This is a genomic window from Bradyrhizobium sp. 6(2017), from assembly GCF_011058295.2.
GTDB lineage: Bacteria > Pseudomonadota > Alphaproteobacteria > Rhizobiales > Xanthobacteraceae > Bradyrhizobium > Bradyrhizobium septentrionale.
Map to the genome: position 1 here is coordinate 8701522 of NZ_CP049289.2, position 224979 is coordinate 8926500.

Sequence of the window (224979 nt, forward strand, 5' to 3'; positions counted from 1 at the left end):
AGGGTGACGGAATCAAGTATTCATGACGCCGCGCGAGCGACGACGAGCTTGGCCGCGCATGGCACCAATCCGCTCTTTCGTCTTGTCGCGGCGGCGGATTCGGGCACAACATCCGCCAGATAATGACCGCTTTGCCCGCACCTGCCACAACGCTCCGCCGCTCGCCGCTGCACTGGCTCAACAACCAGCCCTATCTGCTGCTCAGCCTGACCTCGCTGTTCTGGGCTGCCAACATCGTGCTGGCGCGCCATGTCGGCAGCCATGTGCCGCCGGTCACGCTGACCACGATCCGCTGGTTCGGCGTGTTCCTGATCCTGCTGCCGTTCGCCTGGCCACATCTGAAGCGGGACTGGCCGAAGCTGCGCAGCGCACTGCCGCTGATGCTGCTGTTGTCCGCGGTCGGCTTCGCCTTCAACAACGCGATCTCCTACTGGGCGATGCAGTATACCGAGGCGCTGAACGCGCTCTTGATCCAATCGGCGGGGCCGCTGTTCGTGGCGCTGTGGTCGCTGATCCTGTTCGGCGTGCGGCTGACGCCGGCGCAGCTTGCCGGCATCGCGATCTCGCTGGCCGGCGTGCTGACCATCATCCTGCGCGGCGACTTCTCGGCACTCGCCAGCATCAGCTTCAACCGGGGCGACATCATGTTCGGCGCCTCGCTGGTGTCGTTCGGGCTGTATTCGGCGCTGATCCCGCGGCGGCCGAAAATCCATCAGCTCTCGCTGATCTCGTTCACCACCTGCTGTGGTGCGCTGATGCTGTTGCCGGTGGCGGCCTGGGAATTCGCCAACGGCGTGACGCTGAAGCTCGACGTTCTGACGTTTGCCACGCTGGGCTACACGCTGATCTTCCCGTCGACGCTCGCCTATCTGTTCTTCAACCGCGGCGTCGCGCTGATCGGCCCGAACCGCGCGGCGCCGTTCTTCCATCTGGTGCCGGTGTTCGGCTCTGCGATGGCGATCCTGCTGCTCGGCGAGACGCTGGCGCCATTTCATTTGATCGGCTACGCGCTGGTGCTCGCCGGCGTCGTGATCGCTTCGCGGCAAGGATCGGCGAAGCGCTAGCTGACGCCGAGGATATGGCTAGAGATTTTCGGTTCTGATTGAATCAGAACCGAAGCTCTAGCTTTTTGTTTTGACGCGTTTTCTTCACGCGAACCGGGGTCCACTTCGCTCGAAAACGCTCTAGCCTACCTTGCGCAAGCCGGCGGATTTGCGTGGCGAATGTGGCTTTGCCGCCAGCGTTTCCGTGATGAAGTCGATAAACCGCCTCACCTTGGCCGGCACGTGGTTACGCGAGGCGTAATAGACATAGAGCGGAAAACGCTCGTCGGGCCAGTCCGGAAACAGCTCGATCAGCGCGCCGCTCCTCAGGTGATCGTCGAGCCCGAGATCGATCACCTGGGCGACGCCGAAGCCGGCCAGGCAAGCGCCGAGCTTGGTTCCTGAATCGGTCACGGTGAGCCGCCCGTTGACCGCGACCGGCACGACCTCGCCGCCGCGCCAAAACTCCCAATCGAACGGACGCCCGGTCGCCGCGTCGATTGCCAGGATGCACTGATGGTCGCGGCTCGCCAGTTCCCGCGGATCAAGCGGCTGGCCGTGTCGTTCGAGATAGATCGGCGAGGCCACGGTGAGCACGCGCGCATCGAGTACGCGGCGCGCAATCAGCGCCGACGGCGCCGGCTCGCCGAAGCGCACCGCCAGATCAAAACCGTCGCTGACCAGATCCGCGATCCGGTCGCGGGTCTCGATACGCAGATCCATGCCTGGATTCTGCAGCAGGAACTCGCTCAGCTTCGGCGACAGCACCATGCGGGAGAACAGCGGGTCGACATTGACCCGCAGCCTGCCGCGGACCGCATCGCGCGATTTCGAGGTCTCCGCCGCCGCCTCGCCGATCCCGGCCAGATGCGCGGCAACCCGCTCGTACAGCGCGCGTCCTTCCTCGGTGAGCTCGACGGCGCGGCTTGTGCGATGAACCAGCCTGGTGTCGAGGCGCGCCTCGAGCTTGGCGATCGCCTTGCTGACGCCGGACTGCGTCATGCCGAGCCGTTCGGCGGCCTTGCCGAAGCTGCGCGCGTCCGCAACGGCTGCGAGGATCACAAGCCCGCCGACGAGCCGACCGTCAACTTCGTCCATGTCGATGCCTCTCAGTCATCCATGAGATGACAGTCCAGTCGTAGCACTCCGCGACCGTATCGGCCACTGTCGGCGCAGACCACCGGTTCGATCCGGTGGGGTCACCGCCACATCATCCGCTACGGAGTTTTGCCATGAGCGACATCCAGGCCATCGCATCCGCGATCGAAGGATATTTCAACCTGATGTATGACGTCGACGATAGCCGGTTCCGCGACGTCTTCTCCGATGCCTGCATCGTGCACGGCATCCGGGACGGCAAGCACACGGTGCGGTCGGCCGCGGAATTCCGCGACTTCATCCGCAGCCGACCCTCGCCGGCGTCGATGAAATCGCCGCGCGAGGAGGCCATCATCAGCATCGACCAGACCGCGTCCGATCTGGCCATCGCCAAGGTGCGCGTCAGGGCCGGCCAAACCGGCTTCATCGACCATCTCGTGTTTCATCTGATCGACGGCAGGTGGCTCGTCACCACCAAGGCTTTTCACGTCGCGCAGGTCTTCCCGGTGGGATCGTAGCGTCCCCACCCGCGTCCGGGAGTGGCCATGCGGCGAAAGGCTGCTCCCGGCACGGCTTCCGCAGCCGTGGCGGCCGGGCTAGCTTCGGCCGCAATGGGCCTGTTCAGGGCCCGCGCGGGGGGACGACGACATGATCATGGGATCGCGACGATACTGGTGCCTGGCGGCCGCAGCCGCCGCCGTGCTCGTGGCGATATCCGAGACGGCACTTGCCCAGACCTATCCCACGCGCAACATCACGCTGGTGCTGCCGTTCGCCGCCGGCAGCGGCACCGACACCACGACGCGGTTGATTTCCAAGGAGCTCGGGGTTGCGCTCGGCGTCGGCATGGTGATCGACAACCGGGCCGGCGCCAACGGCTCGATCGCGGCGAACTATGTCGCCCGCTCCGCCCCCGACGGTTACACCTTGTTCGTCACCACCAACACGACACACTCGGCCAATCCGTATCTGCTGAAAACCATGAACTACGATCCGATCAAGGATTTCACGCCGATCGCGCGCACCGGCGACCTGCCCTTCATGCTGGTGATCCATCCGGACATCCCGGCGAACTCGGTCGCCGAGTTGATCGCGCTCGCCAAGAAGGAGCCGGGCAAATACACCTATGCCAGCGGCTCGTCGTCGGCGAGCGTCTCCGGCGCGACCTTCGCCCGCCTCGCAGGCATCGACCTGTTGCACGTGCCCTACAAGAGCTCGCCGCCGGCACTGACCGACGTGATCGCCGGCCGCATCTCGATGATGTTTATCGACGTCCCGACCGGGTTGCCGCACGTCAACGCCAAGGCGCTGAAGCCGCTCGCCGTGACCACCAAGCGGAAATCCGCGCTGCTGCCGGACCTGCCCACAATGGACGACACCGTGAAAGGTTTCGACATCACCTCCTGGCAGGGCTATCTCGGCCCCGCCAACATGCCGAAGGATGTCGTCGTCAGGCTGAATGCGGAGATCCGCAAGATCGTCGAGCGGCCCGACATCAAGAACCAGCTCGCCGAGCGCGGCATGGAGGCATTCTCCGGCACGCCCGAGGAGTTCGAGGCGTTCCTCAAGGAGCAGTTGGTGCTGTGGGAGAAGCTGATCGCCGACGCCGGGATCGAGAAGCAGTAATGGATTCTTGATCCGTCATGGCCGGGCTTGACCCAGCCATCTACGTCTTCTCTTGCCGCGATCAAAAACGTGGATGCCCGGGACAAGCCCGGGCATGACGGCAATCTTCGGCGAGGATCGTAGGGTGGGTTAGCCGAAGGCGTAACCCACCGACTTCGTGCCGCGATGAAGATGGTGGGTTACGCTTCGCTAACCCACCCTACCCAACTACGCAATCCGTTACGCCGCGCGGACCTTCTGCAGGAACTCGTCGACCGCGTTGCGCAGCATGCCGGACTGGGTGTCCAGCTCGCGCGCATTCGACAGCACGTCGCCCGCCGCGGTGCCGGTGGCGGCGGCTGCGGTGGTGACGCCGCCGATATGGGCGGAGATCTCGCTCGAGCCGGCCGCGACCTGCTGGATGTTGCGGGCGATTTCGCGCGTCGCATCGCCCTGCTGGTCGATCGCGGTCGAGATCGAGGCCGTGATCTCGCTCATCTGCGCGATGGTCGCGGTGATGCCGCCGATCGAAGTCACCGCCTCGCCGGTCGAGGCCTGCATCGCGGCGACCTGCGCCGAGATCTCCTCGGTCGCCTTCGCGGTCTGGTTGGCCAGCGCCTTCACCTCGGAGGCGACCACCGCGAAACCGCGGCCGGATTCGCCGGCGCGCGCCGCCTCGATGGTGGCGTTGAGCGCGAGCAGATTGGTCTGGGCGGCGATCGAGTGGATCAGCTTGACCACCTCGCCGATCTTCTCGGCGCCGGTGGAGAGCGCCTGCACGGTCGCATTGGTGCGCTCGGCATCGGCCACCGCCTGGCTCGCGACCTCGCTGGAGCGCGCCACCTGGCGGGAGATCTCGGCAACCGAGCTGGAGAGCTCCTCGGCCGCGGCTGCGACAGTGCCGACATTGTTGGAGGCAGAGTCGGATGCCGCGCCGACGGTCGCGGCGCGCGCGCTGGCGTCGCTGGCGGTCGCAGTCATCGACTGTGCCGTGGTCTGCATGCCGGCGGCGGCGGAAGCTACCGTCCGGACGATGCCGTTGACGCTGCGCTCGAAATCGCTGGCAATGTTCTGCATCGCCGAGCGTCGCTCGGTGGCGGCGCGCGCCTGAGTCTCGGCCTCGGCCTGTTCGAGACCGCGGATCCGAACCGCATTGTCCTTGAAGATCTGCACGGTCGCCGCCATGCCGCCGACCTCGTCGCCGCGGCCGACGCCGGGGATGTCGCCGTCAAGCTTGCCGTCGGCAATGTCGCGCATGCGGCTGCCGAGCAAGTTGAGCGGCCGGGAGATGCTGCGGCCGATCAGCCAGGCGACCGAACCGGAAATGATGCCGATGCCGAGGATCGCAAGGCCGAGCAGCCACGCGATCGGCCGCATCTTGGCGTCGATATCCTCGAGATAGGCGCCGGTGCCGACATACATGTCGAAACCGGGAACCGCCACCGCATAGCCGACCTTGCGGATCGGGGTCTCCTGGCCGGGCTTCACATACTCATAGAACAGCAGGATCTCGCCCTTGGACTTCACGCCGTCCATCAATTCCTGCGAGAGCTTGCGGCCGTTGGTCACGACGTCCATGCGGTTGGTTCCGACCTGCTTCGGATCGGGCGCCAGCACCGTGATGCCGTTGTAGTCGGTGCCGAACAGATAGCCGGCGCCGTTGTCATAGGTCATGGTGTTGGCGCGCTTGCCGAACTCGGCGAGCGCCGCCTCCTTGGTCATCTTGCCGGCATCGACATCCTTCTTCAGGCCCGCCGCCATGTTCTTCGCCATCTCGACCATGGCCTTGGCCTGGTCGATGCGCGCATTCGTCATCTCACGCTGCATCAGATTGATCGCGAGGATGCCGGCGGTGCACAGGCCGATCAGGGCCACCCCCACCAGAATGCCGAGCTTGGGGGTGATCTTCATATTTGACAGCTTCACGGGGGTCTCCAGGAGGCGGGGAACGCGACGCGATTGGCGGATTGATTCGGTTCACCGTAATGTGAGACCCTTTACCCGATGGTTACGGAGGTTCCCCGTAGAAGCCCGGAGAATCGGGCCGCGGACCAACCGGCAATTGTAGAGGGAATGGCGCAGCTCGCGTACAAGTATGGGAAAGCGGTGACGCAAGCCGCGCTCCAAGAAGCAACAAGACCAAGAAGCAAGATCAAGAACCGAACCAGCAAGAAGCAAGAACAGAAGACCTCACATCGGGAGCAGACAATGTCGAAATTCAGGGTGGTGACGCCGAAGGGCGCGAGCTTCACGGTCGCCGGCGGCGGCTACGATTATGAGCGCGAGGCGCTCGATCTGATCGGCGCCGAGATCGTCGAGGCGCCGGCCAACGAGGCCGAATTCATTGCCGCGGCACGGACCGCGGACGCGATCTACGCCAAGGGCATGCCGATCACGAAAGCGGTCATCGACGCGCTGGAGAACTGCAAGGTGATCACGCTCGGCAGCGTCGGCGTCGACTCGGTCGACGTCAAGGCCGCGACCGCGCGCGGCATCCCCGTCACCAACATCCCCGACACCTTCATCGAGGAGGTTGCCGACCACGCCATGATGCTGTTGCTCGCTGGCTTCCGCCGCCTGATCGAGCAGGACAAGATGGTGCGCAGCGGACGCTGGGCCGAGGGCCGCCCGGCGCTGTTGAAGATTCCGCGGCTGATGGGCCAGACCCTCGGCTTCGTCTCGTTCGGCCGGGTCGCACGCGCGGTGGCCAAGCGCGCCGCGCCGTTCGGGCTTCGGATGATGGCCTACGATCCCTTCATCCAGGAAACCCTGATGTACGACCACGGCGTGATCCCCTCGACGCTGTCGGAGGTGCTGTCGCAGTCGGATTTCGTCTCGATGCACGCCCCGGCGCGGCCCGAAGTGCATCACATGCTGACCGAGAAGCATTTTCGCCAGATGAAAAAATCGGCCGTCTTCATCAACACCGGCCGCGGCGCCACCGTCGACGAGGAATCGCTGATCAAGGCGCTGCAGGAGGGTTGGATCGCCCACGCCGCGCTCGACGTGCTGGAAAAGGAGCCGCCGTCGCACAACAATCCGATGCTCGGGATGGACAATGTTACCTTGACCGCCCATGTCGCCTCGGCGTCGGCACGTTTTGACGAGGCGCGCAAGCGCCGGGTGGGCTACGAATTGTCACTAGTGCTCCAAGGCATGTGGCCGGTAAGCTGCGTCAACCCGTCGGTGCTGCAAAACACCGCGTTGCGTCGCTGGCAGCCCGTCAGCATGGATCGCGGTCCGAACAGCTAGGCGGGAATGCGTTCTTCGCACGAGGGCCCGTCTCGCTGACGATACGGGCCCTTCGTGTGGCGGGCGCCAAGAACCACAAGATCCTTGACTACAAGACCCGTCACCGGCGGCCAAAACGCCGGGAAGCAACAACAAAAAAGGGAGTGCGAACGACATGAAGTACGAGATCACGCGCCGCGACGCGCTGGCGCTGGGGGCGTCCGCAGCGGCACTGGCAGTCACCGGCGCTTCGGCGCAGGAAGCGTCGAAAGTCAAGGCTGCCGACGTGGCGGCGCCGTCGCTGCCGATCGAAAAGGGCGCGACCTTGCGCATGCTGCGGCCGGTGCGCTTCGTGCAGGCCGACGAGGACGTGTTCCGCGCCAATGCCAAGCGCTTCACCGACAAGACCGGCGTCGAGGTCAAGGTCGACTTTGTCGGCTGGGAAGACATCAACCAGCAGACCGCGGTGACCTCGAACTCCGGCGCCGGCCCCGACATCATCATCGGCTTCGGCGATGCACCGCACATCTATATCGACAAGCTGATCGAGCTGACCGACGTGGCCGACTATCTGGACAAGCGCTACGGCGGATGGCTGACGCTGGCGCGCCGCTACGGCATGCGCTCGAAGTCGAAGAGCTGGGTTGGCCTGCCGTTCGGCGCCTCGGGCGGCCCCTTGGTCTACCGCAAGTCGCTGGTCAATGCGGCCGGCTTCGACAAGGTACCGGAAGACCATGCCGGCATCCTCGAGCTCTGCAAGAAGCTGAAAGCGGCCGGCAAACCGGCCGGCTTTGCGCTCGGCAACGCGGTCGGCGACGGCAACGGCTTCGCCAACTGGCTGTTGTGGTCGCACAACGCCGCGCTGCTCGATGAGGAAGGCAATATCATCATCAACAGCAAGGAGACGATCGCGGCGCTGAAATATTTGAAGGAGCTCTATCCGAACTTCATCGCCGGCACGCCGTCTTGGAACGACGTCTCCAACAACCGCGCCTACTCGTCGCAGGAGATCGGCCTGACCGCCAACGGCGTCTCGCTGTACTTCTCGCTGAAGAACGATCCCGCGACCAAGGCGGTCGCCGACGACACCCAGCATCAGTTCCTGCCCAAGGGGCTGGCACCGGTCTCTCCGATGTCGGGCCTGACGCTGAACGCGATGGCGTTCAAGCACAGCCCCTATCCCAACGCGGCGAAGGCGTTCCTGCAGTTCATGCTGGAGCACGAGCAGTACGAGCCTTGGCTCAACGCCAACTCCGGCTACTGGTCGCAGCCGCTCGCGGCCTACGCCGATGCGGCGGTGTGGTCGGGCGATCCCAAGGTCGCGATCTTCAAGGACACCATGAAGAGCCCCTATTACAACGGCTACAAGGGGCCGATCTCGACCGCGACCGGCGCCGTCAACGCCGACTATGTTCTGGTGCAGATGTGCGCCTCGTGGCGACCGACGCCGCAACGCCGGAAGCCGCCGCCGCGGAAGCCGAGCAGCGCGCTAAGCGGTACTTCCGGCGGCAAGGCCGGTAACGGCGGTCATTGAACCGTAGATCTGGACCAACCGTCATTGCGAGCGAAGCGAAGCAATCCATAGCACCACCAGGGAATGGATTGCTTCGTCGCTTCGCTCCTCGCAATGACGGCAGCGGATGAGCATTCAATGTCTGTAACGACGCTACCTTCACGCGGACACGCGCTGCGCCAGCCGGGCTGGGGCGCACGCCTGTTCGACTACAAGCCGTTCCTGATCGTGATGTGCCTTGCGCCCGCGATCGGCCTGCTGCTGGTGTTCCTTACCTATCCGCTCGGCCTCGGCATCTGGCTCGCCTTCACTGACACCACGATCGGCCAGCGCGGCGTCTATATCGGGCTGGAGAATTTCCAGTACCTGCTCAAGGATCCCCTGTGGTGGAACGCGGTGTTCTACTCGGTCTTCTACACCGCGATCGCAACCTTCGGGAAATTCGCACTCGGCTTCTGGCTGGCGCTGCTGCTCAACAACCATTTCCCGTTCAAGAGCCTGATCCGCGCCATCGTGCTGCTGCCGTGGATCGTGCCGACGGTGCTCTCGGCGCTGGCGTTCTGGTGGATCTACGATCCGCAGTTCTCAATCATCTCCTATCTGCTGGTCGACGTGCTGCATCTGCGCTCCAGCAATGTCGACTTCCTCGGCTCGCCCTGGCCGGCGCGGTTCTCGCTGATCGCCGCCAACATCTGGCGCGGCATCCCGTTCGTCGCGATCTCGCTCCTGGCCGGGCTGCAGACCATCTCGCCCTCGCTCTATGAGGCCGCGATGCTCGACGGCGCCACCGCGTGGCAGCGCTTCCGCTACATCACCTTCCCGATGATGATGCCGATTCTCGCGATCGTGATGACGTTCTCGATCATCTTCACTTTCACCGATTTCCAGCTCGTCTACGCCATCACCCGCGGCGGCCCGGTCAACTCGACCCATTTGCTCGCGACGCTGGCGTTCCAGCGCGGCATCGCCGGCGGCGAGCTCGGCGAGGGTGCCGCGATCGCGGTGTCGATGATCCCGTTCCTCGTGTTCGCGACGCTGTTCAGCTACTTCGGCCTCGCGCGCCGCAAATGGCAGCAGGGAGAAGCCAATGACTGACCAAAACGTTCAAGTATTGGCCCAATCCTCCAACGTCGCCAGCGCGACGCCCGATACGATGGCGTGGGACTCCCGCGCCCGGCGCGTGGTGATGATCTATCTGCCGCTCGCCTGCTTCATCCTGATCCTGCTGTTCCCGTTCTACTGGATGGCGATCACCTCGTTCAAGCCGAACGCGGAGCTTCTGAACTACAAGGAGCACAACCCGTTCTGGATCACCTCGCCGACGCTCGCGCATCTCAAGCACCTGCTGTTCGACACCTCGTATCCGCGCTGGCTGAAGACCACGATGCTGGTCGCGATCGGCTCGACCTTCCTGTCGCTGTTCGCCTCGACGCTCGCGGCCTACGCGATCGAGCGGCTGCGCTTCCGCGGCAGCCCCTATGTCGGCCTCGGCATCTACCTCGCCTATCTGGTGCCGCCATCGATCCTGTTCATTCCGCTCGCCACCGTGATCGTGCAGTTCGGCCTGTTCGACTCGCCGTTGGCGCTGATCCTGGTCTATCCGACCTTCCTGGTGCCGTTCTGCACCTGGCTCCTGATCGGTTACTTCAAGTCGATCCCCTATGAGCTCGAGGAATGCGCGCTGGTCGACGGCGCGACGCGGCTGCAGATCCTGTGGCGGATCACGCTGCCGCTCGCAGTGCCCGGCCTGATCTCGGCCGGCATCTTCTCCTTCACGCTGTCGTGGAACGAGTTCATCTACGCGCTCGCCTTCATCCAGAGCGGCGCCAACAAGACGGTGCCGGTCGCGATCCTGACCGAGCTCGTCACCGGCGACGTCTACCAATGGGGCGCTCTGATGGCGGGCTCCCTGCTCGGCTCGCTGCCGGTCGCGCTGTTCTACTCGCTGTTCGTCGACTACTACGTGTCGTCGCTGACGGGGGCGGTGAAGGAGTAGCGGAGCTTCGTCCGCGTCGAAGCCAGCTCACTCTATCTCCGTCATCCCCGCGCGCAGGCTTCGCCTTTGTCGCTGGAGGAGCCGCGAAGCGGCGTCTCGAAGGATGCGCGGCCCGGCTAGTGGCCGTCGATCCTTCGAGACGCGCGCAAGAGCGCGCTCCTCAGGATGACGGGAATAAGAGGATGCGGCTCCGATCAACGATATCTGTGCTACCGCGGCACAAACGCGACCGGCACGCTAAAGCCCATCGAGCCCTGCGTGACCTCGGACGGAAACGCCGGAAACGGCTGGGCCTGGCGGATCATCGCCAGCGCCCGCGCATCGAAGGTCGGATTGCCGGAGGAGCCGCCGAGATGGCTCGACAACACCTGCCCGCCACGGCCGAGCGTGAACACCAGCCGGACCACGCCGCGCTGGCCATTGCCACCGGCCGGATAGGAGTGGAAGCGCAGCAAATGCGCGCGGACCCGCGCGTTGTACGCCGCGATCGCCGATGCCGCCGCGCCGGCGCTGATCGCGGACGCGGTTGGTGCCTGGCGCTCGGCCCGGCTCGGCGCGCTGGTGCGCGGCGCCGGCGTCGCCTCGGACGGCTTCTTGGCCTCGCGGCGAACCACCTTCGGCTTGACCGGCTCGGGCTTGTGTTCGGGAACCGCTTTCGCGGGCTCGGGCTTGGGCGGCGTCACCTGCTGCTTCTGCTCCGGCGGGGCGGCGACCTCGGGCTTCTCCTGCAGCGGTGTCGGTGCGATCTCCTGCTGCACGGCCTGCGCGGCGGCAGGCTCCGGCGGTGAGGCATCCGCCTCTTGCATCACCGGGCCCGGCGGCAGCTCGGTCTCGGAGACTTCTGGCGCAGACGTGATCGGCGTCAGGTCAACCAGCACCGCGGGTACGGCAACGCCCGGCGGCGGTGCCGAGACCCAACTCATGCCGAGCGCAAGCAGCGCCGCATGGGCGGCCAGGATCGCAGCCGCTGACAGACCCCAGCGCCGCAGCCGGACCTCGTCACCCGCATCATGAAGCGCATACGCATTCATGGACGTCAGCTGCGCCCGTCGAGGCCGACCAGCGCGATCTTGAGATAGCCGGCGTTGCGCAGCAGGTTTATCACCTCCATCAGATCGCCATAGCTGACCGCCTTGTCGGCGCGCAGGAAGATGCGCTCGTCCTTCTTGCCCCGCGTGGCGCCATCGAGCGTCGCAGTCAGCACATCGCGCCCGATCACATCCTCGCCGACGGCGACCGACAGATCGGGCTTCACCGTGACGAACACCGGCTTGTCCGGCCGCGGCTGCGGCTCGGCGGTCGAGGCCGGCAGATCGACACCGAGATCGACGGTCGCGAGCGGCGCCGCCACCATGAAGATGATCAGCAGCACCAGCATCACGTCGATGAACGGCGTCACGTTGATCTCATGCGCCTCGACAAGGTCGTCGTCGCCGCGACGTCGGCCGAACGCGCCACTGGTGCCGAGCTTGACGCCCATCTGCTACTCCGCAGCGCGCGCCAGCCGGAACAGGCTGCGATCGCCCTCGCGGCTGACCAGCAGCATCACCATGACGGAGGCGTCGCCGAGCAGCGCGCGGTAGGCCGCGATCGAACGGGTCAGATGATTGTAGATCACGACCGCCGGGATCGCCGCGACCAGGCCGAGCGCGGTCGCGAGCAGCGCCTCGGCAATGCCGGGCGCGACCACCGCGAGATTGGTGGTGTGCGCCTCGGAGATGCCGATGAACGAATTCATGATGCCCCACACCGTGCCGAACAGGCCGACGAACGGCGCGGTGGCGCCGATGGTGGCGAGTACGCCGGTGCCACGCGCGATTTGCCGCGACATCGCCGCTTCGACCCGCTCCAGCCGCAGCGCGATGCGTTCCTTGAAACCGTCGTCGAACATGCCGCCGGAGAGCGCGGCCTCGCGCGACGCCGACTGCACGATCTGCGCCACGGCATCGCTGCCGTCGCGGCTCGCCTGCTCGACCTCGGCAAGCTGAGTGTCGCGCTCGAGCAGACCGATCCGCTGCTTCGCGAGCGCGGTCTTGCGGCGTATCTCGACGGTCTTGGCGAGCCAGACCGTCCAGGTGACGAGCGAGGCAAAGGCGAGCCCGATCATGACCGCCTTCACGACGATGTCGGCACTCTCGAACATGCCCCAGGGCGAGAGGTTGCGCGGCAACAGCGCGGCGTCGGATGCGGCAAGGCTCGCGCCCGGCAGCATGCCGAGTGCGCTGGAAGCCACCATCCAGATGCTCCGCCCAAGCCAGCGATGCGACATGGTCGCCTCCCGTCCTACGTTGGTCTCAGCCTGCTTTCGGCGCGAGGCGGTCCGCCAGCGCGTGGAAGCGCTCCAGCTGATCGCCGCGCAGCGCGCGCGTCTCGTCGCGGCCGACGAACACCTTGAACATGATGCCGCCGTCGAGATTTATGAAGGCGATGAAGGCCGACACCTTGCCCATGAAGGGCCGCTCGACGAACGCGATCGCCGCGCAGCGCTCATGCCGGAGATGGCCGTGCAGGCCCTTCGGCTGCATCAGGTTGAAATAGCCGCGGCCGACCTCGCCGTTCGGAATGGCGCCCGTGAACTCGAAGATCGCGTCATCGGTGTGCACGATCAGCGTCACCTCGCCCCACTCCGCGATGTCCTGCATCGCGGCGGCGAATTCGCCGGCGCCGATCCGCAGCATGCTGTCGGGCAGCGCCTCGAGCACCGCACGCGGCGTCACCTTGCGCTCGCGCGCGACGTCCTCGATGACAGCGCCGGGATTGTCGGCCATGTAGGCCTTCAATCCGGCTAGCTCCGCGTTCTGCACGATCGCCTCCGTTACGCCGGGCTCTTCGCGCGCTCGGTGATCAGCACCTCAAAGCCTTCGAATTTGGGATGGCCGAGATAGAGGCTGCCGCCGGTCTCGTTGCCGGCGCGGGAATGGGCGCGGCGGAACGCATCCGATTTGGTCCAGTCCTCGAACGCCGCCTTGCTGGCCCACACCGTGTGGGTCGCATAGAGCGTGTGGTCCTCGGCCTCGGGGCCCTTCACCAGATGAAACTCGATGAAACCGGGCAGATCGCCGAGATAGGATTCGCGGGTCTTCCAGACCGTCTCGAACGCCTGCTCCTTGCCCTTGATCACCTGAAACCGGTTCATTGCGATGAACATGAAAGCCTTCTCCTGTTTGGCGGCGGATGCACGGGATCCTGCCGGTCGATCTCGTTGATATCATGAATGCGCCAAGGAATGCGCCAAGGCCGCGCTGGGGGCACCAGCGCGGCCGGAGCAACCTGGATGGAATGATCGCCGTCTCGCGTTACGCTCCACCTAGGTGAATCCTGAGCCCGGCCTTGTAGACGGTGCCCGGACCGGGGCTCGAGAACAGCACGTCGTTCTGCGTCGTGCCGTCGGTCGAGGAACCCGGGATCGCATAGGGCCGGTAATACTGGTTCAAGAGATTGTCGACCGACGCCGTGAAGGTGATGTCCTTGGTGGCGTTCCAGGTCACATAGAGATTGACCAGCTCATAGCCAGTCGAGGGCAGATAGCCCGCCGGCAAATCGTTGTTGGCGCCGAACGACGACCATTGCGCGGCAATGATCAGCGATCGGTCGAGCAGGCGCACGCCGCCCGTCGTCGTCACCTTGCGCGGCGTGATGGTGGCGAGCCCGACATTGGTCTGGGTGTTCCGGCCGCGCATCAGGTGGCCGGCGACGCCAAGGAACCAGTCGCCCGCATCATACATCGTCTCGAGCTCGAAGCCTTCGATGCGAGCGTGCGCGATGTTCTGGTACTGGTAGAACTGGCTGAACGGACCGAACGGCGTCAGGGTGGGTGCCGAGGCGACGAGATCGATATAGCCGTCGACATCGTTGCGAAACACGTTGATTTTGCCGCGGAACGAGTCCTTGGCCGAGAAGATGCCGTCATATTTCAGGTTGATGCCGACTTCCTTGTTCTTGCCGACCTCGGGCCGCAGCGCCGGGTTGGGCAGGAAGCAGAACAGGCCGCTGGTACCATCAGGGCAATTGAACAGCGCCGGTCCGCCGCCGGTGGCGTGGCCGCCCGCGATCAGCGTCTCGGTGATCGACGGCGCGCGATAGCCCTCGGCATAGCTTACATAGGGTGTGAAGCCGGCGACCGGCGTGACGCCGACCGTGATCTTGGGCGACAGCCGATCGCCGCTGGTCGTGGTGTTGATCGAGTTGAGCTCATAGTGGTCGTAGCGGACGGCGCTGACGAGCTCGATCCAGGTCGAGTAGTTCTGCTTCAGCTGCACGAAGCCGCCGGACACCGTGCGCTGGCCACCCGGCGTCGTGATGTTGGAGTTGCCGCGGGAATCGAAGGTCTCGACATCGTCGCGGAAGGCGTCGAAACCGTAGGTCACGGCGTTGCGCCAGTCGCCGAAATTGAATCGCGACGTGTTGTTGACGTCGATGCCGACGGTGTCGAGCGAATAACCGCGCTTGTCGCCGACGCAGCCGGAGATGTTGTTGCCGGGATTGGCGAGCGTGCAGACGCCGCCGCCGGTGGTGATGCGATTGTTGTAGGTCTTGACCTGGTCGTTGTCGGTGCGGTTGCCGTAGACCGAGATGTTCCAGTCGAACAGCATGTCGTCGGGCTTGGAGTATCTCCAGCTCAGCGTGCCCGTGTAGTTCTTGGCGTCGGATGCATAGACCGAGGAGCCCGCAATCGCCGCCAGCGGCGCCGCGGTCGTGGTCGCGCCCCGGTTCTGCTGGCCGATATTGTACTGGTAGTCCTGGAAGACGCCGCCGATCTTGAACTCGTGGCCTTCGGCCGGGCGGAATGTCACCTTCATCAGGCCGGCCGCGATATCGTTGCCGGTATTGCCGATCTCGGTGCCCGCGCCGTCCTTGTAATTGCTCTGCGTGCGATAGACGGCGCCGCCGAACACGTCGACGTTCGGGTCGACACGGACGCCGCCGAACACCGAGCCCATGCCGCGGTCCTTGTTGGAGCCGTAGGAGCCCGACATATCGACGCCCCAGCGCTCGCCGGGGCGCACCACATCGTCGATATCCTTGGTGCGGAACGAGACCACGCCGCCGATCGCACCGGAGCCGTAGATATTTGCGGTCGGGCCGCGCACCACGTCGACGCCGCCGATCAGTTCAGGATCGAGGAAGAACGAGCCGTTGGCGTTGTGGCCGGTGCGCTGATAGTTCTGCCGCGCGCCATCGACCACGACCGCGACACGGCCAAAATCCTGCAGGCCGCGGATGTTGATCACGGTCGCCGGATCGTCGCCGCGTTCCTGGACCGAGACGCCAGGCACGGCGTAGAAAATGTCCGACAGTCGGTTCGGCTGCAGGCCCTGGATCTTCTCCAGCGTGACGGAGCTGACCGGCGCCAGCGCATCGATCGCGCGCTCCTCGGTCTTTGATGCCACCGCCGTGATGGTGTCGAGCGACTGCACCGGCACTGCGCCGATCTGCGCGCGCGCATTCATTGCCGGCGACGTTGCGGGCTGCTGCGCAACCTGGGGCTTCGGCTTCCGCTTGGCCTGCTTCGGCCGCTCGGTTGCGGGACGCGCAGCCGAAGCATCGGCGGTTTGCGCGAGACCGTTCTCCGGCAATGCAGCCGCAAATGAAAACACCGACGCGCCCAAAATCAGGGCGCGCGAAACCCTAGCCCCGTCAGCCATTCTAGCCCCAGCCCGATCATCGCTTTTCTGGTTTGGCTGGCGTGCGCTCTGGCGAGCGGCTTGCTGGCTACGTTGCGATGCAAGCCACCCGCTCGCATCGCGTGATGATTGGTTACGAGCCGGCAACAAAACGGTCAAGAATGCGGCGGCACTGTTTACATCGATTGTAAAGTGCGGCCGTTGGAATGCGCCTCGGCCCGCTTATACAAGCAAGCAGCATTTGAAATTTCGCAGGCGCAGCACCAAGAGAATGTCGGCATCTTCCGGAGACAGCATCGGCACGGCCGGAAAGCAGGCCGCATCAGCGTCTGACGCGGCGAAAACGCTCATCATGCGCGGAAATCGTCTCGACAGCCGCGAGCTGTTCTCGGCGGAGCGCGAGATCATCATCGTGCATGGCGAGGAGCATTACCGGTTGCGGCTGACCTCGCAGAACAAGCTGATCCTCACCAAGTGACCACCCCGATGACAATTTGTCGCACGCTCGCTCTGCTCGCACTCTCCTGTTGGCTGCCATCAGGCGCGGCCATTGCCGAGGGCATCACCGTGCATGACGCACGCGACCGCGACGTCGTGATCGACGATCCCACACGGATCGTCTCGATCGGCGGTGCGATCACCGAGATCCTCTATGCGCTCGGCTTCGCGGACCGCATCGCCGGCGTCGATGCCACCAGCCTCTATCCGCCGGCGGCGCTGCGCGAGAAACCCGACGTCGGTTACATGCGCCAGCTCTCGCCCGAGGGCGTGCTCGGCCTGCACCCGTCGCTGGTGCTGGCGGTGCAGGGCTCCGGGCCGAAGGAGACCATGGACGTGCTGGAGGCGGCCAAGGTGCCGCTGGTGCTGGTGCCCGAGACCTTCTCGGAGGCCGGGCTGATCGAAAAGATCAGGCTGGTCGGCCACGCCATGGGCGCCTATCCGCGCGCCGCCTGCCTGGCTGCGGCCGTGGAAACCGATCTCGCCCAGTTGCGCACGCTGCGCGCCAGGGTAACAAAACCAGTGCGGGTGATGTTCGTGATGTCGCTCTTGAACGGCCGGGCGATGGCCGCGGGTCACAAGACCGCCGCGGACGAGATCATCCAGCTCGCCGGCGGTGTCAACGCAATCGACGGCTACGACGGCTACAAGCCGGTCAATGACGAGGCCATCGTGGCGGCGAAACCGGATGTCGTGCTGTCGATCGATCGCGGCAAGGACTCGCTGACCGCTGACGCGGTGTTCGCGCATCCGGGCTTCGCGGTGACGCCGGTCGCGGCCAACAAGGCCTTCATCTCGATGGAGGGGCTCTATCTGCTCGGCTTCGGACCGCGCACCGCGGCCGCGGCACGCGACCTCTCGGTCAAGCTCTATCCGGCGCTGGCGCCGGAGGCCGACAACTTCAAGCCGGCAGCGCTGACCGCGAACTGCCGGCAATGAGCGTGCTGGCCGAGCGCCGCGCGCGCACCAAGCAACGGCGCGCCGGCATGTCGCAGCGGCCGGCGGCGACACTCACTTTGCTCTGCCTGCTTGCGGCGCTCACAGCGACTGCGCTGGTTGCGCTGACGGTCGGCGCCGCCGGCATTCCGCTGTCGCGGCTTCCGGCCGCGCTCGGCCTGTGGACCGACGGCACCGCCAATCCGCTGCTCGCGCGCGACCAGCTTGTGGTGTGGTCGATCCGGATTCCACGAATTGCGGCTGCCGCGATGGTCGGCGGACTCCTTGCCGTCTCCGGCACGGTCATGCAGGGCCTGTTCCGCAATCCCCTCGCCGACCCCGCGCTGGTCGGCGTCTCCTCCGGCGGCGCGTTTGCCGCAGCGGTGGCGATCGTGTTCACCGACAGCCATCTCGGCGAGAGCCTGCGCTTCCTGCAGCATCAGTTGCTGCCGATCGCGGCCTTTGCCGGTTCGCTGCTCACGACCATCGTGCTCTATGCCATCGCCAGCCGCGGCGGCCGGACCTCGATTGCGATCTTCCTGCTGGCCGGGCTTGCAATTGCCGCGATCGCCAATGCCGGCATCGGCCTGTTGGTGTTCGTCGCCGACGACCGCCAGCTTCGCGACATCACCTTCTGGCTGCTGGGTTCGCTGAGCGGCGCGACCTGGACCAAGCTCACGGCACTGGCGCCGGTGCTGGCTATTGCGCTGATCGCCTGCCTCGCGATCGCGCGTGGGCTCGACGTGCTGGTGCTCGGCGAGGCCCAGGCGTTCCACAGCGGCGTCGATGTCGAACGGTTGAAGCGGATCTCGATCGTGCTGGTGTCGGCGATGACCGGCGTTGCGGTCTCGGTCTGCGGCGTGGTCGGCTTTGTCGGCATTGTGGTGCCGCACCTGCTGCGGCTCGTGATCGGGCCCGCGCACCGGCTGCTGCTGCCGGCCTCCGCACTGCTTGGCGCCATCCTCCTGGTCGGTGCCGATACGGTGGCGCGCACCATCGTGGCACCTGCCGAAATGCCGATCGGCATCCTGACCGCGGCGATCGGCGCGCCGTTCTTCCTCGCCATGCTGCTGCGCCAGCGTGGGCTGGTGTCGCTATGAGCGCGCTGCTCGAAGCACAATCGGTGTCGATGACGGTCGGTGGCACGACCTTGGTCGATGCAGTCTCCCTGCGGATCGGCGCCGGCGAAATGGTCGCGATCGTCGGTCCCAACGGCGCCGGCAAATCAACGCTCTTGCGGATGCTCTCCGGCGACCTCCGTCCGTCCCGCGGTTCGATCAGGCTCAAGCAGCGTGACCTGCACGGCTACGGGCCGCGCGAGCTGGCGCAGCACCGCGCGATGCTGTCGCAGCATGTCAACGTCACCTTCCCGTTCACCGTCGAGGAAATCGTCAGCATGGGCGCCGGCGAAAGCCCGCGCACGGCGGCGCGTAACCTCGTCGAGGCGGCGCTGGACCAGGTCGGGCTGGCGCATTTCCGTTGCAGGCAATTGCCGACGCTGTCCGGCGGCGAGCAGCAGCGCGCGCATTTCGCCCGCGTGCTGGTGCAGCTCGCCTGCGGCGAGGCGCTGCACGGCCCCGGATTGTTGCTGCTGGACGAGCCGACATCGAGCCTCGATCTGCGGCACCAGATTGATCTCGTCGAGACCGCGCGGCGGCGGGCCGGGCGCGGCACCGCCGTGATCGCGATCCTGCACGACCTCAACCTCGCGATGCGGTTTGCCGACCGCATCCTGCTGCTGCACCGCGGCCGGCTTGCCGTCGATGGCGACCGCGCCGCCGCGATGCAGGCCGAGACGCTGCGCAAGATCTTCGAGATCGACGTTGCGATCGACTACACCGCAAACGGCGTGCCGTTCCTGCTGCCGCAGACGATGCGGCCGGCGGGCAAGGCGACGTAACGCCGCAAGGCTTATCCCGGGGCAACGCCGGCGATTCACAAAACTGTCAGGCGCCTGTAACAGGCGCCTCCGAGAACACCGCATCGTTTGTTCCTTCGTATCTTTCCTTGGGAGACCAACCATGCGCCTGTCATTGCTTTGCTCTGTCGCCACCGTCCTGCTCGCCACATCCGCGTTCGCGCAGAGCGAGGGCGAATTCCCGGCGACGCTGGCGGGACACGCCGTGATGCCGGCGGAGAGCTTCATCGACGCGCCCGCCGATGCCCCTGATGATCTGAAGACCTCGGGCAAGTACACCACCGGCAAGCGGGTCGACGCGATAGGCACCGTGATGGGCAAGTCCTATGAGCGGCCGACCGGCGTGTCGCTGCCGTTCAAGGGCCAGCCGCTGCAGGGCCATTCCGGCATCAAGGTGATGGCGGACGGCTCGTTCTGGGTGATCACCGACAACGGCATGGGCTCGCGCTACAACTCGGCGGACTCGATGCTGTACCTGAACCGGCACAAGATCGACTGGGCCAGCGGCAAGATGGAGCGCCAGGAGACCGTGTTCCTGCACGATCCCGACAAGAAGGTGCCGTTCCGCATCGTGCATGAGGACACCGCCAAGCGTTATCTGACCGGCGCAGATTTCGATACCGAAGGCTTCCAGATCGTCAACGACACGTTCTGGATCGGCGACGAATTCGGACCCTATATCCTGAAGGCCGACAAGACCGGCAAGATCCTTGCCGTGTTCGAGACCGTCGCCGACGGCAAGCCGGTGCGTTCGCCTGACCATTGGGCGGTGCAGTCGCCGGGCGCGCCCGGTGCGAGCTACACCAACGTCAACCTGCGCCGCTCCAAGGGCTATGAGGGCTTTGCCTCGTCCAAGGACGGCAAGTTCCTCTACGGCCTGCTCGAGGGACCGCTATGGGATGCCGACAAGAAGGACTGGGAGAAGGTCGACGGCAAGGAAGCCTCGCGCATCCTGGAATTCGACGTCGCCGCGGAGAAGTTCACCGGACGTTACTGGCAATATGTGTTCGAGCAGAACGGCAATGCGATCGGCGACTTCAACATGATCGACCCGACCCAGGGTCTCGTGATCGAGCGCGACAATGGCGAAGGCACCGCCGACAAGGCCTGCCCGCAAGGCGCCCGCGGCGAGAACTGCTTCCCGGATCTTGCCAAGTTCAAGCGCGTCTACAAGATCGAACTGTCCGACGCCAATGTCGGCAAGCCCGCGCGCAAGATCGCCTATATCGACCTCCTGAAGATCCGCGATCCCAACAAGAAGGCGAAGAAGCCGCTCAACGACGGCGTCTACACCTTCCCGTTCTTCACCATCGAGAATGTCGACCGGGTCGACGAGAGCCACATCATCGTCGGCAACGACAACTATCTGCCGTTCTCCTCGAGCCGCGACCCGAACAAGGCCGATGACGACGAGTTCGTGCTGCTCGAAGTCGGCGACTTCCTGAAGGCGAAGTGAGTCGGTTGCCCGCGGCACAAACAACAATGTCGTCGCCCGGCTAGACCGGGCGATCCAGTATTCCAGAGGCGGTCGAATTCAACGGACAGGCCGCGGCGTACTGGATGCCCCGCTCAAGGCGGGGCATGACACCTCTAGCCCGCCGGCACCATCACGACGCCCTTGTCCTTCGGCCAGCGCATCCGCCAGGCGAAATTGATGTCTTTGACATCACCCGGCTTGGCCTCGAACGCCCATTCCAGCACCCCGCGCCTGTCGCGCAGATTGGTGGTGGTCGCAGGCGTCGACGACGGCAGCATCTCGACCACGATGTCGTCGTTCTCGCTGACCGGGAGCTGATCCTGGATCGCGACCTTGATCGGGAAGTCGTGGCCGTTGCGCACCGTGGTCTTGAACGCGCGCTCGTCGGTCTTCGACGTCGTCACGATCAGGCCGGCGGAGCCTTCATTGCGCTTCACCACCGTGCGCTCGATCTTGACCTTGTCGTCGGCGCCGAAACCGAGCCGCACGGTCTCGTCCTTGGCGGCGGTGGCCATCCGGCTGCGGCCGACAAAGATGCCGTCGCGGTAGATCGCGACCTGTCCGGGCAGCAACGGCGCCTCGTCGGCCTGCACGAAGCTCGCTTCCAGGAACGCGGTCGGATCGATCACCGGGACGGCGCGCACCGCGAGATCGGGGGTGATCGTCGCCGTGGAGATGCGCAGGCTCTTGGCGCCCTCATTGGCGACGACGCTGACGCGGCCGGGAATCTTGAAGGTGGCCTGGAAGGCGCCGGTCTCCGCGACGGCTTCCATCTCATCGGCGCGCCCTCCACCAAAGCGGAATTGCTGGACCGCGTCGGCCGCAGGTGCGGGGGCCAAGGCCTCGCGCGACCGCATGCTGCCCTCTCCCGAAAGCTTCGCCAGCGGCCGCGGCGGCTGCGGATATTGCACGATCAGCGAATTGAGGTCGGGCGCATTGCCGCCGCGAGCGACGCGCACGGTGGAGACCGCGAGCGCCACGTTCGACCAGTCTTCGCCAGTCGACTGGGTGATCTCGGCGCGGCGCACCAGCTCGATCGCGGGCTTGCGGTCCTTGGCGCCGGTGTCGAGACGGGCGTCGTAGAGCGGCGTCCAGCGCGCGTTGCGCACCGCATAGGTCACCCGCAGCGTCGCGCGGGTGGCGGCGGCGGAGGCAAGCTCGATTCGCACCTCGAGCTTGCTCGGCGGCTTGGCGGCGCGATCGGCTTCGAGACGCGCGATCTCGCGGTCGATATCGCGCTGCTTGCGCGTAGCGTCGCGGATCGCGGTGTCGGCGGTTGCGACTTCATCCCCCACCGTCGAGAATGCGGTGCGCCACTCGCTCATCGGGCGCGCCTCGCCCTTCTCGCCGATGCCGACCGGTGCGGCTTCGGCGAAGTGCTCGGCGAATTTGCGCCGCGCCTCCGCGGCGGCGATGATGCCCTGCAGATCCTCGCGCTGATCCCTGAGCGCCTCGATCCGCTTGTCGATCTCGGGCAGGTTGGCCGGCGGCAGCGGGCGCGGCGGCCGGGCGTCGATCGCCCCGATCGTCAGCCTTCCGCCCGCCTCGCCCTCGACCCGCAGCGAGGACGGATCGAGCCCCATCGGGAAGTCGTTGGCGATGAGCGTGTTGTCACCTGCGGGTAGGTCCAGCGTGATGACGCGGGTAACGCTCGCGCCATCGGGATAGACGGTGACGGCATCGACCTGCGAGGCCGCATCGAGATTGGCCGCATGCAGCGGCCGGGCAACCAGCGCGCCCGCCAGCACCAGGCTGGTGGTCACAAGACAATTCGCAATCTTTCGCATGACATCCCTCCGGGAAAACGTCGCATCGCACGAGCCGAACGGCACGCCGGGCTCGCAGGCGCGCCGTTTCTCGTGGTGAGACGCAGCGAGGAAGGGACTGGTTCGATTGAGGTTTCGGTGCGGCGCCACAATGGCGCCGTCGCGGCTGCGGTATGGCGCGGCGGCGGCTTTCCGCCGTTAGCGATTCGTTTTGCGCCGGATGAACAGGTAAGTCGGCACGAAAGCGGCCATGGTGATGGCGATCATGATCCACCAGCCACGCTGAAACGCCGCGATCCGCCCGGCCATCGAAACCGGCGTGGCCAGGATCGCGACAAAGATCGCGACGCCGATCGCCAGCGCCGCCTGCCGGATCATGTTGATGACGGCGGAGCCGGTGGCGAACGACGACGGCGGCAGGGAACCGGCGCCGACGCCCATCAGGGTCGGAAAGGTCAGCCCGACGCCGATGCCGGTGAACATCATACCGACCACAGCGGCAAGCACGTTGGCCTCGGGACCCATGCAGGTCGCCCAGATCGCGAGGGCGCCCGCAAAGGACAGGATTCCGGCGGACACGACCGCTGCCGCGCCAAATCGCGCGATCAGGCGGCCGGCAAACAACAGTGAGGTGAACGGGACAAGCAACGGACCCGGCGCGATCGCAAGTCCGGTCTGCAATGCCGACCAGCCCCATACGGTCTGGTCCCACAGCGCCACCGACAGCAGCATCGCGCCAAACGCCGCGGAGTAAGGCGCCATCACCAGCGTGGCGCCGGTGAACGGCCTGACCGCGAACAACGCAGGATCGACGAAGGGATTCTTGGATCTGAGACAGTGCCACGCGAAGGCGGCAAGCGAGATTGCTGCGATGGCAAAGCCGAGCATGACGCCGCGCGAACTCCATCCCCAGTCATTGGCCTTCACGATCGCAAATGTCAGCGCACCGATGCCAGAGGTCACCAGCAGCGCCGCCCGGAAACTGGGACGCGGCACGTCGTGGCCGGGCACCTCGGGCAATCTCAGCCAGCCGATGATGAGCGCGACCACGCCGATCGGGACGTTGACGATGAAGATCCAGCGCCAGTCGAAGGTCACAAGCACACCGCCCGCCAGCGGCCCGAGCGCGGCGGCAAGGCCGCCGATCGCGGTCCAGGTGCGCACCGCGCCAGGGCGCTGCTCGGGCGGAAACGACGCCAGCAGCAGGCCGATCGAGGTCGGGGTCATCAACGCCGCCCCGGCGGCCTGCGCGATGCGGGCGGCGACCAGCAATTCGACGTTGGGCGCAAGCGCGCACGCCGCCGACGCTGCGGTGAACAGCGCAACCCCGAGCAGGAAGCTCAAATTGCGGCTGTGCCGCTCCGCCAGCCGGCCGAAGAACACCAGCAACGCCGCATAGGCGATCGCATAGCCGTTGAGGATCCAGGACAGATCCTCGAGCGAGGCGCCGCGGAATTCCTGCGCGATGTTCGGCAGCCCGACATTGACGATGAACAGGTCGAGATTGGCGAGGCAGATCCCGACCGATACGATCGCGAGCACCTGGCGCGGGGATGCCGTCGCCGCGCGCTGCCGCGCGTCAGTCCCGACCACCAGGTCGATGGTCTCTGCCTCTACCTCCGCCATCATACCCTCCATATACGTGCATATGCATCTATTGCAAATAGGTGCATATGCATGTATATGTCAAGTCCAGTCTGGAGGCAGCATGGCGAAAATCGATACCAGCCGGTGCAATCTCACGGCGTTGCGCAAGGCGACGCGGCGCGTGTCGCAGCTCTACGATTCGATCCTCGCGACGTCAGGACTGCGCGGCACGCAACGGGCGATTCTGGTCTATGTCAGACGGTCGGGATCCCCGACGATGGGGGAACTCGCAGCAGCGCTGGTGCTCGACCGCACCGCGCTCAACCACAACCTCAAGCCGCTCGAGCGCGACGGCCTCCTGACCATCACGGTCGACAACAACGACCGCCGCAGCCGACTGGTGCGGCTGACCAAGCGCGGCGAAGCCAGGCTTGACGAGTCGCAGGCCGCCTGGCGTGAGGCACAGGACCGTTTCGAGACCGCCTTTGGCGCGAAGCAGGCCGCCGATCTCAGGCAGGCGCTCGAACTGGTGGCCGCGCTCGAATTTGGCGAACGCGCGGCTGATTTGCCGCCGCCGTAGCCCTTCAAACGAAAAGCGGCCCGGCGTTGCCGCCGGGCCGCTCGTTCTCGGACGATCCGGATCGATCGCGCTTAGCTGTAGATCTCGAACAAGCCGGCGCCGCCCTGACCACCGCCGATGCACATGGTCACAACGCCCCACTTGGCCTTGCGGCGGCGGCCTTCCTGCAGCAGGTGGCCGGTGAGCCGGGCACCCGTCATGCCGAAGGGATGGCCGATCGCGATCGAGCCGCCATTGACGTTGTACTTCTCGGGATCGATGCCGAGCTGGTCGCGCGAATAGAGGCACTGGCTGGCGAAGGCCTCGTTGAGCTCCCAGAGATCGATGTCGTCGATCTTCAGGCCGTGGCGCTTCAAGAGCTTCGGCACGGCGAAGACCGGACCGATGCCCATCTCGTCGGGCTCGCAGCCGGCCGAGGCCCAGGCGACGAAGCGGCCCAGCGGGTTGAGGCCGCGCTTCTCGGCGTCCTTGGCTTCCATCAGCACCACGGCAGCGGCGCCGTCGGACAGCTGGCTGGCATTGCCGGCGGTGACGAACTTGCCCGGGCCCTTGACCGGCTCGAGCTTGGCAAGACCTTCCAGCGTGGTCTCGGGGCGGTTGCACTCGTCGCGATCGACGACGTAATCGACGATCGACTCGGCCTTGGTCGCCTTGTCGACCACCTTCATCTTCGTCTTCATCGGGACGATTTCGTCCTTGAACTTGTTGGCCTGCTGCGCGGCCGCCATGCGGCGCTGCGACTCCAGCGAATACTCGTCCTGGTATTCGCGGCTGAGCTTGTAGCGCTCGGCGACGATGTCGGCGGTGTCGATCATCGCCATGAAGATGTCAGGCGCGGTCTTGAGCAGGTCCGGATCGATCGATTCCTTCGGCGAGCCGCCGCCGGGAATCGAGATGCTCTCGACGCCGCCGGCGACGATGCAATCGGAGCCGTCGGAGCGGATCGAGTTGGCGGCCATCGCGATGGTCTGCAGGCCCGACGAGCAGAAGCGGTTCACCGAGACACCCGCGGTGGTCTTCGGCAGGCCGGCGAGCAGCGCCGCTTGACGGCCGATGTTCGGCGCGCCATGCGCGCAATTGCCGAGATAGCAATCCTCGACATAATCCTTGTCGACGCCGGCGCGCTCGACCGCGTGCTTGATGGCGTGCCCAGCCAGCGACATCGGCGGGGTGATGTTGAATCCGCCACGGCCGGACTTCGCCAGGCCGGTGCGCGCGTAGGAAACGATTACGGCTTCACGCATTGTTTTCTCCCTCTGAGTGGATGATTTCAGCTTGGATGCTGTCTTCGTACACATGGCGCGTCAAGGCAACAGAAATAAGCGCCATCAAAATACCGCTCTGCGGAACGGAAGCGGCCCGACGCAACCGACGAAGCAGGATCACGTGGCGGCGCGGATGAAGCCTACAAACGTGCCTGGAATTCCAAGGTGCTCCTCACAGGGCCGATTTCGCGAGCATCATGTGAATTCCCTTATTGCCGTCGACCAATTGCGTTACGCGCAGATTGCCTGCGAGAGAGCACAGCATATACGCCTCGTTGCGCGTGAGATTCGTGCGCGCGCAGATGTGGTTGACCATCTCGCGGACGGCTTGTTTGGCGGCGTCGTCCAGGTCTTCGTCCAGTCCGATCGAGATGAGGTGGGTTGCATTTTCTGCAAACGGCCATTTGACCCGCATGTCCTTCCGCACGGTCAGGCGGACCGTGCCTGTGACTCCGGTCTCCAGGGCCGTGATGCAGACTTCGCCATCACCCTGAACGGCGTGCCCATCGCCGGCGAAAAACAGAGCGCCCTCATTGAATACGGGCAGATACAGCGTGGTGCCCGCGCGAAGCTCCTTGTTGTCCATGTTGCCACCGAACGCGCGCGGGACCGGCGATCCGCACCGGCCCCACGCCGGCGGTGGCGCGGTTGCCAAGATTCCGAAAAACGGACTGAGCTCGATCCTGCTGCCCCAGGGCATCGTACAAAAATTCCCATCGCGGTCGATGGTCGGATGAATGGTTTCGTAGTCGGTGAATTCGTCCGGCAGCGTGCCGAGCAAAGGCAGGATCGAAACAAATCCCCAGTCCTGTCTGACCTTCACGTCGAGAATGTCGACCTGAAGCGTGTCGCCGACCTGGGCACCCTTCACGTAGACCGGCCCGGTGATGAAATGCGGTCCGGGTCCCGGCGGCAGCGTATTCAGCGCATGGAGATAATCGGCAGGGACCCGACTGAAATCGTCCGGCAAGGTTTCTTTCCCACCCGCCGGGAAACTATGCAGCGTGACCGAGTCACCGGACTCCACGGTAAGAACCGGTGGACTGGCACTGTCTAGGTACCCCCATACCATGCCCTCAGGAGTGGCGGGAATTTCATGGCGGCGCGGCATCGCTCCTCCAAAGCAGTTGCCCTCGGGAAATGTCGGCCACCATCCTAGGCAAGACTTGGTGTCAAAAACAGCCGCAGGCTTGGGCCCTTTGAGCATTCCTGGTCCATGGTAGGGTGGCCCTGGTAACCCTTGCGCGGACGCCATGCGCCACCTTTCCGTGCGGCCGCGCGACAAATGGAGACTCTGATGAGGCGGTCTCAATTCACGGAAAATGAGATCCGGCATCTCCTATACGAGGCGAATACCGGCGTCTCGGTGGCCGAGATTTGCACGACATCCGGCATCTCGCTTCGAACATTCTACCGATGGAGGCGGAGGTATGGCGGTCTAGACCACCCAGCCGTGCTCGACATGCGCGGACTTGCCGTCGAGAATGTCAGGCTGCGAAACGTCATCGACAATCTATCTGCCTGCCTCAAGGCGACGCCGGCCGGCGAAATCGCAAGCGGCAGCACGCCGCAAACGAACGCGCCGAAGGACGTCGACGGCCGGGGCCGTCGTGCGATCAGCATCGCCGCGGAAAAGTGCGGAGGCGCTGTGACGGGCCGCTTCGCATCAATCCGTGTCAATCGCTGATCTCGACGAGAACAATTCAGGCAGCCATTCTGGCAAAAGTGACATAATGCGCTGCACCGTGGCGGGGATTTGATCAAGCTGCCCCTGCATCGAGCGCAATTTTTCGATCCGGGGGCACACTCCCGGCAAGAACTGGCACGCCGCTGACGCAAATCCAAATCTTGCACAAAACCCGGCAGCAGCTGTCTGTACTTTCTTCTTGTCGCAAATCCGAACGACCGATTACCCTCGCCGCGAACGCAAACGGTCCTGCAGGGAGTTGAGATCATGACTGGCCTTGTCCGCGATTTTACCGACGTCAAGACCGGCGTCAGCCGCCGCAACATCCTGACCGCTTCCGCTGGTCTTGCTTGTGGTTTCGCGCTCGGCGGACCGATCGCGATCAGGACGGCCGCGGCGGCCGGCTTGAAAGAAGTTCGTTTCAGCGAAGCAGTCCACAACCTCGGTTACATCAATCTCTACGTCGGCATGCATGCAAAGATCTTCGAAAAGAACGGTCTCGACATGAAGGTCAGCGCCGCTGGAGGCGACACGCAAACGTTCGCTGCAGTGCTTGGCGGATCGGCTGACTTTGCCATCGGCGATGCGACCATGGCGCAGATCTCGCGGGAGAACGGTGGTCCGGGCGTCGTCGTCGGCACGGTCGTCCAGCGCGCACACTATTTCGGCGTCTCAAAGACGTTAAAGCCCATCACCGACCCGAAAGAGTTCAAGGGCCTGAAGATCGTAACCTCGCCGGAACCGAATACGAATTACAGCGTGGCGAAGCGCCTGCTTGAAAAAGCCGGCCTCAAGGTCGGCGTGGATGCCACCATCGTGCCGGTGAATCCTGGAACCGAAATTGCTGCGATGCTGGCCGGTCAGGCGGACATTGCCATCGCCTATCAGCCCAGCGTGGCCGCGGCCGAGGCCCAGGGAGCCAAGGTGGTGTTCGACTTCTCCACCTACATCGGCCCGTTCTGCAATACGGGAATCATGGTCCTTCCATCGACGATCCAGAAAGATCCCGCGATGGTTCAAGCCCTGGTGACATCGTTCGAGGAAGCCTCGCGCAAGACCTACGCAGACCCCGCCTTCGCAAAGGAAGTCGCGCGCAAGGAATTTCCGGATCTGCCGGGCGAGGTTGTCGACAAGGCGATCGATGCCGAATTGCAGTATCTGATCCCGGCACAGTCCGTGGTGACCAAGCCAGATCAATGGAAGAATCTGATGGAGATGCAGGTCTACCTCGGCAACGCCAAGGGCACGATCCCGTTCGACCAGATCATCGACAATTCCTTTGCCGACAAGGCCGTCGCCAGTCTGAAATGACAGTTGCGATCACCACCGGCCACGGCGGCACCGGAACATCCGCGGCGTCCCTGGTGCCGTTGACCGTGGAAGGCGTCGCCAAAGGCTACGATGTTGCGGGGCGATTTGTCCCGGTGATCGGCAATCTTAGCTTGACGCTGAAGAAGGGCGAGATTGTCAGCATCGTTGGTCCATCGGGATGCGGAAAGACGACACTGCTCAATACGCTGTGCGGACTGATACCGGCTGACTCCGGGCGTATCCGCTGGTACGGGCACGAGATCGTCGGCCAGCCGCAGAACGTAGGCTACATGCTGCAGAAGGATCTGCTGTTTCCCTGGCGCACTGCATTGAGCAACGTCAAGCTGGGACTGGAAATCCGCGGCCTTGCGGCGAGCGAAGCGCATGACCGCAGCCGCGCGATGCTGGATCAACTCGGATTGCACGGCTTCTCCGATCACTATCCGTCGACATTGTCAGGCGGCATGCGCCAACGGGTGGCACTCGCCCGCACATTGGTCAATGATCCGGAGGTGCTGCTTCTCGACGAGCCGTTTGCCGCGTTGGACTTTCAGAACAAGCTGCTGATCGAAAGTGACACGGCAAAGCTGGTTCGCGAGCGCGGGCGCTCCTTGTTGCTGATTACCCACGATATCGAGGAGGCCGTCTCTCTAGCGGACAGGGTCATCGTGCTGTCGAAGAGGCCGACAACCGTCAAGGCGACGTACGACATAGATCTGGACGGTGAACGAACTGACATGATCGCCGCTCGCGAAAGCCGGCAATTCAGCGCCTACGTTCGGCAGATATGGGCCGATCTCGACGTCGTACTCCAATGACCGCGAATGCACAGGACGATTTTGGGAACGTTGTGCAAAGATCACCGGCTCCGCCGGCGCACCGCTGGAAGCGTTGGCGGGTAGCCGGACTCGTCCTGCTCACTCAGGTCGCGCTTTTGGCTGCGCTGCTTGCGTTGTGGGAGCGCGCGACAGGGCAGGACAAGCAGGCAGCCTTCATGTTCGGGTCGCCCTCGGCGATCTTCGGCTTTCTGGGCCAGTCGGCGCGCGATGGCTCGCTGTGGCGCGATATCTATGTCACCGGCTTCGAAACCCTGCTCGGCTTCGTGATCGGTAATTTCTTCGGAACGCTGATCGGGCTTCTGCTCTGGTACTCGCGTTTCGTATCGCGCGTGGTCGAACCTTTCATCATCGCCTTGGGATCGATTCCCATCATCGCGCTCGCGCCGATCATCATCATCTGGTTCGGCACAGGACTGATCTCGAAAGTCGCGATGTCGACGTTGTCGGTCGTGATCGTGGCGCTCGTGACGTCCTACAAGGGCGCGACGGGCGTTGACGCCGACCAGGTCAACCTGATGCGAACACTGGGAGCCTCGAAGTTCCAGATATTCCGAAAATTGGTGGTGCCCGCATCGCTCACCGATATTTTTGCAGGATTGAAGCTCACCGTCGGATTTGCGCTGATCGGTGCGATCGTCGGCGAATTCATGTCGTCGTCAGAAGGTCTGGGACACGCAATCTTCAAGGCCGGCTCGCTCTACATCATTCCCAAGGTGTTTGCAGCGCTGATTGCAACGATCGGCCTGGCATTGCTGCTGACGTTCGTGGTGGGCCGCCTTGAACGGCTGCTCATGCCCTGGCGCAAGGTTCAATAGATTCCCCTATTTCGGCAACAGCAAGAAAAGGAACGTGGAGATGTCGCAGCGCGTCGCGAAAGAAGGCAATATCAAGTATGCCCTGTCGGGCCTGGACCGTTTCATTGCCAGCGTCTCTCCCGGCGAAACGTTCGTCGTCGAATGCGCGATCAATGCCAACGACGGAACGATCCGTCATCTCGGGCAGCAACTGACCGAAGCCGACATCACCATGCCGTTCGTCAACGGGGCGACGGGACCCATCGAGGTTCGCGGCGCCAAGGCCGGCGACATGCTGAAGGTCGAGATCGTCAACATGGAGGTTGGGGGGCTTGGATTTACCGCGCTGTGGCCCGGCACCGGTATGTTCCCGGACTGGGTGCGCCGCAGGGAGTTCGGCATTCAGACGCGTGTTGTCGAGGTCAAGAATGGCCTTGTGCACTGGAACGAGCATCTAAGACTTCCGGTCAAACCGATGATAGGCGTGATCGGAGTCGCACCGCTTCATGGAGCGGTTCTCACCGTGGACAACGGCACGCACGGTGGAAACCTCGATGTTCAGGAAATTACCACCGGCAACACCGTCATGCTCCGGGTCCATGCCGACGGTGCACATCTGTTCCTCGGCGACTGCCACGCAATCCAGGGGGACGGGGAATGCAACGGCATGGGCGCCATCGAGATCGCAGCCACCCTCACCGTCAAAGTGTCGCTCGAAAAAGCTCCAGCGCGCCTGAACCATCCCCGGATCGAAACGCCAACCCACATCTGCACGCTCGGCTGTGCGCGTCCGCTCGAAGACGCCATGCGGCTTGCATTCGAAGAAATGGTTTACTGGCTTGAAGACGAATGGAAGATACCCGCAGCCGAAAGCTACATGCTGCTCGGTCAAATCGCGGAGGCGCGATGCACGCAGGTGGTCAATCCGAAATACACCTATATCTGCAAGGTGAACAAGGACATCGTCCGAAAGTACTTTGGGTGATCTGATGGAGCGCGCGTAGCCTCGCCGCTGAAATCGATACCGGCGGGCTTGCTCACGCAACCCGATCGAAGGGCGAAACCATCTCGGGACCAGCAAACGTCCGTGCAGACGATCCGCCGACGCCGGACCTGTGGCCCGGCGTCGCCCGAACCGGGTTAAAACGTCAGCGCCTTGGCCTGCTTCACCTGCGGCAGCGCCTGCACCTTGGCAAGCAGTTCGGCCGGCACCGCGCCGTCGACCTCGACCAGCGCAATGGCGTCGCCGCCCTGCTTGACGCGGCCGAGATGGAAGGTCGCGATGTTGATCTTGGCATCGCCGAGCAGGCTCGCGAACGCGCCGATGAAGCCCGGCTTGTCCTCGTTGGTCACGTAGATCATCGACTTGCCGAATTCGGCGTCGACGCGGATGCCCTTGATGTCGACCAGGCGCGGCTTGCCGTCGGCGTACACCGTGCCGGACACCGAACGCTCCTGGCGCTCGGTGGTGACGGTGACCGTGATCAGGCTTTCATAGTCGCTCTGCGCGGCGCGGACGACCTCGTCCACCACCATGCCGCGCTCCTTGGCGACAACAGGCGCCGAGACCACGTTGACCTCGCCCAGCATCGGGCGCAGCAGGCCGGACAGCACCGCCGAGGTGATCGCCTTGATCTTCATCTCGGCGACGTGGCCCTCATAGGTGATCTGGGTCTTGAGGATGCCGCTCTCGGTGAGCTGGCCGGCGAACGAGCCGAGCTTCTCGGCGAGCTCGATGAACGGCTTCAGCTTCGGCGCCTCTTCCGCGGTGATCGAGGGGAAGTTGACCGCGTTCGAGATCGCGCCCGACAGCAGATAGTCCGACATCTGCTCGGCGACCTGCAACGCGACGTTCTCCTGCGCCTCGGTGGTGGACGCGCCGAGATGCGGGGTGCAGATCACGTTGGGATGCCCGAACAGCACGTTCGAGGTCGCCGGCTCCTCGACGAACACGTCGAAGGCGGCGCCCGCGACATGCTTGGAGTTCAGCGCGTCGACCAGCGCCTGCTCGTCGACGAGGCCGCCGCGGGCGCAGTTGATGATGCGCACGCCCTTCTTCATCTTGGCGATCGCGGCCGCGTCGATGACGTTGCGGGTCTTCTCGGTCAGCGGCGTGTGCAGCGTGATGAAATCGGCGCGCTTCAACAGGTCGTCGAGCTCGACCTTCTCGACGCCGATGTCCTTGGCGCGCTCCGGCGACAGGAACGGATCGAACGCGATCACCTTCATGCGCAGGCCGAGCGCGCGGTCGGCGACGATCGTGCCGATATTGCCGCAGCCGATCACGCCCAGCGTCTTGGCGGTGATCTCGACGCCCATGAAGCGGTTCTTCTCCCACTTGCCGGCCTGGGTCGAGGCGTCGGCCTGCGGAATCTCGCGCGCCAGCGCCAGCATCAAGGTGATGGCATGCTCGGCGGTCGTGATCGAATTGCCGAACGGCGTGTTCATCACGATGATGCCCTTGGCGGTCGCGGCCGGAATCTCGACATTGTCGACGCCGATGCCGGCGCGGCCGATCACCTTCAGCCTGGTCGCCTTCTCGATGATCTTGGCGGTCGCCTTGGTGGCCGAGCGGATCGCCAGACCGTCGTAATTGCCGATGATCTCGGCGAGCTTTTCCTTGTCCTTGCCGAGGTTGGGCTGGAAGTCGACCTCGACGCCGCGATCCTTGAAGATCTGCACGGCGGCAGGAGACAGCGCGTCGGAAATCAGAACCTTGGGTGCCATGATTGCAATCCTTGTGATCAGTCCGGTTAAGCCGCGAGCAGCGGCCCTTGAATGGGTGTTTGCAACGAATGCGCGGGCGGTCAGCGCAGCCAGCGCACCATGAACGGAAATGGCGGGACGCCGTTCTCGGCGGCCTGCCGCTTTTCGAAGGTCATGCCGTAGTACTGCAACAGCGGCTGACCGAAGGTGCGTTCGGCGTCGAAGTCCGCGACCAGGGCTTTCGAGCTGCCTCGATAGCCGTGCTCGTGGAAAACAATCGCCGGATCGATATCGAGGTGCTTCGCCGCTGCGTAGGACCAGGCAATGGCCGCGATCTCGTCGCCGTCGGACGGCGTTGCCAGCTCCGGTGTGTTCCGCATCGACGGATCGGTCACCGCGAGATGACCGGCCTCGTGCAGGAGATCGCCGGGATGCGCGAGCTTCTCCTCATCGACAAAGATGACGCCGTCACTGATGCGAAGTCCGGGCAGGAACGTCGCGTCCGGCAAGTGCGCCGGACGCACGTCGATCCCGATGCCGCAGATGAAATCCGCGAGCCTTTCGGTCAGCGGATTGGCGAACATCTTCAGGCCGCCTTGGGCAATGCCGCCTTGGTTTCGGCGAAGGCCCAGTCGATCCACTGCGTCAGCAGCTCGACGTCCTTTGCCTCGACGGTGGCGCCGCACCAAATCCGCAGGCCCGCCGGCGCATCGCGGTAATACGCGAAGTCGAAGCCGGCGTTCTCCTTCTCCACCAACGCGACCAGCTTCTTGCAGAAGTCGGCCTGTGCGTCAGCGGGAAGCGAGGTGATCGCGGGATCGGTGAACTTCAGGCACACCGACGTGTTGGAGCGGATCGCGGGATCCTTGGCCAGGAAGTCGATCCAGGGCGTCTTCGCCTTCCAGTCGGCGAGCGCCTTGGTGTTGGCGTCGGCGCGGGCGATCAACGCCTTCAGGCCGCCGATCGACTTCGCCCAGTTCAGCGCATCGAGATAGTCCTCGACGCAGAGCATCGACGGCGTGTTGATGGTCTCGCCCTCGAAGATGCCCTGGTTGAGCTTACCGCCCTTGGTGAGGCGGAAGATCTTCGGCAGCGGCCAGGCCGGCTTGTAGGTCTCGAGCCGCTCCACCGCGCGGGGCGACAGGATCAGCATGCCGTGCGCAGCTTCACCGCCCAGCGCCTTCTGCCAGGAGAAGGTGACGACATCGAGCTTGGCGAAATCGAGCGGCTGCGCGAAGGCGGCCGAAGTCGCGTCGCAAATCGTCAGGCCTTCACGGGTCGCGCTGATCCAGTCGGCGTTCGGAACGCGCACACCGGAGGTGGTGCCGTTCCAGGTGAAGACGACGTCCGACGCGGGATCGACCTTGGCCAGATCGGGGATTTCACCGTAAGCCGCGTTCAGCTTGGTGACGTCCTTCAGCTTCAATTCCTTGACGATATCGCTGACCCAGCCCTCGCCGAAGGATTCCCAGGCGAGCGTGGTGACGGGCCGCGCACCGAGCAGCGACCACAGCGCCATCTCGACCGCGCCGGTGTCCGACGCCGGTACGATGCCGATCTTGTAATCGGCAGGCACTTCAAGCACTTCACGCGTCAGTTCGATCGCGAGCTTGAGCTTGGCCTTGCCGACCTTCGCACGATGCGAGCGGCCGAGGGCGGCGTCCTTGAGATTGTTGGGGTTCCAGCCGGGGCGCTTGGCACAGGGGCCGGAGGAGAAATGCGGCACATCAGGCCGCGAAGCGGGCTTCGCTGCAGTCATAATCTACCCTTCCAGATAGCTGCCTCTCGGTGGGGAGAGGTTTCCCGCCGCCGGAGATAGTGGACGGGCGCCCAAACGTCAAGGAAGTTCAGAAGGGTCCGGAACGATGGGGGGATCACGGCTGATTGATGGGGAGTCCTCGACCTGCTGCACCGTCTCCTGATCGAGCAAATCTGCCGCGAGAGTCATGATCTTAACTGCCCTGCGCCGGCTCGATATTCTCAAAATGCTCTTTTCGCCGGCCTGCACGATATACTCGTTGCCGACCCGTACGATCGAATAATCCGACATCGAAATCCCCAGTTGCCCGCGCCCCCGTGGGAGACGTCGGACATACCGGACTCGTTCCGACCCGTAAATTCACTGAGGCCGGCTTAGTTTATTGGCTGTTAACCGGATAGCGGAGCAACAGCTACCGCAGGCATTGCCATATGCATGGCACAACTTCGCGCACGAATTTCAGAAGTGCAACGTCTCAGAAGCGCAACGTCATGCCGACATGGCTGCGCGCGAATCCGAGTCGCTCATAGAAGCGCTGCGCATCGACGCGCGTGTGATGCGTCAAGAGCTCGACGAGCATACAGCCTCGCGCCCGCGCTTCCGCGACCGCCCACTGCACCAGCTGCTCGCCGATGCCGCGGCTGCGGCAATGGGTTGCGACGCGGACGTCCTCGAGCAGCCCGCGTGAGCCGCCCTGCGAGCTGATGCCCGGCAGCACCGCGAGTTGCAGGCAGCCGACCACGGTGCCCTCCCCGTCGACGGCGACGACGAGCTCAAGGTTCGGATCGCGCTCAACCCGCGCGAAGGCCTCGTAGTAGCTTTGTGGCAGCGGATCCTCGATCCGCTCGCGCGCACGGCCGAGCGGATCATCCGCCAGCATGCCGACGATGACCGCGACATCCTCGCGGCGGGCGCGGCGGATTGTGATGGATGAGGCTTCGGTCATATGGATCTTCACCAGAGGTCAGCGGGCCGGCGGCAGGCCGAGCACGCGCTCGGCATCGGCGATCCAGCGGCGGATGACGGGATAGCGCTCGAGCGCGAGGCCGCCATCCTCCGCGACCCGCGTATAGGCAAGCAGTGAGACGTCGGCGAGCGAGAACGCATCACCGACCAAAAATTGCGTCCCCGCAAGATGCCGCTCCAGATGATCGAGCGCCACATAGCCGCGCTTCAACAGGTTCGGATCGATCTCGGAAACGGCCTTGCCGAGATACACGGTCTGAAACCGGCAGACGGCGACATAGGGCTCGTGGCTGTTCTGCTCCCAGAACATCCAGGCATCCATCTGCGCCGCGCGATAGGGATCGCCGGGGATCAGATCGCTGCCGCGCGCGAGATAGCGGATGATGGCGTTGGATTGCGCGAGCGTGCGGCCGTCATCCAGCTCTACCGTCGGCACCTGCCCCCAACCGTTCAGCTTGAGGAATTCCGCCGTCCGGCTGCCGCCCTTCATGGTGTCGATCTCGACCCATGTGTAGGGCAGCGCCAGTTTGTCGCACACCCATTTCACCTTCAGGCAATTGCCTGAATTGGAATCGCCGAGGATTTTCATGTGAGGTCGCTCCGCTTGCGGAGCGATATCCGACCAGTCACACCATGCACTGTCAAGCCGCGCGGCTTGGCCTCAGAACTTGTAACCGAGACCCGCACGCACTGTATTGATGGTGGTGTCGACGGTCGACGTGAAGCGAACGTATTCCCACTCCGCGCGCATGAACAGCCCGCCGGTGATATTGACGTCGAAGCCGAGACCGCCGGTGTAGCCGTACACCAGGTGATTATGCTGGACGTCGTTCGCGTTCAATGTCGCGAGCGGCGTGAACGGCCCCGAGATGGTGGCACTGACGGCGTCGTGAACCGTGACCGAGCGCGAGATGTCGGCATTGCCGAACGCAACGCCGCCGAAGATATACGGCAGGAAGCAACCCCAGGCGTAGCCGGCGCGGCCGCGGATCGTCGCCATGTCGGAGATCGAGATCGCCGCTGACGAATCGACGCGTACATCGTGGAACAGGGTGTCGGTCAGCGCGGTGCCGCTGACCAATTCCTTGCTCGCGGTGGACGAGCCGCCAAACTTGCCGTGCATGTAGCTCGCATCGATGCCGACGACGACGTCGTCGTATTGCCAGTTGTAGCCGGCGAACGCACCATAGGCTGACGAGCGCTGAGACGCCTTGCCGAGCCCGAGATTCCAGTTCGAGACGTCCATCTGCTGGATCACGTTGTGATCGAGCAGGGCCGCGAGCATGTTGGCATTCGTGCCGCTGAAATTCTCATCGGACGAACCGTAGCCGCCCTGCCCGCCGATATAGAAGCCGCGCCAGTTGACGGGTGCGCTGGGTGCGTCGCTGAAGCCGCCGCGCAGGGCCGGGAAGTCCGGCAGATCGGCCGCGTGCGCAGCCGTCACCGCGCCCATCATCATCGCCGTCAGCAAGAACCTACGCATCGCAACGCTCCATCCCACTCATCGAATGCGCGCTGATCATCGCCTGTTAACCTTAACCAATCGTTGTCGTCGCACGCTTTCGACCACCCAAGTTGCAGAAGCTCGTGACGTCGCGCGGCAAAGAAAAACGGCGCGGGATGGTCCCGCGCCGTTGCAATCGTTAACCGTGAAGGCTCGAAATTAACCCTTGCGGATCAGCGGGGGGGGCGGCGGCGGCGGCAGCACGTCGCAGCAGGGCAAGGCGAAGCGCACACCGAGCTTCACGTCCTGCGAGGTGATGTCGCGGTACTGGAAGCTCGAGGGACCGGCCGGCGTGCCGTCGAAGAAGTGACCCTGGCCCTGCCCGGCGGTGCCCATGTCGAGGTAGCGATAGGCCAGTTCGACCGTGAAGTTGTTGGTGACCCTGTAGGCGACACCGGCATGCACGGCCCAGGCGAAGTTGGTCTTGGTGGCGCCGTCTGCGATGAAGGAACTGGTCAGGCCGGACCCGCTCGGGAACGTGGCGATGTCCGAGAAGGCCGAGGTCTTGATCGTCGCGGCACCGACACCGGCACCGATGAACGGGGTCAGGCAACCCCAGGTGCCGAGATCGGCGTAGACGTTCACGAGGCCGACCCAGCTCTGCATGCCGCCATGATAGGTGTCGCCCAGCGAGCTCGGCCCGGGGAACGTGAAGAAGTCGGTGCCGTTGAAGCTGACCTTCGAGCGGTACTCACCAGTGATGTCGGCGCGGAACCAGCTGTTGAACTGATAGCCGACGCCGATGCCGAACAGCATGCCGCTGTCGAAGCCGGTGCCGTACTGATTGAAAGCGGTGCCGGCCGGCAGCGTGTCGTACGCGTTAACGTGCAGCCTGGCCTTGGTGTTGGTCATGCCGATGTCGCCGCGCAGATACCAGCCGCCGAAATCCTGGACCGGCGGGGGCGCATACGCCATCGGGGGCGGCGGCATGATCGGCATGTCGGCAGCGAACGCCACCGAAGACAGCAGGGATGCCGCACCTGCGGCAATCAGGGTCTTTACGCTACGCATTGGCTTCGTCCTTTTGGGCCAAGTGAGGCGACACGAAAGCCCCACGTCTGAAACTCACGGCGGACGATGCCAGCAAATGTTTAAGCGGCACTTAACCCTAATTTTTAAGGTTGATTTTCTCTCACCTTTTTCTGCGACTGGTGCTTATGGGTCCATCAATACGCGCATGCAGCAGTGAAAGATGGCGATCCCGCCACAAGTGCTAATGAAGCGTTGACGCGAGCCCGGTGTGTTAGCGAATGCTTAACGCGGGGCGCGCGCTTCACGGAAGGCGCTCAGCGAGCAGCCTTCGGCATCTTCGGCAGGAACACCGCGAGCAGGCCGATCGCCGGCAGGAATGCGCACAGCTGATAGACGAACGCGATCGAGGTGTGGTCGGCGAGCTTGCCGAGCACCGCGGCGCCAAGACCGCCGATGCCGAACGCGACGCCGAAGAACACACCGGAGATCATGCCGAAGCGGTGCGGCATCAATTCCTGCGCGAACACGATGATCGCCGAGGTCGCCGACGAGATGATCACGCCGACCACGACCGTCAGCACGGCGCTTGCGAACAGGCCGGCATAGGGCAGCGCCAGCGTGAACGGCAGCGCGCCGAGGATCGAGAACCAGATCACGTATTTTCGGCCGAAACGGTCGCCGAGCGGCCCGCCGATGAACGCGCCCACGGCGTTGGCGGCAAGGAAAATGAACAGATAGAGCTGCGCCGCCTGCGTCGAAACGCCGAACCTGTCGATCAGATAGAAGATGTAGTAGCTCGACAGGCTCGAGACATAGAGCTGCTTGGAGAACAGCAGCGCGACCAGCACGATCAGCGCGATCTTCACGCGGCGCTGGTCCGGATGGTCCGGATGCCGCTCGATGGTGGCCGCCTTCTTGCCTGATATCTGCGGCTTGTACCAGGCGCCGATGCGCCAGAGGATCACGATGGCGAGGAACGCGATCGAGGAGAACCAGGCGATCGAGGGCTGGCCGAACGGCACCACGATCAACGCGGCCAGCACCGGTCCCATCGAGGTGCCGAAACTGCCGCCGAGCTGAAACACCGATTGCGCGAAACCGTAACGGCCGCCTGACGCCAGCCGCGCGATGCGCGACGATTCCGGATGAAACACCGCGGAGCCCAAGCCGACCAGCGAGGCGGCGATCAGGATGATCCCGTAGCTGTGCGCGACGCTGAGCAGCAACAGCCCGAAGAAAGTGAAGCCCATGCCGATCGCAAGCGAGAACGGCTGCGCTTTCTTGTCGGTGAAATGCCCGACCAGCGGCTGCAGCAGCGAGGCGGTGAACTGGAACGCCAGCGTGATCATGCCGATCTGCGCGAAGTCGAGCGCGTAATTGTCCTTCAGGATCGGATAGACCGAAGCGATCAGCGACTGCATCGTGTCGTTGAGGAAGTGCGAGAAGCTGATGCCGGCGAGCACGACATAGGCCGGTCCCGCGGCAGCCGCCTTCGCGGCCAGCGAGGGCGGCAGCTCCGGCACCAGCACCGGTTCGCCCAGCGCCTCCTCGCTCACGACGGGCTTGTTCAATGCAGCATTCCCGGGACGGATTCGCAAAAATACCTCCGTGTCGTACGACGCGGAGCTCAGGCGGACCAGTTGCGTTAGCCGATAGCAGCGATGCGCTGCGGCCGATGCCCGGCGCGAACTCTCTCCCCGTCATCCTGAGGATGACGGGTCAGTGTTAGCGCTACCCCGCCAGGAAAAACTCCCGCAGCAGCTTCGCCGTTGCGTCGGGAGCTTCCTCGGGCAGAAAATGCCCTGACGCCACCGGCGCGCCGCTGACATTGGTCGCCCAGTTCTTCCAGGTGTCGAGCGGCGTTGTCGCCGCGCTGGCCACGCCGGCATCGCCCCACAGCGCCAGCATCGGGATCGTGATCTTCTTGCCGGCGTCGACATCCGCCTTGTCGATCTCGTAGTCGGCATAGGCACCGGCACGATAGTCCTCGCACATCGCATGGATGCGGGCGGGATCGCGGAACGGCGCGAGGTAATGCTCGAGCGCGCGCGGATCGATCGCATCGAGCGTCTTGTTCCTGGTCTGGCTCGCCATCTTCTCCTTGAGGAAGAATTCGCCGTGGCCCGAGATCAGCGTCTCCGGCAGCGGATAGGGCTGCGCCAGAAAAGCCCAGTGGTAGATCTTCAGCGCCGAGAGGCGATTGAGCTTCTGCCAGTAATCATAGGTCGGCGCGATATCGAGCACCGCGAGCTTCGACAGCCGGCCGGGATGATCGAGCGCGAGCCGATACGACACCCGGCCGCCGCGGTCGTGACCGGCAAGCGCGAAATGCACATGGCCGAGCCGCTCCATCACCTCGACCATGGTCTTGGCCCAGGCCCGCTTGGTGTAGGGCGTATGGTCCTTGTCGCTGTCCGGCATGTCAGACCAGCCGTAGCCCGGCAGGTCGGCGATGATCAGCGTGAACTTGTCGTCGAGTTTCGGCGCCACCGTGTGCCACATCACATGGGTCGAGGAGAAACCGTGCAGCAGCAGCAGCGGCGGGCCCTTGCCGCCGACGCGGGCGAAGATGCGGCCCTGCGAGGTGTTGATCCATTCGGAGGCATAGCCGGGAAAAAGATCAGCGAGATCAGGCATCGGTGGCTCCCTTCCCTGTCGCGGCCGCGCTGCTTCAAACTTTGTTCGGCGTTGCCGCTGCTTTCGGCGAGGTTTATGCCATCCTCAAGCCAAGCCAACAACAACATGAAACGAGGAAGTGCCATGTCGATCGATTTCGAGATTCCCGCCGAAGCCAAGGCGATCCGCGAGAAGGTCCGCAAATTCGTGCACGACGAGTGCATTCCGGCGGAAAAGGAACTCGACACCAAGCCGCTTGCCGAGGTGCTTGGACCGCTGCGCAAAAAGGCCCGCGCGCAGGGCCTGTGGTGCCCCTTCGTGCCGAAGGAGTATGGCGGTATGGGCCTCGGCCCGCTGGCGAACGCGCTGGTGCAGATGGAACTCGGCGAGAGCATGCTCGGCGCGCTCTCGATGAACACGCAGGGGCCGGACGACGCCTCGATGATGACGATCCTGGCGCACGGCACCGAGTACCAGAAGGAGAAATTCCTTAAACCCCTGTTGAACGGCGAGAAGCGCATCTGCTTCTCGATGACCGAGAAGGCCGCCGGCGCCGACGCCACCGGCATGCGGACCACGGCCGTGAAGGACGGCAACGAGAACTACATCCTCAACGGCGAGAAATGGTTCTCCTCGTCGGCAAGCGTCGCCGACATGGCGCTGGTGATGGCCAAGACCGATCCGAACGCGCCGCGCCATAAGCAATATTCGACCTTCATCGTCGAGCTGCCGAATCCCGGATACCGCATCAAGCGCAACGTCGCCAACATGGCGATCGAGGGTCCGCACGACGACGTGATCCATGGCGGCCACTCCGAGATCGAGATCAAGGATCTGAAGGTGCCGGCCGACAATCTGCTCGGCGGCGAGGGCAACGGCTTCAACATGGGCCAGCACCGCCTCGCCTACGGCCGGCTGCGGCACGGCATGCACAACGTTGCGAAAGCGCAGCGCGCGCTCGACATGGCGGCCGCCCATGTCACCAAGCGCTCGACCTTCGGGCAGTTGCTGGCCGACCGCCAGGCGGTGCAGTTCATGCTCGCCGACTGCGCGAGCGAGCTCTATATCGGCCGGCTGATGCTGCTGCACATCGCCTACAAGGCGGAGAAGGGCCTCGATATCCGCCAGGAGAACTCGATCGCGAAGATCTTCCACGCCCACATGGTGCACAAGGTGATCGACACCGCGATCCAGCTGCACGGCGCGCTCGGCTTCAGCCAGGATACGCCGCTCGCCAAATGGTACACCCAGGTGCGCTCGCAGCGGCTGGTCGACGGCCCCGACGAGGTGCACAAGTGGAAGATCGGCAAGAACGTCATCAAGGCGTTCCGCGAGCACGGCACCACCGCATCAGCGGCGGGCGGGGATTTGCTGTAGTCGGCGGCGGCGTCCCGCACACTCCGTCATTGCCGGGCTTGACCCGGCAATCCATCTCACGAAGAGACTCTCGCGAAGGCGATGGATGCGCGGGTCAAGCCCGCGCATGACGGGCGAAGCGAGTGGAGCGCGCTAGCCCCTCTCCGCCTCTACCGCCTGCCACCCAATATCGCGCCGGCAGAAGCCGTCGGGCCACTTGATGCGATCGACCGCCTGATAGGCGCGGTCGCGCGCCTCGGTGACGGTCTTGCCCATCGCACAGACGTTCAGCACCCGCCCGCCGTTGGCGAGAATGGCGCCATCCTTCGCCACCGTGCCGGCGTGGAAGATCTCGACGCCCTCGACAGCTGCGGCGTCATCAAGGCCTTCGATCCGCGTGCCCTTGATGTAGTCGCCTGGATAGCCCTTCGCCGCCATCACGACCGTTAGCGCCGGTTCGTCGTACCAGCGCAGATCGAAATGTTTCAGCTGCCCCTCGCAGGCGGCGAGCAGCGCCGGCACGATGTCGGACATCATCCGCAGCATCAGCACCTGGCACTCGGGATCGCCGAAGCGGACATTGTATTCGAACAGTTTTGGGCCCTGCGCGGTCAGCATCACGCCGGCGTAGAGCACGCCCCTGAACGGCGTACCGCGGCTCTTCATCCCGGCAACCGTCGGCAGGATGATTCGCGCCATGATCTGGTCGTGCACCTCAGGCGTCACGAACGGCGTCGGCGAATAGGCGCCCATGCCGCCGGTGTTCGGCCCCTTGTCGTGATCGAACACCCGCTTGTGGTCCTGCGCGGTCGCCAGCGGAATCGCGGTATCGCCGTCGCACAGCGCGAAGAAGCTGATCTCGCGCCCCGACAAGAATTCCTCGATCACCACCTCGGCGCCGGCCGAGCCGAACACGCCCTCGAACATCATTGCGATCGCGGCTTCCGCCTCGGGAAGCGTCTGCGCCACCACGACGCCCTTGCCGGCCGCAAGCCCGTCTGCCTTGACCACGATCGGCGCGCCCTGCGCGCGGACGTAAGCCACCGCGTCCCTGGCATTGTCGAAGCGGCGATAGGCGCCGGTCGGAATGTTGAACTCGCTGCAGAGGTCTTTTGTGAAACCCTTGGAGCCCTCAAGCTGCGCGGCCTGCGTATTGGGCCCGAATGCCTTGATGTCGACGGCGGCGAGATCATCGACTATGCCGGCGGCAAGCGGCGTCTCGGGGCCGACCACCACCAGATCGACCGCGTTGCGCCGGCAGAATTCGATCACCGCGGCATGGTCGGCGACATCGAGCGCGACGCATTCGGCCTCGCGTGCGATCCCGGCATTGCCCGGCGCGCACCAGAGTTTCGTCACCAGCGGGGATGCTGCGATCTTCCACGCCAGCGCATGTTCGCGGCCGCCGGAACCGAGCAAAAGGATGTTCATCTGATACGGGCTCGAAAGGGTGCAAGAACAGGGTGTAAGACCCGTGTCGGTCGCACGAATCCCCGCCAGCCTGCAAGGGGCGACGGGGCCGATTCCCCCGTCATTCCGGCTCACGGCTGCTTGCCGGCGATGATCTCCTGCAGCGTCGCGACATAGCGGGCGAAGGCGCCGCGGCCGGCCGCGGTCGCGGTCACCGTGGTCTGCGGCTTCTTGCCGACGAAGGCCTTGTCGACCGAGACATAGCCGGCCCTGGCCAGCGTCTCGATATGGGCGCCGAGATTGCCGTCGGTGGCGCCCGTCAGCTTCTTCAGCCGGGCGAATTCGAGCCCGGTCGAAACCGGCAAGGCGTTGAGCGCCGCCATGATCCGCAGCCGCAGCGGCTGGTGGATGATCTCGTCGAGTTCGGCCATCGCGTCAGATCCGGCGCATCCAGAGGCCGCCGAGCATCAGCCCGCCGCCATGCACCACAGCCATCCATAGCAGGAACGCCGGCCCGATATAGTAGTAGCCGATCAGCGTCAGCGCGCTGGTGCAGGCGGCGATCACGATGAAGGCGTAACCGAACCACACGCCGGCGATGGCGTAAAACAGCGTGCCGTAGAGCACCCAGAACACGATCATCTGGCGCGGGCCGAAATGGCCGAGCATGACCGAACAGTAAACGCCGAATACACCGATCAGCAGGAAGCTGATCGTCGAACGGATCGGAAAGGTGCGATTGCCGGAACGGAGGTTGATGACGAAGCCAACCGCGGTGCTGATCGCAAGGCCGCTGAGATTGGCGACGGTCCAGATCGTGTAACCCTGCCGGGGCCAGAGATGGTTGGCGATGTAGGCCACGAATAGCAGCACGCCCCATAGCGTGATGATGATGCTCGCGATCTGATAGATCCGCGACTGACGGACGCGCTGGACGACGTCGTTGATGTCCGCCAGCGCCGCGCTGGCCTGCTGGCTGTCGATCATATCGGCGCCCCACCCTGCTCGGCGAGCTGGGCGGACACCGGCGGCGCTTCCGCCGGCGGGCGATATTTGCCGGTCAGGATATAGCCGATCGTCATGCTCACGATCGACAGGACGAAAGCCATCAGCCCGATCTGCCCACGCGTCATCGGCGGCAGCAGACGCACCACGATTTCCGTCGACGCCCCCGACATCAGCGACACATAGGACCAGGAGATGAAGTAGTAGTGCTTCAGTTTCCAGTTCGTCGGCCGCGGGCTGCGCAGCAGCGGAATAATCGCCGCCACGATGCAGGCGAAGTTCACGATCGCGCCAACATGGAACAGGTTGAAGCGGCCGCTGAACTGATAGACCAGCATCGCTGTCCCGTCGGCGACCAGCATGGCGTAGACGTAGAGATAGCCGCGTGCGCGGTGGCCCGCACCGCGCTTCGGGCGCAGGAACTGGATCAGCCCGACACCGATGCAAAGGATTGCCGCAACGGCGTGGATCGCGCCTGCCGCGGAATGAACGAAACCTGCCAGCGTCACATGCGGGATCATCGGTATGCCCCCAAACGAGGATCGCGATCAGTTCAATACAGAGAACTCTGTATCACAGAGTATATGGACAAACAAGCCCTCGGATTGGCGATGGCGGGCAAAAGTCCCTACGTTGCGTTGAAGCTCACAAACAGCCGAATCACCTGCAAATGACTGCTGCCGCGCCTAATCTCGTCAACGCGCCTGAATTCACCGTCTCGGAACTCTCCTCCGCGCTGAAGCGGACGGTGGAGGACCGGTTCGGCCATGTCCGCGTCCGCGGCGAGATTTCCGGCTTTCGCGGCCCGCACTCCTCCGGCCATTGCTATTTCGCGCTGAAGGACGAGAACGCCAAGATCGAGGCCGTGATCTGGAAGTTCGCCCACGCCCGGATGCGCTTCAAGCCGCAGGAAGGCCTCGAGGTCGTCGCCACCGGCAAGCTGACCACCTATCCGAACTCCTCGAAATACCAGATCGTCATCGACTCGCTGGAGCCGGCCGGCGTCGGCGCGCTGATGGCGCTGATGGAGGAGCGCAAGAAGAAGCTCGCGGCCGAGGGCCTGTTCGACGAGGCGCGCAAGCAGCTGCTGCCGTGGCTGCCCGAGGTGATCGGCGTCGTCACCTCGCCGACCGGCGCGGTGATCCGCGACATCCTGCATCGTCTCGAGGACCGCTTTCCGCGCCGCGTGCTGGTCTGGCCGGTCAAGGTGCAGGGCGACGGCTCGGCCGAGCAGGTCGCGGCCGCAATCCGCGGCTTCAACGCGCTGCCGGAAGGCGGCAGGATTCCGCGCCCTGATCTGTTGATCGTCGCGCGTGGCGGCGGCTCGCTGGAGGACCTCTGGTCGTTCAACGAGGAGATCGTGGTCCGCGCCGCGGCCGAGAGCCACATCCCGCTGATCTCAGCGGTGGGTCACGAGACCGATATCACGCTGATCGACTTCGTCGCCGACAAGCGCGCGCCGACGCCGACCGCCGCCGCCGAAATGGCGGTGCCGGTGCGCAGCGAGCTGTTCGTCGAGGTCGAAAGCCTCGCCCGCCGCACCATGGTGTGCTGGCAACGGGCCCAGGAGGCCCGCCGCACCGAGCTGCGCGCCGCGGCGCGTGCGTTGCCGGCGGCGAATGAACTGCTCGCGATCCCCAGGCAACGGCTCGATCATCTCGGAGCCGGGCTGCCGCGCGGGCTGAAGGCCAATACGCATGCGCATTTCCGCCGCTTTGCCGCGACGAGCTCGCGGCTCACCATCGGCGTGCTGCGCGGCCAGGTCGCGCATGCGCGGCAGCGGCTCACCGTCTCGGGCGAGCGCATCACGCTGTCGGCACGCGCGCTGCTGCATCGCCGGCGCGAGCGTTTTGGCGGGCTCGATATCCGGCTCAAGGCCTCGAAGCTCGCCAATGCCAAGGCCCAGCGCAACGCGATCGCGCGCGATCTCGAGCGCACCCATCGCCTCGCCGAACGCGCCCGGCGCGCGCTGCTGACGACGATGCAGCGGCTGGAGGCGCGGGTTGCTCATCGCGGCCAGCTGCTGTCGGCGCTGTCCTATCGCGGCGTGCTGGCGCGCGGCTTTGCGCTGGTGCGCGACGATCAGGGCCACGCACTACATTCCGCCGCGGCGGTCGGTCCGAACGCCGGCCTTTCGATCGAGTTCGCCGATGGCCGCGTCGCCGCCACCGTGAATGCCGATCAGCCGCCGGCGACGGTGGCGCCCGAGAACCAGGGCAAGCCGCAGCCGCGCGAGGCAAAACCCGCTGCGCCGAAGCGGGTCGCAAAGCCGGTCGATCAGGGCAGCCTGTTTTAGCGCGCCAGCCACTCGGCGACTTGCTTCTGCGCATCCTTGCGCGCGTCCGCATCAGTGCCGACGTGACCGCGCTCGGCGATGTCGGCATCGGAGGCGGCGACCGCGTGCAGCGGCAGGTTGGCACGGTCGAAGTCGTGATACGCCTCGGGATAGACCACGATCCGCGCCAGCGCGCTGCGGCCATGCGCGGCCTCGACCATCTGGTGGCAGGCCGATGACGATGTCACATCGTCGCGCGCGCCGATCAACACCAGCGTCGGCACCCGCGCGCTCCAGCCGAGGCCGAACGAGGCGCGGCAATCCGGATAGAACGCGACCGCCGAGCGGAAATCCGGCTCGGCGTTGCGCGACGCCAGCTGCGGCCGCACCGCCCACAGCAAGGCGGCCGCGCCGTTGCCCCAGCCGATCAGGCTGATGCGGCTCTTCGCTACCCATTTCTGCTGCACCAGCCACTGCCGCGCCGCGTTGATGTCGGCGACCCGCGCACGGCGGGTCTGAACTTGATGCTCCCTGATGCGGCACTGCGGACCCAGCTCGCGCGAGCCGTAGCTGTCCGGCAGCAGCACCGCATGGCCGCTTGTCAGGAGCTGTTCGGCCCAATCGCGATAGCGCGGTGCGACCGGCTCGGAGTGGCCGCCGAGACCGCCGCAGCCATGCAGCGCGATCACCGTCGGGAACGGTCCGTCGCCATCGGGCCGGTAGAGCTGCGCATGCAGCGTGACATTGCCTTCGGGAATTTCGACCTGATGCGGGGCCGGGAGCGGCGCCGCGGCCGCGGCCGGCACGGCAAGCATCGCGAGACACATGAAAACTGGCTTGAGGCGCATCCGATCCGGCCGGCTCGTCATGGCGCTGCAAACGCGGCGAACCACACGTACAACGCTACCATGCGCTTCCGCCGCCAAATCATCACAAGTCGGTGGTTTAACGGGCGGACATGACCCCCTATCTGTGATAGACGGCTTCATGAATATCCAGGAGGCCTCGTCAGAGGCAAGGCGGAGAGCTCAATCGTGCTGAACAAGTTCGGTCCCTCGGGCCATGGCGAAGCGCAGGTGCAATATCTTGACGGCGATTTCCGCGTGATCTCGCCCGGCACCTTCGTCCGTTGTGCGATCACCGATGTCCGGATTCCGCTCGACGAGCTGAAGTACTGGAGCGTCGACCTGCAGGAGGCCTATGCCACCCCGACCGCCGTGCTGCAGCGCCACCATCCCGGCGTGCTCAAGTCGCAGGCCTAAGCTCGAGGCCAGGTTCACTTGCGCAGCCTCCGGTCCCGCGCCTTGAATAGCTGATCGGTCACCAGACGCCGCAGCGCGCCGGCGTCGGCGAATTGCAGCGTCACCGCGAACGGCACGATCGTCTTCGCCGCGTTGGTGCCGCGCAAGCGCGCGAAATCCTTCTCCGTCGTCACCAGCGTCAGGCCATTGTCTCGCCCGTCTGCGGCGAGCTGCTCGATCTCGTCCCTGGTGAAGGCATGGTGATCAGCGAAAGCCCTGCTGCGCACGACATCGACGCCGCTTGAGCGCAGCGAATTGAAGAAGCGCGCGGGATCGCCGATGCCGGCAAAGGCGAGCGCACGCGTGCCGCTCAGCGCCGCCAGCGAAGCCGCGTCCGGCGTCAGATGCGCCGACAGCACGGGCTTGCCGCGGGAGGCGATCTCGGCCGCGATGTCCTGCGCCGCACGCCCCTCCCCGACCACGATCAGCGCGTCGGTCCGCTCCAGCTGCGGCGGCAGCGGCGCGCGCAACGGTCCGGCCGGAATGACGCGGCCGTTGCCGATGCCGCGCGTGCCGTCGATCACGATCAGGCAGCAATCCTTCGCGACCGACGGGTTCTGGAAGCCGTCGTCCATCAGGATCACGGTTGCGTTCTGCGCCCGCGCCAGCGCCAAGCCGGCGGCGCGATCGCGCGACACCACGACCGGCAAGGTCTTTGCCATCATCAGGGGCTCGTCGCCGACATCTACCGCCGTATGGCTGTCGGAATCGACCTTGATCGGGCCGGCAAGCCTGCCGCCATAACCGCGGCTGAGCACCACCGGCCGTTCGTCGAGCTCGCGCAGCAATTTAGCCAGCGCCAGCACCGTCGGCGTCTTGCCGGCGCCGCCGACATGGTAGTTGCCGACGCAAAATACGGGGATGCCGGCGTCGATGCCGGCGCGCTGCATGCGCCGCGCGGCCACCGCGCCGTACAGCGCGGCAAGCGGTCTCAACAGTTGCGATATCCAGGACGACGGCCGGTGCCAAAAGGCCGGCTCATGCATTGGCGGCTCCCATCTCGAGCCGCAACTGCAACAGATAGGGCTCGAGAGCAGTCACCGTGCGCTCCAGCGCACCACCGAGTTGTTCGACGACGCGCTCGGAGGCCACGAGCGACGCGTCGCGGGCCGCGGGATCGGCGAGGAACTGGCCAAGCTGCTTGACCAGCGCGTCGCGATCGTCGGCGCGCCGCGCGCCGCCGGCACGATCGAGCGCGTCATAGACGTCGGTGAAATTGAAGACGTGCGGACCGTGCACGATCGCAGCGCCGAGCTTGATCGCCTCGATCGGATTCTGGCCGCCATGCGCGACCAGCGAGCCGCCCATGAACACGATCGGCGCCAGCCGGTAGAACAGGCCGAGCTCGCCCATCGTGTCGGCGACGTAGATGTCGGTGGTCGCAACCGGCAGATCTTCATGCGAACGCATGCCGGGGCGCAGGCCCGCCTCCGTCACCAGCCGCGCCACCGCCTCGCCGCGCGCAGCATGCCGCGGCACGATCACCGTCAGCAGCCCGGGGAAGAATCCGGCCAGCGATTTGTGCGCCTCGATCAGGATTTCTTCCTCGCCGGGATGGGTCGATGCGGCGACCACGATCGGGCGGCCGCGCGTCACCGACATCAGCCGCTCCAGCTTGGCGGGATCGGCCGGCGGCGCCGCGACGTCGAGCTTGAGGTTGCCGGTGACGACGACGTTCGGGCTGCCGAGCGCGGCAAAACGCTCGGCGTCGGTGTTCGACTGCGCGAGGCAGATGTCGAACCGTCCGAGCAGCGCCCCGATGGTGTTGGAGACCCGGCGCCAGCGCGGGAACGAGCGCTGCGACATCCGCCCGTTGATCAAGACCATCGGCAGCCGCCGCGCCGCGCACGACAGGATCAGGTTCGGCCACAGATCGGACTCGATGAACAGCGCCAGCGACGGATGCCAGTGATCGAGGAAGCGCGTGACATAGCGCGGCGAGTCATACGGCACGTATTGGTGGATCACATCGGGCGGAAAGCGCTTGGCCACGATCGCGGCCGAGGTCACCGTGCCCGAGGTCAGCAGGATGCGCAAATTGAGCGCGCGCAACCGCTCGATCAGCCCTGCCGCCGCCAGCACCTCGCCGACGCTGGCGCCGTGGATCCACACCAGCGGCCCCTGCGGCCTGACATCGGCGCTCATGCCGCGCCGTTCGCCGACGCGTTCGGGATCTTCCTTGCCGAGCTTGAGCCGCCGCTTGATCAGGGCAGGCGCGAGCGGCACCATCGCGGACGACAGCTTGCGGTACACACGCAACGTCATCGGTAGCGAGCTAGCCAAGCGTTGCCTCCGGCCGCCCGACAGCTGCATAGGCGCGTCGGGTCGCTTCGTTGAGAAGGTTCTCCACGTGCTGCCGAAGCTTTTCCATCGTCGCGGCATCGGCATCGGGCGGCACATAGACCGGCTCAATACCTACCACTGCGCCGCGCCCGAATGGCAAATTGATGGTGGTCGAATCCCAGTTTTTCAACCGGATGAATCGGCTGGTGACCATCGCAAAGGGGATGATCGGCCGGCCGCTCTCCCGCGCCAGCATGATGGCGCCGAGACCGGCCACCCGCGCCCGCTTCGGCACGTCGGCCGTGGTCGCCATGTTGCAGCCGTCTTCCAGCGTCCGAACCATCTCCAGGAAAGCGCCGACGCCGCCCTTGCGATGGAACGCGCCGGAATGGTCGCCGGAACCTCTGATCGTGCCGATCCCGAGCCGCTCCACCGCCAGCGCGTTGAACTCGCCGTCGCGGTGGCGGGAGATCAGCACCTTGGCGCGGTAGCTCTCCTTGGTCTTGATGAACGGCGTCATGAAGTGCTGGCCGTGCCAGAACACGAAGATCGCCGGCATCAAGGGCTCGACGATCCCATACACGTCAGGAGGCTGGTAGCTGAAGCGGTTGGTGTGCCAGACCAGCCGCAGATACTCGGCCGCAAGCACACCCAGCACGCGCTGCACGAAGCCGCTGCGCAGCAGATCGCGAAGTAGTCGTTTCAATGGGAGTGCTTTGCGTCCTGCTCAGGATCGAGCAACCGGTGGAGGTGAACGACGAAATAGCGCATCTGGGCGTTGTCCACGGTCTGCTGCGCCTTCGCCTTCCAGGCCGCATGCGCGGTCGCATAGTTCGGATAGACGCCGACGATCTCGACTTCGTCCAGGTTCTTGAAGGTGTTGTGCTCGAGATCGGTCAACTCGCCGCCGATGACGAGGTGGAGCAGCTGCGGCTGGGCATTGTCTGACATGATGGTTTTTCCTAACGAGATGCCCGGCAAAGTCGTGGTCGTCACAAGTCTGGTCGTCACAGGTCTGTCGTAACAAGTCGGTCGTAACGTCTGGTCGTCGCAATCGGAGGAACGGCGCGGATCGGCGGGGTCTCACGGCAATGGACGGTTGCGAAAATGCTCGACAATGCGTGCATGACGTTCGCGTCCTGCTGCCACCAGCACCCCATGCGTCACCTCCCGGCGATTGTACTCAATCGCTTCCCCCGAGAGCGCGGTCATCTTACCATCCGCCTCCTGCACGATCAAATTCGCGGCGGCAAGATCCCAGTCGCGGCTTTGCCCGCCCGCAAAGGCGGCGTCAAGTCGACCTTGTGCTACACGGCACAGCCGGAGCGCCAGCGATCCGATCCGCGGAAACAGCGTGATCTCGTCCGACGTCGGGCTGAGCCGCTGCACCAGCGGCTTCGGTCCGGCCATACGGGGAAAATCGAATTCAGTGCCTGCGGTTGCATGGACGCCGCTGTCGTTCAGCGTCGCGCCCTGCCCGCGGGCGGCAAAGAAGAATTCCTCGCTCACCGGCGCATACACCGCCGCGAGCACCGGAGCTGCATTTTCGACCAGCGCCACACTAACGCACCAGTCCTCGCGGCCGGCGAGGTAGGCCCGGGTGCCGTCGATCGGATCGACGATCCAGGTGAAGCGCTTGCCGAGCCGGGCCGTGTTGTCGGCGCTTTCCTCCGACAGCCAGCCATAGGCTGGCGTTGCCGAACGCAGCTGCTGCTCCAGCAGGTCATTGACCGCGATGTCGGCCTCGGAGACCGGCGAGGACGCGCCCTTGGTCCAGTTCTTCAATTCGGTGCGGAACAGCGACAGCGCGAGCCGGCCGGCCTCCTGCACCGAGCGGGTCAGCAAGGCGGCATCGCGCGCCTTGGTCCAGTCGTCCGTATCAGCGTCCGCCAAGCGTCAGGCCCTCGATGCGCAGCGTCGGTGAATTGACGCCGTAGCGGAATTCCAGATCGTTGGCGGCGACCAGCGACTTGAACATCGGCAGCAGATGGCCGGCGATGGTCACTTCGCTGACCGGATAGGTGATCTCGCCGTTCTCGATCCAGAAGCCGGACGCGCCGCGGCTGTAATCGCCGGTCACGCCGTTGACCCCGGAACCGATCAGGTCGGTGACGTAGAAGCCCTGCTTGATGTCGGAGATCAGCTGCTTCGGCGTCACCGCACCGGGCTCGAGATGCAGATTATAGGTGCCGGGCGACGGCGAAGACGACACGCCGCGATGCGCATGCCCCGTCGTGACCAGGCCGAGCTCGCGCGCGGTCGCCGAGTCCAGCACCCAGGTCGTCAGCACGCCCTCGTCGATCAGCGCCGTTCGCTTCACCTTGACGCCTTCGGCATCGAAGGTCTGCGAGCGCAGGCCGCGTACGCGCAGGGGATCGTCGATGATGCGGATATCTTTGGAGAACAGCTGCTCGCCGAGCTTGTCCTTCAGGAAGCTGGTCTTGCGCGCGATCGAGGCGCCATTGATGGCGCCGACGACATGGCCGACGATCGAACCGGCAACCCGCGGATCGAACACCACGGGCACCTTGCAGGTCTCGACCTTGCGCGGGTTCGACCGTGCCACTGCGCGCTCGCCGGCCTTGCGGCCGACGGAAGCGGGTGAATCGAGATCGGACCCATGCGGCGCGCTGGTGAAATCATAGTCGCGCTCCATGCCGGTGCCCTCACCGGAAATCGCGGTCGTCGAGATGCCGTGGCTGGAGCGCAGATAGGAGCCGTGAAAGCCGGTCGACGTCACCAGCACCATGCCGCCGATCCCGGTCGAGGCCGATGCCCCGCCGGACTTGCTGACGCCCTTGACCGCGAGCGCTGCAGCCTCCGCCTCGATGGCGCGCTGCTCGAGCTCGGCCGTGGTCGGGACCTTGCGATCGAGCAGATCAAGATCGGGGAAATCATGCGCGTGGAGCGCCGGATCGGCCAGACCGACATATTTGTCGTCGGGCGCCACGCGCGCCATCGCCACCGCACGCTCGGCAAGCTTTGCGATCCCGTCGCCGCTTATATCGTTGGTCGACACCACCGCCTGGCGCTGGCCGACGAACACCCTTAAGCCCACGTCGTCGCCTTCGGAGCGCTCGGTTTCCTCGACCCGGCCGTCGCGCACCTCGACCCCCTGCGAGACGCCGCGCACCGCGATCGCATCGGCCGCGTCTGCGCCGGCGCGCCTCGCGGCCTCGACCAGACGCTGCGCGAGGTCGGTGAGGCCGGATTGGTCGAACAGATCGGAGGAATCGCCGTGTCGCGACGACGATGCAGATGGTGAAGGGTTCACGAACGAATTCCTGCGGATTGAGGGGAGGCCCGGAACGAGGTCGACAGACCCACCAGATGTGCAGGATTCACAGGGATTTCAAGCACTTTGCACCGCCGGGCAACAAAGATTTGAGTGATCGGCGCAAGGCTTCGTCAATCATGCGGGCCAACCTCTTGTCAATCATGGCGGCAGGTGAGGATGGGTTAACCAGGCTTTTTAAGCCGAAACGGCCATCGCTCGGCTAGGCTCTCACACATCGACCGGGAACATAATCCCGGCGGGGAGATAAGGCTTTGAGGCGTCAAACACCAACAAGCGGAATCAATTCCGCCGGGTCGAGCTGCGCATTGCGGCTCGACCCTCTTTCCCTTCCGCTCTCTTTCCACGCGCAGGATGCGCGCGCGGATGGCGGCACGCGGCAGGTCGAGCTTCATCGCGAACATGTCGTGCTGCGCCGCGCCGTTCTCGGCATGCGGATGGCTGTCAATGTTCGCGTCAGCGATTTTCTCGGCGTCGCGGTGCGCGGCATCGACGACGCGCAGATGCTGGTGCTGGTTCACCGCGATCCCGCGCTCTCCATTCCGCTCGGCACCAGTTCGGATGACGAGGAGATCACGTCCGCCTGGCAGATGTGGAGCGACATCTTCCGTCTCCCGCAACTGACCGAGCCGGCGCCGCGCCAGCCGGCCCCGCGCCGCCGTCGCCGCAACGCGATCCGCGCCCGCCGCCCAAAATTCCTGGTCCGCCGCCGCGCCGGTGTCCAGCTCAACGAAGCCAGCGTGCACCGCGACGAGCGCGAGATCATCGCGCGGGATTAGGTCGTTTCGCCGCCTTCCACGCTCTCACCTCTTTCGTCGTCCTGGCGAAAGCCAGGACCCATAACCACCGCATTCGGTGATGAACGGGATCGCGGCCCGAGCGTCGCGCAACAATGGAGATTTGGGGTAATGGGTCCTGGCCTTCGCCAGGACGACATCGAATGCGTTGCGCGATTTGTGAGTCATGCTTCCGCGTTCTCGCGACATGAATTGTCCGAGTCCTCATTCGCTCCCCGGTCGCTCGGACGAGCTCAATTTTCGGGCTGCATGGTCGCCGTTCTGGTGCAGGACAAGTCCGTTCACCTCGCCCCCCGGATCGCGCGTGAAACTAGCACTGGCTCTTACGGACCTGGCGAAGAACTCGTTGGGCGCGGAAGGAAAAATCGGGATCGGACCTTGTCCGGTCTCCTGGACGAGAAGCTGGTCGTTGGTGCGGAATATCTTTAGCAGAAGGCGGTCGCCAACCTTGTAGGTTCCCACATATTCATCAAGCGATGCATTGGGCAGGACAATCGCTTGATAGGCGGGCAACAGTTTGGCGTCGGGGTCGAGCGCGCCGAAACCCAGATCGTCGAGGTAAGCATCCGTATTGCTGAGCACGACAACGCCGCGCCGCCCATCGGCCGTAAAACCGATATAGCTTCGGTACCCTTCGGTCTCGCCGTTGTGCCAGATGGTTCCCTTGCGGGTCGTCATCCAGGCCAGGCCGATGCGCATGGTTTTGGTCATGTCGCTGCGCGGCTGTTGCGCAAGCTTCATCGCCTCGGCTAATGGCGACTGATCGACGCCCATATTGACCCTCAGATAGCGTAGCATGTCATTGGCGGTGGAATGGATCGCGCCGGCCCCCGCCAAGGCATCCATGTGCCAGTTCTTCGCTACGTCGCCTCTGTTGTTGTGACCGAGAGCGAGACGCGCTCGCATGGCGTCGCTAAAGACCGCGCCGCTCGACGACATCCCGAGCGGCTTAAGAATCCCTTGGTCGATCAAGGCGCCGTAAGCCATGCGTTCCGATTGCGCCAGCGCGAAGCCCAGCAATCCGAAACCCAGATTGGAGTATTCGTAAGTCGCGCCCGGATCGCGCGGCAGTTGGTATCCCGCCAGAAACGCCTTCAGCTTCGCCGCATCATAGCCGGCATAGGGATCGCCTGCGTCCTTGGGCTGCAAATTGGAAGGCACGCGCGGCAGGGCGGAGTGCTGGGTGCCGAGTTCACCGAGAGTAATCTCCATGCCGCCCCGTGACGGAACTTGGAAATCCGGCAAAAGCTGCGCCACCGGCGTATCGAGCGTCACGCGCCCCGCAAGCACGGACTGCGCCAGCAGCGTAGCCGTGAAGGTCTTCGTGATCGAACCGATTTCATAAACAGTGTCCCCATCCGGCGCTTTGCCGTCATCGAGCTTGCCGAAGGCAATAACCTCGCTCTTGTCGCCGTCCACCACGCCGAAAACCAGCGTCTGATAGGTTCCGGTCGCGATTCGATCCCGGACAGCCATTTCCACGCGCTCGGGTAACGGTCCAGCGCTCACTGACGCGCTTGCCAGGATGCATGCTCCAAAAAACAACGCAGCCTTGCGACGGTTCAGCGATGAAAGCAAAGCCCTCTCCTGCTGTTGGGACATTATTGATTCAGCACTCTTCGAGCCTCCGCAGGGCAAGGTACCATCTTCGCCGAGGTCCGAAGATGACACGTCGACATTTGCTGCCGCTGGACAAAAGTGGCCATGATCGAAGCGAAGAGGACACGACCGGAATTTATGAGTACCGGCCCCAGGAATTCATCACCCCGCGCGCATCACCGCATCGACGACAAGGCTCGTGAACAGGATGAAGCCGGCGTCGCGGTTGGACTTGAAGATGCGCAGGCAGAGCGCGGGATCGCTGGTGTCGAGCCGGCGGACCTGCCAGGCGAGATGCAGCGCAAATGCCGCAAGGCCGATCCAGGCCGGCCAGCGTGCGCCCGCGAGCGCGAACGCCACGCCGATCAGCAGCACGGCGAGACCATAGAAGATCACCAGCGCGCGGTGGGTGCGTGCGCCGAACAGGCGCGCGGTGGATTTGACGCCGATCAGCGCGTCATCCTCGGCGTCCTGATGGGCGTAGATGGTGTCGTAGGCGATCACCCAGGCGATCGATCCGGCATAGAGCGCAATCGCCGTTGCATCGATGCGTTCGAGCGTCACCGCAAATCCCATCAGCGCGCCGTAGGAGAAGGCGAGGCCGAGCACGACCTGCGGCCACCAGGTGATCCGCTTCATGAACGGGTAGATCGCGACGATCAGAAGCGAAGCGATGCCGGTCATCACCGCAAAGCGGTTGAACTGCAGCAGCACCGCAAGCCCGATCAGCGCCTGCAGCACCATGAAGACCACAGCCTGCGTCACCGTCACCTGCCCGGCCGGGATCGGCCGCGACCGCGTGCGCTCGACCTTGGCATCGAGATCGCGATCGGTGATGTCGTTCCAGGTGCAGCCCGCGCCGCGCATCACGAAGGCACCGATGAAGAACAGCAGCACCGCGAGCGGCAAGGAGCGGACATCACGCGCGACGCCGGCGGCGAGCGCCGCCGACCACCAGCACGGCATCAATAGCAGCCAGGAGCCGATCGGCCGGTCGTAGCGCGCAAGCCGCAGATAGGGCCGCGACCAGACCGGCGCATGGGTGTCCACCCAGTTGCCTGTGGAGTCGGCAACGCGGGCGGAGACGTCACTCATGAGCGGTCGATCATCGGGCGGTCTCTTATCGGGTGAGGACGTTGCCGTTCAGCGTATCGAAGGTGCTGCCGCCCTTCTTGGTCGGGGTCGCTTCCGGCAGCGCGGCGGACGAACCCAGCACGTCGCTCAGCGACGGCCCCGCGGGGCCGCGCGGCTGCGCCGCCGCCTGCTCTGCGACATTGCAGACCTTCTTCAGCAGCGCTTCCGTGTTCTTGTGGCCGTCCTTGAGCTGATTGGCGATCTGCGGCGGAATTCCGCACTTGGCCGCGTTGCCGTCGACATATTTGATCATCTTGACCTCGGCCTGGCTATAATTGCCGATCAGCTTGCAGGCCTCCTGCGGGCTGGCGTGGCGATCGCTCGCGGCCTTGATCGCCTTGCCGCGCTTCTCCGCTTCCTCACGCAGCGGAACGAAATTCTTCATGCAGGCCTCGCCTGCGCCGCCTGACGCCTCGCTCGGCGGGGGCGGCGGCGAGGACAACCCACCACCGGCGATGGGGGCCGCACCATTGCTCGGGAACGCCGACGGCGCCGCGCCGGCCCTGGCTGCCGGCGCGCCATTGACCGGCGGGAATGCGGAATCCGAGGGGGTTGCGGCCTGGCTTGGACGCATACCACTTACCGGCGGAAACGCCGGATCAGAGGCGGTGCCGGCCTTGCCGGCCTGATTGGGCAGCGGGGCCGGAAAAGCGCTCTGGGCAGCGGCCTGGCCCGCGGACAGGGCGGTCGCGGCAACGGTCAGCACGATCAGGCGGCGGATCATCGAGGGTGTCTCTCCGGCAAAAGGTCCAGGCAACCCCAGCGCAACAAAACGAAGCAACCAATTTGGGGGCGTTTTACGATTCCTGTGGCGCCTTAACAACCCGTCGATTTGGGCGACAGCGCGGCGTAGGGCCACACCGGCCACATTAAATTGTTCCTCGTTTATAAGCCTTTAGGCCACGAACGGCGGTAAAACCGGACCATCAAATATACCTGATCCCGATTTTCGGTCATGCCACAGTCTGGATTTGCGGCCCCACGCCGCGCAGGGGTGACTGAAAAGCAAAAGAGGCCGCGTGCAAGCGACCCCTTGGGTCTGAGAACTTTGGACTTAACAACTTAACCAATGACTTGGTGACAGAAGCAATACATCGACAGGCCCTTACTACGCTGGTCGGCGAATTCCTGACGAGTCCGCGGGACTACGGTATTGCTCAGATTGGTAAATTTGCCACGGAGCAATAAGGCCGCCTTGCCTTTTGGGCTAAAGCGCGGTCCGGAATAGAACATGCCTGAACTCGATTTTCGCAGCCCCCGCCTGTTTGTCGATGCGCCGCTTGGCGCCGGCGCGACCGTCGCGCTCGAACGCGACCAGAGCAACTATCTCGGCAATGTGCTGCGGCTTGGCGCCGGCGACAGCGTGCTGGTTTTCAACGGCCGCGACGGCGAATGGCGCGCCGAGATTGGTGGCCGCAAGCGCCCCGACACGCTCGCGATCATCACGCAGACCCGCGCGCAGGACCGCCTGCCCGACGTCGCTTATGTGTTCGCACCGCTGAAGCATGCGCGGCTCGACTACATGGTGCAGAAGGCGGTCGAGATGGGCGCGGCGCGGCTGGTTCCGGTGCTGACCCGCTTCACCCAGGTGTCGCGGGTCAATGGCGAGCGGATGCGCGCCAATGTGGTCGAGGCCGCCGAGCAGTGTGGGATCATCTCGCTCGCCGAGGTCGCCGATCCGCTCCCGCTGGAACGCTTCTTGGCGGGGCGCGACCAGGCGCGCCTGCTGGTGTTCTGCGACGAGGCCGCCGAGGTCGCGAACCCGGTGCAGGCGCTGCAGGCCGCAAAGGCTGCGAAGGCCGGGATCGATGTGCTGATCGGCCCGGAAGGCGGCTTCGCCGAGGAGGAGCGCACCCTGCTGCTGCGCCAGCCCAACATCCTCCGCCTCGCGCTCGGCCCGCGCATCCTGCGCGCCGACACGGCTGCCGTCGCCGCACTGGCCCTGGTGCAGGCGGCGCTGGGGGATTGGGGGGCGAACTCGTAGCCAAGAAGGGACTGCGCCCCCTCTCCCGCTTGCGGGGGAGGGTTGGGGTGGGGGTCTCGCCGCAACGAGATTCTTTGAGTGGAGAGAGCCCCCACCTGGATTGCATCTCCGATGCAATCCGACCTCCCCCGCAAGCGGGAGAGGTGGACCGCCCGTGCCGCAGCGCGTAGCCAGGATGAAGGAAAACATCTTTCCCTAGCCAAGCCGTCGCAAAATCGTTAACGAACCCAATCATTAAGCCACTTGGCCGATCCCTGTCGAAAGCCCGGGCCGACCATGCTAAGGGCTCCGCCAACACCACCCATGGAACCCGCTCTGGAACCGCGATTTCGGAGCGAATTGGACGTCGAGATGACCGAAGCTGCCGCACCACGATCCGCCGCCGGATCCGCCGACTGGGCGGATGCGTTGCTGGCCTCGTTCGCGCAGGCTGGGTATCTCCGGTCCGAGCCCGCGATCCTGCAGCCGGCCGAGCCGTTCCTCGACCTCTCCGGCGAGGACATCCGCAAGAGCCTGTATCTGACCACCGACCCGAGCGGCGAGGAGCTCTGCCTGCGTCCGGACCTCACGATCCCGGTGGCGCGCGACTACCTCGCCTCCAACAGGGCCGGCCAGCCGGCCGGCTTCAGCTATCTCGGGCCGGTGTTCCGCTATCGCGGCGGGCAGCCCAGCCAGTTCCTGCAGGCCGGCATCGAATCGTTCGGGCGGCAGGACCGCGCCGCGGCCGATGCCGAAATGCTGGCGCTGGCGCTGGAGGCGACCACGGCGTTTGGTTTGAAGGATGTCGAGATCCGCACCGGCGACGTCGCGCTGTTCAACGCGCTGATCGATGCGCTCGAGCTCTACCCGGTGTGGCGGCGCCGGCTGATCAAGGATTTCAACCGCAAGGTTTCGCTGACCGACGACATCGAGCAGCTGACCTTAGCGACCGCGCCGGGCCGCAACGAATATGAGGGCGTGCTCGCAGCTCTGGCCGGCTCCGACCGCAAGGCGGCGCTGGCGCTGGTCACCGATCTGATGTCGATCGCCGGCACCACCAATGTCGGCGGACGCACGGTCGCCGAGATCGCCGACCGCTTCCTCGAGCAATCGACGCTGAAGGCCGGCGCGCTGCCGCACGACGCGGTCGCGATCATCAAGCGCTTCCTGGCGATATCGGGCGACCCCGACGACGCAGTCGCGCAACTGCGCGCGCTGGCCGACAACGCGAAGCTCAACCTTGCCGCCGCGATCGATCAGTTCGAAAGCCGGGTCGGCTTCATGGCGGCGCGCGGCATCGACACAAGAAAGACGCGGTTCTCGACCGCGTTCGGCCGCGGCCTCGACTACTACACCGGCTTTGAGTTCGAGCTGCACGCCAAGGGCAACGGCGCCGAGCCGCTGGTCGCGGGCGGCCGTTATGATGGGCTGATGACGCAGCTCGGCTCGGCAAGCCCGATTCCGGCGGTCGGCTTCTCGGTCTGGATCGAGGCAATGACCCGGCATGGCAAGGCCGCCGGCCGCGGAGGCGCCCCATGAGCACGCCGTTCGTCGTCGCCGTTCCCTCCAAGGGACGCCTGCAGGAAAACGCGGAAGGCTTCTTCGCCCGCGCCGGGCTGACGCTGTCGAAGGCCGGCGGCGCGCGCGACTATCGCGGCACCATCTCAGGCGTCGACAATGTCGAGATCGCCTATCTCTCGGCGAGCGAGATCGCGGCCAATCTGGCGCGCGGTTCCGTGCATCTGGGTGTCACCGGCGAGGACCTCGTGCGCGAGAGCATTCCGGATGCCGACAAGCGCGTGCTGATGATCGAAGGCCTCGGCTTCGGCTTTGCCAATGTCGTGGTCGCCGTGCCGCAGGCCTGGATCGACGTCCGCACCATGGCCGACCTCGACGACGTCGCCTCCGGTTTCCGCGAGCAGCACAATCACCGCATGCGGGTGGCGACCAAATACATCAATCTGACGCGCGGCTTTTTCGCCAAGCACGGCGTCGGCGACTACCGTATCGTCGAGAGCGCCGGCGCCACCGAAGGCGCGCCCGCGGCCGGCACCGCGGAATTGATCGTCGACATCACCACGACCGGAGCGACGCTCGCCGCCAACGGGCTCAAGGTGCTCGACGACGGCGTCATGCTGCGCAGCCAGGCCAATCTGGTGGCGTCGCGGGATGCCGACTGGTCGACCGGCGCCCGCGAGACCGCGCGCGTGATCCTCGACCACATCGCCGCCCGCGCCCGTGCCAGCAAGTATCGCGAGGTCCGCACCCGCTTTGCCGGCTGCAACGATGCGCTGCTCTCCGAGGCGCACAACCGTTTCGGCGTGGTTGCCCCGTTCGGCGGGCCGACCTCGTCGGGCATGCTTACGCTGCACTGCCCACCAGGGAAACTTTACGGGCTCGGAAGCTTCCTGCGCGACCACGGCGCGGAAACCGTGTCGGTGGTGTCGCTGGACTATGTGTTCGACCGCGAGAACCCGCTGTTCGCCAGGCTCGAGGCGTTCCTGCGACAATGAGTCGATAAGGCCGTTCATCTTGGCGACAGCCGGCCGTCGGTACCATATTGTGTCCATGCTCTCTCGTTTGACGCGTTTTCCTCACGCGAGCCCGATGTCCGCTTCGCTCGAAAACGCGCTTAGTTCTGGAACCTGACCGATGATGCTGGGCTCTGACGTTTCCAGCCTGACCACAACCGCCAAGACCGCCGCCGCGCAGGGTCTGTCCATCGTCGTGCCCGTCTACAACGAGGCCGCCGGGCTTGCGGCGCTGCACCAGCGGCTGATCGATCTCGCCAAGTCGCTGCGCGCCCGCTACGGGCTTCCCTGCGAAGTGGTCTATGTCGACGACGGCAGCGCCGACAGCACGCTCGCCATCGCGCACGGCCTGCCCGCCGATGGGCTGGACCTGCAGGTGGTGTCGCTGTCGCGCAATTTCGGCAAGGAGGCCGCGCTGATGGCCGGCCTCGACCACGCTCGCCGCGGCGCGGTGCTGTTCATGGACGGCGACGGCCAGCATCCGCCCACGCTGGTGGAGCAGCTGGTCGCGCACTGGATCGATGACTGCTACGACGTCGTCTACACGGCGAAGGCGCATCGTGACAATGAATCGGCGTTCCGGCGGCTGGCCGGGCGCGGCTTCTACGCGCTGATCAACTGGGGCGCGCGGCAGAAGATCCCGGAGGATGCCGGCGACTTCCGCCTGCTGTCGCCCCGCGCGGCCGCAGCGCTGCGGCAATTGCCGGAACGCAACCGCTTCTTCAAGGGGCTCGCCAGCTGGATCGGCTTCAGGCAGATCCGCGTCGACTACGAGCCGGCGCCGCGCGCGCATGGCGTCACCACCTTCAATGCCGGCCGGCTGATCGGCCTGTCGATCGAGGGCCTGACCTCGTTCTCGGTGGCGCCGCTGCGCTTCGCCAGCCTGCTCGGCGCGCTGCTCGCAGGCGCGGCCTTCCTGTTCGGTCTCTCGATCCTCTGGGAAGTGTTGACCACCGGCAAGCAGGTCCCCGGCTATCCGTCGCTGATGATCGGCGTGATGACGATCGGCGGCGTGCAGCTGATCATGATCGGCATCGTCGGCGAATATATCGGCAAGATCCTCTCCGAATTGAAGGCGCGGCCGATCTACTTCGTCGCCGAGCACACCGAGAAGCACGCCGACGGCGGCGCGGCGCAAAGCGCCGCCGAGCGGACCGCCGCCGAATGAGCGATGCCGCTGCGCCACGCCGGATCTGGCTGTGTGCTGACGATTATGGCCTGAGTGACGGCGTCAACCGCGCGATCCGCGACCTGATCGAGCGCGGCCGCCTCAACGCGACCTCGGTGATGACGGTGACGCCGGCGATCGGCCGCGAGGCTGCGGCGGCGCTGCAGGCTTCGGTGGCGAACAGCCCGCGCTGCGCGATCGGGCTGCATGTGACGCTGACCGCGCCGTTCCGGCCGCTGACGATGCATTTCCGCCCGCTCGACGGCGACATGTTCCTGCCGTTCGCGAAACTGCTGCGCGCCGGGCTGATGCGGCGGCTCGACGCCGAGCTCGTGCATGCCGAGGTGCTGGCGCAGCTCGACGCCTTCCACGATTTGTTCGGCCGCGCGCCCGATTTCGTCGACGGTCACCAGCATGCGCAGCTGTTCCCGCAGGTGCGCGACGGCTTCCTGCGCGCGGTGAAGGAGCGCGCGCCGCAGGCCTGGGTGCGGCAGTGCGGACGCGACGGTCCGCTGGCGCGACTGGTCGGGCCGAAGGCTCTGGTGCTGAACGTGCTCAGCACGCAATTCCGGGCGAAAGCGACCCGCGCCGGCCTGACGTTCAACCCGGCCTTCGCCGGCGCCTATGATTTTACACGCGAGAACGATTTCGCGGCGCTGATGCGCGGCTTTCTGGACGGCATGCCCGACGGCGGCCTCGTGATGTGCCATCCCGGTTTCGTCGATGACACGCTCAAAAGCCTCGACCCGCTGACGACGCAGCGCGAGACCGAACATGCCTATCTGGCAGGCGACGATTTCCCGGCCCTGCTCGCCCTGAATAAAGTTACACTCGAATAAAGTTACCTTGCCTGACCCTTGCTTTGACGCGTTTCCTTCACGCGAACCGGTACCCACTTCGCTCGAAAACGCTTTAGGTTCACGAAAAGCCGCCGGTCGTATTGTCGCATACATAAATTTAATTCGGCCCCCCACTCCTTGCGCCACAAAGCCCGTCCTACATCTCGGGCGCGCCGATTCGATCGACGCGATGGAGAACGCCATGACACCGCAAGAACGCCAACTGATCGACGATCTCTTCGACCGGCTTGCCAAGCTGGAGAATGCCCCGCGCGACGGCGAGGCCATGTCCGCGATCATGCAGGGCCTGCGCAGTGCGCCGAATGCGGTCTACGCGCTGGTGCAGACCGCATTGGTGCAGGACGAGGCGCTGAAGCGCGCCCATGATCGGATCCAGGAGCTCGAGGCCGCGGTCAGCCAGCAACCGCCCGCACAGCAGCAGGGCGGCGGCTTCCTCGATTCGATGCGCGACGCGGTCTTCGGACAGGGCCAGCCGCATGGCTCGGTGCCGCCGGTCCGCGCCCCCGATATCGGCGGCAGCCGCCCGGTCTGGAACTCGGGCCAGGCAATGCAGCAGGCAGGCGGCTATGGCCAGAACTACGGCCAGCCGCCGCAGCAATACGGACAGGGCCAATACGGCCAGCCTTACGGCGGCCCGCAGCCCCCGGCCTTCGGCGGTGGCGCTCCCGGTGGTGGCGGCGGCTCGTTCCTCGGCACGGCGGCTGCGGCCGCGGCCGGCGTGGTCGGCGGCGGGCTATTGCTCTCCAGCATCCGCGGCATGATGGGTGGCGGCAGCCACCAGTCGCTGGCCGATGCCGGCGGCCTCGGCGGCGGTTCGCGTCCTTGGGGCGGCGACCAGTCGTCGAGCGACCTGGCGCGTGACGCCGGGATCAACGATGTCGGTTCATCCGGCCGCGACAGTGATTCCGGCTCGCGCGCCGGCGCGTTCGACCAGGCGCAGGCCGACCGGGACAGTGACGATGATCAAGACGCCGACGACTTCGACGACAACGGCGGCGACGACAACAGCGATTACGCGTAAACGCGATCGCTGAAACGACAACGGCCGCTCCAATCGAGCGGCCGTTTTGATTCCGTCGTCCCGGCGAAAGCCGGGACCCATAACCACAACCGTGCAAGATTTGACACGGCTGGGGCTACAGCTTCTCTCAGTAACAACCGCCTGTGGTTATGGATCCCGGCTTTCGCCGGGACGACACCATCTTTGGGGCAGCTGCTTCAAAACCACGATCACATCACGACGACCCTGGCGCCGACATTGACGCGGCCATAGAGGTCGATGACGTCCTCGTTGCGCATCCGGATGCAACCGGATGAGACGTTGGTGCCGATGGTCCAGGGCTCATTGGAGCCGTGAATGCGGTACAGCGAGGAGCCGAGATACATCGCGCGTGCGCCGAGCGGATTCTCCGGCCCGCCCTCCATGTGCCGCGGCAGATCGGGGCGGCGCGCCAGCATTTCCGGCGGCGGCGTCCAGGCCGGCCACTCCTTCTTGGCCGAGATCGTCTTGACGCCGGCCCAGGTGAAGCCGGGCCGGCCGACGCCGATGCCGTAGCGCATCGCGCGGCCATCGCCCTGCACCAGATAGAGGAACTTGTTCGGCGTATCGACCACGATGGTGCCGACGCCTTCCTTGCCGTGATAGTCGACCAGCTGCTTTTCATATCGCGGATCGAACCGACGCTGGGCCGGATCGCCCGCGGCCTCTTCCTGCTGGCGGATCATCTGCTGCTGCGGATCCATCGGCGGCAGGCCCTGGCGGTTGCCGTAATAGCCGGGCTGCTGCTGATACTGCGGCGAATATCCCTGCGACGACGGCGCATCGCCGAACAGGAATTCGATGAAGCCGCCGCCCATGCTGGAGCGCTGCGGCTGCACATAGGCGGTGCGCATCGGCGGCTGCGGCGCGCTCTGGTTGGCGTAGATCACGGAGGGCTCGGCGGACGACACCGCGTCGATCGCCATGGCGTGATGGGGAATGGCAACAAGAGAAGAGGCGCCGGCAAGCAGCGCAAGCGTGGTTTTCCTGAACATCGACGTACTCTGTACTGGTTTCGTCGTGAGGTGATGCGCGCGGGCGCGACGAGCGCCGTTGCACGTGGTCAATAAGCAATGAAAACCGCATCGGTTTGGTAAACGGATCGGCGGTTTCGATTCACCATCCCGGTAATGGCGCACGGTTTTGCCGGGTAGCGTTTATTTTGCGTGAACGCCGCGGCAACATGGTTAATCGCCGTTAGCCCGCCGCCGCGCGCCGTGCGCGCAAATTGTTCCGCGTGAACCTGACGTTAAATCACCTCTCGCTAGAACGGACCTCAGTGAAGGGGCGGGAATGAAATCATGTCAGTGAAGCGCAAGCGTTTTCGTGTCGAGCAGGCGATGGGCGAAGTGGTGATGGCGGAGCCGGAGGCCGCCGGCGGCGACGACCTCGGTCCGATGCATCGCGAGATTATGGCCGAGCTTCGCTCGATCCGCGCCCAGATGGCCGCAGCACCGGCGCAGCGCACCGCCGACAGCATCGATTCCATCGTGGCCCGCGAGGTCGCCGAGACGCATAAGATGCTCGAGACCTATCGCGCCCAGGTCGAACAATGCGAGAAGCTCAAGGTCGAGCTCGACCTGATCCATGACGCGATCAGCCGCACCAAGCGCGAGATCGCCGTGCTGCACGGCAAGAGCTTCAACGGCGAGGAGATGGCCAAGGTCAATGGCGAGCTCGGCGCCGTGGTCGGCGGCACCGAGCAGGCCACCCAGCAGATCCTCGAGGCTGTCGAGGCGATCGACCAGGCCGCGTCGGCGCTCGCCAACAACGTCACCCCCGACCAGCAGAGGCGGCTCAGCGAGGATATCCAGGAGCGCGTGGTCTCGATCTTCGAGGCCTGCAACTTCCAGGACCTCACCGGCCAGCGCATCAACAAGGTGATGCAGACGATGAAGTTCATCGAGCAGCACATCAACGAGATGATGAACATCTGGGGCGGAGTCGACGCCATCAAGACGCACGTCCCGCCTGTTGTCGACACCCGCGAGGGCGACGCCCGCCTGCTCAACGGCCCGAAGCTCGACGGCGACGCCGGCCACGCCTCGCAGGACGACATCGACGCGATGTTCAACTGAGATTTGTCGGATCAAGACAAAAAGCGCCGGCCCTCGGGCCGGCGTTTTTTGTTTGAGTGCTGCGGCTCTCCGTGTGTGTGCGTCAAGTGACGCATCAGTCAGAACCTCTGTCTCGACCTCATGCAGTTTGTGCCAATTGCGACACTTGGAAATTGCAACACTTGGAAATTGACTGGCAGGTTTGCTGCCGCGGACGCATACTGTGTCTGAGGGAAATTGTCATGCGCATGCCGGAAGCCAACATTTGGTGCCGGTTGCATGGGACTTCCGGAGTGAATCCGGTCGCCCCCGAGCGGGGTTTTGTACTTCCACAAGCACACAGTCACAGGTTCGCGGCCACTCGCCGCGCGCATCCGACGAGGGCAAGCTGGCTTCTCTCGAGCGATGCCGTACGCCTTGTTATCGGATAACTGATTGGGGGGAGCCACTGGAGTACTCAACGCTGGAGATTGAACATGACGCAAAGAATGGTCAGGAATACTGCAATTGCGCTCTCGACTTTCGCTTGTGCGACACTGTTCTCCATCACCTGGTCTGAGCAGGGCGGCGTTTCGGCGTCAGTCGAAAGCGCCCAGGCGCGTGTGGGCCGACCGCTGACGCCCATGAGCGTCGCAGGCGTTGCGCGTCGCCAAACCCGGCGCGCTGCGTATGGATACGGGGTTGGCGCGGGGGTCGCTGCTACGGCGGCGGTCGCCACGGCGGCCGCTACCACGGCGGCCTATTCGGGCTGGGGCACGAATAACTGGACCGATTCATATGCCGCCCAGACGGATCCCCGCTTTGGCCAGCCCTACTATCCCGCACGAGCCTATCAACGGGTCAGTCCGTATTACGGTTATGCCGGATGGGCAGACTACAAGGCCGCCAATGGTATCGGCTGCGAACCCGGTACGATGACGAAAATGCCTGACGGCAACATGTACGTCTGCCAGTGAAGTCGTCGCAACGGCACCGCAAGAGGGCGGCTCCTGGAGCCGCCCTCTTGATCTTCATGACGGACCAGGACGTGTACTCATAAGCGTCGGCTTCCAACTACGAGGCAGAACTCGCCGGGATCGATCGTCATCGGCGGCTTGTGACCCCGAGCGCACCTGACCTCCGGCCAGGCCCGGGCCGGTATCCCGCTCTATTATCACGAGACCTCAAGCGCGCTTTCATCCGGCCATTCTTTGGACAAAACTGACGGGAGTGCTGGGGGCTGATCGACCCTAACGGATAGCCGGGTCGGCTGCTTGGGTGACATTGGACGGAAAGGGAAACGTCAGTGAACTCCACCCCCACTCCAAACCCAGTTGAATCGAACGATAGCCTGACCGCGCGCGCCGACGAAAGACTCGCGGAAGCCCGCAAGCAGATCGCGCGCGCCGATGAAGAGCTCACGCGTTTGAGTGAACAGCTTGCAAGAATGGAGCGCGATGCCGCGTCCCCACCTTCGGCGCAACCTAACCCGCCTGCGGTCGGACCTAACCCTGCTTCTTCCGGGCCTGGCCCTGCCTCTTCCGGACCTGGCTCTTCCGGACCTGGCTCGCAATCGCCGCCTGGAAGGCCGGTGTTCCGAGCCCTCGCCGGCTTGTCGCTGGCAGCGTGTATCGTTATCGCTGCCCTGGCTTTGCAGTCGTCTTATGGTGGGGAAGCCAAGCTGATTGCCGCCCGTTGGGCGCCGCAGCTTGTTTCAACTCCGTCATTGCCGCCTGATGATCCACCGCTTACGGCGCAGCCCGCTCCACCCACCGTTCAGGTCGCCGCGGCGGACGCCGCTCCGCCCCAAGCGACGCCCATGGTTCAGACCGCACCGCCGCAGGACGCCGCGCCGACAGCCAACACAGCCCTGCCCGATCAGACGCAGCTGCTGCAAACGATCGCGCACGACCTCGCAAATTTGGAGCGAAATATCGAACAGCTCAAGGCGGACCAGCAACAAATGGCCCGCGAGAGCTCCAAAGCCATTGAGGAACTCAAGGCGAGCCAGGAAGAAATGAAACGGGCGCTCGCGAAGGTTTCCGAGCAGAGGACGTTACCGCCTCTGACGCAGTCGACTCCGGCCGTACGCAAGCCCGAGCGGACGTCTCAGCCACCGTACGCAAGATTGCGGCCTCGAATCCCAAGGGAGTGGTTTTACGACGAATGGTGACCGTCGATGCAGTGATCATCGACGTCTTGTCCCGCAACAACGCCTCGATTTAGAATGCGGCGCGGTGTCACTTCCGGTTTTGGCCCAAGCAGACATGGGGGCCAATAACGAGGGTGGCCTAAAGCCCCAAGCGGACCGAAGCGCGCATGCAACCGCCCTGACTCCCCACTTCCGTCAATTTTGATCGCCATGTCAGATGTGGAAATTTTCGCCGAAGCGTGGCTGCAGGAGTCACGCGATCAATTCTTTTGTCTAAGTGATTTGCAGGACGGCAATGAAAAACGCAACGCTGTTTGCCCTTGGTTTATTGGCGGCGGGAGTTTGGTCACACGACAGCGCGAGATGTCAGACGTCGCTGTCCCCGCCGCTCTCGCTTGCGCCGCCGTCTCCGTTGAATGAGGGGTCGGCATCTCCGGCCGCGACCAACAGCGTTTGGCCGCCGGTGGCGGCACCCAGCGTGTCGCCGCCGCGGGCGGCGGCCGAAAGTCCCACACCATCGGCAAAGAGCAATGTTGGTTCGTCACGGGCGACGGATGACGTTCCGCCGCCGACGGCGACCGCCAGGGGAGCCAAGGGTTCGGTACCGCCCCGAGCCGTTAAAGATGTGCCGCCACGCGCGACCGCCCCACGATCTGCCACTGTCGAGCACACGCCGCTAGAGTCCGACAGCGTTTCGCCAGCACAAGTGATCGACAGGTCGCCGCCGTCCGCCAAGCCGGCCACCGATTACGATGGCTTTAGCGTCGGAATCGACGACGACAATGACACGTCAAGCCGGACGACACGCCCCGTCAGGTCGCGCCGGGCAAAGCAGCCCAAACTCAATCAAGAAGCAGATCGTGTCTCTGGGCAGCAATCGGTCGATCCCGGGGAAGATGACAAGCTAAAGGGCAAGCTTACGATTTGCCGCGGCTGCAAGTAGCAAGCGCCACTCCGGGCAGACAATTGGATTGGCGCGTCATTTTTGGAGGACTTCTTGCGATGCAAGAGTCCGGAAATGGCCCGGGGGGCCCGCCCGGCGTTGATCCATGTCAACATCACTCATCCTTTACCTCCGACGATATGTTGGGCCGCATCTGCAGCGGCTCCATCACCTTTCGGTTCGCGTGCGATGAGGAGGATCACCATGCGTCGGACGAACATTCTTTCGACCAGGTCAGTGACCGTTGCGGGAATTGCGGCCAGCCTCGTGCTGGGGTTTGCAGGTGTCACTCTCAGTCCGGCACCGGCTAAGGCCGTCATTTATTGCCAGTACGTCGGCTATCCAGTGGGTTGCGTGGCGAGAGCAGGCGTGGTGCTCAGGCCTCGTCCGGTGGCGCGTGCTGCGGTTCGTCATAACGCGGGCGGCAATTTGAATGGCGGCGTCAATCGCGTCGGAGCGCGGCGGTAGCAGTTGTTTGCGGGTCACGACTTTGGACGGCAGACGGCAAGCCAGGTTCGTTCGTGCCCCCCTGAAGTTCGTCATAGACAGACGAAAACGCCGGCCTTCGGGCCGGCGTTGGATGCGGTAATCAGCGACTTCAACGAAACCTGAAGGCGCGGCGGAAGTGCCCGACCTGATACCGAAGCATTGCGTGTGATACTGCTGGCGCCTCAGTCCGCGAACACATCACGCATCATCCCAGTGCGGTTGAGTGAGGCTCTTCGTCAACGACGCTGACCCATCTGCGTCAATTGGTCGAATTCGTCAACTTGTACGGAGCAATGCAGGGTTGTACGTTCCGCTGCGTGCTCCACGAACAGGAGCGCCTGCAATTTACTGCAAGCGGTTCGTTTGCCAATCAAGTTATCGCTCGACGCAATTAGTTCTCAAAGCCATTATGGGAGGGAACAATGTCAATTACTCACGTACTTGTCGCGTTGTCCTCGATTGCAGCTGTTCTCACGGCTGGCAATGCCCAGGCTCAGAGCATGCCACCGGAAGGGCCCGTCTCGGTGACATTTACTGCGACACCAATCCCGCCACCGAAGCCAATGCCGATCGGCGGCGGTAGAGAGTTTGACCTGCTGAACCAAGCGATGGCAGCAATGAACGACGCGGGAAACCCGGTGCTCAATAACATGGGTGGACGATGCCAGTTTAGTCGGCTCAGAGATACATCGGCGAAGACCGTCGAAATCCACGGGTTCTGTACTTACGTCGACAAGGACGGCGATCAAACATTCGAACAATGCGATTTCCTGCCGGGGCAACCCAACAAGTGCAACATAACCGGCGGGACCGGCAAATTCGAAGGGCTGCAAGCCGAACTGATCATTTCCATCGAGCCTCTTAAGAGCAATTTCGAAGGCATTGGTCAGGTCATTGGCCACAAGAAGGGCACGTATCGGATTGCAAAGACAAACTGATGCATCCGGCCGCGTTCTGGTTGGCGCAAGCGCGAGCTGGCCGCGAGCCGCTTTTGCACGGAATGTGATTACCTCGATGGAGCGATTGCCACATCCAGCCCTGACCAAGTACCGTGATCAGCGACGCTTATGATCGGATGGTCCGGCGGATGTACCCGTGGCCGATGATCTCGAATGGCCCCGACGTGGATATCGTCGGGGCCATTTGTCTAAGGGCGTAATCCCGCAGGCATGTGCAGATTGGGGGCTCGTGACGCAAAGCAATCTATCGCGGCGGCATGGATTGCTTCGTCGCCTCGCTCCTCGCAATGACGACAACCTTCCCTTCTCCCCTTGTGGGAGGAGGTGGCACAGGCGGTCTTCCGGCCGCCGTCTCGTAGAACGCCGATGCTTCGCATCGGCTATGGCGCCGGATGAGGGGTCTCTCTCCACGAGTTCAAATGACAGAGTTGGAATCGCGGAGAGAGACCCCTCACCCGGATTGCATCTGACGATGCAATCCGGCCTCTCCCGCAAGGGGAGAGGCGGACTGCCGATGTGGCGCTAGCCCGAGATAAAACGGATGCCTCGCCGTTACGCCCGTGGCGCGCAGCGGACGTAGACCATGTTGCCGTAGCGAGTGGCGGCGTCCTTGTCGACGAAGCGGGTGATCAAGACCCGGCCGTCGAACGAGATGATCTCGCGGTCCTGTTCGCCGGGCACAGGTCCTGGCGGGCCGATATAGTTCTTGCCGCCAGGGGAACCCTTCAGCCGCAATTCCTGCGGGGTGGCCTGGTCGGCCAGATGCATGATGACGCCGCCGTTCTGGCCGGCCCCGATCACGTAGGGCTGCTTGCACTGGCCGCGCGCCGCGGCCTCGGTGCGGGCGCGGTCGGCGGGATTCTGGAACGAGGCGAGACCCCAGCGGCCGACGATCTCGTCGGGGCGGATGCTCGCCGGCATTTCCGGGGCTACCCCGGGTTCGATGTGCGCCGGCTCGGGGTTCGACGATAATGACGGCAGGCTGAAGCTGCTGCACGCCGCCAAGAGTGCCGTCAGCACCGAGACAGCCGCGAACCGTGCGACCAATCGCGCGTTGAGTGACCTGATCATATGCATCCCCCGACTATATCCCGGCCGCACCCGTCCTGCAGCCAAGCGTAAAACTTAAGGCGGAGCAACGACGTCTGACAAAATTACGTCATCGCTACGATTTGGTTTCCGGTCCACCATCCTATATTGGCCTCACCAAGGCCTTAACCACTTTGCTTGACAGAAAACCCGCCAAGCCATATTTCCCGGCCCGCAATTAGCACTCTCGTACCACGATTGCTAAATGCGCCGGGCGTCCTGCCTGGCGCCGACCGGGCCGGCATTCAGCGCCGGTCTCGATGAACCGGACCTGAAACCGAGCCTCCAAGAGGGAACGTCATGGCTAAATCCACCTTCCGCCCACTGCATGACCGCGTCGTGGTCAAGCGTATCGATGCCGAGGAGAAGTCCAAGGGCGGCATCATCATTCCGGACTCGGCCAAGGAAAAGCCGTCCCAGGGCGAGATCGTCGCCGTCGGCCCGGGTGGCCGCGACGAGGCCGGCAAGCTGATCCCGATCGACCTCAAGGTCGGCGACCGTGTGCTGTTCGGCAAGTGGTCGGGCACCGAGGTCAAGCTCGACAACCAGGAGCTCCTGATCATGAAGGAGTCCGACATCATGGGCGTGCTGGCTTAACGCCATGCACTCCGAGGGCCGCCGCGCCCTCCGCTGTCATGCCCGGACTTGATCCGGGCATCCATCAATCTGCGGAAGAGTCTTCTGAAGCGATGGATTGCCGGGTCAAGCCGGCAATGACGAGCAACACGAGCGGCAAGCAATTCACAGACATTCCAGGAGTTGAAAACAATGGCTGCCAAGGACGTAAAATTCGCCGGAGACGCCCGCGAGCGCATGCTGCGCGGTGTCGACGTGCTCGCCAACGCCGTGAAGGTGACGCTCGGCCCGAAGGGCCGCAACGTCGTCATCGAGAAGAGCTTTGGCGCACCCCGCATCACCAAGGACGGCGTCACCGTCGCCAAGGAAATCGAGCTCGACGACAAGTTCGAGAACATGGGCGCGCAGATGCTGCGGGAGGTCGCTTCCAAGACCAACGACACCGCCGGTGACGGCACCACCACCGCGACCGTGCTGGCGCAGGCCATCGTCCGCGAGGGCGCCAAGTCGGTCGCCGCCGGCATGAACCCGATGGACCTGAAGCGCGGCATCGACATCGCGGTCGCGGCCGTCATCAAGGACATCGAGAAGCGCGCCAAGCCGGTTGCTTCCTCCTCGGAAGTCGCCCAGGTCGGCACCATCTCGGCCAATGGCGATGCCGCCATCGGCAAGATGATCGCGCAGGCGATGCAGAAGGTCGGCAACGAGGGCGTGATCACCGTCGAGGAGAACAAGTCGCTCGATACCGAGGTCGACATCGTCGAGGGCATGAAGTTCGATCGCGGCTATCTCTCGCCCTACTTCATCACCAATGCCGAGAAGATGACCGCCGAGCTCGAGGATGCCTACATCCTGCTGCACGAGAAGAAGCTGACCGGCCTGCAGTCGATGCTGCCGGTGCTGGAAGCCGTGGTGCAGTCGGGCCGTCCGCTCCTGATCCTCGCCGAGGACGTCGAGGGCGAGGCGCTGGCGACGCTGGTGGTCAACCGCCTGCGCGGCGGGCTCAAGGTCGCCGCCGTCAAGGCGCCGGGCTTCGGCGATCGCCGCAAGGCGATGCTGGAGGACATCGCGATCCTGACCGGCGGTCAGCTGATCTCCGATGACCTCGGCATGAAGCTCGAAAACGTCACGGTGAACATGCTCGGCCGCGCCGGCAAGATCGTGATCGACAAGGAGAACACCACGATCGTCAAGGGCGCCGGCAAGAAGAAGGACATCGACGCCCGCGTTGGCCAGATCAAGGCGCAGATCGAGGAGACCACCTCGGACTACGACCGTGAGAAGCTGCAGGAACGCCTTGCCAAGCTCGCCGGCGGCGTTGCCGTGATCAAGGTCGGCGGTGCCACCGAGATCGAGGTCAAGGAGAAGAAGGACCGTGTCGAGGACGCCCTGAACGCGACCCGCGCCGCGGTGCAGGAAGGCATCGTGCCCGGCGGCGGCGTCGCGCTGCTGCGCGCCAAGAAGGCGGTCGGCCGTCTCACCAACGCCAATGCCGACGTCCAGGCCGGCATCAACATCGTGCTCAAGGCGCTGGAAGCTCCGGTCCGCCAGATCTCGGAGAACGCCGGCGTCGAGGGCTCGATCGTGGTCGGCAAGATCCTCGAGAACAAGTCGGAGACCTTCGGCTTCGACGCCCAGACCGAAGACTATGTCGACATGGTCGACAAGGGCATCATCGACCCCGCCAAGGTGGTGCGCACCGCGCTGCAGGACGCCTCCTCGGTGGCCGGCCTGCTGGTGACCACGGAAGCCATGGTCGCCGAACTGCCCAAGGACGCTGCGCCGGCGATGCCGGGCGGCGGCGGCATGGGTGGAATGGGCGGCTTCTGAGCCCGGTCAGCGCATCCGCATCGCAATCGAAGGCCGCCTCCGGGCGGCCTTCTTTTTTGTCTGAGGCAGCAGCCTCGCTCACCTCTCCCGCTTGCGGGGGAGGTCGGATCGCATCGCAAGATGCGATCCGGGTGGGGGCTCTCACCGCAGTATGACTCGCGGTAAGACCCCCACCCTACCCTCCCCCGCAAGCGGGAGAGGGAGCCCAGCATCGAGCCAACCTCACCGTGCGCCTACGCGACGCAGACGCCAGGCACCGCCACCTTCTGGAACAAATGCGGTGATGCCACCGCGGACGCCGGATAGGCCGACAGCTTGGCCCTGAACTCGGGATTGGCGAAGGCAGCCCGAAAAGCCGCGGTCGATTCCCAGACCGCGTAATTCAGGTAGGCCGGGCTGTCGCCGAGCGCGCGGTGCAGCTGGGTCGAGATGAAGCCGGGCTGCCGCTTCATGATGACGGCGTCGTCCTGCCACGCCTTGAGGAAAGTGTCCTCGTCGGCCGCATCGAGCGTGAAGAGGTTGACGAGCACGACGGCGGTGGCATCGACCGCGAGCTGGCGGTCGATCGGGAATGCGGGGTCGAGGGGGCGCATCTGCGGCATGGTTGGCTCCGTTGATATGGTGCTATGATGTCATTCCGTTACGATGGATACATATCAATATTGACATCATGATGTCAATATCCTCTTATGGTGACAAATGCCGCAGACCAAGCGCACGCCGGCCGGCGAGGCCCTGAGCAACCTGATTCTCGACCTGTTCAGGCTGAACAGCCTGCTGTTCACCGCCGGCGACCGGCTCGTGGCCGGGCTCGGGCTGACCAGCGCGCGCTGGCAGATCCTCGGTGCCATCATCGCCGGCGAACGCCCGCAACCGGTGGCGTGGCTGGCGCGCGACCTCGGCGCTGCCAGACAAAACGTGCAGCGGATCGTTAACGACCTGGAGCGCGACGGGCTCGTCACCTTCGAGACCAACCCGCATCACCGCCGCGCCCAGCTCGTGGTGCTGACCGGCAAGGGACAGCAGGCCTTCGACGCGGCGATGCGCCTGCAGCTACCCTGGGTGAACGGCCTCGCCGACGGTCTCTCGACAAAGGACATCGAAACCGTGAGCCGTGTCGTCACCGCGCTGCGCGGCAGGCTGGAGAGCAGCGAGGAACCTGACAAGCGCGCATGACGCGAATCAGTTTCCACTTCGTTCGAAAACGCTCCCCGGCCGCCGCTAGGCGGCCTTCTTTTTGGCCAATGACACGCAGGTTTGCTAGTTACGACGGAACCGATTCTGCCCTTCGAGGACTTATCGTATGCGCGCGCTCCCGCTCCTGCTGCTCGGTCTTGCCGTCGTCTCGGCGCCGGCTCTCGCCCAGATGAAGCTGCAGCCCAAGGCGGCGCCAGGCGGCGGCCCTGAGACGCGCTACTTCAACTCGATCATCGGCCTGATGGACGGCAATGCCGATGTCATCCTGAAGGAAACCCGCCAGGGCAAGACCGTGACCGCGGCCGTGCTCGACGTCTGCTATCCGGTCGAGAAGGGCTCCGACCGCAAGGACCGCTTCATCGCCAACCTCGCCGTCAGCGGCCAGAGCCTCACCGGCACCAGCCAGAGCATCGCCGACAAGCAGCCGGTCACCGTCAAGCTGACCCGCAAGCAGACCGGCGACGATTTCGAGTTCCGCGGCCAGATCACGATCGGCCAAGCCGTGACCGAGGTCGCCTCGACGGACAATTCCGATCTCAGCGAGAAGGAATTCCAGGACAGCCAGGCCAGCCAGGACGACATCACCCCGCAGCCGAAGGATTTCACCGATGTCTCGCCGGAATCGATCGGCGTGCGAGTGAAGCTGGATGCGGCGGCCGAATTCCTCAAGAGCCTGAAGGGCGAGGCCGTCGAGATCGGCACCTCCAGCCTCGCGGTGACCTGCGACGAGATCCGCGCCGGCGAGCAGACCATCAACCTCACCGTCGATCCCGAGCGCGCCGGCGCGCTGCTCGCCAAGGCCAAGAGCGCGCCCGGCGTGACCGCAGCCGGCTGGACCAGCGGCGTGTTCGAGATGGATCGCACGATCCGCTTTGCCGCCGCCGACTGGCGCGATGGCGACAAGATCAACAAGGACAAGCTCGCCTCCGCCGTCGCCGGCGTGCTGGCGAAGAGCCTTGCCGCGAAGCCTGCCTCCGCCACCTGGAACGCGAATACCGGCAAGCTGAAGCTGGTGCTGAAGCGGCCGAGCGCGGTCTATCCGGCGCTCGGCCTGATCCAGAATTACGAGGTCACCGCCCTCGTCTCGCCCGACAAGCCCGGCAGCTCGGACAAGCTGATGCTGTGGGTCTCGACGCCCACCGTCTCGACATCCGACGACAGCGCCGGCGCCAAGCTCAATCTTTCAGACGATTCCAGCGGCAGCGACGAGGAAGGCAGCGAGCCGAAGGACGACAACGGCGCGATCGACGCCCTGATCAAGGAGTTCAGAGGCCAGCGCTGGGACGCCGACAAGTCGGTGTGGCGCTAACGCCGGCGCACTCGACTGGGATGACTTTCTTCGAGAAGTCATCCCGTTCCAGCTCTTTGATTTGAGCATGATCTCTTCGGAAAACCGCTACACACTTTTCCGGATCATGCTCCAGTGATTCAAGCCGCCCTGCTCTTCAGCGGCACGACATTGTCGCGCGCCGCTTTGGGAGCAGCGTCCGGACCGGACTGAAGCATCCCGTCGCTTGTGATGAACAAGTCAGCGCGAGGCTCGATCGCAGCGCGATCAAACAGCGCCCGCAGTTCGGGACGAAGTCCGTCGCCGCGCAGCGCGGCGATCGCATCAAAATTGCGCATGATGTTCTCCATTGTATTTGAGACGATGATTTCGCGCCCGCGTTGCGCGGACCACCCGTTTCCCGATTGAGCGACGGCGCGCAAAAACCTGCGCCAAGCACCATGCCGGCACAGCGGAATCTCGCCTGATGCTCAAGCGCACGCCCGATCCGGAATCGGGTGGCACGACACGCGCTTCCAGATGCTTATTGCGTGCATCGAGACAGCGCCGGTCGCGATACCGGCAAACCGCAAATGGAGACGATCCGATGTCAGAGGAAAACAAGAACGTCGTGGGGCGATGGTTCAAGGAATTCTGGGGCAACCCCTGGAATCCGCGCATCATCAACGAGCTCGCCACGTCAGACATTGTCGTGCATTACCCGATGCACGAGCCGAAGCGCGGCCGCGCCGCGGTCGAGAAATTCATCACCGAATTTCGCGTAGCCTTTCCAGATCTCAATTTCTGGGGCGTCGGCGATCTGATCGCGGAAGGCGACCTCGTTGTCGGCCGCTGGGAAGGTGGCGGCACCCACACCGGACCGGCGTTCAGCGACTTCCGCCTCGGCTCGCTGCCTGCAGCCTCGGGCCGCAAGATGACGTTCGCCGGCACGACCGTGCTCCGCGTGCGCGACGGACGGATCGCCGAAGAGCTCGGGCAGGAAGATGCGCTGACCGCGATGTTTCAGCTCGGCCTCATTCGCTTGCCTGAACACGTTGGCTACGCCGGCTGATCCCGGCGGCGCATTGCCTGCCGGATGGAAAACGGCAGGGTAGCTGCGATTCATCGACGATCGCATCACGTCTCCCCGAACGCTATTCCCATAGCGTTCGGGTAAGCCAATCGATCGGTTCAGTGAAATTGAAGGTCTCTAATTCGGTGGCTCGCTGGACACGTTCCAATGTTGCTGCGCCGGCATCGCATCTACAGATGCAGGCTGGCGCAGTCTCTCCGCGCCAACGGCGTTGCGCTACGATGGGAAGATCAGGCACGTCGTCGTGCCATGTGCAAGCAACCGTCCCTTGGTGTCGGTGACCCTGCCCTCGGCGGTGCCGATGCGGCGGCCGCAATTGAGCACCTGGCCCTCCGCCCGGATCGGGCCGGTGTCCGGCGTGATCGACCGCACCAGCGAGATCTTGAATTCGAGCGTGGTCTGGCTGGTGCCCGCGTCGAGCGTCGACTGCACCGCAAGCCCCATGCAACTGTCGAGCAGCGTGGCGGTGAGCCCGCCATGCACGGTGCCGGCCGGATTGAGGTGCGCGTCCGTCGGCTCTAGCGTGACCACGACGCGGCCGCGCTCGGCCTCAGTGACGTCATAACCCAGGGTCTGCGCGATGGTGTTGAGCGGCAGCGCGCCGGAGGCGAGCCCCTGGACGAATTCGAGGCCGCTCATCTGCGTTTTGCGTTCGGCACTGACGGTGCCGTAGCTCTTGGCCATTGCCGATCTCCATCGAGGTTCATTGCATCGTGATGTCTGGCTGCCGCTTGCCTCGCAGCGAGGCGGGCGAGCGGCCGTAGAGCCTTGCGAACGCAGCGTTCATGCGCCTTGCGCTGGAGAAGCCGGCGCGCTGCGCCACCAGAGAGAGCGGAAGATCGCTGCCGTCGATCAGGCGCTTGGCGCGCTGCACGCGCAGCGACAGCGCGATTTGCAGCGGCGAGGCATCGAGATGCTCGGCAAACAGCCGCGACAGATGCCGCGTGCCGATGCCGAGCCGGTCGGCCAGCGCCGCGACATCGCCGCGATCGAGTGCGCCCGCCTCGATCAGCGCCAGCGCGCGCTCGACCGTCGTCCTGGTGCCCTTCCACGCCGGACAGAACGGCGCCGCCTCGGGACGGCAGCGCAGGCACGGCCGGAAGCCGGCACGCTCCGCCGATGCGGCGCTGCCATAGAATTTCACATTGCGCGCCAGCGGCGTGCGCGCCCGGCAGACCGGACGGCAATACACGCCGGTGGTCTTGACCGCGACGAACACGATGCCGTCCCAGGCCGGATCGCGGCGCTGAAAGGCGGCATATTGTGCGGCGAAATCGAGCATGCGATCGCTATAGCCGCGCACGCACGCTGCGACGACCCGGTTTGCGGAGACGACGTCCGGAAACGACCGCTGCGTCCTGAGCCCCGCACTTTTACGGGGACTGCGACCAAAAGACTTCGTGCTGCCCCAGTTCGGTCACCGAAAATTAAGGCTCGATTTAGTTTCGGGGATCATCCTTTGCGTCATCGAACACAGGTCACGCCATGCAAAACCGCGAGCCGATCAGTGCTGCGAGCATCTGGCCAACAGATGTGACGGAGGGGCATTCGCCGGCGCAGACGGCGGACCTCTGGGACGTCTCCAACGAAAACCACGACGCCGCCCTGCTGCTGCGCGAGCCGTTCGCCGACCGCATCGGCACCGCGCTGCTGGCAGCCACGGCCCTTGCCGCAAGCTTCGTGCTGGGCTGGACCGGCGGCGCCAACTGGCACGACTTCGCAAGCCCCGCCCCGGTCGCGGTGGCCCAGAAGGAAGCGCCCGTCCCGCACATCGCTGAGACGCGGCCGAGCCCCAAGAACGAGGGGAGAATCGAGAGCCCGCGGCGGACTGCGTCCAACGCGGACCCCGCCGTGACCGGCAGCATTCCCAAATCCGTTGCCAATCCGCGCCCGCAGGTCGTCGGTGCTGCGCCCACGACGTTGAACGCGCAGGCCATGGCGCTCGGGCCGAAGCAGCCGCTTCCGGCCGCGCCCGAAACGCGGCCAAGCACCATCCCCGGCTGGTCAGTGGTGGAGGTTCGCGACGGCACCGCCGTGCTCGAAGGGCCGGAGGGCGTCAAGATGGCCGCGCGCGGCGACGTCGTCCCTGGGCTTGGTCGAGTCGACTCGATCGTACGCTGGGGCAACCGCTGGATCGTCGCCACCGCCAGCGGATTGATCGCGACGCCCTGAGCGGGTGCGCTCGACGCGCCAGCGCGTTACGCCGCCATCAGTTACTGTTGATCACGAAACGCAGCGACTTGCTGCCGATGAACGTGACCTGATCACCCTGCCGGCGCCAGGTCGTCATATCGCCGAGTGCTGCGAGCAGATCCTTGTCGGCCTGCGCCCGCTCCGGCGCGCAGCTGCGGTTCTCCATCGCGCCGGAAACGAAGACGATGGTGTTGCCGGCTACCGAGAACTGGCCCTTGCCGCCGTCGCACCACAGCTCGAGGATCACCTCGCCATTGTCGCCGACCTCGATCGAGGGGATTCGCTTGGAGCCCGGCATGCGCGCGGCATCGAGCGTCATCACGAAGCCGAACGGGAATTCCTCCTGGGCCTCGGCCGGAACCGCGACGACGGCCGCGGCAAGCAGTGCCAACGCGGCGATGCCGCCGTTCAGAATCCGTTTCATCGACATCATGCCCGTCCTCGACATACCCCGCGCAACGCCGCCCTTGTATGGGACGAAGCTGCGATTGGCTAGAATGGCGGCGCGAGAAAAAGCGCTTGAAACGCAAAATCCCCGCGGGCTCGCCGCCCGCGGGGATCGTCGTTTGGGCGACGCCTCGCCTCGTTATTTCAAAACCATCGCCGTGAACGGATAGACATAGGCCTGTAAGGTCACGAACAGACCGACAAGGCACGCCAGCACGATCGAGTGCAGGAACACGTAGCGCAGGATCGAGCCCTCGTGGCCGTACCAGTTGGTCGCGGTCGAGGCGACGACGATCGATTGCGCGTCGATCATCTTGCCCATCACGCCGCCCGAGGAGTTCGCCGCCGCCATCAGGATCGGCGACAGGCCGAGCTGCTCGGAGGTGATCTTCTGCAGATTGCCGAACAGGATGTTCGAGGCGGTATCCGATCCGGTCAGCGCCACGCCCAACCAGCCGAGCAAGGTGCCGAAGAAGGGATACAGCACGCCGGTCGCCGCGAAGGCGAGACCGAGCGTGGCGTCGACCCCCGACAGCCTGGTCAGCGTGCCGATCGCCAGCATCGCCGAGATCGTGATCAGCGAGATCGCGCAGAGGCGGATGGTGCGGCCATAATCGGCGATCATCCGCAGTGGCGAAAAGCCCGCCAAGAACCCGGAAATGATCGCGGCGATCAGCATGCCAGTGCCGGTGAACGACAGATAGGTGAAGCCGAACACGGCGCCTTCCGGGGTCGGCTTGGCCGCCACCGGCGGCATCTTGTTGATCATCTTGTCGAGCTCGGGGATCGGATAGTTCACCGTGAAGATCGAGTTCGCCCAGGTCTTGAAGGCGCCGTTGCCCCAGATCAGCATCACGATGCAGACGATGATCCACGGCAGCAATGCGGTCCAGAGCTCGCGGTTGGTGAGCGGCGTCTTGTCCATCGGCTTCGGTGCGGTCATCGTCGCCGCCGATTCATCGCGCCCGCGCAGCGCCGGCGACAGCCAGAGCTGCTTCGGCTGCCAGATCTTGAGGAACAGGATCAGCGCGCCCATCGAGATCAGCGAGGCGCCGATGTCGACGATCCAGGGGTTGATGTAGTTCGAGATCACGAATTGCGGGACCGCAAAGGAAACGCCGGTGACCAGGATCGCTGGCCAGATCTCCTTCATGCCGCGCCAGCCCGCGAATGCCCACACCACCCAGAACGGCACGATCAGCGAGAACAGCGGCAGCTGCCGGCCGACCATGGCGCCGAGGATGTAGGGATCGAGCCCGGTGACCGAGGCGAGACCCTGGATTGGCGTGCCGAGTGCGCCATAGGCAACCGGGGCGGTGTTGGCGATCAGTGACAGGCCGGAGGCCGCGAGCGGCGAGAAGCCGAGCCCGATCAGCACCGAACCGGTGATCGCGACCGGCGTGCCGAAGCCCGATGCCCCCTCGAAGAAGGCGCCGAACGAAAACGCGATCAGCAGCAATTGCAGGCGGCGGTCTTCGGTGACGCCGCCGACCGCGCGCTTCAGCAGCTCGAACTGGCCGGTTGCGACCGTGAGCTGGTACAGGAAGATGACGTTGAGAACGATCCAGCCGATCGGGAAGAAGCCGGAGACGATGCCGAGCACCGAGGCGCGGATCGACATGTTGGCCGGCATCGTGAAGATGAAGATCGCAATCAGATTGGTCAGGATGACCGCAATGATGGCAGCAATATGCGCCTTCACCTTTCCGCTGGCGATCAGGATCAGCAGCGTGACGACGGGAATGGCGGCCGCGATCGTCGACAGCGCCGCATTGCCCAGCGGATTGTAGATTTGATTCCAGGTGTTCATCTCGGGTCCTCCCCATGTTCTTATGCAGCGTGCCGGCCTGCCTGCAGGCCGGGCGCTGGTGCGATTGCGGGAGTCCGTCTACGAAACTTGAAGCCCCGGCTCGCGAATGAACGATCGGTAAGGATCGCTCACATCCTCGCGAAAATCGAAGGTCCCCCGCCCCTCGCCGTTGACTGCCATGCTAGGGTTGACTCGCTCGCCGGGACAAGCCAACGCTTGCATGCCAGGCTTACGACTTTAGTCGATGCCCACTCCGATTGTCCCGATTCTTCAGGCCTTTGCGGCCCCCTTCCCCGGAGACGATAATCTGTGAACAACATTCGCTCGACACTCGCGACGGTGTGGCGCATCGCCTCGCCCTTTTTCAAATCCGAGGACAAATGGGCCGGCCGCGTGCTGCTTGGCGCGGTCGTCGCGATCGAGCTGTCGTCAGTCCTCATGGACGTGCTGATCAACCAGTGGCGCAACCGCTTCTACACCGCGCTGCAGAACAAGGACTGGGACACGTTCAAGCGCGAAATGCTGGTGTTCTGTGCGATCGCAGCCGTCTCGGTGGCCCTCGGCGTCTACCAGCTCTACCTGAATCAGTGGCTACAGATCCGCTGGCGCAAATGGATGACCAGCAAATATCTGCGCGACTGGGTGCATGACGCCAACCACTACCGCATGCAGCTCGCCAACGATGCGGCCGACAACCCCGACCAGCGCATCACCGACGACGTCAAGCTGTTCGTCGCCCAGACGCTGGCGCTGGGCCTTGGCCTGTTGAACGCGGTGGTTTCGCTGGCCTCCTTCGTGATCATCCTCTGGGGGCTCTCGGAACTGCTGCCCCTGACCCTGTTCGGCATCGATCTCTCGATTCCCGGCTACCTGGTCTGGGCCGCCTTGGTCTACGCCATCTTCGGCACCATGCTGACGCAATGGATCGGTTCGCCGCTGGTCGGTCTCGATTTCAACCAGCAGCGGCTGGAAGCAGACTTCCGCTTCAACCTGGTGCGGGTGCGCGAAAACTCCGAGCAGATCGCGCTGCTCAAGGGCGAAGGCGCCGAGCGCGGACGGCTGCTGGATCGGTTCGGCCGCGTCGTCGCCAACTGGTATGGCATCATGAGCCGCACCAAGCGGATCACCGCCTTCACACAAAGCTATGCGCAGGCGTCGGTGGTGTTTCCCTTCGCGCTAGCGGGCCCGGCCTATTTCGTCAGCAAGACGGTGCAGCTCGGTTCCCTGATCCAGATCGCCGAGGCCTTCGGCAAGGTGCAGGACTCGCTCTCGTTCTTTGTCTCGGCCTACCGCACCTTGGCGGAGTGGCGCGCGACCGTCGCCCGTCTCGACGGCTTCGAGAACGCGATTGCGGCTGCCGAAAAGCTCGCCGACGATCCTGCCGCGATTCACGAGAAGCCCGCGGCCGGCGGCGAGATCGCGCTGCCGCAGCTCTTGGTCAAGCTGCCGAACGGCACGCCGCTGGTCGCGGCCGAGCATTTCAGCTTCCGTCCCGGCGAGCGGACGCTGGTGACCGGCCCCTCCGGCGCCGGCAAGTCGACGCTGTTCCGTGCCGTGGCCGGCATCTGGCCGTTCGGCAACGGCGCGGTCGAGATCCCGGCCAATGCCAGCCTGATGATGCTGCCGCAGCGTCCCTATCTGCCAATCGGGTCGCTGCATGACGCCGTCGTCTATCCGGGCGAGGCCACGCAATTCGAGGCGGGCCGGGTTCGGGACGTCCTCACCGCGGTCGGACTGCCGCAGCTCGCGGCGCGGCTGGAGGAAGAGGCGCACTGGAACCGGATGCTGTCGCTCGGCGAGCAGCAACGGCTCGGCATCGCGCGGGCGCTGTTGCATGCGCCGCAATTCCTGTTCCTCGACGAGGCGACGGCCTCGCTCGACGAGCCGTCGGAAGCCGCGCTGTACAGGCTGATCACCGAGAAGCTGCCCGACACCACGGTGGTTTCGATCGGGCACCGCTCGACGCTCGGCGCCTTCCATGAGCGCAACGTCACGCTGGTCCGCGATGGCGATCGCTTCAGCCTGCGCGACACGGTCAAGGTCGCCGCGTCGTAGCGGGGACTACTGGCTCAGCCGCGGCCATGGCCTGCGGCTGACCCAGCGGTGCCAGCCATAGGCGAAGGCTGCCAGCATCAGGACGCCGGTGAGCACCGGCGCGAGCAGGAATGACCACGGCAAATTGCCGGAGACGATCAGGAGCGGACTGATTCCCGCCGGCGGGTGGAAGGTGTCGGTCACGACCATCGCCAAGATTGCAACCCCGACCGCGGCGGCGGCCGCCCAGGCATGCGGCCCGGTCAGGCACAGCACGGCAAAGCCGGCCAGTGCGGACACCAGATGTCCACCGATCAGGGCGCGCGGCTGGGCCGGCTCGGCCTCCGGCGATCCCACCACCAGCACGATCGAGGTTGCGAACGGGATCACGCCCAGCGGATATCCGGCCGCAACGGAGAACCACTCCATCGTGCCGATCGCGATCGCGCCGCCGAGGCCTGCCACCGCGCCCGCAAGCAAGTCGCGCCGCCCCACCCGCATCAATGCCTTCACCGCGGTCCGGTCTGATGCCATGAGCCTTGCCCACAAAAACAAAAGGGGGCGGCAGATTACTCTGCCGCCCCCGCGATCTCCGAGAGGAGAATTACTTCAGGCTGGACGCCGCCGTCAGGTCGACCGAGAGCTTGGCAATGCCTGCCGCGCCGCACCAGTTGGAGCCGGTGCCGAGCGGGTTGATCGGGGTCACGTTGGTGGTGCCGCCCGCGGTGAAGTCGCTGGTGAAGGCGCTGCAATTACCCTTCGACAGGTCGGTGTCGGAGTAGCGCAGATCGAGCGTGAACACCTTGTAGGTGAAGCCGATGCCGATGTTCCAGGTGTTGTAGTCGGCATACTTGATGCCGTTCGGGAACGCCGGAACGCCGTAGAAGCTGTCCGAGGTGCCGAGCCACTGGCGGCCGAACTCGCCCGAAACATACATGCCGACGCCGCTCGACCCGAACGTGGTGCTGGGCGCGGTGTACTTGCCGATGATCGAGGCGTAGTTGCCCCAGGCGCCGGTGTTGAGGAAGTTGGGCGAGTAGTACTCGTTGATGGTGAACGCCCAGTTGTCGTTGATGGTCCAGGTCGCCTTGCCGTAGACTTCGAAGAACGAGACGTCCTTCTTCATGACGTTGCCGTTCGGCAGGAAGTTGGCGGCGCACTGCGCGCTGAGCGGGTTGCCGGCGGTGTCGAAGGGGCCGCCGAAATAGCAGGTTCCACCCGGATACAGGTAACCCCACACACCGATGTCGAAGGCGAAGGCGCCGAAGGTCGGGCGGATACCGCCGTAGACGTCGACTTCGGCCGCGGCGCGGTTGGCGAAGGAGATGCTTTCGGTCGAGGTACCGATGTAGAGCTGCAGTTCCTTGTTGACGTTGTAGCGCGGCTCGAAATACGCGGTGACCGACGGATTGTGGTTCGACTGGGTGACGCCGCGGAAGATGTAGTCGTTCATGATGCCGGCGCCGAAGGCGATGTCCCAGGGATCGAAGGGAGCCGGCGGCGGCGCCTTGACGGCCTTCACCGCCATGTCAGCTGCCATTGCCGAGCTCGAAATCATTGCTAGCGCCGTTGCTAACAAAGCCAGTTTCTTCATGACGATCCCCATCTACTGTCCAGACAGCCCAGCTCCGTGGCCCCCAGGGCGCGCGATAACGGACTGCAACTAAATCGCGTGGGTTCAATTTGCAGGTCGTGCACGGTAGCGTGAAGCAAAAAAGACATGCATGTGCCGACTTTTTAGGCGTTCCAGCCATTCCGTCGCACGTTGACTTGCGGGTGTTGCATTTGCACCACAAAACAGTCGCTCCCGTAGCGGTTGAGCCGGGCACCGGAAGTGGGGGATGAGCAACAGCCGGCCTGCTGCGAAAGCGCCGAAGCGAATCGCCGTACCCGCAAAAAGCACGGACCGCCGTCGTGGAACGGAATCGTGAAACGGAAAAGCCGCAGCGGCGTGCGCTGCGGCTTCGGTCAGGTGAACCTCTCCGGGAGAGCTGCGGCTAGTGGTGCTCGCCACTATCAGAGCTGCCGGCGCTCCAGCCCGGCGCGGGTTCAGGGCTTGGCGTCGCCCAGCTCGGGGCCGGCTGCGGCGCGGGCTCGGGGGCCGGGGGCGCTGCGACCGGCGCAGCCGGCTTCGGCGCGGCGGCCTTCTTCGGAGCGCTCTTCTTGGCGGCTTTCTTCGCAGCCTTGGCAGCAGCCTTGGGAGCAGCTTTCTTGGGCGCCGCTTTCTTCGGAGCAGCCTTCTTGGCCGCTTTCTTTGCAGTCTTCTTGGCCGACTTCTTGGCGGATTTCTTCGCGGCCCTCTTGGCCGACTTCTTCGCCGCTACTGCCTTCTTGGCCTTTTTGGCCTTCTTGCTTTTCTTCGCCTTCTTCGACTTCGCCATCGTGGTCCTCCTGTTGCCGCTGATTTGAGTCCACCGGGCGTATTGAAGTGATCGCTTGCCGGACGTTGGCTGCACCTCGGAGAGAGGCCCCTCCACTTCGCTTGTCGGGCATGATGGCCGCGCGATCGCTTCGCGTCTGTGGCAAGGAAGCGCCGGTCCTTCACGTTGCATCAGGGCAAGGCTGGGTCCGGATCATGCTCGAGTGGCAGTCGATCAATTCAATCCTGGCCGGGGACCTCCTGTCGCCCAATCGAGAAGCTCAATCGTGTGCACCACAGGAACTGACGTACCGCCGGCAATCTGAACCATGCACCCAATATTGCCCGCAGCGATCATGTCCGGTTTGACAAGCGCAATATTGGCGACCTTGCGATCGCGCAATCTGCTCGCAATGTCGGGCTGGAGAATGTTGTAGGTCCCCGCCGAACCGCAACACAAATGGCTCTCAGGTACATCTTTCACCACGAATCCATTCTTGGAAAGCAATTCTTTCGGTAGCTGAGTTATTTTCTGTCCATGCTGCAACGAACAAGCCGAATGATAGGCGACGGTGACGTCGCCTTTCTGCGTTGAAGGCGCGAGCTCGAGGCCAGCGAGATACTCGGTGATATCCTTTGCCAGCGCCGAGATTCGCGCGGCAGGCTCAGCGAATGTTTTGTCCTCGCGCAGCAGGTAGCCGTAGTCTTTGACAACTGTCCCACAGCCCGAGGTCGTCACCAGGATGGCGTCGAGCCCGCTCTGGTCCGCTTCCCTTTGCCACACCGCGATGTTGGCTTTCGCGCGCGCCAGCGCGTCGTGATCCTGCCCCATGTGATGGGTCAGCGCGCCGCAGCATTGCTCGTCCTTGACCAGCACCACCTCGACGCCGTGCCGGGTCAGGACGTTGATCGCGGCCTGGTTGATACGCGGCGCCAGCACCTGCTGGGCGCAGCCCTGCAGCAGCGCGACCCGGCCGCGGCGCCGGCCGATCGGCGCAAACACGGTTCCGGCAGATGGACCCGGCTGCGGCAGGCCGCGCGGCGCGAGCGCCAGCATCGCCTTGATCCGCCGTAAAAGGCCGGGGTTCGACGCGCCGACCGAAGGCGTTGGCAGCAGTGCCGCGAACGGGCGGGCGAGCCCGGCGAGGATCATGCTGATCCGGAACAGGCCGGGCCGCGGCAGCACGAAGGCGAGCACCGACCGCAGCAGCCGTTCGGTCAGCGGCCGCTGGTAGTCCCGCTCGATCCTGACCCGGGCCTGGTCGACGAGGTGCATGTAGTTCACGCCCGACGGACAGGTGGTCATGCAGGCGAGGCACGACAGGCAGCGGTCGATATGCTTGACCACGTCTGCTGTCGGCGGCTTGTCCTTCTCCAGCATCTCCTTGATCAGGTAGATGCGGCCGCGCGGGCTATCGAGTTCGTCGCCGAGCAGCACATAGGTCGGACAGGTCGCGGTGCAGAAACCGCAATGCACGCAGGCGCGCAGGATCTTGTCGGCTTCCTTGATGTCGGGATCGGCAAGCTGCGCCAGGGAAAACTCGGTCTTCATGCAGCCCCGCCTCGCCTCATCCGGCCGCGGTTGAGGATCGATCTCGGATCGAAGCTCGCCCGGACCCGTTCGCCGAGCGCGGCAAGCCCGGCCGCCTGCGGCTGGAACACATCGACCGCACGGCGCACCTCCTCGCCGGCGCGGATCAGGGTGGCGTGCCCGCCGATCGCCTCGACCTGGCCGCGGACCAGCGCGGCCTGCGCGTCGGCGCTCTGCGGCACTGCAGCCCAGATCAGCCCGCCGCCCCAGTCGTAGATCACGTCGCCGCCGGTTAAGCGCGACAGCGCCTGGCCCAGCGCGCCGCCAGCGGCCGGCGGGCAAACGATGCGCCACACCGGCCAGGCCCCGAGCGCGGCGTTCGCCGCAAACGGCACGACGTCGCGCAGCGCACTCCAGATCGCAGCCGAGGCATCGTCCGCGAGGACGTCGACCGCGCCATAGGAAGATAATGTCTGGGTCAGCGAGGCCGCCCGGTGTGCCGCCGAGGCCGAAATGCCCTCGAGCCGCACCAGCGTGACGGCCTGGCCGGAGGCGGCAAGGCTGCCGAGCGCACCGGTCCCGGACCGCAACACCTGTTGTGGCAGATGCGCCGCCCCGGAGACGTCGAACGGCGAGCCCAGCGCCGCGGTCATCGCCCGGTTGGCGGTGACGTCGTCGAGGGAGCGCAGCACCAGCGTCCGCTCGGCTTCCGGCTTCGGCATGACCTTGAGCGTCACCTCGGTCATGACGGCGAGCGTGCCCCAGGAACCGGTGAGCAGCTTGCAGAGGTCGTAGCCGGTGACGTTCTTGACCACCCGTCCGCCGGTCTTGAAGCTGTCGCCGAACCCGGACACCGCGTGCGCCCCGAGCAGATGGTCCCGGGCGCCGCCGGCCTTGATGCGGCGCGGACCGGCCAGCCCTGCGCCGATCATGCCGCCGATCGTGCCGGCTCCCGCAGTGCCGAGCAGCACCGATGTGTCCATCGGCTCGAAGGCGAATTGCTGGTTCTTGGCGTCGATCAGGGATTGCACGTCGGCGAGCGGCGCGCCGGCCTGCACGGTGATGATCAGCTCGTTCGGCTCATAGGCGGTGACCGCGTTGAGCACCGAGACATCAAGCACCGCATTGGTCGCCATCGGATGGCCGATGGCGCGCTTCGATCCATGGCCAATGACCTCGAGCGGCTGCTCGCCGGCGACAGCCGAGCGCACCACCTCTTCGACGTCCCGGGCATCCCTGACTTTGAGCGTTTCCACACGCTAGGCGGTATCGAAATTCGGCTCCGAAATCAAATGCGCGCCGAACAAATCTCTAAATGCGACAAGCGCGGCCTCGGTGATCTCGACGGAACGGCCCGGTGGCGGGGGCCTCGACCGTGGAAACGGCGTCACGCCGCCTTACCCGGAACGTCCCGCTCAGCTCAAAATCCGCCGCCCTGCAAAAGGCAGGAACACGATATTTCCGCCTGTTCCGGCAGGCCGGTCGGCACGGCAAGCCCGATGTGGGGGCGTCCACCGTGGCGCGTCCCTGCCCGCAACACTTCGACCATGGTCGAAGCATTTTCACGACATCGACATTTCGGTCACCACCGAACTGAGTTCGCCGGACGATCCACTATCTCTCGCGTCGCGGTTCGGCCCGGCAAGACGGTTGGTGCGAACCATCTGGAGGCGATCATGAAACGTTCGGAAGTCACGACCACCACGATGATGCTCACCCGGCGATCGGCCATCGGCTCGTTCGCGATCATGGCGATCGCCGGCGTCTCGCCCTGGGTCGGATCGCAAGCTCGATCGGAGCAAAGCAACGGAGGAATGCAAATGAAGCACTATGCGATGAGCACGAGAACCATCAGCGATGCAATCAACACATCAGGCCTTCTGGTGGTGGCGCAATGGGAAGCCAAGGAGGGACAGGCCGACAAGGTCGCGGCAATTCTCGACGGCTTCCTGCCCGAGGCGCAGAAGGACGCCGGCACCAAGCTGTTCCTGATCGGCCGCGGCAAGGACAATCCGGCGCAATTCCTGTTCTACGAATTGTTCCAGGACGAAGCGGCGTTCAAGGCGCATCAGGAGAGCGCCTACTTCAAGACCTACATCGCGGAACAAGCGCTGCCGCTGCTCGCCAAGCGCGAGCGGACACAATACGCCCTCCTGTAACGGGACGCCGCCGCGGGGAGGAGGCTAAGCGTTTTCGAGCGAAGTGGACACCGGTTCGCGTGAAGAAAACGCGTCAAAACAAGAAGCCAGAGCTTCGGTTCTGATTCAATCAGAACCGAAGCTCAAATCCTTCCCGCGCACGCCGATCAGATCGATGCGCTGCTGTTGCCGAGCCTTGCGCGCAACTCGACCCGCTCGGGCGAGCGGCGCCAGAAGCCTATGATCGAGCTCCGCGCCAGCGCTGCCGCCTCGAGCTTCTCGACCTGGCCGCGGAGCCGGAGCGCGTGTTTCTCGACCAGGTGCCAGGACGCAACGGCGACGCCGAAGGCGAGCGGCAGGCTGATCAGGATGTTCAGATACCAGTGCTGAACGCCCGGACCGAAGGTCGCAATGCACTGCTGGATGACGAAGCCATAGAGATAGAGCCCGTAGGAGTAATCGCCCGACGAGACGATCCAGCTCCGCCGCGGGTTCATCAGGCCGAGATAGCACGCGACATAGGCGGCCGGCACTGGCGCCAGCGCGTCGCCGCGCCCAGTGGCCATCGCGGCGGCACACAGCACCAGCGCGCACAGGCAGGCGGTCCGGTTGAACGGCACCTTGTCGCGCCAGAGATAGAAGCCGACGCCGGCGAGGAAGCAGAACACCAGAAGATGCGGGCGAAGCTGGATCGGCACCTCGTCCCAGCGGTAGATGTCGTAGCCGGCGAGCCCGATCTGGGTGATCACCATGAACACAAGATACGCCACCCTGTTGAAGCAAATCGTGGTCACCGCGAGCAGCGCCAGGATGACGTAGCACCACAATTCATACGGCACCGTCCAGAGCTGGGCATTCACCAACTCAGGCAGCGGATTGTGCAGGAATACGCCCGGCAGTTCGTAATGGATGTCGCCGACGATATTGAGGAAATAGGCGTGGAATTTCGGGTCGGCGAGATATTGCGCCAACGGCAGCTCGGTGAAGAGCGAACCGATGATGACGGCCGACAGCGTGGTCTCGACCGCGAGCGCCGGTCCGATCCGCAGCACGCGCAGGCCGAGGAAGGAAATCAGGCTCTTGCACCTCAACAGGCTCGCCGTCACCAGAAAGCCGCTCAGGGCAAAGAACAGCGCGAGGATCATCGCGACGCCGATGCGAAGCGTGCTCTGGATCTCCAGCGCCCGGCCGAGCCCGAGCGTCACGTTGAGGCTGTGCAGGCCGATGATCGACACCGCCAGCGCAATCCGCATGTAGTCGAACCCTGCGGGCCGATTGCGCGAAAGCGCCAGCTGATCGGCCAGGCTGGGCATCGATGTGTTGCCGAAGACATGCATCTTGGGAAAATACCGAGGAACAGTCTAAGGCCGTGTAAACGGTGCCGGCTGCAAATTGCGGCGACGCGCGATGGGCCCTGACGGCCATCGCGGCAAGCATCGGTTAAGGTTATCGGCTGGTGAGCGCGATCCGTCGAATTGTTTCGACCGGCCTCGCGGCTGATACATCTCCTGATGCCCGAAGGAACAGACTTGCGTCATCGTAACTCGGCAACCCCGTGATCACGGCTCAACGGCCGCAGGCAGAACGACCATGAAGATCAAACTGCCAGCCATCGCACTGCTTGCGATGATCGCACCAGGACAGGCGCGCGCCCAAATGCTCACCGACGCGGAGGCGACGTTCCTCGACCAGCTCGTCACCGCAGCCGCGGTGCTCGAACAACGATGCACCGGCTATGAGGCCGATGGCGCCGGCGGCGTTCAACTCGGCGCCAGACTTCTCGGCAGCCCCAACGCCGCGATGGCTATGATCGGCGCCTTTGACGCAGCCATCAAGGCCAACGACGGCAATGACTACGATCCGCGTAAATTCCGCCCCGAGGTGACCGAAGTGGCCGGCAAAACGTTCAAACGAGTCCGGGCGGAGTTAATCAAAGACCCGGAAGGGGCCTGCGCCGACTATGGCGAGACCAGCGCGGCGCTGGGCCTGCTGAGACGCTACTAGAACCGCGGGATATCCGGAAATGCCAGCTTGCCGGCGTGGACATGGACGCGGCCGAGTTCGGCGCAGCGGTGCAGGGTGGGAAACACCTTGCCGGGGTTGAGCAGGCCCTCCGCATCGAACGCGCATTTCAGCCGCTGCTGCTGGTTGAGGTCGATCTCGGTGAACATCTCCGGCATCAGGTCGCGCTTCTCGATGCCGACGCCGTGCTCGCCGGTCAATACGCCGCCGAGCTCGACGCAGCAGCGCAGGATGTCGGCGCCGAACGCCTCCGCCTTCTCGATCTCGCCCGGCTTGTTGGCATCGTAGAGGATCAAGGGGTGCAGATTGCCGTCGCCGGCGTGGAACACATTGGCGACGCCGAGGCCGTATTTCTCCGAGAGATCGCGGATCCGCGCCAAGGCCTTCGGCAAGGCGCCGCGCGGGATCGTGCCGTCCATGCAGAGATAGTCCGGCGAGATGCGCCCGACGGCGGGGAACGCCGCCTTGCGGCCGGCCCAGAACAGATTGCGTTCGGCCTCCGAGTTGGAAATCTGCAGCGTCACCGAGCCGCAGCCCTTCGCGATGGTTTCGACCCGCGTGATCAGTTCGTCGACCTCGATCTGGGGACCGTCGAGCTCGATGATCAGGAGCGCCTCGACATCGAGCGGATAGCCGGCATGGACGAAGGCTTCCGCGGCGTGGATCGCGGGCTTGTCCATCATCTCCATGCCGCCCGGGATGATGCCGGCGCCGATGATGGCAGCCACGCATTCACCGGCGGCTTCCACCTCGGCGAAGCCGACCATCAGCGCGCGCGCGGTCTCCGGCTTCTGCAGGATGCGCACCGTGATCTCGGTGATGACGCCGAGCAGCCCCTCGGAGCCGGTGATGATCCCCATCAGATCGTAACCGGCATTCTCGGCCGACTTGCCGCCGATGCGCAGGATCTCGCCCGACATCAGCACGATCTCGCAGCCGAGCACGTTGTTGGTGGTCATACCGTATTTCAGGCAGTGCACGCCGCCGGAATTTTCCGCGACATTGCCGCCGATCGAGCAGGCGATCTGCGACGACGGATCGGGCGCGTAATAGAAGCCGGCATGGGCGACCGCCTGGCTGATCGCGAGGTTGGTGACGCCGGGCTCGGTGACAACAACGCGGTTGTCGAAGTCAATCTCGCGAATCCGCTTGAACTTGCCGAGCCCGAGCAGCACGCCGTCGGCCAGCGGCAGCGCGCCGCCGGACAGCGAGGTGCCGGAGCCGCGCGGCACCACCTTGATGCCCTGCCCGTGGCAATATTTGAGGACCTTTGCGACCTGCTCTGACGTATCGGGCAGCACCACGACCATCGGCGGCTGCCGATAGGCGGTCAGGCCGTCGGATTCATAGGCCAGCATCTCGGCGGCGCTGTCGATCACGCCCTCGCCAGGGACGATTGCGCGCAAGGCGGCCACGATCTCAGTGCGGCGGGCAAGGACGGCCTGATCGGCCGCCGGCATCATGATGGACATCGCTGTTCCCTCGAAGGGCTTTTGCCCTTCGCCGATTTTGTTACGACAAATCAATCAATTCTGCACCTGTTTCAGTCAACCGGCCGAAGGTCGGATTGCCCCGCCCCGCAATGGCGAGTTCTCTCTGGGACAAGCGGGCGGCCATGAAACCTGTCAAAGTTTCGTGGCTTGTCCTGTCCAAGCCGGACATGCCACAAACCAAACACTACCCCCGGGACGAAACGAAGAGAACCCCATGAACCTAAAGACCTTGAGCGCGCTGGCGGTCGTCACATCGCTGGCCTCCGCATCCCCCGCGCTGGCGCAGGATGCCGCCGCCGGCAAGACCTCGTTCAACAAATGCCTCGCCTGCCACGCGATCGGCGAAGGCGCCAAGAACAAGGTCGGCCCCGAGCTCAATGGCCTCGACGGCCGCCATTCCGGCTCCGCGCCGGACTACAATTATTCCGACGCCAACAAGAATTCCGGCATCACCTGGAACAAGGACACCTTCCTCGAATACATCAAGGATCCGAAGGCCAAGATCCCCGGCACCAAGATGGCGTTCGCCGGCGTCAAGAACGAGACCGAGGCCAACAACCTCTGGGCCTACGTGTCGTCGTTCGACAAGGATGGCAAGCCGAAGTAATCGACCCCATTGGCCGGCGTCCGCCCTGCGCGACTCCCAGGGCGGGCGCCGTTGCCGCGATCAACGCGATAACAGATTGGTCTTGGCGAGATCGACCACCTCGTCGCCGTGGCCGCTCATCACGGCGCGCAGCACCCACAGGCTGAAGCCCTTGACCTGCTTCAGCGTGATAATCGGCGGCATCGACCGTTCCTGCGTCGCGGTGACGACGTCGAGTTCCCCAGGGTCCTCGACCCTACATCAGACTCCGCCAGATCACGCGGAGCTTGTTTGGCGCGTTACGCCGTCCGAAACGGCCGCGCCGCCTCCACGGCCCAGTCGCGCAGATGATTCAGCAGGTGCAGGGTGCGGGCGTTGGGCACGTTTACAAAATGGTAGCCGGTCTGGAGTTGCAGGGGACGTTCCGCGAGCTTCTCGAGCCTGCCTTCGTCCACGGGCGTCGTAATATAGGCCATATCCATCAACGCAACGCCGGCGCCTGCCATTGCGGCATCGAGCGCCTGCGCGCGGGTTTCCACCGTCAACCATTTGATCCGCCGTTTGGTCAGCGTACCATCGTGCTGTTGCCAGATCGACCAATCCGCGAATCGCGATCGGGCCCTAATCAGTGGTGTGCCGTGCCAGATCTTTGCAAAATTTGTCTTTGCAGAATTTGCCGGTTTGGCGCTCGTCGCGGCACGGCCCACGACATCAGGTCTGGCAACGGGCATCAGGGTTTCCCGGAACAATAGCGTCGAGGAAAGCCCTTTCCACGCCCCGCGGCCGTGGCGGATGGCGCAATCCATGTCTTCCTTTTCAAGGTCGACAGCTCTCGTCGTTGTAGAGATAGCGACCTCGATCAGGGGATGCCGCGCCTGAAATTGCGAAATGCGCGGGATCAACCAGTGAGACGCAAAGGTTGCGATCGTGCTTACACGGATCTGCCCGCGATAACGTTGAAATGGTTCAACCGCCGCCTCCAACCGGTCGAGCGCGTCGCCCATGCTGGCGAGCAATCGTTCGCCGTCCTCGGTCAGCGAAATTCGCCGGCCGACTTTTCTCACCAATGCCACGCCGAGGCGCTTTTCCAATTCGGCAATCCGGTGCGACAGCGCCGACCGGGTAACGCCCAGTTGTTCGGCCGTCTCGGTCAGGGTGCCGAGCGTGGCGAACAGCGAGAGCGCTGTGAGTGCACGCGCCGATGGTTGAACCGACCGTCCCATCGAGTCCTCCTGATTGGTGAGATATTTTCACCAATTGAGGGATGTGGGCAAGTTATCATCCGCTATCGTTTCGAACAGGACAGCAAGATGGGAACCGAAAACTTCCGGCAGCTCGCGGCCTATAATCATTGGGCCAACCTGCGGCTCTACGGCGCCGCGCTTGAACTGCCCGAGGAAGCCTATCGCCGTTCAACCGGCGTGTTCTTTGGCAGCCTGCACGGGACGCTCAATCATTTGCTGCTGACGGATCGGATATGGTTGAAGCGATTGACCGGCACCGGCGAGCATCCGGATCGCCTGGACGCGATTTTGCACGACGATCGCCGCGATCTTCTTCGTGCCCGGATGGCGGAGGATGCGCGCTTGAATGAGTTGGTCGAAGGCTATGCCGGCGCCGACCTCATGGAGCCCATCGCCTATCAGACAACGTCGGGCAAACCCTATCGCCAGCCGCGGCAGGATATCCTGCTGCATCTCTTCAATCATCAGACCCACCACCGCGGCCAGGCGCATGCGTGCTGCTCAATCCTGACCGGCGGCGAGCCGCCCTCACTCGACCTCTTAGCCTTTCAGCGCGGCGTGCCTGCGCCGAATCTAGGTTGAGCCGACGCAAGAACGGGGCGACGGAGATCAACCCTAAAGCGCGATGAGATCAGATTGAATCGTCATCGCGCTTTAGATTCTTGTTTAAGCATGATCTCTTCGGAAAACCGCTTCGCACTTTTCCGGATCATGCTCGAGCTAGCGCGGCAGCAGATTGGTCTTGGCGAGATCGACCACCTCGTCGCCGCGGCCGCTCATCACGGCGCGCAGCACCCACAGGCTGAAGCCCTTGACCTGCTCCAGCGTAATGGTCGGCGGCATCGACAATTCCTGCGTCGCGGTCACGACGTCGAGCACCGCCGGGCCGTCATGCGCGAGCACGTTGCGGATCGCGCCCTCGAGCTCGCCGGGATCCTCCACCCTGACGCCGTGAATGCCCATGGCGCGGGCCATCGCCGCGAAGTCGGGATTTTTCAGGTCGACCCCGGTCTCGATGAAGCCGGCGGCCTTCATCTCCAGCGCGACGAAGCCGAGCACGCTGTTGTTGAAGATCACGACCTTCACCGGCAGCTTGGCCTGCGTCAGCGTGATCAAATCGCCCATCAGCATGGCAAAGCCGCCGTCGCCGGACATCGACGCCACCTGCCTGCCGGGCTGCGCCGCCTGCACGCCGATCGCCTGCGCCATTGCATTGGCCATCGAGCCATGGACCCAGGAGCCGATCAGCCGGCGGCGGCCGTTCATCTTCAGATAGCGCGCGGCCCAGATCGTCGGCGTGCCGACGTCGGCGGTGAACACCGCATCCTCGGTGGCCTGCTCGCTGAGCAGGCGCGCCAGATATTGCGGATGGATCGGCCTCGAGCCGGGCTTGCCGCGGGCCAGATCGTCGAGCCCGGCGCGGGCATCCATGTAATGCGCGAGGCTGGCGTCGAGGAACTTGCGGTCGGTCTTGACCGTGAGCTTCGGCAGCAGCGCGGCGATGGTCTCGCCGACGTCGCCGACGATGCCGAGGTCGAGCTTGCAGCGGCGGCCGAGATTTTCGGGACGGAGATCGACCTGCGCGATGCTGATGCCGGTCGGGAAGAACTGCTTGTAGGGAAAGTCGGTGCCCAGCATCAGCAGCACGTCGCAACCATGCATCGCGGCGTAGCCGGAGGAGAAGCCGATGAAGCCTGTCATGCCAACGTCATACGGATTGTCGTATTCGACATATTCCTTGCCGCCGAGAGCATGCACGATCGGGCTCTTCAGCGTCTCGGCGAGCTTGAGCAGACCGTCATGCGCGCCGGCGCAGCCGCGGCCGCAGAACAGCGTGACGCGCTTGGCGCCATTGAGCAGCGCCGCCAGCGCGTTCAATTCGGGTTCGGCCGGACGCACCACCGGTGCCGGCGGCAGCAGGCCGGCATTCGGCGCGATGTCGCGCTTCGGTGCCGGCCGCATCGCGACGTCGCCCGGCAGCACCAGCACGGCGACGCCGCGCTTGCCGACCGCGGCGCGGATCGCGTTCTCCAGCATGTAAGGCAGTTGCGACGGATCCGACACCAGCTCGCAATAGTGGCTGCATTCGCGAAACAGGTCCTGCGGATGGGTTTCCTGGAAATAGCCGCCGCCGATCTCGGCCGAAGGGATCTGCGCCGCCAGTGCCAGCACAGGGGTGCGGCTGCGATGCGCGTCGAACAGGCCGTTGATGAGATGGAGATTGCCCGGGCCGCAGGAGCCCGCGCACACCGCAAGGCCTGCCGTGATCTGGGATTCGGCGGCGGCGGCGAAGGCGGCCACCTCCTCGTGGCGCACATGCAGCCAGTCGATCGTGCCGCGCTTGCGCAACGCCTCGGTGAGGCCGTTGAGGCTGTCGCCGACGACACCGTAGATGCGCTTCACGCCGGCCTGGGCAAGGGTTTCAGCGATGAGGTCGGCGACGTTGTCGATCCGCATGGGGCTTATCCTTTGGGTGAGATCTGAAGAACCGCGCGGCCGCATGATGTTCGGCGCGATGGACCCGCGCAAGCCTTAGCCGATCACAGATTCGCGGGGGCGGTCTTGTCCTTTGCTGCTGCCGGTTGGACCAACTTGCCCGCCACCGCCTCGACCTCGGACGCCACAAGATCGGGCACAGCGTACTGCACCATATGACCAACGCCCGGCATCACGATGAGCTTGGCGTTCGGCGCCGTGGCTGCAAGCGGCCGCGAATGGATGCGGGTCGAGACCGTCTTGTCGACGTCGCCCGCAATGATTGTGACCTGTGCCTTGATCTCCGCGTAGCGCGGCGCCTGCTCGACGACGGCGGCCTTCAGCGTGACGAGGTCGCGTGCATTGGCGATGAACTCGCGCGGGCGCAGCAGGAGCAATGTCGCGCTGTCGCGGACGAAATCGTCCGGCATCTCTTGCGGCGCGAACACGCCGCGCGAGCCTGAATTGGCGACGAGATAACCGAGCGGCAGCGTGACCGTGTGCGCCAGCATCGGCCCGATCAGCGGCGTCGAAATCACGTCATTGTAGCGGCCGGCGCCGCCGCGCCACGGATAGGCGACGGGGGCCAGCAGCACGAGGCCCGCGACGCGGTCCGGATGATCGAGCGCAATGCGCAGGCCGAGCGCGCCGGCCCAGGAATGCGCCACCACGATCGCCCTGTCGATGCCGAGCCTGGTCAGCGCCTCCATGATCATCCGGCCCTGGACCGCGGGCGTCGAATCCGCGACGCGCTCGCGGGTGCTCCAGCCATGGCCCGGCCGGTCGATCAGGATCACCCGGCGCGTCCTTGCGATGCGATCGCCGAGCGGCTGCATCGCGCGGAGGTTGGAGCTCGCGCCATGCAGCAGCACGACCGGCGGCCCCGCGGCATCGCGCGGGCCGAGCTCGACGACATGCAGCCGCGCGCCGGCAACATCGATCATGCGGCCCTGAGGCGGAAAGGCGCGCTGGATCAGCGTGACGCCGATTTGCGTTGCCAGGGCCAGCGCCAGCCCTGCGGCCGCCAGCGCGATGATCGCGGTTAACATCGAGGGGATCCGAAGGGTGTTGGGCACCTGGAAACTACGAGGTACCCAAAGTCAGGTTTCGCCCGGTACTGGATTTGCGTCCTCCCGAGCATGCTTTTGTCCGGAAAGCCAATTGTCGATTTTCCGGGTCGCGCGCCCGGCGAAGTTGTCCACAGCACGCCCAGCCTGTGGATAGCGGGTTCATACCTGCGTCATTAGTAATTTCATAGTTTGGCGGTGGCAATTTCGCCATCAGACGCGAGGCTTCATCCAAACCGGGACGCCACCGGAAAACGCTTCTTGGCTTGTGCACAAGATTCACGGGAACCTGCGTCCGCACGACGAGTTCAACGGGAAGTAATCGGAGGAGTACCATGATTTCCGACCCTAGCGATGCGGCCATCGATCAGATCGTGGCGAGCTGCAATGGCGACCTACGCGGTGCGCTGAAGGCGCTGTTGCTCGTGAATGAGCACCTGGAAGCGGAGCTTCAGCAATTCTATGCTGCCGTGGCCGAGGACTGCGCGTCCCGCGGAAAATTCCTGCACTAGCCTCCTGCGCCGGACCGTATCGCGGGCAAATGCCAGCTCGCGAGTCACGTGCCGATTCGCGGCCATCCGACCGCGATCACGATCAATTGCACGCAATCAGATGTCGCGGCCTTCGACCTTCTCGGTCAGCTGCTTGACGATCTGCGGCACTTTCTCGAGGTAGGGATCGACAGCCAGCGCCTTGCGGAAGGCGTCCAGGGCGCGCTTTTCGTCGCCCATGTCCTGCATGATCATGCCGACACCCGCCAGCGCGCCGAAATGGCGGGGCTCACGGGTCAGCACCTGCTGCAGGTCTGCGAGCGAACGGACGTAGTCGTTCTTCAAATAGTAGATCGTCGCACGCCGGTTCCAGGCCTCGACATAGTCGGGCCGGAGCTTGATCACCGCGTCCAGCAGCTGCAGCGCGACATCGATGTTCTGGGCGTCGATCGCAGCCTTGGCGCGCACCATCAGCAACGCCGCGGTATCGCTCGGGGTTTGCAGCCACAGCGCCCAGATCCGCGCCTCGACATGGCGGGCGCTGTCCTCATCGGGCGCGGCCTTCAGCGCGCCGAACAGGAAATCCAGCCCGCGGGTGCGGTCGGCCGGCACCTTCGGCAGCTTGGTCGGCGCTTCCGGCAGTTTCTTCTGGGCCCGCGGCGGCGGGACCACCCGGGGATCGTCCTGCGCGGCGGCCGCGACAGGCAAAGTCAAAACAGGTCCGGCCAAAAGGGCGGCGATCAGGATCGCCAGCCGGCGATTGGTGGGGCCAAGGAAAGGGCCAAGGAACTTAAATCCGAAGTTTAATCCCATGACCGAAGTCTAGACGCACAACGCCGCACTGCAAAGCAGCACGGCGTCAAAGACCTGTGAAAGAGATGTGTTGGATCAGCGCAGCGGGCCGATCCGCGCCGAAATCAACCCTGGCGCGCCTTGAAACGGCGCTGGACCTTGTTGATCACGTAGACGCGGCCCTTGCGGCGGACCAGACGGTTGTTGCGATGGCGGCCGCGCAGCGACTTCAGCGAGTTACGGACCTTCATGGGACAATCCTGTTACTTCGAAAGGCCCGTGTTGGAGGCCGTGCCTGATCAATGCCGAAAGGTGGCAAAATGGGATTTACCCCTACAAGCGGCCAGCCGCCCGGGACGGCCGCCTTCTAAGCCATCGGACCGTTAAATGTCAACCGAGACGGGCCGATTTTCGGCCCGTGCCCGGCATGGAACGGGCCTTTGGCTGCCAGCCATACCATTGAGATCGCTCCGGAAACGGCGGCAAGCACGATTATCCTGTACCACGATCCCGTCCGCCGTCACATCATGTCGTCAGCGGAGCGAGGGCGAATCGTGCGTTCGCACCCGGCTGAAGCCCGCGCCACGGACCGGGAGTTTGCGGCTGCGACCCAGCCTCGCGCGTCCGGCTTTCCCAATGCAGACCGCTTGCGAAAATCGTTATATCATATAATTATTTTCCATCACCAACAAACCGGCCGCCGGGGAAACCGCAATGCCCAAGCTCAAACTGCCCGACATCGAAAAGGTCACAGCCATCGACATCCACACCCATGCCGAGGAGCCGTGCGGCATGCATGGCGACGACGGCTATGACGACTTCCAGGCGCAGATGGCCGATTACTTCAAATCGCCGCACAAGCATCCGCCGACGGTGCCGGAGACCGCGGCCTATTACCGCGCCAAGAACATCGCCGCGGTGATCTTTCCGGTCGATGCCGAGCGCGAGACCGGCTTCCGCCGCTATAAAAATGAAGAGATGCTGGAGATTGCCTCCGATCATCTCGACGTCTTGATCCCGTTCGTCTCGATCGACCCACACAAGGGTAAGCTCGGCGTCCGCGAGGCGCGCAAGCTGATCGAGGAATACGGCGTCCGCGGCTTCAAATTCCACCCGACCATGCAGGGTTTCTACGCCAACGACCGCATGGCCTATCCGCTCTATGAAGCGATCAACGAGGGCGGCGCGATCGCGTTGTTCCACACCGGCCAGACCGGCGTCGGCTCGGGCATGCCAGGCGGCATGGGGATGCGGCTGAAATACTCCAACCCGATGTACATGGACGACGTCGCGGCCGACTTCCCCGACCTCAAGATCATCCTCGCGCACCCTTCCTTCCCCTGGCAGGAAGAGGCGCTGTCGGTCGCCACCCACAAGCCGAACGTCTACATCGACCTTTCGGGCTGGTCGCCGAAATATTTCCCGCCGATCCTGGTGCGCTACATCAACTCGATCCTGCAGGACAAGATGCTGTTCGGCTCCGACTGGCCTGTCATCACGCCGGACCGCTGGCTCGCCGATTTTGCAAAACTCGACATCCGCGAGGAGATCCGCCCCAAGGTCCTGAAAGCCAACGCGCGCAAGATTTTGGGTATTTAAGGGAGTATCATCGGCCGCAGCTTGCGGGGCGGCCGATGACGAACTGCGCCGGACTTGCCACCGTCCTCGCCGTGCTCCTGATCGGGAGCGCGGGCGGCAAGCCTGCGGCGGCAGCCGAAGCGCCTTCCGTGCTGGTCGAGTTCGAAAGCCCGCTTGCGAGCGCGCAGCCGCTGCAGGGCCTGTTGCGGCGGCCGGAACGAACGGGTCTCCTGCCCGCCGTGGTGTTGCTGCATGGCTGCAGCGGGCAGTGGCGGGAACTCGACGAGCGCTGGGGCAAACGGCTCGCGGCGTGGGGCTATGTCACGCTCACCGTAGACCGGTTCGGCCCGCGCGGCATCAGCGACACCTGCACCGGCGGTGTCCCGGCCGCAACGGTTCACGACGCCTATCGCGCACTGAGCTTCCTGAGCCGGCAATCCCTGGTCGATCCGACACGCATTGCCGTGATCGGCTTTTCGCAAGGCGGCTGGCTCGCATTGTTGTCGGTCGAGCGCGGCGCGATCGAGGTCAACGCGACGGAAAAATTCCGCGCCGCCGTCGCCTTCTATCCGCGCTGCCTCGGCATCAAGGGCAACATGACCGTGCCGACCCTGATCATGGTCGGCGAACTCGACGACTGGACGCCGGCGCAAGAGTGCCGGAACCTGGCGGAAGGCCGCGACGATGACGGCATCTCGCGCCAGCAGGGCCTCGGCTATCCGATCGAGCTGATCGTCTATCCCGGCGCCCATCACGATTTTGACGTGCCGCAATATCGCACGCCGGGGCGGCTGCTCGGTCATCACCTCGAATTCAACGCGCAGGTCCTCGATCAGTCCATCGACGCTGTCAGGAAATTCCTGTATGCGACCATTGGCGGACAAGAGAAAACTCAATGACCATCAAGGCAATCGTGTTCGACGCCTACGGCACGCTCTACGACGTCCAGTCGGTGGCCGATGTCACCGAGGATGCGTTCCCCGGTTATGGCGACATCATCACGCAGATCTGGCGCCTCAAGCAGCTCGAATATTCCTGGCTGCGCTCGCTGATGCGGCGCTACCAGGATTTCGCCGCGGTCACCCGCGACTCGCTCACCTACACGCTGCGCTGCCTCGGCCTGCAATATGACGCAGCGACGTTCGCCCGTATCATCGACAAGTATCAGCATCTCGCGCTCTATCCCGATGCGGTCGCAGCCCTCGAGGCGATGAAGGACAAGAAGCTCGCGATCCTCTCCAACGGCAGCCCTGACATGCTCAATGCGCTGGTGCGCAATTCGGGGCTCGACCGCCTGCTCGATGCGACCATCAGCGTCGATTGCCACAAGGTGTTCAAGCCGGCGCCCGAGGCCTACACGCTGATCGAGGAGGTGCTGAAAGTGCCGCCCGCGGAAGTCCTGTTCATTTCCTCCAACCCGTGGGACGCCTGCGGCGCCAAGGCGTTCGGCCTCACCGTCGCCTGGATCGAACGGGTGACGCCGGAAGCGATGGCGCTCGCCTGCGTCGAGAGCGAGACGGTCGCCCCATTGACGATGTTCAAGACGCTGCGTACCCAGATGGACGAGCTCGGCGTCGTGCCCGATCACCGGATCCACGGTCTCTCCGAACTCCCTGCCCTGGTGTCTGCAAGGTCCTGAACCGTATGAGTCTCGCCTCCGTCCGCGCCTTCTTCGCCGAGAAGGCGCCCGAAATTTCCGTGATCGAATCCACCCAGAGCTCCGCGACCGTCGTGCTGGCGGCGGAGGCCTATGGCGCCGAGCCGGCGCGGATCGCCAAGACGCTGAGCCTGCGGGTCGGCGACCGCGTGGTGCTGATCGTCGCCAGCGGCACGGCGCGGATGGACAACAAGAAGGTGAAGGCGGCGTTCGGCGGCAAGCCGAAGATGCTCGGCCTCGACGAAGTCGCCGAGATCACCGGCCACGAGGTCGGCGGCGTCTGCCCGTTCGGGCTGAAAACGCCGCTGCCGGTCTATTGCGATGTGTCGTTGAAGGCATTCGATGTCGTGGTGCCGGCCGCAGGCTCTACCCACAGCGCGGTGCGCATCACGCCCGACAGGATGGCAGAGCTGACCGCGGCGGAATGGGTCGACGTCTGCGAAGTCCGGTCCCAGGCAGACGTCAGTCCCTAAAGCGCGACGAGCTGAATCGTCATCGCGCTTTAGCTTCTTGCCAGGGCATGATCTGTTCGGAAAACCGCTTCACACTTTTCCGGATCATGCCCCAGAACTAGTCTTCATCGTAGTCGGGCGACGACCGCGGCGGCGCGAGCGGGGCCGGCTGCATCTGCTGCGGCGCGCGCTGCCGCTGTTGCATCTGCGGCTGAGGCGCGCGCCCCTGCGTCTGCTGCGCATTCGACTCGAACACCGCCCGGCAGGAACTGCCAAGCAGCGCCGTGTTCTGCCGCAGGCAGGCGACGATCCGGTTGGTGTCGGGAATCTGATCGCTGCACAGGCGCATCACGTCGGGCGTGCACGCCATCTGCTGTTCCCAGGTGCCGCGATACTCCTGCGACGACGCAGGCGTTGCGGCGGCAAGGCCGCCGATCGCGATCGCTAAGCTCAGGACAATCCGCTCCGTCTGCATGCCCAGTGCCCTTGTTCGATTTGATCCGCGCACGCGCGGGTTCCACGCGGCGATTTGCCTGAGGCTGGCAAATGAATGCGGCCAAGGATCGTTCGCGCGGACAACTAAATGTGAAGACGAAGGGAGCCAGGTTCCCTATTCGACCTTGCCGATCTTCTTCACCGCCGCAATCAACCGCGCGCTGTCGTCTGCAACAAATTTTGAAAACTCCGGCGCGTCCAGATAGGCGACGGGACTGCCCGCGGTCTCGAAGGTCTTGATCACCTCCGGCGCCTTGACCGCGTCGGCCATCGCCGCGCGCAGGCGCGTCATGATCGGCGCCGGCAGCGCGGCCTGCGCGAACAATCCAGCCCAGATGTAGAACTCGACGTCCTTGTAGCCGAGTTCCCTGAAGGTCGGCAGATCGGGAAAACTCGCGATCCGCTCGGCGCCCCAATTGGCGAGCACGCGCATCTTGCCGTCTTCGACCTGCTGCTTGAGCGTGCCCGGCGCCGACGCCAATGCCTGCACGGTGCCGGAGAGCAGCGCGGTGAGCGCGGGACCGGCGCCACGGAACGGCGCGTGCAGCAGTTTGATGCCTGCGCTCGCTGCGAACATCTCCATCGCGACATGCAGCGTGCCGTAGGGGCCGGACGAGCCGTACGGGATTTGTCCCGGGCGCTTCTTCGCGTCGTCGACGAACTCCTGCAGCGTTGTCCACGGCGCCGAGGCCGGCACCGCCAGCAGCGTCGGGTCGGCGAGTACGCGCGCGACCGGCGCGAACTGCGACACTTCGTAGGCAATCGGACGATCGAACAGCCGGTCGGCCTCCGGCAGCACCGCAAGCGAGGACAAGGTCATCAACAGCGTATAGCCGTCCGCCTCGGCACGCGCGGCCTGCGCATTACCGATCGATCCGCCCGCTCCGCCGGCGCGATTGTCGACGATGACGGACTTGCCGAGTATCCGCTCGAGCGCCAGCGCCACCGGACGCGCCGCGAGATCGGCCTGGCCGCCGGCTGGAAACGGCACGATCATCGTGATGTTGCGGTTGGGATAAGCGGCTTGCGCGAAGGCGGACTTGGCAAGCGCAGTGTGCGCGAGCGGCAAAGCGGCAGCGGCGCGCAGGAGTTCGCGGCGGTTCATCGAGAGTTTCTCCCCAGTCGTCTTTTTTGGCGATCGCAGCCGATCGCGATGCCGCGGTTAAAGCCGCGGCTGTTCCGCATGGTGCAGGAGCGGGACGCCGATCTCAAGCGTCCCGCTCGCCACATCAGATGCGGCCTGACCGACGAGGGAGGCCTGCCAGATTAGGTCCTAGCGCTTGCGCGACGCCTTCCGCGTCTTTGCGACGGATCGCTTCCTGGCCGCGCCGCGCTTGGTCGCGGTCTTCTTGCTGACGGCGGCGCGGCGGACCGGAGCGGCTGCAGCCGGACGCTTGCGCGCCACCGCCTTCTTGAGCGGTTTCCTGGCCGTATTCCTGGCTGCTTTCTTGGCCCCTTTCTTCACCGCCTTCTTCGCTGCTTGCGGGCGCGCACGCCGGGCCGTGGTTGCGCTACGGCGCCGTGCGCCGCCGCTGCCCCCGATCGGAACGATGTGATCGTCGGCATCCAGTGTCAGTTGCTGAAGCGGAAACGCCGGCAGGAAGCTCGGATCATTGTAGAGCTTGCTCAGGTTGTCCTGGTCGAACTTGCCGCCCTGCCCGCGGTCCTCACCGGCGCCGGCGCGCCAAGCGGCTTCCCAGACCCGGGCCAGGGTTTTCGCGCCGTCCTGCATGCAGGCCGCCGTCGCATCCTTCAGCTTGGACCACAGCGTTTCGACCTGGCCGCTGCCCATATGCGAGTTGAACAGGTTCACGATGGTCATCGGCGGCAGCCGCTTGACGGTTCGCTGCATCAGCGCGACCACGGCGACCGCGGCGTCGCGCCCGGTCGGCGTTCCGCCCGGCGCAATCTCCGCGACGTCGCTGGTCCTGGCATCGGGGATCATCTTGATGAGATCCTTGCCGTGGCGGCCGATCATCGTGGTCTCGTACACGCTGTGCACCTTGGCGTGCGACTTGTCGCTCGGATCGAGGCCGTGGTGGAATTGCGAGATGTGCAGCGGCTGGCAGGCATCGCCGATGTAATGCGCGACAATTCCGGCGGCGCAGACGAACTCCAGCTTCCGGTTGGCGGCGGCGTACTCGACCATCTCGTCGAAGATCTGCCAGACCCGGAACGGCAAGGCACCGCGCCGGTCCTCGCCGATCCCCTGGTAATAGTCGTTCCAGACCTTCGGATCGACGTTGCGCGTGGATTCGGCGCAAAGATCGAGCAGCGTCTTGCCGTCGCTGCCCGGTTTGTCCATGTCGGCGAAATGGTTGCTCTCGTCGGTGTGCCGGGTGAAGCGCCAGACCAAATCAGCGACGTCGGCCAGCGGCGAGAACGTGCCTTTCTGATGCGGCTTGAGGTCTTGGAGCAGCTTGTCGTCGAGGCCGATATTGTCGGAGTTGGCTTCCATCATGGTGGCGAGCTTGGGAAGCTTCGCATCGATCAGGCCGGTCGCGTAGGCGCCGATCTTGACGTGTCCCCATTCGCCCCAATACTCGGTATGGCCGGCATTCCAGTCGCCGATCAATTCGACGTCGAGTTCGCGGCACAGCGTTGCCATGCAGATGCCGAGCGCGACCTGCATCGGAACCTTGCCGCCCGATCCGAACAATTCCTGGCCGCCCCATTCCAGCGCCACAGGGCTGAGGATGCGCGCGCCGCCGGCGTTCTTCTTCGCGTCCGGATCGTCGAGAAACCAGACCGTGCCGGAGTCGCCGGGATAGTTGTTGAGCGGCGTGTCGCCGTCGCGCGGACCGATCACGAAATCGCTGACATACTCCAGGCCGCCGACGGTCCTGTAGCGATAGAACAGGCCAACGATCTTGCCCTTCATCAAGCCGCTGGTCGCACCGAAGGCGATCAGCGGCTGGTCGATGATGTCGAGACGGAAGGTGCCGACATTGAGATCGACGACGTCGCCGACCTGGCCGACGCCGTAGACCTGTGCGGTCCAGCCCTTGACGTCATCGACGCGGATCAGTCCGGCATCGAGATTGGCCACCACGCGCGAGCCGGGCCAGCCGGGATAGACCTCGCTGAAGGCGCGCTTGCCGAGTTGCAGCGTATCGCTGACCCCGAGACGACGGTCCGTGTTCTTGAAGCCGGCGAAGATCTCCCGTCCGGCCGCGCCGACCACGTGACGGTTGGACAACGCAAACACCGTCTCGCCGTTGGTGACGAGGCAGCCGATCGAGCCGCGATGGATCTTGCCCTGGATCGTGGTCTGAACCGGAAAGCCGCCGCCGACCAGATCGCTCTTGAACACCGGCGGGTCGACGGTGCCGGGGCTTTCCTCGTTCGGATCGACCTTGACCACGCAGGTGGGCACGACACGGCCATCCGGCAGGTACAGGAACGGCGGCACCAGCTGATCCTGCTTCTCCGGATGGTTCTTCAGCTCCGAGCGCTTCATCCAGTCGCGGACAAAGACCAGGATGCAGGGCCACGACCAATCCTTGACCGACGAATTGAACAGCGTGCGCGGTCCGAGCGCCTGCGGCTTGGAGTGGGCCTTTCTTTCCGTTGCATTGCGATCGTTGTCGCGGATCAGATAGCGGCCGATCGCGGTCGCGTAGACCGACTGCAGATGGGCCAGATGCACGTGATAGGCCTCGCGGGCATCGAGCAGGTCCTTCACCGACAATGACGTGAAATCATGCTTGGTCAGGTCAATCATCTGGTTCCTCCGAAAATGCGCTTTGCGGCAACACCGGTTCAGGACGCAGCAATAGACGATCGCGCCAGCCCACGATCGTGGGTTAGTTCACATAAGTTATACAATTTAAAAGGGATGACACGAATGTGACGGATCACACGGCCTTCGGCCGGTCCGCGTGCGGAGTTCTATCTCCGCTGAGCGTGCCGCTTTATTTCCGCTGGGCGCGGCTCTCTATTTGCGCTGCGCGCGCCCTTTGGCGAAATGCCGGGCGAGGAAATCGGCGAGCACCTCGACACGGGCGGGCCGCGGACCGCCGGGCGGGGTGACGAGATGCACGGCGCCCTCGGGCTGCTTCCAGCCCTTCAGGATCACCTCGACCTCGCCGCTTGCGATCGCATCGCCGACGATGAAGTCGGGCAGATCGGCGATGCCGAGGCCGGCCAGCAGCGCCGGCATCACCGCCTCGCCATTGTTGACCCTGAGCTGACCGGCGGGCCGCACGCTCGCCTGCTCGCCCGACGCGTTGGTGTAGTGCCAGACGCCCTGGGTCGAGAGATAGGCGTAGCCGAAGCATTTGTGCTCGGCGAGATGCATCGGATGGGTCGGCCGGCCGTTGCGCTTCAGATAGGACGGCGCGGCCACCGTGTAACGCGGCATGCCGCACAGCCGCCGCGCGATCAGCGACGAATCCGGCAGCCGCGCGATGCGCAGGCCGGCGTCAAAGCCCTCGCCGATCAGATCGACCGTCGCGTCGCTGAGATGCAGGTCGATCGCGACCTCCGGATACGCCTCCATGAATTCCGGCAGCAGCGGCGCCACCGTCTTGATGCCAAAGCTCATCGGCACCGCGAGCCGCACCAGGCCGCGCGGCGTGGTCGATTGCGCCAGAGCCTCGTTCTCGGCGGCCTCGCCGTCGGCCAACAGCCGCGCGGCCCGCTCCGACAATTTCTGGCCGGCATCGGTCAACGCCAGCCGCCGCGAGGTGCGGTTGAACAGCCGCGCGCCGAGCCGCTCCTCGAGCCGGCTGACCGCCTTGGACACCGTCGCCTTGGACAACGAGAGCTCGGTCGCGGCCGCCGCAAACGACCGTAACTCCACGACTTTTGCGAAGATCGCGAGCGCCTCGAAGTCCGGAAGTTTCGCCATTGGCAGCTGTCCCGATTGCTCAGTTTGGAAACAATGAGTTTCAATAGTTTCTATTTCTATACCACAGCCGGAGGCATATCCAAGTGCCATCAAATTCAATCGCAAATTCAATCGATGGAGAAATCCAATGACCAAGAAGCTCTCCGGCAAGGTTGCCCTCGTCACCGGCGGCTCGCGCGGCATCGGCGCGGCGAGCGCCCGCGCGCTCGCTGCGGAAGGCGCCAACGTCGCGATCAGCTACGTCGCCTCTCCCGAGAAGGCCGAGGCCGTCGTCACTGAACTGAAGGCCAAGGGCATCAACGCCCGCGCCTACAAGGCCGACCAGGCCTCGTCATCCGATGTCGATCAGCTGGTGAAGACCGTCGCCAAGGATTTTGGCCGGCTCGACATCCTCGTCAACAACGCCGGCGTCGCGTCCGGCGGTGCGGTCGACGATCCCAAGGCCGATACCACCACGCTCGCCCGCCAGGAAGCGATCAACATCGACGGCGTGATCACCGCGATCCGCGCCGCCTCGAAGCTGATGGGTGAAGGCGGCCGCATCGTCACCGTCGGCTCCATGCTGGCCGACCGCGCCTCGTTCCCGGGTCTTGCCGACTACGTCGCCACCAAGGCCGCCGTCGTTGGCTACACCAAGGGCGCAGCGCGCGACCTCGGACCGCGCGGCATCACGGTGAATGTGGTGCAGCCGGGCTCGATCGACACCGACATGAATCCGAAGGACGGCGGCGAGTTTGCCGAGACGCAACGCTTGCAGCACGCGCTGCAGCGTTTCGGCCGGCCGGAGGAAGTTGCCGCCGGCGTCGTGTTCCTGGCGAGCCCGGACGCCTCGTTCGTGACCGGCACCGTGCTCAACGTCGACGGCGGCTTCGGCGCCTGATCGCAAAATTTTCTGGAGACGCCGGGTGAAGCCCACCCGGCCGCTGCGCAACATCGAAAATCAAGGGGAATGACCATGATCGAACTGAGACCATTTGCAGAGCTTGGCGGTGCCGACCACGGCTGGCTGAAGGCCAAGCATCACTTCTCGTTTGCGAGCTACTACGATCCCGAGAATGTGAGCCACGGCGCGCTGCGGGTGTGGAACGATGACGAGATCGCGCCCAACTCCGGCTTCCCGGCGCATCCGCATGCCAACATGGAGATCATCACCTATGTCCGCGAAGGCGCGATCACGCACCAGGACTCGCTCGGCAACAAGGGACGCACCGAAGCCGGTGACGTTCAGGTGATGAGCGCCGGCAGCGGCATCCGCCACTCCGAGTACAATCTGGAGCCGTCGAAGACCAAGATCTTCCAGATCTGGATCGAGCCGACGACGAAGGGCGGCCATCCGACCTGGGGCTCAAAGCCGTTCCCGAAGGCGGACCGCTCGGGCAAGCTCGTCACGATCGCCTCCGGTATTGACGGCGACAACGACGCGCTGCCGATCCGCGCCAATGCGCGGGTGCTCGCCACCACGCTGAAGGCCGGCGAGAGTGCGGAATACGCCCCCGACAAGGCCCGCCACCTCTATCTGGTGCCGGCAGCCGGCAGCATCGAGGTCAACGGCGTCCGCGTCAATGCGCGCGACGGTGCCGCGATCCGCGACGAGGCCAAGCTGAAGATCACCGCGCTCGAAGATGCGGAGCTGGTGCTCGTCGACGCAGCCTGAGTCTCTCCACTCCGTCATGGCCGGGCTTGACCCGGCCATCCATCCCTCTTCGAAAGAGTCTTTCAAGATTGATGGATTGCCGGGTCAAGCCCGGCAATGACAGCCCTTAGACCAACTCCCCCAACCTTCCCCTACCCAACCCAAAGGAGGCCATCATGGCCAAGGTTCTCGTCCTCTATTACTCCGCCTACGGTCACATCGAAGCGATGGCGAATGCCGTCGCGGAAGGCGCGCGCGAAGCCGGCGCCACCGTCGACATCAAGCGCGTGCCCGAGCTCGTGCCGGCGGAAGTCGCCAAAGCCTCGTATTACAAGCTCGACCAGGCCGCGCCGGTCGCAGAGATCAACGATCTCGCCAACTATGATGCGATCATCGTCGGCACCGGCACCCGCTTCGGCCGCATGGCCTCGCAGATGGCCAACTTCCTCGACCAGGCCGGCGGGCTGTGGCTCAAAGGCGCGCTGAACGGCAAGGTCGGCGGCGCCTTCACCTCGAGCGCGACCCAGCATGGCGGCCAGGAGACCACGCTGTTCTCGATCATCACCAACCTCCTGCATTTCGGCATGACGGTGGTCGGCCTCAATTACGGCTTTGCCGGACAGATGAAGCTCGACGAGGTCACCGGCGGCGCGCCCTACGGCGCCACCACCATCACCGGCGGCGACGGCAGCCGCCAGCCGAGCGAGAACGAGCTCGCCGGCGCGCGCTACCAGGGCCGCGCGATCGCGGAGGCCGCCAGGAAGCTGCACGGCTAAGCTTCACGGTTAGGTTTCACGCCTGACTGGCTGGTTGACGCGATTAGGGCGGCACTCGTTGAAGATTGCCGCCCGATCTGCTGCTTTCGGAAACGCCAGTTCCCGAGGTCATCGAGACTGTTTTCGTGATATGCCGTCAGGCTTCTTGTCGGCGCAGCCCCGAGGTTTGCCATGACCAACACACAGAAGACCCGCTGGCCGGAACTGCCGACCGCGGCGTGGCGCGACAGCTGTGCCACCCTCCAGCTCTTCACCCAGATTGCCGGCAAGATCCGGCTGGCGAAATCGCCCTGGCTGAATCACTCCTGGCACGTCACGCTCTATGTCACGACGCGCGGGCTGACGACCTCGCCGATCCCCGACGGCGACCGCACGTTCCAGATCGACTTCGATTTTATCAATCACATGCTCCGCATCTCGACCAGCGACGGCACCGAGCGGCAATTCGCGCTGGCCGGTCAAGCGGTCGCGAGCTTCTACGCGGCGACCATGACCAATCTGAAGGACCTCGGCGTCGATGTCGCCATCGACGAGATGCCGAACGAGCTGCCCGACCCGATCCGATTTTCGCAGGATACGCAGCATGCCTCGTACGACGCGGATGCCGTGCGCCGGTTTCACCAGATCCTTGTGAACTGCGACCGCGTGTTCAAGCAATTCCGGACCGGCTTTCTCGGCAAGGCGAGCCCGGTGCACTTCTTCTGGGGCAGCTTTGATCTCGCGGTGACGCGCTTCTCCGGCAAGACGGCACCGCGGCATCCTGGCGACGTGCCGCATTTGCCCGACGCGGTGGCGCACGAAGCCTATTCGCACGAGGTCAGCAGCGCCGGCTTCTGGCCGGGCGGCGGCGCAATCGATTATCCCGCATTCTATTCCTACGCCTATCCGGAACCCGCGGGCTATCGCAGCACGCCGGTACGGCCCGACGCTGCATTCTTCAGCGAAACACTCGGCGAATTCATCCTGCCATACGACGCCGTGCGGATGGCTGCAGATCCGGACAAGGCGCTGCTCGAATTCCTGCAATCGAGCTATGAGGCTGCGGCCATCAACGCGAACTGGGACCGTGCTGCACTGGAATGCCCACAGGGCCTGCCGGGCGTGGTCAGAGGGGTCTAGCGCTCGCGCGCCGCACCAGTGGCTCAATCCTCCTCGCGCGACGGCGTCGACTTGCCGAGCGCCTCTTTCAGCCGTGCTGAGAGTTTTGGATAGCGACGCATCGCCAGCACGGCGCGGTCACGCAGCGCCTGCGGCTGTCCGCGCCAGCTCAAGGCGGCACCAAGATCGACCAGCGGCGTACGCTGCGGTCCGAACCGTCGCTTGTAGCTGTAATTGCCGACCGAGAACTCGAATTCCCGCACGCCGTCCTTGTGCAGCGCCTCGATGGTGCGATCGATGATCAGCCGGCCCGGCGAGCACATCGACCATTTTTCGCCCGCATTGCTGATGCGGATCATGATGTAGCGCGAGCCGGTGCGGATGCCGAGCAGCGTCGCCACCACCTCGTCGCGCGTCGTCAGTGCGGTCATCACCGCATAGCCACGCGCAGTGCCTTCGCGCACGAGGTCGCGATAGAAGGCGGTGGTGTCCGCATCATCGAGCACGTAGTTGAGCCCAAGGCCCAGCAACCGATCGCCCTGCTGCACTTCCGTGACCGAAAGGAGCTGCAATGCCTCGTCAGTGTCGGCCGCGAATTTGAAGGCCGCCGACGGCTCACGCGTGAACACGCGCCAGCTCCGTTCCAGCTCCTTGCGGACCTTGCGATCCAGCTCGTAGCGCCAGGCGTTGTGGTCGTCGCCGATGGTCAACAGATTGCCGTTGACGAGCGACGGCCCGACGCCGTCGAGCAACGCCAGCGGATTGGATCGCGCCGCGAACCTGACCGGCATCTTGCGAAAACGGATGAGGTCGGCACCGCCCTGCACCTTGCGCAGCGCCGCCTTCAGGTCGCGCCAGAACTGCCTGGCGGCGACGTCGTCACGAGGGGCGGCCGGGCCGAGCAACGGCGCGTTGAAGTCTGTGAGGTTGAGATCGGCGAATTCGATGATGCGCAGGCTGCCCTGGCGGTGACGGATCAACGGCAGCAGCGCGGCGCGCTCACCGGTCGCAGCATCGCTGACGATGGCGATCAGCGGCGCGACGCCGTCGGTGGCAAAGGCCCGGTACCACGACGCGTACCATTGCGGATGCTGGAACGCGGTGAGCGGATCGAATGCCCCCCAGCGGGCGGCGGCCTGTGCCCAATCGTCAACCAGCTCGACCCGATAGCCGACCGCATAGGAGGAGACCCGCGCCCCGGATTTCTCAACCGCTGTCGTCAATACTGTCATTCCAGCACCTGCTTCCGGCGCAACGTTGTTACGCCGCTTCCAACGCCGCCTTGGGCAGGTCGACGATCTTGCCGAGATCGCGCTCGTCGAGACGGAAATCGATCTGGCGGCGCACCGCGCGTTCGCGCTTCACCCATTTGCCGTCGCGCAGCAGCTTCTGCATCACCTGCTTGGCGAAGAAGGTGGGACCGCGGATGCTGCGGCTGCGCGGCGCGTAGCCGAAGCGATGACGCAGCATGCCGTTGGCCAGATGCAGGATCTGGGCACGGCGGATGTCGTCGTTGACATAGGAGATCGTCATCGAGATGTTGACGGTGTCGAGGTTCTCGACGCGGTGCGGCGCATTGAGCGGCCAGTTCAGCATCTGGCCGGGTTCGAGATCGATCACCTGAGCGTGCCAGTCGTACCAGGGCTCGTAGGGGATATCGACCTCGACATCGAACAGCGCGATGTTCTCCAGATGCTCGGGCCGGATGAACGGCTGCGTGTTGGGATAGATATAGACCCGCTTGCGGCCAGCGATCTGCACCAGACCCTGCCCAGGCAGATCGGCGTGATAATAGACCTGCGCGTCAGGCGACGAAATCAGGATGCCGGCCTGATGCGTCGGCGCGTCGAAACCCGGGACCTTGGCCGCGATCTCGCCGAACATCCGCTCGATCATGTCGCGATAGCGGTGATCGACCGCGGTAACGTTGCGCAGGTTCAGCCACAGGCCGCCGCGCGAGATCGCCTCGATCACCTGCTGGCCGCGCAGCCTGCCGATCTCGCCCTCGCGCCAGACGCGGCTCGATCCCCTGGCGCCGGTCTTGACCAGGCTGTAGTGCTCACGCGGATAGTGCTCGATCAATTTCGCCAGATCGTCCATCGAGAACGCCGGCTGCTTGTGCATGGTGTGCTCGAGCCGGATCGGCTGATGGCTCCAGAGCTTGGAATGGTTGTCATCCCAGTTCGTGAAGATCTTGCCCGTCGTCATGGTCGCACTCCTGGCTGCTGCACCGTTTCGCTTCATCCGATGTCCCGTTCCGGGACGCGCCGGCAGCTCATGAGCGGGAATTGGCAAGAAGGATGCCGTCGCGTATGTCCGCGCGGTTACCCGAAGCTAATGTCTCGCCGATATGGCTAACCGCGATTTTTCCGGAGCCGGCCGCCAAGGCCGACAGCACTGAATGGCCGAAAAACCCCGATATCGCGCGCTGTTTCTCGGCGCCGGACCGCAGATGCACTGCGGGGTCGGGCAATTCACCTGCCTGCTGCAGCAGACGATCGAGAAGATCGAGCCCGGCGCTAGCACGGCGTTAACCCTGACCCAGACCGGCGGCACGATCGCCGAGACCTGGCGTGCGGTCGGCAGCGCCGACAGCGTGGTCTGCAACTTCCCGATCGTGGCCTGGAAGCGCGTGATCCTGCGGCCGCTGCTCGCGCTGCTGTTCGCCCGGCTGCGCCGCCGCAAGGTTGTCCTGATCCAGCACGAATGGGCCGGCCTCAACGGCATCCGGCGGCTGACCTACATCCCCGCATTGTGGCTCGCCAATACCATCGTGATGTTCTCGCCGCTGGTGCGCCGCGAGCTCGCCGACGATCCGATCATGCACGGCATGGTGCGGAAATGCGTGCTGGCACCCCTGCCGCCGAACATCGCAGCGCCGGCGGACACGGCGGATTCGATGCTGCTGCAGCGGCTGGTCGCGGCACGCGGCGACGGACAGCTCGTCATCGGGCATTTCGGCTCGATCTATCCCGGCAAGCAGCCGAACGGGCTGCTCGAGATCGGCGCGATCCTGAAGCAACGGGGCTTGCGGCCCCTGATCGTCTATGTCGGCTCCTTCATCCGCGGCGTCGAAAATATCGAGCAGAAATTCCACGTCCGCGTTGCCGAACTGGGCCTGAAGAGCGACGTCATCGTCTCCGGCTACGTCGCGTCCGATCTCGAGGTGTTCGGCCTGCTCAGTGAGATCGACGTGTTCTGCTACTCGCTGGCCGAGGGCCTCAGCGCGCGGCGGTCGAGCATTCTGGCCTGCGTGCAGTCCGGCCGGCCGCTGATCGTCACCGGCCCGGCGCTGCCGGACGAGTTCGATCACCATCCGCGCTTCAAGGAGCTGATCGACCGCGGCGCGATCCTTTTGGTGCCGCGCGACGCCAACAGCGCGGCCTATGCCGACCAGATCGTCGCGGCGCTGAAGCGACCGACCGCGCAGGTGCCGTTCGATTTCGAGGGCTGGTGGACGGACGTCGCGAACGCAATCCGGGCGCAGCTTTAGGCCCGCATCCGGAACCGGGCAAGATAGTGCAGCCCGAACACCGCGATCAGGAACGTCACCCAGATCGTATCGGCGCGATCCAGAAAGAAGCTCTCCATCGACGACAGATAGAGGCCGAACAGCCAGATGCGCAGGAACAGCATCGTCAGCGGCGCATCATTGCCGCCGAGATCCGCGGCCTGGAAGTCGCGCAGCGGCTTGATGACAACGGCCGCGATCAGCAGCACGAGACCCGGCAGGCCGGTTCCGAGCGCGGTGTCCAGATAGCCATTGTGGCTGTGCGAGGCGTAGCCCGCCCACTCCTTGCCTTCCTGCAGGTTCTGGATCGCGTTGCTGCCCCAGAACGCTTCGAAGCCATAGCCGGTCCATAGCCGCTGGTGCAGCGAATCGAGCGCGAACGCCCAAATGTCGGCACGGCCGGTGAAGGAGGTGTCGAGCGGCATCCGGTCGGCGATCGCAGCCAGCGTATCGCTCATGACAGTGCCGACGCTGAACAGATTGAGCAGCACGAGCGGCGTCAACAGCAGCAGCGCACGCCCCCAGAGCGAGCGGATCACGGGCAGCAGCGAGGTCAGCATCAGCACTGCGACGCACAGCACGATCGCGCTCTTGCCGGCGGTGAAGAACAGGAAGATCGCGGCCAGCACGGCGACCGCGATACCCGACAGCCAGCCGCCGGCGCGCATCAGGTAGATGCCGAGGAAGATCAGCATCGCCATCATCGCGGCGGCGACGTTCTTGTGACCGAACGCGCCGCGCCAATTGCCGGCGAGCGCCGGCTCCTGCGGATCGGTGGCTTGGTGGATCGAGAGGTGCGGCGCCAGGAAGACGCCGAGAAAGCAGGTGACGAGCAGCACCAGGGCGGCGATGCTGAACCAGCGCATCAATTCGCCCTGCGACTTCGGCAGCAGCAGCAGCGTCGCCGTCACCACGATGACGAACACCGAGAGCGCCAGCCGGCGCAGCGAGGTGGCCGGATCGAACGACAGCACGACGGTGACACAGATCCAGCCCCCAAACAGCAGGAAGGCCGGCGTCAGCAGCGACTTCAACGCCGGCAGATTGTCGCGCAGGGTCAGCGCCAGCATCGCGACCATCAGCACGCCGAACAGGCCGTAGAGAAACGCTTCCTTGCCCGAAGTCACCTCGCCGACATAGAAGCCAGAGAGATCGGCGAACGGACGCAGCGAGATCCAGACCAGCAGCAGAATGCCGATGAAGAACGCGCAGCGCACGATATCCATCACCGGCCGGCGCGCGATGTCGGCGATCAGCGCCCGGCTTTCGGTGGTGACGGACAAATCGCTCACGACGCGATCTTGGAGGCCGCGTAGGGCTGCGGCTCGATCCCGAGCACCGCAAGCGCGCTGCCGATGGCGACCACCATCGGATGCATCGCGATCACGGCCTGATGCTCGCGCAGCACGATGCGCGTGAAGCGATACAGCGAGAACGGCACCAGGCAAAACATCTTGGCTTTCACGGCGGCGCGCGACCACACCGTCTGCGCCGCCTTGCGCTCGATGTGATAGTTGATCGCACCGATCCGCAATCCCCGCCGCACGATCCAGCCGAGATTGGTCCGGGTCGAGGGCACGGTCTCGCTGATTGTGGCCTCCGTCACCCAGAAGAAGCGGAAGCCCGCGCGGCGCGCCCGCACGAAGAAGTCGTGGTCGCCGCCGCCGAGGAAATTGAAGCGCAGGTCGAAGGCAGGACTGCCGAGCCGTTCGAACACCACGCGCCGGATCAGGCAATTGCCGCAGCCATAGATCACCGGGACCGGTCCGCTGGCATGATAGGCCGGCGCGAACGCCGGATGGCGCTTGAGCCCGCCCTTGTGCTTGTCGTCGAAGTCCGGCCACACCGGCCCGCCGATGATGTCGGCGCCGGAGGTCTCGGCCGCCTGCACCATCCGCCCCAGCCAATCCGGCGCGGCGACCTCGTCGTCGTCGATCATCAGGAAATTCTTCGCGTTCGGGAATGCCTCGAGCGCGGTCTCGAACGCCGCGTTGATCGCCTGGCAATTGCCCTGCCGGGGCTCGACGATGCAGATGCCACGAAGACGGCCGGAATTAAGGAATTCGGCCGCAACCGGCGCGCTTTCGCATCGCGCGGCATCGTTCTCGACCACGACGACCGCGAAGCCGCGTTCGGTGCTTTGCGCCGCGACCGATTCCAGCGTCAGCCGCAGGTGCTTCGGCCGGCGAAAGCTCGGAATGCAGATCACGGTTTCGACGGAGCAATCGAGCGCGGGCGAGGTGGTGACCCAGGCACGTTCCACGGCGGCAAGCTCTGTCGACATCTCGATGCCCTCCTGGCAATCGCGATCCGCAAAGCGCGCATCATCCCGGCACGGATCGGAATGGGACATGGCCGTCCCAAAGTGACCGACACAGGCGGCAATACGGTCGCGGATCGAACGTTACCGCGACCTCATGGCAAAATCCGCTCCAGCCGCGACGCGCGTCACCGCGACTTCGTCGCAAGGTTAATTTGAAGTCTAATGAAGCAATTTACGCGCGTAGAAGGTCGTGCGAGAGCAGCGCCTCGCGCTCGCGGCCACGCCGTTAGCGAGTCCTTATGGTTAAGGGCCGCCACGCGCACGCGAAGCGCGCTTCAGGCGTCCGGCTGGCATCCAATTTGCTGATGAACCCATAAATCGTCCATCGATCCGACCGCGGCAACGATAACAACCATCTGAGGTTCACCTTGAAAGCGCTCGACCTCGTCTCGCTCGGCACCAAGCATGTCCGCAACGCCTTGTCGGAAGAGCTCTATCTGCGGACCGGACGCGACGTCACGCGCCCGGCCGCGATCTTCGCGGAGGTGGTCGAACGCTGCAATTACAAGTGCCGCTATTGCGACTACTGGCGCCGTACGAACTATCGCGACGAGATGTCGATCGACGAATGGCAGCGCGCGCTCGCGAGCCTGAAGGAATTCATCGGCGCCTATCACGTCGAGTTCGCCGGCGGCGAGCCCTACATCAAGAAGGGCTTTCTCGATCTCTTGCGGTTCTGTCGCGACAACGACATCCATTGGGGCGTCACCACCAATGGCGGCGCTTATCTCAACAAGAAGATCGTCGCGCAGACCGTCGAGGCGCGCCCGTTCAACATCAACATCTCGATCGACTCGACCGACCCCACGATCCACAATTATTCGCGCGGTGTCGAAAACTCACTGAGCGACATCGTGCAGGGCATCCGCAACGTCGCCGAGCAACGTCGCGCCGAAGGCCTGGACTTTCCGATCATCATCAAGCCGGTCGTGCACAAGCTCAACTTCCGCCGCCTGCCCGAAATGGTCGACTGGATCCAGCAGATCGGCGCCACCGCGCTGAGCTTCCAGCCGGTCGAGCAGGGCACGCAGGAGGTCGAGGACGAACTGTGGATCGGCGAGAGCGAGATGGACGATCTCATCAACGTCCGTGACGAGCTGTTGCGGTTGAAGCGCGCGGGCGCGCCGATTCTCAACGGCGAGGCCGTGCTGCGGGCCTGGCCGAACCATTTCCGCCGCGAGAAGGCGCCGAAGGAAGTGATGCCGTGCCGGGTCGGCATGCGGAACTACTTCATCCGCTCCGACGGGCGCCTCGAAGTGTGCTGGTTCTTCAAGCCGATCGGCAACGTCCGCACCCAGACCGCACGCGAGATCTGGTACAGCGAGGAAGCGCAGGTCCGTCGCAAGGAAACCATCGCCTGCGACAAGCTCTGCCTGTTCACCTGCCTCGCCCAGCGCACGCTGCAGGACAAGCTGAAGATGGGCCTGACGCTGCTGAGCAACACCAAGGCCGCCTGACGCCGCAAGAGAGAAACAACAAAGCGCGATCGTCCACCGGACGGATCGGGCTTTTGCTTGAGCGGCTGAAGGCAGCCAATCAGCCCGCAAACAATTTTCGAAACAGGCTGGCGGATTCCGGAAACTGGCCGTTGTCGATCTGAGTCGGCCACAGACCATCGACATCGAAATAGGCCGCATAGGCGATGGCGGCCTGATTGGCAGCGAACCAGTCGTGCATCTGCTGCACGAAACTGGCGTTGTCGCCGGAATGGCCGACGCCCCATTCCGGATAGCTCATCAGCTTGCCGTGCTTTGCCGCGAACGCGCGTTGCCATTCCAGGCCGAAGGGCGCCTTGAGATAGGAATTGGTCCAGCGCTCGGCCGCACTGCCCTCCGATTTGAAGTCGTAGACGTCGAGGCCGATGAGATCGACGACGTCATCACCGGGATAGGCTGTAGCGGCCGGCATGTCCTGCGATCCCCAGCCCGGGCACCAGTCGAACTTGAAGCTGCCGGAGTGACGACGGAAGATTCCCACCACGCGGCGGAACGCCTCGACGTAGTCGTCCTCATGCCCTCCGGCGAACCAGCCCATGCTGGAGATGTTCATCTCCCAGCCGAGGCGAATGATCGCCTTCGGATGTGCTGCCGCGATCGCGCGCGCGGCCGCCTCGAACTCGGCGTCGTGCGCGCCGCCGGCGACATCGGCAAGCGGCGTGCCGGTGATCGTGAGCGGCACCGACCAGGCCACATTGCGCGCCGGATTGAGCTTCTTCCAAAGCCCCGGCACCCAATCCAGTTTGTGAAAATCCTCCCAGCTGGTCTGGCCGTAGAAGTCGACGCCGAGCACCGACGAGCGCGGCCGGCCGAGCCATGTCTCCCAGGCCTGCAGCACATGCTCGCGGCCGGTTTCGCCCCAGTTGACGAACGCGCCGGCGAACCGCGCCGAATTTGCACCAAGCCGCGATCGGCCTGACGGTGCGGCGCGCGCCGTCGACAGTCCGCTCAGGGCAAGCGCCGCGACGGCGAAGACGCCGCGCCGCGTGAGTCCGCGATCAGTTGGCATGGCGTGCTCCGACAAACTCGCGCGCAGCGCGCGTGCCAAAAGCGCACAGCGCCGACAGCGCTGCTGTCTCGAAATGGACGGATGGCGCCGCGTGCGGCCTGACCGCGCCGCTCATCCGCTGAAAATGCCGCCAAATCTGCATGCGCACCTGCCTGCGCCGACCTCGTCGGCAATCGCGCCAGCAACACTGCAATATCCGGGCAACGTCGCGATCCAGCGTCAAAATCGCGCAGCCGGACGTTTCCTTCCGATCCGTTAACCGATGCTGCGCGCCGCCATTTACCATTTCTTAACCATCAGTGCCGTCGATGGGGTCATCAAAATCCTCCGGCACCGATCTTGCTGAACTGGGGTTCAGGACAAGTCTGGCGGCCACGATGTTCCGCCCTGAAACGGTGACGCCGGAGAGAGTTACAAGATGAACCCTGTCGCGTTGCTGACCCCGACCTACGGGCGCGATCTGGAAATCTGCACGCTGCTCTGCGAGAGCGTCGATCGCCACGTCACGTCCTTCTCCAAACATTACCTGCTGGTGCCGGATTGCGACCTGCCGCTGTTCGCGCCGCTCTCCAGCGAGCGCCGCATCATTATCCCCGCCTCCTCCTTCCTGCCCGACTGGCTGCGGCCGCTGCCGCGCATGATCCAGCGCAAGCGCCGGCAGTTCTGGTGGTCGCTGCGCGCCAAGCCGGTGAACGGCTGGCACGTGCAACAGATCCTCAAGATCGCGGCGACGATCGCACTGCCCTATGAGCGGTTCTGCATCCTGGATTCCGACATCGTGTTCTTCCGCGATTTCGATCTCGCGCGCTTCCAGTATCCAAACACGATCCCGCTCCTGAAAATGGCTGACGCCGTCACCGCCGACCAGCCGCGCCATTCGCGCTGGCTCGCGACCAGCCACCAGCTGATCGGCCTGCCGACGCCGCCGTTCCCGGCGCCGGACTTCATCGGGCACATCATCTTCTGGGACAAGCAGACCACCCGCGCGCTCGCCGAGCGGATCGAGGCCGTCTCCGGCATGAGCTGGATCGAGGCGCTGTGCCGGACCCGCGAGTTTTCCGAATATCTGCTGTACGGCTTCTTCGTCGAGAACGATGAGGCGTCTGCGCTGCGTCACTCCGTCGTGCCCAAGACGCAATGCGTCAGCTACTGGGACGATCCGACCCTGAGCAAGGACGAGCTCACACGGCTGCTGCTCCGCGCCAACAGGGACGACGTCGCGTTCTCGATCGCGTCGTTCTCGGGCACGCCGGTCGCGACGATTCGCGAGGTGGTGGCCGAGAGCGACGCCATCCTGGGCTCAATGGCGGCGACACGGCCTGCGGAGCTCGCCGCATCATGCTGATCGGACAGGCCAGCATCAATTTGACCGCCAACGTGCTCTCGGCGCTGCTCGGCCTGTTCAGCGTGTTCATCTTCACGCGGCTGTTCGCGCCGCATGACTATGGCGTCTATTTGCTCGGCGTCGGCTTCGCTTCCGTCATCTCCGTGTTCCTGGTCGGCTGGTTTCGCAACCTGATCCTCAGCGGCCACGGCCGTGACGACGGCACCGATGTCCGCGGCCTGGTGGCGTCGGGCTACCTGATCTGCTGCTTCACCGCGCCGATCGCCTGGCTGCTGGCGCGCCTCGTCGGCCTCGATGCGACCGCCGCGCTGGCGGCCGTCGTTCTCGCAATCGCGATCGGCCTGTTCGAGCTGACGCAGGACCTGCTGCGCGCCCGCCTGCAGGCGCTCTCGGTGATGAAGGCGACGCTGGTCCGCGCCGGCGCCCTGCTCGGCTTCGGCGCCGTCGTCGCGCTGGTCAGCCCGACCGGCTTCCTGCTGCTGCTCGCGGCCGCCTCCGCTTACCTTGTCGCGGTGCTCGTGCAGTCGCGACGTGCATGGCGCGGCACGCCCCTGAACTTCGGCCGTGCCGACCTGCGATCGCTGGCCCGCACCGGCCTGCCGCTGACCCTGTCGCTGACCTTGCTTGCAATCTCAAGCGTGACCGACCGTTTCATGATCGCCAACCTGATCGGCGCGGCCGATGCCGGCAAATATGTCGCAGCGCTCGACCTGGTACGCCAGACCCTGATGATGCCCGCGATGAGCATGGCTGCGGCGTTCTTCCCGATGGCCGTGCAGATCCAGGCACGGCAAGGCGACGCCGCGGTCAGGAGCCACCTCGCCGATTGCCTCGAACTGCTCGCCGGCGTCACTCTGCCGGCCTGCCTCGGCTTTGCGCTGATCGCCCCGCATGTCGCCAACATCATCCTCGGCGTCGATTTCCGCGCGATCGCGGGCGAGATCATGCCGATCATCGCGCTCGCCGTGCTGTTCCAGGTGCTGACGCAGCAATATCTGCATGCGAGCTTCCTGCTGTCCGGACGCAATTCCTTCTATCTGATCAACACCGCCTCGATCATCGCGGCGAATGTGATCCTGTCCTACGTGCTGGTCAGCCTTGACGGCACGGTCGGCGCGGCATGGGCGCGGCTCGGCGCCGACATCACCGGCTTTGCCTGCGCCCTGGTCCTGAGCCGCTTCGCTTTCCGGATTCCAATCCCGCTCGGCCGCCTCGCTCTGATCGTCATCGCGGCACTCGCGATGGCGCTCACCGTCGGCGCGCTCGACCGCGCCCTGCACCTCGCCGATCTGCCCGCCAGCATCGTGCTGATCGGCGCGGGGTTCGCCGTCTACGCCGCGCTCTGCTGGCTGTTCGACATCGCGCGCCTGCGCGGCCGGCTGAAGCAGGGCCTCGCCATGTTCCGTACCAAATTCGCAAACAGCAATGTCGGGTGAGCCGATGACCAAATACCTTGCGCTTGCTACACGTCCTGCTACTCGCACCGAGCTCTCGGTGCCGGTTCCCGCTGAGATCCATCCGGAATCGCTGCTCGCACTGCCGCCCGGCGAGGCCAAGCAGAGCCTGCTCACGGTTCACAGCATCCTCGAAGCCCGGCTGCCGGCCGGCCCGCTGTCGATCTACGAAGCCGGCGGCGGCTCGACCAGCTATTTGCCGCTCGGCGTGTTGCGCCGTGCGCATGTGACCGTCGTCGACATCGACGCCGATCAAATTCGCAACAACACCTATGCGCAGGAAGCCGTCCTGGGCGACATCCAGACCTATCGCTTCGCGCCAGAGCGATTCGACCTGATCATCTGCTACAACGTCATCGAGCACATTCCCGATGTGGAGGCCGCACTGAGCGGATTCTGCGAGGCGCTGAAGCCGAACGGGGTGTTGCTGATCGGCGCGCCGAACCCGAAGTCGCTGTCGGGCATCGTCACGAAATACTCCCCGCACTGGTTCCACGTCTGGTTCTACCGCCACGTCCGCGGCGAGAAGAACGCCGGGCTACCGGGCGAGGCGCCGTTCCCGACCCATTTCCATCCGCTGGTGACGCTGACCAATCTCGAAGCGTTCGTCGCCGAGCGCGGGCTGCAGGTCATCTACCGGAAGAAATACGAGAGCCCGCGCTATCCCGAGATGCGCCGGCGCAAGCCTGTTCTGGCCGCCCTGATCGACGCTGCGGCGAAGGCGATGAACGCATTGCTGCCGGGCAAGATCGACGTCCGGCACGGCGACTATCACGTGATCCTGCGGAAGCTTGGATCATGAACGCGCTGTGGTCGGAAGCCAGGGTCAAGGTCAGCCATCGGCTGGCGATGCATGTGCAGGTCGAGCGTTTCCGCCTGAACAATGCCACGCCGATGGTCACCTTCACCTTTGACGATCTGCCGAAGAGCGCGGCGACGTTCGGCGCCGACATCCTGGAATCCTACGGCGCCCGCGGCACATTCTACGTGTCGGGCGGATTGGTCGGGCTCGACGCGCCGGACTGGACCAGCGGCAGCGCTGACGATGTCGTCTCGCTGCATCGCCGCGGCCACGAGATCGGTTGTCACACCTTCTCGCACCGCCGCGCCTGCGATCTCGATGAGACCTCGCTGGCTGCGGAGATCGCGCGCAATCGCACCTATTTCCATTCGCTCGATCCGACCATGCCGGTCGAGACCTTCGCCTACCCGTTCGGCTACGGCTCGTATGCGCGCAAGCACCAGCTGAAGTCCGAATTCCGCACCTGCCGCAGCATCGTGCCGGGCGTGAACAACGGCGAGGTCGATCTGCAATTCCTCCGCGCCATGCCGCTGATCGACCGCCAGATGCCGCGCGAGCGGATCGACATGGCGTTCGCCGAGGCGGCAAACATGAACGGCTGGTTAATTTTCTACAGCCACGACGTCGCCGACGTACCGAGCCTTTACGGCAGCTCGCCAGATCTCATGACTTACGCGCTGGAAGCCGCGGCGCGGCGCAATGTCCCTGTCTTGACGATGGCGGAGGCGTTTCGATGCGCCCGCGCTTAAACCCTTTGTTTGCCTTTCTGGTGAATAGTCGGCGAATGAGTATGGTTAATTTTTCGTGTCGCGTTTTTTCCGCGTCGTCTCGTGCGCGTTGCGTGGCCCGAAAGAGTGCTCCTCAGCCGATGCGTGCGGCCATTCAGATGGAAGCTGGGGTCGATGCTTAGCTATGACCAGCCGATCAACCGGGCCAGTCCGGAGCCGCGCCGGACCGCAATCCCGGCCGGCTTCAACGTGCTCGAACTGATCCGGCTGCTGTGGGCGCGCAAGGTCGCGATCGTCTCAGTTGCCCTGCTCTGCGCCTGCATCGCGGTCGCGATCGGCAAAAGCCTGACGCCGAAATATACCGCGGGCGCCCAGCTCTATGTCGACCCGCGCGAGTTGCAGCTCGTCGAGCGCGAACTGACCCCGCGCGCCCAGGACGTCTCCGGCCTCTCGATGGTGGTCGAGAGCCAGTCGCGCCTGATCACGTCAAACAATGTGCTGCTGCAGGTGATCCGCGACACCAACCTGGTCAAGGATCCCGAGTTCGGCGGCGGCGGCGCGACCAAGGGCCTGCTCGCATCGCTGCTCGGCCTGTTCGGCATCGAGCCGCGGCAGACCGCGGAACAGCAAGAACAGATCGAGATGAATACGCTCGATACGTTGAACCGCCATATCAACGTCAAGAAGACCGACCGCACCTTCATCGTCGACATCGACGTGTGGTCGCACGACCCGGTCAAGGCGGCGATGCTCTCCAACGCGATCGCCAAGGCCTATCTCACCGAGTCCAAGAAGTCGCAGGCCGACGCGGCGCGGCGCGCCACCCGCGACCTGTCCGGCCGCCTGAAGGAGCTGCAGCAGCGCCTGCGCAACGCGGAAGAGGCACTCGCAACCTACAAGGCGCAGAACAATTTCTTCGGCTCGCAGGATAATCTGCTCACCGACCAGCAGCTCTCGGTCGGCAACCAGCGGCTGGCCGGGGCACGCGCGCTGACGCTCGATGCCCAGGCCAAGTACGACCAGATCGAGGCCAGCCGCCGCGGTTCGATGGATCCGGGCGCGATTCCCGAAGCTCTGCAGTCGCCGACCATCGCCAATCTGCGCTCGCAATATGCCGATGTGAAGAAGCGGCAGGCCGAGCTGCAGGGCGAGCTCGGGCCACGGCATCCGGCGCTGCGTCAGATCGAACAGCAGGTCGAGGATCTGCGACGGACCATCAAGGAAGAGATCGACCGCGTCGCGCTGTCGGCGAAGAACGATCTGACCCGGGCACGCGACTACGAGGCCTCGCTCAACAAGGCGCTGGACGTCCAGAAGCACCAGAGCGTGCAGATGAGCCAGGCGTCGGTGCGGCTGCGCGACCTGGAACGTGAGGTCGATGCCAGCCGCGATGTGTACCAGTCCTTCCTCAAGCGCTCGCGCGAGACCGAGGAGCAGGAAAGCCTCAACACCTCGAGCGCGCGCGTGATCGGCGATGCCACGATCCCGCAGCAGCGGACCTTCCCGCCGGCGATGAGCCTGCTGGCGATGATCGGCTTCATGTTCGGCGGGCTCGCCGCCGCGGCCTGGATCGTTGCCGCCAGCCAGTTGGCGCCCGGCGCCGATCCGATCCGCCCCAAGCTCCAGCCGAAGCAGGATGCCGCACCGGAACGGCAGTCCGTGATCGCCAAGGTGAAGCCGCCTGTGCAGGCACCGCCCGTGGTACAGCCGGCAGCCGTCGCAATCGACAAGCCGGTGATCGAGAAGCCGCTGATCGCCGAGTTGCAGGAGACCGACGTCATGCGGTCGCTCGGCGGAATCCTGAGCGGCGACCATCCCGCCGACGTCACCCATTTCGGCTGGCCGACGCTGCGCACCAGTTCGGCGCTCGGCCCGTTCTCGAACACGATGCGCCAGATCCATGCGGCGCTGGCTGCGGGGGTTGCCCCCGAGACCGTCCCCGTGCTGGCCGTGATCGGCGCAGGCGACGATCCCGATCGCAGCGTCGTCGCGCTCAACATCGCCCTCGTCGCGGCGCGCGACGGCGCCCGTGTCCTGCTGATCGATGCCGACACCACCGCCCACGCCCTGACCGACTGCGTCGCGCATCCCGGCCAGAGCAAGCCGAGCCGCCTTGATTGGCTCACCATCGGCAGCAAGGCGTCCCGCGCCGTCAACACCGCAAACGGCATCGCGATCCTGCCGGCGATCAAGGACAATCCCGCCAAGGGCTGCGAGGCGATCCGGAAGGCGATCGCCCAGGCACGCTCCGCCGGCGGCCATGACCTCGTGATTCTGGACGGGCCGTCCATGCCGTGGGGCACGGACGAACGGCGGCTGTTCGAGGTCGCCGACGGGCTGATCGCCGCGCTGCCGGTGGACCGCGACATCAACGCGTCGATGGAAGACATCATCGCCGCGCTCGGCGGAACCGAACGCAAGCTCGCCGGTGTCGTTCTCAACGAACTGCAGTCCACCTTCGCAGGTCAGCGACACGACAAGCAGTATGCATGAGCGACGCGCCGGCCGCGTCACGTTGTGCCCCGCTCCTGCACCAGCGATCGCGAGTTGATCGTCAATGACACGACCATCGATATCAGCCATCGTCGCCGCCGCTTCCATCCTGCTGTGTGGCGCGGCACGAGCTTGCCCTGACCTGATCGCGGGCGTCCCGGCGGACCGGCTCAAGGCACTGTCCCGCGGCGTCAACGCCGATGGCTGGATCGCCGATCCGCGGTCAGGGCCGCCGCGCAGCCTGTTGCTGCAACTGCGCAAGGCCGGCATGACCCATATCCGGCTGCCGGTGCCCGCCGACTTCGTCATGCCGCGCTTCGCGACGAAGGCGGAGATCGACCGCCGTCTGCACACCGTCGATGCCGCGCTGAAGACTCTGCTTAATCTTGGCTATGCCGTGTCGGTCGACCTGCATTCGGGCGAGCGCTTCAATGCCCTGCACAAGGGCGATCCACCCGGTGCGATGACTGAAATGAAAAGCGCCTGGGGTGAACTTGCGCGGGTGATGCAGCGCTATCCCTCCGATCGCGTCTTTGCGGAGCTGTTGAACGAGCCTGATGTCGACGCCACGCAGTGGCAGGGCGAAGTCCGGGAGCTCGCCGGATTCATTCGCCGGCTGCTTCCGCAGACGACGCTGATCACGGGGCCGGTCAACTGGCAGCGCGCCGATTCCCTGCCGGGCTTCACGCCGCTCGACGATCCGAACGTCGTCTACGCCATCCACTTCTACGATCCGATGGTGTTCACCCATCAGGCGCATTGGGATCCCAGCGAACCGCTGCATGACGTCACCGGATTGCCCTATCCGATGCAGGCCGACGATCCCAAGGTTCAACAGTTGCGGGAGCAGCTCGCCGCGCTGGACAAGCGCAAGGCGCTTGCCATGCTGGACACGGCTATTCCCGATCGCGGCATTGACAAATGGCTCGCGCCCGCAGCCGCCTGGCAGCGGCAATATTCGCGTCCGATCATCATCAACGAATTCGGGGTGCTGAAGGCCGGGGCTCCGCGCGACAGCCGTCTGCGCTGGCTCGCCGGCGTAACGGACTACGCCCGGCAACATTGCTGGGGCTGGACCCATTGGGAAATGATGCAGGGTTTTGGCATCGCCGACGCCGTCACCGGCAAGGCTGACCCCGAGGCGCTGAAGGCGCTGCTCGGGACGCGCTAGCTCACTTGGTTAACTTAATCTTACACAATGCGCGGCTAGATCGACGATGCGGAATTGGCACGCCGGACGTCCGGTCATTTTAGGTCAGAGCTCGTGCGCGCAGAGATAGCCCCGCGGCCGCTGTTGGCCGGCGACCTCGTTCCTGCACTCGGCATCGCCGTGGCATCGATCGCGTTCGCGCCGATCCTGCAGGCAGCCAACGCTGGCCTGGCGATCGCCGTCGAGAGCCTGATCGGCTGCGCCATCGTGCTCGCGGCGCCGGCCTATGCGCCGTCGATCGCCGTCTTCATCATCTTCTTCCAGAATCTGTTCGTCTCGATTCTGTCGTCCTACATGACGACCGAGCAGGAGATGGATTTCGTCAAGGGCTACAATTTCCTCGTTTGCGCGATGATGTGGCTGGTCACGCTGGCGCTCTATGCGCTGCGCGAGCGCAAGCATTCGCCGGAGATCGACCGGATCATGAAGTGGGGGTTAGCTACCCTCGCGGTCGTGACCGCGTATTTCCTGCTCGGCGCCGTGCAGGACTCGCATGCCGCACTGGTCTATCTGCGAAACATCGCGCTGCCGCTGTTTCTGTTTCAGCTGTCCCTGCTCACGGCCGCAACGTTCGAGATCCGCATCACGCCCTTCCTGGTGACCGTCGCCACGCTGCTGATCGTCTGCGGATATGTCGAACTGCTGTTCCGCGATTTCTGGCTCTCCATCACCAACGGCTACACGTTCTGGCACTTCGACGAGTTGAAGGCGAGCCGCTCCGGATCCTGGGAAGCCGAGATGCGCGCAACCGGCAACGTCCCGGTGGATCTGATCGACCGCTTCCGCTTCAGCTTTCTCAACAGCCCGCTGTTCGAGGATCTCGGACTCTCATCGTTGCTGCGCATCTTCGGGCCGAATATGAGTCCGATCAGCTTCGGCTACGGCGTGGCCTTCTCCATCCTGTTCCTGTTCGCGGTCGGATATCGCTGGCTGGCGCTGGCCGCGATCCCGCTGCTGATCTGCTGCAGCGTGAAGGGCGCGCTCGTCCTGGTCATCTTCGTAGGCCTGGCCTGGACGGCAACCTGGCTGCTCGGCGCGGCGATCACCCTTGCCGTCGCGCTCGTTGGGCTCGTGCTGTACGCCGTCGCAGCCATCCGTATCGGACTCGAGATCGGCGACTTTCACGTGATCGGCTTTATGGGCGGATGGGATGGCTTTCTGCAAAACCCGATCGGCCGCGGACTTGGGGTCGGCGGCAATCTCTCCGAGGGTTACTTCTCGATCGACTGGAACGCCGCGCAGGCGGCCGGCACGATGGACGGCGCGGTGGAGAGCGCCGTCGGCGTCTTGCTCTACCAGATGGGCATCGGCGCAGTGGTGCCGCTCGGCTTCTTCTTCGCGATGGCGCTGAAGGCTTGGCGCCTCTACGCGTCCTCCGGAATTCTCATCCAGGGGCTCGCCGCGTTCGGCACGATGGTCGTGCTGGTCAACGGCATCTTCCAGGAAGAGGCGCTGTTTGCGCCGCCGGCGCTCGGGCTGTTGCTGTGCCTGACCGGGCTCGTGCTCGGCCATCATTTGCGCACGCAAGGCGACGACCGGAACACCACCGCGCGATAGCGCAAGACGAAGCCCGGCCGCGCTGCGACCGGGCCCCGTTCGACTTGCGCCGTCAGAGCGCCTTGATCTGCACCTTGCGGAACTTGACCACGCCTGAACCATATTGGAGCGCGACATAGCCGTTGGCGTGCTTGGCGTCCTGGGCGTCGACAGTCTTCTGGCCGTTCAGCGTCACCACGAAATGCGGGCCCTGCGCCGTGATCTCGTAGACGTTCCACTTGCCCGCCGCCTTCGGCATCGGATCGACCTTGCCGACGTCGACGATCGCGCCGGTACCGTAGGTAGGGTCCGGCCGCTTGTCGAAGATGTTGACCTCGTAGCAGACCTTGGAATCGATCATTTTGTTGCCTTCGCAGCGGATGAAGACGCCGCTGTTGGCGTCCTCGTCGGTCCAGAACTCGGCCCGGATCTGGAAATCCTTGAATTGGGTCTTGCTGACGAGATAGGAGAGATCCTTGCCGTCGAGCTTGTCGGCGACCAGCGCGCCGTCCTTCATTTCCCAATTGGCCTTGCCGACCTCGTCCCAGTCGCCCTTCCTGGAGCTGTCGAGCAGCGTGACCCAGCCGTCATCGCCCGATGCGGTGGTGGAAAATTGCAGCGCGGCCGCACCGATCACAAGTCCCGCGGCAAGTATCGACAGATGCTTCTTCAAGGTCATCCTCCCGTTTTGGTCGGCGCGCAACCTATCATCGTCTGCAGCGGCGTAAATCCGTTTTTCATGTTGCAGCTGCGTTGTGTCACGGACTGATGTCGCAATCTTGAGAGCAGACATGCGCGGACGCGTCTTGTCCGGCGCAAGCGAGAGCGACTAGCATCGTGCGCATACGGGCGCGGCAGTTGCCCGAGAGAACTGATCTGGGAGAATGCAATGACGGCGTCGAACCGGGCCTGGCGATACCTGATGATGCCGCTGGCCTTTGCCGGGATGCTGAGCGTCAGCTCCGCGGCCGAGCTCAATCCGGCCGCCGTCACCTACAAGCTGCCGGACCAGATTCCCTGGAGCCCGGCCGATGCGCGCGGCGCGCAGAATGCCGTCGTGGTCGGCGATCCGTCGAAGCCCGGCTTCTACATGGTCTACACCAAATGGACCAAGGGCAATCATTTCAGCCGTCCGCACTTCCATCCGAACGATCGCTACATCGTCGTGCTCAAGGGCACCTGGTGGGTCGGCTCGGGCCCGAAGTTCGATCCCGATCACGGTACCGCGGCGATGCCGGCCGGAAGCTTCGTCACCCATTTCGGCAAGCAGGTGCATTGGGACGGCGCCAAGGACGAGGACGCCGTGCTGCTGATCATGGGCGAAGGCCCGGCCACCTCGACCGAAGTGGAACAGAAGTAGCCGCGTTGCGCGCGGTGGCGGCGATGCTATCATCGCGGCCCGAGGAAGGGCTTTTGATGCATCCCGCCGCCAAGCTGCAATTCGCCCGCATTGTCGACGAGTTCGCGCGCTGGCGCGCCATTCCCGAGCCGGACCGACCGCCGGCGCCGGCCTGGTGGTGGGGCCCGGCGTTCGAGATGCGCGATGCCGTCGAACCGCTGCCGGCCGTGTGGTGCCGCCGGTTCCGCCTGGCGGACGGTGCGCGCTTTGCGGAGGCCTCAGTGGCACTGCGCCAGACGCTGGCGGGCCAGGCGACACCGTCCTGGCCGTATGATTTCTCGCGCATGATCGCTTCGACCGATTCCGACGTCCGCGACCTGCCGGTGCAGCCGTCAGACGACAGCGCGTTTCCGCCCTAGATCCGGCTCGGCCTCGCTCATCGCCGCCTCATCCAGCGCCGGCTGCAGCGGCGGCGACACCAACGCCGGCGACGTCTTCAACAGCTCGGCGAGATCGCGCGGCGGCAGCGGCCGGCTGAACAGGAAGCCCTGCATCTCGTCGCAGGCGTGCGCGCGCAGAAACTCCTGCTGCTCGGAGGTCTCGACGCCCTCGGCGACGATGGTCATGCCGAGCGCCTTGCCCATGCTGATGATCGCCTGCGCGATCGCGACGTCCTCGGAGTCATTGGGCAGATCGCGCACGAAGGAGCGGTCGATCTTGATGGTGTCGATCGGGAACTGCTTCATCAGCGACATCGACGAATAGCCGGTGCCGAAATCGTCGATCGCCAGCCGAATGCCGCGATTCTGGATCGCGTCGAGCACGCGCACCGCGCGCGTCACGTTGCGCATCACCATGCTCTCGGTGACCTCGAGCTGCAGCAGCGACGGCGGCATGCCGCTCGCCGCCAGCGCCTCGTCGATGTCGTCGAGCAGATGCGGATCGCCGAACTGCCGCGGCGAGAGGTTGACCGCCATGGTCACCGCCTTGAGACCGCGGTGCTGCCACGCCATGTTCTGTGCGCAGGCTTCCTTCAGCACCCAGCGGCCGATCGGCACGATCAGCCCTATTTCCTCGGCAAGCGGAATGAACTGCCCCGGCGAGACCTTGCCGAGCTCAGGATGGCTCCAGCGCAGCAGCGCCTCGACGCCGCTGATCTGACCGCTCGCCATGTCGATCTTTGGCTGATACTCGAGCGAGAACTGGTCGCGCTCCAGCGCGCGGCGCAGCGCGCTCTCCATCGTGAGGCGCTCGATCGACTGCGCCCTGACCTCGTTGGAGAAGAAGCGGAAGCCGTTCTTGCCGTCCTCCTTGGCGAGATACATCGCCATGTCGGCATTCTTGGTCAGCGTCTGCACGTCGGAGCCGTCGGCGGGATACATCGCGATCCCGATCGAGGCCGTGGTGTGGCACTCATGCCCGCTGAGCTGCATCGGCTGGCTGAGCGAGACCAGGAGATCGCCGGCAATGCGCTCGACGTCACCGCGTTCTGTGGTCTCATCGAGGATGACCACGAACTCGTCGCCGCCGAGCCGCGCCACCACGTCGCTCGCGCGCAGCGATCCGCGCAGCCGCTCGGCGATCGCCACCAGCAGCATGTCGCCGGCGTCATGGCCGAGCGAGTCGTTGATGATCTTGAAGCGGTCGAGATCGATGAACAGCACCGCAAGCTGCCGGCGATGGCGGTCCGCCGCCGAGATCGCGTGACGCAACATCTCGTTGAACGTCTCGCGGTTCGGCAGATTGGTCAGGCTGTCATGCGAGGCAAGATATTCGATGCGCTCGTCGGCCTTGTGCTTCTCGTCGGCGCGGTCGAAGCTTTCGAGCGCGAACGCCAGATTGTCGGCAAGGCGCTGCAGCAGTTCGGCGAACTCCGGCGTGAACGTGTCCTTCTCGATCGCGACGAAGATCATGACGCCAACCACCCGCCCGCTGACGATCAGCGGGAACGAGGCGCCGGACTGCGTTCCGTCGAGGCGTGCCCGCTCATGGAAGGCGGCGGTCTCGCTATCGGCAAAATAATCGTTGATGATGCAGGCCTTGCCGGAGCGGAACGCCCGGCCGCAGGCGCCGCGCCCCTCGGGATGCGCCTCGCTGGTCGAGAGCGTCACCTGGCGCGCGCCCTCCGCCGCCGGGCCCGCGATCGCAACTATCCGGAGATAGTCGCTTCCGGGCTGCGCCAGCACGATGGTGGTCGAGGTGAACTTGCCGCCGGTCGCCGCCGCCTCGCAGACCAGTTGATAGAGCTCGGCGCGGGATTTCGCCCGCATGATCGCCTCATTGGTCGCGCTCAGCGCCGCGAACATCCGCGACAGCCGCTCCTTCTGCTCGTCGGCCCGCGCCTTCTCGTCGGCGCGGTCGAAATTGACCAGCGCAAACGACACGTTTTCGGCGAGCCGTTGCAACAGCGCCATCATCTCGGGGCTGAACGTGCCGAACTCGCTGGACAGGAACACCAGTGCGCCGATCGCCTCGCCGTTCTTGAGCAGCGGCAGCGCCGCGCCGGACTTGCTGCCGCTGTCGCGGACGACCGGGTAGACGTGCGAATCGGGGCCGAAATCGCTGAGATAGTCGTTGCTGATGCAGGGCCTGCGGGTGCGGATCGCAACGCCGGTCAGCGTCTGTCCTTCCGGACGGGTCGCATCGGCCGACAGCAGAACCTCGCGCGCCCGCACCCGGTCGGGGCCGGAGGCCGCCACATTGTCCAGGAAGGCTTCGCCCGGGCGCACCAGCCTGATGGTGGCCGAGATGAACTGACCGCCGACCGCCGCAGCATCGCAGACCAGATCGAACAGCTCGCTGCGGGATTTCGCCCGCATGATCGCCTCGTTGGTCGCGCTCAGCGCCGCGAACATCCGCCGCAGCCGTTCCTTCTGCTCCTCGGTTCGCGCCTTCTCGTCGGCGCGCTCGAAACTGCCCAGCGCATAGGAGACGTTGTCGGCGAGCCGCTGCAACAGCTCGCCGAATTCGGACGAGAAGGTGTTGCGCTTGGCGGAGATGAACAGCATCACGCCGACCGGCTCGTCGTCGACGATCAGCGGAAACGCCGCACCGGACCGTGCATCCTCGCGGTCGATGACGTCGCGGAACGGGTTGTTGGCGACGTCGCCCAGGAAATCATTGTTGATGCAGGCGCGCCGGGAACGGTAGGCCCTGCCGCAGACGCCGCGTCCCTCGGGCCGCGCCTCGCTGCGCGAGACGGTGAGGCGGCGCGCATTCTCCGCGGTCGGTCCCGCGACCGCCATCATCTCCAGATAATCGTCGCCGGGCTTGGCGATCAGGATGCTGGTGGAATTGAACCCGCCGCCATGCGCCGCCGCCGCGCAGACCAGCTCGAACATCTCGAGCCGCGACCGCGCACGCATGATCGCCTCGTTGGTCGCGCTCAGCGCCGCGAACATCCGCGACAGCCGCTCGCGCTCGGCATCGGCCCTGGCCTTCTCGGTGGCGCGGCCGAAATTGTCGAGCGCGACCGAGACGTTCTCGGCGATCCCGGCCAGCAGCGTGATAATCTCGGGGTCGCGCGCCCAGGAATTGCCGGTAAAGAAGATCAGGACGCCGACGCTCTTGCCGAACCGGGTGAGCGGCAGCGCGACGCAGGCCATCAGGCCGCTGCCGCGGGTTGGCGGCGCGCTCGCCGAGATCGGAATGTCGTGCTCGACGCACGGCCGCTGGGTCCGGAATGCCTCACCGCAGATGCCTTTGCCGTAGACATTGTCGGGATCGGCCGAGAAGCGCGTCTGCGTGATCAGCTCGAGCGCCTCGCCGGTGCCGGCGACGGGCTCGAGCCAGTGCGTGTCGGGTTCGGCCAGCAGCACCACCGTGGCGAAGGATTTTCCGCTGAACACCGCGGCATCGCAGACCCGCTGATACAGATCGTGCTCGGTCTTGGCGCGAAGGATGGCCTCGTTGGTCGCGCTGATCGCGCCGAACATGCGGTTCAGCCGGCGCATCGCCCGCTCGCCGCTCTTGCGCGAGGCCTCATGGTCGAAATTGTCGAGCGCGTAGGACACGTTTGCGGCCATGCGCTCCAGCAGCGAAACGGTCTCCTCGCTGAGCGAATTGATCTCCCGCCGCGTCACCATGAAGACGCCGACGCTGCGCCCGTTGCAGACCAGCGGCATCGCCGCCGCTGCCCCGACACCGGCCGCCGCGGCGCCGCTGCGCCAAGCCACTGAGCGGGCATCGTTGACATAGTCGTTGCTGACGCACGCCGCCTGATCGCGGAACGCCCGCCCGGCAACGCCTTCCCCTTCCGGCGCGTTGGCGAGCGTGGAAATCGTGATGCTGCGCAGACGCGCGACGTCGTCGCCGTAGCCGGCCGCGAAGGTCAGCAGACCGGTATCCGGCTCCAGCAAGAACACGGTCGCAGCCAGGAAGCCCCCGCTCGTGAACGCGGCTTCGCAGACCTGTCCGTACAATTGTTCTGGTGATTTCGCGTACAGGATCGCTTCGTTGGTGGCGCTCAACGCCGCGAATGTACGCCCGATGCTCGACTGCACGTTCTCTGAAGGCCCCGGGGCCAACCCCTCCAATCTGGCGAGGAACATTGCCCGCGAGAGGCCTAAGTGGTGGTTAGCGTATCCGGCAAGTTGCGTGACAAAGTAAACGGCTGACGAACGCGCCAAGCCGTTTTCAGGGATAATACGGACCCCTGTGTACCAGGCTGAGGCGGAGGGCCGCGAGGCGCTGATCGCCGCCCGGCCCAGGCCGTCGGAGCCGTCAAATTCCGCATCGCGACCGCGCCCGTTCCATTCGGTGAAATCACGCCTGCGAGCACCCTGCTCCCGGTATGGCGGACCGGATTTTCTGGCCTTGCTCGGTAAGCCGCGCTTTGACAGCATGACAGCGACAACAGCAAGCAAGACCCGCGCATCACGCGGGCAGACCGCGAGGAAAGCCCCATGCCGATCGTTCAGGCCGACCGTCTCACGCGCATCGGCGCGGCGCTCCTCAGGGGCGCCGGCGCATCGGAGGAGGAGGCCAACGCGGTCGCCTCCGGCTGCGTCAACGCCAATCTGGCCGGCCACGATTCCCACGGCGTGATCGCGATCCCGACCTATATCGACCGCATCAAGGCCGGCCAGATCGTCCCCGGCGCCAAATGGACCATCGTGCAGGAGACGCCGACCACGACCGTGATCGACGGTCATTGGGGGTTCGGCTTCCACGTCAACGCCAAGGCGATGGAGATGACCATCAACAAGGCGAAGACCGCCAATGTCGCGGCCTGTACCGTGTTCCGGCAGAGCCATGTCGGACGGCTCGCGCATTATCCGCTGATGGCGATGCGCGAGGGCATGATCGGGATCGCCGCCGCCGATTCCGGCCGCTCGCCGAAACATGTCGCCCCGTTCGGCGGCCGCGAGGCCCGGCTCGGCACCAACCCGCTGTCGATCGCAGTGCCGTCCGATCTCGAGGCGCCGTTCTATCTTGACATGGCGACCTCGGCGGTCGCCGCCGGCAAGATCCAGCTCGCGGTGGCGCGCGGCGAGACCATCCCGAAGGGCTGGATCATCGATGCCGACGGCCGCGACACCACTGACCCTGCGGACTACCGCAAGGGCGGCGCGTTGCTGCCGCTCGGCGGCACCGAGGGCTACAAGGGTTCGGGCCTTGCCGCGATGGTCGAGGTGCTGTGCGGCCTCTTGACCGGCCTCGGCTTCGGCGTCGAACCGACCGGTCGGCACAATGACGGCTGCTTCATGGCGGTGTTCAACGTCGCTGCGTTCCGACCGCTCAAGGACTTCAGGAAAGAAGTCGCCGACTTCGCCCGCTATCTGAAATCGACACCGCCGTCGGAGGGAAGCCGCGGCGTGTTCTATCCGGGCGAGATCGAGCATCTGCGCGAGTTGGAGCGGCGCAAGAACGGCATCGAGATCGAGGACGCGACCTGGGAGAAGCTGAAGGCGCTCGCCGCCGATTACAAGCTCACCGAAGAACTCGACCTGCGCTGACGCGTTGGGCCACAGGAGAACGACATGACACGGCAAATGGCGCTGGTTGGCTTCCTGCAGGCGCAGAACTGTACCAATCTGCCGGGCTCCTGGCGCCACCCGGAGTCGCGCGACGATTCGATGTCGGCGGACTACTACCAGGAGATCGCGCGCATCCTGGAGCGCGGCAAGTTCCACATGGCGTTCTTCGACGATCGCCTGGCAATGCCCGACCGCTACAACAATGATCACGCCCACACCGTCGAATACGGCATCCGCTGCGTGAAGATGGATCCGATCGTGGTGCTGACCACGATGGGCATGGTCACGACCAAGCTCGGCCTCGCCTCGACCGCCTCCACCACCTATTTCGAGCCGTTCGACGTCGCCCGCCGCTTCGCCACGCTCGACCTGATGACGAACGGTCGCGCAGCCTGGAACGTGGTGACCTCGGTCAATGACGGCGAAGCGCTCAACATGGGCAAGGCGCAGCATCTCGAGCACGATCACCGCTATGATCGCGCCGACGAATTCATGGAGGTGGTGCTCGGCCACTGGGATTCCTGGGAAGACGGCGCGCTGGTGATCGACAAGACAAGCGGCCGCTTTGCCGATCCGACCAAGGTGAAGCGGCTCGACCACAAGGGCGCGTTCTTCGCCTCGCGCGGCCCGTTCACGGTGCCGCGCTCGCCGCAGGGTCATCCCGTCGTGATCCAGGCCGGCGCCTCGGGGCGCGGCCAGCGCTTTGCCGGGCGCTGGGGCGAGGTGATCTTCACCGCATCGCGCAACCTCGCCAGCGCCAAGCAGGGCTACGACGCGATCCGCGGCGAGGCCATCAAGGCCGGCCGCGATCTCGACCAGATGTTCCTCTGCAATCTGATCACGCCGATCGCTGGCGCCACCAAGGCCGAAGCCGAGGATCGCATGGCCGTGATCCAGAAGCTGCCGCTCGAGATCGACGCACTGTCCCTGCTCGCCGAAGCGCTCAATTTCGATTTCGGCGCCAAGCCGATCGACGAGCCGCTGACCACCGAAGAGCTGCAGGGCATGCAAGGCATGATCGGCATGCGCGACGGCGTGCTGCGCGCATCCGGCAAGACCAATCCCTCGACCCGCGACTTCATCACCTTCTCCGGACGCGCCCAGGTGCAGGACGCCATCGTCGGCGGCCCGAAGGAGATCGCCGACCGGCTGGAAGAAATGTTCGTCGGCCGCGGCTGCGACGGTTTCGTGGTCGCGGCGAGCTATGTGCCGGGCTCCTATGCCGACTTCGTCGACCACGTGGTGCCCGAGCTGCAGAAGCGCGGCCTGTTCCACAAGGATTACGCCGGCACGACGCTGCGCGAGAATCTCGGGCTCAAGCGCCCCGCCGCCGGCGCCTGGAAGATGCGCGCGCAAGCCGCCGCAGAATAGAAGGACATCATCATGCGCTGGCTGAAATTCACCGCCGCGGGCACCACCCCGGGTACTACGTCTTGGGGCCTCGTCGAAGGCGACACTGTCATCACCGTCAACGGCGATCCGTTCGGTGAGTGGAGCAGGACGTCGAAGACCCACGCGCTCAAGGACATCAAGATCGAGCTGCCGTTGATCCCGCGCACCTTCTACTGCGTCGGGCTGAACTATTTGAAGCATCTCAAGGAAGCCGCCGACAAGGTCGGCACGGTGCCGAACGTGCCCGACCACCCCGAGATCGGCTACCGCGCGCAGAACGCGCTGATCGCCCATGACGATGATGTCGTGATCCCCGCAAGTGCGACCGAGAAGATCCATTATGAGGGCGAGCTCGTCGTCGTGATCGGCAGGAAAGCCAAGCACCTGACCGAAGCCAATGCGATGGACTGCGTGTTCGGCTACACCATCGGCAACGACGTCTCCGAGCGCAGCTGGCAGAAGGCCGATCGCGGGCTGTGGCGGTCGAAGAACGCCGACACGTTCAAGCCGATGGGCCCTTGGATCGAGACCGACGTCGATCTCGACCGCATGGAGACCATAATCCGCGTCAACGGCAAGGAGACCGGCCGCTTCCACACCAACGACATGATCTTCGGAATCGTCCCGTTTCTCGTCGAGCTGACGAAATACTTTACGCTGTCGCCCGGCGACGTGATCTGGATGGGCACCGACGGCGCCTCGCCGGACCTCAGGGACGGTGACGTGGTCGAGATCGACATCACCGGCATCGGGACATTGCGCAACAGGTTCGTGAGGGAGACGGTGTGAGGGTGGGCGACTTGCCCACCAGCGTCCATCGCGCACAATTGCTCGTCCCGTCATCCCCGCGCAAAGGCTTTGCCTTTGTCGCTGGAGGTGCGAGCCTTGCGGCGCACTTGCGCCGCTGGGCGCGCCTCGAAGGATGCACGGCCCGGCTTGTGGCCGTCGACCCTTCGAGACGGCCGCTTCGCGACCTCCTCAGCGTGACGGTGGTAGAGCCCAAGTGCGCGCTTCCCTCCATCTCGTCGTCCCGGCGAAAGCCGGGACCCATAACCACAGGGTCGCGTTGTTGAAGCGAGCTGCGGCCCCAGCATCGCGCAACGATGACCATCGGTGGTTATGGGTCCCGGGTCGCGCTTCGCTTGCCCGGGACGACACCGTGTGTGGTCGCCGGTGAGTCACACGTCCACAATCTCGCGACATTGACAGCTTTTGCCGATTTGCCCGTCGGGCCATCGTGACGGGGTCACACAACCGCTTTTCTTGATGTGACAGACGCAGGACAACCGCAATACGGTGCGGCCACCCGTTCTCTGCACAGGACAGGCAACCATGCCATTTTCACGCCGAACATTGCTTCAGGGCTCGTTACTCTCCGCCGCGGGGATGGCGTACGGCCCGTCGCCGGCGCTTGCCGAGCAGCCCGCCGAACTTCCGACATCGGAGCAGCGCCAGCAGATGGCTGGCTTGGCCACCGACTTCATGAAGGAGTACGACGTCCCCGGTCTTTCCATCGCTGTCGCAATCAAGGGAAAGCCCGTCTATGTGGAGGCGTTCGGCGTTGCGAATCGGGAGACCGGTGAAGCATTGACGCCGCAACACCGCTTCCGGATCGCGAGCATCTCGAAGCCGGTGACCTCGACCGGAATCTTCACCCTGGTCGAAGCCGGCAAATTGCGGCTCGGCGACTATGTGTTCGGCGCAGACTCCATTCTCGGCAAGGACTACCCGACGACGCCCACCCTGCAAAGCTTGATGCCGTCAGGCTCGTCTCGCTCGCTTGTCGAGCAGATCACGACCGAGCATCTCTTGACCCACACCACCGGGACCTGGGGAAACCAGTTTCGCGATCCGATGTTCATGAACCAGGACATGAAGCATCGCGAGCTGATCAGCTGGACGCTGGAGCATATGCCGCTCACCAACCCTCCAGGCGAGTCCTACGCCTATTCGAACTTCGGCTATTGCATCCTCGGACGCGTGATCGAGAAGCTCAGCGGCCAGAGCTACGAACAATACATCAAGGACTCCGTCCTGAAGCGATGCGGCATCGCCGATATGCAGATTGCCGGCAATAAGCTAAGTGAGCGGGCAAGCAACGAGGTCAGATATTACAGCCAGACCGGCGGCGATCCCTACCGGATGAACGTCGCCCGGATGGATTCTCACGGCGGCTGGATTGCGACGCCGGGCGATTTGACGACTCTGTTCGTCCATATCGACGGCTTCAAGGACACCGAGCAGCTGCTGACCGACGACAGCCTCCGCGTCATGAGCACCCCCAGCGCCATCAACCCTCGCTATGCCAAGGGCCTGTTCATCACAGCGAACAACAATTGGTGGCACAGCGGCCTGCTGGACGGAACGACGACGATCTCGGTGCGAACCAGCGGCGATTTCTGCTGGTCGGCGTTCACCAACACCAGATCGCGAGAGGGCATGACCCGCGCTCTCGACCTGCTGGTCTGGCACATGATCAAGACGGTGCCCGACTGGCATCCTCAGAAGCGCGCGTAGACTTCTCGCCATTCCAGCGGCGTCGGATGGGTAGAGCGCAGCGAAGCCCATCAATTTCGAATCTGTGGCACGATGATGGGTATCGCTTCCGCCTTCGCCCTTCGAGCTACAGCGGATAAGTCGCTCCACCCATCCTTGGACTCAGTGATTGGCGCGTTAGGGAGCCACCGGCGAAAGGGTTCCCTCCCCCCTTGCGGGGGAGGGCTAGGGAGAGGGGTGCCACACGACGCGCGTTCTCCGCATCTGTCGCGACGACAAGCCAAACGAAATTTGCGCGGGCAATGCGCTCATCGAACGGCTGAGCCCACGGCTTACCCCTCTCCCCAACCCTCCCCCGCAAGGGGGGAGGGAGCCTGACCAACGTGCTCACCTCACCGTCATTCCGGACTGAGCTCAGCGCGCGGCCGTCGGCCGGCTCTTCACGTGATCGATGAAGGCCCGCAGCTTCGGCATGATCTGGCGATGGCCGGGATAATAGAGGAACACGCCCGGCGTGATCGGCGCGAACGGCTCCAGCACGCGGATGAGCTTCTTCTCCTTCACGGCGCCAGTGATCAGCGGTGCCGGCACCTGCGCCAGCCCCACACCTTCGATGGCCGCGCCGACCAGCGTCGGGAAGTCATGGCCGATGAAGGATCCCGATACGGCCAGCTCGATCGAACGCCCCTCGTCGTTCAGCGACCATGGCGCCAGCCCGCCGTTCGATCGCCGCAGCCGCAGGCAGGTGTGTTCGCGCAGATCGTCCGGACGCCTGAGCCGGCCGCGGTGCGCGAGATAGTCCGGACTGCCGACGATGGCAAAGGGGAACGGCTTCGTCAGGCGCACCGCGACCATGTCCGGGTTGATGAACTGGCCCATCCGGATGCCGGCATCAAAACCCTCGGCGGCGATGTCGACCAGTTCCTCGCTGGCGGCGAGCTCGACCTCGATTTCGGGATAGGCCTTGCAAAATGAGGCGATCAGCGGCTCCAGCAGGATCGGCACCACCGAGCGCGGCACGGTGAGACGCAACAGCCCGGCCGGCTTCTGCCCGAGCTCACGCGCCGCCCCGCTTGCGGCGACCAGCTCCTCGAAGGCAGGCCGTGCGCGCGCCAGAAATCGTTCGCCGGCTTCGCTCAGGCCGACGCTGCGGGTGGTGCGGATAAAGAGCACGGCGCCGACCCGAGCCTCGAGCGCGCGCACCGCCTGACTGATCGCCGACGGCGTCACCCCGAGCTCGGCGGCGGCGCGACGAAAACTGCGGTGCTGCGCGACGGCCAGGAACGCCTCGACCCCGTCAAGGGCACCGTGCCGGACTGTGAAGTTCTGCTTCATGGCCCGTCAACATTATCGCGAATAGTCGCACACGGAAAGCGGTCGTACATCGGAGGCACAAGCAGCCGCACCGCGACGCGCGCTGCTCCATTCGACATCACGACATCCGTCGTGAGCGGAGACATGCGACCAATGAAAGCATTCCGTCACACCCTCCTCGCCCTCACCCTCACTTTGACAGGCTTAACCTCCATGACCGCTCCTTCCCTTGCCCAGGCACAAGCCACCTCCACCATCACCACCGGCGTGATGGTCATCCTCACCGTCAAGCCGGGCGTCACCCGCGAACAGGTGATGGCCGTGATGCCGGATGAAATCCGTCAGACCGTGCAGCTCTATCTCAATGGCAAGGTGCGCGAATGGTATTCGAAATCCGACGGGCGCGGCGTCGTCTTTTTGCTCGATGCCAAGGATACCGCCGAGGCGCACGCGATCATGGAGGGCCTGCCGCTCGCCAAGCAGGACCTGATGGACCACGACTACATCGCGGTCGGCCCGCTGCTGCCGCTCCGCCTGCTGTTGGCCAAGCCTTGAGCGTCAAGCCTTGAACGCAAGCCAACCGAACCGGATCGACAATCACCGAGGAAACCGACCGTGCCCCCCAGCTTCAACCTGCCATTCGTCCTCAGCGTCGCCGGCGCCTTCCTGACCAGTGCCGTGGTGGCCGTCATTTATGTCTGGCCCGCGCTCCGCGCGATGCCGCGTTATGACGCGTTGAGACTTCTCGCGACTTTCCATGCGTTCAGGTTTTTAGGCATGAACTTCATGGTGACAGGGTTCGTGTCGCCGCAGCTGAGTGCGGATTTCGCCGGCCAGGTCGGATGGGGCGATCTCATCGCTGCCGCGCTCGCACTGCTTGCCATGACCGCACTGTCCTGGCGCTGGTCGATTGCCATGCCGATGGTGTGGATCTTCAATGTCTGGGGCACGCTGGATCTTCTCAACGCCTACTATATGGGCGTGAAGATCGGCGATCCCGGCCTGTTCGGCGCCGGCATCTATATTCCCGCGCTCTACGTGCCGCTGCTGCTGGTCAGCCATGTCATGGTCTTCATGATCCTGGCGAGGAGCGCATCAGCAGAGGCGCGGGATGGATCGAGCGACGCGGCACCGGTCAACCCATCCGCGGCACGATGATGGGTTTCGCTGCGCTCTACCCATCCTAGTGCTACATCAACATCGTCGTCCCGGCGAAGGCCGGGACCCATACTCCGCAGCGGATGTCGTGGACGGGATCCGTCGTTCCAGTGCCGCGCAATAATGCGCATTCGTGGTTATGGATCCCGGCCTGCGCCGGGACGACAGCGCGCATGTGGCGTGGCCGTCGCGGCACACCTCAAAACGGCAGCGCCACGCCGGTCTTGATCTCCTTCAGGATCACATTGGTGCGGACGTGGCGGATGCCGGGGATGCGGAACATGAACTCGTCCAGGAATCTATTGTAGGCGTCCATGTCGCGCACGACGACGCGCAAATGATAGTCGGCATCGCCCGTGGTCGCGAAGCATTCCAGCACCTCGCGGCGCTGCATCACCCGCGCGACGAACTCGTCGACGAATTTGACGTCGTGCCGCTCCAGCGAAACGTGCAGGATCGCCGACGTCGCAAAGCCCGCCTGCTGGCGCGCGACCAGCGCCGAATAGCCGGAGATGACGCCGGACTCCTCAAGCGCGCGGACCCGGCGCCAGCACGCCGAGGTCGACATGCCGACGGTTTCCGCAAGCTGCTGGTTGGTAGCGCGGCCGTCCTTCTGCAACTCGGCGAGGATTTTTTCGTCTTGCTCTTCAACCATCGGGCAACTCTCGTTTCGGTATAACGTACCGATTTCCTTTCAATTTCGAAATAATCTACCACAATTGGTAATCGTGAAGAATAGATAGGTAAGACCTACCAGGCCCCCAGGCATAGCGTTGTCGGATCAGAAATTGCGATTCCAGGAGGCTCAGTCATGGGCCAGATGCCGCTGCTCGACGCCTATCAGCTGTCCGAGCGCTACAGCCGCGAACGCGGCCGCGTCTTCCTCACCGGCACGCAGGCGATCGTGCGCATCGCGCTCGACCAGATCAGGCGCGACCGCGCCGCAGGCCTCAACACCGCGGGCTTCATCTCCGGCTATCGCGGCTCGCCGCTCGGCGGCGTCGATCTCGAATTGTGGAAGATCGGCGAGCGGCTCAAGCAGAGCCGCATCGAATTTCTGCCCGCGGTCAACGAGGACCTCGCTGCCACCGCGGTGCTCGGCTCGCAGCAGGTCGAGACGCAAAAAGACCGAGAGGTCGATGGCGTGTTCGGGCTGTGGTACGGCAAGGGCCCCGGCATCGATCGCTCCGGCGATGCGCTGAAGCACGGCAATGCCTATGGCTCCTCGCCGCATGGCGGCGTGCTCGTTGTCGCCGGCGACGATCATGGCTGCGTGTCGTCCTCGATGCCGCACCAGTCCGACGTCGCCTTCATGAGCTGGTTCATGCCGACGCTGCATCCGGCCGATGTCGGCGAATATCTCGCATTCGGCGAATATGGCTACGCGCTGAGCCGGTTCTCCGGCATGTGGGTCGGCTTCAAGGCGATCTCGGAGATCGTCGAATCCGGTGCCTCGGTCGAGCTTGCGCCGCCGCGCGTCTTCGCGCAGCCAGAGTTCGTGCCGCCGCCCGGCGGCTTGCATTATCGCTGGCCGGATCTGCCGGGGCCGCAGATCGAGGAGCGGCTGGAGGCCAAGAAGCACGCGGTCTACGCCTTCGCAAAAGCCAATCCGATCGACCGCCGCATCTACGACATCAGAGATGCGACCTACGGCATCGTCACGACAGGCAAGGCGCATCTCGATCTGATGGAGGCGTTGCGGCTGGTCGGCCTCGATGAGGCCGCTTGCCGCCGCTTCGGCATCGACATCTACAAGGTCGGCATGGTGTGGCCGTTGGCGCTGCACGATGCGATGGAGTTCGTGAAGGGCAAGCGCGAGATCCTGGTGGTCGAAGAGAAGCGCGGCATCATCGAGAGCCAGTTCAAGGAATATTTCTACGACTATCCCGGGTCGAAGCCGGAGCGGATGGTCGGCAAGCATGACGAAAACGGCGCGCGGCTGATCTCCTGGATCGGCGAGTTGTCGCCCCGGATGCTGGCGGACGTGCTGGCGCGGCGGCTCGATCCGATGTTCCCGGAGCTGCAACTCGCGCGCCGCGTTGCCGCGCTTGCGCCCGAGCAGGACCGCACGATCGCCGTGCCGGGCGCGACGCGGACGCCGTATTTCTGCTCGGGCTGCCCGCACAACACGTCGACCAAGGTACCCGAGGGCTCGAAGGCCTTGGCCGGCATCGGCTGCCACTTCATGGCGAGCTGGATGGACCGCGAGACCTCGTCGCTGATCCAGATGGGCGGCGAAGGCGTCAACTGGGCGGCGTCGTCGAGATTCACTGGCAATAGCCATGTGTTCCAGAATCTCGGCGAAGGCACCTACTATCACTCGGGCTCGATGGCGATCCGGCAGGCGATCGCCGCGAAGGCCAACATCACCTACAAGATCCTGTTCAACGACGCTGTGGCGATGACCGGCGGCCAGCCGGTCGACGGTCCGGTCAGCGTGCACGCGATCGCGCACTGCGTCCGTGCCGAAGGCGTTTCGCGGATCGCGCTGGTGTCCGATGACCCCGCGCAGTTCTCGCCGGCGGATTTGCCCGAAGGCGTCACCATCCATCCGCGCGAGGAGATGGACGCCGTGCAGCGCGAGCTGCGCGAGATCGCGGGCGTCACCGTGCTGATTTATCAGCAGACCTGCGCCACCGAAAAACGCCGGCGGCGCAAGCGCGGCACGATCACGGATCCCGCGCGTTTCGCCGTCATCAACGACCTCATTTGCGAGGGCTGCGGCGACTGCTCGGTGGAATCCAACTGCCTCAGCGTCGAGCCGAAGCAGACGCCGTTCGGCCGCAAGCGCAAGATCAACCTCTCGACCTGCAACAAGGACTTTTCCTGCCTCAACGGCTTCTGCCCGAGCTTTGTCACCATCGAGGGCGGCAAGCGGCGGGCGAAGGGCGCAAGCGCGATCGATCCGCTCGCGCGTGCCGCTGCGCTGCCCGCGCCGGAGCTTGCGCCGCTCGACAAGCCCTACGATCTGCTGGTGACCGGCGTCGGCGGCACCGGTGTCATCACGGTCGGCGCGCTGATCGCGATGGCCGCGCATCTCGAGGGCCGCGGCGTCTCGGTGCTCGACTTCACCGGCTTCGCGCAGAAGTTCGGCCCCGTGCTGAGCTATCTGCGGCTTGCGGCAGCGCCCGAGGCGCTGCACCAGGTGCGGATCGACCAGGGCGCGGCGGACGCGCTGATCGGCTGCGATCTCGTCGTGAGCTCGTCGGCCAAGGCCTCCGGGACCTATCGCAGGGGCATGCGCGCCGCGGTCAATCTGGCTGAAATGCCGACCGGCGATGTGGTGCGCTTCCGTGACGCCGACCTCGCCTCGCCGGTGCGGCTGCGCGCCATCGAGCGGGTGATCGAATCAGGCAACCTCACCGCGATCGACGCCAATGCGCTGGCCGAGCGGCTGCTCGGCGACAGCGTGTACGCCAACATCATGATGCTCGGCTTCGCCTGGCAGCAAGGCCTGGTGCCGGTCTCGCTCGACGCGCTGACCCGCGCGATCGAGCTCAACGGCGTCGCGGTCGAGCGCAACAAGCAGGCGCTGGCCTGGGGCCGGCTCGCCTTTGCCGATCCGGACTTCTTGCCGAAAGCCGAGAATGCCGACGCCAACGCACCCGAAACGCTGGAGCAAATGATCGCACGGCGCGCCGATTTCCTGCGCGATTACCAGGACGAGGTCTATGCCGCGCGCTATCGCGCGACGGTCGAGCGCGTCCGCCGCGCCGAGGCGGCGCTGGGCAGCGACCGCGAAGGAGGAGCGCCCCCTCTCCCGCTTGCGGGGGAGGGTTGGGGTGGGCGTGTCTCCACGAGTCGTATTGCGGAGAGAGCCCCCACCCGTAACGCATCTATCGATGCGCAAGCGGGAGAGGCGGACCGAGCTCGCGGCGAGGCTAATCTCCCCCTCACCGACGCCGTGGCGCGGTCGCTGTTCAAGCTGATGGCGTACAAGGACGAGTATGAGGTGGCGCGGCTACATATGCAGACGGGCTTCCTCGACGAGCTCAGCAAAGAATTCGATGGCGACTTCACGGTGCAGTACCATCTTGCGCCGCCGTTGCTGCCGGGTCGCCACGATGCGCGGGGACGGCCGCGCAAGCGCGCATTCGGCCAGTGGATCCAGACGCCACTGCGATGGCTCGCGGGCCTGAAAGGGCTGCGCGGCACGCCGCTCGACGTGTTCGGCTACACCGCGGAGCGCCGCGCCGAGCGCGCGCTGATCGGCTGGTATGAGACGTTGATCGATACGATCATCGGCAATCTCGACAAGACCCGCCTGCCCGATCTCGTTGCGATTGCAAAAGCGCCGATGGAGATCCGCGGCTACGGGCCGGTGAAGGACGCCGCGATCGACAAGACCAAGGCGGAAGTCGCGCGGCTGACCGCGCGACTTGTCGCCATCCCACCAGATGCCGGCGACGGCTCAGGCCGCCGCGCTGCGCTTGGCGGGTGATATCAGGCCGACCACGACGGTCGCCGCCACCGCGACCACGATGTTGAGCAAGAGCGCGCCGAGCCCGACATAGAAGCTGTAGCTGGAACCGCCGAGCAAGATGCTGGCGAGCGGCTTCAGCCCGTTGCTCCATGACGTGTACGTGCCCCAGCCGATGCCGGCGGCCCAGCCGAGCAGCAGGCCCTCGGCGCGGAACCAGACGGTGAACAGGCCGAACACCAGCGCCGGCAGCGTCTGCACGATCCAGAGGCCACCGAGCAGTTGCAGGTCGAGCGCATATTGCGTCGGCAGGAACAGGATGAAGGCCAGCGCCCCGACCTTCACCACCAGCGACGTGATCTTGGCCACCGACGCCTCACCGGCATGCGAGATGTCCGGATTGACGTAGGACTTCCAGACATTGCGGGTGAACAGATTGGCGGCGCCGATGCTCATCACCGCCGCCGGCACCAGCGCGCCGATCGCGATCGCCGAGAATGCGAAGCCCGCGAACCATTCCGGGAACAGCGTCTCGAACAAGGTCGGCACCACGTCGTTCGGCGACGTCACCTTGATGCCTGCGGCATAGGCCATGTAGCCGAGCAGCGCGATCAGACCGAGCAACAGCGTATAGGCCGGCAGCAGGATCGCATTCTTGCGGATCGTATCCGCCGACTTCGATGCGAAGATGCCGGTCAGCGTGTGCGGATACATGAAGGCGGCGAGCGCGGAGCCGAGCGCCAGCGTCGCATAGGGCAGATATTGCCCGGGCTTCAGCGTCAGTCCGGTAGCGCCGCCCTTCGCCGTGAAGGCGTCGTTGGCGGCCGAGAACACCGCGCCATAGCCGCCGAGCTTGGTCGGCACCACGATCACCGCCGTCAGCACCACGATGTAGATCATGATGTCCTTGACGAAGGCGATCAGCGCCGGCGCATGCAGGCCGGAGCTGTAAGTATAAAGCGCGAGGATCACGAAGGCCGCAATGATCGGCAATTCGCCGGTCAAGCCCATCGCCTTGATCACGACCTCCATGCCGATCAGCTGCAGCGCGATGTAAGGCATGGTCGCAACCAGGCCGGTCAACGCCACCGCGAGCTCGAGGCTGCGCGAACCGTAGGCGCCGTGGACGACATCCGCGGCGGTGACGTAGCCGTTGGCATGCGCCTTCTTCCACAACACCGGCATCACAGCGAATACGAAGGGATAGACGATGATGGTGTAGGGCAGCGCGAAGAAGCCGTAGGCGCCGACCGCATAGACCAGCGCCGGCACCGCGATCACGGTGTAGGCGGTGTAGAAATCGCCGCCGACCAGGAACCAGGTGATCCAGGTGCCGAACTGGCGGCCGCCGAGGCCCCATTCGTCGAGATGCTCGCTGACCGGGCCGGATTTCCAGCGCGCAGCGAAGAAGCCCATCACGGTGACGAGGGCGAAGAAGAAGATGAAAACGGAAAGCGCCACCCAGGCGATATGATCGGTCATGGCCGTCCCCTCACCGCGTCTCGTCGGCGTCGGGCCGGCGGCTGCGATAGACCAGCCAGATCAACAGCGAGGAGATCGGCACCCAGGCGAGCTGGTACCAGTAGAAGAAGGGAAAGCCGAACAGCGACGGCTCGAGGAAATTATAGAACGGCACCCACAGCAAGCCGATGAACGGCAGCAGCAACAGAATCCACATGGCCTACTCTTTAACGCACGGAATAAGGCGGGAAGTTCCGTTGAATCTCAACGATCCAGGAACCCGTGCGTTGCGTCTAGAATCACGGTTACGGCAATGCGACGCAAAAAGACGTGATCGTCATCTGGCGCATGCCGCCTATTCGGCCTTGATGCCGGCGTCCTTGATCACTTTGCGCCAGCGCGCCTCTTCGCCGGCAAAGTAACGGTCGAGCTCGGCCGGCGGCTGGGCCACCATCACGAGGCCCTCATTGACGCTGAGCCTCTTGAAGGCCTCCGCCTGCACGGCCTTGGCGGCGGATTTGTTCAGGCGGTCGATGATCTCAGGCGGCGTGTTTGCAGGTGCGTAAAGGCCGTACCAGGATTCCGCGGCGTAGCCGGATACGCCGGCTTCCGAGACCGTCGGCAATTGCGGGAACGAGGCCGAACGCTCGGCCGAAGTGACTCCGATCGCACGCAGCTGCCCGGCCTCGACCAGCGACGCGCAGCTTGCCACCGTGGTGAACATCACCTGGATCTGGCGGCCCATCAGGTCAGTGATCGCGGGCGCCGCGCCCTTGTAGGGGACGGTGGTGAGATTGACGGACGCCATGTGCTTGAACAACTCGCCGGCGAGATGCGCCGAGGTGCCGGTGCCATAGGTCCCGTAGGAGAGCTTTTCCGGATCGGCCTTCGCAGCCGCGATCAGGTCGGCAATCGACTTGATCGGCGAAGCCGGATTGACCACGACGACGTTGAACGAGCGCGCCACCAATGCCACGGGCGCAAAGTCCTTGTGCGCGTCATAGGGCAGCTTGCGGTAAAGGCTCGGATTGACGGCGTTGGCGAAGGTCGCCATCAGCAGCGTGTAGCCGTCGGCCGGGCTGGTCGCGACGCTCTGGGTGCCGATGATGGTGCCCGCCCCCGGCTTGTTCTCGATGATGATGGTGACGCCGAGGTCCTTCTGCATCTCCTGCGCCAACGTGCGCGCCACAACATCAGTGCCGCCGCCCGGCGCGAACGGAACCACGATTTTCACGATATGGTCGGGATAGCCGGCGAACGCCGGCACGTGCAGCAGTACAATTGCTGCAAACGCGAACAGAATCGATGTGAGGAGACGAAGCGGCATGGCAGGCCCCGGCGCGAGTGAGGCGACCTTCATACACGGTGGCGCCATGCAAGGGATGCCGGGTGGTCATGACGCGCTATTAGTCCCGTGATCCTGAGGAGCGCGTAGCGCGTCTCGAAGGATGCACGGCCACAGCCGGGCCGTCGATCCTTCGAGACGCGCGCAAGTGCGCGCTCCTCGGGATGACGGAGATAGATTTGCGTGCGCGGTTCTCTCCACGCGGCTCACGAATACGGATTGATCAGCTTCTGCTGCTCGGTGGCGTGATGCACCAGGAGGTCGATGAAAGTGCGGACCTTGGCCGAGAGATGATGGCGGTGCGGATAGACCGCGTTCATGGTCAGCTCGACCGGCCGGTACTCCGGCAACAGCCGCACCAATTCGCCTGACTCCAGCTCGTCGCGCACCAGGAAACCGGCCGCGAGAAAGACGCCGACGCCGGCCAGCGCCGCGAGCTTCAGCGTCTCGCCGCTGTTGGAGATCAGATTGCCGGAGACCCGCACCGCGGCCGGCGTGCCCTTGCGGTCGGTGAAGTGCCAATCATCGCCATAGGGATAGTTGGCGTGGCGCATGCAGTTGCGCGCGGAGAGATCGGCAAGCTGCTCGGGCTTGCCGTGCTGCGCGATATAGCCGTGCGAGCAGCACAGCACATGGCGCCAGGTCGCGATGGTACGAACGATCAGGCTGGAGTCCGGCGGCTGGATCATCTGCACCGCGAGATCGAAATTCTCGTCGATCAGATCGGCAGTGCGCTCGCCGATCGTGAGGTCGACCTTGACCTCGGGATAGGTCGCGAGGAACTCGGCGACCGCGGGCGACAGGAACTGCACCAGATGGGTGTTGGTGAAGATGCGCAGCGTGCCGCGCGGCACCGATTGCTGCGCACTGGCGACTTCATCGGCCTGCTCGATATCGGCGAGGATCTGGACGCAGCGGTCGTAATAGGCCTGGCCGATTTCGGTGAGGCTGACCTTGCGCGTGGTGCGGTTGAGCAGCCGCGCGCCGAGCCGATCCTCCAGCGACTGCACATGGTTGCTCACCATGGTGGTGGACATGTTGAGCTTGCGGCCGGCCGCCGAGAAGCCGCCGGAATCCACGACCCGGACGAAGGCGGTCAGGCTGGTCAGGCGATCCATGCGGCAGGTCCGGATTATCAGCGCCGGCTTGATAATGCTTCCAGTTTTATCGGGATTATCACAGCGGGGAGGATATTGCATCTGAGGGGCCTGGCAGGCGCCCTTTCTGGAAGGACGCAGATTTCGACCAGGAGGACGCCATGTCGACCACCACCTATATCCCTGAAGAATCAGCTAAAATTCGTCTTCTCCCGTCCCGCAAGGCGATCAAGCGGGTGGCGCTCGGCCTCGCCGCGGGACTGGGCATCATCGCCGCCGCCGACTTCGGCTACGACTACCTCACCACCGGCCGCTACCTCGAATCGACCGACGACGCCTATGTGAAGGCGGACTCCACGATCATCGCGCCGAAAGTGCCGGGCTACATCGCCCGCGTGCTGGTCACCGACAACCAGCCGGTGAAGGCCGGCCAGCTGCTGGCCCAGATCGACGATCGCGACTACCGCACGGCGCTCGGCCAGGCCAAGGCCGATGTCGACGCCGCCGACGCCTCGGTGCGCAACCTCGATGCCCAGCTCGAGCTGCAGCAGCCGATCATCGACCAGAGCACCGCCGACGTCGAAGCCGCCGAGGCCAATCTGAAATTCGCGCAGGAAGAACAGACCCGCTACGACGGGCTGATGAAGTCCGGCTCCGGCACCATTCAACGCGCGCAGCAGACCGACGCGGCGCTGCGCGCCAACACCGCGCAGTTGCAGCACGCCAAGTCGGCGTTGTCGGCGGCGCAGCGCAAGGTCGAGGTGCTGACCACGCAGCGCGCCCAGGCCGTCGCGCAGGCCGACCGCGCCCGCGCGGTCGAGCAGCAGGCTGAGCTGAACCTGTCCTACGCGCGGATCACCGCGCCGGTCGACGGCACGGTCGGCGCCCGCACGCTCCGCGTCGGGCAATATGTGCAGGCCGGCACGCAGCTGATGGCGGTGGTGCCGCTCGATGCGGTCTATGTGGTCGCCAATTTCAAGGAGACGCAGCTGACCAATGTGCGCAACGGCCAGCCGGTCGAGCTCACCGTGGACAGCTTCCACGGCACCACGCTGAAGGGCCATGTCGACAGCCTGTCGCCGGCCAGCGGTCTCGAATTCGCGCTGCTGCCGCCCGATAACGCCACCGGCAATTTCACCAAGATCGTGCAGCGCGTGCCGGTCAAGATCGTGCTCGACGACCGCAGCCTCACCGGCCTGCTGCGGCCGGGCATGTCGGCGATCCCGACCGTCAACACCAAGGCGACCGTGCTGGCCGAGCGCGAAGAGAAGCGGCGGCTGGCATCAGTGACGCGGCCGAGTGGCGGATAGCGCATAACGTCTCCTCGACTGGCTTATCGCGATCGATCACCCACTCGGTGGTCGGTCGCGCTTCCTGTCTGCTTTCTGCTGCGTCTCTTCTCGTCGTGCCGCGATCACCGGCGACAGGGCTCCCTCCCCCCTTGCGGGGGAGGGTTGGGGAGAGGGGTGCCGCTTGCGCTGACGTCGGACGGATTGCGACTGCCGCTAGTAACGCGTCGGCAGAATTGAATCAGTTCGCGTAGCCTCTGGCACCAATGCCCGGGGCACCCCTCTCCCCACCCTACCCCACAAGGGGGGAGGGAGCCTGAGAGGCGTGCTCACCTCACGATTGAAGGAGCTTGCTCATCCGACGCCGCCATCAGGCCCCGCTCGTCACGCACGCGATTATCAACGTCGGCCGGACAATCCTTCCATTCCTTCCTCGATTATCGAAACCGGCTGCCTAATGCATCTTACCTGGGTCAGCCAGGGAAGACTCCGATGACCGCGCTCCAGCCCACCGCCAATACAGCCGACGCTGCTACCCACACCGCCCCCGCCACGCCGGCAACGCCTGCGATCCCCACGAAAACCTGGATCGCGGTGATCGGCGCCACGCTCGGGGCGTTCATGGCGGTGCTCAACATCCAGATCGTCAACGCCTCGCTTGCCGACGTGCAGGGCGCGATCGGCGCCGGGATCGACGATGGCGGCTGGATCTCGACCTCTTATCTGATCGCCGAGATCGTGGTGATCCCGCTCTCCGGCTGGCTCGCGCAGGTGTTTTCGGTGCGCATCTATCTGCTCACCAATGCGGTTCTGTTCCTGGTGTTCTCCGCGGCGTGTGCGCTGGCGCAAGACCTGCCGCAGATGATCGCGCTGCGCGCCATCCAGGGTTTTACCGGCGGCGTACTGATCCCGATGGCGTTCACGCTGATCATCACGCTGCTGCCGAAGGCCAAGCAGCCGATCGGGCTTGCGCTGTTCGCGCTGTCGGCGACGTTCGCGCCCGCGATCGGCCCGACCATCGGCGGCTATCTCACCGAAAATTGGGGCTGGCAGTACATCTTCTATGTCAACCTCGTGCCCGGCGCCGTGATGATCGCGATGCTGTACGTCTCGCTCGATCCGAGCCCGATGAAGCTGTCGCTGATCCGCCAGGGCGACTGGCTCGGCATCATCACCATGGCGATCGGGCTTGCCGCGCTGCAGACCGTGCTGGAAGAAGGCAACAAGGACGACTGGTTCGGCTCGCCCTTCATCGTCCGCCTGTCGGTGATCGCCGCCGTCTCGCTGGTCGCGTTCCTGATCGTCGAATTCACCGTCGAGAAGCCGCTGCTCAACCTGCGCCTACTCGCCCGCCGCAATTTCGGCTTCGGCATGCTGGCCAACTTCCTGCTCGGCATCGCGCTGTACGGCTCGGTGTTCATCCTGCCGCAGTATCTGGCGCGCATCCAGGGCTACAACGCCGAGCAGATCGGCATGGTGCTGGCCTGGACCGGCCTGCCGCAGCTGCTGCTGATCCCGCTGGTGCCGCGGCTGATGCAGCGCTTCGATCCCCGCATCATCATCGGCATCGGTTTTGCGGTCTTCGCCGGCTCCAACTTCATGAACATCTTCATGACCAACGATTACGCCACCGATCAGCTGTTCTGGCCCAACGTGGTCCGCGCCATCGGCCAGGCCCTGGTGATGGCTCCGCTGTCGGCGGTCGCGACCGCGGGCATCGAGATGGAGAACGCCGGTTCCGCCTCCGCCCTGTTCAACATGATGCGGAACCTCGGCGGCGCCGTCGGCATTGCGGTGCTGCAGACGCTCTTGACCAAGCGCGAGCAGTATCACTCCAATGTCCTGATGCAGTCCGTCTCGCTGCTGGAGCAGGCCACCCGCACCCGGATCGAGCAGATGACGCAGTATTTCATGAATCACGGCGTCGCCGATCAGGCCACCGCCGCCCACCGTGCCATCGCCGCGATCGGCGGTGTGGTGCAGAAGCAGGCCTACATCCTCGCCTTCAGCGACACCTTCTATCTGCTCGGCGTGGCGCTGATCATAGCGCTGGCGGCGACGTTGGTCCTGAAGAAGCCCGGCCAGCTCGGCGGCGGCGGCGCGCACTAGATTTCATCCCCCCAACCCCAACCAAGGAGAACGACCATGAAGCCCCGCATGAATTTCTACCAGGCCGCACCCGAGACGATCAAAGCGCTGGTCGCGGTGGAAACCCAGATCACTGCGAGCGGTCTCGAGCAATCGCTGATCGAACTGGTCAAGACCCGCGCCTCGCAGATCAACGGCTGTGCCTACTGCATCAACATGCACACCGAGGACGCCCGCAAGCACGGCGAGACCGAGCAGCGGCTCTATCTGCTCAACGCCTGGCGTGAGTCCCCGCTCTACTCCGAGCGCGAGCGCGCGGCGCTGGCGTGGACCGAAGCGCTGACGCTGGTATCGGAAACGCACGCGCCCGACGCCGATTATGAAGCGGTGCGCGCGCAGTTCTCGGACAGCGAGCTCGTCAACCTGACCACGCTGATCGGCGCCATCAACGCCTGGAACCGGATCGCGATCGGCTTCCGCGCGGTGCATCCGGTGAAGGTGAAGGTCGCGGCGTAACACAACAGGACCGTAGGGTGGGTTAGCCGAAGGCGTAACCCACCATTCTCTCCGCGGAGAGCAAAGTCGGTGGGTTACGCTGCGCTAACCCACCCTACGCACCAACGTTGCGGCAGGACCGGCTTAAACCGCCGTCGCCCTGGCGAAATCGACATAGATCTCGCGCAGGCGGTCGGTGATCGGGCCGACCTTGCCGGTGCCGACCTTCTTGCCGTCGATCGCGACCACGCCCTGCACGAACACCGAGGCGCTGGTGATGAAGGCTTCCTTGGCGGCGAGTGCTTCCTCGACCGTGAAGGCGCGTTCCTCGATGCGCAGCTGGCGCTCCTCGGCGAGCTTGACCACCGCCTTGCGGGTGCAGCCGGGCAGGATCTCGTTGCCGTTCTGCCGGGTCACGATGACGTCGTCCTGGGTGACGATGAAGGACGAGGACGAGCCGCCCTCGGTGACCTTGCCGTCTTCGATCATCCAGGCTTCGCCGGCGCCGGCCGCGGCCGCGGCCTGCTTGGCCAGCACCTGCGCCAGCAGCGCCACGCTCTTGATGTCGCGCCGCTCCCAGCGGATGTCGGGCACCGTGATGACGTTGATGCCGGTCTTGGCCGAAGGCGCGTTGATGATGTCCTTTTCCGAGGTGAACATCACCAGCGTCGGCTTGACGTCCGCCTTCGGGAACGGGAAGTCGCGTCCCTTGTCTGCGCCGCGGGTGACCTCGAGATAGACCATGCCGTTGACGAGGTTATTGCGCGCAACGAGTTCTTTCTGGATCGCCTCGATCCGCTCCAGCGTCTCCGGCAGCGCGAGCTGGATCTCGCCGACCGAACGCTTGAGCCGCGCCAGATGCGAGGCGTTGTCGATCAGCTTGCCCTCGAGCACCGCGGCCACCTCGTAGATGCCGTCGGCAAACAGGAATCCGCGGTCGAATACCGAGACCTTGGCCTCGGAATGCGGCACGAACGAACCGTTGACGTAAGCGATCTTTTCCACGCGAGTTCTCCTGCGGACGAAGGACTAGTTTCAGGCCTTCGTATACGCAAATTGTTAACGGGGATAAACCCCGGCCGCCGTCATTCCGGGGCACGCCGTCAGGCGTGAGCCCGGAATCCATAACCACCATCGTGAGTATGGATTCCGGGCCTGCGCCCCAGCGGGCGCATCCCGGAATGACGATGTGGATGGGTCAGCGCCTCAGTGCTGCAAGATCTTCGACAAGAACTTCTGCGCGCGGTCGCTGCGGGGCTTGCCGAAGAAGTCGGCCTTCTTGGCGTCCTCGACGATCTCGCCGCGGTCCATGAAGATGACGCGGTCGGCGACCTTGTTGGCAAAACCCATTTCGTGGGTCACGACCATCATGGTCATGCCCTCGCGGGCGAGGTCGACCATCACGTCGAGCACTTCGCTGATCATCTCGGGGTCGAGCGCTGAGGTCGGCTCGTCGAACAGCATCGCGATCGGGTTCATCGCAAGCGCGCGCGCGATCGCGACCCGCTGCTGCTGGCCGCCGGACAATTCGGCGGGGAATTTCTTGGCGTGATCCTTAAGCCCGACGCGATCGAGCAGCTTCATGCCGGTGACCACGGCGTCGTCATGCTTGCGGCCCAGCACCTTCTCCTGCGCGAGGCAGAGATTATCGAGGATCCGCAAATGCGGAAACAGCTCGAAGTGCTGGAACACCATGCCGACGCGCGAGCGCAGCTTCGGCAAATCGGTCTTGGGGTCGTTGACCTTGATGCCGTCGAGGATGATGTCGCCGCCCTGGATCGGCTCCAGCGCGTTGACGCATTTGATCAGGGTCGACTTGCCCGAACCGGACGGGCCGCAGACCACCACCACCTCGCCCTTGGCGACGCTGGTGGTGCAGTCCTTCAGCGCCTGGAAGCTCGGCCCGTACCATTTGTTGACGTGATTGATCTCGATCATGATGGCTCAACTTGTTTGTTCAGCGAACAATGGCAATACGCGCCTGCAGGCGGCGGACGAAGAAGGACGCGACACAGGAAACGACGAAGTAGACCAGCGCGGCGAACAGGTACATTTCGACCAGACGGCCGTCGCGCTGCGCAACCTTGCTGGCGGCGCCGAGGAAATCCGGGATCGACAGCACGTAGACCAGCGAAGTGTCCTGGAACAGCACGATGGTCTGCGTCAGCAGCACCGGCAGCATGTTGCGGAATGCCTGCGGCAGCACGACGTAGCGCATGGTCTGGCTGTAGGTCAGACCGAGCGCGTTGGCGGCGGCCGGCTGGCCGCGCGAGATGGACTGGATGCCGGCGCGCATGATCTCGGAGAAATAGGCCGCCTCGAAGATGATGAAGGTGATCAGCGAGGAGGCGAAGGCGCCGACCGTGATCGGCCGCGACGCACCGGTCACCCACTGCCCGATATAGGGGACGAGGAAGTAGAACCAGAAGATCACCAGCACCAGCGGCAGCGAGCGGATGAAGTCGACATAGAAGCCGGCGATGCGCCCGAGTACCTTGTAGCTCGACAAACGCATCAAGGCGATCAGCGTGCCGAACACGAGGCCGCCGAACGCGGCGAGCGCCGTCAGGGTCAACGTGAAGCGCATGCCCTCGAAAAAGAGATAGGGCAGCGAGCGGCGGATGACGTCGAAATCGAAACTGCCGAGCATCGTCATTTCCCCGCGATGTAGCCGGGGATCGCGACGTAGCGCTCGAGGAAGCGCATCGCGGTCACCACGACGAAATTGAGGAGAAGATAGAGCACGGTGGCCGCCGTGAAGGCCTCGAACACCTGGAAGGAAAATTCCTGCATCGAACGCGCCTGGCCGGTCAGCTCGATCAGGCCGATGGTGATGGCGACCGCGCTGTTCTTGATGGTGTTGAGGAATTCAGAGGTCAGCGGCGGCAGGATGATGCGGAACGCCATCGGCAGCAGCACGTAGCGATAGGTCTGCAGCGTGGTGAGACCCAGCGCCGTTGCGGCCTGCTTCTGGCCACGCGGCAGCGAGCCGATGCCGGCCTGCAATTGCACGGCAACGCGCGCCGACATGAAGAAGCCGACACCGATCGCGGCGGTCCAGAACGGTGCATTCGGCATCTGCTTCATCCAGAGCCCGGCCGCCCGCGGCAGCAGCTCGGGCAGCACGAAGAACCACAGGAACAGCTGCACCAAGAGCGGCATGTTGCGGAAGAACTCGACCCAGCAGAAGCCGATCCACGACGCCGTCTTCGACGGCAATGTGCGAAGCACGCCGACCACGGAGCCGAACACCAGCGCGATGATCCAGGCGAGCACCGACACCTTGATGGTGACCACCAGTCCCGCCAGCAACATGTCGAGATAGGTGCCGGTCCCCATCGGGTTCGGCTCGAGAAAGATGTGCCAGTTCCAATTGTAGTTCACAGGTCCCCCGCGCTCCCGCGCCAATCACGGATTACGCCGACATCACGCGCGGCGTCTACGTCGCGCTTGGCGACTATGCAAATGTCCGGCCATTCTCCTCCAAAAATGGCCGGACATACTTAACTCTCAGGACCCGCCGCCGAGAGGCGACGGGTCAAACGCAGCATTACGATCAGTTGACCAGATACGCATCCGGATCGGGTGAGTCCGACGGCTTGGTGAACTGCTTCTTCAGCTCCGGCCCGAGCGGCACGTTGAGGTTCAGGCCCTTCGGCGGGATCTTCTGGTTGAACCACTTGGCGTAGATCTTCTCACCCTCGGCGCTGGTGTAGAGCGCGGCGGTGGCGGCGTCGACGACCTTCTTGAACTGCGCGTCATCCTTGCGCAGCATGATGCCGTAGGGCTCCGGCTTGGAGAACGCGTCCTTGGAGATGACGTAGTCGTCCGGCGACTTCGAGCCGGCGACCAGGCTCGCGAGCAGGATGTCGTCCATCACGAAGGCCACGGCGCGATCGGTCTCGACCATCAGGAAGGCCTCGGCATGATCCTTGGCCGGGATGATGTTGACGCTCAGCCCGCGCGCGAGGTTGGCCTCGGTGAGCTGCTTGATGTTGGTGGTGCCGGCGGTCGAGACCACCGTCTTGCCCTTCAGATCGTCGATCGAATTAATCTTGCTCGCCTTCTTGGTGACGTAGCGGCTCGCGGTCAGGAAGTGCGAGTTGGTGAAGGCGACCTGCTTCTGGCGCTCGGCATTGTTGGTGGTCGAGCCGCATTCGAGATCGACGGTGCCGTTGGCCATCAGCGGAATGCGCGTCGCCGAGGTCACCGGGTTGAGCTTGACCTCGAGCTTGTCGAGCTTCAGCTCCTTCTTCACGGCATCGACGATCTTGTAGCAGATGTCCATGGCGTAGCCGACCGGCTTCTGGTTGTCGTCGAGATAGGAGAACGGAATCGAGGAATCGCGGTAGCCGAGCGTGATGGCGCCGGTGTCCTTGATGTTCTTCAGCGTTCCGGTCAGCTCCTGGGCCTGCGCCTGGCTCGCGCCGAGCGCAGCGGCGAGCGCGAAGCCGATGAGATATTTGGATGTCATACGTCTACTCCTTGCGTGGAAACGATCGATTTACTGCATGAGAATGTCGGCGAGGACGGGTGCGATATAGCGGCGAAACTGTTCGGGATTCTCGCTCATCGGAAAATGACCGAGCTTCTCCATGATCGTAACGCTGGCGCCCCCTATTGCCGCTGCCGTCCGCCTTGTGTCCTCAGGCGTGCAGGAGAAATCATACTCGCCCGTGAGCAGGTACAGCTTGCATACTTTAGTATCGATTGACGCGACCCGACCGCGCAGGTCGCCATCGACACGGTAGAAATACAGGTCGCCCTTGAACACGCCGGGGCCGCCCTGCTTGTAGGCCCACAGCGTTTCCATCCGCGCAGGCTCCGGGCTCTGCGGGGCAATGAGCCCCGACACCAGCGCGGCGCAGACTTCGCCGCCGTGAACGTCCGGGCGGTTCAGCCAGTTCGTGTCATACCACGGCGCCTGGAAATCGGCAGCCTCGAGCCCGATCAGCGCGCGGAATTCGGCGGCATGTTCGATCGCGAGGTTGAGCACGATGCGGCCGCCGATCGAGCAGCCCATCACGACAGGCTTCTCCAGATGGAGCGCACGGCAGAAGGCGCGGATGGTCTCGGTGTAGCGCGCAGTGGTGAGTTGGTATTCATCGCCGGTCCAGTCCATCGGCGGATTCGACTTGCCATGCCAGGGCATATCGAAGGCAATGATGCGGAAATTTTCGGCAAATTGAGCGTCAACGAGCAGATGCCGCCACTGCCGCGCATCGGCGCCCGCCGTGTGCAGGCAGACCAGCGGAATGCCCCCGCCGTTCTCCTCGAAATAGATGCGGTGCAGTTCGCCGCCGATCTCGACGTGAACGTAGCGGCCGACCATCGGCTCGATGTGACCGTTCATGCGGCGGCCGCTCATGAGAGGACCGCCGCAAAATGCTGCCGTGGCAGCGCCAGCAGGTCCTTGAAATATTGCAGATGCGCCATGAAGGGATGCAGATCGCCTTCCAGCACCGCCTCGCCGCGCTTGGTCAGCGCCAGCAGATCGTGCCAGCCGGGTTTCGGCTCGGCCTGCCAATGCGCGGCCCAGGCCTGCGGCGTGGCGCGATAGGAGAAGCGCCACGAGCGCATCAGGAGCGGCGACGGCGTGAGCTCGACGATGCGGCCGCCGCGGATCACGGCATGAAACGGCCGCGCCATCTCCCCGATCAGGCAGTCGCAATCGAGCAGCCGTCCCCGCGAGACCAGCGAAGGTGCCTGGTCGAGCAATGCGGCAAGGCCGGCAAACGCCCTCGTCACAGCGTCGTCGGTGGCGTCAGGCGATAGCGTCATCTGTCGGGCGGCGTTCCTGCAGCGGGGCGGCGCCATGATGACGGCAAGCGCGCGATCCCGCAAGGCGCCGATGCCCTTGGGTTCCCTGGATTATTCGCTTGACCAAACGCGGCTTGCGAGTCCATGGCGCGGACCTCCGCGCCCTCCCCGCTCGCCTTGTTCGCCGTGACCTGAGCAGCGTAGAATGGCTCTGCCCCGCACGGCCCCACAAAGTGATCCTGCATCAGCATCCGCTTTCGCCGCTCGCCCAGAAGATCAGGATCGCTCTCCTCCGCGAGAAGGGCGCGCAGTTCGAGACTGCGCCCTTCGCCCAGGCCGCAACCAGGCCGAAAGAGAGCCAATTATGATGGCAGATCAAAACGCCCTGATTCTTCAGCAGTACGACATCTCGCCGTACTCCGAAAAAATCCGCGGCGCGCTCGGCCTCAAGGGCCTCACTTGGTGGGCCTGCAACCAGCCGTCGATCATGCCCAAGCCGGAACTGATCGCGCTGACCGGAGGATACCGCCGCATCCCGGTGCTTCAGATCGGCAGCGACGTCTATTGCGACAGCGAGCTTATTCTGGACGAGATCGAGCGCCGCTTTCCCGCCCCGTCGATCTTTGCATGCGGCCGAGCCACCACGGAGACCTATCGTCTGTGGGCGGACGAGAAGCTGTTTCCGACGGTCGTGGGCCTGCTGTTCTCAGGAGATTGGGATGTCAGCGAGGCCTTCATCGCCGATCGCTCGGCGCTGCGGGGCCGGCCGTTCGATCCCGAGGCGTTCCGCGCGGCAATACCCGGCTTGACCGAAGCACTGCATCGGCACTTGAGGCTGCTGGAGCTGCAGCTGGAGAACGGCAATCCGTTTCTGGCAGGCGAGCAGCCGAGTGCAGCCGATCTTCAAGTCTTCCACAATGTCGCGTTCATCCGCTGGGGGAAGGGACGCACGACAGCGTTGCTGGACCAGCATCCGGGCCTGCGCGCCTGGGAGGCGAGAATGCGCGCGATCGGACACGGCATACGCCATGACATCGGCAGGGACGAAGCGCTCAGAGTAGCCCGCGAAGCGCCGGTCTCTGCGGCCGTTGGCGGCGCACGCGTGAGCTACCAGATCAACGACGCCAATTCCCCGCCGATCGCGGGCAGATTGGTTGCGGAGGACCCGCAGCGGGTGTCGATCCTGCTGGAAAATCCGCTGGTCGGCACCGTCGTGGTCCACCTGCCGACGACCGGCGGCCGGCTGCATCGCCTCGACTGAGCCGCTTGGTTCCTGACAAGGCGCGAGGTCGACCGTGCGGGGGTTTGCTTGGTGCTCACCGCGCCGGCCCGGCGCTCAGGTGGCGCTGGATGAAGGGGCTCTGCGGAAGTCGAGCTGCAGCCGCATCGGAACTGCGCTCCCTCTCCCGCTTGCGGGGGAGGGTTGGGGTGGGGGTATCACCGCGAGTCGCCTAGTGGAGAAAGCACCCACCCGGATTGCATCTTCGATGCAATCCGACCTCCCCCGCGAGCGGGAGAGGTGAAGTCAGTCCGCGGAACGGCCTACTCGTAGACAACCCGTCTCAACCCGCCTTCACCACACGCCCGTTCTTCGGCGCCTGGGCCATCGCGCGGGCCAGCACCTGGGCTTCCTTCTTCAGCATGTCGGCGAGATCGCCTTCGCGGCGGCGGATGCGGTCGGATGCGGCACCGATCGAGAGCGCGGCGACCACCTCGCCGGCGTCGTCGCGGACGGGAACGCCGACGCCGCCCATGCCGGGGAATGCGGCGTCGATCAGCACGGTGTGACCGGCCTTGCGCGCCATCGCGATCCGCTCGCGCAGGAACTTTGGCGTGATGCGCGGCGATTTCGCCAACCGCGGCACGATCACCTCGATCACGGCCTCGATCTCGGCATCCGGCAGCCAGACCAGAAGCGCCAGCGCGCCGGCGCCGACGCCGAGCGGACGGCGGCTGCCGATCTGCAGATAATTCGGCTGCAGCGGATGGCTGCCGACCGAGCGCGCCAGATACAGCGCCTCGACGCCGGAGCGCACCGACAACAATGCCGTATCGGCTGAGCGCTCCGACAGACGCAACAGGCTCGGCTGCGCCAGCTCGGCGATGTCGACCGAACGCCGCGCGCCGACCGCCATCACCCGCGCCTCCTGGCCGAGCTCATAGGTCTTGGCACCTGTGACCCTGGAGACAAAACCTTCCTCGATCAACGAGTTGAGGATGCGCAGCGCGGTCGCCTTGTTCAGCGAGGTGGTGTCGGCGATGTCGGTGAGCCGCAGCGGCGAGCGCTGCGCCAGCACGCGCAGGATCGCGCAGACCTTCTGGATCGCGTTGAACTTGTCGGGTTGGCCCGGCTCCGGCGGTGGCCTCTTGCGGCTGGTCCGCGCCGTCGCAGTCGTGGAGGCGTTCATGCCTTCTTCCTTGCCCTCAATCCGAAGTCTGAACCGGACACGACCAATGGAACGCGTCCGGCGAAGCGTCATCCTAAAACGGATGACACTCGCCGGACATCGTATACTTTCGTCAGATGAAACTTTGATTTCAACTATCTTCGCTGCTGTGCAGCAATGAAGATTTTCGAATTTCGCATCACGAAATCAAGCCAACCGCAACCTTCGGATGGTGAAGAGCGCCCACAGGCTGAGCAAGCAGACGCCGGTGAGGTAATAGCCCGGTGCGAGCTCGCCGATCGGCGCAAAACATCTAGGTCATGATCGCCGGACCCATGCCGCCGAACAATGTGACGCCAATATTGTAGCTGAGGCCGAGCCCGGTGGCACGTGTCGCCGGCGGAACAGTTCCGACATCAGCGCGGCGAGCGGCCCGTAATACAGCGACTTGATGACGGGGAAAAATGCGCGCCGCCCTTCAACCCTTACGCGCCGTCTCGCCGAGATCCCAGAACAGGCCGGCCATGATGGTCAGCGCCTCCTCGGTCACCGGCAGCAGGATGTGCTCGTCGGGGGCGTGCTGCGAGCAGCCCGGATAGGAATGCGGCACCCAGATCGTCGGCAGGCCGAGGCCTTCGGAGAACACGTCGTTCGGCAGCGAGCCGCCGAAGTTCGGCAGCACCGCCGGCGCCTTGCCGGTGGTGGTGCGGATCGAGTTCGCCGCCCAGTCGATCCACGGACTGTCCATGTCGGTACGCGAGGCGCCGAAGCGCTGCGCGCCGGAGACTTCGACCATTGGGAAACCGTTGTTGTGCAGATAGTCGCGCACGCCATCGATCACTTCGAGATATCTCGTGCCGACCACGAAGCGGAGCTGCAGCACCGCGTTCGCCTTGCCGGGGATGGCATTGGCCGGTTTGTCGATATTGCCCGACGACATCGCCAGCACTTCCAGCGTGTTCCAGGCGTAAAGCCGCTCGGCCGCGGTCAGGCCTTCCTCGCCCCAATCCTCCGCGAGCTGAGGTTCGTCCGCCGTCGGTTCGACCTTGACGTCGGCGAGCGCGGCGCGGACGCGGTTCGAGATCGGCGGCGGTTTGAGGATCTCGAGCTTCATCCGGCCCTTGCCGTCGACCAGGCTCGCGATTGCGTTCGCCAGGATCGTCGCCGGGTTGGCGAGCACACCGCCCCAATTACCGGAATGATTGCCGCCATCGCGCAGATTGACGTCGAGATGGATGCGGTTGCCGCCGCGGCAGCCGAGGAAGATGGTCGGCCGCTCCGCCGAGAGCCGCGGCCCGTCGGAGGCAATGAACAGATCGGCCTTCAGCTCCTCGCGATGCGCCTCGCAGACCTCGCGCAGATCGGGCGAGCCGATCTCCTCGCCGGTCTCGATGATGAATTTGGCATTGAAGCCGAGCTTGCCGCCGCGCGCCTGCTTCACCGCCCGCAGCGCAGCCATGTTGATCGAATGCTGGCCCTTGTTGTCGGCGGTGCCGCGGCCATAGACGCGATCGCCCCTGACCGTGGTCTGCCAGGGATTGAGCCCGTCGCGCCATTCGCCGACCATGCCGTCGACGACGTCGCCGTGACCATAGGTCAGCACAGTCGGCCGCGCCGCATCTTCCTGGTAGTCGGCGATCAGATAGGGCCCGCGGCCGGTCGGCGATTCGATCAGCCGGGTCTTGAAATCGAGCTCGGCGAAGGCCGGCTGCAGATTTTCCACCAGATAGGCGTGCAGCGCACTGGCCTTGTCGGCATTCAGGCTCTCGGTCTGGTAGCCGACCCTGCGGTCCAGCTCCTGCAAGAACTGTCCCGATTGAAAATGCTCTCGCACCGTTGCGATTGCGTCGGCCCGTGTCGCCATGATTGTTCCTTCGTCCGGTCCCGTCTTGACATGATCTCTTGGCATGATCCCGCCGGAAAGCTCCGTCGCACATCCGGATCATGCTCTGGAGAGGCGCAACCTATCGGGATCGGATCACGACCGGAAGGGCGTGAAATGCGAATGGGCCTTGCCAAAACGTGGGAAGTCGCAACAAGTTGATGCAGGGACGCCCGGCATCTGACCGGGCAGCAATCGAAGCGGCGCTCAAGGTTTCGACAATGACAAAGCAAATCCGGCTCAACGCCTTTGCCATGAATTGCGTGGCGCATCAGTCGCCGGGGTTGTGGACCCATCCGCGCGACCGCACCAAGGACTACAACAAGCTGTCCTACTGGACCGATCTGGCGAAGACGCTGGAGCGCGGCCGGTTCGACGGGCTGTTCCTCGCCGACGTGCTCGGCGTCTACGACGTCTATGCCGGCAATCCGGATGCGGCGCTGCGCAACGCGGCGCAGACCCCGGCAAACGAACCGCTGATGCTGATCCCGGCAATGGCCGCGGTGACCGAAAACCTCGGCTTCGGCGTCACCAGCAATCTCTCCTTCGAGCCGCCCTACCCGTTCGCGCGACGGATGTCGACGCTCGACCATCTGACCGGCGGCCGGGTCGGCTGGAACGTGGTGACCGGCTATCTCGATTCCGCCGCGCGCGGCGCCGGCAAGGACAAGCAGACCGCGCATGACGACCGCTACGAGCTCGCCGACGAATATATGGAGCTGGTCTACAAGCTGTGGGAAGGCAGCTGGGAGGACGACGCCGCGATCCGCGACGTCGCGCGCGGCATCTTCACCGACCCAAAGAAGGTGCATCGCGTAGAGCACGAAGGCAGCAACTACCGGCTCAACGCGATCCACCTGTCGGAGCCGTCGCCGCAGCGCACGCCGGTGCTCTATCAGGCCGGCACCTCGCCGCGCGGCCGGCAGTTCGCTGCCGAGCACGCCGAATGCGTGTTCATGTCGGGGCCTTCAGCGAAAGTGATCGGCCCGCGGGTCTCGGCGATCCGCGAGCTTGCCGCCGAGAAGGGCCGCAACGCAGCCGAGATCCTGATGTTCTCGATGATGTGCGTGGTCGTGGCGCCGACCGAAGCGGAGGCCAAGGCGAAGTATGCCGAGTATCGCAGCCATATCAGCCATGAGGGCGCGCTGGCGCTGATGTCGGGCTGGACCGGCGTCGACTTCTCGACCTATTCGCTCGACCAGGAGGTGCGGCATGTGCAGAACGATGCAGGGCGCTCCGCGATGGACAATGTCACCCGCGCTGATCCCGACCGGGTCTGGACCGTGCGCGAGGTCGCCGAGCATGTCGGCATCGGCGGCGCCGGCCCGGTCGTGGTCGGCTCGCCCGAGCAGGTCGCCGACAAGATCGAGCAATGGTTCGAGGACACCGACGTCGACGGCCTCAACATCGCGTTCGCGATCTCGCCGGGCGATTTCGAGGATATCGCCGACATGCTGGTGCCGGAGCTGACCAGGCGCGGCCGCTACAAGCGGGAGTATGCCAAGGGCACGCTGCGCGAGAAGCTGTTCGGTGCGGGGCGTGCAAGGCTCGACGCGACACATCCGGCGAGCCGGTACCGGGTGAAGCGGAGCGCTGCGGCGGAGTAGCTGCGTAGGGTGGGTTAGCCAAAGGCGTAACCCACCATCTTCGCCCGACAAACGCTTGTGGTGCAGGTGAGACCGGCGGTGGGTTACGCTTCGCTAACCCACCCTACGATTCTGCTCGTCCCGTCATCCTGAGGAGCCGCGAAGCGGCGTCTCGAAGGATCGACGGCCACCAGCCGGGCCGTCGACCCTTCGAGACGCGCTTCGCGCTCCTCCGGCGACAAAGGCGAAGCCTTTGCGCGGGGTGACGGTGATAAATTGAGCGCGCGGCGAAAACTCAGTTCACCGAATTGCTCACCACCACCTCGATCAGCTTCGCGCCCGGCCGAGCGAACGCCGACTTCATCACGCCCTTCAACTCCTGCGGATCGGTGACCTTGATCGCCTCGAGCCCGAGCGCGCGCGCGACGCCGGTGAAATCGACCGGCGGATCGATGAAATCCATGCCGACGTAATTGTCGTCGCCATGGAAGGCGAGCAGGCGCTGCTTGATGATGCGGTAGCCGCCATTATTCACGATCACGAAGTTCAGCGGCAGCTTGTGGTTGGCCGCGGTCCATAGCGACTGGATCGAATACATCGACGAGCCGTCGCCGGAATAGCACACCACCGGACGCTGCGGATTGGCGAGGCTGACGCCGACCGCGGCCGGCAGGCCCCAGCCGATGCCCCCCGAAGCGAGCGCATGATAGCCGTAGCGGTCGCGATGCGGCCGCAAGCCGATGATCTGGCGCGACGAGGTCAGCCCCTCGTCGACCAGGATCGCATTGTCGGGCATCGCTTCCACGACCTGCAGCGCCAGCCAGTCCGGATCGATCGGCGATTTCTGGCTCGCCTTCGATATCTGCTCGACCAGCGCCTTGCGCTTCGCCGCCCAGTTCTTCGTCGACAACGCCGCGAGGCCCTGCTTCGCGCGTGTCTCCAGCGCGCCGCCGCCGAGTTCCTTCAACGCCGGCACCAGCGCGCGCAGCGTTTCCTTGACGTCGGCCTTCACCGCGATCTCGGCGCCATAATTCCTGGCAAGATCGCTGTCGACCAGCCCGACCTGCACGATCGAGAGCCCGTCCGGCAACGGATCGACCTCGCTATAGACCGACATCCGCAGCGGATCGCCGCCGAGCGCGATCAGCAGATCATGCGGCGCCAGCACGTCGCGGGCGACCTTCTGCAGCCGCGCGATCGCGCCCATGAAGCTCGGACTGTCGGACAGGAAATGCGATCCATAGGGCGTCGGCGATTGCCAGGCCGGACAGCCCAGCGTCTCGGCCAGATCGGCCGCCTCGCGCAGCGCGTCGCTTTTCACGATCTCGTCGCCGACGACGATCACCGGACGCTCCGCTTTCAGGATTCGCGCGGCCAGCGCCTTCAAGGAATCCTCCGACGGCCTGACGCGGGTGTCGATGCGGGTGGAGCGGCCGAGTTCGATGCCGGCCTCGGCATTGAGGATGTCGCCGGGCAGCGAGATGAACACCGGCCCGGTCGGTGGCGTGGTCGCGATCTTGGCGGCGCGGCGCACGATGCGCGGCAGATCTTCGAGCCGCGTCACCTCGACCGCCCATTTCACCAGCGGCGTCGCCATCTGCACCAGCGGGCCAAACAGCACCGGCTCGGTCAGACCATGGCCCTGCTCCTGCTGGCCGGCGGTGAGGATCAGCGGCGTGCCGGTGAAGCTTGCGTTGAAGAGCGAGCCCATCGCATTGCCGAGGCCCGGCGCGACGTGGACATTGCAGGCCACCAGCTTGCCGGAGGCGCGGCTGAAACCGTCGGCCATCGCAACCACCAGGCTCTCCTGCATCGCCATCACATAGGTGAGATCGGGATGGTCCTTCAGCGCGTGCATGATCGGCAGTTCGGTGGTGCCGGGATTGCCGAACAGATGGGTGACGCCCTCATCCTTCAGCAGCGCCAGAAATGCCGAACGGCCGGTGATGCGATTCTTCATGTTCCCTCCAGGCCCCGGCGTCGTTGACCGACGGGACGACGGAGATGACCAAACTTGCGTGACGGGAGCAATCGAGCGGGTGCTCATGGCTGCATTCCTCAGGCGCGCGCCTCATGGAGACGATCGTTCGCGTTGCGGTCAGGCGGGCGCAAAATCCCGCATCAGCGATCGGCGATCCATTCAACGAAGCTTGATCGGTATTAAACCTGCGTAATGCGCCGAACCGGCTCGCGGCTCATCGCCTCCAACGGATGTTAAAGGAGGTGATATTCATGAAACTCGTTTCAGCGTTTGCTGGCATCGCCGCACTCGGTGGTGTTGCTCTCTCCGGCGCGCCGGCGCCTGCGACGCCAATCGAAGTCCCTGCGGCGGGAGCCGTCGTCCCCGCCGGTTACGTCTGCAACGAATGGGGCCGTTGCTGGCACCGCCATTACTACGGTGGCGGCTATTACCATCCGCAGTATTGGGGTGGTTACGGCTACGGCGGCTGGCATCGTCCCTGGGGCTGGCACAGGCATTGGCGTCACGGCTACCACTGGCGCCACTGGCATCGCTGGCACCATCGGCATCACTGGCACCGCTGGTAAGCACTGGGAAAGGGGCTTCGGCCCCTCTCTTTCTTCGACGGCTTCAGAGCCTAGAACATCCCCTCGCGATCGCTGCGCTTCTTCTTTTTAGAGCGCTGCCAGACCACGCCGGGATAGCCTTTCAGCGGCACCAGCGGCTCGCCGGCATAGGCCCATTCCTGCAGCTCCTCGATCGCGATGTGATAGAGCGGCTGCCGGCCGGTGCGGCCCGAAAACAGCGCGCGCGGGATGTTGACCATGTGCGGCGAACGCGCGCGTTCGTAGAAAATCGGAGTACCGCAATTGGCGCAGAAGCTGCGCGCCGTCTTGCTGGCGGCATCCTCGTAACGCGAGAGCTCGCTCGCGCCCTGCGTGACGCGGAAGCGCTTCTTCCAGCTGCCGACATAGGTCGCATAGGCCGCGCCATGGGCGCGGCGGCTGGCGGCGGTGTGATCGTGCCAGGCCCAGCGCGCCGGCACGTCGATCTCGAACCGCACTTTGCCGCACAGGCATTGCCCGGCCGCAGGCTTTGCGAGTGCGACGGGTTTTGGCTTCTTGCTCGACGTGAACTCGTCGTCTTCCGGAAACATCGGGATGCGCTCCATTTGCTCACCGTCATTGCGAGGAGCGAAGCGACGACGCAATCCATCTCTCCGCGCACCGGGAGATATGGATTGCTTTCCCTTCGCTCGCAAAGACGAAGATGGAACCATTGTAGCCCGGATGCAGCGAAGCGTAATCCGGGAACGGCATATCCGCAGATGCAAGGCTCCGGATTGCGCTGCGCTCGTCCAGGCTATGAGAACAAGCGCGCGTCTACGCCTGCGCCATCTCGTCGTGGACGGGATAGTCCGTGTAGCCCTTTTCCTCGCCGGCGTAGAAGGTCGGGCGGTGATACGGGGTCAGCGGATAGCCGCGCTGCAGGCGGCGCGGCAGGTCCGGGTTGGAGATGAAATAGCGGCCGAAGGCGATCGCGTCGGCATGACCTTCGGCGAGCGCGCGCTCCGCGCTGTCGCCGACAAAGTTGCCGGCTGATATCAGCACGCCGCTCCACATCGGGCGGTACAGCACCATCGCCGACGGCACGTTCTGCCAGTTGACGTCGGCGCGACCGGTGCCGGAGGCGCGCGGCTCGATGAAATGCAGATAGGCGAGCCCGAACTTGTCGAGCGCCTTGATGGTGTGGCTGTAGAGCGGCATCGGATCGGCCTCGCCGCTGCCATTGGCGATGCCGTAGGGCGACAGCCGCACGCCGACGCGGTTGGCGCCCCACACCTCCGTCACCGCCTGTGTCACTTCCATCAGGAAGCGGACGCGGTTCTCGATCGATCCGCCATATTGATCGGTGCGCAGATTGCTGCGCGATTGCAGGAACTGCTCGATCAGATAGCCATTGGCGCCGTGGATCTCGACGCCGTCGAAGCCGGCGGCGAGCGCGTTCTTCGCGCCCTCGCGGTAGGCCTCGACCATCAGGGCGACCTCGCCGGTCTCGAGCGCGCGCGGCGTCTCGTAGTCGACCACCTTGCCGTCAGCCGTCATCGCCCTGAACTCGGGCGGGATCGCAACCGCCGACGGCGCCACCGGCAGCGCACCATCAGGCTGGAACGAGGAATGCGAGACGCGGCCGACGTGCCAGAGCTGCAGGAAGATCAAGCCGCCCTTGGCATGCACCGCATCCACCACCTCGCGCCAGCCCGCGATCTGGGCCTCGCTGTAGATGCCGGGGACGCCGGGATTGCCGAAGCCGGTGGCGACCACCGGTGAGGCTTCCGCGATGAGCAGGCCGCCCGGCGTGGCGCGCTGCGCATAATATTCCGCGTTCAGCGGCCGCGGCGCGAGACTCGGCCGCGCCGCCCGCATCCGCGTCAAAGGCGCCATCACGACACGGTGCTTCAGCTCATAGGGACCGACCTTGAGCGGCGAAAACAGCGACGGAGAACTCATGCCTACCCCGATTATTCTTTGTAATAGACCGTTATCTCACGGGTTCATCTTGTTCGCAAAAGCAGGTAGTGGCAATCTACCGAACAGACTAGCAGGCTTGCCATGTCGAAACAGAGCGCCACATTGCTCCCCTCGTTAAGCGTCCGCATCGATCTCGATGCCGAAGACCGGATCGGCCCGGGCAAAATTCTGCTCCTCGAACGGATCAAGGAGTGCGGCTCGATTTCGGCTGCCGGCCGCGCCATGGATATGAGCTACAAGCGCGCCTGGGACCTGGTCGACGAGATCAACCGCATCTGCCGGCAGGCGGCGGTGGAACGGCAGACCGGCGGCAAGAATGGCGGCGGCGCGGTGCTGACCCCGTTCGGCCTCTCCCTGGTGGCACGTTACCGCAAGATCGAGCGCGATGCGGCGAGCGCCGTGCGCAAGGACCTCGAGGCGCTGCGCAGCGACATCGGCAAGCCGAAGAAGGCCGCGGGGCGGTAAACGCAAGAACCTGCGGCCGTCGCAGGGGCGCGTTGCGAAAATATCGAAAACAACCCCATGCAAAGTAGCCGGCGAACGCCGGCATTCGACCAGGCAACTTGACACATCGGGCAAATCAGGGATACATTTCTAATATTCCGAAATCATGCAGGCATTGGGGCGAGGGGCTTCCCTCCGCGAGCGCGCCGAACCTTGAGACCAGAACCCCCTCACCCGGATTGCATCTGGCGATGCAATCCGACCTCTCCCCGCAAGCGGCAGGGCTATCGCATTTGGAAGCTGCGGCGATCGGTGTTCCCGCAAACTCGTCATGCCCGGGCTTGTCCCGGGCCTCCACGTCTTCGTTTCCACGCGAAGAAAGACGTGGATGGCCGGGACAAGCCCGGCCATGACGGTGCGGAAAAATCAGTTCATTCCAAATGCGATTGCACTGCCGCAAGCGGGGAGAGGTAAGAAAAAAGCGAGCGCTAACCCGTCTTGATCCAGACCGCCTTGACGTTGAGATATTCCTCGACGTGCTGCTTGCCGGACTCGCGGCCGTAGCCGCTCATCTTGTAGCCGCCGAACGGCACCGCGGGGTCCATCGCCTGGTAGCAATTGACCCAGACCGAGCCGGCGCGCAGCGCCTTGGCGACCTGGTGCGCCTTGCTGACATTGGTGGTCCAGACGCCGGAGCCGAGGCCGAAGGTGGTAGCGTTGGCGCGCTTGATCAGCTCGTCCGGATCCTTGAACGAGATCGCCGAGATCACCGGGCCAAAAATCTCCTCCTGCGCGATGCGCATGTTGTCCTGCACGTTGGCAAACACCGTCGGCTGCACGAAATAGCCCTTCGACAGCGCGCCCTCGGTGAGGCGGCCGCCACCGGCCAGCGCCTTGGCGCCTTCCTTCTGGCCGATGTCGAGATAGTCCGAGACGCGGTCGAGCTGATCCTTCGACACCAGCGGGCCGATCTGGGTGTTGGGATCGAGGCCGTTGCCGACCTGCAGCTTCTTGCCGAACTCGGCGACGCGGCCGACGAACTCGTCATAGACCTTCTGCTCGACGAACAGCCGCGTGCCGGCGCTGCAGATCTGGCCGGAATTGGCGAACACCGCCATCGCCGCCCCCGGCACCGCCGCGTCGAGATCGGCATCGGCGAACACGATGTCCGGCGACTTGCCGCCGAGCTCGAGCGAGACCCGCTTGAGGTTGCCGGCCGAGGCGCGGATGATCGACTGGCCCGTGATGTGCGAGCCGGTGAAGGCGACCTTGTCGACATCGGGATGCGAGGCAAGCGCGGCGCCCGCGGTCTCGCCATAGCCCGGCACGACGTTGACGATGCCGGGCGGAATGCCGGCTTCCATGCAGAGCTCGCCGATGCGCAGCGAGGTCAGCGGCGATTCCTCCGCCGGCTTCAGCACCACGGTGCAGCCGGTTGCGATCGCAGGGCCGATCTTCCAGATCGAGGCGGTCAACGGCCCGTTCCACGGGATGATGGCGCCGACCACGCCGATCGGCTCCTTCAGCGTGTAGGAGAAGATCTCGCCGGGCAGCGAGTTCTCGATGGTCTCGCCGTGGATCGCGGTGGCCTGTCCGGCGTAGTAGCGCAGCATGCCGAGCGCGCGCAGCTTGTTGCCGCGGGTGCGGCTGATCGGCGCGCCCATGTCGAGCGTGTCGAGCTGGGACAGTTCCTCGAAATTGGCTTCGACCAGCTCGGCGAGCTTGAGCAGCAGGTTCTGCCGCTCGAACGGCTTCACCTTGCTCCACGGCCCTTCGAAGGCGCGGCGCGCCGCCGCGACTGCGCGGTTGATGTCCTCGGCATCGCCTTCAGCGACGGTCGCGAGCAACTCGCCGGTCGCGGGATTGTGTGTTTCGAATGTCTTGCCGGAGGCGGCGTCGACCCATTTGCCGTCGATCAGCATCTTCTTGTAGGAGCCATCGGCATAAGGATGGCGCGTGATCGGAATAGCCTGCGAAACAGCCATGTTTGCACTCCCTGTAAAATGTCGGCTGAGGTCTTTTTGAAGCGTTATATCGGCGATTCTACAGCGCAGGCGCGAAACCGTAAAGCGCAGCCGGCGTTGTCGAGGGCGGCGCGCATGAAACCCTCCCATGCGCCTGCGCATATGGTTCGCGCGCTATGATAGGATTTGAACAGTAGCCACCTATGTGTCCGGAGATCACCGATGCCCCACCCCGTGATATCAGCCAATCATGTTGCCGTGATCACCGGCGGCGCGTCCGGCATCGGGCTTGCCGCCGCGTTGCGGTTCGCCGAAGCCGGCATGAAGGTCTGCATCGCCGACCTCGGCGATGACAGGCTGAAGGCGGCAGCGACAAGACTGTCATCTGCGGCGCCCGGCGGCGCAGCCGATATCATGACGGCTGCCGTCGACGTCAGCCGCGCGGACGCGGTCGCGGAGCTCGAGGCCAGTGTCGCCAGGAAATTCGGCGGCACCGACATCCTGATGAACAATGCCGGCATCCAGCCCGGCAGCGCGATGTTCGGCCCCGCGGACAATTGGCAGCGCATCCTTGGCGTCAATCTCTGGGGCGTGATCAATGGCACGCAGGCCTTCGTACCCAACATGATCAAGCGCGGCCGGCCGGGGCTGATCATCAACACCGGCTCCAAGCAGGGCATCACCACGCCACCGGGCGATCCCGCCTACAACGTCTCCAAGGCCGGCGTGAAGGCGTTCACCGAGGCGCTGCAGCACGAGCTGCGCAACACCGACGGCTGCAGGATATCGGCGCATCTCTTGATCCCCGGCTTCGTTTTCACCGGGCTGACTGCGCGCGGCCGCACCGAGAAGCCGGCCGGCGCCTGGACATCGGAGCAGACCGTCGACTTCATGATCGAGCGCCTCGAGGCCGGCGATTTCTACATCCTCTGCCCGGATAACGACGTGCCGCGTGCACTCGACGAACGCCGCATCCTCTGGGCCGCCGGCGACATCGTCGAGAACCGCCCGCCGCTGTCGCGTTGGCATCCGGATTTCGGCGACGCGTTCGCCGCCTTCGTGAAGGGGAAGTAAGAGGCAGGGAATCGCGAGGATGGGTAGAGCGAAGCGAAACCCATATTCTCTCCTGCGGCCCGCTATTTGATGGGTATCGCTTCGCTCCACCGAGACGCGCGCAAGAGCGCTCCTCAGGATGACGGTGATAGTCCGGAGCGTGGGTTGGCCGAGCGTAACCCACCAACCCTCCGCGTAACGAAAGAAGACGGTGGGTTACGGCTTCGCCTAACCCACCCTACGCACCTTGCTCAATTCGCCCGCACGCGCACCGGCGTGGCGGGCTGCGCCACCAGCGCCTCGCCGAGCTCGCTTTGCTGCGCGCGCGGGATCGAGAAGCAGACACTGAAGCCGTCCGATGTCTTCAGCGTCACCATGCCCTGGCTCGCATCGGTCGACTGCTCGATCACCCATGAATCCAACGGATAGGCGTAACGCAAGGTCTGGTCGCCGAAGCGGGTCTGCAGCGCCTTGCTGATCAGCCCGGGCAGCGTCATGACCAGCGCGCCGACCTGGTTGATCGACAGGCGGATGGTTGCGGGGTCGCCCTTGCCGTCCACGAATCCTAGCGAAATAGCGCAGCCGTCGGGCGCGACTTCGCAGGTGGTGAGCTCCTGGGTTTCGATCTGCATACCGGCACTCCGGATCATCGTTATATTCTGGTCAATATATCGCTGGTACGGCCAGCGTCCAGCCCCAATGTATCCTGCGGCCCATCCGGCGCAGTCGCGCGCGGCGTTAGAATAGATTGAAGCTGGCGGCTGCCCCGTTGACGCTGGGCCGGCAACCGCGAATAAATCACCGCAAAGATCAGGCTGATTTTTTCTTCGTCATTTCCAGAGAATTGACTCGGTCCGGCAGTGAGGGGCGGGCCGTGGATGGCCGTGGCTTCCTTCCTGCGACCGTGATATATACACGGATATAGCGAGGCCTATAAGGGCCCGTTTGACCAGGGAGAGCAAAGCCTATGAGTGATTACAAGCTTCTCATCGACGGCAAGATGGTACCCGGCGACCAGACCATGCCGGTGCTCAATCCGGCGACCGAAGAGGTGGTGGCGCAGTGCCCGCGCGCCTCCAAGGACCAGCTCGACAAGGCCGTCGCCGCCGCGAAGGCCGCCTACCCCGCCTGGGCCGCGACCCCGATGGAAGAGCGCCGCAAGCTCATCATCAAGATGGCCGAGGCGATCGAGGCCAACACCAACGAGCTCGCCCACATCCTGACCAGCGAGCAGGGCAAGCCGCTCGCCGACGCCACCGGCGAGGTCATGGGCATGGCCGGCTTCTTCCGCTATCTCGGCTCGCTCGATCTGCCGATGCGCGTGGTCGAGAATTCCGGCGACCGCAAAGTCGAGGCCTACCGTCGCCCGCTCGGCGTGGTCGGCGCGATCATTCCCTGGAACTATCCGCTGCTGATCCTGGCATTCAAGCTGCCCTCGGCGCTGCTCGCCGGCAACACGCTGGTGGTGAAGCCTGCGCCGACCACGCCGCTGGCCTCACTGCGCTTTGCCGAGCTGGTCAAGGACATCCTGCCGAAGGGTGTGCTGAACTTCATCGCCGACGCCAACGATCTCGGCGATCACATGACCAAGCACCCTGACATCCGCAAGATCTCCTTCACCGGCTCGACCGCGACCGGCCAGAAGGTGATGGCGAGCGCATCGCAGACCTTGAAGCGGATCACGCTCGAGCTCGGCGGCAACGATGCCGGCATCGTGCTCGACGACGTCGATCCGAAGAAGGTCGCGCCCGGCATCTTCGAGGGCGCGTTCCAGAACTCCGGCCAGGTCTGCCTCGCCATCAAGCGGCTCTACGTCCACGAGTCGGTCTATGACGAAATCTGCAACGAGCTGGTCGCGATCGCCAAGAACACCGTGGTCGATGACGGCTCCAAGCAGGGCACCAAGCTGGGTCCGCTGCAGAACAAGATGCAGTACGAGAAGGTGAAGGCGTTCCTCGACGATGCCCGCAAGAACGGCAACGTGATCGCCGGCGGCGCCGCGATGGACCGTCCCGGCTATTTCATCGAGCCGACCATTGTGCGCGACATCAAGGAAGGCTCCAAGCTGGTCGACGAGGAGCAGTTCGGCCCGGTGCTGCCGGTCATCAAGTACTCCGACAAGGACGACGTGATCCGGCGCGCCAACGCCACCACCTACGGCCTCGGCGCGTCGGTGTGGTCGTCGGACATCAAGCGCGCGCATGAGATCGCGACCCAGATCGAGGCCGGCACGGTGTGGATCAACAAGCACCTCGACATGGCCCCGAACATTCCGTTCGGCGGCGCCAAGCAGTCGGGCATCGGCACCGAATTCGCCGAGGAAGGCCTCGCCGAATTCACCCAGCTGCAGATCATCAACGGTCCGCCGGCCGCCTGATCCGACAACACGCGGCCGCGACGCCCTGGCGCCGCGGCCGCCTTCCCCGTCCACAACGAACAGAGCCCATCATGTTCGACGCCCAATGCGATCTTGCTGCCCTGGTCTATGACGAAGCACGACGATCCCGATGCCATCCTGCGCGACTTCGCCTGTCATCTGAAGGCGCAGGGCGCGCGCGTGGTCGGCATGGTGCAATCAGGCCAATGCGCGGATTCCAGCCTGTCGGCCGTGCTGGTCCATAGCGGCGAGACGCTGCTGCTGGCGCAGCCGCCGAGCCCAAGTACCACGAGCCCTGGTGCCAGCGGCTGCAAGCTCGATCTGTCGCGGCTGCAGGATGCCGGCCTCCGCGTCGCCGACGCGCTTTCGGCCGGCGCCGATCTCGTCATCATCAACCGCTTCGGCAAGCGGGAACGTGACGGCAAGGGCCTCGGCTTCCTGATCGAGCGCGCGCTCGACGCCGACATTCCCGTCGTGATCGCGGTGTCACATCAGAGCTTTGCCGACTGGGTCAGTTCCGCCGGCGGGATGAGCGTGAAGCTCGCCTGCGACCGCCACGCGCTCGACGCCTGGTGGCGCACCGCGTCGCTGCGGACCGCAGCCCGGGTCGCGCCGGATCACATCACGGTGTGCGAAGCGTTCAAGTAACTTCGGGTGGGTGAACCGTAGGCGTAACCCAATCTCCGCACTGTCACCGTCATCCCCGCGCAAAGGCTTCGCCTTTGCGCGGGGATGACGGGACAAACGGAATCGGAGGATGGGCTAGCTAACCCACCCTACGGTCTTCAGATGACGTGCACTCACAGCGTCTCCTGCTTGTGGCCGCACTCCTTGCAGGCGAACTTGACGCGGGACTGGCCCTTTTCCGCCTGCACCCGGTTCGGCGCGCCGCATTTGCCGCAAACGGCCTCGATCCGGGTCGTGCCCTGCTTGATGACGAGGTTCCGCTTTTCCATGGTCTCGCGGATCAGGCGCTCGGCCTCCTCGCGCAGCGATTGCTTCGACATCATACCCACCGGTCATTGGTTAGCGGGCGGCGTCATAGCACGACCCGATGAAGCTTTGACAGCGGGTATCGCAGCTAATTTTCGGCAATGCTAGACGATGAGACGGTCGACCGGCAGGCGGAAATGCCGAGGTTTCAGCGGTTTCGGCGGCCGACCGACGCGGAACACATTGACGAGGCGCAGATCTCCGCCAAACTCGCCGAGTTTTCGCAGCCGGTCGTTGAAGTCGGGATGGTCTGATAGCGCCGAGATCGGGCACGCCGCGAACCCGGCGCGATCGATCTCCAGCCAGATCCGATAGAAATGCCGTCCCGTCGTGAGTGGATCCTCACCGACGGGGCGGCAGAACAGCACGATCGCCGAGGCCGAGGCGGTCTTGGCGCTGTCGGCGAGCAGCGATGCGGCGATGCCAAGACGATCGAGCGGCCTGAACAGGCCGCCAAGCACGAAGCGGGCCGCGCTGGCCTCGACCGCATTCATGGCGAGCGCATCGCGGTTGAGACCGTCCAGCAGATAATGCGGATGGCTCGGCGACAGCCGCATCCATGCGAGCAGTTCCTGCCGGTAATCGTCGCCCCGAACAAAGGAGAACTCGGCCTGGTCGGCCCAATCAGCGATTTCGCCAATCGCCTGGCGATCCCCAATGCAGAACACGTCGTCCCGCGCGGCGGCAAGCTGTGCTAGCGCCGCCGCATCATCAGGCGACGCCACGAACTTGCCGCGCCACGACATGCGGCGCGCCACATGGCCGGCCAGCGGATCGGGCGCAACGCCCTGCCTGACCGCAAAGCTGCAGAGCGCGGTAAATTGCGGCGACAGCGGCTGCTCGATCGTCGTCATACCGGTGATGGCAAGGCCGCGGCGGTTGAGCGCGAGGCTCATGCCTTCGAGCGCCGCGCCGTGCGAGACCAGCACGTCGTGCCCCGCGGGGTCCGCGACCGGCGCGCGTACGCCGACGTCGTCGACCAGCGCCAGCCGCCCGTCCGCGAGCAGCCGCCAGCGTGTCGGCTGGATGTTGTGGACGCTCGGCGCCAGTCGCGCCTCCGCGACCAGCTCGCGCAACAGATCCGGCGTCAGCTCGCTCATGCCGCCGCCAGCCGTTTGGAGAACAGATGCAGCCGGTGCAGCGGCTGGGCGCCGACCTTCTCGACCTGGCGCAGCGACGGACCGTTGATATCGGCGATCCAGGTGCCGCCGAGCGTGCGGTAGCCGGCCTCCTGCAACGCCAGCGCCGTGCGATAGAGCATCGCGCCGTTGAGGCCGCGATTGTGCAGGTCGCGGCAGACCGACTGATAGATCAGCACGGCGCGCGTGTTCATGATGCGGTGCTGCACGAACCTGAACAGCGCTGATAGCCCGATCCGGCCGCCGATCGCCTTGATCAACGGATTGAGGTCGGGGATCGCGATGATCGCGCCGGCGGGCCGGCCGCGGTGATAGACCACGGTCGAAATCCGCTTGTCGATGATCCACATCATGTCGCCGGCCTGGAACAGATATTCGGCCGCGGTCGGCGGCACGAACATCGGGTTGTCAGCAAAGCCGTCATTGAGGATGAGGCGGGCATCCTCCAGCCGCACCTTGAAGGCGGAACGCCTGATCGGCTGCCAGACGAAGTCCTTGTCGGCCAGCACCGCGCGCTGCTTGTCGCCGAGCAATTGCTCCGGCTTGCCGCCGTCGAGCGCGATCTCGAACGTCGTCATCGGGAAGGTGGCGGCATAGCCGGCGCGTTCGAGGTGGCGCGCGATATGCGGCGGCGACCACATCATGTCGGTGAACGGCGCATGGTCGAACCCGTCGGTCATCACCCCGATCTGCTGCATCGCCGTGAGATTGAAATTGCCGGCGATGCGGCTCATGCCGCGCGCGGACAGCCATTGCTCGGCGGCGCGCAGCAGCGCATCGGCCACCTCGGGCTCGTCGATGCAGTCGAAGAAGCCGAATGCGCCGTGGCGGGTGCCGTGCTTGCGGTTGGAGGCGTCGTGGATCGAGGCGGCGATGCGGCCGACCGGCCGTCCGTCGCGATGCGCGGAGAACAGCGCGTAGCGGCCGTGGCCCTCGGTAACGAACGGGTTCTTCGCGGCATCGAACATCCGCTCGAAATCGCTCCACAGCGGCGGCACGTAGAGACTGTCGGGCCCATAGGCATTGAGCGCGGCGTCGAATGCCGCTTTGCGGTCGCCCTCGCTGATCTCGAGCGTCATTTGGCCTCCGGGGTCAGCGCCAATAGCCGCCGCACCAGCGCCAGCGCCGTTTCGGTGGCGGGATCGGCCGCGGTCACGGGTACGGCGAGCACGATCAGATCGAGCGGATCATGCGCGAGCACGATGACATGGGAGGCGCTGTTGGCCGTCATCAGCGAGACCATGCGTTCGGCCGCAGGATCAACCGCCGCCAGCCCCCACGGCGCCTCGGACCGGCGCAGCACGCGCCTCGCCGACAGGAAATCGCGGAGCAGCGGCGGATCGTAAGACGCCAGCTCGTTCTCGCGAAAGCGCCGCGCGCTTTCGAAGATCGGATGCCGCGCGAGCTCGGCGATCAACTGCTCCCTTGTCTGTGCCGGCGACGCCGCCACCGAGTTGAGCACGCCGGGCTCCTGCGATTCGAACAGCGCGCGCAGCGCGTCCGTCATCAGCCCGATGGTCAGCACGCCGGCAATCGCAACCGCGACGAACCGGACGATCTGCGCGGCGTCGACGTCGGGCGCCATGAAGGCGGCGGCGAGCCCCAGAAGGCCGGAAGAGATCAGCCGCAGTGCCATCATCGCAAGTCCGTGGCGGCGGGTCTCGGCGCCGCCGCCGGCGATCAACATCACGGTCACGGTGAGCAGCGCACCGAGCGCGCCGAGCCGGACCGGAATGTCCGGGAATAGCGTGCGGAAGTCGGTCAGGATGAACGGGATCACCACCAGCGCGCCGACCGCCATGCGGCCGATGCTGCGGTTTTCCGAGGCCATCAGCGAGGAGCGGTCGCGCGTCGCCAGCAGCAGCGCGCAGGTGGCGAAAGCAAGCAGCTGAAACAGCGCCAGCGTGATCGCGTAAGGCATCGCGAAGCGTTGCAGCCCGAACAGGCCGCCGAGGCCGAGCAGGATGCCGCCGCCGAGCGCTGCGATCTTGACTGCGCGCGGCGCGTGGCGCCGCAAGATGCCTTCGGTGACGATCAGGGCGCCGAGCGGGATCAGTGCGGCCGGGATCACCGAGAGGCGGTCGAGCAGGCGGCTTCCGGTCCACCACGCAAGGCCGCGGTCGAGGAACAGGATCGCGATCACGCCGAGCGCGAGCAGCAGGCGGCGGGTCAGCGGGCTCTTCGGATCGCGCCGGTAGAACGTCATCATCGCCACCGCAAGGCCGATGGCGCCGCAGAGATTGACGATGGAATCGGCAATCGCCCCCGAGGTCATGTGCTGCCCGTCAATTGCTCGATCGCCCGGCGCACCAGCGGGCGCATCAGGGCGGCGACCAGCGCATTGCGCGGCCGCTCGATCGCAGGCCGATGCGGATTGAGGAACCAGCCGCGGCAATCGGTGCCGGAGGTGCGGCCCAGGATCAGCGCGACCGCCTCATAGGCCATCAGCATGCCGGTCGAGATCACCATCGGCGCGAACGACATCCGGCTGCGGCGGCCGGCCGCGACTTCGCCGGCAATGGCGAGATCGACATAATTGCGCGACGAGGAGTGCAGCATCACGTGCTCGATCTCGGCACGCATCGCGGCGCGGCGGTCGTCCTCGGTGATATCAGTCCAGTCCTTGCCCGTAGTCGGAAAGCCGAGGCGCTCCTCGGGCCTCGGATCGTGCGGGCGCACCACGATCACCGACGGCAGCGGCGACATATAGGCGTCGATCACGGTCGCATCAGCGGCTTTCGCCGTCCGGTACAAATGCACGCCGGCCGCAATGTCGTCCATGCCGTTGACGATGACCGGGCAACGCGCGGCGATCCCGGCGAGCTCATCGGTCCAGTTCTCGCCGAGCACCTCGATCTCGATGGTCGGGTTGATGCGTTTGGCTGCCTCGGCGGCGACCTCCGCCTTCTCGCGGCCGACCTCGTCGGCGAAGGCGAACACCTGGCGGTTGAGGTTGGAGACCTCGAAGCGGTCGATGTCGGCGATCACGAACTTGCCGACACCGGCGCGCGCCAGCGCCATGAAGGCTGCGCCGCCCATGCCGCCGACGCCGCAGACGAACACCCGCGCCTGGCGCAGCAGTTGCTGCTCGTGCTCGTCGATGAAGCCGATGTTGCGGCCGGTGAAGGAGTAATAGTCGAAATTCATCGCGTCCCCCCGCTCTCGTGCCTGCGCGGCCGCAGCGTGCCGAAGGCGCGGCTGTCGTCCAGCCAGTAGACCACCGGCAACACCAGCCGCTGCAGCGCCAGCATCCCGGACGCCGCGAGCAGCGCCGGCAGCGAGCCCGACGGCACTTCGCTCATCAGGTAACGGCGCGCGCCGGCAAGATCGACGCGGCCGAGCTGCAGCACGTCGTCGCCGCGGCCGTAATCCAGCTCGCGCGCGCAAAATTCGTTGTAGACGGCATCGCGATGTTTCGCTGCGATCTCGAAGGTCTTCTTCAGCGCGTCCGAGCCGCCGGTATAGGCATTGGTGATGACCGAGCGCGCCTCGTCGAAGCCGGCCTCCTCGCCGACGCCGAACACCGCGCGATGCCGTGCCATGATGCCGCGCGCGAGCTGCAAATGCGCAAAACTCTGCCGCGCGCCCGGCTGCGGCGACGGGAACACGTCCGAGAACGTGTCGCTCACCATGCCGACCACCGCCGGCACCTGGGTGACGTTCGAAATCCACTTCGGCCGCAGCCCGTCGCGGGCGAACAGCACCAGCGCGGTCAGGCCGTAAAGCACCCAGGACAGCCCCTGCCCGCGCACATCGGGATCGACCATGACGAGGCCGAGATGGGTGACTTCAGCGGGCTCACCGTCGAGCGGCACGTCCATCACCGACAGCGCGTTGAAGGCGATCGGCCGCCCGGTGTCCTCCTCGGAGATCAGGGTGACGACGGCGCGCGACAGCCGCTCCGGCTCGCCGGAAAAGATGCCGTAGGTCAGGCTCTCCTCGGGAAGCGTCTTGGCGGCAACGATGCGCAGCTGCGCGACCAGCGCGTCGAGCTCGGCCGTCGGCAGCGACACGCCGGGCGATTCGACGATGCGGGTGCGCTGGCCGGCCTGGGTGCGCAAGGTGAGATCGATGGTCGGCTGCGACAGCGCCTTCAGCCAAAAGCCGGCATGGCTGCGCAGGCCGTCAAAGGCCGCGCGCGCCTTCGCAAAGCCCCTGCCGCCGCGCGAGGCCGGGGTCGGATCATCCGTGGACGCCATTTCTCTGTCCCTCGGGCGCGATCTCTGCACTCAGGCCTGTTAAAGAGCCATGAGCGCAACCTGCCGCTGTTGGCCGCAGGGTAAACAAGCCGTTCCGGAAACGGAACAAGTTGCCCCCAACGACGAAAGCGGCGGGTGCAAAACACCCGCCGCTTCGTCTTGGCTCCGGCTCAGGCCGCCTCTCATGCCGCCTTGGAGACTTCCATCAGCAGGCGCTCGGCCTTGGCATCCTCGATGCGGTTGACGAACTTGCCGCTCTCGTAATTGTCGCGCACCGTCTTGGTCATCGTCACGCAGGTCTGGATCAGCATCACGATGCCCATCGTCAGATAGCCCTTCATCCAGAGATCGATCGGCAGGAAGAACACGCCGATGCCGACGAGGAAGGCGGAGGCTGCGAAGGACGCGTAGGTGAAGGTGACCCAGGCGCCGCTGTGGGGTTGGATGGTCTGGTTCATGGTCGTCTCCTTGATGATATCCGGTTTGAAGTTGGCTTGGTTTCAGGCTTCAGGCTTCAGGCTTGAGGTTTCAGGTTTGGGGCGGACGCTTGGCTTTCAGCCGCGCCAGCACGTCGTCGGCGGTCGATTTCATGCGCGGGCCAAAGCCCTGCTCGGCGAGCCTCTCGGCGACGACAAGCGGCCCCGAGGCGGTATCGATTTCGAACAGCGCGTCGTCGGCCGCCTGGATCTCGATCTGCCGCTCGCGCAGCCGCTTCAGCGTCGCCTCCGCTTCCGGCAGCGTCGATTCGTAGGGACGCGCCGCCTCGATGCCGCTCCGGCGCAGCGAGCGCACCGCCTCCGAGGCGCGGGCGAGGCGCCGGCCGCGATCAAGCTCGGCGATCCGCGCCTCGGCGTTGCCGACGTGACGCTTCAGCCGTGTGATCTCGGTGGCGAACAGGGTGCGCGCGGTCATCGCGGCATCGCGTTCGGCTTCGAGGTTGGCGATCGCCTGCGCGGCTTCGCGGGCGAGGTCTTCCCGGCCGCCCTCGAGCGCCGCTGACGCGCGCACCTCGAGATCGGCGATCCGGGCGTTGGTGGCGTCAAGCCGCCGGCCCTCCTGCTGGTCGCCGGCGATCGCCAGTGCCAAGGTCCGCTTCGAGCGGTCGACGGCGGCGGCCGCATCGCGCATCTGCTGGTCGAGGATGACCAGCGCGGTCCGGTCTTGCAGTTCCTCTTCGGCGACCGCCACGCTGCCGCGGAAAAGAGTCAAAACAGTTTTGAACATTTGGTCACTCCCTGTTATGAGCATCGCTCATGAATCTCTTGTACCACATACTGAGCATTGCTCAAGTATTATTTGAGCGACGCTCAAGAATATGGTTAACGGCGGGTAAAACATGTCCAAAGCATTGGAACGACGTGCGAAACTGCGGGAAGCGCTGATCGAGGCGGCGGAACGGGCGATTGCGACAAAGGGTCTCGGCGGCCTGAAAACGCGCGAACTGGCCCAGGAAATCGGTGTCGCCAACGGCGGCGTCTACAATCTGGTCGAGGATGTCGACGAGCTGATCCTGCGCGTCGGCTCGCGCACGCTGGCCCGGCTCGACGCCTCGCTGTCGCTGGCCGAGATCGGCGGGGCGGCGGCGCCGCGTGAGATGCTGGTGCGCATCGCGGTGGCCTATTGCGACTTCGCCGCCGACAATCTCGAACTGTGGCGCGCGCTGTTCGAGCACCGCATGCAGCCCGGCAAGCCGGTGCCGGAATGGGCCATCACGGAACAGATGGAATTGTTCCGCCACATCTACAAGCCGCTCGCCGCACTGTTCCCGCAGCGCTCGCCGGCGCAGCTCGGCGTCACCGCGCGCAGCCTGTTCTCCGCCGTGCACGGCATGGTCGCGCTCGGGCTGGAGCACAAGCTGATCGCGGTGCCGATCAACGCACTGCGCAGCGAGATCGGCACCCTGACACGCGCGATGGTCGACGGGCTGACGGCGAAGAAGGAGTAGCGCACGCGCACGCGCGATGTCCCCGCTGTACGGTCAAGCGGACGACTTGCCGCAGGGAGACGTGGATTTCAGCTGTTGCCCCAGGGGCAAGGCGGACGTAGCGATTGAGGTCAGGAAGGGGGAAGCCACTTGCGGAATGATCGAATAGTAGCCATGTACCGTCATTCGAGTTTCGGCCGAACGACTTGGCCTCGCCGCTGGTAGCGCGCCTGACTGACGACCCTCCCCCCAAAACTTCGAATAAGCCTGCTGCGCTCTCGAGTGCGGTTCCAAACACGCATCTATTGAAGGACGATCTCCCATGAATACGGGAACTGTGAAGTGGTTTAACAGCCAAAAGGGTTTCGGCTTCATTCAGCCGGACCAGGGAGGCCAGGATGTCTTCGTTCATATCAGCGCCGTTGAACGCGCCGGCATGAGCACCCTCAACGAGGGACAGAAGGTTTCCTTTGAAGTCGTTGCAGACCGCCGGACCGGCAAATCTGCTGCGGACAATCTGCGCGCCGCGTAAGCTGCCGCCGCAATCGGCGCCATGCTGCTTTGACCACGGATGTACTGGCAGAGCCTCTGGTTTCGCGACCCCGCGACTGGTCACCCGGCCGCGGGCTTCTCTTTATCACACCGCGCGCAATGCCCGCCAAGACCGGGACTTGAGCCGTCCGCCTGCGGGGCGGCCCGCGCATTGAAGCAATCGAGGTCGCGAGCGTGTCCACCAATATCGATCCAGAGCCGCAACACGACGACATCATGTACCCGCAGGTGCTCCCGTTCCTGCTGGTCCACGCAGGATGTCTGGCGGCGATCTGGTCGGGCGTCTCATGGCAAGCGATTACAATCTGCGTGGTTCTCTATTGGCTGCGCATGTTTGCGATCACGGCGGGCTATCATCGGTACTTCTCGCATCGCGCTTACTCAACAAGCCGGGCCTTTCAATTCATCCTTGCCTTCCTTGCCCAGAGCAGCGCCCAGAAAAGCGTGCTTTGGTGGGCTGCGAAACATCGGCACCACCATCTCCATTCGGACACCGAGCAGGATGTGCATTCCCCTCTGCACACGGGCCTCGTGTACAGTCATCTCGGCTGGATTTTCTATCGACAGCACGACGCAACCGATCTGACGAAAATCTCGGATTTTGCCGCGTATCCAGAGTTGATGTGGCTGCACAGGTTCGAGCTTTTGCCGGCGGTCGTGGTCGCAGTCCTGTGCTTCCTCATTGGCGGATGGCCGGGGCTCGTGGTCGGTTTCCTCTGGAGCACCGTGCTGGTGTATCACGCCACGTTCTGCATCAACTCCCTCGCACATGTTCACGGACGCAAGCGGTATGTGACGGGCGACGACTCCCGCAACAATTGGCTGCTGGCCCTGATTACGATGGGTGAGGGTTGGCACAACAATCATCACGCCTACCAAAGCAGTGCGCGGCAAGGCTTCCGCTGGTGGGAGATTGACGTGACCTATTATGTTCTGGTGGCCTTGTCCTGGCTCGGTGTTGTCTGGGATCTGAAGGCGCCGCCCGCGCTGGTTCTCCGCAATGAGCAGCGCCTGGGATCACGCGTGATCAAGCGAACGGCCGAGCAGCTCGCGGGTCGCTTCAATCCCGAATACATCGCGCAGGCGATCAAATCGTCGGTCCATGAGACCGGAATGTCGGTGCGAGACGCGCTTTTCCTGTTGCAGCATCGTGCCGACCTGCATCTGCCCATCATGCCAACGCGTGACCAGTTGCTGGCTGAAGCCCAGGCCATGTTCGCAAAGACGCCATCGCTGGACGATATCGTCGACCGTGCCCATGAACTCCTGGTGGAATCGGTTTGTTTTCTTCTGGCCGTTCCGCCTCCGGTGGCTACCGTAAGCCCGAAACCTTGAGCGGACGGTAGCATTTTGCCTCGGGCATCCCCATATAGGGTAAATGACCAACTGGCAAAAGCCGAGCAAGCGAGAACCACCCAAAACCAAGGCTGAATTGCGCGAGATGCTGACCGAGGCTGTGCGCAACACGCCGAGCCCCGACCAGGCGTCGCAGCGGCGCCCGGCAAAAGCCAAAAAGATCGCGGCCGGGACGGCTGACGACTAAGCCTCGCCCGCCACCCGACCGGATCGCCCGGCCCGGGATACGACCGAATTCCATTGGCGACGAGCGCGAAGATTTTCGCGAAGGAGCAGCATGCGCAAATTTCCCAAGCCGACCGAACAAGAGATCAATGAGGGACCCCAGGCGGTGTCTTTTCAGATCGCGAACGGAAACGCGCGGCAGGCCTGCATCCTGCAAACCACATTCCCAACGAAGCTGCAGGCGCACAAGTATCTGCTCACGAATTGGCCGACCATCGAAAAGATGGCTCGCGATGCCCTTGCGGCGGGAACCATCGAAGGCGGCCAGATCAAGCTCATGATGAGCTGAACAGGCCACGGAAAACGCCTGAGCCTCACGGCTCCATCGTGTAGGCGCGCCCAGGTTCAAGCGCGTAGATCGTCAGAAAGCGCAGCGGGCGTTCCGGGTCGCAGTTGCGAAACAGCGTGTGCGGAAGGTCGGGGCGATCCTGCAAGGTCTCGCCTGCCCGATACTGTCGCGGCGCCTCGCTGCCATAGGCGGACTCGGCGACACCTTCGACGATGAAGATAATTCCCCCAACCGGATGCCGGTGCAGCGGCGCGACCCCGCCGGGCGGATAGGTCACCTCGGCAACGACGAGCTCGCGATCATCGCCGGGCAGAGCGAGACGCTCGAGGGTCTTGCGCGTCACCCCGGCAAACCCGGTCTGTTGCGCGTTTGTCTGACCGTCCTTGCCATCAGCCATTGGAATCCCTTTTCGCGTCACGTGAGCCATCCCCCCGATCAAGTCGCGGTCCGATGACCATGAGGGCGCCTCACCACGGCAACAAGATGTCGGAGCGACGGTTCAGCACGTCGGCTCCCGGAGCAACACAGAATGGCCGAAGGCCTTGCCACCCTCGCTGCTACGTTGCAGGATTCTCGCACCGAAGAAACCTTCAGCAGTGGGCCTTGCATGGGAATGAGCATCGTGACGACGCGGTTGCCGGGGATCGCCGCCCTGGCGCTCAGCATTGCAGCATCAAGTGTCATGCCGGCGTTTGCGGCGCAGGCCGTATCCGAATGCTCGATGTCGGTCACATTGGCGGATTGGGGCGAGAACTCGACCGGCGATATCGACGTCGCGTCAGGCCAAAGCTGCCTGATCCCGATCGGGATCCGCGGCACGGTGACGGACTCCGCGATCTCGCAAAAGCCGACCTACGGCAAGTTGAAGAAGATCAACACATTGACCTTCGAATACAGGGCGAAGGCCAAGTACAAGGGCAGCGACACCTTCGCCATCAAGGCAACGGGTCAGGGCCCGAAGGCATCCGGCACCTCGGTCATCACGCTGCACGCGACGATCAAGTAATCGCCCGTCGCGCGCTGGACCAAAGCGTTTTCGAGCGAAGTGGTACCGGTTCGCGTGAAGAAAACGCGTCAAAAAAGAATCGAGAGCTCCGTTCCGATACAATCGGAACGGGGCTCGCTCGGCGCGCGACCGCTTCGCCCGAAACGCGTCAGGCCGGACGCGCGCCGGTGCGGATGATCGAGCCGACATGCTGGCCGCGCAGCGCTGCGGTGAGCCGGCCGGGAACGAGGCCGTTCACGACCTGCACGCGCTCGATATGCCGCGCGTTCTTCATCACCTCGAGCAGCGCAGGATCGAACGGCAGCGTGCCCTTCAGCTTGGCGAGATCGGCGACGCTGGTCTCGCGCAGCAGCTGCGCCTTCTTGCCGTCGGGACCGTTGGGATCGTCGGTGTACACGCCGTCGACATCCTCGACGATGGTGAGGCCGGCCGCGCCGAGCGCATCGGCGAGCAGGAATGCGCCGGTGTCGGCACGATGCAACGGGATGCGCGAGTCGGGGAATTCGTGATGGTGGTAGGGCGGAAAGCCGCTGCCCACCACCGCGCGGGCCGCGGAGAGATGGATCGCAAGCTGGCTCGCGATGGTCGGGTGCTCGATATAGGAGACGCCTTCCGGCGCGAGCAGGCAGGCCAGGATATGACCGTTCTGGCCGGCCTCGCTCGCCGCGAGCGGCGCGAGCGAGCCGACCGGCAGACCGAGGTCGAGGCCAACGCTGTAGAGGTGGCGGGCGCGGATGCCGGCGCCGGTCAGGATCAAGAGGCGGTGCTCTGATAACAGCGAGCGCAGCTCGTCGACGATCGGCAGGATCGCTTCATGGCCGCGATCCATGATGGAGCGGCCGCCGATCTTCACCACCTGCACCCAGGGCAGCAGGGCAATCGGGCGTCCGCCGGCGACGGGACGGGTGAGATCGCTGTCGAGCAGGGTCTGGCGCGCGAGCGGCGAGGCGACGTGCTTGATGGTGTCATCCATGGTCGTGTCTCTCTCAGCTCGCGGTGATGATGGTGCCGACATGCTCGCCCGCGAGCGCGCGGGTGAGATTGCCGGTGACAAGGCCATTGACGACCTGCACTTGGCGGACATGGCGCGCAGCGGCGAGCAGATCGAGCACCGGGAATTCGAGGATCGAATCCTGCAATCCCTTCGCCTTCATCTCGGCCACCGAGATTTTCGGAATGAAGGTGGCGCCCTTCGAGGTCTTGGGGTTCGCGGTATAGAGGCCGTTCTCGTCCTTCACATAGATCATCGCCTTGCAGCCGAACTGCTCGGCGACCAGGAAGCATCCGGCGTCGGTGCGGTAGGGCGGGATCATGCCTTCGGGTGCGGGGCGCATCCAGAGCCCGTAGGGCGGCATGCCGCTGAAGATCACCGCATTCACCTCGGCGAGATAGAGCGGCACGGCCGAGAGCCCGGCGCCGCTGACTGCGGAGATGCCGTGCTTGGCCAGCAACTGCCCCAGCATCACGGCGTTCTGATCGGCGACCGAGGCGCCGAGTTGCGACAGCACGCCGGCCGGCAGGCGAAGCCCGGCCGCGATCGAATAGAGATGCCGGGCGCGGGTGCCTGCCCCGGTCCCGATCAGGAGCTTGTTGGCCTTCCGGGCCGCGACGATCTCGTCGACCAGCGGATAGACGGCGGCGCGGCCGCGGTCGATGACGCTCTGGCCACCGATCTTGATCACGGTGGCATCCGGCAGGATCCGGAAGTCCGTTGCCGCTTCTGCCGCGGCCAAAAGCTGCGGATCGGTCAGCGACCGCTGCATCAGGAGCCCTTCAAGCTCCGACGTCGTGTTTGCCATGAGAAACGTTCCTTTTCCGATGCGCCTGGCATCGCTTCCGAATTGCACTGGTAGCGGTAAGCCGGCCGGGTCTCAAGATGCAATGGCAATGATGGCGCGGGCACGCCATCGCGTTCCGGTTATGGACGCGGCGGTCGGACGCTGGATACAGGCTTTGGCCGGATTGCTCTGCCCGGACAGTACATAAAATAGGCAGCCGATACCGGCCGCTAAAATCTAGTTGGGCGTGAAGATCACCTTGCCCTTGAATGCCGCGGCCTTGGCGATGGCTTCGGAGAATCCCTCGAGGCCGTAGGTCCCGACGACCGGCGCGCTGATCGCTCCGGACGCGACCATCGGCACGAGATGATCGTACATCGTGGCCAATGCCTTGTCCGTCGCGGTCTTGCCCCAATGTCCCAGCCAGAAGCCGCGCACCGACACTTCATTGAAGATCACGCTCAGGGCCGAACCTGAGAACGGCTGTCCGCTCATCGCGCTGTAGATGACCAGCACGCCCTTCGATGCCAGGCAGTTCATCAGGTTCAAGGCGGACGTGCCGCCGACGACGTCGAGCGCCAGCTGGATCGGCGCCCCACCGGTCTCCCTGGCGACGCGCTTGGCAAGGTCGGGCCCGTCGACCAGCACGATATCGCCGCCGATCGCCTTGACTTCATCCAAGACCTCTTCGCGCCGCACGACGTTGACCGTCTTGAGGCCGAGCGACTTGGCGATGCCGATCACGGCGCGCGCGGTCGCCGAGTTGGCGCCGTTCTGGATCACCCAGCCGCCGTGCGCGACTTTGACGAAATCGGTCAGCAGCAGATAGGCAGTGGCCGGATTGACCCCGATCATGGAGAGCTGCTGGACATCGGCGCTTTCGGGCAGCGGACGCTGCCACGACGCCGTGAACTTGACGCGTTCGGTCCAGGTCGGGATCGTGAACGGAATCAGCGTGCGGTCGCCCGCCCTGAGGTTCTTCACCTGCGATCCCGCGGCGATCACCCGCCCGACGCCCTCGATGCCGAGCGTGGCCGGCGGCGACGGAAGATAGCCGTAGCGTCCCGCCATGATCATGAAATCCGAGTTGTTGATCGGCGCCGCCTCGACGGCGACCACCACCTCGTTGGGGCCGGGGCTGCCCACATCAGCCACCTCGTTGAGCTTGACCACATCAGCAGGACGTCCGAACGCAACAACCTGAACCGCCTTCATGGCGCCATCTCCCGATTTCGTTATGTACTTGTAAGTACAGAATGAGGCTCGCGTCAATGGCTCGGACTGCTCTCACAGCAAGGTGAAGGCTTCACATCCGACGCGGGAGTACATAAAACAGCGGTATGGCAAGGCCGCGCAGCTTCGATCCGGACGATGTCCTGGAAATCGCCCGTCAGGTGTTCTGGCAGAAGGGGTTTCAGGCAACCTCGCTCGACGAGATCACGGCGGCGAGCGGCATCGCCAAGCCCAGCCTCTACGCGGCCTTCGGCGACAAGAGCGCGCTGTTCCTGAGGGTGCTCGACCGCTACCACGACGGCATTCTGGGCTGGGGCGAGCGCACCCTGGCGCAGCCGGGGCCCGCGCGCGAGACCATCAGGCAGTGGCTCACCGGGTTCATCCCCTATTGCTCGGGCGAGAAGGGACAGCACGGCTGCCTGTCGATCAATTCCGCGACCGACGGCTCGCTCGATCAGGCCGAGGTCCGCAAGAGCATCGAGCGCTACAACAGGCGGCTCGAAGAGCTGTTGCGCACGCGGCTGCGCGCCGATCGCACCCAGTTCAGGAAGGGCTTTGACCCCGACGTCACCGCGCACACGATCATGGTGGTGCATGCCGGCCTGCTGGCGCTCGCGCACCAGCGGCCGGAGTCGAAACAGGTGAAGGCCGTGATCGACCAGGTGATGGGCCTGCTCGCCTGACTTTGACGACCCCCGGCCTTGCCGGATAGCACGCCGCGCGCGCCCTCGCATGAATGTGAATATATGACACTCATAATCTTATTGATGTAGAGCTTCCGATGACCATGTCCGGATTGGCTGCCTTGGGCTTTCCGGATCTGGGGATCAGATGGACAAACCGTTCTTGCGTGCGACGCTTCTTGTATTCACCGCGCTGCTGGCGCTGCCAGCGTTCGGTCCGGCTCTAGCCCATGATCACCAGCATCCCGAGCTGAACGGCTGGTATGAGAGCCTGCAAAGCGGCAAGGGACCCTGCTGCGACGGCAGCGACGCGCGACGCGTCGACGATGCCGATTGGGACACCAAGGACGGCCACTATCGTGTGCGCCTCGAGGGTGAGTGGGTCGACGTTCCCGACGACGCCGTGGTTACCGGACCGAACCGCGCCGGCCGCACCATGGTCTGGCCGTATTATTTGGATGGCCACCCGCGACCGCGCTGCTTCATGCCGGGCAGCATGGGCTAAGCAACGGCGCTGCGCAGATCGGCGAGGGCCGCTGATCAGAGATCGAGCTGGATCCGGTCCTCGCCGTCGGCCTCCGGCTTCGCCGGCACGGCGCAGCAGATCAGCACCTCGTCGGCGGCCACCTCAGCGCTGGGCTCTTTCACATAAGTGACCGCACCTGCCAGCAATCGGGTTCGGCAGGTTCCGCAATTGCCTTCGCGGCAACTGAACGCGGGGCTGAGACCGCGCTCTTCCGCCAGTTCGAGCAGCGTTCCCGACTCCGGCGTCCAGCGCGCCTCCTTCAGCGATGCGGTGAAGGCGACCGGGACCGGCGTGGTTGCGGGCGGCCGGCGCGGCGGTGCCGCGGTGACCACGTCCGGCTTCCGCACCAACGACGACGGACCGAACGCCTCCGCGTGTATCCTGCCGTCGGCAATGTTGTAGCCGCGCAGGGCGTCATAGAGCGATTGCGTGAACTGCGGCGGTCCGCACAGATAGAAGTCATAGTCGTTGAACGGCAGCACGCGCGACAGCAGCGCCATGTCGATCCGCCCCGCGGCGTCGTAATCCGTGCCCTGCTCGGCGCCATCGACGTCACCGAGCACGCGGATGATCCGCACGGCGCCGCCGGCGGCCTCAGCCAGTTGCCGCAATTCGTCGCCGAACGCGCGGTCCTGCTTCGTATGTGCGGCCTGGAACACGTAAGTCGGCCGGACGCCGCGGGTGCGCAGGCCCTCGTAGACCACGTGGCGCAGCATCGCGAGCATCGGCGTGATGCCGACGCCGCCGGCAAGCAGCACCGCGGGGCGCTTCTCGCGCGCATCGATCGTGAAGCCGCCGCCCGGCGCGCGCGCTTCGATGATGTCGCCGACATGGACGTGGTCGTGGAGATGCTGCGACACCAGGCCGTCGCGCTTCACGCTGATGCGGTACATGCCGTCCGACGGCGCGACCGACAGCGTGTAGGTGCGGATGACAGGCTTGTCCGTCCCCGGGATCGAGAGGCGGACCGGCAGATGCTGTCCGGCTTGGTGCGGAAGCAGCCCTGCCCCGTCGTCCGGCTGCAGGTGAAACGAGCGGATCGATCGGCTCTCGTCGACGATCTTGCTGACCTTGAATGGGCGCCACTGCGTCGCAAGCTCGGCCGCGCGGATGCGGTCAGCGGCCTGCGCCCAGTCGCCGGTCATCAACGCATTCGGCGACCAGCCGTCCGCCCGGAGCGCCCAGCGCAGCGGCAGTGCGCCGCGCCGGCGCACGACACGGCGGGCGCGGAAGCGCCAGAGCCGTTCGGCGCCCTGGAACGCCGCGATCTCCGGCGAGTCCAGGATCACCTCGGCGTCGCCGCTCAGCTGCAGCAGGTCGCCGGTTTCGAAATTGGCAAACACCAGCCCGGCCTTGCCGTTGAGGTGGATGTTGCCGAGCGTGTTGAAGAACAGATTGCCGGCGAAATCGGGAATCGTCAGCGTGCCGTCGTCGCCAACCCGCACGAAGCCCGCTCTGCCGCCGCGATGCGAGACGTCCACCTGGCGACGGTCCTCGCGCTCGGCATAGGACGCCACGAAGAACGTGTCGGCCGCCTTGATCATGTCGCGCGCGGCCTGATCGAGCGTCGCGCTCCGCTCGATCTCTCCGGTGAACGGCTGATCCGGCTCGCGCACGAAGCGGAAATCGCGCAGCTGGATGCACTGCGGACAATTGCCGAAGCTCTGATCGAGTTCGAAGTTGAGCACCTTGCCCGACGATGCACCAAGCAACCCGTTGGCACGGTTGCGGCGCCGCGTGTGCAACTCGATCCCCAGCAATCCGATCGCGTCGCCGTCGCGCATGCCCTCGCTGACGGGATCGCTGGGGTCGGGCCGCGCATCGATCTGGAGGCTGTGCGGCGTCGGCGAGGCGATGAAGCCGGGCCGGCCGGCGAGCAGCGAGGCCCATGCATCGCCGCTGCGGTCGACGCTGCCGACGACGATGAAGGGAATTTGCGCGAAGAACTCGCGGTGCTGATCGGGCATGAAGTCCCGCACCGCGCGCTGGCCGACGGCCTCCATCTTCTCGGCGACGCCGACCTTCTGCTGGATCGCCTTCTCGCCGGCATGCCAGACAGCCAGCTTGTTCTTGGTTCGCCTGTCGCTCATCTCGCAGCCCTCCCCTTCGGGGGTTGGACGGGCGCGCCCGAAGGCACGCCCGGTCGGCACGTTACGCTGCCGTAGCCAGACCGACGCGGGTCTTGGCGAACGGCACGAAGCCCGGCAGCGCCTCGATCCGGCGCAGCAGCGCGTTAACGCGCGAGTAGGCGGAGAGATCGACATTGCCCTCGGGCGCGCTCGACAGATAGCTGTAGAGCGCGACATCGGCGATCGTCGGCCCTGTGCCGACCAGCCAGTCGCGACCCGCGAGATGCGCCTCGAGCCGCTTCAGCAGGAGGTGGGCGCGGGCGATCACGTCGTCCGGATTGTGCTTGGCACCGAACACGGTGATGAGCCGCGCCGCAGCAGGCCCGAACGCGAGGTCGCCGGCGGCGACCGACAGCCAGCGCTGCACGGCGGCGGCGCCCTTTGCATCCTGCGGCAGCCAGTCGGTGCGGCCGAGCTTGGTCGCGAGGTAGACCAGGATCGCGTTGGAATCGGCAATGATGGTGCCGTCATCGTCCAGCACCGGCACCTGGCCGAACGGATTGAGCGCGAGGTATTCCGGCGTCTTCTGCGCGGCGGACTTGAGGTCGACCTCGACCAGCTCGTGCGGAATGCCCAGCAGGGAAATGAAGAGACGGGCGCGATGCGCGTGGCCGGAAAGAGCAAAGTGATAGAGCTTCATGATGCCGTTCCTGATGTCGTGGACGGGATCCATTCCCGACCGCCTCCTCAAGGTGGCCCATTGCACGTCACATTATAATCGCCGACAACGGCACTTCATTATTGCAAATAGTGCAACGATCTCATTTCTCGCCATGGCCGGGCCGTCCCGGCCACCCACGTCTTTTCCATCAACCAAGCAAAGACGTGGATGCCCGGCACAACGCCGGGCGTGACGGTTTCGTGGCGGCGGCCCTTACACCTCGACGATCACGTAATTGTCTTCGATGTGCACCGGGAACGTCTCGGCCACATACGGCCCTTTCTGCAACTCCGCGCCGCTTTCGACCGCGACCGGATAGGAGCGGATCTTGAACCGTTTCGGATCGAACCAGGACTGGCCGTTGCGCATGTCGAATTCCCAGCCGTGCCACGGACAGCGCAGCATCTCGCCGACGCGGTCGCGCTGATAGATGCCGGGCTCGGGCGAGGTCAGCCGCGCGACGCAGGCCGCTTTCTCGAGCGGCGCGCCCTCATGCGGGCAGCGATTGAGCAACGCGAAGAACTCGCCATTGACGTGGAACACGACGATATCGCGGCCCTCAAGGCCGAACACCTTGTTGCCGCCGGCGGGGATTTCGCTGGTGCGCGCGACGATGTGGCGGGCCATGATCCTAGAACTTGTAAACCGCGCGGGCGTTGGCGTTGAAGATCTTGCGCCGCTCGGCCTCCGTCAGCGGTGTCTTGAAGGCGTAGCGCGCGTCGTCATAGTCCCAGTGCGGATAGTCCGACGAGAACAGCAGCCGGTCGATGCCGACCCATTCGATCAGCTGGCGCAGATGCCTTGCTTCATCCGGTTCGTCGATCGGCTGGGTGGTGAACCAGAAATGCTCCTTCACATATTCGCTCGGCTTGCGCTTGAGGTGCGGCACCTCGCTGCGGAAGCGCTCGAAATGCTGGTCCATCCGCCACATCGTCGCGGGGATCCAGCCGAAGCCGCCCTCGATGAACACGATCTTCAGCTTCGGGAAGCGCTCGGGAACACCTTCGAGCACCAAGCTCGTGAGGTTCGAGGCCACCGTGTGCGCGTTCGACTGATGCTCCTCGCAATAATAGGACGGCCAGCCGCCGCCGGTCGGCGCGTGCCCGCCATAGCCGCCGACATGGATGCCGAGCGGCAGATCGAGCTCTTGCGCGCGTTGATAGATCGGCCAGTAGCGGCGGCGGCCGAGCGGCTCGTTGGCGCGCGGCGAGACGTTGATCTGGATGTATTCGCCTGATTTGGCGCAGCGCTCGATCTCGGCGAGGCCGAGGTCGGAGCCATCCTGCCCGACCAGGATCGAGGCCTTTAGCCTGGGATCGCGATGCGCCCAGAAGGCGAGCTGCCAATCGTTGATAGCGCGCTGGATCGCGGCGCCGAATTCCAGATTCTGCTGCGAGAAGATGAAGAGGTCTAGCACCTGCAGAATCCCGAACTCGACGTCGAAGGGATCGAGGTGCTGCTTGCGCATGAAATCGAGATCGGAGCCGGGCACGCCGCCGGTCGGCGGCCAGGCGTCGCGCCGCGCGATCAGCGGCGAGGAGCGCGGATACGGCGTGGTGCCGATATAGGGCGTGCGCAGATGGCTACCATATTCCTTCAGATGCTGCTGCCAGCGCTTTGGCAGGAACTCGTTGAGGTCGCTGTGCGCGTGGATGCTCGGATGAATGTCGCAATCGATGATCTTCAGCCGCGTCGCGGCGGTGGTCTCCTGGTCGAGCATCGGGCGGTCGATGACATCACTCATGCGATCCTCCTTTTTGTTTGGCGCATGATCTTATCGGAAAACCGGTTCCCACTTTTCCGGATCATGCGCGCGAACTAGGAATCGAGCTTCAGGCGCGGAAAGGTCTCCAGCGGATTATCCTCGCACATCCGCTTGACGATACTGTCAGGCAGATATCGCGGGATCGGATCGTCGCCGTCGAACTGCCAGTGCGGATAGTCGGACGCGAACAGGAACATCTTGTCGGAGCCGATCTGGTCGATCACATCGGCAACGCCGGTCGCATCCGGCGGGCCATCGAACGGCTGCATGGTGACGCGGAAATGATCGCGGATGATCGCGGCCGGCTCGCGCTCGACCCACGGCACCTCGACACGCACGCCGCGCCAGGTCTTGTTGGCGCGCCACATGAACGCCGGCAGCCAGCTGACGCCGGACTCCATCAGCACCACAGTCAATCCCGGATACTTCCCGAACACGCCCTCATAGATCAGGCTCAGCGCCTGCGCCTGGAACGCCTGCGCTTCCGCGAGATAATATTCGTAGCGATAGGACGGCCAGCCGATCGAGCTCGGCGCGCCCCGGTAAGCGCTGCCGGCGTGGATCGCGATCGGCAATCTGTACTTCTCCGCGGCCTGATAGATCGGCCAGTAATGCCGCCGACCGAGCAGCGTCTCGCCCTGCGACGGCACCAGCACGGAGACGAAGCGATGATCGCCGGCCCTGCGCTCGATCTCCTCGACCGCAAGGTCCGGCGCCTGGATCGGCACCACGATCGAGGCGCGCAGCCGCGTGTCCCTGGCGAGCCACTCGGCGGCGATCCAGTCGTTGATCGCCTTGCAGAAGTCTGCCGCCATGTAGGAATCGAACACCGCCTGCGCGCCATAGACGACGTTGCAGATGGCGTGGCTGGCGCCGAGCTGATCGAACGCGCCGCGCTGCACCATGGAGAGATCGCTGCCGGGCTTGCTTCCGTCGGAAGGCCGCCAGTCGGCGCGGCCGGACAGCGGCATCGACGGCGGATAGGAATTGAGGTCGAGCCCGTCGATGGCGCGGCTGACGACCTGTTCCTTCCAGTGATCGCTGAGATAAGGCAGCAGCGTGGTGCGCGTTCCTCCCACCGCGGGATGGATGTCGCAGTCGATGCGCGTGGCCGCCATAGCGTTCCTCGGATTGTCTTTGTCTTCATTGTTGGCGGCATCGCTGGCCGCAGAGCGGACTGTGCCGCCGATGGCGCGATCGTGCAAGCCGATCCGCGCGGGGCCGCCCTGCCCTGTGCGCGCAACCGGCGCCTCACGCGAAGTTGCAGGATGGCCGGTGAATGGCGTCACCCATTGTGGCCGCAAGGCGTGCTAGCGATTCCGCGCCGCGGAAGGCGCAGCGACAGGAGACAGGAATGAGGCTTGGAATGAGACTTGGCCGATTGACGATCCTCGCATGTTCATTGTCGCTGGCCGCGTCCGCCGCAGCGGCCGCGCCCGCCACGGCGTCCGGCTCGGTCGCGCTGGCGCTCGCCGGCGTGGTGGCGCCCTATTCGCCGCTGCTGCCTGCGGAGAAGGCGGCGGTCGCCGCGTTCTTCAACGGCGACGGCAATGTCCCCGCCACGAAGAAGATCATCGTCACCGCAGACAAGGTGGTCTGCCGCGCCAGCAATGTCGACATCACCTCGCGCTCCTGCGAACTGACCTTCGGCAGCAAGACCCACACCGTGAAGGGAAGCGCAGCCAACGCGATCTTCGCGACCGAAGCGCTCGCCGGCTGCCGCCCGACGGCGCCGCCGGCACGATCTACGAGGCGCTGTCAAAGCTGTCCTGCACGCTCGATCCCGCCGTGATCAAGGGCAAGGCCGGCGGCGGCGCCGACTGCAGCTTCGAGCCGGGGAATTAGTTTCCTCCAACGACAACACCCAGCCTTGCAGCCACACGGCGTGCGGTCTCTTCCCGCTGCGCCGTGATCGCACGCGTCGCCTGGCGCGTCTGCTGCAGGATCTCAGGTGGCGCGGTCTCCGGCGTGCCGCAGTCGAACGGCGGCTCCGGCGCATAGGCCATATAGAGCTGGATCGCCCGCGCGGCATCGTCGCCGCGCAATTCGGCCGCCAGCCGCAACGCGCCATCGATGCCCGCGGTGACGCCGGCGGCGAAGACATAGCTTCCGTCCACCACCACGCGCTCGTTCACGGGCATAGCGCCGAAGAACGGCAGCAGATGAAACGACGCCCAATGCGTCGTCGCCCTGCGTCCCCTGAGAAGCCCGGCCGCGCCGCAGATCAGGGCCCCCGTGCAGACCGAAAAGATGCGGCATGCCCCTGCCGCCTGCGCGCGGATCCAGTCGAGAACCTCGGCGTCCTCCATCAGCGCCTCCTGACCGAAGCCGCCAGGCACGTGCAGCACATCGAGCGGCGGCGCATCGGCAAGCGTAGCGTCCGGCGTCAGCCGCAATCCCTTGATGTCGCGCACCGGCTCCAAAGTCTTGCCGTAGATGCGGTAGGTCGAATTCGGAATCCGCGACAGCACCTCGAACGGCCCGGTCAAATCGATTTGATCGACGCCTTCGAACAGGAGCGATCCGATCCGCAAGTGGACATCGTGAGCAATCATCGAACTTCCCTCGAACTTCTCTTGCGCTATGGACAAAGCGAATCTAGCGCGGCAGGTTTCGGCGATGACGCCAAAGCCCCCACATTTTCCGCCAAAAGCAAGACGCCCGATCGAAGTGCTGGCTTATCCGGCGGTGCAACTCCTCGACGTCACCGGGCCGCTGCAGGTGTTCGCGTCCGTCAACGCGCTGATGGCCAAGGCGGGCAACGCCGAGCCCTATGAAGTCCGCGTTGTCGGCAAGGACGGTCCCACCGTCGAAGCATCGGCCGGCGTCGGCGTTGCGGTGCATCCGCTTTCCGCGATCGATACCGCCGTCGACACGCTGGTGATTCCGGGCGGCGACGGCGTCAACGCCGCAACGGCGGATGCCGTGCTGGTCGACTGGGTGCGCAGACGCACCACGCAAGCGCGCCGCACCGCGTCGGTCTGCACCGGCGCGTTCCTGCTCGCCGCAACAGGCGCCCTCGACGGGCGACGCGCCGCGACCCATTGGCAATTTTGCGCAGAACTCGCCGAGCGCTTTCCCGCTGTCCGCGTCGAGCCCGACCCGATCTTCGTGCGCGATGGATCGTTCTGGACCTCGGCGGGCGTCACGTCGGGGATCGACCTCGCGCTGGCGCTGGTGGAGGAAGATCTCGGCCGCGCGACGGCACTCGCCGTCGCGCGCTATCTCGTGGTGTTCTTCAAGCGGCCGGGTGGGCAGGCACAGTTCAGCGAACTATTGTCGCTGCAAGCAACCGACGACAGGTTCAGCGCATTGCACGACTGGATCGGCAACCATCTGGCCGATGACCTCTCGCTTGCAACGCTCGCCAGGCAGGCCGGCATGAGCGAGCGCAGCTTCAGCCGGCACTATGCCGATGCGACCGGGTTGACGCCGGCGCGCGCGATCGAGCGGTTGCGGGTCGAGGGGGCGCGGCATCTGCTCTCGGAGACGCAGCTGCCGATCAAACGGATTTCACAGCGCTGCGGTTTCGGATCGGAGGAGACGATGCGCCGCAGCTTTATGCGATTGCTGGCCACCACGCCGCAGGACTACCGCGCCAGATTTGCGCGCTAGCGATCATAGAAGCGCGCCGGCCTCACAGCCGGCGTGCGTTGATTGACGGCAGACGAGATCGGCTCAGCCATTCCAGGCATGCGCCTGCAATGCGGCCTCCAGCGGCGGGTTGGTCACGCTGCCGGTGTAGTTGGTGATGGTCGATGCCGCCACGATGGTAATCACTTCAAGCACGAGGTCCTTGTAGAACCCGGCCGCCAGGAATCGCTCGATCTCCTCATCGTCGAGCCGCCCGCGCTTTTCGATCAGCGACCTCGCCAGCGTCGAGAGTGCACCGAGTGTTTTGTCGGCAGGCGAGCGGCCGGCGCGCATCGCCTCGACATCGGCCGGGGCAAGACCGGCCTGCAACCCGAGCGCGGAATGCAGCGCGACCGCCCAGGTGCAGCCATTGGTCACCGCGTCGGTGAGCAGCACGGTCTGGATCTGCTGCTCGGTGAAGCTGCCGCTGTGAACCTTGTCGAAGATGCCGATGAAGCTCTGGATGAGCACGGGCGACGTTGCCATCGCCGCCGCAAGGTTGGGGATTATGCCAAACCGCGCCTCGACGTCGCGCAACGCGGGTCTGGAGGCTTCAGGCGCGGAGTCGCGCGTATGGACCGGAAAACGTGCCATCGGAATTGCCTTTCGCTGTGTTGATTGAACCCGAGCCTCGGCGTGCAACCGAGCTGTTGCGACCAGCGTACGGGCAACCGGGTTCGATGCAGGCTATCTAGCGTTGCCCGGACGCGAGCGTTCGCCAAACACCCCACGTTCCGCGCCATTCAGGCGACATTGCTGGGCCCGCGCTAACGTTCGGCACCATCACGCAGGCCTGCGTCAAACCCCGGCGCGATCCCTCACCCGCCGCGTGACAATGCCGAGCAGGCGACCCAGCGTGCCGCCGGCGGGCCCCTTCTTGCGGGCCAGCGCCAGCGGCGCAACGAGACCCGCGGCACGATCGAGGCGGAGATAGGACACGCCTGCGGTCTCCAGCCGCGCCATCGATTCCGGCACGATCGAAATCCCGAGCCCCGCCGCGACGAGGCTGAGCGTCGACACCATCCGCGTCGCCTCCTGCGCCACCTTCGGGCTGAAGCCCGCCGCGCGGCAGGCGGCGATGATGCTGTCGTAGAGACCCGGCCCGGTCGGGCGGCGGTAGAGGATCAGCGGCTCGTCGGCGAGCGAGGCCAGCGCAATCCGGCGGCGCGTGTCCTTGCGGGCGCGCGGATGGTGGTCGGGCAGCGCGACCAGCATCTCCTCATCGAGCAGATGGGTGATCGTCAAATTCTCCAGCCGCTCGCTCGGCGAGCGCACGAAAGCCGCATCGAGACGGTCGGCCTCGACGGCCTCGATCAGCTCGCCGGTCGAGGCCTCCTCGAGCGAGAGCGTGATCGCCGGCGCACGCTCGCGCATTTCACGCATCACGCCGGTGACGAAGGGATGGAAGGCGGCCGAAGAGGTGAAGCCGATCGCAAGCTGGCCTTCCTGGCCGCGGCTCGCCCGCCGCGCGGCCTCCACGGCGAGGTCGGCGTCGCGCAAGATCGCGCGCGCCTTGTCGACGAAGGCGCGGCCGGCGGCGGTCAGCTCGACCCCGCGCGGCTGCCGGCGAAACAGCGGCGCGCCGATCGCGGTCTCCAGCGCGCGGATCTGCTGGCTCAGCGGCGGCTGCTGGATGCCGAGCCGCGCGGCGGCGCGGGTGATGTGACCTTCCTCGGCCACCGCGACGGCATAGCGGAGATGGCGCAGCTCGATCATTGGATGAATCCATATCTGGAATATATGACAATTACCTGATCCATATATTTGATATTTGGGGCATCGCAAACTAGGTTCGGATCGAACACGACAAGAAACGGAGCCGACGCGCCGATGGATGCAGCACCCGCCACCCTCTCCACCAAGCACGAGGCGCCCGATGTCGGCGAGTTGTTCACGGGCTTCTTCATCCTCGGCCTGACCGGCTTCGGCGGCGTGCTGCCGCTGGCGCGGCACATGATGGTGGAGAAGCGCGGCTGGCTCTCCAGCGCCGAGTTCACCGACCTGCTCGGGCTCTGCCAATTCCTGCCCGGCGGCAACATCATCAACATGTCGGTTGCGGTGGGCTTGAAGTTTCGCGGCATTCCCGGCGCGTTGGCGTCGATCCTCGGCCTGATCGCGGTGCCGACCGCGGTCGTGATCGGCCTCGGCGTGATCTATGGCCGCTTCGCGAACGATCCCGTGGTCCGCCATCTGTTCGGCGGCCTGGCTGCTGCCGCGGCCGGGCTCCTGATCTCGACCGCGATCAAGATCGCCTGGCCGGTGCGGCGTGATGTCCTCGGCCTGCTCATCGGCGCGCTCTGCGTGCTCGCGATCGCGGTGTTGAGGCTGCCGCTGCTGCCGACGCTGCTGACGCTCGCGCCGCTCAGCATCTTTCTGCGATCGAGGCAGGCGTCATGAGCGGAACCCTTGTCACCCTCGCACTGATCTTTGCCCAGCTCTCGCTGCTCGCCTTTGGCGGCGGCAACACCGTCCTGCCGGAGATGCAGCGTCAGGTGGTCGACATCCATCACTGGATGACGGCGCAGGAATTCGGCGCGCTGTTCGCGCTGGCACAGGCCGCACCGGGGCCGAACATGATGGTGGTCCCGCTGGTGGGCTGGCATGTCGCCGGCTTCTCCGGCGTGCTGGTGACCTCGCTCGCCAAGTTCGGACCGTCGTCGCTGGTCACCGGATTCGCGCTGCGGCTCTGGGAGCGCTTCAAGGACCGGCCGTGGCGACGCACCGTGCAGGCCGGGCTCGTGCCCGTCACCGCCGGCCTCGTCACCGCGAGCGCCATCGTCATCACCCACACCTCGGTCTCAGGCTGGGGCACGGCCCTGATCGCGGCTCTGGTCGCCATCGCCACGACGACGACCCGCATCCATCCGCTGCTCGCGCTCGCCGTTGGTGCTGTGCTCGGCCTCACCGGCATCGGCCAGCCCTGACGCCTGGCTCGTTGCGGCGATAGCGCGACGTTCCCCGCGGCACGTGCGCGCATTCGCCGCAATGGATGCGGCGCGACGTAGCGCTATGTTGATCGTGCCATGATCGACATGTTGAGCATCGACACCCGCGTTGCGCGCCTCGGATTGCGCGCCGGACGTCTGCACGCAGGCAATTAGCCGGCCGGCGATTGCGCGCCGTCCGGATTCTCAGCGTCACCCAAAAATCATAACGTCATCAAAATCATTTCGGTCCGTCGCGTCGCGCGAGGCATCTGCGCGCGCCCCCGATCAACCGCAAGGTCAAGCCAACATGACCAGAACCATTCACACTAGCTTTACCGCCCCTGCGTTGCCGCCGATCGTGATCACCGCGAGCGAGGCGCATCGCCTCAGCGTGCTGGCCGATTCCAGCATGGCGGTGTTTCCCAGCGTGGCCGAGTTCCTCGCGCGCGAGACCGACCGGGCGCAGCTCGTCGCCGATGATGCCGAGTTGCCGGACGTGGTCCGCATGGGCTCGCTCGTGCGTTATCGCGACGACGAGACCGGCGACGTCAGGGAGGTCGTGCTGGTGTACCCGCACGAGGCCGACATCGCGCTGCGACGCATTTCGGTGCTGACGCCGGTCGGCGCCGCGTTGATCGGGCTCTCGGTCGGACAAACCATCGATTTTCAGACACCGAGCCACCAGACGCGTTCGGTGACGATTTTGGCCGTGAGGCATCAGGGCTAGCGGCGCGGCTTCGCCGCATTCCCCGTAAGGGAGCCACCAGCGGTAGGGTTCCCTCTCCCCTTGCGGGAGAGGGTTAGGGAGAGGGGTGCCACACGGCACACTCTCTCCGAATTTCGCTGCGGCGACAGGCGAACGCAGTTGCGCGGTTAGTGCCCTCGTCAATCATCTCGCCCGGGGCCACCCCTCTCCCCACCCTCCCCCGCAAGGGGGGAGGGAGCCTGAGAGCTCTGCTCACCTCACGAGAATGGCGCGATACGCCAGCGCATCGCGTGCTACTCACGCCGCGAGGTGGCACTGGCCCATCTCGAGACCGTGCCGGCGGCCGCGTGCGATGCCTTCGGCGATCGCTTTCACGACGATCTCGGCCGTGTCAGGCGAAAGCTGATCGAGCGGCTGCCAGGCGCGCATGATGTCGCGCGCGCGGTCGAGGTCGCCGTAGATTGCAAGGAGAGGAAGCGATTTGATCGTCATGTCCGTGGCTCCCAACCGCAACTGCGCGAGCCTACCTCAGCTGGATCGGCCGAGCCATGCGTTTGGGAACCGCGTTTTACGTTTTGCCGATCGCCGGTGCATGGCGAGGGCGCCATCGCCCCCGCCATTGATGCGCGTCACTCCGCGCCGGAGCCGCCCTGCACGATCTTCTCGTTCAGCTTCTGATCGACGGTCTCGACCGTGCGGTCGATCTCGGCGCTGGGCTTGCCGAGCTGGTGCGAGATCAGCTTCACCAGGAGGTCGACGCGCTCGATGAACGGCGCGCCGGCGGCGACCGCGCGGGCCGCCGAGGACGGCTTGAGCAGGCTTTCCGCCGCCTTGGCGTATTTCGCGAACGGCACCTGGTCAGCAGGATCGGCGCCGAGCTGGCGCGCGATCGAATCGACATGGTCGTAGATCGCCTGCGAGCGCGTCAGGTCGCCGTGCACGGCGTCGCGGATCGATTGCGGCTCCTTCGGCGTGATGCAGCGATAATTGCCGGTCAGCAGCATCGACCATTTCGCCAGCGGCACGAACAGCGACGAGAACACTTTCAGCTTCACCGGCACGTCCTGGCCGTCGAGCGTGACCGCGTCGATGTCGGCTTCGAGTTCGCGCAGCACCTTGTTGTGCTTGTCGTCAGCGAAGGCGGAGGCCTTGAAGTTGGTCGGCAGGCCGACATGCAGCACGTTGGCCTTCTCTTCCGGCGGACGGAAGGCCTGCGGATCCGGCGAGCACAGCGTCACCAGTCCCGGCTCGAAGCGCTCCCACACCTGCGCATTGGTGTAGGCCTCCTCGAGGTCCATGCCGGCGAGCGCGGGAATCCGCTTCAGATACGGCAGCGGCGGCATGTTCATGATCGACAGGCAGGGCAGCTTCGCCGCCGCGATCTTGATCATCAGCACGCGAACCGTGTGGTTGGTGTATTGCGGCTCCTGCATCGCGAGCCCTACCATGTCGTAGCGCGACACATCGACATCGGCTGGTGTCACGGCGTCGAGCTTGCCCGGCAGATCGCGCGAGAAGATCGAGCGGTGCTCCTTTTCGTCGCGCAGCTTGATCCGGACCTCGGTGCCGTCGCGGTTGATCAGGTCGGCCGTGTTCTTCCGGCACACCAGGGTCACATTGTGACCCGCCATCAGAAGCTTGGTCCCCAGCAGGGAGCCGTAGGAAGCTCCCAGGATCAGAATGTTGCGCGCCATGCTCTCTCCAAAAGCCTCTTTCTAAAGCCTTGCCCCGAAGCTGCGACCTGACCGACGTCAGGTCGATTACCGGCCGTCCCGCATCCATGGAACGATGCCCGCCAACCTATTCACCAGATAGGAAAGACCGCTGGTGTATGGTATGCCACCGTCTATCGCAGATCGACAAGCTGCTGCCAAGGGGATTATCTCGCGAGCGGATTTTCGTTCCGCCGATCAGGAAGGGCATTGGAGCTTGCAAGTCGCCGCCGACCCGATGGATCGAGCTGAAGAAATCCTCGTCTCAGCTTCCCGGCTGTTTGCTCGCCACTCCTACGCGAACGTGACGATGGAGCAGGTCGCGGCCTCTGTTCGGGCCGTGCCGGGCGCGCTGTACCATTATTTCCGCGACAAGGAAGATCTGATCTTTCACTGCTATCTGCGCGGCCTTGCGATCTATCGGCACGAAATGGAAGCGGCGGTCGAACCCGGTATCGATGGGCTTGAGATCGTCAGGCGCTTCGTGCGCGGCAGGCTGCGGCCGGAAGGCCGGCGCATGATCCTGTTCACCGATATCGATGCGCTTGCTGCGCCCTACAGCAACGAAGTCCATGCCAAGCGCTGGCAGAATGCGGCGCTACTGGCGGACATTCTGGACCGCGGCGTGGCGGACGGCTCGATCACCTGCGACGAACCGCTCCTCACCGCGGTGGCGCTTATCTCCATCCTGGACTGGGTTCCGTTCTGGCTGTCCGAACGCGACTACTACACGCGCCAACAGGCGATCGATGCTATCGACGACATCATCACGCACGGAGTTTACCGGCGCGAGATCGCTGTTCCCGACATGCCCGAACCGCTCAGCCTTGCCCCATTCCTCGAAGCTCGCGCGGGGATGAATAAGCGGGCCGCAAAGTTCGACCGGATGCTTTCGATTGCCTCTGACAGCTTTAATCGAAGGGGCGCGTCGGGCACGTCGCTTGAGAGCATCGCTGTGGATGCGGGCATGACCCGCGCCGGCATCTACTATCATTTCAGTGAAAAGGAGAGCCTGTTGCTGGCTTGCCTGCGACGAGGGCTCGCCGGCGAGATCAGCATTCGCGAGCATCTGCAAGACCAGAACCTCGGCGCGTTCGATCACACCGTACAGAGAATCCGCCTGTTGCTCATGCTGCACGACACCCCCTGCGGCCCAAAGACGACCTACCACAACATCAACTATCTCAACGAAATTGACCGGAAAGCCTATGTCAAACAGGTGCTGGCGACGATCCGGCAAGACCAGAACAGCTATCAGCGCTGGATCGACGAGGGCCGCTTCCGCCGCATCGATACGTACTTCGCCGAGCGTATTCTAACCGGAATGGGCCATTGGTATCCGATCTGGTTCAAGACCAGGCGCGACTGGTCTCCCGCGCAGATTGCCGATCATTTCGCGCGACTATTCCTCGCGGGCCTCAAGCCGCGCCGGCATCCGGCCTGAACCATTAATTCGCGGCCCGCGGCTATAGCGCTGCTGGAATATGGGCTCGCTTCATGCGAGCCTACGACCACGTCGGGTCCAAAGGGCGAGCCTGCGCATCGGCGCGGACTCTCATCCAAAAGTTTACTGGTTATTCAAAATGGCGCCGGATTCCGCAAGCTTATAGCCTATAACATTATAATACCTCCCGCTGAAACTTGACGCCATATTCAATGTGGAAGTTGCGAAGGTCCGGCAATTGAGGTTATGAGACGGCCTCGATCGCTGAAGATCAATTAGAAACAAGAGCCAGGGAGAGACCAGGATGCATAAGCTGATCGTTGCCGCCGCGGCAGCGCTGACGGTGCTGGGCAGCGCGGCGTCCGCGCAGGAAACCATCAAGATCGGCTACATCGATCCGCTCTCCGGCGGCGGTGCGAGCGTTGGTGAAGGCGGCCTGAAGACGTTTCAGTACCTCGCCGACGAGTTGAACGCCAAGGGCGGCATCCTTGGCCACAAGGTCGAGATCGTTCCGCTCGACAACAAGACCAATCCGCAGGAAAGCCTGGTGCAGGCGCAGAAGGCGGTCGACGCCGGCATCCGCTACATCACCCAGGGCAACGGCTCGTCGGTGGGTGCGGCGCTGGAGGATTTCGTCACCAAGAACAATTCGCGCAACCCCGGCAAGGAAGTGCTCTACTTCAACTATGCCGCGGTCGATCCGGCCATGACCAACGAGAAGTGCAGCTATTGGCACTTCCGCTGGGATGCGAACTCGGACATCAAGATGGAAGCGCTGACCAACTACATGAAGGGCCTGCCCTCCATCAAGAAGGTCTACCTGATCAACATGGACTATTCGTTCGGCCAGGCGGTGCGATCACAGGCGCGCAAGATGCTGGGTGAAAAGCGGCCGGATATCGAGCTCGTCGGCGACGAATTGCACCCGATGCTCAAGGTCACCGACTTCTCGCCCTATATCGCCAAGATCAAGGCGTCCGGCGCCGACAGCGTCGTGACCGGCAACTGGGGACAGGACTTCGCGCTGCTACTGAAGGCAGCTGCCGACGCCGGCCTCAAGGTCAACTGGTACACCTACTATGCCGGCGGCGCCGGCGGACCGACCGCGATCAAGCAGACCGGCCTCGAGAACCAGGTGTTCCAGATCAGCGAAGGCGTCCCGAACTCCGGCAACAAGGCGGCGATGGATTTCGAGAAGGACTTCCGCGCCAAGACCGGCATTTCCGTGTGGTATCCGCGCGCGGTCAATGAGATGCGGATGTTCAAGGCGGCCGCCGAGAAGGCCAATTCGATCGACCCGGTGAAGGTCGCGGCGGCGCTCGAGGGCATGAAGTTCGACGTGTTCGACGGCGGCGACGGCTTTATGCGCAAGGACGACCACCAGTTCTTCCAGCCGATCTACATCTCCTCGTTCGGCTCGCTGGCCGACAAGGCCAAGGAGCCGTATGACGAGGAAAACACCGGCTGGGGCTGGCGCATTGTCTCCAAGATTGACACCGCGCAGACGATGCTTCCGACCACCTGCAATATGAAGCGGCCCTGATCGGCTATTTCAGTCATTCCGGGATGGTGCGTAAGCACCAGACCGCAGGTGCGCAATTGCGCACCAGGGAATCTCGAGATTCCGGGTTCGCTCGCTAACGCGAGCGCCCCGGAATGACACGCAGTTCATTTCGTTCGACAGGTGTTTGATCACGTGAAGCGTTCGAGTTTTCAGCGGGTGCACCATGGCTGAACTGATCGTCATCTCGACGCTCAACGGCGTCTTGTTCGGCATGCTGTTGTTCCTGCTGTCCAGCGGGCTCACCGTCATATTCAGCATGATGGGCGTGCTCAATTTCGCGCATGCGAGCTTCTACATGCTCGGCGCGTTCTTCGGCTTTCAGCTCACCCGCTGGATCGGATTCTGGCCGGCGCTGGTGATTGCACCGCTCTTGGTCGGCGTGGTCGGCATGGGCGTCGAGCGCTACGGCCTGCGCAACACCCACAAGCATGGCCATGTCGCCGAGCTGCTTTTGACCTTCGGCCTCGCCTTCGCCATCGAAGAGATTGTCTCGATGATCTGGGGCAAGAGTCCAGTCGACTACCGGGTCCCGGCGGCGCTCGACTTCCCCGCCTTCACCGTATTCTCCACCAACTACCCCGCTTACAAGATCTTCATGCTCGTGGTGTCGGTCGTGATCTTCATCGCGCTCCTGGTCACGCTGAAGAAGACACGGGTCGGCCTTATCGTGCAGGCCGCGCTGACCCATCCGAGCATGGTCGGCCATCTCGGCCACAATGTCGGGCGCATCTTCATGCTGGTGTTCGGCGTCGGCAGCGCGCTCGCCGGCCTCGCCGGCGTCATCGCCGGTCCCTCGCTGGTGACGCAGTCTGATATGGCCGCGCTGCTCGGCCCGATCCTGTTCGTCGTCATCGTGTTCGGGGGCCTTGGCTCGTTGCCCGGCGCCTTCATCGCTTCGCTGTTGATTGGTTTGATCCAGACCTTCGCGGTCGCGCTGAACGGTTCGCTCGCCAGCGTGTTCGGCCCGCTCGACCCGAGCCTTGGCGCCTCACCGCTGACCGACATCTGGAACGTCACGATCGCGCAGATCGCGCCGATCCTGCCCTATGTGCTGCTGGTGCTGGTCCTGATCTTCCGCCCCATGGGCCTATTGGGGACGCGCGAGTCATGACGAACGCTGTAACCCCCGCTCCCGCCGTTGCCAAGCAAGAGTCCAGTGGCGCCCTCGGCTTCTATGGCGTCTGGCTGCTCGCCGCCATCGCCCTCGTCGTGCTGCCGCTGATCTTCTCCTCCGGCGGTTCGCTGACCTCGTTCAGCCTGATCGGCATCGCGATCATCTTCGCGCTGTCCTACAACATTTTGCTCGGCCAGACCGGGCTGCTGTCGTTCGGACACGCCGTTCAGTACGGCCTCGGCGGCTTCCTCGCGGTCCACGCCATGAATGCGGTTGCCAGCCACAACTGGCCGATCCCGCTGCCGGTGATCCCGCTGATCGGCGGCATCGGCGGCATGGCCTTCGCATTGCTGGTCGGCTGGGTGATGACCAAGCGCGCCGGCACGGTGTTTGCGATGATCTCGCTCGGCATCGGCGAGCTGGTCGCCTCGTCGTCGCTGATCCTGCGCAGCGTTTTCGGCGGCGAATCCGGCATCACCACCGACCGCACCGCCTTGACGCCGATGTTCGGCTGGACCTTCGGGCCGCAGATTCAGGTCTACTATCTGATCGCGTTCTGGGTGCTGGCCTCGGCGATCGCGATGTACGCGCTGACCCGCACGCCGTTGGGGCGCATCTGCAACGCGGTGCGCGACAATCCGGAGCGCGTCCAGTTCATCGGCTACGATCCGCATGTGGTGCGTTATCTCGCCTACATGTTCGCGGGCTTCTTCGCCGGCATCGCCGGCGGGCTCGCCGCGATCAATTTCGAGATCGCCAACTCCGCCTATCTCGGCGCGACGCAATCGGGCCTGGTGCTGTTTGCCGCGTTCATCGGCGGCACCGCCTATTTCTTCGGTCCGATCCTCGGCGCCATCCTGGTGACCTATCTGCAGCTCGGGCTGAGCAACGTCACCTCGGTCTGGCAGCTCTATTTCGGCATTATCTTCATCGTCATCGTGATGTTCGCGCCGGGCGGCATCGCCGGCATTTTGATGAAGCACCGTCCGCTGATCCGCGCCGGCACCCTTGGCACCGTGATCCCGTCCTACCTGGTCGCGGTGATCCCGACACTCGCGCTGGTGCTCGGTATCATCCTGACCATCGAAACCGTCGCCCGTTTCGCGAGCGGCGACGCGATCAACCTTCTGGGCATTGCCTTTGTCCCGACCGCGCCGACGACCTGGGCGGCCGCCGCGGTTCTGGTGGTCGGCGGCTTCCTGGTCGCGCGCATCACCTGGCGGCGCGTCGCGGAAGCCTGGGATCGCGCCGCGACGGTGGCCCGTGATCGGGGGTATCTGGCATGACCGCTGCCATCCAAGTCAACGCCGTCGAGAAGAGCTTCGGCAATGTCGCCATCATCCGCGATCTCAATTTGAGCGTCGCCAAGGGTGAGCGCCACGCCATCATCGGCCCGAACGGCGCCGGCAAGTCGACGACGTTCAACCTGATCAGCGGCCACATCAAGCCGACCTCGGGCGAGATCCGGCTCAACGGCGAGGTGACCTCGGGCTTGCGGCCGTTCGAGATCAACCGGCGCGGGCTGTCGCGCTCGTTCCAGGTCACCAACGTGTTCGCCCGCATGACGGTGTGGGAGAACGTCCGCTGCGCCGTGCTGTGGGCGACCGGCCACCGCTACGCGTTCTGGAAGAACGTCGACAAGCTGCCCGAGGTGAGACAGCGCACCGCGCAGATCCTCGACGACATCCATCTCAGCCATCGCCGCGACGTGCCGGCGGGCCTGCTCACCTACGCCGAGCAGCGCGAGCTCGAGATCGGCATCACGATCGCCGGCGGCGCCAGCGTCATCATGCTGGACGAGCCGACCGCGGGCATGAGCCACGCCGAGACCGAGCGCGCCGTCGCGCTGATCCGCCGCCTCACCGAAGGACGCACGCTCGTCATCGTCGAGCACGACATGAGCGTGGTGTTCGGCCTCGCCGACCGCATCTCGGTTTTGGTCTACGGCCACATCATCGCCTCCGGCACCCCTGAGGAGATCCGCGGCAACCCGAAGGTCAAGGAAGCCTATCTCGGCGAGGAGGTCGACTGATGCTCGAGGTCAGGAATCTCCACGCTTATTACGGCAAGAGCCACATCCTGCAGGGCGTCGATCTCGACATCGCAGCCGGCGAGGTGGTCAGCCTGTTGGGGCGCAACGGCGTCGGCCGCTCCACCACCGTCAAGGCGATCATGGGCGAGGTGCCGCCGCAGGGCACCATCCGCTTCAAGGGCCAGGACATCGCGGGTCTGCCGAGCCACAAGATCGCCCGCCTCGGGCTCGGCTATGTGCCGGAGCATCGCGACATCTTTCCGGGCCTGACGGTGCGCCAGAACCTGATCCTCGGCATCAAGGACCCGCGCCGCCCCGGCAAGTGGCGGCTGCAGGAAATGCTCGACATGTTTCCCAACCTCGCCGCGCGCGCCGACACGCCGGCGGGCGTGCTGTCGGGCGGCGAGAAGCAGATGCTGACCACCTGCCGCACGCTGCTCGGCGATCCCGAGTTGATGATGATCGACGAGCCGACCGAAGGGCTGGCGCCGCTGATCGTGCAGCAGGTCGGCGAGCTGATCGCACGGATCGCGAAAGCCGGCGTCGCGATCCTTTTGGTCGAGCAGAAGCTCTCGATCGCGATGAAGATCTCGAACCGGGTCTACATCATGGGCCACGGCCGCGTAGTGTTCGAAGGCACGCCAGAGCAGCTGAAGAACAACGCCGCCATTCGCGAGGAATGGCTGGAGGTGTGAGGTTGGCACTTGGGAGCCGAGCAGAAGCCTGTTCTCAATCAGAGCGTTGCCGGTTCTCACCCAACTCCGACATATCCGAGTCAGCCCTCCGGTATACCGGCCAAGTGCATGCCCTTGATCAAGCGCCTAATTCCGGCCCGGAACGACTCATCGCCGGAGAATGGAAAGGCTTTCAATCGGCGGATGTTGAAACCTGGATCAAGTGCGAGTCCGGCCTTCGTGGCGGCTCTCGCCTCGTCCAATTCACCTGAAAGCGAGTGCGCAGCGGCGAGTACGAAGTGACCCCAAGGATAATTTGAATTCGCTTTCAGGGACCGCCGTAACCATATCACCGCCTCGGCATCGGCTCCGAAGTACAATTTGGAAAGCGCCACATAACTCATCCATCGATGCACGGCCCCATCGAGCGGGGACAATCGAAGTGCTTCCTGTATGTGTCCCTCGGTGTCTGCCGCCCGGCCAACCATTGCCTTTACGGCACCGAGCGTACTATGCGCTTCAGCCAGATTCCTGTTCAAGACCAGTGCGTGCTCGCATTCCGCCAGGCCTTGCGCTGCATGACCTGAACAGACTTGGACGCAGCCCAGAAACATGTGAGCCGCCGCATGTTCCGGAGCGAGCGACAACGCTTTCGCAAGAGCGGCCTCGGCCGCTTGAAATCGGGAACTCACATCATCGACAATAAAATGGACGGCACTTGCCGTGTCGATCGCTGCAATTCCCACCAATGCATCCACATTTTCAGAATCGAGTTCTAGCGCGCGTTCGAAATAGCCTCGCGCTTGCTTCATGTGCTCTGGGGTCCAACTCTTGTTCCAGCGCGCCATGCCTCGAAAATAGAGATCCAAGGAATTCGGTTGCAACGAGCGCTCTGCTCGCCTTGCCTCAGCCGCGATGAGTTGAGCATTTAAAGCGTTTGCAAGCCGGGACACGATCTCGTCTTGCACGTCGAAAAGATCGGCAACAGCTTTGTCGAAACGCTCCGCCCAAAGGTGATGGGCGGTTTCGGCATCGACAAGCTGCACGTTCACCCGAAGCCGGTTGTCACTGCGCTGGACCGAGCCCTCAAGCACATAGCGGATGCCCAATTCACGCCCGATCTCCTTGAGATCGACCGATTTGTCCTTGTAGGTGAATGCGGTGTGACGGCCGATCACGAACGAGCCCCTGATGCGCGACAGGTCGGTTGTCAGGCTCTCGGTTACACCGTCGACGAAGTAATCCTGCTTGGGATCGCCGCTGAGATTCGCGAACGGCAATACAATAATCGACAGAGGCGGCGGTGAAGTCGGGCGCGCCCTTGCGCTTTCCGCTTGTGTCGACGAAACCGTGGCATAGGCGCGGACCGGGCGATCGATGTTTTTGAGGCTCTGCTCGCCCAAATCGACGAACTCAACTCCAACCTTGCCTCGGACTTGATCGTACGCAGAAGACGAGATGCAGATGCCACCGGGTTCTGCAATGCCCTCAAGCCGCGCCGCGATGTTAACGCCATCTCCAAAGATGTCGTGCGGCTCGACGATGACGTCACCGATATTGACGCCCACGCGGAAAGCAATACGTCTGTCTTTCGCGTCACCGGCCGTGAGTTCAAAGATGCGTGCTTGAAACCGTACAGCAGCTCTCACCGCTTCGACCGCACTTGGAAATTCCGCCAGGAACCCATCCCCGGTTCGCTTGACGATGCGGCCGCGGTGTTCGGCGATTGCGGGCTCAACAACGTCTGTTAGGAGACCGCCAAGTTTGGCGTGTGTGGTCTCTTCGTCATCGTGCATAAGCCGCGAGTAGCCAGCCACGTCGGCGGCCAATATCGCCGACAATCTACGCTCGACTCGCGCTGGCTGCTCTTGCACCATGACTGGCAATCCAACCGGTTGGCATAGTGTAGAACAGATCAGAGGTTGATACCAGAAGCCCACTCCAGCGATGTTCGGCTGCTGCCCGTCGGAAAACCCGTGCAACGTCCGCTTCAGCGCCGCTGTTTAGGGCTAAGCGGACGTCACACCTCTATGAGTACGCGCCCTCTACTCCGGCCGGATCAACGCCACCACATCCCCCGCGCGCAGCGTCTGCCCGGGCTTCACCGGCACCGATGCAATCCGGCCCGCGGCGGGCGCGTGCACCGAGATCTCCATCTTCATCGACTCGATGATCGCAAGCACGTCGCCGGCGGCAATTTCGGCGCCCTCCTCGACCAGGATCTTCCAGATGTTGCCCGGCACCTCCGAGAAGGCGCCGAGCTGGCCGTCGGGAATACCCGTCGCGACGGCACCCGCATCGATCGACTCCACCGGCGCCTCGTCGAGCTTCATCTCGCGCCAGCGCTGGCGTTCGGCATCGAACGCTGCCTGCTGGGTTGCCTTGAACGCCGCGATCGATGGGCGCGCTTCCGTCAATGTCTTGGCATAGTCGGCGTAGGAGAATTCGCCCTGCTCGATCCTGATGTCGTATTGCCCGTGCGGGAATGCGGCGCGGGCGTCGAGCAGTTCATCGGCGTCGACCGGGAAGAAGCGGATCTTGTCGAAGAACCGCAGCAGCCAGGGGTGGCCCGGCTCAAACACCCGCGTCGTGCGCCAGCTGTTCCAGACCTGGATGGTGCGGCCGAACAGCTGGTAGCCGCCCGGCCCTTCCATGCCGTAGATGCACATATAGGCGCCGCCGATGCCGACCGCGTTCTCCGGCGTCCAGGTCCGCGCTGGATTGTACTTGGTGGTCACCAGCCGGTGCCGCGGGTCGAGCGGCGTCGCCACCGGCGCGCCGAGATAGACGTCGCCAAGGCCGAGCACGAAATAATCCGCATCGAACACGATGCGGCGGACATCGTTCTCGCTCGCAAGCCCGTTGATGCGGCGGATGAACTCGACATTCGAGGGACACCACGGCGCATCCACCCGCACCAGATCCTGATACTTGCGCATCGCGAGCTCGGCCTCTGGATCCCGCCATGATAGCGGCAGATGCACGGTGCGGCTCGGCACCCGCATCGCGTCGACCGGCGGCAATTCGCGCTCGATCCGCCTGAGCACGTCGAGCAGCTTTTGCCGCGACAGCGCCGTGCCGTCATAATGGATCTGCAGCGAGCGGATGCCCGGCGTCAGATCGATCAGGCCGCCGAGCTTCGCTTCCTCGAGCGCCTGCGCCAGCACATGCACGCGCAAGCGGAGCGCGATGTCGAGCTCCATCGGGCCATATTCGACCAGCAGATTGTCGTCGCCGGCGCGCCGGTAGACCACCGGAATCGGGCCATCATTATTGCGTCCGACCACCGCCGAACCGAGCTCGGGCGCCCGCAGCACCGTGGGTCCGGCGACCGGATCGTCGCGTTTCACCGGCACGAAGCGGACGGTGTCGCCGGGCCTGAGCTGGCCAATCTTCCAGAGCTCGTCGCGCGCAACGACCGCCGGACAGACGAAGCCGCCGAGGCTCGGTCCGTCGGGGCCGAGAATGATCGGCATGTCGCCGGTGAAGTCGATCGAGCCGACTGCATAGGCATTGTCATGAATGTTCGACGGATGCAGCCCGGCCTCGCCGCCATCGACGCGGGCCCAGCGCGGCTTCGGACCGATCAGCCGGACGCCGGTGCGCGCGCTGTTGAAATGCACCTCGTAGCTCGCCGCAAACAGCGTCTCGACATCTTCGTCGAGAAAGAAGTCCGGCGCACCGTGCGGGCCATAGAGCACGCCGATCTGCCATGCTGACGCGAGCTCTGGCTGCTCGCTTTCCTCTGCGCGTCGCGGGGCTGCAAGGCTCGACGTCTCCGCTCCGATATGCAGCACGTCGCCGGCCTTCAGCGACCCCGTCGCATGACCACCGAAGGCACCGAGCGCAAACACGGCGCGCGATCCGAGAATTTCCGGCACGTCGATGCCGCCACGCACGGCAAGATAGCTGCGCTGCCCCGGGCCCTTGATGCTGCCGATCGCGAGCGTCTGGCCGGCGCGCACCGCGACCGGCTCGTGATATGCAACCTCGGCGCCGTCGAGCGATGCCTTCATTCGAGCGCCCGACAGCGCGACGATCGCATCGGTGTTGAAGCGCAAAGTCGGGCCGTTGACCGTCAGCTCCAGCGCGGTCGTCGTCTCCGGGTTGCCGACGACGCGGTTGGCGAGGCGGAACGACCGCTCGTCCATCGGGCCGCTCGGCGGCACGCCGACATGCCAGAGATGCAGCCGGCCGGGCAATTCCTGCACCCCGCTCTGCGCGCCGGGCGCGACGACGTCGATGGTGCGGGGACGATAGGCGAACGCGCCGAGCACGCTGGTCGCGACCTGCCCGCTGCGGAACACGTCGGACGCCGCGATCGCACGCAGATAGGCGAGATTGGTCTCGATGCCGGCCACGACCGTGTCATCCAGCGCCTGCGTCAGCTTCGCGATCGCGGCCTCGCGGGTCTCGGCCGACACGATGATCTTGGCCAGCATCGGATCGTAGAACGGCGACACTTCCGTGCCGGTCTCGATCCAGCCGTCGATCCGCGCATCCGGCGAGAAGCTGACCTGCGTCAGCCGGCCCGCGCTCGGGCGGAAGCCGGCGCCCGGATTCTCGGCATAGAGCCGCACCTCGATCGCCGCGCCTTTCGGCGTGAGCGCGCCGGCATGGCCCAGCACATCCTCGCCGGCCGCCTGCCGGATCATCCATTCGACCAGATCGACGCCATAGACCTGCTCGGTGACGGGGTGCTCGACCTGAAGACGGGTGTTCACCTCGAGGAAGTAAAAGTCCTCGCGCTCGACGTCGTAGATGAACTCCACGGTGCCGGCGGATTCGTAGGCGACCGCCTTGCCGAGCGAGACCGCCGCCGCGTGCAGCCGCCGCCGGATGTCTGCTGAAAGCCCCGGCGCAGGGGTCTCCTCAAAGACCTTCTGGTTGCGCCGCTGCAGCGAGCAATCGCGCTCGCCCAGCGCCACAACGTCTCCCTTGCCGTTGCCGAATATCTGCACCTCGATGTGGCGCGCCTGCGCAACGAACCGCTCGAGATAGACCCGCGCGTCGCCAAAGCTCGCCCGCGCGGTGCGCTGCACCGATTCGAATCTCTCACGCAGCGTCGCCATGTCGTGGCAGAGCTGCATGCCGATGCCGCCGCCGCCCGCCGTGCTCTTCAGCATCACGGGAAAGCCGATCACGTCAGCCTGCTGCACCGCCTCATCGATGGTCTCGAGCAGGCCGGAGCCCGGCAGCAGCGGCACGCCGCTTCGCTCGGCGATCTCGCGTGCCTTGTGCTTGAGACCGAAGGCGTCGAGATGCTCAGGCCGGGGCCCGATAAATTTGATCCCGTGCTCGGCGAGCCGCTCGGAAAAGCTGCGATTCTCCGACAGGAAGCCGTAGCCGGGATGCACCGCCTCTGCGCCGGTCGCAAGACAGGCCGCCATGATCGCATCGACGTTGAGATAGCTCTCGGCCGCTGGTGCCGGGCCGATCCGCACCGCCTCGCCGGCGTCGAGCACCGGCCGGGTGAAGCGGTCGGCGTCGGAATAGACCGCGACCGAGCCGATGCCCATGCGGTGCAATGTTTTGCCGATCCGCCCGGCGATCTCGCCACGGTTGGCAATCAGAACCTTGCTGAACATGCCTCACGCCTCCGGCTCGAAGATCGTGGCATCGAAGATCGTGACTTGCACCGGCGTCGGGAAAAAGCCGTTGCAGGGATTGTTGATCTGCGGACAGTTCGAGATCAGGCACAGCACGTCCATCTCGGCCACCAGCTCGATGGCGTCGCCGGGCTTGGAGACTCCATCGACCACGGTGAAATTGCCGGCAGGGTCGATCGGCACGTTCATGAAGAAGTTCAAATTCGGCACGATGTCGCGCTTCGACATGCCGTATTTCGCGGCCTCCAAAACAAAGTTCTCGCGGCAGGCGTGCTGGTAGCGGGTCTGGTGCCCGAACCGCACCGTGTTGCTCTCGCAGGAGCAGGCGCCCGCCGACGTGTCATGCAGGCCGCAGCTGTCCGCCACCACACGCAGCATCACGCGGCCTTCATTGGACATGATTTTCGTGCCGAGGCCGACATAGGCTGAGCCCTGCGCGCGCAGCGTATCCTGGCCGCTGTAGCGCTCCTGAAAATCGTCGGCGCGATAAAACAGCGTATCGACCGCCTGCTGACCATGGGTATCCGTGATCCGCAGCGTCTGTCCCTTGCGGATGATGGCCGACCACGGCTTGCGCGCGGGAATTTCGACGTCGAGAACGATGCGGCCGGCGGTTCGGGCGGATTGCGTGGTCATCGCACGGCTCCTTCCGAGGTCTGGCCGAGATACAGCGCATTATTTTCAAAGGCGCGGATCGCCTCCGCGGTCGCGGTGCGGCACAAATCATCGACTGCGGGTGCATCGGCCCGGTAGCGCACGACCTCCACGCTCGCCTGCGGATAGGTTTCCGCCGGATCGAGCGGATGCGGACAGTTCGACAGCGCAATCAGGAGATCCATCTCCGCGCGCAAATCGACGAAATCGCCCTTTTTCCGGCGCGCGTGGGACCAGACGAACTTGCCGTCCGCGTCGATCGCAACCGGCGCAAAGAAGCTGACGCAGGGATGGACGTCGCGGCGATCGAGCCCGAGCTTGGCCGTGGCCAGCAGGAAATTGTCGCGGGTGTTGCGGAAATCGCCGTCGCCGTACTTCGCCAGGTTAGTGGCGGCAGTCGAGCTGCCGACCACGGCATCATGCGCGGCGCTGGTATCCTCGGTGATGCCAAGCAGCGCACGCCCCATGTCCGACAGCAGCACCCGTCCCTTCTGCAGCCGCGCCGCCCACTGCACCTTGATGGTGTCGGCATGGTTGAGCCGCTCGATCGGATCGGCGCTGTTCCAGGCCAGCAGGCTGACGGTCGATATCCCCAGCGGGTTGACGATGCGCAGTGCCTCGCCGCGGTTCAGCCGCGTGGTCCAGTACCAGCCGGCCGGAATCGTCTCCCGGTGGATGATCGCGTCGGCGGCGATCGGCGCGGCGTCGCGCGAGGTCGGCTGTGGCAGCGCACGCGGCGCGTGCTCCTGTCCCGCCGCCTTCAACTCGTTGTAACGTCGGGTATGCGCCGCGACCTCGGCCTTCTGTTCCTCTGTGAGGATCATGGTTGCTCCTTCAAGACGAGAGCGCCGGGCCGTCCCGGCTGATGCTCCTTGCCTGACCGGGTCGTCCCGATCGGAGCTGGCTGAACTGATGACCGCGGCTCGGCGCTGCGGCGCGGGAATATCTCGAGGTCGCGCGACACCGTGGCGCCGTAGCGCTCGCGTTCCTCCGGCCGGTTGCGCTGCCGCTCCAGCGCGATCACGCGCGTTGCGAGCCCGAACGCTTCGCTGAGGTCGTGCGTGACCATCACGACGGTCAGATGGGTCTCGTTCCACAGCCGCTTCATCAAAACATGGATGTCGGCGCGGATTCCCGGATCGAGCGCACCGAACGGCTCGTCGAGCAAAAGGATTTTCGGCTCGCGCATGATCGCCTGCGCCAGCGCGAGGCGCTGCTGCATGCCACCCGACAGCGCGGAGGGATATTTGTTCTCCTGGCCGGCGAGCCCGACCTCGGCAAGCAGTTTCATGGCATCATCGGCTGCGGCGCGGCGCGCTGCGCCGAACAGCCGGGCGGTGAATTTGGCGTCGCGCAATTCGCGGCCGAGCATGACGTTCTGCAACACGGTCAGATGCGGAAACACCGAGTAGCGCTGAAACACCACGCCCCGGTCGGCGTCCGGCTCGCCGGGCAGCGGCTTGCCGTCGACCAGGATCTGGCCGCGGCTCGGCTGCTCCTCGCCGAGCAGCATACGGAGCAGCGTGGTCTTGCCGCAGCCGGACGGGCCCACCAGCGCAATGAAGGCACGCGGCTCGACCTCCATCGTGATTCGCTCGAGCACGATGTGGTCGCCATATTCCTTCCAGACGTCGTCGAAACGGATCGCGCTCATTCCGCCCTCACCGAGGCAAACCAGGGAAACAGCCTGCGTTGCATGACGCGCAGGCCGACATCGATCAGGAACGCCAGCAGCGTGATCCAGGCGACGTAGGGAATGATGACGTCCATGGCGAGATAGCGGCGCACCAGGAAGATCCGGTAGCCGAGCCCGGAATCCGAGGCGATCGCCTCGGCCGCGATCAGGAATAGCCAGGCGGGCCCCAGCTGCAGCCGCAGCACGTCGATCAGCCGCGGCAGGGTTTGCGGCACCGCGACCCTCAGCGCGATCTGCCAGGTCGAGGCGCCGAGCGTCTGCGCCTTGACGATCTGCTCGCGCGGCAACTCCTGCACTTTCATCGCGAGATCGCGGATCATGCAGGGCAGCGTTCCGATCACGATCAGCGCGACCTTCGAGTTTTCCCCGAGCCCCATCACGATGAACAGGATCGGCAACAATGCCAGTGGCGGCACCATCGATGTCACCGACACGAACGGCCCGAGCAGGGCGTTGGCGCCCGGCAACAGCCCGATCACGATGCCGAGGATGAGCGCCGCCACCGTCGATATCGCCAGCGCCGACCCCAGCCGCCCCAGGCTGGCGACGGTATCGGAGGCCATCAGATAGCTGCCGGTGCGCGGGTCGACTTCAAACGCCATCTGCTTGACGGCCTGCACCATGCTGGGCAGCGCCGGCAGCAGCTTGTCGTTCGGGTTTTGCGTGAGCCGCGCGCTGGAGCCGGCGAAGTAGGCGATTGCGACCAACAGGAACGGCAGCGCGAGCAGATAGAATCGCGTCTGCCGTCCCGGCCGTATGTTCACAAGTCGCATGGTCGGCTCCTGCCTGAGGCGGGCGATACGTCAGAGCTTGGCGTCAGAGCTTGCCCTTGGCGGCTTCGTCCATGTAGGTCGGGTCGAAGCGCAGCTTGA

Annotated in this window: 216 protein-coding genes and 3 pseudogenes (1 of these 219 only partly in view); 100 read left to right on the forward strand and 119 right to left on the reverse strand. The window is 64.7% G+C overall.

Features of this window, described 5'->3' with window-relative positions:
• Positions 1-122: 122 nt before the first annotated feature.
• Complete coding sequence (locus G6P99_RS41275) at positions 123-1064, forward strand: DMT family transporter (RefSeq protein WP_035976390.1); 942 nt, start codon at positions 123-125, stop codon at positions 1062-1064.
• Between the two features lie 120 nt (positions 1065-1184).
• Here G6P99_RS41275 and G6P99_RS41280 read toward each other — a convergent pair whose 3' ends face one another.
• Entirely contained in the window at positions 1185-2141 is a 957-nt protein-coding gene (locus G6P99_RS41280; protein WP_029079172.1) for a LysR family transcriptional regulator, read from the reverse strand.
• Between the two features lie 134 nt (positions 2142-2275).
• Here G6P99_RS41280 and G6P99_RS41285 point away from each other — a divergent pair, with 134 nt between their 5' ends.
• Positions 2276-2659 (forward strand): nuclear transport factor 2 family protein, encoded by a 384-nt coding sequence (locus G6P99_RS41285; protein ID WP_035976393.1) that lies wholly within the window; start codon positions 2276-2278, stop codon positions 2657-2659.
• Between the two features lie 136 nt (positions 2660-2795).
• Complete coding sequence (locus G6P99_RS41290) at positions 2796-3767, forward strand: Bug family tripartite tricarboxylate transporter substrate binding protein (protein ID WP_029079174.1); 972 nt, start codon at positions 2796-2798, stop codon at positions 3765-3767.
• Positions 3768-3986: 219 nt separating this feature from the next.
• On the opposite strand, the gene G6P99_RS41295 is transcribed toward G6P99_RS41290, so the two are convergent.
• Positions 3987-5672 (reverse strand): methyl-accepting chemotaxis protein, encoded by a 1686-nt coding sequence (locus G6P99_RS41295; protein WP_029079175.1) that lies wholly within the window; start codon positions 5670-5672, stop codon positions 3987-3989.
• A gap of 282 nt (positions 5673-5954) precedes the next feature.
• On the opposite strand from G6P99_RS41295, the gene G6P99_RS41300 reads away from it, so the two are divergent.
• From G6P99_RS41300 to G6P99_RS41315, 4 genes and pseudogenes are all read left to right on the forward strand, one after another.
• Positions 5955-6998 (forward strand): C-terminal binding protein, encoded by a 1044-nt coding sequence (locus G6P99_RS41300; RefSeq protein WP_029079176.1) that lies wholly within the window; start codon positions 5955-5957, stop codon positions 6996-6998.
• A gap of 154 nt (positions 6999-7152) precedes the next feature.
• Positions 7153-8498, forward strand: a pseudogene (locus tag G6P99_RS41305) (ABC transporter substrate-binding protein).
• A 130-nt stretch (positions 8499-8628) separates the two neighbouring features.
• Complete coding sequence (locus G6P99_RS41310; protein WP_029079178.1) at positions 8629-9585, forward strand: carbohydrate ABC transporter permease; 957 nt, start codon at positions 8629-8631, stop codon at positions 9583-9585.
• A gap of 58 nt (positions 9586-9643) precedes the next feature.
• Positions 9644-10486, forward strand: coding sequence for a carbohydrate ABC transporter permease (locus tag G6P99_RS41315; RefSeq protein WP_371261142.1), 843 nt, complete (start codon positions 9644-9646; stop codon positions 10484-10486).
• Positions 10487-10695: 209 nt separating this feature from the next.
• On the opposite strand, the gene G6P99_RS41320 is transcribed toward G6P99_RS41315, so the two are convergent.
• From G6P99_RS41320 to G6P99_RS41345, 6 genes are all read right to left on the reverse strand, one after another.
• On the reverse strand, positions 10696-11517 hold the full coding sequence (locus G6P99_RS41320) for an energy transducer TonB family protein (protein ID WP_029079180.1): 822 nt from the start codon (positions 11515-11517) through the stop codon (positions 10696-10698).
• Positions 11518-11522: 5 nt separating this feature from the next.
• On the reverse strand, positions 11523-11966 hold the full coding sequence (gene exbD, locus G6P99_RS41325; RefSeq protein ID WP_029079181.1) for a TonB system transport protein ExbD: 444 nt from the start codon (positions 11964-11966) through the stop codon (positions 11523-11525).
• Positions 11967-11969: 3 nt separating this feature from the next.
• Entirely contained in the window at positions 11970-12722 is a 753-nt protein-coding gene (gene exbB / locus G6P99_RS41330) for a tonB-system energizer ExbB (RefSeq protein WP_165129184.1), read from the reverse strand.
• Positions 12723-12780: 58 nt separating this feature from the next.
• Positions 12781-13254, reverse strand: coding sequence for a heme utilization cystosolic carrier protein HutX (hutX, locus tag G6P99_RS41335; RefSeq protein WP_414645606.1), 474 nt, complete (start codon positions 13252-13254; stop codon positions 12781-12783).
• A 47-nt stretch (positions 13255-13301) separates the two neighbouring features.
• Complete coding sequence (locus G6P99_RS41340) at positions 13302-13634, reverse strand: antibiotic biosynthesis monooxygenase family protein (protein ID WP_021080657.1); 333 nt, start codon at positions 13632-13634, stop codon at positions 13302-13304.
• Between the two features lie 148 nt (positions 13635-13782).
• Complete coding sequence (locus G6P99_RS41345) at positions 13783-16131, reverse strand: TonB-dependent hemoglobin/transferrin/lactoferrin family receptor (RefSeq protein ID WP_029079184.1); 2349 nt, start codon at positions 16129-16131, stop codon at positions 13783-13785.
• A 250-nt stretch (positions 16132-16381) separates the two neighbouring features.
• Here G6P99_RS41345 and hemP point away from each other — a divergent pair, with 250 nt between their 5' ends.
• The 5 genes from hemP (at position 16382) to G6P99_RS41370 (ending at position 20918) form a co-directional block, all read left to right on the forward strand.
• A complete protein-coding gene (gene hemP / locus G6P99_RS41350) occupies positions 16382-16588 on the forward strand; it encodes a hemin uptake protein HemP (protein ID WP_029079185.1) in 207 nt (68 codons plus the stop codon).
• 8 nt (positions 16589-16596) lie between these two features.
• Entirely contained in the window at positions 16597-17547 is a 951-nt protein-coding gene (locus G6P99_RS41355) for a heme/hemin ABC transporter substrate-binding protein (protein ID WP_029079186.1), read from the forward strand.
• Complete coding sequence (locus G6P99_RS41360) at positions 17544-18644, forward strand: FecCD family ABC transporter permease (RefSeq protein WP_029079187.1); 1101 nt, start codon at positions 17544-17546, stop codon at positions 18642-18644. The genes G6P99_RS41355 and G6P99_RS41360 overlap by 4 nt, the downstream gene beginning before the upstream one ends.
• Positions 18641-19444: a heme ABC transporter ATP-binding protein gene (locus G6P99_RS41365; protein WP_029079188.1), complete on the forward strand. Its 804-nt coding sequence runs from the start codon at positions 18641-18643 to the stop codon at positions 19442-19444. Before G6P99_RS41360 ends, G6P99_RS41365 begins: the two co-directional genes overlap by 4 nt.
• A gap of 121 nt (positions 19445-19565) precedes the next feature.
• A complete protein-coding gene (locus G6P99_RS41370; RefSeq protein ID WP_029079189.1) occupies positions 19566-20918 on the forward strand; it encodes an esterase-like activity of phytase family protein in 1353 nt (450 codons plus the stop codon).
• A gap of 134 nt (positions 20919-21052) precedes the next feature.
• Here G6P99_RS41370 and G6P99_RS41375 read toward each other — a convergent pair whose 3' ends face one another.
• Together G6P99_RS41375 and G6P99_RS41380 are read right to left on the reverse strand one after the other, a co-directional pair.
• Complete coding sequence (locus tag G6P99_RS41375; protein ID WP_165126264.1) at positions 21053-22726, reverse strand: mucoidy inhibitor MuiA family protein; 1674 nt, start codon at positions 22724-22726, stop codon at positions 21053-21055.
• A 177-nt stretch (positions 22727-22903) separates the two neighbouring features.
• Positions 22904-24331: an MFS transporter gene (locus tag G6P99_RS41380; protein ID WP_029079191.1), complete on the reverse strand. Its 1428-nt coding sequence runs from the start codon at positions 24329-24331 to the stop codon at positions 22904-22906.
• A gap of 82 nt (positions 24332-24413) precedes the next feature.
• Between G6P99_RS41380 and G6P99_RS41385 the strand changes: the two genes are divergently transcribed.
• Positions 24414-24872 (forward strand): MarR family winged helix-turn-helix transcriptional regulator, encoded by a 459-nt coding sequence (locus G6P99_RS41385; protein ID WP_029079192.1) that lies wholly within the window; start codon positions 24414-24416, stop codon positions 24870-24872.
• 71 nt (positions 24873-24943) lie between these two features.
• On the opposite strand, the gene G6P99_RS41390 is transcribed toward G6P99_RS41385, so the two are convergent.
• Entirely contained in the window at positions 24944-26116 is a 1173-nt protein-coding gene (locus G6P99_RS41390; protein WP_165126267.1) for a thiolase family protein, read from the reverse strand.
• 193 nt (positions 26117-26309) lie between these two features.
• Complete coding sequence (locus G6P99_RS41395; RefSeq protein WP_165126270.1) at positions 26310-27248, reverse strand: acetamidase/formamidase family protein; 939 nt, start codon at positions 27246-27248, stop codon at positions 26310-26312.
• A 186-nt stretch (positions 27249-27434) separates the two neighbouring features.
• On the opposite strand from G6P99_RS41395, the gene G6P99_RS41400 reads away from it, so the two are divergent.
• Positions 27435-27824 carry a transposase gene (locus tag G6P99_RS41400; RefSeq protein WP_029079195.1) on the forward strand — a complete coding sequence of 130 codons (390 nt, stop codon included), beginning with the start codon at positions 27435-27437 and terminating at the stop codon, positions 27822-27824.
• Positions 27825-28046: 222 nt separating this feature from the next.
• Here the strand turns inward: G6P99_RS41400 and G6P99_RS41405 are convergent, their stop codons facing one another.
• Entirely contained in the window at positions 28047-28298 is a 252-nt protein-coding gene (locus G6P99_RS41405) for a hypothetical protein (protein WP_246709788.1), read from the reverse strand.
• Between the two features lie 30 nt (positions 28299-28328).
• Between G6P99_RS41405 and G6P99_RS41410 the strand changes: the two genes are divergently transcribed.
• From G6P99_RS41410 to G6P99_RS41425, 4 genes are read left to right on the forward strand one after another with little or no spacing between them, the layout of a single operon-like run.
• Positions 28329-29135 carry an ABC transporter substrate-binding protein gene (locus G6P99_RS41410; RefSeq protein ID WP_246709791.1) on the forward strand — a complete coding sequence of 269 codons (807 nt, stop codon included), beginning with the start codon at positions 28329-28331 and terminating at the stop codon, positions 29133-29135.
• Entirely contained in the window at positions 29132-29953 is an 822-nt protein-coding gene (locus G6P99_RS41415; RefSeq protein ID WP_029079197.1) for an ABC transporter ATP-binding protein, read from the forward strand. The genes G6P99_RS41410 and G6P99_RS41415 overlap by 4 nt, the downstream gene beginning before the upstream one ends.
• On the forward strand, positions 29950-30789 hold the full coding sequence (locus tag G6P99_RS41420; protein WP_029079198.1) for an ABC transporter permease: 840 nt from the start codon (positions 29950-29952) through the stop codon (positions 30787-30789). Before G6P99_RS41415 ends, G6P99_RS41420 begins: the two co-directional genes overlap by 4 nt.
• Before the next feature lie 40 nt (positions 30790-30829).
• Positions 30830-31753 carry an acetamidase/formamidase family protein gene (locus G6P99_RS41425; protein ID WP_165126273.1) on the forward strand — a complete coding sequence of 308 codons (924 nt, stop codon included), beginning with the start codon at positions 30830-30832 and terminating at the stop codon, positions 31751-31753.
• A 155-nt stretch (positions 31754-31908) separates the two neighbouring features.
• Here the strand turns inward: G6P99_RS41425 and serA are convergent, their stop codons facing one another.
• The 10 genes from serA to G6P99_RS41475 form a co-directional block, all read right to left on the reverse strand.
• Positions 31909-33498, reverse strand: coding sequence for a phosphoglycerate dehydrogenase (serA, locus tag G6P99_RS41430; protein WP_029079200.1), 1590 nt, complete (start codon positions 33496-33498; stop codon positions 31909-31911).
• Between the two features lie 77 nt (positions 33499-33575).
• Positions 33576-34058 carry a hypothetical protein gene (locus tag G6P99_RS41435; protein WP_035976397.1) on the reverse strand — a complete coding sequence of 161 codons (483 nt, stop codon included), beginning with the start codon at positions 34056-34058 and terminating at the stop codon, positions 33576-33578.
• Between the two features lie 2 nt (positions 34059-34060).
• Positions 34061-35233 carry a phosphoserine transaminase gene (locus tag G6P99_RS41440; protein ID WP_029079202.1) on the reverse strand — a complete coding sequence of 391 codons (1173 nt, stop codon included), beginning with the start codon at positions 35231-35233 and terminating at the stop codon, positions 34061-34063.
• 78 nt (positions 35234-35311) lie between these two features.
• Entirely contained in the window at positions 35312-35524 is a 213-nt protein-coding gene (locus tag G6P99_RS41445; protein WP_029079203.1) for a hypothetical protein, read from the reverse strand.
• A 184-nt stretch (positions 35525-35708) separates the two neighbouring features.
• Complete coding sequence (locus G6P99_RS41450) at positions 35709-36179, reverse strand: GNAT family N-acetyltransferase (RefSeq protein ID WP_246709792.1); 471 nt, start codon at positions 36177-36179, stop codon at positions 35709-35711.
• Between the two features lie 18 nt (positions 36180-36197).
• Complete coding sequence (locus tag G6P99_RS41455) at positions 36198-36788, reverse strand: glutathione S-transferase family protein (protein ID WP_029079205.1); 591 nt, start codon at positions 36786-36788, stop codon at positions 36198-36200.
• Between the two features lie 72 nt (positions 36789-36860).
• Positions 36861-37682: an outer membrane protein gene (locus G6P99_RS41460; protein ID WP_029079206.1), complete on the reverse strand. Its 822-nt coding sequence runs from the start codon at positions 37680-37682 to the stop codon at positions 36861-36863.
• 180 nt (positions 37683-37862) lie between these two features.
• Complete coding sequence (locus G6P99_RS41465) at positions 37863-38714, reverse strand: outer membrane beta-barrel protein (protein WP_029079207.1); 852 nt, start codon at positions 38712-38714, stop codon at positions 37863-37865.
• A 275-nt stretch (positions 38715-38989) separates the two neighbouring features.
• Positions 38990-40246, reverse strand: a complete 1257-nt coding sequence (locus tag G6P99_RS41470) for an MFS transporter (RefSeq protein ID WP_029079208.1) — start codon at positions 40244-40246, stop codon at positions 38990-38992.
• 160 nt (positions 40247-40406) lie between these two features.
• On the reverse strand, positions 40407-41312 hold the full coding sequence (locus G6P99_RS41475; protein WP_029079209.1) for an alpha/beta fold hydrolase: 906 nt from the start codon (positions 41310-41312) through the stop codon (positions 40407-40409).
• A gap of 123 nt (positions 41313-41435) precedes the next feature.
• Between G6P99_RS41475 and G6P99_RS41480 the strand changes: the two genes are divergently transcribed.
• Complete coding sequence (locus G6P99_RS41480) at positions 41436-42668, forward strand: acyl-CoA dehydrogenase family protein (protein ID WP_029079210.1); 1233 nt, start codon at positions 41436-41438, stop codon at positions 42666-42668.
• A gap of 132 nt (positions 42669-42800) precedes the next feature.
• Here G6P99_RS41480 and purD read toward each other — a convergent pair whose 3' ends face one another.
• The 4 genes from purD to G6P99_RS41500 form a co-directional block, all read right to left on the reverse strand.
• Positions 42801-44078, reverse strand: coding sequence for a phosphoribosylamine--glycine ligase (gene purD / locus G6P99_RS41485; RefSeq protein ID WP_029079211.1), 1278 nt, complete (start codon positions 44076-44078; stop codon positions 42801-42803).
• Positions 44079-44188: 110 nt separating this feature from the next.
• Positions 44189-44488: a winged helix-turn-helix domain-containing protein gene (locus G6P99_RS41490; protein WP_029079212.1), complete on the reverse strand. Its 300-nt coding sequence runs from the start codon at positions 44486-44488 to the stop codon at positions 44189-44191.
• A gap of 4 nt (positions 44489-44492) precedes the next feature.
• Positions 44493-45044, reverse strand: coding sequence for a hypothetical protein (locus tag G6P99_RS41495; protein WP_029079213.1), 552 nt, complete (start codon positions 45042-45044; stop codon positions 44493-44495).
• A complete protein-coding gene (locus tag G6P99_RS41500; RefSeq protein ID WP_029079214.1) occupies positions 45041-45583 on the reverse strand; it encodes a DUF2306 domain-containing protein in 543 nt (180 codons plus the stop codon). Before G6P99_RS41500 ends, G6P99_RS41495 begins: the two co-directional genes overlap by 4 nt.
• 149 nt (positions 45584-45732) lie before the next feature.
• Here G6P99_RS41500 and xseA point away from each other — a divergent pair, with 149 nt between their 5' ends.
• Complete coding sequence (gene xseA / locus G6P99_RS41505; RefSeq protein ID WP_029079215.1) at positions 45733-47358, forward strand: exodeoxyribonuclease VII large subunit; 1626 nt, start codon at positions 45733-45735, stop codon at positions 47356-47358.
• On the opposite strand, the gene G6P99_RS41510 is transcribed toward xseA, so the two are convergent.
• Positions 47355-48152 carry a dienelactone hydrolase family protein gene (locus G6P99_RS41510; protein ID WP_414645479.1) on the reverse strand — a complete coding sequence of 266 codons (798 nt, stop codon included), beginning with the start codon at positions 48150-48152 and terminating at the stop codon, positions 47355-47357. The two genes, xseA and G6P99_RS41510, sit on opposite strands and share 4 nt — an antisense overlap.
• Positions 48153-48371: 219 nt before the next feature.
• Here G6P99_RS41510 and G6P99_RS41515 point away from each other — a divergent pair, with 219 nt between their 5' ends.
• Positions 48372-48599 (forward strand): DUF2093 domain-containing protein, encoded by a 228-nt coding sequence (locus tag G6P99_RS41515; RefSeq protein ID WP_029079217.1) that lies wholly within the window; start codon positions 48372-48374, stop codon positions 48597-48599.
• Between the two features lie 14 nt (positions 48600-48613).
• Here the strand turns inward: G6P99_RS41515 and lpxK are convergent, their stop codons facing one another.
• The 6 genes from lpxK to G6P99_RS41545 form a co-directional block, all read right to left on the reverse strand.
• Positions 48614-49624, reverse strand: a complete 1011-nt coding sequence (gene lpxK / locus G6P99_RS41520) for a tetraacyldisaccharide 4'-kinase (protein ID WP_029079218.1) — start codon at positions 49622-49624, stop codon at positions 48614-48616.
• Positions 49617-50951 (reverse strand): 3-deoxy-D-manno-octulosonic acid transferase, encoded by a 1335-nt coding sequence (locus tag G6P99_RS41525; protein ID WP_035976398.1) that lies wholly within the window; start codon positions 50949-50951, stop codon positions 49617-49619. Before G6P99_RS41525 ends, lpxK begins: the two co-directional genes overlap by 8 nt.
• Positions 50914-51627: a lysophospholipid acyltransferase family protein gene (locus G6P99_RS41530; protein ID WP_029079220.1), complete on the reverse strand. Its 714-nt coding sequence runs from the start codon at positions 51625-51627 to the stop codon at positions 50914-50916. The genes G6P99_RS41525 and G6P99_RS41530 overlap by 38 nt, the downstream gene beginning before the upstream one ends.
• Positions 51624-51872 (reverse strand): DUF4170 domain-containing protein, encoded by a 249-nt coding sequence (locus G6P99_RS41535; protein WP_029079221.1) that lies wholly within the window; start codon positions 51870-51872, stop codon positions 51624-51626. The genes G6P99_RS41530 and G6P99_RS41535 overlap by 4 nt, the downstream gene beginning before the upstream one ends.
• A 132-nt stretch (positions 51873-52004) precedes the next feature.
• A complete protein-coding gene (locus G6P99_RS41540) occupies positions 52005-52814 on the reverse strand; it encodes a 3'(2'),5'-bisphosphate nucleotidase CysQ (protein ID WP_165126279.1) in 810 nt (269 codons plus the stop codon).
• Positions 52801-54195, reverse strand: a complete 1395-nt coding sequence (locus G6P99_RS41545) for a TldD/PmbA family protein (RefSeq protein ID WP_029079223.1) — start codon at positions 54193-54195, stop codon at positions 52801-52803. The genes G6P99_RS41540 and G6P99_RS41545 overlap by 14 nt, the downstream gene beginning before the upstream one ends.
• A 275-nt stretch (positions 54196-54470) precedes the next feature.
• Between G6P99_RS41545 and G6P99_RS41550 the strand changes: the two genes are divergently transcribed.
• The gene (locus G6P99_RS41550) at positions 54471-54995 is read left to right on the forward strand and encodes a DUF6101 family protein (RefSeq protein ID WP_029079224.1); all 525 of its coding nucleotides are present in this window, start codon (positions 54471-54473) and stop codon (positions 54993-54995) included.
• 222 nt (positions 54996-55217) lie between these two features.
• Here G6P99_RS41550 and G6P99_RS41555 read toward each other — a convergent pair whose 3' ends face one another.
• From G6P99_RS41555 to G6P99_RS41565, 3 genes are all read right to left on the reverse strand, one after another.
• Complete coding sequence (locus tag G6P99_RS41555) at positions 55218-56591, reverse strand: serine hydrolase (RefSeq protein ID WP_165126282.1); 1374 nt, start codon at positions 56589-56591, stop codon at positions 55218-55220.
• A gap of 183 nt (positions 56592-56774) precedes the next feature.
• Complete coding sequence (gene ubiA / locus G6P99_RS41560) at positions 56775-57707, reverse strand: 4-hydroxybenzoate octaprenyltransferase (protein ID WP_029079225.1); 933 nt, start codon at positions 57705-57707, stop codon at positions 56775-56777.
• Positions 57708-57732: 25 nt separating this feature from the next.
• The gene (locus tag G6P99_RS41565) at positions 57733-58470 is read right to left on the reverse strand and encodes a hypothetical protein (RefSeq protein WP_029079226.1); all 738 of its coding nucleotides are present in this window, start codon (positions 58468-58470) and stop codon (positions 57733-57735) included.
• Positions 58471-58977: 507 nt separating this feature from the next.
• Between G6P99_RS41565 and G6P99_RS41570 the strand changes: the two genes are divergently transcribed.
• The 6 genes from G6P99_RS41570 (at position 58978) to G6P99_RS41595 (ending at position 65289) form a co-directional block, all read left to right on the forward strand.
• Positions 58978-59730, forward strand: coding sequence for a 16S rRNA (uracil(1498)-N(3))-methyltransferase (locus tag G6P99_RS41570; protein ID WP_029079227.1), 753 nt, complete (start codon positions 58978-58980; stop codon positions 59728-59730).
• A 351-nt stretch (positions 59731-60081) separates the two neighbouring features.
• Positions 60082-61248 (forward strand): ATP phosphoribosyltransferase regulatory subunit, encoded by a 1167-nt coding sequence (locus G6P99_RS41575; protein ID WP_029079228.1) that lies wholly within the window; start codon positions 60082-60084, stop codon positions 61246-61248.
• Complete coding sequence (gene hisG / locus G6P99_RS41580; protein ID WP_029079229.1) at positions 61245-62222, forward strand: ATP phosphoribosyltransferase; 978 nt, start codon at positions 61245-61247, stop codon at positions 62220-62222. The genes G6P99_RS41575 and hisG overlap by 4 nt, the downstream gene beginning before the upstream one ends.
• A gap of 139 nt (positions 62223-62361) precedes the next feature.
• Positions 62362-63408, forward strand: a complete 1047-nt coding sequence (locus G6P99_RS41585; protein ID WP_029079230.1) for a glycosyltransferase family 2 protein — start codon at positions 62362-62364, stop codon at positions 63406-63408.
• Complete coding sequence (locus G6P99_RS41590) at positions 63405-64247, forward strand: ChbG/HpnK family deacetylase (protein WP_029079231.1); 843 nt, start codon at positions 63405-63407, stop codon at positions 64245-64247. Before G6P99_RS41585 ends, G6P99_RS41590 begins: the two co-directional genes overlap by 4 nt.
• A 202-nt stretch (positions 64248-64449) precedes the next feature.
• Complete coding sequence (locus G6P99_RS41595; RefSeq protein ID WP_029079232.1) at positions 64450-65289, forward strand: DUF2076 domain-containing protein; 840 nt, start codon at positions 64450-64452, stop codon at positions 65287-65289.
• Between the two features lie 209 nt (positions 65290-65498).
• On the opposite strand, the gene G6P99_RS41600 is transcribed toward G6P99_RS41595, so the two are convergent.
• A complete protein-coding gene (locus tag G6P99_RS41600; RefSeq protein WP_165126285.1) occupies positions 65499-66302 on the reverse strand; it encodes a L,D-transpeptidase in 804 nt (267 codons plus the stop codon).
• 306 nt (positions 66303-66608) lie between these two features.
• On the opposite strand from G6P99_RS41600, the gene G6P99_RS41605 reads away from it, so the two are divergent.
• From G6P99_RS41605 to G6P99_RS41615, 3 genes are all read left to right on the forward strand, one after another.
• Positions 66609-67385, forward strand: coding sequence for a protein phosphatase CheZ (locus tag G6P99_RS41605; protein WP_029079234.1), 777 nt, complete (start codon positions 66609-66611; stop codon positions 67383-67385).
• Positions 67386-67840: 455 nt separating this feature from the next.
• Positions 67841-68320, forward strand: coding sequence for a hypothetical protein (locus G6P99_RS41610; protein ID WP_245284561.1), 480 nt, complete (start codon positions 67841-67843; stop codon positions 68318-68320).
• Between the two features lie 635 nt (positions 68321-68955).
• The gene (locus G6P99_RS41615) at positions 68956-69516 is read left to right on the forward strand and encodes a hypothetical protein (protein WP_334261878.1); all 561 of its coding nucleotides are present in this window, start codon (positions 68956-68958) and stop codon (positions 69514-69516) included.
• A gap of 345 nt (positions 69517-69861) precedes the next feature.
• Here G6P99_RS41615 and G6P99_RS41620 read toward each other — a convergent pair whose 3' ends face one another.
• The gene (locus tag G6P99_RS41620) at positions 69862-70089 is read right to left on the reverse strand and encodes a hypothetical protein (protein ID WP_245284562.1); all 228 of its coding nucleotides are present in this window, start codon (positions 70087-70089) and stop codon (positions 69862-69864) included.
• 553 nt (positions 70090-70642) lie between these two features.
• Here G6P99_RS41620 and G6P99_RS41625 point away from each other — a divergent pair.
• Positions 70643-70906, forward strand: coding sequence for a hypothetical protein (locus tag G6P99_RS41625; RefSeq protein ID WP_084518355.1), 264 nt, complete (start codon positions 70643-70645; stop codon positions 70904-70906).
• A 443-nt stretch (positions 70907-71349) separates the two neighbouring features.
• The gene (locus G6P99_RS41630; RefSeq protein ID WP_029079237.1) at positions 71350-71865 is read left to right on the forward strand and encodes a hypothetical protein; all 516 of its coding nucleotides are present in this window, start codon (positions 71350-71352) and stop codon (positions 71863-71865) included.
• Between the two features lie 573 nt (positions 71866-72438).
• Here G6P99_RS41630 and G6P99_RS41635 read toward each other — a convergent pair.
• Entirely contained in the window at positions 72439-72957 is a 519-nt protein-coding gene (locus tag G6P99_RS41635) for a hypothetical protein (protein ID WP_029079238.1), read from the reverse strand.
• A 318-nt stretch (positions 72958-73275) separates the two neighbouring features.
• On the opposite strand from G6P99_RS41635, the gene G6P99_RS41640 reads away from it, so the two are divergent.
• Both G6P99_RS41640 and groL read left to right on the forward strand, forming a co-directional pair.
• Entirely contained in the window at positions 73276-73572 is a 297-nt protein-coding gene (locus tag G6P99_RS41640) for a co-chaperone GroES (protein ID WP_018269780.1), read from the forward strand.
• A 171-nt stretch (positions 73573-73743) separates the two neighbouring features.
• Positions 73744-75381 (forward strand): chaperonin GroEL, encoded by a 1638-nt coding sequence (groL, locus tag G6P99_RS41645; RefSeq protein ID WP_029079239.1) that lies wholly within the window; start codon positions 73744-73746, stop codon positions 75379-75381.
• Positions 75382-75614: 233 nt separating this feature from the next.
• On the opposite strand, the gene G6P99_RS41650 is transcribed toward groL, so the two are convergent.
• Positions 75615-75983 (reverse strand): antibiotic biosynthesis monooxygenase family protein, encoded by a 369-nt coding sequence (locus G6P99_RS41650; protein WP_029079240.1) that lies wholly within the window; start codon positions 75981-75983, stop codon positions 75615-75617.
• A gap of 97 nt (positions 75984-76080) precedes the next feature.
• Between G6P99_RS41650 and G6P99_RS41655 the strand changes: the two genes are divergently transcribed.
• Together G6P99_RS41655 and G6P99_RS41660 are read left to right on the forward strand one after the other, a co-directional pair.
• Complete coding sequence (locus G6P99_RS41655) at positions 76081-76557, forward strand: MarR family winged helix-turn-helix transcriptional regulator (RefSeq protein ID WP_165126291.1); 477 nt, start codon at positions 76081-76083, stop codon at positions 76555-76557.
• A 127-nt stretch (positions 76558-76684) separates the two neighbouring features.
• Positions 76685-77887 carry a hypothetical protein gene (locus G6P99_RS41660; RefSeq protein ID WP_029079242.1) on the forward strand — a complete coding sequence of 401 codons (1203 nt, stop codon included), beginning with the start codon at positions 76685-76687 and terminating at the stop codon, positions 77885-77887.
• Positions 77888-78006: 119 nt separating this feature from the next.
• Here the strand turns inward: G6P99_RS41660 and G6P99_RS41665 are convergent, their stop codons facing one another.
• Positions 78007-78204, reverse strand: a complete 198-nt coding sequence (locus G6P99_RS41665; RefSeq protein WP_156928433.1) for a hypothetical protein — start codon at positions 78202-78204, stop codon at positions 78007-78009.
• Positions 78205-78452: 248 nt separating this feature from the next.
• Between G6P99_RS41665 and G6P99_RS41670 the strand changes: the two genes are divergently transcribed.
• Positions 78453-78917, forward strand: coding sequence for an ester cyclase (locus G6P99_RS41670; protein WP_029079244.1), 465 nt, complete (start codon positions 78453-78455; stop codon positions 78915-78917).
• 237 nt (positions 78918-79154) lie between these two features.
• On the opposite strand, the gene G6P99_RS41675 is transcribed toward G6P99_RS41670, so the two are convergent.
• Both G6P99_RS41675 and G6P99_RS41680 read right to left on the reverse strand, forming a co-directional pair.
• On the reverse strand, positions 79155-79622 hold the full coding sequence (locus G6P99_RS41675) for a PaaI family thioesterase (protein WP_165126294.1): 468 nt from the start codon (positions 79620-79622) through the stop codon (positions 79155-79157).
• A 19-nt stretch (positions 79623-79641) separates the two neighbouring features.
• On the reverse strand, positions 79642-80220 hold the full coding sequence (locus G6P99_RS41680) for a bifunctional transcriptional activator/DNA repair enzyme AdaA (protein ID WP_029079246.1): 579 nt from the start codon (positions 80218-80220) through the stop codon (positions 79642-79644).
• Positions 80221-80423: 203 nt separating this feature from the next.
• Here G6P99_RS41680 and G6P99_RS41685 point away from each other — a divergent pair, with 203 nt between their 5' ends.
• Complete coding sequence (locus tag G6P99_RS41685; protein ID WP_029079247.1) at positions 80424-81110, forward strand: hypothetical protein; 687 nt, start codon at positions 80424-80426, stop codon at positions 81108-81110.
• Between the two features lie 37 nt (positions 81111-81147).
• Here G6P99_RS41685 and G6P99_RS41690 read toward each other — a convergent pair whose 3' ends face one another.
• Positions 81148-81564: an META domain-containing protein gene (locus G6P99_RS41690; protein WP_029079248.1), complete on the reverse strand. Its 417-nt coding sequence runs from the start codon at positions 81562-81564 to the stop codon at positions 81148-81150.
• Positions 81565-81717: 153 nt separating this feature from the next.
• On the reverse strand, positions 81718-83388 hold the full coding sequence (locus G6P99_RS41695; protein WP_029079249.1) for an L-lactate permease: 1671 nt from the start codon (positions 83386-83388) through the stop codon (positions 81718-81720).
• A gap of 309 nt (positions 83389-83697) precedes the next feature.
• Here G6P99_RS41695 and G6P99_RS41700 point away from each other — a divergent pair, with 309 nt between their 5' ends.
• On the forward strand, positions 83698-85443 hold the full coding sequence (locus G6P99_RS41700) for an ABC transporter ATP-binding protein/permease (RefSeq protein ID WP_029079250.1): 1746 nt from the start codon (positions 83698-83700) through the stop codon (positions 85441-85443).
• A gap of 6 nt (positions 85444-85449) precedes the next feature.
• Here the strand turns inward: G6P99_RS41700 and G6P99_RS41705 are convergent, their stop codons facing one another.
• From G6P99_RS41705 to G6P99_RS41725, 5 genes are all read right to left on the reverse strand, one after another.
• A complete protein-coding gene (locus G6P99_RS41705; protein WP_084518341.1) occupies positions 85450-85956 on the reverse strand; it encodes an HPP family protein in 507 nt (168 codons plus the stop codon).
• Positions 85957-86026: 70 nt separating this feature from the next.
• The gene (locus G6P99_RS41710; RefSeq protein WP_165126297.1) at positions 86027-87016 is read right to left on the reverse strand and encodes a TorF family putative porin; all 990 of its coding nucleotides are present in this window, start codon (positions 87014-87016) and stop codon (positions 86027-86029) included.
• 403 nt (positions 87017-87419) lie between these two features.
• Positions 87420-87803 (reverse strand): histone, encoded by a 384-nt coding sequence (locus G6P99_RS41715; protein ID WP_165126300.1) that lies wholly within the window; start codon positions 87801-87803, stop codon positions 87420-87422.
• Between the two features lie 213 nt (positions 87804-88016).
• Complete coding sequence (gene glcF / locus G6P99_RS41720) at positions 88017-89333, reverse strand: glycolate oxidase subunit GlcF (protein WP_029079252.1); 1317 nt, start codon at positions 89331-89333, stop codon at positions 88017-88019.
• A complete protein-coding gene (locus G6P99_RS41725; RefSeq protein WP_029079253.1) occupies positions 89330-90568 on the reverse strand; it encodes an FAD-binding protein in 1239 nt (412 codons plus the stop codon). Before G6P99_RS41725 ends, glcF begins: the two co-directional genes overlap by 4 nt.
• Before the next feature lie 420 nt (positions 90569-90988).
• On the opposite strand from G6P99_RS41725, the gene G6P99_RS41730 reads away from it, so the two are divergent.
• Positions 90989-91471 carry a putative quinol monooxygenase gene (locus tag G6P99_RS41730; RefSeq protein ID WP_245284563.1) on the forward strand — a complete coding sequence of 161 codons (483 nt, stop codon included), beginning with the start codon at positions 90989-90991 and terminating at the stop codon, positions 91469-91471.
• A 146-nt stretch (positions 91472-91617) separates the two neighbouring features.
• Here the strand turns inward: G6P99_RS41730 and G6P99_RS41735 are convergent, their stop codons facing one another.
• On the reverse strand, positions 91618-92763 hold the full coding sequence (locus tag G6P99_RS41735) for an acyltransferase family protein (protein WP_029079255.1): 1146 nt from the start codon (positions 92761-92763) through the stop codon (positions 91618-91620).
• A 277-nt stretch (positions 92764-93040) separates the two neighbouring features.
• On the opposite strand from G6P99_RS41735, the gene G6P99_RS41740 reads away from it, so the two are divergent.
• Positions 93041-93454 carry a hypothetical protein gene (locus G6P99_RS41740; RefSeq protein WP_029079256.1) on the forward strand — a complete coding sequence of 138 codons (414 nt, stop codon included), beginning with the start codon at positions 93041-93043 and terminating at the stop codon, positions 93452-93454.
• Here G6P99_RS41740 and G6P99_RS41745 read toward each other — a convergent pair.
• The gene (locus tag G6P99_RS41745; RefSeq protein ID WP_029079257.1) at positions 93451-94944 is read right to left on the reverse strand and encodes an FAD-linked oxidase C-terminal domain-containing protein; all 1494 of its coding nucleotides are present in this window, start codon (positions 94942-94944) and stop codon (positions 93451-93453) included. The genes G6P99_RS41740 and G6P99_RS41745 overlap by 4 nt on opposite strands.
• Before the next feature lie 235 nt (positions 94945-95179).
• On the opposite strand from G6P99_RS41745, the gene cycA reads away from it, so the two are divergent.
• Complete coding sequence (gene cycA, locus G6P99_RS41750; RefSeq protein ID WP_165126303.1) at positions 95180-95572, forward strand: cytochrome c-550 CycA; 393 nt, start codon at positions 95180-95182, stop codon at positions 95570-95572.
• Between the two features lie 60 nt (positions 95573-95632).
• Here cycA and G6P99_RS41755 read toward each other — a convergent pair.
• Both G6P99_RS41755 and G6P99_RS41760 read right to left on the reverse strand, forming a co-directional pair.
• A pseudogene (locus G6P99_RS41755) lies at positions 95633-95809 on the reverse strand (ubiquinone-dependent pyruvate dehydrogenase); the annotation flags it as partial.
• Between the two features lie 41 nt (positions 95810-95850).
• Positions 95851-96774 (reverse strand): LysR substrate-binding domain-containing protein, encoded by a 924-nt coding sequence (locus tag G6P99_RS41760; RefSeq protein WP_029079259.1) that lies wholly within the window; start codon positions 96772-96774, stop codon positions 95851-95853.
• An 87-nt stretch (positions 96775-96861) separates the two neighbouring features.
• Here G6P99_RS41760 and G6P99_RS41765 point away from each other — a divergent pair, with 87 nt between their 5' ends.
• Positions 96862-97377 (forward strand): DinB family protein, encoded by a 516-nt coding sequence (locus G6P99_RS41765; protein ID WP_051346075.1) that lies wholly within the window; start codon positions 96862-96864, stop codon positions 97375-97377.
• 138 nt (positions 97378-97515) lie between these two features.
• On the opposite strand, the gene poxB is transcribed toward G6P99_RS41765, so the two are convergent.
• Complete coding sequence (poxB, locus tag G6P99_RS41770) at positions 97516-99252, reverse strand: ubiquinone-dependent pyruvate dehydrogenase (RefSeq protein ID WP_029079261.1); 1737 nt, start codon at positions 99250-99252, stop codon at positions 97516-97518.
• 83 nt (positions 99253-99335) lie between these two features.
• A complete protein-coding gene (locus G6P99_RS41775) occupies positions 99336-100319 on the reverse strand; it encodes an alpha/beta fold hydrolase (protein ID WP_035976403.1) in 984 nt (327 codons plus the stop codon).
• Positions 100320-100672: 353 nt separating this feature from the next.
• Here G6P99_RS41775 and G6P99_RS41780 point away from each other — a divergent pair, with 353 nt between their 5' ends.
• Positions 100673-100849: a hypothetical protein gene (locus G6P99_RS41780; RefSeq protein ID WP_165126306.1), complete on the forward strand. Its 177-nt coding sequence runs from the start codon at positions 100673-100675 to the stop codon at positions 100847-100849.
• Positions 100850-100945: 96 nt separating this feature from the next.
• On the opposite strand, the gene G6P99_RS41785 is transcribed toward G6P99_RS41780, so the two are convergent.
• On the reverse strand, positions 100946-101641 hold the full coding sequence (locus G6P99_RS41785) for a tetratricopeptide repeat protein (protein ID WP_245284564.1): 696 nt from the start codon (positions 101639-101641) through the stop codon (positions 100946-100948).
• A gap of 104 nt (positions 101642-101745) precedes the next feature.
• On the reverse strand, positions 101746-101871 hold the full coding sequence (gene ykgO / locus G6P99_RS41790) for a type B 50S ribosomal protein L36 (RefSeq protein WP_002718645.1): 126 nt from the start codon (positions 101869-101871) through the stop codon (positions 101746-101748).
• A 463-nt stretch (positions 101872-102334) separates the two neighbouring features.
• On the opposite strand from ykgO, the gene G6P99_RS41795 reads away from it, so the two are divergent.
• From G6P99_RS41795 to G6P99_RS41810, 4 genes are read left to right on the forward strand one after another with little or no spacing between them, the layout of a single operon-like run.
• On the forward strand, positions 102335-103219 hold the full coding sequence (locus tag G6P99_RS41795) for an amidohydrolase family protein (protein WP_029079264.1): 885 nt from the start codon (positions 102335-102337) through the stop codon (positions 103217-103219).
• 35 nt (positions 103220-103254) lie between these two features.
• Positions 103255-104097: a dienelactone hydrolase family protein gene (locus G6P99_RS41800; protein WP_029079265.1), complete on the forward strand. Its 843-nt coding sequence runs from the start codon at positions 103255-103257 to the stop codon at positions 104095-104097.
• A complete protein-coding gene (locus tag G6P99_RS41805; RefSeq protein ID WP_029079266.1) occupies positions 104094-104837 on the forward strand; it encodes a haloacid dehalogenase type II in 744 nt (247 codons plus the stop codon). Before G6P99_RS41800 ends, G6P99_RS41805 begins: the two co-directional genes overlap by 4 nt.
• 5 nt (positions 104838-104842) lie before the next feature.
• A complete protein-coding gene (locus G6P99_RS41810; protein WP_165126309.1) occupies positions 104843-105328 on the forward strand; it encodes a YbaK/EbsC family protein in 486 nt (161 codons plus the stop codon).
• A gap of 97 nt (positions 105329-105425) precedes the next feature.
• Here G6P99_RS41810 and G6P99_RS41815 read toward each other — a convergent pair whose 3' ends face one another.
• The 4 genes from G6P99_RS41815 to G6P99_RS41830 all read right to left on the reverse strand — a co-directional run bounded on the left by G6P99_RS41815 (position 105426) and on the right by G6P99_RS41830 (position 110654).
• The gene (locus G6P99_RS41815) at positions 105426-105782 is read right to left on the reverse strand and encodes a hypothetical protein (protein WP_029079268.1); all 357 of its coding nucleotides are present in this window, start codon (positions 105780-105782) and stop codon (positions 105426-105428) included.
• Positions 105783-105917: 135 nt separating this feature from the next.
• Complete coding sequence (locus G6P99_RS41820; protein WP_165126312.1) at positions 105918-106907, reverse strand: tripartite tricarboxylate transporter substrate binding protein; 990 nt, start codon at positions 106905-106907, stop codon at positions 105918-105920.
• A gap of 168 nt (positions 106908-107075) precedes the next feature.
• The gene (locus G6P99_RS41825; protein WP_205751548.1) at positions 107076-109526 is read right to left on the reverse strand and encodes a hypothetical protein; all 2451 of its coding nucleotides are present in this window, start codon (positions 109524-109526) and stop codon (positions 107076-107078) included.
• A 213-nt stretch (positions 109527-109739) separates the two neighbouring features.
• Entirely contained in the window at positions 109740-110654 is a 915-nt protein-coding gene (locus G6P99_RS41830; RefSeq protein ID WP_029079270.1) for a LysR family transcriptional regulator, read from the reverse strand.
• Between the two features lie 127 nt (positions 110655-110781).
• Here G6P99_RS41830 and G6P99_RS41835 point away from each other — a divergent pair, with 127 nt between their 5' ends.
• The 4 genes from G6P99_RS41835 to G6P99_RS41850 all read left to right on the forward strand — a co-directional run bounded on the left by G6P99_RS41835 (position 110782) and on the right by G6P99_RS41850 (position 114182).
• Positions 110782-111534, forward strand: coding sequence for an SDR family NAD(P)-dependent oxidoreductase (locus tag G6P99_RS41835; protein ID WP_029079271.1), 753 nt, complete (start codon positions 110782-110784; stop codon positions 111532-111534).
• 75 nt (positions 111535-111609) lie between these two features.
• Positions 111610-112308, forward strand: a complete 699-nt coding sequence (locus G6P99_RS41840) for a pirin family protein (protein WP_029079272.1) — start codon at positions 111610-111612, stop codon at positions 112306-112308.
• Positions 112309-112463: 155 nt separating this feature from the next.
• Positions 112464-113063 (forward strand): NAD(P)H:quinone oxidoreductase, encoded by a 600-nt coding sequence (wrbA, locus tag G6P99_RS41845; protein WP_029079273.1) that lies wholly within the window; start codon positions 112464-112466, stop codon positions 113061-113063.
• Between the two features lie 171 nt (positions 113064-113234).
• Positions 113235-114182, forward strand: coding sequence for a DUF5996 family protein (locus tag G6P99_RS41850; protein WP_029079274.1), 948 nt, complete (start codon positions 113235-113237; stop codon positions 114180-114182).
• Between the two features lie 23 nt (positions 114183-114205).
• Here the strand turns inward: G6P99_RS41850 and G6P99_RS41855 are convergent, their stop codons facing one another.
• On the reverse strand, positions 114206-115393 hold the full coding sequence (locus tag G6P99_RS41855; protein WP_165126315.1) for a GNAT family N-acetyltransferase: 1188 nt from the start codon (positions 115391-115393) through the stop codon (positions 114206-114208).
• Positions 115394-115421: 28 nt separating this feature from the next.
• The gene (locus G6P99_RS41860) at positions 115422-116369 is read right to left on the reverse strand and encodes a cupin-like domain-containing protein (protein WP_029079276.1); all 948 of its coding nucleotides are present in this window, start codon (positions 116367-116369) and stop codon (positions 115422-115424) included.
• 193 nt (positions 116370-116562) lie between these two features.
• Between G6P99_RS41860 and G6P99_RS41865 the strand changes: the two genes are divergently transcribed.
• Positions 116563-117654: a glycosyltransferase gene (locus G6P99_RS41865; RefSeq protein ID WP_051346080.1), complete on the forward strand. Its 1092-nt coding sequence runs from the start codon at positions 116563-116565 to the stop codon at positions 117652-117654.
• Here G6P99_RS41865 and G6P99_RS41870 read toward each other — a convergent pair.
• Positions 117651-118964: an O-antigen ligase family protein gene (locus G6P99_RS41870; RefSeq protein WP_165126318.1), complete on the reverse strand. Its 1314-nt coding sequence runs from the start codon at positions 118962-118964 to the stop codon at positions 117651-117653. The two genes, G6P99_RS41865 and G6P99_RS41870, sit on opposite strands and share 4 nt — an antisense overlap.
• Positions 118961-119956, reverse strand: a complete 996-nt coding sequence (locus tag G6P99_RS41875) for a glycosyltransferase family 2 protein (protein ID WP_165126321.1) — start codon at positions 119954-119956, stop codon at positions 118961-118963. Before G6P99_RS41875 ends, G6P99_RS41870 begins: the two co-directional genes overlap by 4 nt.
• Positions 119957-120363: 407 nt before the next feature.
• Between G6P99_RS41875 and G6P99_RS41880 the strand changes: the two genes are divergently transcribed.
• Entirely contained in the window at positions 120364-121452 is a 1089-nt protein-coding gene (locus G6P99_RS41880; protein ID WP_165126324.1) for a radical SAM protein, read from the forward strand.
• A 79-nt stretch (positions 121453-121531) separates the two neighbouring features.
• Here the strand turns inward: G6P99_RS41880 and G6P99_RS41885 are convergent, their stop codons facing one another.
• Complete coding sequence (locus tag G6P99_RS41885; protein ID WP_051346081.1) at positions 121532-122500, reverse strand: hypothetical protein; 969 nt, start codon at positions 122498-122500, stop codon at positions 121532-121534.
• 418 nt (positions 122501-122918) lie between these two features.
• On the opposite strand from G6P99_RS41885, the gene G6P99_RS41890 reads away from it, so the two are divergent.
• The 7 genes from G6P99_RS41890 to G6P99_RS41920 all read left to right on the forward strand — a co-directional run bounded on the left by G6P99_RS41890 (position 122919) and on the right by G6P99_RS41920 (position 132089).
• Complete coding sequence (locus G6P99_RS41890; RefSeq protein ID WP_051346082.1) at positions 122919-123845, forward strand: DUF6492 family protein; 927 nt, start codon at positions 122919-122921, stop codon at positions 123843-123845.
• Positions 123839-125281 (forward strand): lipopolysaccharide biosynthesis protein, encoded by a 1443-nt coding sequence (locus G6P99_RS41895; protein WP_051346083.1) that lies wholly within the window; start codon positions 123839-123841, stop codon positions 125279-125281. Before G6P99_RS41890 ends, G6P99_RS41895 begins: the two co-directional genes overlap by 7 nt.
• A 4-nt stretch (positions 125282-125285) precedes the next feature.
• Positions 125286-126101: a class I SAM-dependent methyltransferase gene (locus G6P99_RS41900; RefSeq protein ID WP_165126327.1), complete on the forward strand. Its 816-nt coding sequence runs from the start codon at positions 125286-125288 to the stop codon at positions 126099-126101.
• On the forward strand, positions 126098-126850 hold the full coding sequence (locus G6P99_RS41905) for a polysaccharide deacetylase family protein (protein ID WP_165126330.1): 753 nt from the start codon (positions 126098-126100) through the stop codon (positions 126848-126850). The genes G6P99_RS41900 and G6P99_RS41905 overlap by 4 nt, the downstream gene beginning before the upstream one ends.
• Positions 126851-127003: 153 nt before the next feature.
• Positions 127004-129322 carry an exopolysaccharide transport family protein gene (locus G6P99_RS41910; RefSeq protein WP_165126333.1) on the forward strand — a complete coding sequence of 773 codons (2319 nt, stop codon included), beginning with the start codon at positions 127004-127006 and terminating at the stop codon, positions 129320-129322.
• Between the two features lie 64 nt (positions 129323-129386).
• A complete protein-coding gene (locus G6P99_RS41915) occupies positions 129387-130493 on the forward strand; it encodes a glycoside hydrolase family 5 protein (protein WP_029079282.1) in 1107 nt (368 codons plus the stop codon).
• 93 nt (positions 130494-130586) lie between these two features.
• Positions 130587-132089 carry a hypothetical protein gene (locus G6P99_RS41920; protein ID WP_245284566.1) on the forward strand — a complete coding sequence of 501 codons (1503 nt, stop codon included), beginning with the start codon at positions 130587-130589 and terminating at the stop codon, positions 132087-132089.
• A gap of 52 nt (positions 132090-132141) precedes the next feature.
• Here the strand turns inward: G6P99_RS41920 and G6P99_RS41925 are convergent, their stop codons facing one another.
• Positions 132142-132741 carry a 3-keto-disaccharide hydrolase gene (locus tag G6P99_RS41925; RefSeq protein WP_029079284.1) on the reverse strand — a complete coding sequence of 200 codons (600 nt, stop codon included), beginning with the start codon at positions 132739-132741 and terminating at the stop codon, positions 132142-132144.
• Positions 132742-132957: 216 nt separating this feature from the next.
• Here G6P99_RS41925 and G6P99_RS41930 point away from each other — a divergent pair, with 216 nt between their 5' ends.
• Together G6P99_RS41930 and G6P99_RS41935 are read left to right on the forward strand one after the other, a co-directional pair.
• Positions 132958-133428 (forward strand): cupin domain-containing protein, encoded by a 471-nt coding sequence (locus tag G6P99_RS41930; protein WP_245284567.1) that lies wholly within the window; start codon positions 132958-132960, stop codon positions 133426-133428.
• A 23-nt stretch (positions 133429-133451) separates the two neighbouring features.
• The gene (locus tag G6P99_RS41935) at positions 133452-133826 is read left to right on the forward strand and encodes a hypothetical protein (protein ID WP_245284568.1); all 375 of its coding nucleotides are present in this window, start codon (positions 133452-133454) and stop codon (positions 133824-133826) included.
• On the opposite strand, the gene G6P99_RS41940 is transcribed toward G6P99_RS41935, so the two are convergent.
• A complete protein-coding gene (locus tag G6P99_RS41940) occupies positions 133800-137909 on the reverse strand; it encodes a bifunctional diguanylate cyclase/phosphodiesterase (protein ID WP_165126336.1) in 4110 nt (1369 codons plus the stop codon). The genes G6P99_RS41935 and G6P99_RS41940 overlap by 27 nt on opposite strands.
• Before the next feature lie 402 nt (positions 137910-138311).
• On the opposite strand from G6P99_RS41940, the gene G6P99_RS41945 reads away from it, so the two are divergent.
• The 4 genes from G6P99_RS41945 (at position 138312) to G6P99_RS41960 (ending at position 143294) form a co-directional block, all read left to right on the forward strand.
• A complete protein-coding gene (locus tag G6P99_RS41945; protein ID WP_029079288.1) occupies positions 138312-139364 on the forward strand; it encodes an Ldh family oxidoreductase in 1053 nt (350 codons plus the stop codon).
• A gap of 24 nt (positions 139365-139388) precedes the next feature.
• Positions 139389-140756: an LLM class flavin-dependent oxidoreductase gene (locus tag G6P99_RS41950; protein ID WP_165126339.1), complete on the forward strand. Its 1368-nt coding sequence runs from the start codon at positions 139389-139391 to the stop codon at positions 140754-140756.
• Between the two features lie 12 nt (positions 140757-140768).
• Positions 140769-141566, forward strand: coding sequence for a fumarylacetoacetate hydrolase family protein (locus G6P99_RS41955; RefSeq protein ID WP_029079290.1), 798 nt, complete (start codon positions 140769-140771; stop codon positions 141564-141566).
• A gap of 543 nt (positions 141567-142109) precedes the next feature.
• Positions 142110-143294: a serine hydrolase domain-containing protein gene (locus G6P99_RS41960; RefSeq protein ID WP_035976410.1), complete on the forward strand. Its 1185-nt coding sequence runs from the start codon at positions 142110-142112 to the stop codon at positions 143292-143294.
• Positions 143295-143687: 393 nt separating this feature from the next.
• Here the strand turns inward: G6P99_RS41960 and G6P99_RS41965 are convergent, their stop codons facing one another.
• A complete protein-coding gene (locus G6P99_RS41965) occupies positions 143688-144608 on the reverse strand; it encodes a LysR family transcriptional regulator (protein ID WP_029079292.1) in 921 nt (306 codons plus the stop codon).
• Between the two features lie 132 nt (positions 144609-144740).
• Between G6P99_RS41965 and G6P99_RS41970 the strand changes: the two genes are divergently transcribed.
• Together G6P99_RS41970 and G6P99_RS41975 are read left to right on the forward strand one after the other, a co-directional pair.
• A complete protein-coding gene (locus tag G6P99_RS41970; protein WP_245284569.1) occupies positions 144741-145142 on the forward strand; it encodes a hypothetical protein in 402 nt (133 codons plus the stop codon).
• A 60-nt stretch (positions 145143-145202) separates the two neighbouring features.
• Entirely contained in the window at positions 145203-145745 is a 543-nt protein-coding gene (locus G6P99_RS41975; RefSeq protein WP_165126342.1) for a hypothetical protein, read from the forward strand.
• Between the two features lie 199 nt (positions 145746-145944).
• Here the strand turns inward: G6P99_RS41975 and G6P99_RS41980 are convergent, their stop codons facing one another.
• Complete coding sequence (locus G6P99_RS41980; protein ID WP_029079294.1) at positions 145945-146400, reverse strand: Lrp/AsnC family transcriptional regulator; 456 nt, start codon at positions 146398-146400, stop codon at positions 145945-145947.
• 156 nt (positions 146401-146556) lie between these two features.
• On the opposite strand from G6P99_RS41980, the gene G6P99_RS41985 reads away from it, so the two are divergent.
• Complete coding sequence (locus G6P99_RS41985) at positions 146557-150186, forward strand: indolepyruvate ferredoxin oxidoreductase family protein (protein WP_165126345.1); 3630 nt, start codon at positions 146557-146559, stop codon at positions 150184-150186.
• Here the strand turns inward: G6P99_RS41985 and mctP are convergent.
• From mctP to G6P99_RS42005, 4 genes are all read right to left on the reverse strand, one after another.
• Positions 150157-151647 carry a monocarboxylate uptake permease MctP gene (gene mctP, locus G6P99_RS41990; RefSeq protein ID WP_165126348.1) on the reverse strand — a complete coding sequence of 497 codons (1491 nt, stop codon included), beginning with the start codon at positions 151645-151647 and terminating at the stop codon, positions 150157-150159. The two genes, G6P99_RS41985 and mctP, sit on opposite strands and share 30 nt — an antisense overlap.
• 10 nt (positions 151648-151657) lie before the next feature.
• Positions 151658-151843, reverse strand: coding sequence for a DUF3311 domain-containing protein (locus tag G6P99_RS41995; RefSeq protein WP_029079297.1), 186 nt, complete (start codon positions 151841-151843; stop codon positions 151658-151660).
• Positions 151844-151981: 138 nt separating this feature from the next.
• Positions 151982-152953 (reverse strand): Bug family tripartite tricarboxylate transporter substrate binding protein, encoded by a 972-nt coding sequence (locus tag G6P99_RS42000; protein WP_165126351.1) that lies wholly within the window; start codon positions 152951-152953, stop codon positions 151982-151984.
• A gap of 224 nt (positions 152954-153177) precedes the next feature.
• A complete protein-coding gene (locus tag G6P99_RS42005; RefSeq protein ID WP_029079318.1) occupies positions 153178-154089 on the reverse strand; it encodes a LysR family transcriptional regulator in 912 nt (303 codons plus the stop codon).
• A gap of 140 nt (positions 154090-154229) precedes the next feature.
• Between G6P99_RS42005 and G6P99_RS42010 the strand changes: the two genes are divergently transcribed.
• The 3 genes from G6P99_RS42010 (at position 154230) to G6P99_RS42020 (ending at position 157961) form a co-directional block, all read left to right on the forward strand.
• Entirely contained in the window at positions 154230-155378 is a 1149-nt protein-coding gene (locus tag G6P99_RS42010) for an HlyD family secretion protein (protein WP_165126354.1), read from the forward strand.
• 471 nt (positions 155379-155849) lie between these two features.
• Positions 155850-157466: an MDR family MFS transporter gene (locus tag G6P99_RS42015; protein WP_029079320.1), complete on the forward strand. Its 1617-nt coding sequence runs from the start codon at positions 155850-155852 to the stop codon at positions 157464-157466.
• Between the two features lie 36 nt (positions 157467-157502).
• The gene (locus G6P99_RS42020) at positions 157503-157961 is read left to right on the forward strand and encodes a carboxymuconolactone decarboxylase family protein (protein WP_029079321.1); all 459 of its coding nucleotides are present in this window, start codon (positions 157503-157505) and stop codon (positions 157959-157961) included.
• A gap of 123 nt (positions 157962-158084) precedes the next feature.
• Here the strand turns inward: G6P99_RS42020 and G6P99_RS42025 are convergent, their stop codons facing one another.
• From G6P99_RS42025 to G6P99_RS42055, 7 genes are all read right to left on the reverse strand, one after another.
• Positions 158085-158945, reverse strand: a complete 861-nt coding sequence (locus G6P99_RS42025; protein ID WP_029079322.1) for a D-amino-acid transaminase — start codon at positions 158943-158945, stop codon at positions 158085-158087.
• 201 nt (positions 158946-159146) lie between these two features.
• The gene (locus G6P99_RS42030) at positions 159147-159878 is read right to left on the reverse strand and encodes an amino acid ABC transporter ATP-binding protein (protein ID WP_029079323.1); all 732 of its coding nucleotides are present in this window, start codon (positions 159876-159878) and stop codon (positions 159147-159149) included.
• A 19-nt stretch (positions 159879-159897) separates the two neighbouring features.
• The gene (locus G6P99_RS42035; protein ID WP_029079324.1) at positions 159898-160590 is read right to left on the reverse strand and encodes an amino acid ABC transporter permease; all 693 of its coding nucleotides are present in this window, start codon (positions 160588-160590) and stop codon (positions 159898-159900) included.
• A gap of 2 nt (positions 160591-160592) precedes the next feature.
• Positions 160593-161324 (reverse strand): amino acid ABC transporter permease, encoded by a 732-nt coding sequence (locus G6P99_RS42040; RefSeq protein ID WP_029079325.1) that lies wholly within the window; start codon positions 161322-161324, stop codon positions 160593-160595.
• 172 nt (positions 161325-161496) lie between these two features.
• Complete coding sequence (locus tag G6P99_RS42045; RefSeq protein WP_029079326.1) at positions 161497-162414, reverse strand: amino acid ABC transporter substrate-binding protein; 918 nt, start codon at positions 162412-162414, stop codon at positions 161497-161499.
• 30 nt (positions 162415-162444) lie between these two features.
• Positions 162445-163308 (reverse strand): alpha/beta fold hydrolase, encoded by an 864-nt coding sequence (locus tag G6P99_RS42050; RefSeq protein WP_198031132.1) that lies wholly within the window; start codon positions 163306-163308, stop codon positions 162445-162447.
• Entirely contained in the window at positions 163305-163721 is a 417-nt protein-coding gene (locus G6P99_RS42055) for a hypothetical protein (protein WP_029079328.1), read from the reverse strand. Before G6P99_RS42055 ends, G6P99_RS42050 begins: the two co-directional genes overlap by 4 nt.
• A 184-nt stretch (positions 163722-163905) precedes the next feature.
• On the opposite strand from G6P99_RS42055, the gene G6P99_RS42060 reads away from it, so the two are divergent.
• Positions 163906-164961 (forward strand): glutathione S-transferase family protein, encoded by a 1056-nt coding sequence (locus G6P99_RS42060; RefSeq protein ID WP_084518345.1) that lies wholly within the window; start codon positions 163906-163908, stop codon positions 164959-164961.
• Between the two features lie 301 nt (positions 164962-165262).
• Here the strand turns inward: G6P99_RS42060 and G6P99_RS42065 are convergent, their stop codons facing one another.
• On the reverse strand, positions 165263-166108 hold the full coding sequence (locus tag G6P99_RS42065) for an IclR family transcriptional regulator (RefSeq protein ID WP_051346086.1): 846 nt from the start codon (positions 166106-166108) through the stop codon (positions 165263-165265).
• A 457-nt stretch (positions 166109-166565) separates the two neighbouring features.
• Positions 166566-167951 carry a M20 family metallopeptidase gene (locus G6P99_RS42070; protein WP_035976417.1) on the reverse strand — a complete coding sequence of 462 codons (1386 nt, stop codon included), beginning with the start codon at positions 167949-167951 and terminating at the stop codon, positions 166566-166568.
• 239 nt (positions 167952-168190) lie between these two features.
• Between G6P99_RS42070 and G6P99_RS42075 the strand changes: the two genes are divergently transcribed.
• Entirely contained in the window at positions 168191-169576 is a 1386-nt protein-coding gene (locus G6P99_RS42075) for an LLM class flavin-dependent oxidoreductase (protein ID WP_029079332.1), read from the forward strand.
• A gap of 274 nt (positions 169577-169850) precedes the next feature.
• On the opposite strand, the gene G6P99_RS42080 is transcribed toward G6P99_RS42075, so the two are convergent.
• Entirely contained in the window at positions 169851-171515 is a 1665-nt protein-coding gene (locus tag G6P99_RS42080; RefSeq protein ID WP_165126357.1) for a thiamine pyrophosphate-binding protein, read from the reverse strand.
• A 272-nt stretch (positions 171516-171787) separates the two neighbouring features.
• On the opposite strand from G6P99_RS42080, the gene G6P99_RS42085 reads away from it, so the two are divergent.
• The gene (locus tag G6P99_RS42085) at positions 171788-172102 is read left to right on the forward strand and encodes a hypothetical protein (protein ID WP_084518359.1); all 315 of its coding nucleotides are present in this window, start codon (positions 171788-171790) and stop codon (positions 172100-172102) included.
• Positions 172103-172152: 50 nt separating this feature from the next.
• On the opposite strand, the gene G6P99_RS42090 is transcribed toward G6P99_RS42085, so the two are convergent.
• Positions 172153-172671, reverse strand: a complete 519-nt coding sequence (locus G6P99_RS42090; protein WP_029079334.1) for a GFA family protein — start codon at positions 172669-172671, stop codon at positions 172153-172155.
• Between the two features lie 226 nt (positions 172672-172897).
• The gene (locus tag G6P99_RS42095) at positions 172898-174025 is read right to left on the reverse strand and encodes an alkene reductase (RefSeq protein WP_029079335.1); all 1128 of its coding nucleotides are present in this window, start codon (positions 174023-174025) and stop codon (positions 172898-172900) included.
• 102 nt (positions 174026-174127) lie between these two features.
• Between G6P99_RS42095 and G6P99_RS42100 the strand changes: the two genes are divergently transcribed.
• On the forward strand, positions 174128-174511 hold the full coding sequence (locus G6P99_RS42100; protein WP_029079336.1) for a winged helix-turn-helix domain-containing protein: 384 nt from the start codon (positions 174128-174130) through the stop codon (positions 174509-174511).
• A gap of 467 nt (positions 174512-174978) precedes the next feature.
• Here G6P99_RS42100 and G6P99_RS42105 read toward each other — a convergent pair whose 3' ends face one another.
• Positions 174979-176475 carry an aldehyde dehydrogenase family protein gene (locus G6P99_RS42105; RefSeq protein ID WP_029079337.1) on the reverse strand — a complete coding sequence of 499 codons (1497 nt, stop codon included), beginning with the start codon at positions 176473-176475 and terminating at the stop codon, positions 174979-174981.
• Positions 176476-176676: 201 nt separating this feature from the next.
• On the opposite strand from G6P99_RS42105, the gene G6P99_RS42110 reads away from it, so the two are divergent.
• Entirely contained in the window at positions 176677-177528 is an 852-nt protein-coding gene (locus G6P99_RS42110) for an SDR family NAD(P)-dependent oxidoreductase (protein WP_029079338.1), read from the forward strand.
• A gap of 230 nt (positions 177529-177758) precedes the next feature.
• On the opposite strand, the gene G6P99_RS42115 is transcribed toward G6P99_RS42110, so the two are convergent.
• Positions 177759-178139, reverse strand: coding sequence for a hypothetical protein (locus G6P99_RS42115; protein WP_029079339.1), 381 nt, complete (start codon positions 178137-178139; stop codon positions 177759-177761).
• Between the two features lie 335 nt (positions 178140-178474).
• Here G6P99_RS42115 and G6P99_RS42120 point away from each other — a divergent pair, with 335 nt between their 5' ends.
• Positions 178475-179884 (forward strand): aldehyde dehydrogenase family protein, encoded by a 1410-nt coding sequence (locus G6P99_RS42120; protein ID WP_029079340.1) that lies wholly within the window; start codon positions 178475-178477, stop codon positions 179882-179884.
• Positions 179885-179992: 108 nt separating this feature from the next.
• Positions 179993-180532, forward strand: a complete 540-nt coding sequence (locus tag G6P99_RS42125; protein ID WP_245284572.1) for a DUF2478 domain-containing protein — start codon at positions 179993-179995, stop codon at positions 180530-180532.
• Positions 180533-180684: 152 nt separating this feature from the next.
• Here the strand turns inward: G6P99_RS42125 and G6P99_RS42130 are convergent, their stop codons facing one another.
• The 8 genes from G6P99_RS42130 to G6P99_RS42165 form a co-directional block, all read right to left on the reverse strand.
• A complete protein-coding gene (locus G6P99_RS42130; RefSeq protein ID WP_029079341.1) occupies positions 180685-180891 on the reverse strand; it encodes a hypothetical protein in 207 nt (68 codons plus the stop codon).
• Positions 180892-180981: 90 nt separating this feature from the next.
• A complete protein-coding gene (locus G6P99_RS42135; protein ID WP_165126360.1) occupies positions 180982-181977 on the reverse strand; it encodes a hypothetical protein in 996 nt (331 codons plus the stop codon).
• On the reverse strand, positions 181974-183095 hold the full coding sequence (locus G6P99_RS42140) for a hypothetical protein (RefSeq protein ID WP_029079343.1): 1122 nt from the start codon (positions 183093-183095) through the stop codon (positions 181974-181976). Before G6P99_RS42140 ends, G6P99_RS42135 begins: the two co-directional genes overlap by 4 nt.
• Entirely contained in the window at positions 183092-184291 is a 1200-nt protein-coding gene (locus tag G6P99_RS42145; protein WP_029079344.1) for a hypothetical protein, read from the reverse strand. Before G6P99_RS42145 ends, G6P99_RS42140 begins: the two co-directional genes overlap by 4 nt.
• Positions 184288-185163, reverse strand: coding sequence for a HesA/MoeB/ThiF family protein (locus tag G6P99_RS42150; RefSeq protein WP_029079345.1), 876 nt, complete (start codon positions 185161-185163; stop codon positions 184288-184290). The genes G6P99_RS42145 and G6P99_RS42150 overlap by 4 nt, the downstream gene beginning before the upstream one ends.
• On the reverse strand, positions 185160-186215 hold the full coding sequence (locus G6P99_RS42155; protein ID WP_198031133.1) for a hypothetical protein: 1056 nt from the start codon (positions 186213-186215) through the stop codon (positions 185160-185162). Before G6P99_RS42155 ends, G6P99_RS42150 begins: the two co-directional genes overlap by 4 nt.
• Positions 186216-186397: 182 nt before the next feature.
• Complete coding sequence (locus G6P99_RS42160) at positions 186398-186673, reverse strand: YiaA/YiaB family inner membrane protein (protein ID WP_029079347.1); 276 nt, start codon at positions 186671-186673, stop codon at positions 186398-186400.
• Between the two features lie 70 nt (positions 186674-186743).
• Entirely contained in the window at positions 186744-187439 is a 696-nt protein-coding gene (locus G6P99_RS42165) for a PspA/IM30 family protein (protein ID WP_029079348.1), read from the reverse strand.
• 112 nt (positions 187440-187551) lie between these two features.
• On the opposite strand from G6P99_RS42165, the gene G6P99_RS42170 reads away from it, so the two are divergent.
• The 5 genes from G6P99_RS42170 to G6P99_RS42190 all read left to right on the forward strand — a co-directional run bounded on the left by G6P99_RS42170 (position 187552) and on the right by G6P99_RS42190 (position 190561).
• Complete coding sequence (locus tag G6P99_RS42170; protein ID WP_029079349.1) at positions 187552-188160, forward strand: TetR/AcrR family transcriptional regulator; 609 nt, start codon at positions 187552-187554, stop codon at positions 188158-188160.
• 301 nt (positions 188161-188461) lie between these two features.
• Positions 188462-188671 carry a cold-shock protein gene (locus G6P99_RS42175; RefSeq protein WP_029079350.1) on the forward strand — a complete coding sequence of 70 codons (210 nt, stop codon included), beginning with the start codon at positions 188462-188464 and terminating at the stop codon, positions 188669-188671.
• Positions 188672-188907: 236 nt separating this feature from the next.
• Entirely contained in the window at positions 188908-190026 is a 1119-nt protein-coding gene (locus G6P99_RS42180) for an acyl-CoA desaturase (protein ID WP_156928448.1), read from the forward strand.
• 43 nt (positions 190027-190069) lie between these two features.
• Positions 190070-190234 carry a hypothetical protein gene (locus G6P99_RS42185; RefSeq protein WP_165126363.1) on the forward strand — a complete coding sequence of 55 codons (165 nt, stop codon included), beginning with the start codon at positions 190070-190072 and terminating at the stop codon, positions 190232-190234.
• A gap of 90 nt (positions 190235-190324) precedes the next feature.
• Positions 190325-190561, forward strand: coding sequence for a hypothetical protein (locus tag G6P99_RS42190; protein WP_029079351.1), 237 nt, complete (start codon positions 190325-190327; stop codon positions 190559-190561).
• Positions 190562-190586: 25 nt separating this feature from the next.
• Here the strand turns inward: G6P99_RS42190 and G6P99_RS42195 are convergent, their stop codons facing one another.
• Positions 190587-190958 carry a cupin domain-containing protein gene (locus tag G6P99_RS42195; protein ID WP_029079352.1) on the reverse strand — a complete coding sequence of 124 codons (372 nt, stop codon included), beginning with the start codon at positions 190956-190958 and terminating at the stop codon, positions 190587-190589.
• 210 nt (positions 190959-191168) lie between these two features.
• Between G6P99_RS42195 and G6P99_RS42200 the strand changes: the two genes are divergently transcribed.
• The gene (locus G6P99_RS42200) at positions 191169-191567 is read left to right on the forward strand and encodes a hypothetical protein (protein WP_245284573.1); all 399 of its coding nucleotides are present in this window, start codon (positions 191169-191171) and stop codon (positions 191565-191567) included.
• Positions 191568-191715: 148 nt separating this feature from the next.
• On the opposite strand, the gene G6P99_RS42205 is transcribed toward G6P99_RS42200, so the two are convergent.
• The 3 genes from G6P99_RS42205 to G6P99_RS42215 form a co-directional block, all read right to left on the reverse strand.
• Complete coding sequence (locus G6P99_RS42205; RefSeq protein ID WP_029079354.1) at positions 191716-192540, reverse strand: molybdenum storage protein subunit alpha; 825 nt, start codon at positions 192538-192540, stop codon at positions 191716-191718.
• A 13-nt stretch (positions 192541-192553) separates the two neighbouring features.
• Positions 192554-193366 (reverse strand): uridine kinase, encoded by an 813-nt coding sequence (locus G6P99_RS42210; protein ID WP_029079355.1) that lies wholly within the window; start codon positions 193364-193366, stop codon positions 192554-192556.
• Positions 193367-193582: 216 nt separating this feature from the next.
• Complete coding sequence (locus G6P99_RS42215) at positions 193583-194560, reverse strand: zinc-dependent alcohol dehydrogenase family protein (RefSeq protein WP_029079356.1); 978 nt, start codon at positions 194558-194560, stop codon at positions 193583-193585.
• 125 nt (positions 194561-194685) lie between these two features.
• Here G6P99_RS42215 and G6P99_RS42220 point away from each other — a divergent pair, with 125 nt between their 5' ends.
• On the forward strand, positions 194686-195261 hold the full coding sequence (locus G6P99_RS42220) for a TetR/AcrR family transcriptional regulator (RefSeq protein WP_029079357.1): 576 nt from the start codon (positions 194686-194688) through the stop codon (positions 195259-195261).
• A gap of 148 nt (positions 195262-195409) precedes the next feature.
• Positions 195410-195766 (forward strand): hypothetical protein, encoded by a 357-nt coding sequence (locus G6P99_RS42225; protein ID WP_198031134.1) that lies wholly within the window; start codon positions 195410-195412, stop codon positions 195764-195766.
• A 35-nt stretch (positions 195767-195801) separates the two neighbouring features.
• Here the strand turns inward: G6P99_RS42225 and G6P99_RS42230 are convergent, their stop codons facing one another.
• The 5 genes from G6P99_RS42230 to G6P99_RS42250 form a co-directional block, all read right to left on the reverse strand.
• Complete coding sequence (locus tag G6P99_RS42230; RefSeq protein WP_165126366.1) at positions 195802-197877, reverse strand: pyridoxamine 5'-phosphate oxidase family protein; 2076 nt, start codon at positions 197875-197877, stop codon at positions 195802-195804.
• Between the two features lie 61 nt (positions 197878-197938).
• Positions 197939-198556 carry a glutathione S-transferase family protein gene (locus tag G6P99_RS42235; RefSeq protein WP_029079360.1) on the reverse strand — a complete coding sequence of 206 codons (618 nt, stop codon included), beginning with the start codon at positions 198554-198556 and terminating at the stop codon, positions 197939-197941.
• Positions 198557-198790: 234 nt separating this feature from the next.
• Positions 198791-199204 carry a Rieske (2Fe-2S) protein gene (locus G6P99_RS42240; protein WP_156928449.1) on the reverse strand — a complete coding sequence of 138 codons (414 nt, stop codon included), beginning with the start codon at positions 199202-199204 and terminating at the stop codon, positions 198791-198793.
• Positions 199205-199208: 4 nt separating this feature from the next.
• A complete protein-coding gene (locus G6P99_RS42245; protein WP_165126369.1) occupies positions 199209-200321 on the reverse strand; it encodes an amidohydrolase family protein in 1113 nt (370 codons plus the stop codon).
• A gap of 74 nt (positions 200322-200395) precedes the next feature.
• Positions 200396-201460 (reverse strand): amidohydrolase family protein, encoded by a 1065-nt coding sequence (locus tag G6P99_RS42250; protein WP_029079361.1) that lies wholly within the window; start codon positions 201458-201460, stop codon positions 200396-200398.
• Positions 201461-201708: 248 nt separating this feature from the next.
• Here G6P99_RS42250 and G6P99_RS42255 point away from each other — a divergent pair.
• A pseudogene (locus G6P99_RS42255) lies at positions 201709-202187 on the forward strand (hypothetical protein).
• Here the strand turns inward: G6P99_RS42255 and G6P99_RS42260 are convergent.
• Positions 202184-202897, reverse strand: a complete 714-nt coding sequence (locus tag G6P99_RS42260) for a DJ-1/PfpI family protein (protein WP_029079362.1) — start codon at positions 202895-202897, stop codon at positions 202184-202186. The pseudogene G6P99_RS42255 and the gene G6P99_RS42260 overlap by 4 nt on opposite strands.
• A 64-nt stretch (positions 202898-202961) precedes the next feature.
• On the opposite strand from G6P99_RS42260, the gene G6P99_RS42265 reads away from it, so the two are divergent.
• Positions 202962-203957, forward strand: a complete 996-nt coding sequence (locus G6P99_RS42265) for a GlxA family transcriptional regulator (RefSeq protein WP_029079363.1) — start codon at positions 202962-202964, stop codon at positions 203955-203957.
• Positions 203958-204020: 63 nt separating this feature from the next.
• Here G6P99_RS42265 and G6P99_RS42270 read toward each other — a convergent pair whose 3' ends face one another.
• On the reverse strand, positions 204021-204569 hold the full coding sequence (locus G6P99_RS42270) for a carboxymuconolactone decarboxylase family protein (RefSeq protein ID WP_029079364.1): 549 nt from the start codon (positions 204567-204569) through the stop codon (positions 204021-204023).
• Between the two features lie 204 nt (positions 204570-204773).
• Positions 204774-205688, reverse strand: a complete 915-nt coding sequence (locus tag G6P99_RS42275; protein ID WP_371261144.1) for a LysR family transcriptional regulator — start codon at positions 205686-205688, stop codon at positions 204774-204776.
• A gap of 117 nt (positions 205689-205805) precedes the next feature.
• On the opposite strand from G6P99_RS42275, the gene G6P99_RS42280 reads away from it, so the two are divergent.
• From G6P99_RS42280 to rnk, 3 genes are all read left to right on the forward strand, one after another.
• Entirely contained in the window at positions 205806-206372 is a 567-nt protein-coding gene (locus G6P99_RS42280; protein ID WP_029079366.1) for a chromate transporter, read from the forward strand.
• The gene (locus G6P99_RS42285) at positions 206369-206899 is read left to right on the forward strand and encodes a chromate transporter (RefSeq protein ID WP_029079367.1); all 531 of its coding nucleotides are present in this window, start codon (positions 206369-206371) and stop codon (positions 206897-206899) included. Before G6P99_RS42280 ends, G6P99_RS42285 begins: the two co-directional genes overlap by 4 nt.
• A 310-nt stretch (positions 206900-207209) precedes the next feature.
• Positions 207210-207629, forward strand: a complete 420-nt coding sequence (gene rnk / locus G6P99_RS42290) for a nucleoside diphosphate kinase regulator (protein WP_029079368.1) — start codon at positions 207210-207212, stop codon at positions 207627-207629.
• Between the two features lie 276 nt (positions 207630-207905).
• Here rnk and G6P99_RS42295 read toward each other — a convergent pair whose 3' ends face one another.
• Positions 207906-208100: a hypothetical protein gene (locus G6P99_RS42295; RefSeq protein ID WP_029079369.1), complete on the reverse strand. Its 195-nt coding sequence runs from the start codon at positions 208098-208100 to the stop codon at positions 207906-207908.
• A gap of 137 nt (positions 208101-208237) precedes the next feature.
• Positions 208238-209302: a ketopantoate reductase family protein gene (locus G6P99_RS42300; RefSeq protein WP_029079370.1), complete on the reverse strand. Its 1065-nt coding sequence runs from the start codon at positions 209300-209302 to the stop codon at positions 208238-208240.
• 142 nt (positions 209303-209444) lie between these two features.
• On the opposite strand from G6P99_RS42300, the gene G6P99_RS42305 reads away from it, so the two are divergent.
• The 6 genes from G6P99_RS42305 (at position 209445) to G6P99_RS42330 (ending at position 216169) form a co-directional block, all read left to right on the forward strand.
• Positions 209445-210764, forward strand: a complete 1320-nt coding sequence (locus G6P99_RS42305; protein WP_084518350.1) for a TetR family transcriptional regulator — start codon at positions 209445-209447, stop codon at positions 210762-210764.
• Positions 210765-211068: 304 nt separating this feature from the next.
• A complete protein-coding gene (locus tag G6P99_RS42310) occupies positions 211069-212307 on the forward strand; it encodes a branched-chain amino acid ABC transporter substrate-binding protein (protein WP_029079372.1) in 1239 nt (412 codons plus the stop codon).
• 184 nt (positions 212308-212491) lie between these two features.
• Entirely contained in the window at positions 212492-213439 is a 948-nt protein-coding gene (locus G6P99_RS42315) for a branched-chain amino acid ABC transporter permease (protein WP_029079373.1), read from the forward strand.
• On the forward strand, positions 213436-214728 hold the full coding sequence (locus tag G6P99_RS42320; RefSeq protein ID WP_029079374.1) for a branched-chain amino acid ABC transporter permease: 1293 nt from the start codon (positions 213436-213438) through the stop codon (positions 214726-214728). The genes G6P99_RS42315 and G6P99_RS42320 overlap by 4 nt, the downstream gene beginning before the upstream one ends.
• Positions 214725-215474 carry an ABC transporter ATP-binding protein gene (locus tag G6P99_RS42325; RefSeq protein WP_029079375.1) on the forward strand — a complete coding sequence of 250 codons (750 nt, stop codon included), beginning with the start codon at positions 214725-214727 and terminating at the stop codon, positions 215472-215474. Before G6P99_RS42320 ends, G6P99_RS42325 begins: the two co-directional genes overlap by 4 nt.
• Positions 215474-216169 carry an ABC transporter ATP-binding protein gene (locus G6P99_RS42330; RefSeq protein ID WP_029079376.1) on the forward strand — a complete coding sequence of 232 codons (696 nt, stop codon included), beginning with the start codon at positions 215474-215476 and terminating at the stop codon, positions 216167-216169. Before G6P99_RS42325 ends, G6P99_RS42330 begins: the two co-directional genes overlap by 1 nt.
• An 80-nt stretch (positions 216170-216249) precedes the next feature.
• On the opposite strand, the gene G6P99_RS42335 is transcribed toward G6P99_RS42330, so the two are convergent.
• The 7 genes from G6P99_RS42335 to G6P99_RS42365 form a co-directional block, all read right to left on the reverse strand.
• Complete coding sequence (locus G6P99_RS42335; RefSeq protein ID WP_029079377.1) at positions 216250-218025, reverse strand: adenylate/guanylate cyclase domain-containing protein; 1776 nt, start codon at positions 218023-218025, stop codon at positions 216250-216252.
• A gap of 168 nt (positions 218026-218193) precedes the next feature.
• Positions 218194-221736, reverse strand: coding sequence for an urea carboxylase (gene uca / locus G6P99_RS42340; protein ID WP_029079378.1), 3543 nt, complete (start codon positions 221734-221736; stop codon positions 218194-218196).
• Between the two features lie 3 nt (positions 221737-221739).
• Positions 221740-222393 carry an urea amidolyase associated protein UAAP2 gene (locus G6P99_RS42345; protein WP_029079379.1) on the reverse strand — a complete coding sequence of 218 codons (654 nt, stop codon included), beginning with the start codon at positions 222391-222393 and terminating at the stop codon, positions 221740-221742.
• A complete protein-coding gene (locus tag G6P99_RS42350; RefSeq protein WP_029079380.1) occupies positions 222390-223235 on the reverse strand; it encodes an urea amidolyase associated protein UAAP1 in 846 nt (281 codons plus the stop codon). Before G6P99_RS42350 ends, G6P99_RS42345 begins: the two co-directional genes overlap by 4 nt.
• Positions 223232-224065 (reverse strand): ABC transporter ATP-binding protein, encoded by an 834-nt coding sequence (locus G6P99_RS42355; RefSeq protein WP_029079381.1) that lies wholly within the window; start codon positions 224063-224065, stop codon positions 223232-223234. Before G6P99_RS42355 ends, G6P99_RS42350 begins: the two co-directional genes overlap by 4 nt.
• A complete protein-coding gene (locus tag G6P99_RS42360; RefSeq protein ID WP_029079382.1) occupies positions 224062-224880 on the reverse strand; it encodes an ABC transporter permease in 819 nt (272 codons plus the stop codon). The genes G6P99_RS42355 and G6P99_RS42360 overlap by 4 nt, the downstream gene beginning before the upstream one ends.
• Positions 224881-224923: 43 nt before the next feature.
• A protein-coding gene (locus G6P99_RS42365) for a putative urea ABC transporter substrate-binding protein (protein WP_029079383.1) crosses the window boundary here: on the reverse strand, positions 224924-224979 show its 3' end. Its footprint extends 1018 nt past the window's final position; 56 of the gene's 1074 nt are visible here — the last part of the coding sequence; its start codon lies off the right edge, out of view — the gene reads right to left on this strand; its stop codon occupies positions 224924-224926.

What these genes read in the sequence shown, in the direction of transcription:
- G6P99_RS41275 (WP_035976390.1), top strand. Translation starts at nt 123, where the DNA reads ATGACCGCTTTGCCCGCACCTGCCACAACGCTCCGCCGCTCGCCGCTG.
- G6P99_RS41280 (WP_029079172.1), bottom strand. Translation starts at nt 2,141, where the DNA reads ATGGACGAAGTTGACGGTCGGCTCGTCGGCGGGCTTGTGATCCTCGCA.
- G6P99_RS41285 (WP_035976393.1), top strand. Translation starts at nt 2,276, where the DNA reads ATGAGCGACATCCAGGCCATCGCATCCGCGATCGAAGGATATTTCAAC.
- G6P99_RS41290 (WP_029079174.1), top strand. Translation starts at nt 2,796, where the DNA reads ATGGGATCGCGACGATACTGGTGCCTGGCGGCCGCAGCCGCCGCCGTG.
- G6P99_RS41300 (WP_029079176.1), top strand. Translation starts at nt 5,955, where the DNA reads ATGTCGAAATTCAGGGTGGTGACGCCGAAGGGCGCGAGCTTCACGGTC.
- G6P99_RS41310 (WP_029079178.1), top strand. Translation starts at nt 8,629, where the DNA reads ATGTCTGTAACGACGCTACCTTCACGCGGACACGCGCTGCGCCAGCCG.
- G6P99_RS41315 (WP_371261142.1), top strand. Translation starts at nt 9,644, where the DNA reads ATGGCGTGGGACTCCCGCGCCCGGCGCGTGGTGATGATCTATCTGCCG.
- G6P99_RS41320 (WP_029079180.1), bottom strand. Translation starts at nt 11,517, where the DNA reads ATGAATGCGTATGCGCTTCATGATGCGGGTGACGAGGTCCGGCTGCGG.
- exbD (WP_029079181.1), bottom strand. Translation starts at nt 11,966, where the DNA reads ATGGGCGTCAAGCTCGGCACCAGTGGCGCGTTCGGCCGACGTCGCGGC.
- exbB (WP_165129184.1), bottom strand. Translation starts at nt 12,722, where the DNA reads ATGGTGGCTTCCAGCGCACTCGGCATGCTGCCGGGCGCGAGCCTTGCC.
- hutX (WP_414645606.1), bottom strand. Translation starts at nt 13,254, where the DNA reads ATGGCCGACAATCCCGGCGCTGTCATCGAGGACGTCGCGCGCGAGCGC.
- G6P99_RS41340 (WP_021080657.1), bottom strand. Translation starts at nt 13,634, where the DNA reads ATGTTCATCGCAATGAACCGGTTTCAGGTGATCAAGGGCAAGGAGCAG.
- G6P99_RS41345 (WP_029079184.1), bottom strand. Translation starts at nt 16,131, where the DNA reads ATGGCTGACGGGGCTAGGGTTTCGCGCGCCCTGATTTTGGGCGCGTCG.
- hemP (WP_029079185.1), top strand. Translation starts at nt 16,382, where the DNA reads ATGTCGGCATCTTCCGGAGACAGCATCGGCACGGCCGGAAAGCAGGCC.
- G6P99_RS41355 (WP_029079186.1), top strand. Translation starts at nt 16,597, where the DNA reads ATGACAATTTGTCGCACGCTCGCTCTGCTCGCACTCTCCTGTTGGCTG.
- G6P99_RS41360 (WP_029079187.1), top strand. Translation starts at nt 17,544, where the DNA reads ATGAGCGTGCTGGCCGAGCGCCGCGCGCGCACCAAGCAACGGCGCGCC.
- G6P99_RS41365 (WP_029079188.1), top strand. Translation starts at nt 18,641, where the DNA reads ATGAGCGCGCTGCTCGAAGCACAATCGGTGTCGATGACGGTCGGTGGC.
- G6P99_RS41370 (WP_029079189.1), top strand. Translation starts at nt 19,566, where the DNA reads ATGCGCCTGTCATTGCTTTGCTCTGTCGCCACCGTCCTGCTCGCCACA.
- G6P99_RS41375 (WP_165126264.1), bottom strand. Translation starts at nt 22,726, where the DNA reads ATGCGAAAGATTGCGAATTGTCTTGTGACCACCAGCCTGGTGCTGGCG.
- G6P99_RS41380 (WP_029079191.1), bottom strand. Translation starts at nt 24,331, where the DNA reads ATGGCGGAGGTAGAGGCAGAGACCATCGACCTGGTGGTCGGGACTGAC.
- G6P99_RS41385 (WP_029079192.1), top strand. Translation starts at nt 24,414, where the DNA reads ATGGCGAAAATCGATACCAGCCGGTGCAATCTCACGGCGTTGCGCAAG.
- G6P99_RS41390 (WP_165126267.1), bottom strand. Translation starts at nt 26,116, where the DNA reads ATGCGTGAAGCCGTAATCGTTTCCTACGCGCGCACCGGCCTGGCGAAG.
- G6P99_RS41395 (WP_165126270.1), bottom strand. Translation starts at nt 27,248, where the DNA reads ATGCCGCGCCGCCATGAAATTCCCGCCACTCCTGAGGGCATGGTATGG.
- G6P99_RS41400 (WP_029079195.1), top strand. Translation starts at nt 27,435, where the DNA reads ATGAGGCGGTCTCAATTCACGGAAAATGAGATCCGGCATCTCCTATAC.
- G6P99_RS41405 (WP_246709788.1), bottom strand. Translation starts at nt 28,298, where the DNA reads ATGCATGCCGACGTAGAGATTGATGTAACCGAGGTTGTGGACTGCTTC.
- G6P99_RS41410 (WP_246709791.1), top strand. Translation starts at nt 28,329, where the DNA reads ATGAAGGTCAGCGCCGCTGGAGGCGACACGCAAACGTTCGCTGCAGTG.
- G6P99_RS41415 (WP_029079197.1), top strand. Translation starts at nt 29,132, where the DNA reads ATGACAGTTGCGATCACCACCGGCCACGGCGGCACCGGAACATCCGCG.
- G6P99_RS41420 (WP_029079198.1), top strand. Translation starts at nt 29,950, where the DNA reads ATGACCGCGAATGCACAGGACGATTTTGGGAACGTTGTGCAAAGATCA.
- G6P99_RS41425 (WP_165126273.1), top strand. Translation starts at nt 30,830, where the DNA reads ATGTCGCAGCGCGTCGCGAAAGAAGGCAATATCAAGTATGCCCTGTCG.
- G6P99_RS41435 (WP_035976397.1), bottom strand. Translation starts at nt 34,058, where the DNA reads ATGTTCGCCAATCCGCTGACCGAAAGGCTCGCGGATTTCATCTGCGGC.
- G6P99_RS41440 (WP_029079202.1), bottom strand. Translation starts at nt 35,233, where the DNA reads ATGACTGCAGCGAAGCCCGCTTCGCGGCCTGATGTGCCGCATTTCTCC.
- G6P99_RS41445 (WP_029079203.1), bottom strand. Translation starts at nt 35,524, where the DNA reads ATGTCGGATTATTCGATCGTACGGGTCGGCAACGAGTATATCGTGCAG.
- G6P99_RS41450 (WP_246709792.1), bottom strand. Translation starts at nt 36,179, where the DNA reads ATGACCGAAGCCTCATCCATCACAATCCGCCGCGCCCGCCGCGAGGAT.
- G6P99_RS41455 (WP_029079205.1), bottom strand. Translation starts at nt 36,788, where the DNA reads ATGAAAATCCTCGGCGATTCCAATTCAGGCAATTGCCTGAAGGTGAAA.
- G6P99_RS41460 (WP_029079206.1), bottom strand. Translation starts at nt 37,682, where the DNA reads ATGCGTAGGTTCTTGCTGACGGCGATGATGATGGGCGCGGTGACGGCT.
- G6P99_RS41465 (WP_029079207.1), bottom strand. Translation starts at nt 38,714, where the DNA reads ATGCGTAGCGTAAAGACCCTGATTGCCGCAGGTGCGGCATCCCTGCTG.
- G6P99_RS41475 (WP_029079209.1), bottom strand. Translation starts at nt 41,312, where the DNA reads ATGCCTGATCTCGCTGATCTTTTTCCCGGCTATGCCTCCGAATGGATC.
- G6P99_RS41480 (WP_029079210.1), top strand. Translation starts at nt 41,436, where the DNA reads ATGTCGATCGATTTCGAGATTCCCGCCGAAGCCAAGGCGATCCGCGAG.
- purD (WP_029079211.1), bottom strand. Translation starts at nt 44,078, where the DNA reads ATGAACATCCTTTTGCTCGGTTCCGGCGGCCGCGAACATGCGCTGGCG.
- G6P99_RS41490 (WP_029079212.1), bottom strand. Translation starts at nt 44,488, where the DNA reads ATGGCCGAACTCGACGAGATCATCCACCAGCCGCTGCGGCTGCGGATC.
- G6P99_RS41495 (WP_029079213.1), bottom strand. Translation starts at nt 45,044, where the DNA reads ATGATCGACAGCCAGCAGGCCAGCGCGGCGCTGGCGGACATCAACGAC.
- G6P99_RS41500 (WP_029079214.1), bottom strand. Translation starts at nt 45,583, where the DNA reads ATGATCCCGCATGTGACGCTGGCAGGTTTCGTTCATTCCGCGGCAGGC.
- xseA (WP_029079215.1), top strand. Translation starts at nt 45,733, where the DNA reads ATGACTGCTGCCGCGCCTAATCTCGTCAACGCGCCTGAATTCACCGTC.
- G6P99_RS41510 (WP_414645479.1), bottom strand. Translation starts at nt 48,152, where the DNA reads ATGCTTGCCGTGCCGGCCGCGGCCGCGGCGCCGCTCCCGGCCCCGCAT.
- lpxK (WP_029079218.1), bottom strand. Translation starts at nt 49,624, where the DNA reads ATGCATGAGCCGGCCTTTTGGCACCGGCCGTCGTCCTGGATATCGCAA.
- G6P99_RS41525 (WP_035976398.1), bottom strand. Translation starts at nt 50,951, where the DNA reads ATGCAGCTGTCGGGCGGCCGGAGGCAACGCTTGGCTAGCTCGCTACCG.
- G6P99_RS41535 (WP_029079221.1), bottom strand. Translation starts at nt 51,872, where the DNA reads ATGTCAGACAATGCCCAGCCGCAGCTGCTCCACCTCGTCATCGGCGGC.
- ubiA (WP_029079225.1), bottom strand. Translation starts at nt 57,707, where the DNA reads ATGAGTGACGTCTCCGCCCGCGTTGCCGACTCCACAGGCAACTGGGTG.
- G6P99_RS41565 (WP_029079226.1), bottom strand. Translation starts at nt 58,470, where the DNA reads ATGATCCGCCGCCTGATCGTGCTGACCGTTGCCGCGACCGCCCTGTCC.
- G6P99_RS41570 (WP_029079227.1), top strand. Translation starts at nt 58,978, where the DNA reads ATGCCTGAACTCGATTTTCGCAGCCCCCGCCTGTTTGTCGATGCGCCG.
- G6P99_RS41575 (WP_029079228.1), top strand. Translation starts at nt 60,082, where the DNA reads ATGACCGAAGCTGCCGCACCACGATCCGCCGCCGGATCCGCCGACTGG.
- hisG (WP_029079229.1), top strand. Translation starts at nt 61,245, where the DNA reads ATGAGCACGCCGTTCGTCGTCGCCGTTCCCTCCAAGGGACGCCTGCAG.
- G6P99_RS41585 (WP_029079230.1), top strand. Translation starts at nt 62,362, where the DNA reads ATGATGCTGGGCTCTGACGTTTCCAGCCTGACCACAACCGCCAAGACC.
- G6P99_RS41590 (WP_029079231.1), top strand. Translation starts at nt 63,405, where the DNA reads ATGAGCGATGCCGCTGCGCCACGCCGGATCTGGCTGTGTGCTGACGAT.
- G6P99_RS41595 (WP_029079232.1), top strand. Translation starts at nt 64,450, where the DNA reads ATGACACCGCAAGAACGCCAACTGATCGACGATCTCTTCGACCGGCTT.
- G6P99_RS41600 (WP_165126285.1), bottom strand. Translation starts at nt 66,302, where the DNA reads ATGTTCAGGAAAACCACGCTTGCGCTGCTTGCCGGCGCCTCTTCTCTT.
- G6P99_RS41605 (WP_029079234.1), top strand. Translation starts at nt 66,609, where the DNA reads ATGTCAGTGAAGCGCAAGCGTTTTCGTGTCGAGCAGGCGATGGGCGAA.
- G6P99_RS41610 (WP_245284561.1), top strand. Translation starts at nt 67,841, where the DNA reads ATGACGCAAAGAATGGTCAGGAATACTGCAATTGCGCTCTCGACTTTC.
- G6P99_RS41625 (WP_084518355.1), top strand. Translation starts at nt 70,643, where the DNA reads ATGCGTCGGACGAACATTCTTTCGACCAGGTCAGTGACCGTTGCGGGA.
- G6P99_RS41630 (WP_029079237.1), top strand. Translation starts at nt 71,350, where the DNA reads ATGTCAATTACTCACGTACTTGTCGCGTTGTCCTCGATTGCAGCTGTT.
- G6P99_RS41635 (WP_029079238.1), bottom strand. Translation starts at nt 72,957, where the DNA reads ATGATCAGGTCACTCAACGCGCGATTGGTCGCACGGTTCGCGGCTGTC.
- G6P99_RS41640 (WP_018269780.1), top strand. Translation starts at nt 73,276, where the DNA reads ATGGCTAAATCCACCTTCCGCCCACTGCATGACCGCGTCGTGGTCAAG.
- groL (WP_029079239.1), top strand. Translation starts at nt 73,744, where the DNA reads ATGGCTGCCAAGGACGTAAAATTCGCCGGAGACGCCCGCGAGCGCATG.
- G6P99_RS41650 (WP_029079240.1), bottom strand. Translation starts at nt 75,983, where the DNA reads ATGCCGCAGATGCGCCCCCTCGACCCCGCATTCCCGATCGACCGCCAG.
- G6P99_RS41655 (WP_165126291.1), top strand. Translation starts at nt 76,081, where the DNA reads ATGCCGCAGACCAAGCGCACGCCGGCCGGCGAGGCCCTGAGCAACCTG.
- G6P99_RS41660 (WP_029079242.1), top strand. Translation starts at nt 76,685, where the DNA reads ATGCGCGCGCTCCCGCTCCTGCTGCTCGGTCTTGCCGTCGTCTCGGCG.
- G6P99_RS41665 (WP_156928433.1), bottom strand. Translation starts at nt 78,204, where the DNA reads ATGCGCAATTTTGATGCGATCGCCGCGCTGCGCGGCGACGGACTTCGT.
- G6P99_RS41670 (WP_029079244.1), top strand. Translation starts at nt 78,453, where the DNA reads ATGTCAGAGGAAAACAAGAACGTCGTGGGGCGATGGTTCAAGGAATTC.
- G6P99_RS41675 (WP_165126294.1), bottom strand. Translation starts at nt 79,622, where the DNA reads ATGGCCAAGAGCTACGGCACCGTCAGTGCCGAACGCAAAACGCAGATG.
- G6P99_RS41680 (WP_029079246.1), bottom strand. Translation starts at nt 80,220, where the DNA reads ATGCTCGATTTCGCCGCACAATATGCCGCCTTTCAGCGCCGCGATCCG.
- G6P99_RS41685 (WP_029079247.1), top strand. Translation starts at nt 80,424, where the DNA reads ATGCAAAACCGCGAGCCGATCAGTGCTGCGAGCATCTGGCCAACAGAT.
- G6P99_RS41690 (WP_029079248.1), bottom strand. Translation starts at nt 81,564, where the DNA reads ATGATGTCGATGAAACGGATTCTGAACGGCGGCATCGCCGCGTTGGCA.
- G6P99_RS41695 (WP_029079249.1), bottom strand. Translation starts at nt 83,388, where the DNA reads ATGAACACCTGGAATCAAATCTACAATCCGCTGGGCAATGCGGCGCTG.
- G6P99_RS41705 (WP_084518341.1), bottom strand. Translation starts at nt 85,956, where the DNA reads ATGGCATCAGACCGGACCGCGGTGAAGGCATTGATGCGGGTGGGGCGG.
- G6P99_RS41710 (WP_165126297.1), bottom strand. Translation starts at nt 87,016, where the DNA reads ATGAAGAAACTGGCTTTGTTAGCAACGGCGCTAGCAATGATTTCGAGC.
- G6P99_RS41715 (WP_165126300.1), bottom strand. Translation starts at nt 87,803, where the DNA reads ATGGCGAAGTCGAAGAAGGCGAAGAAAAGCAAGAAGGCCAAAAAGGCC.
- glcF (WP_029079252.1), bottom strand. Translation starts at nt 89,333, where the DNA reads ATGAAGACCGAGTTTTCCCTGGCGCAGCTTGCCGATCCCGACATCAAG.
- G6P99_RS41730 (WP_245284563.1), top strand. Translation starts at nt 90,989, where the DNA reads ATGAAACGTTCGGAAGTCACGACCACCACGATGATGCTCACCCGGCGA.
- G6P99_RS41735 (WP_029079255.1), bottom strand. Translation starts at nt 92,763, where the DNA reads ATGCCCAGCCTGGCCGATCAGCTGGCGCTTTCGCGCAATCGGCCCGCA.
- G6P99_RS41740 (WP_029079256.1), top strand. Translation starts at nt 93,041, where the DNA reads ATGAAGATCAAACTGCCAGCCATCGCACTGCTTGCGATGATCGCACCA.
- G6P99_RS41745 (WP_029079257.1), bottom strand. Translation starts at nt 94,944, where the DNA reads ATGTCCATCATGATGCCGGCGGCCGATCAGGCCGTCCTTGCCCGCCGC.
- cycA (WP_165126303.1), top strand. Translation starts at nt 95,180, where the DNA reads ATGAACCTAAAGACCTTGAGCGCGCTGGCGGTCGTCACATCGCTGGCC.
- G6P99_RS41760 (WP_029079259.1), bottom strand. Translation starts at nt 96,774, where the DNA reads ATGGGACGGTCGGTTCAACCATCGGCGCGTGCACTCACAGCGCTCTCG.
- G6P99_RS41765 (WP_051346075.1), top strand. Translation starts at nt 96,862, where the DNA reads ATGGGAACCGAAAACTTCCGGCAGCTCGCGGCCTATAATCATTGGGCC.
- poxB (WP_029079261.1), bottom strand. Translation starts at nt 99,252, where the DNA reads ATGCGGATCGACAACGTCGCCGACCTCATCGCTGAAACCCTTGCCCAG.
- G6P99_RS41775 (WP_035976403.1), bottom strand. Translation starts at nt 100,319, where the DNA reads ATGTTAACCGCGATCATCGCGCTGGCGGCCGCAGGGCTGGCGCTGGCC.
- G6P99_RS41780 (WP_165126306.1), top strand. Translation starts at nt 100,673, where the DNA reads ATGATTTCCGACCCTAGCGATGCGGCCATCGATCAGATCGTGGCGAGC.
- G6P99_RS41785 (WP_245284564.1), bottom strand. Translation starts at nt 101,641, where the DNA reads ATGGGATTAAACTTCGGATTTAAGTTCCTTGGCCCTTTCCTTGGCCCC.
- ykgO (WP_002718645.1), bottom strand. Translation starts at nt 101,871, where the DNA reads ATGAAGGTCCGTAACTCGCTGAAGTCGCTGCGCGGCCGCCATCGCAAC.
- G6P99_RS41795 (WP_029079264.1), top strand. Translation starts at nt 102,335, where the DNA reads ATGCCCAAGCTCAAACTGCCCGACATCGAAAAGGTCACAGCCATCGAC.
- G6P99_RS41800 (WP_029079265.1), top strand. Translation starts at nt 103,255, where the DNA reads ATGACGAACTGCGCCGGACTTGCCACCGTCCTCGCCGTGCTCCTGATC.
- G6P99_RS41805 (WP_029079266.1), top strand. Translation starts at nt 104,094, where the DNA reads ATGACCATCAAGGCAATCGTGTTCGACGCCTACGGCACGCTCTACGAC.
- G6P99_RS41810 (WP_165126309.1), top strand. Translation starts at nt 104,843, where the DNA reads ATGAGTCTCGCCTCCGTCCGCGCCTTCTTCGCCGAGAAGGCGCCCGAA.
- G6P99_RS41815 (WP_029079268.1), bottom strand. Translation starts at nt 105,782, where the DNA reads ATGCAGACGGAGCGGATTGTCCTGAGCTTAGCGATCGCGATCGGCGGC.
- G6P99_RS41820 (WP_165126312.1), bottom strand. Translation starts at nt 106,907, where the DNA reads ATGAACCGCCGCGAACTCCTGCGCGCCGCTGCCGCTTTGCCGCTCGCG.
- G6P99_RS41825 (WP_205751548.1), bottom strand. Translation starts at nt 109,526, where the DNA reads ATGATTGACCTGACCAAGCATGATTTCACGTCATTGTCGGTGAAGGAC.
- G6P99_RS41830 (WP_029079270.1), bottom strand. Translation starts at nt 110,654, where the DNA reads ATGGCGAAACTTCCGGACTTCGAGGCGCTCGCGATCTTCGCAAAAGTC.
- G6P99_RS41835 (WP_029079271.1), top strand. Translation starts at nt 110,782, where the DNA reads ATGACCAAGAAGCTCTCCGGCAAGGTTGCCCTCGTCACCGGCGGCTCG.
- G6P99_RS41840 (WP_029079272.1), top strand. Translation starts at nt 111,610, where the DNA reads ATGATCGAACTGAGACCATTTGCAGAGCTTGGCGGTGCCGACCACGGC.
- wrbA (WP_029079273.1), top strand. Translation starts at nt 112,464, where the DNA reads ATGGCCAAGGTTCTCGTCCTCTATTACTCCGCCTACGGTCACATCGAA.
- G6P99_RS41850 (WP_029079274.1), top strand. Translation starts at nt 113,235, where the DNA reads ATGACCAACACACAGAAGACCCGCTGGCCGGAACTGCCGACCGCGGCG.
- G6P99_RS41855 (WP_165126315.1), bottom strand. Translation starts at nt 115,393, where the DNA reads ATGACAGTATTGACGACAGCGGTTGAGAAATCCGGGGCGCGGGTCTCC.
- G6P99_RS41860 (WP_029079276.1), bottom strand. Translation starts at nt 116,369, where the DNA reads ATGACGACGGGCAAGATCTTCACGAACTGGGATGACAACCATTCCAAG.
- G6P99_RS41865 (WP_051346080.1), top strand. Translation starts at nt 116,563, where the DNA reads ATGGCCGAAAAACCCCGATATCGCGCGCTGTTTCTCGGCGCCGGACCG.
- G6P99_RS41875 (WP_165126321.1), bottom strand. Translation starts at nt 119,956, where the DNA reads ATGTCGACAGAGCTTGCCGCCGTGGAACGTGCCTGGGTCACCACCTCG.
- G6P99_RS41885 (WP_051346081.1), bottom strand. Translation starts at nt 122,500, where the DNA reads ATGCCAACTGATCGCGGACTCACGCGGCGCGGCGTCTTCGCCGTCGCG.
- G6P99_RS41890 (WP_051346082.1), top strand. Translation starts at nt 122,919, where the DNA reads ATGAACCCTGTCGCGTTGCTGACCCCGACCTACGGGCGCGATCTGGAA.
- G6P99_RS41895 (WP_051346083.1), top strand. Translation starts at nt 123,839, where the DNA reads ATGCTGATCGGACAGGCCAGCATCAATTTGACCGCCAACGTGCTCTCG.
- G6P99_RS41900 (WP_165126327.1), top strand. Translation starts at nt 125,286, where the DNA reads ATGACCAAATACCTTGCGCTTGCTACACGTCCTGCTACTCGCACCGAG.
- G6P99_RS41905 (WP_165126330.1), top strand. Translation starts at nt 126,098, where the DNA reads ATGAACGCGCTGTGGTCGGAAGCCAGGGTCAAGGTCAGCCATCGGCTG.
- G6P99_RS41910 (WP_165126333.1), top strand. Translation starts at nt 127,004, where the DNA reads ATGCTTAGCTATGACCAGCCGATCAACCGGGCCAGTCCGGAGCCGCGC.
- G6P99_RS41915 (WP_029079282.1), top strand. Translation starts at nt 129,387, where the DNA reads ATGACACGACCATCGATATCAGCCATCGTCGCCGCCGCTTCCATCCTG.
- G6P99_RS41930 (WP_245284567.1), top strand. Translation starts at nt 132,958, where the DNA reads ATGACGGCGTCGAACCGGGCCTGGCGATACCTGATGATGCCGCTGGCC.
- G6P99_RS41935 (WP_245284568.1), top strand. Translation starts at nt 133,452, where the DNA reads ATGCTATCATCGCGGCCCGAGGAAGGGCTTTTGATGCATCCCGCCGCC.
- G6P99_RS41945 (WP_029079288.1), top strand. Translation starts at nt 138,312, where the DNA reads ATGCCGATCGTTCAGGCCGACCGTCTCACGCGCATCGGCGCGGCGCTC.
- G6P99_RS41950 (WP_165126339.1), top strand. Translation starts at nt 139,389, where the DNA reads ATGACACGGCAAATGGCGCTGGTTGGCTTCCTGCAGGCGCAGAACTGT.
- G6P99_RS41955 (WP_029079290.1), top strand. Translation starts at nt 140,769, where the DNA reads ATGCGCTGGCTGAAATTCACCGCCGCGGGCACCACCCCGGGTACTACG.
- G6P99_RS41960 (WP_035976410.1), top strand. Translation starts at nt 142,110, where the DNA reads ATGCCATTTTCACGCCGAACATTGCTTCAGGGCTCGTTACTCTCCGCC.
- G6P99_RS41965 (WP_029079292.1), bottom strand. Translation starts at nt 144,608, where the DNA reads ATGAAGCAGAACTTCACAGTCCGGCACGGTGCCCTTGACGGGGTCGAG.
- G6P99_RS41970 (WP_245284569.1), top strand. Translation starts at nt 144,741, where the DNA reads ATGAAAGCATTCCGTCACACCCTCCTCGCCCTCACCCTCACTTTGACA.
- G6P99_RS41980 (WP_029079294.1), bottom strand. Translation starts at nt 146,400, where the DNA reads ATGGTTGAAGAGCAAGACGAAAAAATCCTCGCCGAGTTGCAGAAGGAC.
- G6P99_RS41985 (WP_165126345.1), top strand. Translation starts at nt 146,557, where the DNA reads ATGGGCCAGATGCCGCTGCTCGACGCCTATCAGCTGTCCGAGCGCTAC.
- mctP (WP_165126348.1), bottom strand. Translation starts at nt 151,647, where the DNA reads ATGACCGATCATATCGCCTGGGTGGCGCTTTCCGTTTTCATCTTCTTC.
- G6P99_RS41995 (WP_029079297.1), bottom strand. Translation starts at nt 151,843, where the DNA reads ATGTGGATTCTGTTGCTGCTGCCGTTCATCGGCTTGCTGTGGGTGCCG.
- G6P99_RS42000 (WP_165126351.1), bottom strand. Translation starts at nt 152,953, where the DNA reads ATGCCGCTTCGTCTCCTCACATCGATTCTGTTCGCGTTTGCAGCAATT.
- G6P99_RS42005 (WP_029079318.1), bottom strand. Translation starts at nt 154,089, where the DNA reads ATGGATCGCCTGACCAGCCTGACCGCCTTCGTCCGGGTCGTGGATTCC.
- G6P99_RS42010 (WP_165126354.1), top strand. Translation starts at nt 154,230, where the DNA reads ATGTCGACCACCACCTATATCCCTGAAGAATCAGCTAAAATTCGTCTT.
- G6P99_RS42015 (WP_029079320.1), top strand. Translation starts at nt 155,850, where the DNA reads ATGACCGCGCTCCAGCCCACCGCCAATACAGCCGACGCTGCTACCCAC.
- G6P99_RS42020 (WP_029079321.1), top strand. Translation starts at nt 157,503, where the DNA reads ATGAAGCCCCGCATGAATTTCTACCAGGCCGCACCCGAGACGATCAAA.
- G6P99_RS42030 (WP_029079323.1), bottom strand. Translation starts at nt 159,878, where the DNA reads ATGATCGAGATCAATCACGTCAACAAATGGTACGGGCCGAGCTTCCAG.
- G6P99_RS42035 (WP_029079324.1), bottom strand. Translation starts at nt 160,590, where the DNA reads ATGCTCGGCAGTTTCGATTTCGACGTCATCCGCCGCTCGCTGCCCTAT.
- G6P99_RS42045 (WP_029079326.1), bottom strand. Translation starts at nt 162,414, where the DNA reads ATGACATCCAAATATCTCATCGGCTTCGCGCTCGCCGCTGCGCTCGGC.
- G6P99_RS42050 (WP_198031132.1), bottom strand. Translation starts at nt 163,308, where the DNA reads ATGAGCGGCCGCCGCATGAACGGTCACATCGAGCCGATGGTCGGCCGC.
- G6P99_RS42055 (WP_029079328.1), bottom strand. Translation starts at nt 163,721, where the DNA reads ATGACGCTATCGCCTGACGCCACCGACGACGCTGTGACGAGGGCGTTT.
- G6P99_RS42060 (WP_084518345.1), top strand. Translation starts at nt 163,906, where the DNA reads ATGGCTCTGCCCCGCACGGCCCCACAAAGTGATCCTGCATCAGCATCC.
- G6P99_RS42065 (WP_051346086.1), bottom strand. Translation starts at nt 166,108, where the DNA reads ATGAACGCCTCCACGACTGCGACGGCGCGGACCAGCCGCAAGAGGCCA.
- G6P99_RS42070 (WP_035976417.1), bottom strand. Translation starts at nt 167,951, where the DNA reads ATGGCGACACGGGCCGACGCAATCGCAACGGTGCGAGAGCATTTTCAA.
- G6P99_RS42075 (WP_029079332.1), top strand. Translation starts at nt 168,191, where the DNA reads ATGACAAAGCAAATCCGGCTCAACGCCTTTGCCATGAATTGCGTGGCG.
- G6P99_RS42080 (WP_165126357.1), bottom strand. Translation starts at nt 171,515, where the DNA reads ATGAAGAATCGCATCACCGGCCGTTCGGCATTTCTGGCGCTGCTGAAG.
- G6P99_RS42085 (WP_084518359.1), top strand. Translation starts at nt 171,788, where the DNA reads ATGAAACTCGTTTCAGCGTTTGCTGGCATCGCCGCACTCGGTGGTGTT.
- G6P99_RS42090 (WP_029079334.1), bottom strand. Translation starts at nt 172,671, where the DNA reads ATGTTTCCGGAAGACGACGAGTTCACGTCGAGCAAGAAGCCAAAACCC.
- G6P99_RS42095 (WP_029079335.1), bottom strand. Translation starts at nt 174,025, where the DNA reads ATGAGTTCTCCGTCGCTGTTTTCGCCGCTCAAGGTCGGTCCCTATGAG.
- G6P99_RS42100 (WP_029079336.1), top strand. Translation starts at nt 174,128, where the DNA reads ATGTCGAAACAGAGCGCCACATTGCTCCCCTCGTTAAGCGTCCGCATC.
- G6P99_RS42105 (WP_029079337.1), bottom strand. Translation starts at nt 176,475, where the DNA reads ATGGCTGTTTCGCAGGCTATTCCGATCACGCGCCATCCTTATGCCGAT.
- G6P99_RS42110 (WP_029079338.1), top strand. Translation starts at nt 176,677, where the DNA reads ATGCCCCACCCCGTGATATCAGCCAATCATGTTGCCGTGATCACCGGC.
- G6P99_RS42115 (WP_029079339.1), bottom strand. Translation starts at nt 178,139, where the DNA reads ATGCAGATCGAAACCCAGGAGCTCACCACCTGCGAAGTCGCGCCCGAC.
- G6P99_RS42120 (WP_029079340.1), top strand. Translation starts at nt 178,475, where the DNA reads ATGAGTGATTACAAGCTTCTCATCGACGGCAAGATGGTACCCGGCGAC.
- G6P99_RS42125 (WP_245284572.1), top strand. Translation starts at nt 179,993, where the DNA reads ATGACGAAGCACGACGATCCCGATGCCATCCTGCGCGACTTCGCCTGT.
- G6P99_RS42130 (WP_029079341.1), bottom strand. Translation starts at nt 180,891, where the DNA reads ATGTCGAAGCAATCGCTGCGCGAGGAGGCCGAGCGCCTGATCCGCGAG.
- G6P99_RS42135 (WP_165126360.1), bottom strand. Translation starts at nt 181,977, where the DNA reads ATGAGCGAGCTGACGCCGGATCTGTTGCGCGAGCTGGTCGCGGAGGCG.
- G6P99_RS42140 (WP_029079343.1), bottom strand. Translation starts at nt 183,095, where the DNA reads ATGACGCTCGAGATCAGCGAGGGCGACCGCAAAGCGGCATTCGACGCC.
- G6P99_RS42145 (WP_029079344.1), bottom strand. Translation starts at nt 184,291, where the DNA reads ATGACCTCGGGGGCGATTGCCGATTCCATCGTCAATCTCTGCGGCGCC.
- G6P99_RS42150 (WP_029079345.1), bottom strand. Translation starts at nt 185,163, where the DNA reads ATGAATTTCGACTATTACTCCTTCACCGGCCGCAACATCGGCTTCATC.
- G6P99_RS42155 (WP_198031133.1), bottom strand. Translation starts at nt 186,215, where the DNA reads ATGGCGTCCACGGATGATCCGACCCCGGCCTCGCGCGGCGGCAGGGGC.
- G6P99_RS42160 (WP_029079347.1), bottom strand. Translation starts at nt 186,673, where the DNA reads ATGAACCAGACCATCCAACCCCACAGCGGCGCCTGGGTCACCTTCACC.
- G6P99_RS42165 (WP_029079348.1), bottom strand. Translation starts at nt 187,439, where the DNA reads ATGTTCAAAACTGTTTTGACTCTTTTCCGCGGCAGCGTGGCGGTCGCC.
- G6P99_RS42170 (WP_029079349.1), top strand. Translation starts at nt 187,552, where the DNA reads ATGTCCAAAGCATTGGAACGACGTGCGAAACTGCGGGAAGCGCTGATC.
- G6P99_RS42175 (WP_029079350.1), top strand. Translation starts at nt 188,462, where the DNA reads ATGAATACGGGAACTGTGAAGTGGTTTAACAGCCAAAAGGGTTTCGGC.
- G6P99_RS42180 (WP_156928448.1), top strand. Translation starts at nt 188,908, where the DNA reads ATGTACCCGCAGGTGCTCCCGTTCCTGCTGGTCCACGCAGGATGTCTG.
- G6P99_RS42185 (WP_165126363.1), top strand. Translation starts at nt 190,070, where the DNA reads ATGACCAACTGGCAAAAGCCGAGCAAGCGAGAACCACCCAAAACCAAG.
- G6P99_RS42190 (WP_029079351.1), top strand. Translation starts at nt 190,325, where the DNA reads ATGCGCAAATTTCCCAAGCCGACCGAACAAGAGATCAATGAGGGACCC.
- G6P99_RS42195 (WP_029079352.1), bottom strand. Translation starts at nt 190,958, where the DNA reads ATGGCTGATGGCAAGGACGGTCAGACAAACGCGCAACAGACCGGGTTT.
- G6P99_RS42200 (WP_245284573.1), top strand. Translation starts at nt 191,169, where the DNA reads ATGGGAATGAGCATCGTGACGACGCGGTTGCCGGGGATCGCCGCCCTG.
- G6P99_RS42205 (WP_029079354.1), bottom strand. Translation starts at nt 192,540, where the DNA reads ATGGATGACACCATCAAGCACGTCGCCTCGCCGCTCGCGCGCCAGACC.
- G6P99_RS42210 (WP_029079355.1), bottom strand. Translation starts at nt 193,366, where the DNA reads ATGGCAAACACGACGTCGGAGCTTGAAGGGCTCCTGATGCAGCGGTCG.
- G6P99_RS42215 (WP_029079356.1), bottom strand. Translation starts at nt 194,560, where the DNA reads ATGAAGGCGGTTCAGGTTGTTGCGTTCGGACGTCCTGCTGATGTGGTC.
- G6P99_RS42220 (WP_029079357.1), top strand. Translation starts at nt 194,686, where the DNA reads ATGGCAAGGCCGCGCAGCTTCGATCCGGACGATGTCCTGGAAATCGCC.
- G6P99_RS42225 (WP_198031134.1), top strand. Translation starts at nt 195,410, where the DNA reads ATGGACAAACCGTTCTTGCGTGCGACGCTTCTTGTATTCACCGCGCTG.
- G6P99_RS42230 (WP_165126366.1), bottom strand. Translation starts at nt 197,877, where the DNA reads ATGAGCGACAGGCGAACCAAGAACAAGCTGGCTGTCTGGCATGCCGGC.
- G6P99_RS42235 (WP_029079360.1), bottom strand. Translation starts at nt 198,556, where the DNA reads ATGAAGCTCTATCACTTTGCTCTTTCCGGCCACGCGCATCGCGCCCGT.
- G6P99_RS42240 (WP_156928449.1), bottom strand. Translation starts at nt 199,204, where the DNA reads ATGGCCCGCCACATCGTCGCGCGCACCAGCGAAATCCCCGCCGGCGGC.
- G6P99_RS42245 (WP_165126369.1), bottom strand. Translation starts at nt 200,321, where the DNA reads ATGAGTGATGTCATCGACCGCCCGATGCTCGACCAGGAGACCACCGCC.
- G6P99_RS42250 (WP_029079361.1), bottom strand. Translation starts at nt 201,460, where the DNA reads ATGGCGGCCACGCGCATCGACTGCGACATCCATCCCGCGGTGGGAGGA.
- G6P99_RS42260 (WP_029079362.1), bottom strand. Translation starts at nt 202,897, where the DNA reads ATGATTGCTCACGATGTCCACTTGCGGATCGGATCGCTCCTGTTCGAA.
- G6P99_RS42265 (WP_029079363.1), top strand. Translation starts at nt 202,962, where the DNA reads ATGACGCCAAAGCCCCCACATTTTCCGCCAAAAGCAAGACGCCCGATC.
- G6P99_RS42270 (WP_029079364.1), bottom strand. Translation starts at nt 204,569, where the DNA reads ATGGCACGTTTTCCGGTCCATACGCGCGACTCCGCGCCTGAAGCCTCC.
- G6P99_RS42280 (WP_029079366.1), top strand. Translation starts at nt 205,806, where the DNA reads ATGGATGCAGCACCCGCCACCCTCTCCACCAAGCACGAGGCGCCCGAT.
- G6P99_RS42285 (WP_029079367.1), top strand. Translation starts at nt 206,369, where the DNA reads ATGAGCGGAACCCTTGTCACCCTCGCACTGATCTTTGCCCAGCTCTCG.
- rnk (WP_029079368.1), top strand. Translation starts at nt 207,210, where the DNA reads ATGACCAGAACCATTCACACTAGCTTTACCGCCCCTGCGTTGCCGCCG.
- G6P99_RS42295 (WP_029079369.1), bottom strand. Translation starts at nt 208,100, where the DNA reads ATGACGATCAAATCGCTTCCTCTCCTTGCAATCTACGGCGACCTCGAC.
- G6P99_RS42300 (WP_029079370.1), bottom strand. Translation starts at nt 209,302, where the DNA reads ATGGCGCGCAACATTCTGATCCTGGGAGCTTCCTACGGCTCCCTGCTG.
- G6P99_RS42305 (WP_084518350.1), top strand. Translation starts at nt 209,445, where the DNA reads ATGCCACCGTCTATCGCAGATCGACAAGCTGCTGCCAAGGGGATTATC.
- G6P99_RS42310 (WP_029079372.1), top strand. Translation starts at nt 211,069, where the DNA reads ATGCATAAGCTGATCGTTGCCGCCGCGGCAGCGCTGACGGTGCTGGGC.
- G6P99_RS42315 (WP_029079373.1), top strand. Translation starts at nt 212,492, where the DNA reads ATGGCTGAACTGATCGTCATCTCGACGCTCAACGGCGTCTTGTTCGGC.
- G6P99_RS42320 (WP_029079374.1), top strand. Translation starts at nt 213,436, where the DNA reads ATGACGAACGCTGTAACCCCCGCTCCCGCCGTTGCCAAGCAAGAGTCC.
- G6P99_RS42325 (WP_029079375.1), top strand. Translation starts at nt 214,725, where the DNA reads ATGACCGCTGCCATCCAAGTCAACGCCGTCGAGAAGAGCTTCGGCAAT.
- G6P99_RS42330 (WP_029079376.1), top strand. Translation starts at nt 215,474, where the DNA reads ATGCTCGAGGTCAGGAATCTCCACGCTTATTACGGCAAGAGCCACATC.
- G6P99_RS42335 (WP_029079377.1), bottom strand. Translation starts at nt 218,025, where the DNA reads ATGGTGCAAGAGCAGCCAGCGCGAGTCGAGCGTAGATTGTCGGCGATA.
- uca (WP_029079378.1), bottom strand. Translation starts at nt 221,736, where the DNA reads ATGTTCAGCAAGGTTCTGATTGCCAACCGTGGCGAGATCGCCGGGCGG.
- G6P99_RS42345 (WP_029079379.1), bottom strand. Translation starts at nt 222,393, where the DNA reads ATGACCACGCAATCCGCCCGAACCGCCGGCCGCATCGTTCTCGACGTC.
- G6P99_RS42350 (WP_029079380.1), bottom strand. Translation starts at nt 223,235, where the DNA reads ATGATCCTCACAGAGGAACAGAAGGCCGAGGTCGCGGCGCATACCCGA.
- G6P99_RS42355 (WP_029079381.1), bottom strand. Translation starts at nt 224,065, where the DNA reads ATGAGCGCGATCCGTTTCGACGACGTCTGGAAGGAATATGGCGACCAC.
- G6P99_RS42360 (WP_029079382.1), bottom strand. Translation starts at nt 224,880, where the DNA reads ATGCGACTTGTGAACATACGGCCGGGACGGCAGACGCGATTCTATCTG.